The following is a 230,686-nucleotide window of genomic DNA, read 5'->3' as shown; positions in this document are numbered from 1 at the left end:
TGATGTTTATCAGCAACTTGTTTTAATCCTTCAAAATATGGGCCATCAGGATTAAAAACTTCCCCCTTCATAAACGGGCCATAAGAAATCATCTGTATGTCGTATTTTGCCATATATTTTTGAAGTGAGGTTTGGTTTAATCCTGGATGCATCTCAACTTGATTGACCATTGGATAGATTTTCGCTGTCTTTAGAATTGAGTCTAGGTGGTGTATTTTAAAGTTTGATACACCAATGGCTCGAGCCTTTTTATTTTGATAACAGACTTCCATGCCTTTCCATGTCGCTTGATTTAGTTCAAAGCTTGGACTTGGCCAGTGAATAATGTAGAGATCAACGTAGTCAAGACCGAGTTTTTTTAATGAAACATTTAGTTCATCAATGGCTTCTTGATAGCCCAATTTTCTAGCGTTTAATTTGGTAGTTACAAAAATTTCTTCCCTTGGTATACCTGAATCTTTGATTGCTCTACCGACAGACTCTTCATTAAAATACATTTGAGCCGTGTCAATGTGACGATAACCGTCTTTTAGTGCCTGCAGGACAGTGTCATACGCTTCTGGGCCTTCGCCGACAAGAAATGTACCTAAGCCTAACATAGGCATTTTGACTCCATTTGCTAATGTTTTTGTTAACATGTTAACCCTCCTTAATGTGCTTGAAATATTGCTATTTGTTCGTTCGTTAGTGTGTTGATTACTTTTCTAACCATTTGATAAGCTGCGAAGTGATCTTTTAAATCAAACATAGCAGCTGTTGAGTGAATATATCTTGCTGGTAAGCCAATCGTAGTCGCAATAATGCCGTCGTTTGAATCAAGTGCTCTTGCTGCATCCGTTCCACCTTTAGCGATGTAGACTTGATAGTTGATGTCATTTGACTCAGCAACTTCCTTAAACCAGTTAAATAGTTTAGGTGCCATGATGTTTCTAGGGTCATATAAACGAATTAGAAAACCTTCACCCATTTTTCCAGAAGCGCCTTGATCTAGTAAATCATTTAATGGTGAGGCGTCTAATGCAATAAACATATCCGGTTTAAACTTAAACACGGCGGTACCCGCGCCTCTTAAGCCTACTTCTTCTTGCACAGTAGCACCAACGATTAAATGAAAGTCTAGTTCAACGTCGTCATAATCCCTGATTACCTCTAAAGCCATGCCACAACCCCAACGGTTATCGACAGCTTTTGAAATGATCCGATCTTTATTATAGGTTTCTAAATATATGTTTTGATTTAGTACCATATCACCAATTGAAACCCCAAAGGCTTTAACCTCTTCTTTTGATGTGGCACCAATGTCTAAGACAAAGTCCGGGAAATCAACTTTCTGAGTTTTTGATAAATGTGGTGGTATTGAACCAATCACACCGGGAACTAATCCATTTTTCCCTTTGACATGAAGCACCTGTGAGATAAACACCTCAGGAACTAAACCACCGATTGGAATCACTTTTAGTCCGCCATTTGGCATAATGCTTGATACCATAAGTCCAACTTCATCCATGTGCCCAGCAATCATCACTGTTTTTGCGTTAGGATTTTTAGATTTTTTAACCGCAAATACGGAACCTAAGTTATCTGCTTCTATCGTATAATTTTTGTATTTCTTTATTTCTTCTAACATGATTGATTTGACGTCAGACTCATAAGCTGAAATGCCAAACGCGTTCATTAGTTTTTCGTATATTGGATCTATTTTCATTTGATTACCTCCGCTATTAATCCGTAAATGGCGCCGCCTTCACGGTTTTTTAATTCGTATTCACTTACTGCACTTCTTGGTTTACAATTGTAGTCAATCCAAGTAATCTGAAACCCACTTGTTTTGAAATACTCAACAGAATCATCAAAAAGCGCTTGATGATCTGTACGAAACTCAATTGAACCTTGTTTGACCAACAAATTTTTATATTTTTCTAAAAATGTATGATAGGTAAGACGTCTTTTATGATGTCTTGACTTTGGCCAAGGGTCCGAAAAATTCAAATATACTTTATCAATTGTCTTTGGATCAAAAAACGCTTCTAAATCATTAGCATCGCCATTGATGATGGTTAAATTATCCATTTTGAGTTCCAGTTGTTTTTCTAAAATGCGGTAGGAAACGTTGATGTCTTTTTCCATCGCAACGTAATGTATGTGTTTATTCTGCTGTGCTAATTCAATGATGAACTTTCCTTTTCCACTACCTATTTCAAGATGAATTGGTAAATTGCTATAGATTTTTTCAGGCTCGGTGATTACCAAATCAGACTCACTTACGGCTTCAAACGCCCCTTTTACTTTTTTAGTTCTCATATTTTTTTATTAATGCGTATGACAAATACGCCGCTCCTATCATTAAGATCACCCCAACCATATAATGGCTGAGTTCAATGTTTTTAAGTGGGTTTGTTTGATTTAATAAATACATAATTGCAAATGGACTCGCAAAAAGCATACCGATAATGCCATAATAAAAGCGAACTTCATGTTTTTCCATCAAATAGGCCATCAATTTAGACGTCACTACTGCACCGAGTATTGCGCCTATACCTAAAAGACCCACAGGGAGAATTAAATTAACTAATGCTTGAAAGTCCAGTTGAATCAACGACTCAATCAGTTCTTTCGCTAGGTCAAGAACGTGTTGATAATAACCTAAAACCAGCAAAACCATAGAGCCGCTAATCCCTGGAGCAATCATTGTAAATGCAGCTAAAAAGCCAATGACAAACAACATAATGTAATAGATTGTACCTGATGCAATTCCACCAGAACCACCAATCAGTGGAAGCAGGATAATGAGAGCGAATAAAGACATAAATATCAAGTAATCAGGCCATTCAACTGCTCTTTTATTAACAATACCTACGATTGGTTTGATACCGCCAAAAATAAGTCCTATGAAGATTAAAGTCGTTGGTAATGGAAATGCCTCATAGCCATATGAAATTAAAAAGACACCGATGAGGACCCCCAAGATAATCCCAATAATTAAGAGATACGTATCTTTGAGTGCTTCGAGTGGCTTTTTAAATGCTTTGTTTATTGCCTCAATCAATTTGTCATAAATGCGAAAAATAACTGCAATCGTCCCACCACTAACACCAGGAATAATGTTGGCAATTCCCATTAATGATCCTTTTGCAATTTCAATCAATTTATTCATTAACAACAATACCTAAATTTTCAGTAAATAAAAGGGCAGAAATCGCTTCAAGTGCTTCTTCAGCGTCATAGCCTTTCACTCTTACTGTAAATTTAGCCGCTTTGTAAATGCCTAAGGACATAACACCCATGATGGATTTCATGTCAACACTGCGGTCATTAGCAACTAACCAAATATCCGATTCAAAACGCATTGCCAAATTCACTAAATTCGTTGCTGGTCTCGCATGAATTCCGTTTTCTGCGATTACTTTAAATGTTCTTTCCATGTTGTAATACCTCCTATTGTTTTAAACTGTTTATAATTTCTTTGGGTTCGTACTCAAAGGTTGCTGTTATTTCGTTTGATTTTACAAACACACCTTTATAGCTTAAAGCCTTCATTTCTGTCATATCTACTTTTTTATAGTCCTTGATATAAAACTTAACTCGTTCATGTTCTACCTTGATGTCAATCAAATTATCGCTTCCAATTGCTAATCTTAATCGATTGACAAAATCAATACTAATCGTTTTTACTTTTTTGTTTCTTTTTGACTTACTTTTACTCAAAAGGATAATCACAAAGATAACAACCAGTAACGCTGCAACAATCCCAACGTATAAATACACATTATCCACTCAATCACCCCTCATAATAAATTATACGTTTTATAAAGCGTTTTTACAAGCAAAAATATAATGTAGCATTTTTTACCTAATTTGATTATAATAGTTTTATCGAGGTGTGAACAATGAATGAATTTATAGAACTAATCAAATACCTAATATTAGGCATCGTACAAGGCTTTACTGAAATATTACCAATCTCAAGTTCTGGACATTTAGTCTTATTTCAACATATTTTAAATTTGAAACAACCAGGACTTGTTTTTGAAATGTTTACAAACACAGCATCCTTTCTTGCGTTATTTATTTTCTTTTCAAAAGACATCATCCATTTGATTAAACAAACGTGGTCATTTGTGATTAAAGGTGACAAAGAGGCAAAAAACGATTTCTTCTATGTGTTGAAATTAATCGTCGCCATCATTCCTATTGGAATTGTTGGCTTACTAATTAAAGATCATTTGGATGGATTTAAGACGCCGCTATTCGTAGGTCTCGCGTTATTACTAACGGGATCGTTCTTATTTTATATTTATAAGAATCGAAACGAAAACAATTTAAATGAAGAAATTACCTTTAAAAATGCTTTAGTGATTGGATTAATCCAAGTTGCAGCCGTATTTCCAGGTATTTCTAGAAGTGGCTCTACTATTATCGGTGGATTATTTCAAAAGGTGTCGTTAAAGTCACTCTTAAAGTTTTCATTTCTTTGTTATATCATCATATCCGTTCCTACGTCATTATTAAGTGCGATTGAGCTATCAAATGCAACCTTTGAAATCAATATTCTTGGCTATGGACTCGCATTTCTTTCAACATTTGTTGCAACTTACTTTGCCGCTTACTTATTAATGAAAAAGATCGAAGTACGACACTTAAAGTACTTTGCAATCTACTGTTTTACCATTGGTCTAGTTGCAATATCATCCCATCTATTCTTTTAAAAATAAAACCACTCAAAAGTAAGTCACTTTAAAGATCACCAAAATGCTTGGATTGACCATCAAAGTCCTAACTCAAATGAGTGGTTTTTTTATATTTATTTGATGAACATTGCGTCTCCAAAAGAAAAGAATCGGTATTTTTCTTTAATTGCCTCTTTATATGCTTTTAAAATTAGTTCTCGACAGGATAATGCTGAAACCAGCATAACCAGTGTTGATTTGGGCAAATGAAAATTGGTAATTAAAGCGCCAATTGTTAGAAATTTGTAGCCAGGGTAAATAAATATGTCTGTTTCGTATAAACCAGGTTTGAAACTTGTCCCATCGTAATTACTTTCTAGTGTTCTAACCGAAGTCGTTCCAACCGCAACAATTCTTTTTTTGTTTTGCATTGCTAGATTTAATCGATTTGCAGCATCCTCAGAAATCAAGTAACTTTCTTTATGCATGTGGTGATCTTCGATGGTTTCTGTTGAAGTTGGTCTAAACGTACCAAGACCAACATGGAGCGTTACTTCGATGATTTCAATTTGCTTTTCTTTAATCTTGTCTAATAAATCTTTGGTGAAATGAAGACCCGCGGTTGGTGCCGCTGCACTGCCGATTTCTTTTGCGTATACGGTTTGATAACGGTCTTTGTCCTCAAGTTTTTCATGGATGTATGGTGGCAGTGGCATTTGACCAAGCTGCTCAAGAATTTCATAAAAAATCCCTTCATAGATCATTTGAAAGGTTTTTATTCCATCTTCCTTTTCACCCACACATTTGGCTTTTAGCATCCCTCTACCAAAAGAGATGACCGTGCCTACTTTTACACGTCTACCCGGTTTAACAAGTGCATCCCATAAGGATTCTTTTTGTTCTAAAAGCAAGAGTTCAATCACGGCATTTGTGTCTTCTTTTTCCCCAATCAGTCGTGCTGGCATTACCTTTGTATTATTGATTACGAGTACATCGTTTGATGATAATTCCTCTAGGATATCATAAAAATGCTTATGTGAAAACGATTGATTTTCTCGATCAACAATGAGTAGTCTAGATGTGTCTCTGTTTTCTAATGGGTGTTGAGCAATGAGCTCTTCTGGTAAGTTAAAATCAAAATCGTTTGTTTTCATTCTTCAAATAGTCCTTTAAAATATTTTATACCCAAGAGGTCGTATGTTTTTTTCATAGCAACTCTCCCTCTTGCGGTGCGTTTAATATAGCCTTCTTGTAGTAAAAATGGCTCGTAAACGTCTTCTACGGTTGTTACTTCTTCGCCAATTGTCGCGGCAATTGACTCTAGCCCAACTGGGCCACCACCAAATTTTTCAACAATCGCACTTAAATAGCGCTTGTCGGTGTAGTCAAGTCCTGAAGGGGCAATACCGAGTTTATCAAGTGCTAAGTTTGTTATGTCCTTTGTGATCACACCATCACCAATGATTTGGGCAAAATCGCGAACTCTTCTAAACAGTCGATTCGATATACGAGGTGTCCCACGGCTTCGTTTTGATAATTCAAGGACAGCGTTTGCTTCAATTTCAGTTTTATATACAATCGAGGTCCGTCTTATAATATCCGCTAGTTCTTCATTTTTATAATATTCGAGTCTCATTACAACACCAAATCGGTCTCTTAAAGGCGCAGATAAATCACCAAAGCGTGTGGTCGCACCAACAAGGGTAAATGGTGGTAAATCAATCCTTATCGATCTTGACTGTCCATCTTTTCCGATAACGATGTCGATTACATAGTCTTCCATGGCTGAGTAAAGAACTTCTTCAACCACACGAGGTAATCGGTGTATTTCATCAATAAACAAAACATCACCAGGTTCAAGTGACGTCAAAATGGCAGCCAAATCGCCTTGTCGCTCTATTGCAGGGCCACTGGTTACTTTGATATTAACGTCCATTTCATTGGCGACAATTTGAGCAAGTGTGGTTTTTCCTAACCCTGGAGGGCCATAAAATAGGATGTGATCAAGCGCTTCATTTCTCATAAGCGCGGCTTTGATATAAACATCTAACATTTCTTTTATATCTTTTTGACCCACGTAATCCTGAAGTCTCTGAGGTCTTAAAGTTTGATCTTCGTCTTCTTTAAACGCCATAGACGAAATAATTCTATCATCTGATTTCATAATTGTATTTATCGCTTCAATTAATATTGAAACTCATACCTCCTCTACTTCATCAATAATTGTAAGGCTTGTTTGATCATTTGTTCGGTAGTTAAGCTTTGATCTAAGTGCTTTTGAATCTTTTTAAATTCGGTTTGTGAATAACCAAGCGCCATTAATGCTTCTTTTACTTCATCTTGAGCCATGAATTCATTTGTGTCTTCTATTTTATCAAGTTTACCTTTTAAATCTAATATGATTTGTTGAGCGCTTTTCGGCCCGATGCCTGGAAACTTAGTTAAATACTTAACGTCTTGTGATTCAATAGCAAAGATAATTTCAGTTGGTTTACCTACCGCAAGTATACTTAGTGCACTTTTAGGTCCAATGCCTGAGACACTAATCAAGTCAATAAATAAATCCCTTGCTTGTATACTTGAAAAACCAAACAACGTATCTTGATCTTCACGTAAATAGTGATGAATGTGAATGGTTGTCTCCTCTTCTAGTCGATAAACGTATGGGTTTGGCGTCACAATCAGATAACCAATGCCTTGATTTTCAATGACAACGTTGGTTGGAAAAATCATCTTGATGACACCTTTGATGTATGCGTACATAATTTATACCTCGTCCATTCATATTTTCTTTAAAACGATAAAGTTCTTGTGATTCGTATGAACAATTTCAAAACCAATTGTTTTGGCTAAATACTCAAAAACATGTAAATCATAAAAACAAATGTGAGTTTTATCTCTAATATACCACCAGTCATCAAATAAATCGAACGGTGGTTTAAACTGTGTCATCACGATTAAGTGCCCTTGGTCATTTAAAAGTCGATGAAATCTAATGAATTCATCGAAGGGATGTTTAAAGTGTTCTACGGTCTCAATGGTGATTATATGATCAAATCTTTGTTCAAAGATAGCTTCATTTGGATGATAAAACAAATCATAACTTGATACATCATAATCGACTAGAAGCGCTTCTAATACGCGTTCTTGGCCACATCCAAATTCCAAGACATTACCTTTTTTCAAGTATGGTCTTATATACTGTTCTAAAATCTTTGTTTGATACGCATGATAATTTGAATCGTTTAAATCGTTATGATGTTCATCGTATCGTTCTTTTTCATCTTCTAGACTGACATAGCCATTAGGGTCTTTAATAACAAAATGAGTTAACTCATCGTAGAGGTACTTTATTCCCTTAATTATTTTCTCTTGCATTTTAAAATCCCCTTACAGTAAGATTATATCAAAATCATCTTGCGTTATGTTATAATAATTAATGAATTAGAGGTGAGAGATTGATTACTTTCGAACCTAAAAAATACGTAGAGACCCAAAAGGAGCGTTTTGATACGCTTTTTGTCCATGCCCCTAAATCAATTGCTTTTAAAAATGACATAACTTACATTCTTAAATCAACTCATCATAGCATATCTGATGAATTAAATCAAATTCAAGAAATTGATAAACAGTTCGCCATTAACCTCTCAGAACATTCAAAAACATACAATCAAGAATACAAACGGATCAAACAAGAACTTGACCAAAGTCTTGTCTTATTAGAAAGCACACTTCTACAAGAAAAAGACAATTTAAAGCGCCAAGAAATTAAAAATAACTACGATGGTCCTAATCAGTTACTTGAGATCAATCAGCTGATCAACGAAAAAACAACCCATTTATTTAAAACAATTGATGAGTTCACCATCGAAAAAGTTAAAAAAATTAAGACCATCGATATCAAGAGTGATAAGCACAAAGATCACTACAAAAAACAAATATCGATCATCGAGAATGAAAAAGACCATCTTCTTTCTGAACGATTAAAACAGTATGAAAGCGAGATAACAATTAATCATAAAAAAAATCATGATCGAATGTTAAATCTAAACATTAAGCAACATGAAATTGAAACTGAAGTTAAAATCGAACAAAAATCATATGATGATGACATCATCAGTATTAAAACGGCGTTTAACCGAGTGATCGTGCGTATTAATGATAACATCAAATTAATCCAACGACGATTTAATAATGAAATCAAAAACTTCGAAGAAACGACCATTAGTGAAACACAAAAAGTCGAAGAATTAATTGAACAAAATAAAACTGAACTATTAGATAAAAATCGGATTATTTTAGATCAATTCGGACATGAACTCATGTATTTCGATAAAAAAATCGATGAACTTAAAGAGCTATCGATCACTAATAACGACGTAATTACAAAATCTTACACCCGAGATGTGACGCAAAGCAATCAAAAATTAGCGTATTTAAAAGAAGAAATTACGGATAAAAAAGCGGTGTTAGAACAACAAGCATCGACAAAACGAAAACAATTAGATTCTTCTAGTCCTGATTACAAACTATCCTTAGGAAAAATAAACAGAGATTTAAAAATTGCCCGTAAAAAACTTGATATTTCCTTAGAGACATGCATTAGGGATACGAAATTAAGTAACCTAAAACGTAAAAAGCAATTCCATAAAGAACTTCTTGCTAACGAATACGATTACACATCAAAACTAGAATTTTACCGTTTTAAACGTAATACAAAAGAAATGAATAAAAACCATTCTCTTTTAATGCTTGGCTTACGTTATGAACAAAAAATACATAATCTTAAGAATCAACGCCTTAGACTTGAAGAATCGCTTCTCATAATGAATCAAGTCTTAAAAGAAAAACAAACTCAAGCCATACGCCCCTTAGACATTCAGGTAAGTTTAGCAAGACACATTCACGACACTGAAATGAATTATCGTATGTCTGAACATAGTTTTGATAAACAAACCATCCAGTTTAATAAACAGAAACTACTGACAGATGACCAATTGTTACAAGAAGAAATAGTCTATGAACGCAATTTGAGCACCCTAAATTATCAAAATGACGTCAAAAATATACAAATCGAAAAGTATTTGGAAATCGAGTATGAAAAGAATAAATACATTGGTGATAAAAAGATCAACGATCTTCAAAAACAACTGATTGAATACGAATTCCAAAAGACTGAACAAACCCTAAGGTATCATTATTCACTCGAAAAAGAAAGTCATCTTAATAAACAAAAAGAGATTACTTTTATTCAGCGTAACAATGCTCAAATCATTGATTTAAATGACCAGATCATCGAACTAAATCATGACTACCAAAACGAAGTAGAAAAACTTCATTTTAATTTTCAATTAGCGGCACATAAATCAAAGAAAATCATCGCAACGGCGCTTTTTGAGTCACAAAAACAACGTAAATACCTAGATTTGTTTTATCAACTGGCCACAAAAATTCAAAGTGAACAAGATAAGTTCTATCTACTTATCAACGATTTATACCGCATCACTGATATTGAAACCTTTAACCAGGCAAAAGATTATTTAATTGAGATTATCGGTGCACAACTCGAAGCAAAAATGCAATTGTGTACTTCTTTAAACAGTGTACTTACTGAATTTTACAATCATAAGATCAATGAATTGACGGCGTTTAAATACATGAGTCTACAAAAAGACATTGAAGTCGAATATGAACAATCTCACAAACAATTACTTCTTGAAATTAAACGTCTCGACGATCAAATCCGTGAGTACCGCAAACAATCTTCAGACCTATACCAAGAGATCGCGTTTGTTGAGAATCAAATTATTGATATTGAAAAAACAAAAGGGATCATCAGAAATCAAATAACAAGTCTTAGAGAATCCTCAGATAAACAAAGTCGTAAAACGATAAAGAACTTATATTTAGAAGTACAAACCCTAAATAAAGAAATTATCAGACATAAAAATGAGATTGCCCATTTAAAACTTCAAATCAATCAAATTAATTCTAGAATGAACACAGCAAATAAGGCTTATAAACCAATTCAAATCATGGTGAATCAATTAGAAAAAACGCGCATTTTACGTGAAGAAAACTTGACTAAAAATCAATACAAGGAAGGTAAGATATATTACGATTCCATTGAATTTTTAAAATCAATCGAAATTGATTACGAACGATACATTAGTCATACACTCACAACGATTAAACAAGCCTTTAATCGATTTGAACAATTTGAGTACAAAGAACGTGCCACTAAAGTCTTTGTAAAGCAACTGATCAAATCGCTTGAAAATCAAAAAAACAAGCAAAACAATGTCCACACGCGTCTAACAACACTAATAGACAGTCAGTATGATCACATTAAAAAAGAGCAAGATCTTCTCATAGCCGATCTAACTCATCGATTTAAAGGTGAACGTTCTAATGCAACACATCATTACAAACAAAAGCTCAATAAACTTAGACATAAGGAAATTGAGTTAAACCATTATCAAAGAAATTTTATTAAGATCCAAGAAAAGCACTTATCGAATACCATGAAAATGCATAAAATGCATTTCATACAAAAAAATAATCATTTAAGCTACTTAATAAAAACACAAGAAATGGCTCTTTATAAAGCCAAAGAAGGTAAAAACAACCTTCTAAAAGCAACCAAAGAAAATAGTGCTGCGGTAATTCTTTCTAATGGCTTATCACTAAAACAAGAAACGAAAAAATTGTATCATGCCATTTTGAGTATTAGAAAAGATAAGAACGATTATCTCAACAAACTAAATGAAGAGCATGAGCTTCAAAAACTTCGCTATCAAACACAGGAATTGCATTATTCAACCGTTAACAAAAATTTCAGAAAAGATTTAAATATGAAATTAGTCGACGCAAACGAAGCCTACGCTAAAATGATGAATCAATTAAATCAAAAGTATGAACATTTGATGAAATATTATTTAAGAAATGAGTTTCTTTTCGACAAAGTGATTTGGTTTAAATCAAAGAAACATTCAATTGGTTTATCAATCAAGACACTCTATAAAAAATATCAAATGTCCTATCTTATCTACAAAGAAAAACGTAAATTAAAGAGACAATTATCAAAAAAATAGTCATTAGAGTTTAAATCTAATGACTTTTTTTATCTAGAGTGCTTGGTAGCCAGCCTTTATGGCGTTTATATTTTGTTCGATTAAATGTTTTTTAGAATCCTTGAAGAAATACGCTAAGGAATTAATTACATCTTCTAAATTTAATAAATTTGTCTTCTTTAAATAAGCACCGAGCATTACCATATTTAGACTTCGATCATCAATTTCTTTTGCTAGCAGGGTTGCCTCAATTCCAATGTGCCTTTCGTCGTTGTTTTTTGTTTTAACTAACGTCGCATTATATAAGATTAAGTTCTTCGTTTTGTCATAGAATTTCAAATAAGACGGTTCATTAAAACAGATAAAGTCCATCGATTGATCAAAAACAGGCGAAAATATTTCTTCATCTGATATACAAACCATGCAGTTTGCGGTTCCACCTCTAGTCTCAGGCCCATAGGTAGGTACAAACGTGCTTTGATAACCTTTGTTCATTGATGCATGAGCAATAAGTTGACCCAGTAACATCACACCCTGACCACCAAAACCGGCAATTCTTATGGTTTTATTCATCTTGAGACACATCCTTAAATACACCAAGTGGGTAAACTTTAGACATTTCATCATCTACCCAGTGCATTGCCTCAATCGGACTCATTTTCCAATTCACTGGGCAGGTCGATAATACCTCAATCATCGAAAATCCTTTTTGGTTTATCTGCATTTCAAACGCTTTTTTGATGGCTTTTTTTACTTTTTTCGCATTTGCTGCCGACGTTAGACTCACTCGTTCAAGGTATGCAACACCATCAAGGTGTTGAAGCATTTCAGTTACTTTGATTGGATAGCCTTGCGTTTGCGGATTTCTCCCTGTTTTAGAAGTTGTTGTCACTTGACCGTTTAATGTGGTTGGGGCCATTTGTCCACCAGTCATGCCATAGGTTGCGTTATTCGCGAAAATAACTGTGATATTTTCACCTCTATTTGCAGCATGTATGGTCTCAGCTATACCGATTGATGCCAAATCCCCATCGCCTTGATAAGTAAAAACAACTCGGTCATTTAATACGCGCTTAATGCCTGTTGCAACCGCACAAGCTCTGCCATGAGCGGCTTGTTGCATGTCACAGTTAAAATAATCATACGCATAGACACTGCATCCGACACTAGCCACACCCACGGTATGATCAAGAACTTCAAGTTCTTCTAACACCTCAGCAACCAATTTATGCAAAATGCCGTGCGTACAACCTGGACAGTAATGTGTTTTTGACTCTGTTAAGCCTGATGTTTTTTCATATTTAATCATTTAATCACCCACTTATCGAAATTGATGATGGCATCTCTGATTTCTTCAGGATTCATCACCATTCCTCCGGTTCTTCCGTAAAAAGCCACTTTAAATCGGTTTTTATTAGCAATTAATACGTCATCAAGCATTTGACCTAAACTAAGTTCTGTTACGAGAATACCCTTTGCATTTGGATTAATCTTAGAGAAGATTTCCGTTGGAAAAGGCCAAAGCGTGATTGGTCTAATTAAACCTACTAAATAGCCTAGTTCAGTTAATTCTTTTATCGCTGATTTAGCAATTCGAGACACGGTTCCGTAACAGACGATAACGTAGTCTGCTTTTTCAATGTCTTTATAATCCACTAAAACTTCTTCTTTTTTTGCTATTTCGTATTTTTTTTGAAGGTGAAGGTTGTGTTCTTCTAGTAGACTAGGATTTAAGAGTAAACTGTTAACCACGCGTCTATCCCCGTGATATTTCGTACCAATCGTCTCGAAATCATTTTTAAAAGGCGGTCGTTTATAGGGTTTGTCCATATCCACTGCTTCAATCATTTGAGCAATGAGGCCATCAATTAAGATCATCACGGGGTTTCGATATTTTTCTGCCACATCAAACCCATTGACTAATAAATCGACGGTTTCTTGTATGTTTGAAGGCGCATACACAATGGTTTGGTAGTCACCATTTCCGCCACCTTTAACCGCTTGATAATAGTCTGCTTGCGATGGTTGAATGCCACCAAGACCAGGGCCACCCCTCATGACTGAAACGATAACACACGGCAATTCAGCCCCTGAAAGATAACTGATTCCTTCTTGTTTTAACGCAATCCCAACGGATGAACTCGATGTCATCACACGCTTACCACATCCCGCAGCACCATAGACCATATTGATTGCTGCAACTTCTGATTCTGCTTGCACAAATACTTTATTGTGTTGAGGTAGTAAGGTGCTTAAATACTCAGGTACCTCATTTTGTGGTGTAATTGGATAACCAAAAAAGGCATCGATGTCAGCCTTAATAGCTGCTAAAGCAATTGCCTCATTACCTTTTAGAAATTGTTTAGCCATTTTTGATCACCTTAATCACAGAATCCGGACAAATAATTGCGCAAAAGGTGCATCCAATACAACGATTAATATCAGATACATCAACTAACGCATAGCCCGATTGATTAAACCTTTCTTTTGATAATTCTAGAATTTTCACTGGACATTGTGACACACAAAGTTCACAGCCCTTACAATACTCATCTTTAAATTCTAACTGGTATTTACTCAAATTGCCACCTACCTTTTTATGTAATTATCGTGAAGATTACGCACCGATTCAATTCGATTTTTAGCGAAGACCTTAGCGGCCAATTGTGTCGGTATGTTTTGGTTTTTAGATATATCAAATACTTGAATCAATCGGTCGTAGATTAACTTAATGTCATGTTCAACTTTTTCTTTGGTATAGTCATTGAGTTCATAATATACATTGATTAATCCGCCGGCATTTATCACAAAATCTGGTGCATAAAGGATGCCTTTATCTAATAATGCATTACCGTGCGTTTGCTCGTCAAGTAGCACATTATTAGCGGTACCAGCAATAATTGGTGCTTTAAGCACCTTGATTGTTTCGTCGTTTAGCACACCACCAAGTGCACATGGGCAAAACACATCAACATCCAGTGTAAAAATATCTTTTGGCTCAACATATATTACCTCTGGGTGTTCTTTTTTCATACGAGCGATGTGTGATTCATTGATTTCTGAGAAGTATATTTTTTTCGCACCTGCGTTTAATAAGTAATTAATCAAATAATAACCCGTTTGTCCTGCACCTTGTACTGCAAACGTATAATTCTCGATTGACTCATTGTTAAACCGATACTTAAGTGCCGCTTTAATTCCATAAAAAGCCCCGAGTGCAGTAAATGGTGATGGGTTACCTGATTTACCTTCCAGCCCAACAACGTAATCCGTCTCCATATGAACATAACTCATGTCTTTTGTTGAGGTATTGACATCCTCAGCCGTTATGTATCTGCCATTTAAGCTTTGAACGTAACGACCTAACCCTCTAAAGTAGGCCTCAGACTTGACAATTTTAGGGTCACCGATTAACACGGTTTTTCCCCCACCTAAATTTAACCCTGCTGCAGCCGCTTTGTAAGTCATGCCTCTAGCTAATCGTAAGCAATCTTTTAATGCATCATCTTCTGATTCATAGTTCCAAATTCTTGTTCCACCAAGGGCTGGTCCAAGCGTCGTATTATGAATCACCGTAATCCCTTTTAAACCCGTTGATTTGTCATAAAAATAAACCACTTGTTCATACTTGTCTTTTTCCATTAAATCAAAAACCTTAACGTCGTTCATAAATTCCCTCCCATATAAAAGCGTTTTCATCTATAGTATAACATAGTTATACTCGAAAATATATGATTGATTTTTTAAATCATTAATGACATTAAAAAAAGAAAAGCTTTCGCCTTTCTTAGTTTTCATCTCTTAATTTCTCAAGGTAGGTATTAAAATTCTCTGGTCTTTCTTTCGTAAAAGACATAAATTCACCTGTCCTCGGATGGTTAAATCCAATTTCTTTGGCATGTAAATACTGCCCCGTTTGACCAATCGCTTTTTTAGGACCATAGGTGACATCGCCAACGAGAGGGTGGTTGATGTAACTCATATGAACACGAATTTGATGTGTTCTACCTGTTTCAAGTTCACACTGAACAAACGTGAACCCGTTAAACCGTTCTAAAATCGAAAAGTGCGTCACGGCGGTTTTGCCTGTGTCGGTCACTGCCATCTTAAGTCGGTTGATTTCGTCTCTTCCAATTGGTGCGCTAATCGTTCCAGAAGTTTCCTTAAATTCACCGTAACAAATGGCTTCATAAACGCGTTTAATCGAGTGCACTTGTAGTTGTTTTACAAGTTCTTCGTGGGCAAAATCGTTCTTAGCTATCATTAATAAACCCGAGGTATCTTTATCAATTCGATGCACGATACCAGGTCTTAAATCCCCATTAAGTGTCGATAATTGATCGTTAAATAAAAATTTGATGCCGTTGATAAGCGTTTTTTCTTTAAAGCTGACCGATGGGTGTACCACTAGTCCTTGTGGTTTGTTGATAACTGCGACATCATCATCTTCATAAATGACTTCGATGCCAAGATCAATTGGTTCTAGGTCATACTTAACTTCATCTTCAATGAATATTGTAATCTCATCATCAAATTTGCTTTGATAACTCGCTTTAATGGGTTGATTGTCTAATAACACGTTACCCTTATCGAAGATTTTTTTAATTTGACTTCGACTCATTTGTTCCAGGTTATTCGTTAAAACCACGTCGAGTCGTTGATTCACTTCTTCATTTGAAATATTAAATACTATTTTTTTCATCTATTTTCTCATTCCTCTTATGCTCAAAGAAAAAAGCATCAATTGCAAAAGCAATCACTCCGGCAGTTAATGCCATATCTGCAACGTTAAACGTTGGAAAATCATAACCAAAAATATTAAAATCTAAAAAATCGACCACATACCCACGAAAAACCCGATCAATGTAGTTTCCGATGGTTCCACCAATAAATAGTGTGATTGCAGTCGAATAAAACCATTTTGTCTTGAAATTTACCGATCGAAACATATAGATAAACGCAGCTAGTGCGATGATCGGAATAATGTATAAGACCAGAAAATTATTCTGCATTTGACCCCATGCCACACCATAATTATGATGCTGAACAATTTGAAAAAATCCATCAATTATTGTAATTCTACCGACGCTGTGCGCGACGTTATAAACAATCCAAAGTTTGGATAAATGATCCAAAATAACAATACTAATAATTAGAATAACACCTATAATCATACATAACCTCCAAAGATGATGGAAATAACCACAACCCCAATAATTAATAGACTGTAGCCTATAATCCGTGTCCATTTCAACATTACAATTTTATCACAATCCATCGTTTTTTCAAAATAGAAAATGGCTTGAAAAAAAAGTGATATTTTAAGATCGATATAAAATACGATAACGCCTAAAATGGCATAAGATACAATTTTTTGTACCGCTGAAAAAATAAGTAGATTAATCAAGAGCAACATCAGTGGTAAAACTGCCATGGTACTGTAAAGTAATGAATCGATTGTTGCTTTCCTCTTAGTCCTTTTTGGTACATCATTCATCCGTTGTTTATCTCTAAGATAAGCGTTTTTGTAAGTCAAAAATAGCTTCACTGAATTCACCTACTTCCACAAGTTCAAATGACGGATTATTCAGTTGATTGTAGGTGTTTAACGCCTCGGTATAATTTTCTTTTCCTACATAGAAAACATCGACTACTTTTGACTGATGAACTGTCCACATTTTTTGTTTAATACCACCAATTTCGCCAATCATTCCATTTAATGATATCGTGCCTGTTCCAGCGATTAAAAGCGAATCTAAATCTAAGTTAAGCAGTTGACAATAGATGTAAATGGATTGCATAAGACCACCAGAGGGGCCACCGACAAAATCATTTTGGTAGTTTTTTATATAACTTGGTGTTGTGTTAATCTCATAGTAAGGCTCTAAGCTAAAGCCAAAGCGATTGGTCGTTAGATTTCGTTTGATACGCATTGATTTCGTAATTCCGTCTCGTGTAACTTCGACTTCAACTTCTAACTTACCATCAACTAATTTTATCCATTCTTCATAGGGTAGTGACTCAAAAGAAACCCCATCGATTGTTTGAATTAAATCGCCAATCCTTAGTGCTGAATCACTTGATTTATAAGAAACCACATACCCTTTGAGTTTTTCATCTACCGTAATACCTTGATCAATTTTAGCAGCTTCTTTGTAAGCATTGATTATCGCGTACTGATAGCTTAATTCTTCTTGAAGCTGCCCGATATCAAATTGATCTTTCGGCTGAATTGTAGATGACGTCATTGGCAAAAGCGTAAAATAGTCAAAATAGCGGCTAATCCAGGCTTGAAACAATGTTACTTTCGGCAGAGTAATCACATAAACCGTATGTATTTGAGGCATTTCATCGGTGTTTTCAATTGAAATTTGATTTTCAACCGATTTTATGTGTCCTGGTGCAGTCAATTGATAATTGAGTGGGGTTATCAATAAAGCAATCAAAAATGCATAGCCAATCAAAGCCCATCTCAATGTCTTTTTATGTTCGACAATGTATTTGTACATTACTCAAGCGTTACCTTTACTTCTTGACATTGACGATACGTAATGTCTGCTTTATCAAGCATGCGCTTGGCGGCAATATCCGATGGTGTTCCATTGTATTTTGAGGACGCATAAACAAGTTCAGTAATGCCGCTTTGAATGATTAACTTGACGCATTCATGACATGGAAAAAGCGTGACGTAAATGGTTGCACCTTTTAGGTTTTGGGTTGCATTTAAGATGGCATTTGCTTCTGCATGAACGACGTAAGGGTATTTTGTGTCTTCAAATTCTCCGTCTTTTTCCCAGGGAAAGTCATCGTCGTTCAATTTTTGAGGAAACCCATTATAACCAATACCAACAATGCGTTTGTCTTGGTTGACAATGCAAGCACCAACTTGAGTGTTTGGATCTTTTGATCGTTTCTCAGATAACATAGCCACACCCATAAAATACTGATCCCAAGAAATATAATTACTTCGTTTCATTTTTTTCGTCCGCTTGAAGTAAGCCTAAATTAATGTGGCAGTAACCATTTGGTTTTTTAACTAAATAGTCTTGATGATAATCCTCAGCCAAATCAAAATGCCTCAATGGTTCAACAGAAACCGTGATTTTCTTTGGGTCGTTTTTTTGTAACTCTGCGATAAACGATTCGGCAATCAATTGGTCTTCGTTGTTTTCGTAATAAATCCCTGTTCGATATTGTACACCGATATCATTTCCTTGTCGATTAATCGTGTGTGGATTGATGATTCGAAAGAAATGCTCTAGTAAGGTCACTAAATTCGTTTTTGATTCGTCATAGACAACTAAAGTCGCTTCTGCATGAGTCGCTTTTCCATTACAAACTTCTTCATAAGAAGGGTTTCTGTAATTCCCATTTGCGTAACCAACGTCGGTGTCTGTCACCCCTTTTACATCTCTAAAATAGGCTTCTACACCCCAAAAGCAGCCACCTGCTAATACTATTTGTTTCATTGATGGTATCCTCCTATGTTTTCTTCTTAATTTATTTATATCATAATCTGGGAAAAAAGTCATTGACATGACCTTTTGTTTTTAAGAAAAGAAGACATTGTCTGTCTTCTTAGCTACTTACTTTTTAAAATCAATTTTTAGTTCATCTAATTGCTTACTATCGACACCACTCGGTGCTTGCATCATCAGGTCTCTTGCTGATTGAGTCTTTGGAAATGCGATGACGTCTTTAATGTTCTTAGTGTTCGTCATTAGCATCACGATTCGGTCAAGTCCAAGCGCAAGACCACCATGTGGTGGTGTGCCATATTTTAGTGCACCCACTAAGAACCCAAAGCGATCTTCAATCACTTCTTTTTCAAGACCTAAGACTTCAAACATCGTTTGTTGAATCGATGATTCATGAATACGTATCGATCCACCACCAATCTCATACCCATTTAAGACGATATCATAAGCTTGTGCCATGACCGCTTTAGGGTTTTCTTTCATTAAGTGTTTTTGGTGCTCTTTTGGTGCTGTAAACGGGTGATGTAGTGCAACGAAGCGGTTGTTTTCTTCATCAAACTCAAAGAGTGGCCAATCAACAATCCAAACAAATTCAAACTGATTTGGATTGGCAAGTCCAAAGGATTCACCGATTTCTTTTCTAAGCACACCGGCGGCATTTGATGTTTTTTCATAGTTACTAGAAGAGACTAATAGTAAAATATCGCCCTCTTTTAAATTGGTTTGTTCGATAAATGCGTCTTTATTTGCGATAAACTTAGCAATTGAACCACTTAGTTCGTTATTAATAAGCTTCACAAATGCTAACGCATCCGCGTGGTTTTTCTTGACCAATAACGTCAGTTTATCTAATTCTTTTCTGGTTAATTTTTCTGCTTCATTAAAGACAAATCCACGAACGACTTTATCAGCAAACAGTGGGATTTGAAGTGGGTCTAGTAAATCGTTATAGGATTGTAGCTTTAAGTCAAAACGTAAGTCAGGCTTATCTGAACCATAACTGCGAATGGCTTCATCGTAAGGCATTTTTCGAATTGGTAATTCTATTTCATGATTGAGTACCTTTTTAAACGTGTGAGCAAGCGTACGTTCAATCACAGCTTGAATTTCTGTTTCCGTTAAGAACGATGCCTCAACGTCAATTTGGGTGAATTCTAGTTGTCTATCCGCCCTTAAGTCTTCGTCTCTAAAACAACGAGCAATTTGAAAGTAGCGTTCAAATCCAGCGACCATATACAATTGTTTATAGATTTGTGGCGACTGAGGCAGCGCATAAAACTCACCCGGATAAATTCGTGAAGGCACTAAAAAATCTCTTGCGCCTTCTGGCGTTGATTTACCCAATATTGGCGTTTCAAATTCATTAAATGCTTGTTCTAGTAGTGATTCTCTAATGGCTTGTGTGATTTGGGAACGTTTGAGTAGGTAGTTTTGCATGACTGGTCGACGTAAGTCAAGATAGCGATACTTAAGACGTACTTCTTCTGAGGCGTTATCTTCGTGTGAAATACCAATCGGTGTCATTTCAGCTTCGTTTAGAATAATTAATTCAGTGACTTCAATCTCAATTTCACCGGTCGAAATATTCTTGTTTTTCGATTGACGCTCAATGACTTTACCTTTGGCCTCAATCACGTATTCTGATTTTAATCGCGTCGCGGTGTCATAATTACTGTTTTCAGGTAGCACGACTAATTGTGTAATGCCATTTTTATCTCTTAAATCAATGAATATAAGGCCACCTAGGTTGCGAGTCTTTGCAACCCAACCTTTTAAATAGACCGACATACCTAAGTGTGATCGATTTAATTCATTGTTGTGATGTGTGTATTTCATAGTTATCTTCTCATTTCTTTTAAGTAATTAATCAATTCGTCTTTGCTTAATTTGACTTGTTCTTGTGTGGTTGTGTCTTTTAGACTGACGCTGTTGGTCGCGTACTCATCTTCGCCAATGATGATTAAATAACGAGCATTCGTTTTTAATCCGTTTTTGAGTTGGGTTTTAAAATTCTTACCATTGAAATCCATCGTTGCGCGATAACCTTCTTTTCGAAGTAAAGAAAGTGTTTGACTTAAATATGAACGATGTGTTTCATCAATTGCAATGCCAAATACGTCTAAGCGTTGTTCTTCGTAAAAGACAATATTTTCTTGTGTTAAAGCGTCTAATAAACGTTCCATACCAAAAGCAAAACCAATGCCTGGTAAGTCCGGTCCACCGAGTTCTTTGACTAGATTTTGGTATCTTCCACCACCACCAAGCACATTTTGAGCACCAAATCCTTCGATTTCTGCTTCAATCTCAAACACCGTGTGTTCGTAATAGTCAAGACCGCGAACCAAACGATCGGCCAAGACATATTTCACATCGTTTTGATCTAGATAGCGTTTAACTGCATCAAAATAGTTTTTAGAAGCTTCTGTCAAATACATCACAGGCGTTGGTGCATTAACGACTTTTTCATGTCGATGATCGACTTTACAATCTAAAATTCGAAGTGGGTTCTTATCGATACGATTTTGACAATCGGCACATAATTCGTGTTTGACCGGTTCAAAATGTGCCTTTAAAGCATCTTGAAACATTTTTCTTGAGGCTTGGTCACCAAGGGTATTGATTCGAACAGATACCCCTTTTAAACCAAGGGATTGAATGAAGTGGTATGCAAGTTCAATGACTTCGGCATCTAACATCGGATCGTTTGAACCAACCGCCTCAACGCCAAACTGAACAAACTGTCTAAAACGACCTTTTTGTGGGCGTTCATATCTAAAATTTGGTCCAATATAATACATTTTTGAAAGTGGGTCGTTGACGTAGAGCTTATTTTCAACAAAGCTTCTTATCACACCGGCCGTGCCTTCTGGTCTTAGGGTTAAGTTTCTATCCCCTTTGTCTTTAAAATTATACGTTTCTTTTGTTACCATATCGGATAATTCATTTTGACGGTGAAAGACTTCAGAATATTCAAAAATTGGTGTTCTTATTTCTAAATAATTAAATTGTGCTGTGATTTCTCTAATTTTATGTTCAAGTGCTTGCCATTTAAATGATTCGCTTGGTAAGACATCGTACGTGCCTTTGGCTTTATTTACTGCCATACTTCTACCTCCTACTATTTCTTCCAATGTTCATAAACGAAAACGTCATGGTATTGGCCTGTTTTTGTGTGAAAATGCTGTTTCTCATAAATGGCAACTAACTTATAACCATTTTTCAAGATGACTTTTTTTGATCCAATGTTTTCTCTTAGGTGCTTGATAACCAACTTGTCTAAGTCAAGCACCTCAAAGCCGATTTGAGTGACTTTTTGTAATGCTTCTGTCATAATTCCTTTTTTCCAGTAGTCTTTATGAAGTACATAACCGATTTCACATGAATTGCCTTTGTGATTAAACGTATGATATTCAATCGTTCCAATCATTTTGCTAGTTTCTTTTGAAACAATTGCATAGCCGATGGGCTCATTTCGTTGTTGACGTTTAAAATAAATGTATTTTAACATCGTTTTTGCGTCTTTTAAGGTTTTAAACGGCCCCCAAGTTAAGAATTCAGTTGTTTCTTTGTCTTTTCCAAACTCAAAAAAGTCTTTAAAGTCTTTTTTTTGAATGCTTCTTAAAGTCACAAGACTTAGTTCAATTGTCGGCAATTTTGTTGTTCTCATTGGTTTCACCTAAAAAAAAACGCCCTTAATTGTCTAAGGACGTTAAAATATCAACGCGGTACCACCTTAGTTCTAGCAACGCTAGCCCTCTCGTAGAATGTCCTCCAAAAGTGTCCCTCATAAGTCATTATTAGATCTTTCACCAAGCGATCCTCTCTTTAAATAATGGAGTTATGATTCTTTTTCCTCATCAGACGATTAATTTATAGTTACATATTACCTTAATGGACTCTTTTTGTCAATCACTATAACGAGTCTTTGAACTGTTTTAGTTTTGCCTTAATCGGCATCTTATAAAAATCAAAGGTTACGTTTAAAACCAATACAAGTGGGATTGAGATAATGACACCAATTATTCCGAACATCGTTTGACCTAATAAAATTGCAGAAATCGATAAAATCGGATTTAACTTCATCTGTTTCTTATAGATCATAGGATTGATGACATACGCATCTAAATTCGGGAAAATTAGCATGAAAACGCCAATTGGAATAAATGAGTAAAATGCGTATGGTAAACTTAAACCGAGTAAAATCATAAAAGCAGACGATAAATAACCGCCAAAATAAGGGACTAATGAAAAAATCGCTGCTGTAAACCCCAATACAAAGGCTACTTCTAAGTATGCCGGATTGAAAATTCCAATTAATAAGAATAAGGTCGTGTATTCAACAAACTGAATGCCAGCAATAATTATTTCTGCTGATAGGTAATTAGTCAGTTCACGATACAAATTTCTTACATATAAATAAATGGTCGGATCTTCCTTAGTTTTTAAGAAATCCGCTGTTTTTGAAATAATTTGATTAAAATTCATTAAGAAAATGATCCCAACAATGACAACAACCGCACCACTTATCACCACACCAATGACGTCTTCAGCAGACTCACCGGTGGCTGTGAAAAAGTTAAATATCGACACATAAACCTTCTCAAGAACATCACCTAATTGAACTGCAATGCCACTTGTATCAATATTTAGGATTTTTCCAACTTGGTCTAATAAGTTCTCTAAACCAATCGATAAATTTGCCAAACTGCCGACGGCAGGCTTAACCAATCCAAAAATAATGAATAAAACCAAACTAATGATCGATACATAAAGACCAAGAATGCTAACAATTCGTGGAAGTTTCGCTTTCTTTTCTAAAAAGCTAACAATCGGATTTAAAATGAAAGCCAATGAAAATGCGATTAATATTGGTAAAAACGTTAGAAAAACCTTGCGAAGTATCGTACTCCACAGTGGGCTTAATACGTAGGTAACCAATATAATTAACATCACTAATAGGATGTTTATGTAACGCCCATTTACCTTATTTTTCATCTTATGCCTCCTTGGAGTCGATTAAAATGCTAACCGGTCCGTCGTTGAGTAAACTCACTTTCATGTCAGCACCAAAAATACCTGTCTTAACTGTGTAATCCAATGATAAATCTGAAATCAACCGTTCATAATACATTGTTGCCATGGTTGGGTTCGCACTATTTGTAAACGACGGTCGATTATTGTTTTTCACAGATCCATATAGTGTAAACTGTGACACAAGTAAAATCTCGCCATTGACTTGTTTTAGACTTAAATTCATTTTCCCATCCTCATCAGAAAAGATGCGCAACGATTTAATTTTCCTTAAAATAAATTGATAGTCTTCTTCTGTATCAAATGCCGAAACACCAAAAAAGATCAAAAACCCTTGTTCAATTGAACGTTCGTAATCTTCTTTAGCGACAGCCACACTGGCTTGTGTGACTCGTTGAACAAACGCCCTCATTACGTAAACTTCCTTTCAATGTGATAAATATCACTGATCTTTAGTAGGTTAACCATCGCTGTTTCTAAATCTTGACGTGTCGATGTCAATAATTTTAACGTTGTTATGTTCTCTAAGTTTTGATTCGAAATCGCATTGATTTCGGCAATCGTAAGATTGGTTGAATTGATGGTTGAAATGATTTCGCTTAATATATTTTCTCGGTTAATACCCATAATTTTAATTCGAGTCGGGTATTTTCTTGTGATATTGCTTGCCCAATAGACATCGACCAATCGATTTTCTGTGAGTGATTTGATGTTTGGACAATCTTCGTGGTGCACAGCGATACCACTGCCCTTTGTCACATAGCCAACAATATGATCGCCAGGTACTGGTAAGCAACAATTCGCAATTTTAATTTGTGGCGTATTTAGTCCCTCAACAATCACACCAGTGGAGTGATTAGTTGTTAGAATTCTTTGTGCTTTTTCTAACTGTCGTTGTAAAATGCTTTCTTTATCGATTTCTTTACCAATGAGCTTGGCAATGACCGTTTTTGGACTTAAGATTCCTTTACCTACTTCGATGTAAAGTGATTCTAAATCAAGAACCATATTTTTCGAAAAGTGCTTTTTGACAAATTCATCGTCTAATTTAGACAGGTCTGCTTTATTTGCCGCTGCTTCACGATCAACTGAATTCTTACCACTTTCAAATAATTGATCACGATTTTGTTTGTTTAAAAAACCTTTGATTTTATGCCTTGCATGCGCTGATTTTGCAATTTTAATCCAATCTTCTGATGGTCCTGGTGAATTTTTGGCCGTACGAATTGAGACGATATCGCCTGTTTCTAGCTCATAATCCAGTGGGACAATCTTGTTATTGACCATCGCACCAACGGCTTTATTACCAATATCAGAGTGAATACGATACGCAAAATCAATTGGGGTACAGCCTTTATTTAGCTCTATGACTTGACCTTTGGGCGTAAATACATACACATTTGCTTCTAAGATATCCGTTTTTATGGTCTCAACAAACTCATTGGCACCACTGGAATTATCATCAACGTCTTCGGTCATTTTTAGTAGTTCACCGTACCACTTTAATTTTTGAGCAATTTCAAATTGTTCTTTTTCCTTAGAATATTCTTTATTTTCTTTATACGCCCAGTGGGCAGCAACCCCGTATTCGGCAATACGATCCATTTCTTCAGTTCTAATTTGGATCTCATAAATGGCGCCATCGTCCGATAAAATCGTTGTATGAAGTGATTGATACATGTTTGGTTTAGGTACTGCAATATAATCCTTAAAGCGTTTTGGAATTGGGATAAAGTTTGCATGAATGATACCTAAGACTTGATAACATGTTTCAATTTTATCAACGATAATTCGAATGGCTAGAATGTCATAGATGTCTTCAAATGCTTTTTGTTGATTGACCATTTTTTTGTAAATTGAAAAAATATTTTTGGTTCGTCCAAAAATCTTATACGTGTTTTTTAGATTTGCGTGTAGCTCTTCATTGATGACCGTAATCATGTCTTCGATTGATTTTGACCTTATGTTTTTTTGATTTTCAATCATATTTGAAATACGATGATAATAAGGTGCATTCAATATCTTCAAACATCTGTCTTCAAGTTCTGCTTTAATAATGAATAGACCGAGTCTATGAGCTAAAGGTGCATAAATATCAAGCGTTTCAGTCGCAATTTTCACTTGTTTTTCAATTGATTGTGCCTCAATTGTACGCATGTTGTGTAGACGGTCTGCAATCTTAATCAAAATCACACGAATGTCTTTTGACATAGCTAATAACATTTTTTGATGATTATCTGCTTGTGAAACTTCCACATTAAATGAAATTTTTGATATTTTTGTGACTCCATCAACCAGTTCTTTCACGTCATCGCCAAATTGATTTTTTAAGTCATCTAGTGTCGTTGATGTGTCTTCCACTAAGTCATGTAAAAGTGCCGCAACCAAGGTGTTTGGACCAGCATTTAACATAGCTAAAATGTGTGCTACGGCTAATGGATGCGTGATGTAGGGTTCGCCACTTTTTCTAAACTGCCCTTCATGCTGAAAAAACGACAATTTATATGCCGCTTCAATTCGTTTTAAATCCTCTTCTTTATGGATGTAATTTTTGATTTGATCGATTAGCCGGTCAAATGTGATAATTTCTGTCAAAATAACACAACCTTTAGTACTTTAAGGATGCAAATACGTCGTATCCTTCAAGTAGTTTTCTGCCTTCTAGTGCTTCAAGTTCAATAAAGAATGCGGCACCTACTACCGTACCACCTAATTTTTCAATTAATTTTATGGTTGCGTCGACTGTACCACCTGTCGCAAGTAAATCATCGACAATTAAGACACGATCGCCTTTTTTAATGGCGTCCTTGTGCATCGATAATTCATTCGAACCGTATTCTAAATCGTATTTCACCGTTACCGTTTCCCTTGGCAGTTTGCCTGGTTTTCTAACCGGTGCAAATCCAAGTTCTAAAGCGTATGCCACAGGACATCCGAAAATAAAACCTCTAGCTTCTGGACCAACGATGACCGTAGCCTTTACTTCTTTAGCGTATTCAATCATTTGATCACAAGCAAACTTATAAGCTTTACCATCTAACATCAATGGGGTAATATCTCTAAATAAAATGCCTTCTTTGGGAAAATCTTTAATTGATGCAATATATTCTTTCAAATCCATGGTTTACATTCCTCCGTATAACAAAACTATTTTACTATAAAACGTCTTTTTTTACTAGTCTATTTACCGAGTTTCACACCAAACTCGAGTACTCTTGATGCGTTTAGGACAAATGGCGTTGCTAAATAAGGATAACCCATCTTTGAAATCATTTCTAAACGATTAGGTGTAATAGTTCCACCGATGATCAAAATCTTATCCTCTGGGGCATCTAATCTTGCTCTTCTAAGTGCTTCATCATTAAAATATTTTAGTACAATGACCTCAACATCCGTTTTGATCACATCATAAAATAGTTTGATGTCAGTCACTTCAATGCCAATTCTTTTGTCTTTGTAAAGATAAATAGCCTTAGCAATTGCCTCTTCGATGTTACCATACGCTTCGATTTCAAGCTCATCAATTAAGTGAAGGTTTTCGAGTTCTCTTGCCCCCCCGTAAGCTAAGGCATTTGCTTCAAACGCTTCATATAAAGGACTGTATTGCTTTAAATCTAACAACGTTGTCTGACCCAGCTTTGACTTGTAATAATTAGTAATCGTTGAGATTCCCGAAAGTCTAGCCAGTAACAATACCACATCATTTAAAACATAATACACATCGTTTGCTCTACCTATGATTGAGCATAGGATATCACCTCGTCGAAACGAGGTTCCATCTTCTTTGTGAAATCGAAATTCAATGTCTAAGTCGTAAAAATCAAAAAAAGCCTTTAGGACATGATTGCCTGAAAGAATCCCTTCTTCTTTAGAATAAATGTAAAACGTGGTGACATCAGTTGATAAAATGGTTTGTCTCTTCTTTCTTGAAGGATCTACCATCAATTCAAATAAGCGATAATCAAACATACTACCCCTCCTTGTTCTTTATTTTAACTAAACTAGACATACTTTTGCAAGTCATTGACCCATTTTATGGTATAATCGTAACAAATGAGGAGGCGAAATTTATGAAACCATTAGCCCATCGCTTACGTCCAACCACTTTTTTAGACATTGTTGGGCAAGACCATTTGGTTGGTCCAAGTGGCATTATCACAAACATGATTAAGAAAAAACGACTGATTTCGTTTATTCTACATGGGAACCCAGGCACCGGAAAAACCACCATAGCAAATCTTGTATCCATTCAAAGTGAACTTGACACCTACACGTTCAATGCGTCTACTGACAATAAAAATCGCTTAAAAGATATCGTTGATACGACACTATACCACGACATATTATTAATCATCGATGAGATACACCGAATGAAAACAGATATTCAGGATTATCTTCTGCCCTTTGTTGAAGAAGGCAAAGTCACCATTATTGGACTTACGACGCTCAATCCCTACATGAGTGTCAATCCTGCCATTCGATCAAGATGTCATGTTTACCGTGTCAATGACATTACCGAAGAGGATATCATGATTGTATTAAAACGTGCATTAAGCTCTAATGAAGTTGAAACAGATAGTATCGTTAAAGAAGACACATTAAAACTAATTGCACAAACCTCAAATCATGAAATTCGCTCTGCGCTTAACATGTTAGAGGCTGTTTTAATTCTTGGTGAGGACCAAAAAGTAATCACACCTGCGATTGCTCGTTTAGCACTAGGAAAGCCTCAACTGAAACTAGACGCTGATAGTGATAACTATTACGAGATACTTTCTGCATTTCAAAAATCAATTAGAGGATCTGACGTTGATGCTTCTTTGCATTATCTAGCAAGACTCATCGTTTTAGAAGATCTTTCTAGCATTATTCGCCGCCTCTTAGTGATTGTCTATGAAGACGTTGGTCTAGCAAATCCAAATCTTGGCCCTAAAGTCTTAGCTGCTTGTGAGACGGCGCTTAAGGTTGGCTTACCTGAGGCAAGAATCCCGCTTTCTGTGGCTGTAATTGAAACCGCGTTATCACCGAAATCGAATACCGCTCATGTCGCACTAGACGAGGCGATTGCTGAGTATCAATCAGGCAAAACAGGTGACATACCCAAACACATTATCAATCGTGAAATAGCTAAGAATCCGAGTCTTTATAAATACCCCCATGACTATCCAAACGCCGTTGTGAAACAACAATATTTACCAGATAAAATCAAAGATAGAACTTATTTTAACCCCAAAGAAGATTCGGTTTATGAAAAAGCCCTAAAAGATCGATTAGAATTACTTAAAAAACTATAAATCAAAAGACTAAGAATACAGAACCACACGCGTTCTCTAATTCTTAGTCTTTTATTTTAATAAATTGTTTTTAATTAATTTATATATAGTATATTTTGTGATTTAAACGAATAAAAACCACTCGAATTGTGATATGATCCCCTTAAAGTAGACACTACAAATAATTAAAGTTTGTAGAAGTGTACAGAGAGGGGATTTTTCTTATGTCAAGAACACCAAGATTCAGTAAAGAAACAAAAATCAAAGCAATCAAAGCATATCAAACAGGAATCAAGTCAATGTTAGAAATCGCATGTGAATTAGGATGTGACGTATCCAGTGTTAAACAATGGGTCAGGAACTATGAATCGATGGGAAGTATGGCATTTGAGGATAAACCAAGAAACCAAAGTTATATGAAATCATTCAAATTAAAGGTGATTAAAGCTTACCACGATGGCAAAGGATCATACGCAGAACTGGCCAAACAATATCAAATAACATCAGACTCAATGATTAAGAGTTGGGTTTCCAAGTATAATAGACATAACGAGATCAAAGCGTATGATCCAAAGGGGTATGTTTATATGGCGAAATCAAGAAAAGTGAGTTATGAAGAAAAGTTAGATATAGTGAAATGGACGATTGAACATAACTTTGAATATAAACTCGCAGCGGAGAAGTTTGAGACAGCCTACTCACAAGTGTATAACTGGGTCAGAAAATACAACGTAGAAGGTGAAGCTGGTTTAAAGGACGAACGAGGCAAGAGAAAGCCTGTAGAGAATCTAAGTGAAATTGAGAAACTAAAACGTGAAGTTGAGCTTCTAAGACGGAAGAATGAACGTCTGGAGATGGAGGCTGAAGTCATAAAAAAATTCCAGGAGATCGAAAGGAGGGATATTTTAGCAAGATCCGCCAAGAAGCCAAATACAAAACGATAAAAGGGCTTCATGAGGCAAAAAACTATCCTATTTTGGTGTTATGTGAAATCCTTTTGATTGTTCGTAGCAGCTATTATAAGTGGTTAAAACATGAAGAAACAAATGAAGAAAAGATTAATCATGAGTTATCTCAATTGATTCTTGAATATCATGATGAGTTTAAAGGTATCTTAGGCTATAGACGGATGACTTTATGGATTAATAAGCGGAATCAAACGAACTATAATGTAAAACGCATCAGACGATTGATGAAGAAATTAGGTGTATCGTCGGTTATCCGTAGAGTGCGTAAGGGGTATATTAAAGTAAGACCAGAGATCACAGCAGAGAATGTCTTAAACAGACAATTTGAGGCTAATAATCCCAATGAGAAATGGTTAACAGACGTTACCGAGTTCAAGGTGATTGGATCGAATACTAAGTTATACTTAAGTGCCATCATCGATCTGTGTGATACCAGTATTATCAGTTACAAAATGGGTATATCGAATAATAACCAACTGGTAAATGAAACCTTCGAGAAAGCATTCCAACTTAATCCGGAAGCCAAACCGATGGTACACAGTGACCGCGGGTATCAATATACGAATAAAGTGTTTCAAAAGAAGCTCACTTCTAGAAGCATGACAGTCAGTATGTCTAGAGTTGGTAGGTGTATTGATAATGGACCGATGGAGAGTTTTTGGGGTACACTTAAATCAGAAATGTACTATTTAACCCAGTTTCACGACATCAATCAACTCAAAGTAGCGATTGATCAATACATCCAGTTTTATAATAAACAAAGGTACCAAGAAAAACTAAAAGGCTTAACTCCGATGGAATTTCGGAATCAAGCCTTAAAAATTGAATCAGTTATTTAATTATTTCCACTGTCTACTTGACAGGGGGCGGTTCATTGTCTAAGTGGTTTTTTATTAATTATCGATTAAATTTTGTCTAGCTTGATTTAGGTTTTATAAACAAATGGCTCACTTATTTTAGAGGTTCTACCGACAAAATCTATGGCTTCGACTGTGATGTTATAAGATTTATTTGGTTCTAATCCAACCAGTGTGTATTGATTAAGATTGGAGTATCCATTAAACTTTCCATCAACATAAATCGCGTATTTTTCGATATCATAATCATCAAATGCACGTTGCCAGTGAATGGTGTTCGCCACTTCTGCCTTGTTAATATTTGCGACCTTTTCAGGTACTTTTTTATCAACGGATGCGTAGTCTAACTGATAGACCCTCACAAAGTCGATTTCAAAAGCCGCAGGGAAGATTGAATCATCGACGCCTTGAACGCCACCCCAGTTTCCACCAATCGCTAAGTTTAGGATCAAGAAGAAAGGTTTATCAAACGGAAATGCTTCATTATATTTTGAATCACTTGTGAATTGTGGTGTGTAATTGACTTCGTAATATTGATCCCCATCGACAAACCATGTGATGGTACCTGGTTTCCAAATAATCTCATAATCGTGAAATTCTTGATTTGCCGTTGGTAGCGTCACAGAACCGCCAAGTTGTGTGCCAAGGCCGTGATTAAATCGTTCGGTGTGAATCGTACCATGAACACGTGTTGGATCATAACCTACGTATTCCATAATGTCAATTTCACCACTTTTCGGCCAAATACCATAAGAGTTCATGGTTGGCATCATCCAAACAGCCGGCCAAGTACCGCGTCCAACTGGATTTTTAGCACGAATAATAAAACGACCGTAAGTAAAATCGCCTTTATATTTTGTTGTAATACGTGATGAGGTATAAGAACGTCCCATGTATTCTTCTTTTTTTGCCGTAATGGTTAATACTGAATTAGCAACTGAGGTATTTTTATTGGTGTAATATTGAAGTTCATTGTTTCCACCGCCACCACCATCAATTTCATAATTCCACTTTTCTAAATCGAGTGTATCACCTTCAAATTCATCTGCCCAAGTGCATACCCATCCACCATCTAGTCTTTGTTCGTTACAATCATCGACTGGTTTTAATTTTTCGAGTGATATTTTTTCACTACAAGCAGATAATAATATCGCGAGTGTGAAAATCATCATAATTGATATTTTTTTCATTGTTTTACTCTCCTGTAATACCCGTACGATCAATACTCTCTGTGAAGTTCTTTTGTGCGAAAAAATAGAGCACTAAGAGTGGTAATACGGTGAGCATCGTACCAGCTAATTTTATTGCTTCGTTGAGTCTAGCGCCTATCGTACCTTCTTGAAACAAGGTGCTATAACTATCAACGAATGCTTGTAATTTTAGAGGCAACGTTACTTGTCCTCCAACGTAAAGTGCGGTCATAAACGTTTCATTCCAATACCAAACAAAGCTAAATAGAAAAACAATTACAATGGATGGTATCGCAGATGGCAACGCAATTTTAAAGAATATCTTTAATTGACTTGCACCATCAATTTCAGCGGATTCCATTAAAACTTGAGGAATCGTCTTAAAAAATTGATAATATATCAAAATAAAGATTGATTGGTTTAATCCTTGTCCAAATAATGCTGGTAAAGTCATGGTTTTAGAAGACGATATAATGCCTAACAAGCGAAAGACCGTCATGTTTGACACCATCAATACTTGTGGCGGCAAAATAAACGTCGCAAGCATCAAAAACAAGAATAATTTTTTAAACGGAAATTCATACATCGCAAACCCATAACCAATCAGAGCTGAGGAAATGGTCGTAATCAAACTTACTTTTAAAACATACCACGTTGAACTAAAAACAATCGAAGGCATATCAAGTACTTTAAATGCCGTTTGATAATTGTTAAATTCTAAAGTGGTTGGTACCCATCTTACCCCTGGGTTCAATAAGTCATCAACCGATTTTAAACTATTAACCAGCATAAATAAGACTGGATAGAGATAAATATAAGAAAAACTGATCAATAACGTAATCAAGACAAAACGATATATCAACCCATCAGTTGTGTGCATCCCAAAAAGTACTTTTTTCGCTTTTTGCTTTTTTTGTATTGAAAATAGTGATTTATTTAGTTCCATCGTTTCACCTTCTTACGTCTAATTGATGTAACACCGATAAATATACCCATTAATGCAAGCATCAATATGAAATAAACCCATGAGATTGCTGCGGCATAACCATACCCAAAGTAAAGCGCTGAATCAGACCCACCATTTAGCATGTGCATTTTTGCTTGATCTAATACACCACCTGGTTCGACATAAAGACTCATCGATACCACCACGTAAATGATCGCCACACTAATTAACGGTTTGATTGATGGCAAGGTAATTTTCCAAAAATTATCCCAAGGCGATGCCCCATCAATGGATGCAGCCTCATAAATTGAGGTATCAATTTTTTGAAGGCCCGCAAGAAATATCAAGATCGGAACCCCGGCATACCACAAGATAAGTAAGAGTGAATTAAATAATGCCTCTAGTGGATTAGCTATCCAAGATCCCAGATTGTTGACGATAAAACCAATGGCACCACTTTCACTAATTGATGGTAAGCTTACTGCGTCTTGTTGGGTCAGCTCCAAAATGACTGGACCCGATGAAATGATGACTGGCATAAAGAAAATCGTACGCCAAATGCCTTTTAGTTTCATTGGTTGATTGATTAACATCGAAATCATAATTGAAAAAACAATAATCAATGGAATAGACAAAAGCATTTTACCAATATATTTTTGAAATTCAGGGATTAAGTTTTGACTCCTTATGATATTAATGTAGTTTCTTACCCCAACAAATGTGGTTGACATCCCTCTGGTTAAATGAGGATAACTTTCAGTAAAGCTAAGGTATAGTGAATTAAACATTGGATACAAAGTGAAGATCAAAAACCCGATAATCCACAGCGAGATAAACATATAACCATAAAAATGTTCGCGTCTTCTTCTTGTTACCTTGATTTTGATTATACTAAAAAGCACAACGTTTGATTCTTTATTTCGGTAGATAAAATTATGAGTCAGTAGGTACGCCAATTTTTCAAAGATTGGACTGATGTGTTTGCCTGAAAATCGAGCGACCACTTCAACGCTTTTTTTAAAAGGTGCTAAGATTGCGCCTTTTACTTTCGTCATTACTTTTGTCATAAGATCACCTCATAACTCTTCTTTTCGACGGTGATTGATTGATAATCAACATCGTTTGAGGTGTAGTTAATTAAAATCGATACCCCATTTTCATAAGTAACTAATGAAACACCTGTTTCTATCATTTCACGAGAAACAATTTTCTTTCCGCTAACGTGTTTTAACGCCTCATTAACAAAACCGTACGTACGAACGATTTCAGCTTTGTAGGAATCATAATGGGTTGTGTAAAGTTCATTAGAGGCAGTATATCGCATTTTAAATGTATCTTCACTCGTTAACACATAGTTTGGGTAAAGATTGTAATCGACCATCATCAGTAACCGGTCTTCCCCAATGGCATTAAAGTTTAAATAAGAGGTATACATTGCGACATGCCCTGACAATATAATCGGAATTAAAGGGATTAAATCCGTATAATAACGATACTGTGCATTTAAGACAGGCATATCTAAATATTGATCCGTATATTGCCACAAATAATCGTTTGGGTTGACTAAGGAAACAAATTCATAAGCCTCAAGTGCTTCTTGATAATACGCTTTTGTATCCATACGCTCGTGATAACTCTTTCGATAGAATGAGTTTAAGCTTTGACCAATCGAATCAGCAGATAACCCATAGTGATGATCCTCATAGAAAGATAAATCACTGAGTAGTTTGTCTCTTGTTTTGGCTGGATCAAGAAAGTACAACATTCTTCGTGTCGACAAGCTATTGATTTCGAATGTGACTCGTGTTTTTGCAATATTTCTTGTGACATCGCTAATCAAACTCACGCGTTTGGAACTTTCTGCGGCATAAACGTAATCATTGTTTAATAAGACTTGATTGCCATCCGCATTAATTTGCTCGCTTAATTTATCGTAATTCTTATCACGTTCGTTAAAATTCATCCGGTCCAAACGATTGGTATTGCCGTCTTTACTCCAACCCAATAACTTGATGGATTGATTGGTAATACCTTGTTCTTTTAATTCTTCATAGATTCTTAACACATCGTTTGTTTTGGTCATTGAAATACGTTTACTCCATAAAAACGATGGTTCTAAATCACTCATTACAAAGGACAAATGCAAATCGATATCTGACTCAGGCGCTTTTTTTGTTAAAATTCCTTTATCAACTAGATAGGATTGATATCTACTTGCAATACCAACATAGTTTGCATCACTGCCTAAAAATCCAAAATGTATTTTAAAATTAGAATCACTTCGTTGACTTAAAACAGCATCTTGACCGTTATTTTGTCTATCAATTACTTGCCAGTAAATGTCTCTTAAGACATACTTCGTATAAGCACGATTGTAATTGTTGTTATCCGTTAAGTTTGCATAAAATATGGCTTGTTCTGCACCCTCAGATAAAAACGTATAAATGCCATTTTGACCCACTTCATGAATGATCCCATAAAGAGGTACTGACAAATTTGAAAAAGTCGTTGAGGAAACACCGTAATCCGAATTATAAAAACGTGATTGGAGCGTTGTTTCATGACGTTCCTTAAATCTAACAAGTGCGCCAACACCATCAGGAATGACCATATAACCCGGTGCTTTAGTATCTCTAACTGCCCCCATGTTTGGAAATAAATAGATCGCGGTTGCTTTATACGCGTCATTGCTTTCAACAATGCTCTCTTGATCTAAAAAGACATGAAATAGACCATCTTCAGTGATTTCTAAGGATACATCAAACCTTAATCCTATACTCTTAAGATTCACATCTATCACTAATTGATTAGTCGTTTGATTTCGTTTTTTTAACTCTACTTTATTCTTGCGATACGTTTCAGGTACCAATTCATAAACCGATGTTCTTGAATTCGTTTCATTTATGATACCGTTTGTAGCAAACTCAGCATCCGCAAGCTCTAATAGCGCATAAGGTATTGCTAGATTTCGTTGTGGGTTTTGACTTGCTACGTATTCGACCCATATACCTGAGGCATGTCTTGCTCGAATACGTGTATTACCTTCTGAACGTCCGTCAGACGATTGAAATTCACTTCTTGAACTGTAATAGTAGTTCGTTTCTTTATTGTGAATTAAAACAGAGAAACTATTTATCTCTAAGTAAACAGACAATTTATCGTTATCAAGGACCAACTCATAACCCATGTCTTCTTTCTCTTCTTCTGAGTAGTCAACTTGGTAATATTGATGATAATCATTGACCAGTGTTGGATCAAAGTCATCTTTTTGAGTGAATCTCGAACTTTCTAATAACATTTTATCGATGTATGGAAAGTTTTGATTTAAATCGATGACAAGTCCTTCCGTATTTTTTGATTGACTTGCATTGACAATCACAAAAGAAAACGTAACGGTAATTACCACAACAATCAAGTACTTAATTAGTTTAACCACGACTTGTCACCTCCTTAAAGATATCAACAAACAACATAACGATTTCGTTTAATAAAATATAAACGATTCCAACCATAAGTAAAATCATTAACCCTGTAAATATTGAAATAAAAATATTACCTAGGGTTTGTTTCATTTCGTAAAAATGAATCTCTTTAACCATTACAATCATGTAGATTACAAACACAATTACTGCAAGATTGAATAGTGAACTATAAATGAATGCTTCATTGCCTGTAAGTCCATGTGACATAATACTTAAAATAGGTAATGCGATGATAAAAGGTAATAGTGTGTAGGCTGATGATTGAAAGACATCTCTTAATTTTCCTTCACCATCTCTGATACTACAAACTAAATAATTACCAATTACAAACAAGAAAAACGGAACAAAGACCGTAATGATTTCTTGAAGGAAATCAATCTCTGATGGAATCTTATTGTTGAATTGGAAGTTCGTATTATACCCATAAAATATATAACTTAGGAAAAAGAGCATCAAGTAAATGAATGCGGAGAAATTACTTGTTTTATTCTCTCGTTTGATGCCATAATATCCGTCTTGTGGGTGTCTAAGCAGGTAAAAACCAAACATCAACTCATTATATAGTTTAAAGCGTTTTAAATATTTATGCCCATCTTTAATTGGTTTAAACACGACTCGATAAACTGGAATAAAACGGTTGACAATAGCTAATACGATTAAAGCGATGATCACATAAATGATCCAACTTGCGCTATCTAAGAGTGCTTCGTTTCTAACTTCCCAGTACGCATTCGAATAACCTTCACTGTGACGACTAATCTCATAGTATTGCATCGCTGTTTCGTAATTGCCTTCTGCAAAGAACGCGTCTCCTATGCCTTTATTAGCCAAATCAAAGAGTGCATTCATCTTTAAGACTTCTTGCCACGGTCCTTTGGACTCTTGATACCTACCTTGTTGGTAAAGTGTAATGGCTTCATGAACTAAATCAGCAAATTGAGTCGGTATAAATACTTGTAGACTTGAAGCGCCTTTATCTAAGACATAAATGTTATTCTTACTATCAACCGCGATTGACGATGGCGATTGAAATAAGCCCTTTTGACTGAGGTAGTCTTTCCCAGAGAAGATAAACAACACTTGTCCTTCTGCCGTATATTCTGTAATATAACCGTCATTATTGACAGCGAAAATTGTATCACTTGGACCGACAAATAAGTCTTCTAACCGGTTAAATCCCCAGTTCGATTTTGAGTAAACGAAATTAGCGATATTTAGTTTTAAATACCCTGGTACGTCTTTTGTGGTTGTCAAAATTAAGCCATTTTGATCAACTGCGGTATTGTATACCGGCTTTGGAATCATCTTAAACCACGTTCGTCGTTGTTCTTCATCAAATAACAGTGATTTAACGATGTTATCCCACGTGTTTGGTATTCTATTTCCACCAAAGAATCCAAAGAATTCACCATTGTTTTTAAATTCAGCTAATCCGTTAATCGCGCCAGCTAAAACTAAGTAGACATTATTTCCTTTGTCTGTAACAACTTTCGTTGGTTCAAATTTATCCAGTTCACTAAAATATACCGAACCTTGTGGTTTTTCATAAGTAACTTCAACCACGTAATCGTCTAATAGGCTGTCATAAACAAACTTAAATGCCTTTTTATGACCCAAATCAGCGACATATAAATGACCATCTAGTCCAACGTGTACGCCTTTAGGATCAAGTAGAAAACCATCACCAATCACGCGTATCTCTTCTGTTTTCAAACTGTATTTTATGACACGTTTGTTTTTAGTGTCAGCAATGTAAATGTTATCTTCTTTATCAATGGTAATATCTTCAGGTTCATTTAAAGTTAAACCCTCGATACTACGATTGATATTCAGTGGTAAGTAAGCATCTTGGGTTGGAACCACACGACCTTGTGTGGTTGAATAGGTAAAGGTTGTGTAGGTCAACCCGTTATTAGCGGTAATCATTGATGGGACAAACATCAATAAACTAACCGATATAATCGCAATTAATAGTTTTTTCATTATTTAATCCCCGAATGTGCCATGGTATTCATGACTTTACTTTGAAGGAATATAAATAGTACTAAGTTTGGAACAAACATCAATAACCCTGCGGCAGCCGCCATGCCTTGCCCTGCGACGGTGTTGCCTTGTGCGGAGGTTAAACTCATCATGTAAAATGCCAGCGTTCGTTTAGATTCGTCATTAATGAACGTTGTTGAGGTTGCTACGTCATTCCAAATTGCTTGGAATGCCAGAATACCTACGGTTGCAATGGCTGGCGAAATAATTGGTCGAATGATGTGCAAGAACACTTGCATTTCAGATGCACCATCTATTTTTGCAGACTCAATCAATTCATTTGGTGTTTGATCAATAAACTGCTTAATCAAAAACATCGCAACAGGCATCACAACAAGTGGTAATATGTGTGCAAAATAGGTATCAATGATTCCCATTTTAGCTATAATCAAATACCTAGGGATACCAACAGCAATTGGTACGAACATTAAGGCGATTGTATTAATTTCGAACAACATCTTCTTCCCTTTAAAGTGTAACTTTGATAGACCATAGGCAGATAAAGATGTGATGGTTATCGCAACAAATACGCCAATGGTTGTAACAAAAATACTGTTAATTAAATACCTTGAAAAAGGAATACCAGTAGCACTTGTTACTCTTGATAATTCCATAAAGTTATCAAACGTTGGATTAATTACAAAAAACCTAGGTGGAAAGGTAAACAACTCCGATTGAGGTTTAAATGCATGATTAAAAATAAATAATATCGGTAATAGCATTAAAATTGCTAAAGGTATTAAGAATAGATAAAACGGTAGTTGACTCTTATGAAAAGACGTTGGATTTATTTTTGTGCCTTGAAAACTTGCCATAGTTAATCCCTCTCTCCTAAAATCTTTTGTGTCACCTTCGACAATAAGTATACCATCATCAATAGTACGACACTAATCGCAGACGCATACCCCATCAAGTAACGAATGAATCCAAAATCTTCGATGTGGTTAACAATCAGTTGCCCAGCATATTGCGGGGTTGGGTTAGACCCTGATAATTGTACACCAATGGCTCCGGCTTGAAATGTACCAACCACCGCCATCACCGCACCAAAGAGCATTTGAGGCTTCATTTGTGGAATTGTGATAAAAAATATTTCTTGTGTTCGGTTTTTAATGCCATCCATATAAGCTGCTTCATATAACGTTTGATCGATGTTTAAAACCCCAGCAAGCATCGCAAGAAAGCCAACGCCCATGGAACTCCAAAGTGAAACGACAATCATGATGTTCATTAAATACGCAGGTGATTGTAGAAACTGGATTGGTTCTAGTATAATCCCCCAATTAATCAGCATGCTGTTAAGATAGCCGCCAGAGTCACCAGAGAATATGATTCGCCACATTGAACTCATTGCGACCCCCATGGTGAGCGATGGTGAATAAAGAATGATGGCTAATACTGTTCTTGATTTACCGGGTATTTGTGCTAACATCCATGCCAATAAAAATGACAGTAAATAACCAATTGGTCCAACGATTAAAGCAAACTTTATTGTATTTGGTAATACATTTTGCATAAATACCGTATCGACTGTGATCAACTCAATGTAGTTAGTAACACCAATGTAGTTTGGTGTTTGAATCGAGTTAAAGTACGTAAATGATAACCCAATTGCAATGACAACTGGCACAATAATGAACACGGCAAAAAGTATCCAATAGGGTAAGATAAACCACGCTGGGTGATTCATTCGTTTAATCATGGTCTACCTCCGTTAACCACCGGTCAATATTATATATACTTGGCACGGTGTAATCTTTGATTACTACGTTATTCTCAACGTAGCCAAATTCGCTCATCTTATACAAGATTTCTCGATTCGATATACGCATGGCATCATCAAGCGCTAATCTAGGATTAACGTTATTATAGACGATGCTACTCCACGCATTTGATATTTCACGTTCAACCATGTACGCCCCTGGAATTCTTGAGGCTTCAATGCCATAATTCCACTGTTCTAAGACAACATCTTTAAACTCTTCTGGCATTGAAGAGGTCTTAAACGCCTCGATGTTCGCAGAATTCCAAAAATACTGTTTACCATAGGTTGTTTGTAGTAAGAAGCCAAAGTCGGATTGGACATCAGTAGACATCCACCACTTTAGGAAATCAAACGATTCATCTTTATGCTTGGTCGAACTTAGTATCATTGAGCCTTGTGCACCAACGGCTGAGTATCTGACGATCTCATCTTTTTCTTCATTATAGACACCCGGATGTAAATCCATTTGCCATAGACCGTCTAATTCAGATGCCGCGGTTGATAATAAAATATAAGTCGATAAATCACTCACACCAATCGGTAACAACCCATATCTAAAATGATTATAAAAGTTCGCTACTCTTTGAGGTAAATTGTAGAGTGTGAATAATTCACTCATCAATTTAATCCCTTGAAGTGTTTGATCACTATTGATTGCTGTACTCATGCCATCAGGTTGGTATAAGTCCCCACCGAATTGATAGATAAATGGCAGTGTAGCAACAAATGGTTTAAGCCCTTCATATTGCGCTAAAGGCACAAAGTAATTCATACCATAACTTTGAAGTAGGGGTAATATCTCAATAATTTCATCCCAGGTTTGTGGAACGTCCGTAATACCAATTGAACTTAAAATATCCGTACGATAATACGTTACCCAAAAGTTTTGTGTTTCTGGTACCCCATAGACGCCATCTTCAAACACATATGGAATCATTGCACCCTTAGAAAATTCACTTACCATCGCTTCATAACCTTTAAATTGCCTTAAATCCAATGAAGCGTCTCTGATTGCAAACTCATAAGGTATCCAGTGATCCACACCAATGGCAAGATCTGGTGCATCCCCACTGACGTTTGCCAAAATCAATTTGTTTTGATCGGGCATTTGTGAGAGTGTTACTTTCATATCGCCATCGTATTGTGAATCGATCATCATTTGCATGATTTCGATGTATTGTCTTGGGTGATTGACCCAAACGATCAACTCATCGCTACTTCTTCGTGATGTTGAGTAAGGGTTATTAACAAACGAGAGCACTAGGCGCTTAAATCCCTCAAATGTGCTTACAAATATATTCGAATAAGGTTTTTTCATTTCGGTTTTACCATAAAAAACACTTCGTTCAATTTCTAAGTTTGAACGCATCAAACGCTGCATCAAATCGCCTAAAAACTGATTAACTGAGGAGTCACCGTCCGAAAATTGGACCATGCGTGATGGCAGTTTGTTGATGCTTTTAGCAATATCTCTCAACCGTTTAGCGGCCACCTTCAAATTCGAAATTTCTGAAGGTTCGTCCGTATTTGAGAGTGTTTTTAAATCTTTATACGCTTCATCAAGAATTGTTGCCCAAGAAAGCACATCTTCTTTAGCGGTTGGAAAATATGTTTCAATGTCCCAGTCTCTGTAACGATCCGTACCGCCAGAGGTGTATTTCTTTACACGAAGTGACAAGTCTTGAATTTGACTCATGACGTACTTGATGGTTTCAATTGTCGTTCGGTATGGGTACAACACCGCTTCTAATGTCAATTCGTTAGTACCTTCATTCAAATAGATTAAGAGTGGTTTTTCATCTTCATCTGTCAGTGTTCGGTTCATAAACGACGTTGTGTATGGAAACGCATAGCTTGAAAGTAAGTCAAATGGTACTTCACCATTGACGTATATTTTTCTAAAAACAGGCATGTCTTTGATCATGTACTGACGATACTTAAAACCAACGTGATAAAATCCGCTTTTTTCTACTTCTATTTGATAAGTAATTGATTGGCCACCATTTTGCCAAGAATCTCCAAAAATCGTATTCATTTTTAAAAATTGCGTATGATAATGCATACTTGATGGGTCTCGTTCAGCTCTTAATCGGATAGATGCATCCGAACGCTCTTTAATGTCCTTGGCTGATATCTCGATTCGTTCTTCTTGAAGTACTGCGTCTTTGTGTGTTGCTAAATAGGTATCATAGTCCGCAATCACTTCATCTTGAACAAAGTGAATTTTACCGATTAAATAACTTCCTGAAACATGTTCTAAACTGAGTTTATCGCCTGGTTCAAGGTAGAACCCAAATAATCCATCGTGCATCCCTTTTAGATCTTTTAGCGTTGCCTGATTCCATTCGAATACTTTGCTTGAACTCGGTTGAATCTCATTTTGGTAGCGATCGAGTTTAAATTCGGTTGAATCAAAAACCCATGAGGAATCTAAAATTAACGTTCTTGCTTCATAGAATGGAAAATCATCGTTAATCTTTAACGCAATTTGATTCGATTGGACCGCTTCAGAAACATCGGTGTAATCAATGCTAAGATAATAAATCCCAGCCGTAGTGATTTCCAAATCAAGCTCTAGTCGATCACCTTTCTTATTGAATAAAATAAGCTCTTTCGAACTAATGTCTGGATTTGACTGATAATACGTATCGATTTGATTTTGATATTCTTCGTTCGAGTGATCTATTTTTTGATAACTAACCATATCAAATGGGTCAAAACTACGAACAATGTTCGTCTTTTGATGGCCATATTGTCGATAGTCAAGTAGTTTAGCCGTGTAGTTGTCTTCTTCTTGATTTATCGCGCTTGATTCATACGTGTTGGCAAGCTTTCGTGCGTCAAAAAAATCATTATTTTCACTTGTCTTAAAAAATGAAAACACCACCACTAAAGACAAGCTAATAACGATTATTGATAATATGGTCTTTTTTAAACCGAATAAAACAAAAAAGTTTTTCACTTTCTTCAACTGTCTTTGTACGGCGATATAAAACCTTGTTTTTTTGACTTTTTTAATCATAATTGCCTCCATTTGATATGGTATCAAGAGGGGTTTTTATCCCCCTCTTGATGACCTTATTAATTATTCGTCTTTACCTAAATTTGCAATTTGGGTACTAACTAATTCATTTACTTTTGCATTCCATTGTGCAGCGAATGTTGGTACTGCGTCAGGTCCAGCGACTTGAAGCGCTGCCCAACCATATTCATTTTCAGCGTCATTCACCCATGACCAGAAATCTTTATACCCAGCTAACCATTTATCAAGGTCAGGTTTTGAGTGTTCGATACGATCAAGTGTGTATTCAATACCTTCAATACCATCAACTAATGTATACACTTTGTCCCATACGCCAGGGTAATCAGCAATTGGGAAGCGATCTAAATAAGCAGGCGTTTTGCCTTCTGAAATGGCGGTTTGACGATCTTCTTCGTATAATTCAATACGTGCGTTCCAACCATCTCTACCATAAGTCATCCATTTAGCTAACAAATAAGCTTCTTCCGGATGTTCGGTTTGGCTTGAAACGGCTGCATAGTCAAGAATGGTCGGTGGGAACAAGCCTTCTGAACCACTTGGATATGGCCAGAAACCTAAATTAATACCTTCTTCTTTAGCTAATTGAATGTAGTTAAATTGCCATGAACCTTCAATATCCATCGCACCATAACCAGTGTAGATGATGTAGCTTTGTAGTGCTGGTGTTGCTTCCCAGTCTGCTGCTGGGTATCTAGATGTGACACCAAGGTTTGTTTCATAGTTGTCAATTTCTACTTTAGCCTTCATTGCTTCAATCCAAGCTTCTGATTCATAGTTGAAAGAAGTTCCATTCCATGTATCATAACCTGTCTCTGCATCATTCATCATTGGCCAAACTTGTTGGAAATCAGGTGCGCCATACCAAGTATCAAACCCAACGACTAAGTTTTCAGTGTTCACGATGTCATAGTTTGTAATTGCTTTTGCAACTTCAACAAATTCTTGATGGGTCCAGTCTTTTACTGGGTAACCATTATTATCAATACGGTATTTTCCTTCAACCGTTGTTAAATTCTTTTCAGCAAAAATATCTAAGTTGATAAAGATACCTTTTAAGAATTGGAACGAAGGAATTGCGTAACGGTGTCCATTGTAGACAGCCGTTTCAGCAATGTTTGGATAGACGAGTTTTGCGTCATCGTCATTATCCCAATAGGTTTTTAAGTCTGCAGTTAGACCTTTATTAACAATTGTTGGCACGTTATCGGTTGCAAAAACGTCAGGTAGTAGACCATTTTGTGCTGCAATCTCTAAGTTACCAGTAAAGGCATCACCAGAACCAGCGATGTCGGTTGAAATGGTTACGCGAATGTGTGGGTATTTTTCCATAAACTTATCAATCATTCGTTTGTTGATGTCTTGGTTTGCCCAGTCAGCGTATCTAAGTTCGATTTTCTTTTCAGTTGATCCTTCGTCTTTACAAGCAGCTAGGGTAAAGACAAATAGAAAGGCAACCAATAGAGTAAGTATTTTTTTCATGTGCGCCTCCTCTTATGAATTTAAGTTTTGATAAACCATCACTTCAGAAATGACAAATTGGCCAACTTCTGAAACCAATTCGCCACCTAAAGTACCGAAATCTAATTCTAGTTTAACGTTAGTTACTAGATTAGCGACAGTAAAATCAACATATACCACTTTTTCTACGTCTTTTTCAACGTTAAAGTCGTATTTTGTCTCTGGCAATAACGATACCCAGCCAGCCTCAGGTAACACTAAGTTCACACGGAAATCACGTGTAACACTTGATGAGATAACTAACTTCAAGCGATAGCTGCCTGGTGTTAATTGATCGATAATTTGATAGAAATGTGGGGTGTATGCTTCACCACCAAGTGCTGTGACGTCAATCACTGCTTGACCATTTTCTAAAACCATTGTGCCTTCACCGGCACCTGAGTTATCATAGAAGAAATCTTCAACGGTTTCTGCATTACCATTTTTCATAAGTTCTACAGTTGTTTCATCTTCAATAAATGAGACATTATCAAACATCACTTTGATTGGATTTACTGTTTCACTTGCTTCAAAACTTTCAATTGCATTACCAAACTCAAATTTAAATTCGTATGGTAACTCACCATTTGCGCCTGATACGACAGGAATAACAAACGTTTGTTTTGTTGCTGTTACCTCAAGTGCAGTTAACGTTGAAATATTGTTCCATCCGCCACCTTCACCTTGTGTGAAGAAAGGCGATAAGGTTAATTCTTGTGTTGCGTATAAATCAATCTTGAATGTGTATGCTGTATTTGGTGCTAAAATGAATTTTTCAAGATAGATTAATTGTAGTGAATATGAATTGCCTGTGTCGTTATATTTATTTAACGTATAAACAAATTCACCATCAACAATTGCCATATTAGCAACTGAACCTTCCCAATCGTTGTGGAATGCTTGCCATCCAATGTAACCAAAGTCACCATTGACGATGTTTTCATCCAGTACTGCTTCGTGTAAGCTAATGTTATCAAACGTTAAGGTTGACGCTTGATAGTTTGCTGTTGTTCCTAAATCAAACTCAAACTTAGTGTCTGCAGTTGATTTAAGTGCTGTAAAGATATACTCAAATGTTGTAAATTCATCTGTTACATCAATAGCTACAGCCTTAATGTGTTCGAAATAAGTAACATCTTCTGTGATAACAAAATCAATGTCTCTTGTAACTGATGATTTCACGTCAAAGCGAACACGGTAAGTTTTACCTTCGATTAACGATACTCTTTGAATGAATTGTACTGTCCAAGCTTCGCCGCCACTACCAGGGTTTGAAATAACGATTTCAAATGTTTCATCAACTTCGTTGACTGTACCTGTTGCAACTGCAACGTCATCCCATTCTTGTAACCACATCGACCATTCAGGTGTTACTTCATCTAGTGGTTGACTAAAGTCACCATTTTTGATTAAGTTCGTATCACTAAATTGCATACCTACAATTTCTAGAGTCATCACAAAGCTAGCTTCGTTTAACGCAGCATCACTTACAGTGTAAGTTAGTGTATATGTTGTTTCTTCCGTGGTGTCAATTTCAGTAACAACAACACCATCAGCATCTTTAACTTCAACTGCAATTTCTGAGGTTAAATCGCCATCAACTAGGTCATAAGCGCTCACACCAGCAAGTGGATTAAAGGTAGCCCCAACTAGGATAGATTTTGAAACTGCAAGTCCAGTGAATTCAGGTGCTTTAGTATCTGGATCAGCAATTGACTCCTCAACATCAACCCAGTCAAATTCGACTAAAGCGTCAACTTTGTTTGTTCCAACCGTACCAAGTTCGAATAAGATACCACCACGTTTATTATCTAATTTGTGTGTAAACTTAAATGAGAACTCTTGCCATTCGGTTGTGAGTGTAAAGTTTTCAGTTTGTTTTTCTTTGAAGTCGATAAAGTAAGGTGCTGCGGTTAGTAGTTCACCAACGTTAACGTTGATCACTTTTTCAGCAGATGATTTCGCTCTAAATGAGACTTCATACGTTTTATCTTGTTCAAATGGAACATTCATTTGGCCAAATCTTGGTGTGTATGAGTTTGCCCCAGCAACCACATCGGCTTGTAGAATACCATCAACGGCACTTAGTGTCATTGCTGCCCCATCACTAATGTAGACAACTGAGTCACTATTCCAGCCACCAACGCCTGCTGAGAAATCTTTGTTCACAAGCATTTGTCCTTCAACTGCTTCAGGGTCTAATACGGTGAGGTATCTAAAACGACTCCAAGTTTCACCGTTTACTTCGACGTTATATTTGATAACCACTTGACCTGGGTCTTGTGTATCTAATAAATGACTGCTACTGACCGTTGCACTTGTAATGTAAGTGATTTTGTCAGAATAATCAGTGCCGTCGTCTCCAATGGCTTTGACGCCTGCTAAGACATTGAATTCAGATCCGAATTTAATGTTTGCAACGTCGTCGGCGCCTCTAAATTCAATATTACCTAGTGTTTTTCCGCAACTTGCTAGAAACAATCCACTAAATAATAGCCCAACTAATAATAAAGCTTTTTTCATTTCTTTTCCTCCCTTTTTATAAATACTTTTATGACTAAACCGTTCTTGTTACGAACGTTTAATGCCTGTTGCCCTCTTATTGAATCTTTAAAAACAAATGTTTGACCTTGATCGATCACTTCTATTTTTTCGATCACCGCTTCTTTATCATAGGTATCGACTAAATCTGGATTGATGTAGGTAATTTTTGAGTCCATGAACGTCGTTTTTACCTGTTTATCTTTAAAGAATGAGTGATTTAAATTGGGCTTCAAGTATAAGACCAGTTCACCGTTCTCAAATTTAAATAATTCATTGCCATAAAACATCTGTTGATAAATCGATAACATTTCTGCGGTTGATCCTGACAATCTAGAAACAAACCCTTGCCCATGTCGTTGCTCATCAGGGTTTGTCCCTGTGACAATGAATGAAGAATTTTCTAGAATTGATCTTCCATAAACGTTCTCATCCATGAAACAAACAAAATTAGTCTTTATTTCTTGATAAAATTCTTCGTATAGCCCTGATTTGATTAAACCTAGAAGATATTTATAGGTCATGTGTAAGAAATTCGACTCGCGTTCTAACCAACCTTTGGTAAACGCACGTATACGCCCAATTTCATTCGAGTAGTTATCCAGTGGTCTAGAAGTTTGATAAAACTTCATCTTTTTGTCATAAAGCTCACTGTGTTTGACCATTTCATAAATACCCTTTGACGTTTTCACATCTTTCGATTGTTTAAGATATCGAGCTGGTGCCTCAAGAAATTCTGTAATTGGGTGTAGTTCAAACGCTTCTACTTTTACAAATGTTTGTCCATCTACTTCTTTAATGATGGTTGACTCTACGGCCTCATAGGTTAAATAGGTCGGTAACATTGGACTAATTGATTTGGCTTTCACAAGTGCTTGATCTAAGTCATGATCAATTTTATTCAATACCTCATCGAATTGATCGATTTCTACTTCCTTTATGCCCTTAGGTGTCAGTACATTGAGACGATATAATTCAACCGCCTCTTGTCTTAGTTCCCACTGTTTGTGTAATGATTTATCACTAATACAAACGTAAGCTTTTGAAAGATCCATCAGTTCAGATAAAACGTGGACGGATTGTCCTCGATAGTCTATTTGAACACTCTTTAAGAATTTCACAATTCGTCTTAATTCGATCATTTCTGATACACCGGATGAGAATAATGCTGGTAAACCATTCATCGCATCGTTCCAACCAGGTTTGTCTGCTTCATATGAAATTCCTATGCCATAAGGATCTAATAAACCATACTTTGTAAGAACTAAGGTAATCATTTTAGAATAGAGTTCTACTTTAATCTCTTCATTACCTACTTTTAACCACTTGCCTTGATCAGAAAGGTGTTTTATCCCATGATACTGCCTAATTTTACCATCACTTCGTTTAATGTACTTTTCACTACGTGGTTTTACGTAAATATTTGAATTAAAGAATCGGTAAAAACGATCACTAAACAATAAGTCTTTTTTTGTTTCTGGGTAGATGGCTAAATATGCCTCGATTAAATCTTGTAGATACGTAAAGTGGTCTTGCCAGTAGCCTTCACCAAAATTCGCTTCAATTTGAACGCTTGAATCCTTTAATATGTCTCTTAGTATTTTTTCAGCCTCATCAAAGGTGTGTAGACCTTTAACGAGTGAATTAATGACTTGCCCAGGTGTAAATGGCTTATCTATGATCGACGCAAGTTCTTTTGGTGGTGTTTTAGTATAAATAAACTTTAACCCTTCAATCGAAAGCGGGTTGTAGCCATCGGCTTGAATTAAACTGTAAAAGTGTCTGATGTTATGATCTTTTACCTCCGGATAAAAGAGCACATCATTTCGTCTGTTTTGTAAAACATCTCTAAAATTACCATTGCCTTGTGAGTAAAACTCAGGTTCAATGACATAAAAGTTATAGTCTCTTTCCAAGTCACCATGTTTCCTTGAAAACAGATGGTACGCCACAGGACCGTCTTTTGTTTCAAACACAAAAGGCACACCACCTCTTAATAAGTTATCGAGGAAATTTTGCTTCATGTATTGATCAAACGCTTGGCTTGAGGTTGTTAAATCGATTGGGTTGGTTAATTCGGTGATGATTTGTTCGTTTTCGATTTCTTTTTGATTGAAATAACTTAGATTCACCTTACTTGAAAACGTAGTTAGATGATTTGAATCATGCGTATAACCATATAGACTGCAAATGGTAACTTGGTCTTTTAAGTGTTTCTTAAATCCGACAAAGCCACAAGCGACTTGATTAACAAAGACTTGTTTTTGTTCTTCTAATCGATCAATACCACCGTTGGTAAAATTGACTGGTGAGTCGAAGCCTGTGTCATAACCGAATATGAGTTTTGTATCCGCATACAGTTTAAATTCGGTGTTTGAAACGGACGAAATCATGAAATGACCGTCAGTTACATCATTTATAACCGCACTGTCTGCTGTACTTGCGCGTAGTTTATAAAATGCATGATTGTCTTTTAAATCCACATCCATCCAACTTTGAAGTAAATTGGACACCGCTTTATATCCACCATAATCAATCCCACTCGGTAGGATTTGTGTCAAACCATCGAGGACTTCAATCTCTAATGGCTGATCGCTGAGGTTAATAACCTCTACTTTTCTCATTAACGCACCGATGGGTTCATTTGGTAGCGTTAAGTAGGTCACTCTCACCATGATCTTGATTTCGTCAATCGTATCTTCAATCACGAGTTTATCTGGTGAAATTGACATTTTTTCTTTAAATGTTTGATGTTTAAAAAACTCATATGTTTCATTGTTGAGTCGTATAAAGGTTCTAAACCCGATACGACTTGTGTTTAAATACGCTTTATTTGCTGGATAAAATTCCAAAATTTGACCGTTCTTATCTCGAACACCAAATGAACTAATCGCTTGTCCACGATTCACATAAAATGACCAAATTGGAATACCCTTTTTACCAGCAACGCCACTCAAGAAACTAGAAAATGGCTTCTTTGACTGGTAAGATTCCATTACGAATTGATTATTGATAACTGCCATCATAGCCTCCTAAGGTAAATCGATTTCCTAAACCAAGTTTAACATTTAACATCATTGTTAATATTTCCATTAAAAACGCTTTCAAATGTTAGGAAATCGGTTTCTTTGTTTTTCATTATTATAATATCACAAAATGTAATCGTTTACAAGTATCTGAATCGATTATTTTGTTGATTCTCTTAAAATTAAACTCACTGGCACTTTAATCAGTATTTCTTGTTTCTGATTACTGTGCTCTATCATGTTAATCAATGCTTTTGCAGCTGTTTCACCTATCATCACCTTGTCCTGTTTTACGGTGGTTAAGCTTGGGGTGAAATGTTTAGCAAATGGAATGTCATCAAACCCAATAATCTCGATATCATCAGGCACTTTAATTTGGTGTTCCTTAAGCGACTTTAACACACCAAGTGCAATATCATCTGAACCAACAAGAATCGCTTTTGGTAAGACTGGGTTTTCTTCAATTAACTTGTTTGCTGCGTTTACACCACTAGTAAATCCAAAGCTCTCTGCCTCAACAATATAGGATTTCTTGATGGGTAGTTTATTTGTTTTTAGATAATTCATGTAGGTTTGGTAACGAATATAAAATGATCTTGATTTCAATGGTCCTGTGATAATTGCAACGTCACTGAGACTTCTATCTTTAAATAGATAGTCTAGTGATTGGATTATACCATCTTCATTATCCGAAATCACAGACGTTATTCCAGGTATGACAATATCCGTTGATACGCAAGGAATATTTTTGTTTGCCAGTTCAATAATTCCGTCGTCATTCGCCTCACCGACGACAATAAAGACACCGTCAACCTTTTTATTCATACACCACTCATAATAGCTCATCTTATGTTCACCTAATTGAGTAACGATAAATGAGAGCTCATAACCTTCTTTTTCAACGTACGATTTAAAATTTTGTAGAATTGATGCAAAGAATGAATGCTCTAATCCTATTTTTAAATCTTCCGAAAAAACAACCCCAATGGTATAGCTTCTCTTACTCTTTAGCATTCTTGCACTTGTTGCTGGGACGTAACCAACTTCTTTGATGTAATCCAAAACGCGTTTTCGTGTTTCTTCTGAAACGTTACCGGTTTTATTGATTACCTTCGATATCGTCCCTGGAGATAACCCCAACTCAGTTGCAATATGATATATTGTTCGTTTCATTATTTTTCACATCTTTCATATACTTTCACGTATTTAAATCGAAATTTTTGTGGTAAGGCAGTATCATCAATTTCGCCACCCCACCAGCCACCCATCGCTAAATTTAGAATTAAGTAATGTGGTTGACTAAATGGCCAATGGTCATCAATGGTAACTTCTTCTTTTTTAAACGTGACTTTGTGTACGTCATCGACGTAAAATGATATTTGACTTTCATCCCAAACCATCTGATATTCGTGAAAACCAGATAAAAGTCCTTCGTCTTTATAAAAGAAGGTCGGTTGAGTTTTAATCAAGTGGTTGTGTTTTTTTGTATGAAGGCTAAAATGGACTTGACCTAAGTTTGAACCCACGTGTTCTAATAAATCAATTTCGCCACAATCTGGCCATGGTGTTCCTTCTTTAAATGAATTGCCTAAAAACCAAATGGCTGGCCACGTGCCTCTGCCGGTTGGTAATTCTGCCATCACCTTCACTTTCCCATACAAGATTGGCTTCTTATTATAAGTGATTAATTTACTTGAAGTATAGTCGTTCCCTTGATAGGTTTCTTTTTTTGCTTCTATCGTCAATATACCATCTTTTATGTAACAGTTTTCAAGACGGTTTGTATAATGTTGTTGTTCATGATTACCAAATCCATGCCCCCCGGTTTCAAAGGTCCATATGGATTCGTCTGGTAGTCCATCGTTTTTAAATAAGTCTTCCCAAACTAATTTATACATCTTTAACCCACCTTATGTTTTATAATAAATGCTCTTTGTTCAAGTGACAATTCATAATGAGGTGAATTCTCATCACAGGTGTCTTCATTTTCAATAATGAGTAGTTTTGCATCTTTGGATAGCGTATGATTATGATATACACCTTTTTTCACATTTAATACCACGTTTTTTTGTAGCGAAACGGCTTCGATACTTTGATCTTCATTGAGGAAAAATATGATTGCTTCGCCCTCAAGTAATACAAACGCTTCATCGGTGTTTAAATGGGCTTGAAAATGTGTAATATTATCACAGTCAAGTTCATCGATGTAGTTTAATATGGCCACACGCCAGGCGTTGTAATGAAATAATTTTTGATAACCGATACCATCAAACAGATGTTGTTCATACAATTTCATCAAGATACACCTCCAAATCGCCTTCGATGGACTGAAATTCATTTATGACTTCTTTTCCATTCATTTGAATACTCGCTATTCGATAATCACCATATTCAAGTTTTTTAGGATTATGATAGGTCACTTGAAGTGGTTTATTATGCACATAGGTTTTAATCACTGCAATCGAATCGATAAAATCGTCTTTACTTAGTTTAGGATTTAATCGTAATGTGCCAAATGACAGTTCAATTCCAAAGACTTCCGTGCGTAATAGTTTTAATAGCCATGTCGCACTTCCGGTCAAATACAGGTATTTACCAATGCCTTCATTGTTAAAGTATTCTGGAATACCAAGACAAACGACAGATTTATCTTTAAACGCTTGATTAACGAGTGTTTGATAGGCTTCTCTTCCTTGTTTAACGAAATTGTATTGGTAAAGACCATACGCGTACATTAAGCTCATGTGTGAAAATACCGCACCATTTTCTTTGGTACCATAAGCAAAACCATACGCTCTTCCCATGTTCATTTTAACGTCTTGATAATTTGAATTTAATCGGTAACCACCAATCATACGATCAAATAGATGTTTTTTTGTCACATTAGAGACTTTTTTTGCTTGTGTTTTACTTAGTGTTTGATTTAATAATGCCATCGTTTGCCCAGTTAGGGATAAGGTGCTTGAGGAATCAAGAAAATTTCCATCGTTATCAATATAACTTTGCAGGCCACCCTCACGCATGAAAGCGTACTTGTTAATTTGTTTTAAGACTAGGGTTGCTTTCTTTGTTAATTCACTAGCAAGTATTTCTTTATCGATTGATACTTTATTGTCTGTAAAATCATGCACATCATCGAAGAATATATCAAGACTATAATTCTTGTTTAAGATCAACTTGGTTAGTGATTCAAACAACTCGATTTTAGGTGTCTCTAATTTTTGAATCAGCTCTGCCAAAACCAATAAATTATTGATGTAAAAATGTGTAAATGCAATCGTTTCACCTTTTTTACTCGCCATATCCAAGCCGTCATTCCAATCCGCATCTTCCAAACGGACAAAACCGTTTGAACCGACGTTATTGATTGCAACAACGTTTTGCAATATCAAATGTTCAAGGACTGTCCCATAGATGGTATCGTTCTGGATTTTTAATTGATGGTTAGTACTTTTTTTCGTTTTTGTTTTTTTCGTGTAATGTGTAAACTGATCATCAAAATAAGTTTGGGTTTCAAGTAAAAAACTCAAATCCCCGGTTTCATCAATATACATTTTTGTCGTTAAGAGCGGCCAAGCGGCGTGATCACTCCAAACACGTACAATGTTATTTCTGTCCGCTAAGAACTCACCAGCTTTATCACCGATGATGGTAGCATTCGAGCCATCAATTCGTACACCAGCGAAGTTGTTAAGTAGTAAACTACGACATTCTGAGTCGTTATACATGATCATCGAGATTAAATCTTGCCACAAATCACGCCAACCACGCCCGCCTTTACCATAATCATGATGAGGCAAGTATGAATTGCCTTGAAAGCGCCTTAAGATTGGTTGAATCGGTATATAGTTTAATTTTTCACTGTATTCGAGATTTTTCATGTGAAATTGAAGTTTGCTTACTTCCTTCGTAAAATAGGTTTTTACTTCCTCAAAAGCAATCGCGATTGTTTTACTTTGACTGTATTTATTAAAGGTACTGATTAATTGTTCTTTTGAATGATTTATGCCTAAATTGAAATAGAGTGTGATTACTTCCTGACTTTTGACTTCAATGGTTTTAAAAGAGATACCTCCGAGTGCTTCTTTTCCTTCAACATAATCTCCCGTTTGAACTAGAGAATCTAATCCTTTTGGAAATTGCAAAGACCCATTTTTAACGTAATCCTCAAGTGAAGGGTAATAGCCTTCAACTGATAATTGAGGCGAGGACGCATAAACGCCATAATTAAGTTCATTTTTTTTATGTCCGCGTTCATCAAACGAGAGCGTTGGATTAAGCACGACACAATTTTCTAATACCTCTACTCGATTAAGAAGAGATGTGACGTGACGGTGATCTCTTAGGTTATCCGCACTTCTACCATACAGTGGCGTTGCAACAATCACTTTTAAGCGTTGTGTTTTAGACGTTGTGTTTTGATAAGTAATCACGTTTGATTCCATTAATGCATCTAGTGGGACAAAGGTTGTTACATCAAGTTGGAATTTTTTATTGTGCCTAGTGACTTTTTGATACAGTAGTCCTAATTCGACATCAATTTTATCAGTTTGCTGTGATTCTGAGTTACCATTGAGGAAATGTGGTTTGCCATCAACATAAAAACTGACATGACGTGAAAAAAAGCTTGAGGTCAAGTCAATTTCTGTTGTTGGTTCCAATAAATAGGTGTGATAATCTAGCTTAATATCACCGAGTAGTCTAGGTGTGACATAAGATTTAAATCCTAATTTATTGTACATTGGTATGTAAAATCCTGTATCGTTCTTCAAGTTATTAAATATCACTTCTAAAACTCCCTTCAATGGAAATCGGTTTCCTTACTTTGATTATAATCGATGAGTTTCAAAATGTAAAGGCTTTTATTTTTGTTTTTTTAATGAAGGAAACCAATATACTTTAATATTAATCAATACTTGTCAATCCTAAGAGACAAAAAAAGAAACAGCAGAATTTGCTATTTCTTTTTCATTAACCATAAGTATAAACCTAGTTCTAAAGCGATAGTTATCGCTAAATTTCGTACAAAAACCCACGTTTCATCCTTTAAACTTAATAGATCGCTCAATTCGCTTGACGTAAAGTTGGTTTCAAATCCATTATCGATCAATAAAGATGGATCATATGAACCGATTGGCTCGTTAAGTAAATCGGTTGTGATTAAATCACCATGATAATCGTATAGTTCAAACGTTAGCGCTTCAATGGTTGTTTCAACCTGATAATAGTAAAAACCCATAACGTCAATTCCAAAGCTGTATGCCACTTCTTCTTGACCTTCATAAGTCTTTGAGTCATAAACAATATCACTATTCTTGCTAACGACTAGTTTTGTTTGATCCAAGTCATCATCGATAGATGTGGCATAGTCACCATTTAACACTTGAACAAAAATCACTAACAAACTTTGATTATCGGTTTGTATCACTTGATAAGCCTTGATTCGGTAATTTTCATTAACCACTGAATCAAGCTCGATTAATTTATGATAACTTGCGTTTGGTTGATACTTCAAAAATAATTCATAGTCATTCGTCTTTTTGCTTTCTTCGACTATCTCATGAAATACCTCATTTTGTTTTTGGCTTAAAACAACAAAATACGTTATAAAATACACAAAAATCAAAATACTAATCGCAAACAAACCAAAAACGGTTTTCTTCATCATTAAACTTCGGTTGCGATAATCACAGGAATCGTGATTGGGCTACGTTTTGTCTCTTTGTACAAGAACTTATTCACATCTTCACGAATACTTGTTTTTAAATCGTTCCAGTTGATGTATTTACCCTTGAGGTGTTTTTCAGAAGCTTTCATGAAGACTTCTTTTACACCATTGAGTAATTCTTCAGACTCTTTAACATAAACAAAGCCTTTGGTAACAATTTCAATGTCACCTAAAATGCGTTTAGATCTTGGATTGATATTAGCAATCAATAATAAAACGCCATCTTCACTTAGCAATTCTCTGTCTCTGATTACGATATCATTGACATCACCGATGGCTGAACCATCAATCAAAATGTCACCTGATTTAATTTTATTTTTCAAGAGCACTGGATTACCATCTTTGAAATCTAATACATCGCCATTGTCCATTAAGAACACATCGTTTTGTTGATAGCCCATGTCGCAAGCTAATTTCATTACGGCATGTTGCATACGATATTCACCGATGACAGGCATAATGTATTTAGGTTTTAACATGTTCATCATCATTTTTATTTCATCTGCTGTGGCGTGTGACGTCGATAATAACTTTTTATCGATTACTTTAATGCTCGCATCTGTTCGATAAAGTGTATCTAAGGTTCTTGCCGCCATTTTTTCAGTTCCTGGGATAGGTGAAGCGACCACAATAACGGTGTCTCTTTCGTTTATATGAATTAAACGGTCAACTTTTTTACACATACGTTGTAACATATAAAATGGCTCATGACGATTTCCTGTCACAAGTGCGACAATATCTTTGTCATCATTTTGGTTTTTATCATCGATGTATCTTAAGGCAATTAATGATTCTTTTGGAATATTCAAATACTCCATTTCAATTGCAATATCAACAATGCGCTGTGCACGACGACCAATGATGGCAATTTTCTTTTTAAGTTTATGTGCAATATCGATCACTTTTTGTATTTTTTGCAAGTCAGATGAGAATAATGACACAATAATTCTGCCCTCTGCATTTGACATTGCGGTACTTATTTCTCGTTCTAAAGACTTATTCACTGAACCATTTAAAACAAGGCCAGACCCTAAAGACTCAGTCATCAGGCAGAGTACTTTTTTCTCTGATAGCTCGTTGATTTTTCTAAAATCGGTTTGATACCTAGGATCAGCGCTTTGATCGAATGTATAGTCAGATGTATAAATGATCGAACCCTCTTGAGTTAATATCGCAATACCAACCGACTCTGGGATTGAGTGAGTCGTCGTAAAAAACGTAATCTTTACGTTGTTAAATTTGATAATCGAATTTTGATCGATGACATTTAATTTTAATGTATCTAAGTCAAAGCCTTCTTCTTTTAAATTGTCTTTGATTAACTCCATTGTGAAGTTTGTCGCATAAATTGGTACGTTGATCTCATTTAATATATGAGGAAGTGCACCAATATGGTCTTCGTGACCATGGGTCATGAAGAACCCTTTTATCTTGTTTTTTTGTTCTAATAGCACTTTATAATCCGGAACGATTTCATCGACTCCGAATAACTCAGATGTTGGGTATTTAATCCCTGCATCGATAATAAACAGTTGATTATCAACGTCCACACAATACATGTTTTTACCATTTTCACCTAGACCACCTAGGGCGTATATTTTAATTTGACTCATGTTAACTCTCCTCATTTGTACAGTATCGCAACTTTATTTATTCTATTATACCATTTCTATGATTATTTTCACAAGATATCGACTTTTTTATTCTTATCAATACCAATAATCAAGCAAATTTGCAGTTTATATGGTATGATTATGCTATCAATTCAAACCATTAAAAGGAGTAATCTTATGGCTATTTCATACCCTACACCTAGAAAATCACATGAAAAAAAAATCGATCGTTCCAACTTAGGAATGACCTTAGAATCTGATATTGAAGTAACTAATCAGTATTACTATGATAAAAAAATTGCTGTAATCCATAAAAAACCAACACCCGTTCAAGTGGTTAATGTTAGTTATCCCGCAAGAAACAAAGCAAAAATTGTTGAAGCCTATTATAAAACGCCATCCACCACGGATTTTAATGGCATATATAAAGGTCACTACATTGATTTCGATGCCAAAGAAACAAAGTCAGCAACATCAATCCCACTTAAGAACATCCATCAACACCAAATTGATCATCTAAAAGCGATTACCGAACATGGTGGCATTGGTTTTTTAATTGTTTATTTTAAGGCACATAATGAGTACTATTTACTGCCTTTTGATGTCTTATATAATGCCCATATAGAAAGTCAAACCAAGGGTGGCCGTCAGTCCATTGCTTATCAAACATTTAAAGAAAAAGCGCACCTGATACCGTTTTCGTATCAACCGCGCCTTGACTACCTAAAAATTGTTGATCAGTTGTTGATTAAGCCTTCATAATTGCGCCTAATCGATTGTATGTTAAACTACCGATTAGCATACATAAAATGATTGAACCTAACATGTATGGTCCGTTATAAACAACCGATGCCCAAATACCGGATTCAAAGAAAAACACACCTGAAATCACGTGAAACACAAATCGAAAGAATCCAACAATGATTATGCCTATATTAAACAAAACAATTTTGTTTGAATAGGCATTTTTTATAACACCAGTTAATCCAAGTGCCATAAACGCGAGTGTGTAATCAAATGCAAATGAACCCCAATGGAATGCGTATCCATCAACTAAAAAGTTGATAATCCCATAGGTAAGTCCCGATAAAACCCCATAAAATAGTCCGTTTTTATAACCGATAATGATCACTGGTAACATCGCGATTGAAACGGATCCACCTTGTGGCATTTGAAGAATTGGAATAAGTTTACTAACAAATTCCAAGGCGACAGCAAGTGCAACTAAAATCGCCGACTCTGTCAATTTAATCAAGTTTTTGTCCATATTTCCCTCCAGAAAATAAAAAAATTTCTTTTGGAAATACCAAAGAAATGAACGTTTTAACTATTCCTCCGCTGGCATTATCCAGATCAGGTATTCGGGTCGATTTTTCATCCTCTCAGCCAAATGGCTCCCCGTAGTGATCACTTATGATTATAACATATTTGATTTGATAGTCAATCAATTTAATAATAGACAAAAAGTAGGTGAAAATCACCTACTTATCTTTTATCAATTTTCAATCAAAATAATCATTTTTTAATCTGCTTCTTTTTGCCTAAAATCGCTTGAGCTCTTATCGTCAAGCCATTGGGTAATAACTTAAGCATGACGTGAGCGCACTTGTTTGAAAAACCAGGGACAATCACTGTTTTTTTCGACTCAAGCGCAATTCTAGCCGTGGCATCAGGACTCTTTTTGTAAGCTTCTACTCTTGTTTGAGCAGTTTCATGAAAATTAGTCTTAATTGGGCCAGGACAAACCACTTGAATTTGAATACCCGTCTGTTGTTTTTTAGATTCGTAAGCAACCGCTCGTGTCAAACTTGTGACGTATGATTTTGTCGCATAGTAGGTTGCTTGATACGCCCCTGGGACAAAACCAGCAACCGATGAAATGTTAATAATACGTCCAGGTATGTTTTCAGTCTTAAATTGCTGATAATAGTACTTCATGATGTGATGAAGCGCTTTAACATTTAAATTGATCATCTCAAATTCTTTTTCTAAGGGACTCGAGATAAATGACTCATTATGACCAAAACCGGCGTTATTTACAATCACCGATGGTTGATACACTTTGGCATATTCAAACATCTTTTCTCGATCCTCACGTTTGGTTAAATCAGCTATGTAGATTAACACCTTGACTTTGTATTTGATTTGAATTTCTTTTTGGGCCCTTGCTAAATGATCCAGGCTGCGTGAAACTAAAATTAGGTCATAGCCTTCATCAGCAAGCTTATTAGCAAACGATCGACCCAATCCGATGGCGCCACCAGTAATCAGCGCAATACTCATACAATAACGCCTTCGATTAACGTCACATCGTTCTTTTTCGATCCAATATGAATTGCTTCTTTTAGCGTATTAAATGCATCTTCAATGCCCTTGTCATTTGCATGGATTTCCAAAATGACATCACCAACCATCACGCGGTCGCCTATTTTCTTTTTAAATACGATACCGACTGCAGGATCAATCTGACCATCAACGGTTTCTCTTCCCGCACCTAAATACGCCGCTGCTAAACCGATATCAATGGTTGTCATTGATTCAATGAACCCTTCTTTATCAGCAATTAAAGGAATGATACGACTCGCCTTTTTGAATTTAGATACGTCTTTAATGAAGCTAATATCGCCACCTTGAGCAGACACAAGTTCAATCAATTTATTAAATGCTTCACCATTGTCTAATTTTTCTTTTAATAGCGTCATCGCAGCGTCTTTAGTTGCGATACCGGCATCTTCGATTAAGTAGGAGCCAACTTCTAATACAACGGTTTCTAAGTCTTTTGGCCCATTACCTTTTAAAGTCTCAATCGCTTCAATCACCTCGAGTGAATTACCAACTGAAAAACCAAGTGGTTCATCCATATTTGTAAGGATAGCTTTGACTTTTCTGCCTGCTAGTTTTCCAATGTTAACCATTAATTCCGCTAGTTTTTTCGCTTCTTCTATATCAGACATAAACGCACCGTTACCGACTTTAACATCTAAGCAAATCGCATCTGCACCACTCGCCAATTTCTTTGACATGATTGATGAGGCGATCAAAGGAATCGATCTTACTGTCCCTGTGACATCTCTTAATGCGTACATTTTTTTATCGGCTGGTGTGATGTTTTTAGACTGTCCAATGACAGCAACACCAATTTCATTTACTTGTTTAATAAATGACTGCTCATCTAAAACAATGTTGTAACCAGGGATGGATTCTAATTTGTCTAACGTACCACCCGTGTGACCTAAGCCTCTACCGCTCATCTTTGCAAATTTCGCGCCGCAAGAAGCCACTAGTGGTCCTAAAACCAATGTAACCTTATCACCAACACCACCAGTAGAATGTTTGTCAACTTTGATTCCGTCAATTAGACTCAAATCAAATACGTCACCACTATGCATCATGGCTAATGCTAAATCGGTTGATTCTTGATCCGTCATACCATTAAAGTAGACCGACATCAAAAATGCACTCATTTGATAATCAGGGACTTCCTCATTTGTGTAGGATTTGATTATAAATTCAATTTCATTTTTAGATAACTCTTTGTTATCACGTTTTTTTGCTATTAAATCAAGCATTCTCATCGTTATACACCTCGTATTAATTATATCATAATTGTGTTATAATGTCATAGAGGTGAATTTTGCATGAAAATATGTTTAGTTAGACACGGTCAAACCGACTTCAATAAACTCAAGTTAGTTCAGGGTTGGGCCGATAATCCACTAAATGATACAGGAATCGAACAAGCAACAAATGTTGGCCTATTTTTTAAGAAAAATAATTACGCATTTGATCATATCTATACGTCTCCTTTGATTAGAGCAAAACATACAGCTGAGTTAATCAATCGTCATTTAGAACAACCAAAAAAAATCAAAATCGATTATCACTTTTTAGAACGTGATTTTGCGCTATTCGAAGGTAATAACGTCGATGAAACAATTAAAATCATATCTAAAGAGGGCTTTAATGCTAAAGGTTATGAAGACAACAAACTACTTCTCAAACGGATTGAAAATGGTTTATTGAACCTTTATAAAACTCATAAAGATGAGACCGTTATGATCAGTTGTCATTCACACGTCGTCAAATCGTTTTTAATCCTTTCAGACCCTGAACAATATAATTACTTGACTTACCTAAACAACGCATCCGTCCATTGGTTATCGTTTGATGGTGAAGCATTAACTATTGATCAATTCAATATTGAAGCAAACTAAAAAGAACACTCAAGAAATAAAATCTTGAGTGTTCTTTTCTATATATTTTATTTGTAAAAAAATCTTATGCTTTTATTCCGTTTGTGATTGTATCATTGGTGAGTTTAGCAACTATATCACCAATTTCGCTAGTTGATAGCTGTTCGTAATCGGATTTGTAAAGCGGTTTATGAATGATCACTTTAATCACAGTACGCTTAAATGGTGCACGTTTTTTTACTTCACTTGTTCCCATCATGGTGATCGGTACAATCGGTGCTTCTGCTTTAGTTGCTAGCTTATAGGCACCAGCTCGAATTGCAACCATTTTTTCATCGTCACGGTCTTTAATACCGCCTTCAGGAAATATTCCCATGATCATTCCATTTTTAACACGTTCGATGCCTTCAAGCATTGATTTTGCAGCTTCTCTGTTATTATCTCTGTCGATTTGTATACATCCAATGTACTCAATCCAGTTTTTTATGATTGGAATCTTATAAATCCCTTTTTTAGCTGCTAACGACATTGGACGATTAATCAATGTATATAGAATAAACGGATCCGTGTAAGATTTGTGGTTTGCATAGATAACATAACCACCGGTTTTTGGTAGATTCGATTTACCTGTGACCTTAATCTTTAACCTTAGAGGAAAAATATTTAAGAAATGAACTAAGCTTCGAATATAATAATGTTTAAAACGATTGTCTTTTCTTGTATATTTGGCGTATGGTAATAAAATCACAATGGTCAATATTAAAAATACCCATGCAAAAAAATACCCAAAAAATGCCCACAATAGTGTGTAACCACTTAGTAAATCAGTCTTCGTGTAAGTCGTTAAAATCGTAATAATTAACGCCCAAACTGAAACAAATAGAAATGTAAGCATATTAACCTCTTTCGTATACCGTAAATCTTAGTTCGTCTTCTTGATTTTCACTGATCACTTTAAACATAGAAAGGTCAAACTTTGGAAAAAAGACGTTGCCTTCGTGATCTTTATCTATCCATGTGATGTATAAATAGTCCGCATATTCCAAAGCAATTTGATAAACGGTTTTCCCACCAATTACGATCACATCTTCGGTAGTTTCTTTCAAAAAGCCTTTTAAGTCATTGACCATAATGCAGCCATCAAATGATACGTTATTTAAAGAAGCCACGTAAATTTTACCAAAAGGCAGTGGTCTATCTTTGTAATAACCCTTTAACGATAGATAAGTCATTTCACCCATTAACACGGTCTTGCCTTTGGTATGATTTTTAAAATAAATCAAGTCTTTTTTATAATGCCAAGGCAGTATATTGTCTTTTCCGATTAGCCAATTACGGTCCATTGCCCAAATGAGTGAAATCATACAGCAACCACACCCTTAATCGCTTTATGAGGATTATAATCAGTTAATACAAAATCATCAAATTTAAAATCAAAAATTGATTTTACCGATTTGTTTAATTGCATCTTAGGTAGACTTCTAGGTTCTCTTTTTAGTTGTGTATGAATTTGTTCAAAATGATTGTGATAGATGTGCGCATCGCCAATTGTGTGAATGAATTCACCGGCTTCTAAGTCACATACTTGGGCAATCATCATTAATAATAAACTATAAGACGCAATATTAAATGGTATGCCTAAGAAGATATCGCCGCTACGTTGATACAGTTGAAGTGATAACTTGTTGTTTACAACATAAAATTGCATAAATGCGTGACATGGTGGTAGTGCCATTTGATCTAATTGAGATGGATTCCAAGCGGATATAATAATTCGTCTTGAATCTGGCGTTTCTTTGATTTGCTTAATGACTTGTTTGATTTGATCCACACCAAAAAAATCACGCCATTGTTTGCCATAAACTGGCCCAAGTTCCCCATATTTTTTTGCAAAATCAACGTCTTCTTTTATCTTGTTGACAAATTCATCTAATGATTCATTTTGATAATCGACCGATTTTTTAAACAGTTCGTATGGCCATTCATTCCAAATCTTTACGTCATTATCGACCAAATATTTGATATTAGTATCCCCATTGATAAACCACAACAACTCATGAATGATTGCTTTTAAATACACACGCTTGGTTGTTAAAAGCGGAAACCCATTGGCAAGGTTAAAGCGCATTTGATAACCAAATACGCTACGTGTGCCTGTGCCTGTGCGATCGCTTTTATCGACACCAAAGTCTAGTACGTGTTGACATAGATCTAAATACTGTTTCATTATTTTGCTAATTCAAAGAGGGCTTCGGCATAAATTGCAATACTTAAGAAGAAATCCTCTAGAATAATGTACTCGTTTTTTTGATGGATATACGTTGGTTTTCCTGGGAAATGCGGACCAAATGCAACTGAGTTTTTCATTGCTCTTGCGAATGTTCCACCGCCTGTAGTCATTGGTTTTGCCTCAACATCATTCGTGTACTTCTTATAAACACCCATTAATTTTTGAATCATCTCAGAGTTTGGATCAACGTATAATAATTTTTGATGTTTGCCGATTTCTACTTGCGCCCCAAGCGATTCAAAACCTCTAGATATTTTATCGATGAATGCGTCATAGTCGACACCATGTGGGTATCTTGGATTTAAAACAATTTCAAACTTTCCTTGATTAAAATTGAATACACCCGCATTGATTGTGACACTACCCATTTCTTTTTCAACAAAATCAACACCTAGTTTTTTTCCGACTGGGTCATCTAATAAATACGTATTGATGGCATCAATAAAGGCATTACTAATTCCAACTTCATTAAAAAAATGAACCAGTAAATAAGCCGCATTCACACCCAATTGTGGTGTTGATCCGTGTGCCGATATACCGTTAATTTCTAATTCTAATTTACCATCATTTACAACAGCACTACCTTCTAAATTACGTTTTTCTAAGAACTCAAGGTATTTTTTTTCAAGTTCAACATTGTTTAGGACTGCTTTTGCTTGATCAGGGACCATATTGTCTCTAAGCCCAGCCTCAAAACTATGAAGGACGCTATCGTCTGCTTTACCACGTACAACAACGCGTAAAATGCCTTTTTCAGCGTAAGTTAATGGAAAATCTGAATCCGGAATAAATCCTGCGACAGGCTGCTCTGGGTATTGGTTAAAATAGTATTTAACTCCACGCCAAGCCGTTTCTTCATCCGTACCAAGAATTAATTTAATTCGTTTTGATAGTGGTAAATCCAAATCCTTTAATATCTTCATTGCATAATATGCAGCAATCGTTGGACCTTTATCGTCTTCGGTGCCTCTACCATACATCTTTCCATCAGCAATCACTGCGCCATAAGGTGGGTAAGACCAACCGCTACCGGCAGGTACAACGTCTAAATGGCCAATCATGCCTACATACTCTTCTTGGTTACCATATTCGATGTGCCCCGCGTAGTGCTCCGCATTTAATGTATTAAACCCATCACGTTTGCCTAAATTCAACATAAACGTTAACGCTTCATCAATGCCCTCACCAAATGGTGCATTTACGCGCTTTTCATCAAACGTAGTTAATTCTGAATTAATTTGAATGATCTCGGTTAGATCTTTTAATATCGCTTCTTTACGTTTTTCTACTTCTTTTCTAAAATCTATACTCATATAAAATCAGCTCCTTTTATAATTATAACAATTGTATCACTTTAAGACAATAATAATCAAATGTTTGTCGTTGAACACAATAAAAATTATGAGTAATAGACTGACTCGGTGGTTATCAATCAAAAAAACAGTTGTCTACCCCTCATTTTTTTCCGTTTATAGGTGTCTATGACTAAAAAAAGAAAAAGACATTAATTGTCTTCTTCCGTTTCATCAGGACATGATGGCTTCAATTTTTGTGAATTTGATAAATACGTAACCTTTTCTCCGACGAAGTCGAGCATGTTCAGCTCTCTTTCTTCATTGACTTGATACTTTTTAACTTGTAATCGACCTCTAACGGCGATCATAGAACCTTTTTTACAATGTTCAGATATCATTTCTGCCGTTGCTTGCCAAAGTGTGCAAGAAATGAAGTCTGTTTCGTAAATACCGTCCATATTTTTAAATGCTCGAGCAACCGCTATGGTAATGTCGGTTACTTTTTTACCTGTGTCAGTCTTTTTTATAATTGGATCGTGGGTCAATCGGCCTATAAGTATGACTTGATTAAACATGGTAATCACTCCCTTCAATCCAATTATATGATTGATGCTTTAAAATATGAAATCACACTTTTTTAAGTTTTAGAGATAATGTTATCTATTTTTACTAAAAAAAAGAAAACCAATCGAGGTTTTCTTTTTTAACTAAACTTTTTTCTGTTTTATTTCTAAAAATCGGCAATTAGTTCTTTTTTTGTGGCTTAATTACATATCGTGATATGCGTTTAGAATTGATTTGTTTTGCAACACGATCAATGTCTTCAAGTGTAATGCTTTCGATAATCTCAGGAATGTCATAAATGATTACGTCGTTGGCAAGATAACGTGTGAATCCCATTGAAATTGATTCAAGGGAGTTTAAACTCATTACAAAAGAACCTAACATACTTCGTTTGTAACGCGTAAACGCTTGTTCATCATGTTTCTTGCGTTTTAAGTTTACTAATTGTTTGATTAGTACGTCACTTAATGCATCGACGTCTTTTGTGTCAGCAAATATGGCCAGCATGAACGCACCATCTTCTTGAACTGTTGTGTGCTCAAAACTGTCATTGATCAACCCTTGGGTTAAAAGCTTCTCATAAAGTTTTGTTGAATTCGAGAAATACATGTCCATCAAAATTGAAAATGCAAGGTCATCTTTTAACGCTTGTTTTCCAGAAACCGGATCCAGTTTGACACCAATCGAAAGTTTTGGCATCACCACAGGCATCTCAATTTCATCATAGGCTTTTTCAATCCCTTTAGGCTCATTTTTCATAAACCTAACAATTGGACTTGCTTTGCCATACGTTTTTTTTGCTTGATTTTCTTTAATCACCGTTAAGATTTCGTTTTCATCAAAGTTACCGACAAGTGTTAAGACCATGTTTGATGGGTGATAAAACGTTTCATAAGCTTGATATAACTTTTTAGCGGTTATCTTCATGATTGAATCGACGGTGCCGCCGACTTCTGTGTTTATCGGGTGTTTTTGATAAAGATTTTTAAGTATCCCGTAAAACATACGTTGATTTGGATAATCTTGATACATTTTTAACTCTTCTGCAATAATACCTTGTTCTTTTTTTACACTACTTGGTGTAAAATATGGCGTTTGAACATAGTCAAGTAAGTAATTTAGCGCACCTTCAATATTCTTCGTTCCTGAGAATAGATAAGACGTACGATCAAACGACGTATAGGCATTTGCATTCACACCAAATGAGCTCAGTTTTTCAAAGGCATCTGTTTTATCAGGCATCGCAAACATTTTATGTTCTAAAAAGTGTGCAATACCCGCCGGTTGATTAACTTTTTTGTCTTTATTAATTGGGACAAACGACTGATCAAATGAGCCATAGTTGGTTGTAAATGTTGCAAACACTTTATGATAATCTTTTTTTGGAATTAGATAAACGGATAATCCGTTATCTAATACCTCATGAAAAATGGTTTCATTAAAGGATGGATAGACTAATTTATTCATTATTTATTCTCCACATCTAAGACAAACACGGTGTCTTTCTTTAAGCGTTTACCAACTTCGAGTAAATCGTTTGGTTTAATTGCTAAAATTGTTTGGATTTGTTCATCTATGGTTTTATCTACATTAAGCAGTAGCTGATTATATTTTCGGTTTAATCTTGCGCCTTGTGAATCCTCAGCTTCTTTTAAATCGTTAATCAGTGCTTGTTTTGAGAGTTCTAGCTCCTTTTCGGAGATTAAAATGGTAGACATTTTTTGAACTTCTTCATCAATGACTTGCTTGGCAAGTTCTAAACGGTTTTTATCGACACCCGAGTAAATAAAATGCGTGCCTTTGTATGCATCATAAATACTTGAAATATAATAACATAACGAGTGCTTTTCTCTTACATTCAAGAATAGTCTTGAATGAACATACCCGCCAAGTGCTGCGTTAAATAACACCGTGGCAGTATATAGTGGGTCGTTATATCGAATCTCACTTCGATAACCAATATTTAGTTTCGATTGTTGAATTTGATCAAATTCCACGATTGATTTTACTTCATTAATTTCTTTTGATTCAAGATCAAGGACGTCCTCATGAGTAAAGACCGCTTGTTTGAAGTTTTGTTTGACGAACAAGACTTCTTCATTCGTGATATCACCCGATAGAATAACTTGTAATTCGTCTTTAACTAAGAATTCATTTTTATAATATTCTTTAAAGTCTTTTAAGTTAACCGCATTGACATCTTCTTTAGTTCCACTTGTGCGGTAACCGTACAATTCATTTTCAAACATAATGTCCGTCAATCGAGAAAGAGCGTGTCTGGTTTTGTCATTTTCTTTTGCTCTAATTTCCTCAATTAGTAAACGTTTTTCTAAGTCTAAATCTTTTTGATAAAAATTGTCATGCCCATAAATAACTTCGTTTAAAAATGAAAGAGCATCTTCAAACAAAGACTGATCTTTAACGATGGCAGGATTAGTGATTTTTAATTGAACTGTGATGATATTAAAAACACCCATTTTCGAGGTTTGTGTTTGTAAATTGGCGCCATAAAGCTGTTCTAACTTTAAGTTTAGTTCACTTCTTGATTTGTATTGATTCGTTTTCGCACGCAACATGCTAGGTAATAATGTTCTTAAAGCAAAGGTTTCTTTCGAAGCCTTTGCTTTAAACTTTAGTGTAATTAATACGGTTTTAAATTTTTTAGTTTGGTCAACTAAAATCATGATTTCCTCGCAACTTCTAAAGCGATTTCCATCATTCGTGAAAATGAGTTTTGTCTTTCTTCAGCTGTTGTTGCTTCGTGTGTCACTAATGAATCAGAGACCGTTAATAAACACGTTGCTTTCTTACCTAATGCTTTTGCGTTTGCGAATAATGCAAATGATTCCATTTCAACAGCAATACAGCCATTTTTTTCGAATCTTTCTTCGTGCACAGAACCTTTTAAATTATAAAAGACATCGGATGAATGAATACGTCCTGTGGTAACTGGAATGTTTAAACGTTCAGCTGCCTTCAAGGCACGATTGTTTAAGGTGCGATTTGCTTTTAATGTTTTAGCACTTGTCAAGCCCATGGTCTTAGCGTAACTTGATTCGCTATAGGCGTCATCAACTAAAATAACGTCGTATAAGTTTAAATCTTTCGTGTAAGCCCCGCAAGAACCCACACGAATAATGTTTTCTACGTCATAGAACTTAAATAGTTCATAAGAGTAAATACCAATCGATGGCATCCCCATTCCTGAACCCATGACAGTTACTTTTTTACCTTTGTATGTACCGGTATAACCAAACATGTTACGTACGGTATTAATTTGAACAACATCTTCTAAAAATGTTTCAGCAATCATTTTTGCACGTAGTGGATCACCAGGCATTAAAACTGTTTTTGCTACTAATTCTTTATCTGTAATACTAATATGAGGTGTTGGAATCATTGTTATTCTCCTTTTTACTTACAATTTGTATACCACTTGATGCGCCAATTCTTGAAGCACCTGCTTCAATCATAGCCATCGCGTCTTCGTAACTTCTAACGCCACCAGAAGCTTTGACACCTAAGGCATCTTTGACGACTTTTCTCATTAATGCAATGTCACTGACGGTAGCACCGCCCTTGCCAAAGCCTGTTGAGGTTTTCACGTAATCGGCGTTTGCTTTAACAGCCAACTCACAAGCAATCACTTTTTCTTCATCCGTTAAGAAACAGGTTTCGATGATTACTTTAAGTAGCGTATTACCACAAGCTTCTTTAACTAACTTAATGTCGTTATAAACAAGATCGTAGTTCTTTTCTTTTAATGCACCGACATTGATAACCATATCAATTTCTTGGGCACCTTCTTTAATCGCTAGTTTTGCTTCTTGTGCTTTTATTTCGCTTTGGTGCATGCCCGAAGGGAAGCCCACAACGGTACATACGAGCACATCGCTTCCTTTTAGTTGTTGTGCAGCGAGTGGAACAAATACAGGATCCACACAAACACTCATAAAATCATGTTCGACTGCTTCTTGACAAAGCTTTTGAACGTCATAACTAGTCACTGTAGGTCCTAGTTTTGTGTGATCAATATACTTACTGAGGTTCATTTATAAATCTCCTTTATTTTTTCTCATTTGAGCTAATTTTACAATATGAACTAAAACTAATCCAATATTTAATAAGGTAACACTAACTGAATTTAATAAAATGCCATAGAAAATGAAAATTGAAGCACCAAAAATATTAATGATACGTATTTTTTTCTCGCCTTTCATTAAAAATGAGATTAACACCAAAACGCCTGCCAAAATCCCAAAGATTTCTACTAGTACCGGTGGTATATTATCCATTCTTTTCCTCCTATCTTAAACGTCAATTACTTGTTCAAGATCAATACGAATAAGGCTTGTTGTAATTGCTGTAAATTTTGATTTTTTTAGTATTTTAAATACTTTTTTACTATTCTTTGATTCAATCACTTTTGTGTTTTGAAGAAAACCTGGGACCGCTTGAGTGAACTTTTCAATTTTTGCCATCACCTCGTCATAAGGTAAGATTTTATTATCAAAACCACTGCGATAGTAAACATAATCGATGTGCGGCGGAAAAAGAGTTAATGTGTTTTCCTTCCATTCAATCGTAAAATGTACGCGATCCTGTTCATCAACCGTCACAAAATAATTAGGCACGTAAATGTCTAATTCCTTGTAGTATCGATGAAGCTCGTATTGTTCATCAATGTATTTTAGGCAATCATTTAATCGGTTTTCTGGGTAATAATAGTAATCGGTTAATTGATAGCCATGTTTTTCCTTATAGGTTCTTTTTACAATATCAAACACTTTTTCAACCACTTCGTATTTAAATTGTAAGACATCTTCAAATAAATCATGATAGATTGCAAAATTAAATTCTTTGCATAATTTTTCGATGATCCTTATGATTTTGGCCACACTATAATAAGGCGTTAACAGGGGTATTTCAATTCTAAAGTTAACGTCTAAATAATGCGGATCTAACTTATAAATATCGGTCACAGTCGATTTCTTTGTAATAACAAAATCTGCTTTTGATTTTAAAATTGGGTGCCGATATAAGATTCTTACTTCACTTGAGTTTTCATCCACAGGAGCAAGCTCTGATTCAGCGATTTCATCAAAAAAAGATAAAATGCGTTCATAATCGAATGAACGGCTTTTCTCCTTGAAAAAATGAAGTACAAACATACTCATAAATACACCACCCTACTTAACTATCTTATCATAAATGAAAGTTGGATTCAATTGCTTTTGTTTTTTAAGATTATTAACAACCTCTTCGCTATACCTAGATTCGATTAGCGGAGTGATTGATAAATAACCCATTCGAAAGGCTACGACATCCGAGTCTAAAGACTCTTCTGTTTCTTTTAATTCGTATACCGTCTTGTATGTATACTCATCAACTTTTTCAAATTTTGCGGTGTGATGGTGTAAACCTTGTCTTGTCCACTTCACACCCAAGATTTGTTGAAATTTAGAACTTGGGTAGTTAATATTTAATACATAGTCCGTTGTTACTGCTCTTGTATCGATTAAATGTTTAACCACTTCATAGACGGTTTTTTGTGCAAGAAATAGACCTTTTTTAGGTGCGGATATTGCGATCGCAGGTACACCTAAAATCATCGCTTCTGTGGCAGCACCCACGGTGCCTGAATATAAAATATCTGAACCCACATTTAATCCACTGTTAATACCAGAGACACACAAATCAAACGGAACATTTAGCGTACCGATGGCAATTCTTGTACAGTCGGCAGGCTTACCTTCAACCGATATTGCCAATTTTGAACCGTATAAAGAACCATAATGTTTGATTTTAAGCGGCTCGTAAATGGTAATGCTTTGTGATTGACCTGATTGGTGTTCTTCTGGTGCAACTATGTATAAATCGCCTAAGGGTGCGAGCGCTTGTGCAAGCACCTTTAGACCTTCTTCTCTAATCCCATCGTCATTGACTAATAGAATATTCATTTGATTTCCTCTAATACTTGGTGGCATCGTTCACAGACGTGTTGTTCGTTCACATGAGGCACAATGTTCCAACAACGTTCACATTTTAAGCCATCGGCTTTCGTCGCGTGAACTTCTAAGTGATCCGCTAAGTTAAATTCGATGCTTGAAACCATTAGAACTTGCGTTAAATTGATGTTTAAACGATCGATTGACTCTTTGATTTGTTTTGTTATATCAACGCTTAAAGAAGCTTCTAATGATTTTCCAATCACTTTATTTTTTCGCATCTCTTCTAGCACTTTTAGCGTTTCAGTTCTTAACGCCATAAATGCGTCAAAATCGTGATCAAGTTCTAAATCATTAAAATCCATTTTAGCTGGCATATCTTCTAAGTAAATATCTTCTTTACGCGCCGTCTCAATGCTCCAGTAAGCTTCGCTTGCCGTGTGCGGTAAAATCGGTGCAATCAACTTTAAGAGCACCATCAGTTGATCGTATAGTACTGTTTGTACACTTCTTCTCATTAATCCATTTTGAGATTCAACGTATAAGATGTCTTTTGTATAGTCTAAATAGAAAGCACTTAAGTCATTAATCATGTAATTGGTAATTAAACGATAGACCGTATCAAATTTATACTGGTCATAGGCACTAATTACGTCTTTACGTAGTTCTTCTAGTTTATGAAGCATGACTTTGTCTAATGAACCTAGATCGTCATAGGCTACTTTGTTCTCCTTAGGATCAAAATCAAATAAGTTACTTAATAAAAATTTAAGTGTGTTTCTTATTTTTCGGTAGGATTCTGAGACTTGTTTCATCATTTGATCACCGATACGGACGTCAGAAGAGTATTCGACTGAAGAGACCCATAAACGGAGAATATCCGCACCCATTTCGTTGGTAATTTTTAGAGGATCTACGGTATTACCAAGAGATTTTGACATCGCTTTACCATTTTTATCAAGCACAAATCCATGTGAAATTACTGAGCGGTAAGGGGCTTGATTTTTAGTGGCAACGCCTGTGATTAAGCTTGAATTAAACCAGCCACGGTATTGGTCAGAACCTTCAACGTACAAGTCAGCTGGGTAATTAAGCCCTCTTCGTTCTAATAGTTGATGACTTGATCCTGAATCAAACCAAACGTCCATAATGTCTGTTTCTTTTCTAAAGATAGAATTAGGACTACCTGGGTGAGTATAGCCCTCTGGCAATAGTTGTGTTGCGTCTTTGGTAAACCAAGCATTAGAACCTTCTTTAGCAAAAATATCAGCAACGTGGTTAATCACATCTTTATCCAAGATTGGTGTACCATCTTCTGCATAAAACACTGGGATTGGAACGCCCCAAGCACGTTGACGACTGATGCACCAATCGCCACGATCTTTGATCATATTTGATATACGTAGTTCGCCCCACTTTTGAACCCAATTTGTTGATTCAATTTCTTCAAGCAGGCGTTTTTTCAATTGTTCGATAGAGGCAAACCATTGTGGGGTTGCTCTAAAAATCACTGGTTTTTTTGTTCGCCAGTCGTGTGGGTAACTGTGGACAAAGTAATTGACATGCAGTAAATTACCAAGTTCTTTTAACCGTTCAATAATCATTGGATTGGCTTTTTCATAGTAGATACCTTCAAACTCATTAGCATCACTCGTGAAAATACCACGATCGTCCACAGGTACTAAGATGTCTAGGTTGTATTTGTTACCAACGATGTAGTCATCTTCCCCATGCCCTGGTGCGGTATGAACTAAGCCTGTGCCATCGGTATCGGTCACGTGGTCGCCTAAGATGACGGGGTTTACTCTGCCATTTAGTGGGTGAACATAGTTTAATAATTCTAGTTGATCTCCTAGCACTTCATCTAAAATCGTTGCCCCTTCAAACTGAAGTGTTGAAATCACTTTTTCGTAAAGCGATTTTGCAACTATATAGATTTGGTTATTGTAATTAAAGCGAACATACGTCAGTTTAGGGTTAGCCGAAATCGCTAAGTTTGCTGGAAGTGTCCATGGGGTTGTTGTCCAAATGATTAAGTTGTTGTTTTTAAATTGCCCCTCTGAGCAGACTGAAAAAGAGACGTAAATTGATGGTGAGGTAACGTCTTGATATTCAATTTCAGCTTCTGCAAGTGCAGATTCGCTTGATGGTGACCAGTAAACTGGTTTTAAGCCTTTAAAAATTAAACCTTTGTCTGCCATTTTCGCAAATACTCTTAGTTGATCTGCTTCAAATTCAGGATTTAAAGTAATGTATGGGTTGTCCCATTCACCAAGTATGCCTAAGCGTTTGAATTGTTGTTTTTGCATATCAATTTGTTCAAGTGCGTAATGATGACAAAGCGTTCGAAATTCATCAATGGTCAAGTTCTTTCGATTAACACCTTTTTTTGAAAGTGCGGTTTCAATTGGTAGACCATGAGTGTCCCAGCCTGGGATATATGGCGCATAAAAACCACTCATCGTTTTGTATCGAATGATGAAATCCTTTAATATTTTGTTCATGGAATGCCCAATATGGATTGCTCCATTGGCGTAAGGTGGTCCATCATGCAAAATAAACGATGGTTTTGCCTCGTTCTTCTTTAATACTTTTTCATACAAGCTCATGGCTTCCCATTTGGCTTGAAAATCAACCTCTCTCACACCTAAATTACCTCTCATTTCAAATGAGGTTTTAGGGAGTAGTAGTGTGTCTTTTAATTCCATAGTCTTAATCCTCCTAATAAATAAAAAAAGCCCTTAGAAATAAATCTAAGGACGAAATAATCGCGGTACCACCTTAGTTCTAGTCAATTGACTAGCACTCAATGCCTTAACGCGGCAAACAGTTACTCCTTGGTGATATATCAATTACGTACGTTTAGGCTTACACCAACCCTAACTCGCTTTTTCATACGTGACTAATTGATACGTGTCCAACTCATCGTAAGATATGTAGTTTAACTCTTGTTTTTTGTTTTTTCGATAAGCCCTCGGTATCAATGTATATGATTCGTCCGTAGCCTCTAATAGATATTATATCACATGGATTTAATTTATGCATGATTTTTTCGGTTATAAAGTAATTTACTTTAACGTAACCTTGCTCAATCATTTTCTTCACATCGTCACGCTTGATACCAAATACTTTAGAGATAATCGCATCCAGTCGAATCGAATCGACCGAGATTGTTAGTTCTTCTTTTTTTTCAACGATTGATTCATCTGGTTTGGTTGTTTCTTCAAAGAAAATGAAATCCCTTTTAATTTGATGAAGGTTATCTTTAATATAAGTGGATTGTTCCTTGATGCATTCAATGTAGACGTGAGAATCGGTGATCAAGATATCACCAAACACATCACGATTAATTCCTAAGTTCATTAACGCACCTAACACATCTCGATGGCTAATTTCTTTATCCATATACGTTGATTTATAATAACTGATTTGAAAGTCTAACTCTTCGTTTAAATCGGTCACGTACAATCGTTTGTATTCGGCATCTATTGATGATTCAAAGATGTAATAGTCTTTAAATACATTTTTTACAATTTCCTGTTCAAGCGGGTTTAAATAACGATATAAGATGGGTTTGTTATATCGTTCTTCTTGCTTTTTAACCCTTTGATAAAACTCACTCTTTGTATTCATCAATAAATTGTTTTAACGTACCGTCTTTGAAATCTTGTTCGCGAGCAAATAAAAACACTTTTTGACTAATTTGGACAATTTGACCTTCCACAGCAAAAATCACACCGGATAAAAACGCCATGATTTTATTCGCTGAATCAGGACTTTGTTCTTCAAAGTTGAGTACTAATGGGTTGCCCGATAGTAATTCTTGAGCTAGCGTCATGATGTATTCATCTTCATCGGTCGTGATGTGTTCGAAAATGATTCGTTCAAAACTGTTCGTTATGCTTTCTTTTTGATAGTTTGGTAATTCTCTTGTGGTTTGTTGTTTTGATTTACTAAAAAAGCCCATGGGTTCACCTCTATAAAATAAACTTTCTGCCAATACGAATAAAATCAGCACCGTAAGTTAACGCTATTAGGTAATCGTCTGTCATCCCCATTGAAAGAGATTCTAGACCATAAAATGTTTTTAGTTCGTTAAGCTTTTTAAAAGCCAACGTCGTTTGATCTATATCATTTTGTTTTCCCATAGTCATCAACCCAACTACTTTAATTTTATCATACTTTTTCACTTCATTAATAAAATCCGTTAAATCTTCTGTTTCAATCCCGTGTTTTGATTCTTCTTTTAAAACGTTAACCTCAATAAAACAATTTAAAGGCTTTGTGCGATAATTGTTGATTGTCTTTGCTAGTTTTAAACTATCAAGTGCATGAAAATAGTCAATTTCATTGATTATTTTTTTTACTTTGTTGGTTTGAAGCGTGCCAATCAAATGCCAGATAACAGAAATATCTTGTAGATTTTCTTTTTTATCGAGTAGGGCATCGACTCGGTTTTCACCAAAATGCTTCACACCTAAATTGTGAAGTTCACGTATCTCATCTGATGAGACGTACTTCGATGCGCATACAACCGTTACCGCATGTCCTTTAATTGATTCATTGATTAAGTCAACGTTTTTCTTAAAATTAGACATTAAATCGAAATAGCATGACGTCGCCATCAACGACTTTATAGTCTTTACCTTCAAGTCGCACACGGCCAGCTTCTTTTGCTTGAAGATAAGATCCATATTTTTCTAAGTCACTAAAGGATACGGTTTCTGCTCGAATAAAGCCTCGTTCGAAATCGGTATGAATAATCCCTGCACATTCTGGTGCGCTCATCCCTTTTTTAAAGGTCCAAGCACGCGCTTCCATTGGTCCAGCAGTGAAGTAGGTTTGTAAGCCCAATCGATGATAAGTAATACGAATTAACTGATCTAGACCTGATTCATTCATGCCTAGTTCTTCCATGAATACGTCTTTTTCATCGTCGTCTAACATGGCCAATTCGGACTCAATTTGAGCAGAAATCGCAACCACGTCAGCACCTTCACTTTCTCCTTTTTCTGTCACTTTTATGAATAGTTCGTTTGTTTTAAGCGTTTGTAAATCATCCATTGAAACGTTACAAATGTAGACCATTGGCTTTAATGATAAGAAATTAAAACTCTTAATGATCGACTTTTCTTCTTCTGTTAATTCTAACAAACGTAGTGGGGTATCATTCATTAAGCCCTCAAGCGCTTTTTTTAACACTTCGTACTCGGCTTTTTCATCAGATGAACCACCAACTTTTGCTTTTTTTTCTATTTTTGGTAGACGTTTATTAATCGTATCAATGTCGGCAAAGTTCAATTCAAGTTGAATGGTCTCAATGTCTCTTAGTGGGTTTACTGAGCCTTCTACATGGACGATATTGTCGTCATTAAATAGTCTTACGACTTGACATATGGTATCAACTTCACGAATATGGCTTAAAAACTGGTTGCCTAAACCTTCACCTTTGGATGCCCCTTTAACTAAACCTGCGATATCGATAAACTCAACCGTGGTTGGGACGATTTTTTTAGATTGATACATTTTTGCAAGTACATCTAAACGGTGGTCTTTTAAGGTAACGATACCAACGTTTGGGTCAATGGTTGCAAATGGATAGTTTGCCGCTAATGCACCTGACTTTGTAATTGCATTAAATAGCGTTGATTTTCCGACGTTTGGTAAACCTACAATTCCAGCTCTTAACATATTATATTCCTCATTTCATCAAAAAAGGCACAATGGCCTCTTTCTGTTTTTATTTTTTATTTTTACTTTGTAGCCAACTAGGTAGTTTTTGTGAACTAGGTTTAGGCTGTTCTGGTTCTCTATAAGATGGCATTTCATCTTGTTTTTCAAAACCAGTTGGTGTGATTTTAATTTGATCATTGGTTGTTTTCTTAAATATTTGTGTTGCAAAGTCATCAATGGTTGAATCTTTTGCTTTTAACTCATAACCAGTTGCAATCACTGTGACAATCATTTCATCATTCAAATCGACATTTAAAGTTGTACCATAAATGACATTCAACTCAAAATCAGTTGCATTTCTGATTTCATCTAATGCTTGTGAAACCTCAAACAATGTAATGTTGGTTCCACTCGTGATGTTGACAATCGCGTCGGTTGCCCCATCAATGCTTACTTCAAGTAACTTTGAATGAATGGCTTTTCTGGCTGCTTCAACTGCCCTGTTTTCACCACTTGCAATACCGATACCCATTAATGCGGTTCCTTTATTTTCCATGACGGTTCTCACGTCAGCAAAGTCAACGTTAATTAATCCAGGTACTGCAATTATTTCTGCAATCCCTTGGACACCTTGTCTTAAAACATTATCTGCTTCTCTAAATGCATCTAGCATTTGAGTGTTTGGATCGATGATTGATAATAAGCGTTCGTTTGGAATAACGATGAGTGTGTCAACAAATTGTTTTAATTCCTCAAGTCCTGCAATCGCTGCTTGAGTACGGTTTGGCCCTTCAAATGCAAATGGTTTTGTGACTATCCCAATGGTCAAACAACCCATTTCTTTGGCCAATCTCGCAATGATTGGTGCAGCACCTGTTCCAGTGCCTCCACCCATACCTGCGGTAATAAAAATCATGTCTGCGTTACTAAGAACCATTCTGATTTCATCTTCGGATTCTAACGCTGCTCGTTTACCGACTTCAGGTTTAGCACCAGCGCCTAAGCCTCTAGTTAAGTGCTTACCTATTTGAAGTCTTGTTTCTGCTCTTGATACTCTTAACACTTGGGCATCCGTGTTGACTGCAATAAAATCAACACCCTTGACGTCATTTTCAATCATACGGTTCACAGCGTTACCGCCGCCACCACCTACTCCGATTACTTTAATTACCGGCTTTTGATTGAAATTGTCATTTTCTCCAAATACCATAACACACCCTCCTTAACGATAAATAACACTATATTTATTTTACACTAACTTTAATATAATTAAAAGACATTTAGGACTTTTTGAAAAACTATTTTGAATAACCGTACTTCTTGAAGAACTCTTCTTTAAAATCGAGCAATCGATCTTCTTTGATTGCTTGTCTAATTTCGCTCATTAAATGCTTTAAGAAAGCTAAATTTTGATACGTCATGATTCGCATACCTAGAATTTCCTCAGCTTTAAATAAATGTCTAACGTATGATTTCGAATACTTTGAAATTGGTGTAATCAAACCTGGATCTAATGGCGAGAAATCCATTTCAAATCGCTTATTTCTAATTTGAATTTTTCCCTCGGTTGTGAATGCTGTTCCGTGTCTAGCGTTTCTGGTTGGTAAGACACAATCGAACATATCTACCCCACGAATGACCCCTTCAACTAAATCATCAGGCGAACCGACACCCATCAAGTATCTAGGTTTATCGGTTGGCATTACTGGTTTTAACAAATCTAAAATTCGATACATTTCTTCTTTAGATTCGCCAACACTTAATCCACCGATTGAATAGCCAGGAAAATCAAGTTCAATTGTCTTTTTTGCGGAATACAACCGAAGTTCATCATCAAGACCACCTTGTATGATACCAAACAATGCTTGATCTGTTTTGTGTGCGTCTTTACCTCTTTTAGCCCATCTGAGGGTACGTTCAATTGAATCTTTCATGTAGTCGTAGGTCGCGTCATGTGGTGGGCACTCATCAAAACTCATGATGATGTCTGCACCTAAATTCTCCTGTATTTCAATTGCCTTTTCAGGTGATAAAAACAACATATCCCCGTTTTTATGGTGTCTAAAATAAACACCTTCTTCTTTAATTTTACGAATTGAGTTTAACGAGAACACTTGAAAGCCACCACTATCTGTCAGTAGCGCACCATCCCATTTCATAAAACCACGAATTCCACCGTGTGCTTTAATGATGTCATCACCTGGTTGAAGCCATAAGTGATAGGTGTTTCCTAGAATTAACCCATCAGAGACTTCCTTAATCTCCTCAGGTGTTAATGTCTTAACCGTTGCTTGTGTACCAACTGGCATAAAAATTGGGGTTTCAAACGTCCCGTGAGGCGTGTGAAGTAACCCGTATCTTGCACCAGACTGTTTGCATGTATGTAATAATTCATATCTAATTGCCATGTGCTATTCAAACCTTTCTTCTTCTATTGAAATTATATCATAAATGTGTTATAGTTTATCATGGTTTTTGAAAAACCCGCAGTACTAGAGCACCTGCGAAAACAAAACAAGGAGATATAACTATGTTTAATTTTACTTTAAGAGACTACATTAGACAAGCAATGATTGCTTCTATCTATGTCGTACTCGTCTTTCTGTTTCAACCGATTAGCTATGAATCGCTGCAATTTAGAATTGCGGAACTATTAGTCATTATTGTGCTATTCGATCACAAATCAATCGTAGGTCTAACCATCGGGTGTTTTGTTGCTAACTTGTTTAGCCCCTTACTCGTTTATGACTTAACCTTTGGTACATTCGCAACATTTCTAACGTTACTACTCATGATTAAAACAAAGAATTTGTATGTAAGACTGTTGTATCCTAGCCTGATTAACGCACTCATCGTCGGCTTTGCACTCACACTTGCTTTTGAAACCCCTTATTTGCTCAATATGGGTAGTGTGTTTATTGGCCAATTTGTTGTAACGTATGTGATAGGATTACCGCTCTATTTAATTCTTAATCAAAATACTGGTTTTAAATCACTGTTTCACGATGAAATCTAAAATCCCTTTATCGGGATTTTTTTCTAAAAAATGTTCTATTTTTAACAATAAAGAAGGATCATTTTGATAATCAAATGTGGTTGCATCGACTCTAATTACTTGATTAAAAGGGATAATGAAGTCATCTTTACTAAGGTAGTCTTCAAATCCAACTTGATCAACAAAATCCATACTTAAATGCGTGATGTGTCTGTTTTGTTTGGCTCTTTTTAAAAAACGGTCATAAAGCACTGAGGGGTCTGCATAAAAATCAAGGACTAAGACATCATACCCAAATAGTACTTGTTGACGCTTGATTTCTTCAAATTCTTCTTTATGGAAATTTGACTCCAAAATTAAGTCATTGTTTGTTTTCATAAAATGCTTTAATATTTGAAACATTACAGCCATCGTGGCTCTACTAAGACGTTTATTTTCCTCACGATTAGAAAAACCAATCACATCACTAATCGTTTCTTTTATTGTGTCTTTATCAAATGAAGGAATTGAAAATCGTTCTTCTAATTGTGTTTTGAATGTTGTTTTACCAGTCGCTAAATAACCTTTAATCAAAATAAGTTTTTTCATGTTAATCCTTCTTTATTTGTTTATGGGCAGTTGCCATTGGATATAAATCAAAGTTTGATGGCTTTACAACCGTATAGTCTAAGTTAGAAGACGTCGTTGCATGATATACTCTCATGTCCCATTTTAAATGAGAAAACACGTGTGTGTAACTCCCGATGTCTTCATTAATAAACAGGGTTGCACCTAATTCATTAAATATGTCTTCCACATAATTAATGGATTCCGCTTCGAACTGAGGGTATAAATAGAGTCCGTTCAATAAATTCGTCTCTTGTTTTTGAAGTAGGTAATCACCTGCCTCATTTCTTAGAATCACGGTGATCCATTGAATTTCTTTCTTTTGTTTTAGTTTCGAGGTAAATGGAAGCTCACTTTGTTTGTTGTTAAGATATGCATAACAATGTTCGTTTATTGGGCAAATTTCACACTTTGGCTTTGATTTCGTGCAGAGCGTTGCACCCATTTCAATCATGGCCTGTGTGTAATTATGCGGATCGATGATCGATATATTTTTCTGATTTAAGCCATCGATGATGGTTTTCGTCTTTTCTAATCGGGTATCTTCTTTTATACCATAATAACGAGACAATGTTCTAATGACATTACCATCCGTGGCACTATAAGGTAAGTGAAATGCTAAAGATAGAATTGCACCTGCAGTATATCTGCCTATGCCTTTAAGTTTGATTAAATCGTCATATGTGTTTGGTAAAACCCCTTGGTGTTTTTCCATGATTGTCATTGCTGCATTTTTTAGATTTCTAGCTCTTGAATAATACCCAAGACCTTCCCATAACTTGTACAAGAGATCTAAATCAACCTTTGCTAAATCTTCAATGGAGGGTAGGGTTTCAATAAATCTAAGGTAATAAGGGATTACCGTTGCTGCTTGGGTTTGCTGTAACATGATTTCAGAAACCCAAATGTGATATGGATTGGTCGTGTTTCTCCAAGGTAGATCTCTTTTATTTGCTAAATACCATTTAATTAGTTTACTACTAAAATCATTCATAACTGACGACTCTAACCCCACAATGTTCAATCAAATCGTCAAACTTAGTAAATGTTGACATCACAATACCATGACATACAACAATAATCTTATTATAGTCTTTGTATTTATCAACTGCTTTTCTAACACGTCTTTTTAATTGATCAAATGTTTCATAGGTAAATAAGGAGTTTGCAGGTAAATACCCGTTATTTTTCATGTATTCAGGATACGCTGAACCTGGATTGATTGCATTTTTAAATGTAATATCAGGCATCCATTCGTGTAAATCATTTTCCACAACCAAATCGATTTGTGTGTTTTTAGAAATAATCGCTGCCGTTTGTAATGCTCTTGTATATGGGGAGCTGATAATTATTTCAGCTTGTTTTAATCTAACGTCTTTACTTACTTGATGTGCTTGTGATACACCTCTATCGGTTAACTTACCGAGATCGTATCCTTGATTAGGATACCCTCTTTCGATTACCTCATCATATCTTGGTTCACCATGTCTAATTAAGATTATTTCAGGCATAAATTGCTCCTCTTTTCTTTACTCTTGATATAATATAATTATACCATAAGAAAGTGATAAAACTAAGGATAGCAAGTTAAAAAGCAAACCATTCTTCTATCACATTTAAAAGAAAGGAACTATAATTATGAACAAGAGAAACGATTTTAATGATGTATTTTTAAACAGACGTTCGATTAGAAAATATGACTCAACGATCAAGATTTCTAGTAAAGAATTAGAGGAAATGATTAATAAAGCATTAAGAGCACCATCCGCAAACAACCTTCAACCTTGGCATATTGCTGTGATAAGTTCAAAAGAAGCCAAAGAAAAATACAGTAATTTATTCACATTTAACAGATTACAATATGAAACATCATCAGCCATTGTTATTCTATTTGCAAATTTAGATTATGCCTCTAATGCCAATGAAATTTTTGATTTAGCTTTATCAAAAGGCTATATGGATCAAGAAACCAAGGCAAGACAACTTGAACGATTTTCTAACAAAGACTCCGTGCCAAAAGAAATCATCTTAAAGACTGCCTTACTTGATTCTGGTATGTTAGCTATGAGCATGATGCTTGTGTTTCGTTCACATGGTTATGATACTTGTCCAATGGGTGGATTTAATAAAGATTTAGCTGTAAACATGTTTAATCTTGAAAATGCAACTGCTACAGTTGCAATCAGTGTCGGAGTCGCTTTAGATGAGGGTTATCAATCCGTTCGACTTCCATTTGAAAAAATCGGTACAATAGAATAGAAAAAAAACTCGAGCATTCATATCATTGATATGCCGAGTTTTTCTTTTTATAGATTACCTGCTTGTGCTTTACGTATGTTTTCACGTAAATCACGTTCTAGCTGCAAGTTGTGGGTGCTTTCTTCTTTAACAGCGAGCATCTTTTTTTGATATGAAGCTTCACTGTTCAATTTTGCTTCTTCAAGCGTATGGCCTTTTTGACAGTCTATCGCCAAAATCGATACTTCATTGTTTATAAACTCAACCGTTGCTTTATAACAAACGTAGTAGTTTGAGACGTTATTCGTGATGGTTTGAAAATAGCCATGGCGAATGGTCTGAACAATTGGAAGGTGATTTGATAAAATAGCAATTTGACCATTTTCACTTGAAACAATGAGTTTATCAATTTCTACTTTTTCAATCAATCCTTGGTAGTTATAAACGTTTAAAATCATAAACGCTCAGCCTTCTTAACGGCATCTTCAATCGTACCTACCATACCAAACGCTTCTTCTGGTAGATGGTCATGTTTACCTTCTAAGATTTCTTTAAATCCACGTATCGTATCAGATAATGGAACAAACGAGCCTTTAACACCAGTAAACTGTTCTGCCACACTCATATTTTGAGATAAGAATAATTGAACACGTCTCGCACGATGTACAACCAATTTATCCTCATCGGTTAATTCATCCATACCAAGAATTGCGATGATATCTAATAGTTCATGGTATCTTTGAATAATTTGCTGGACGTTTCTAGCGACGGTATAATGTTCTTTTCCTACAATCTCGGGCGCTAATGCTCTTGAGGTTGAAGCCAGTGGATCGACCGCAGGATAAATCCCCTCTTCGGTCAACTTACGACTTAGGTTCGTTGTCGCATCTAAGTGTGAGAAGACGGTTGCTGGTGCCGGGTCTGTGTAGTCATCGGCTGGTACATAAACTGCTTGAATCGATGTGATTGAGCCATCACGTGTCGACGTAATTCGTTCTTGAAGTTTCCCCATATCTGTTGCAAGGGTTGGTTGATACCCAACCGCTGATGGCATACGTCCTAAAAGTGCAGACACTTCACTACCCGCTTGAACAAATCTGAAAATGTTATCAATAAATAGTAAAACATCTTGTTTTTCATTATCTCTAAAATGTTCTGCCATTGTCAACCCTGATAAGGCAACACGCATACGAGCACCCGGTGACTCATTCATTTGTCCAAAGACTAGTGCTGTTTTTGTTAATACACCGGATTCTTTCATTTCTTGATAAAGATCTTGACCTTCTCTTGAACGCTCACCAACCCCCGCGAATACTGAAATACCACCAGATTCTTGTGCAACGTTGTGAATTAATTCTTGAATTAAAACGGTTTTACCAACCCCAGCCCCACCAAAAAGTCCGATTTTACCACCTTTAATGTATGGCGCAAGTAAGTCAATCACTTTAATTCCGGTTTGAAGAATCTCGATGTCGCTTGCTAATTCATTGAAGCTTGGCGCTTCTCTGTGAATCGGTGCAGACAATTTCATGTTCATCGCTTCGCCGCGATCGATTGGTTGACCAAGTACATTAAAAACACGACCTAGCACTTGATTACCAACTGGGACAAGAACAGGTGAACCTGTTGCAGTCACTTTCATACCTCTAACAAGACCTTCGGTCGCTCCAAGAGCGATTGTTCTAACGGCTTTGTCGCCAATATGAAGCGCTACTTCAAGCGTCAAAGTCGTCTTTTCATCGACTTCCACAATTAAAGCATCGTATATATTAGGTACCTCATGATCGAAACTGACATCGACAACAGGTCCTATAACTTGAATAATATAGCCTTCCATTGATATTCTCCTTTACTGATTAGAGCCATTAATGACATCAATCAATTCATTTGTAATGGCTTGTTGACGCGCTCTATGATAAACAATATTGAGCTCTTTAATGACTTTATGAGCATTATCTGTTGCGTTTTTCATCGCAAGCATACGCGAAGCATGCTCGCTCAGCTTGGCATCGGCTAAGGCACCAAAAATGCATGATTCCATATAAATTTCAGTCACACCGTCCATAATTTCATATGGACTAACATCGTACATGTATACTGAATCTAATAATGCTTTTGATTCGTGATTGTGCGTTGTTTTAATTGGCAACATAACTTCTTTTACAACTTCCTGAGTCCCTGTTGAGACAAAATGATTGTGCATTAAGTATACCTTTGAAATTAAACCAGACACGTACATATTCTTTAATACCTGTAAATCTTTTCTAAAATTGATTACTTCTAAATCATCTCTATTTGAAATGACTTGTGTATTCAACATCGGTAATTCACGTTTTTTCGCAAAGAAATAACCCTTACGACCGATCACAATCACTTGATACTCTGACTTATCTTTGTCTTTGACTTCATCTAAAAATGCTTTGAAAAGCTGATTGTGATAAGCGCCAGCTAAACCGCGATCGCTCGTAAGTAAAATATAAACATCTACTTTGCCACCACTTTGGTTAATCATAGGGTGTTCTTTACTTACTTTGGCAGTTTCATTGACGACGTTATAAAGGCGATTCATAAATGCATTGTGCGAATTAACTAAATCTTGCGACTTCTTTAACTTTGAAATAGAAATGTTGTACATAGCTTGTGTGATTGATGCGGTGTTTTCAATTGCAGTAATGCGTTGTTTAATGTGCTTTAAATTAGCCATTAGACATGCTTCTTCATACCTAGGATAAATTCATCCAATATTTTTTTATCCGGTAGTTTTTTGGTTTCATCAATCATTTGGTTGATTTGTTTTCCTAAATCAACGTGTTGTAAGCCTTGTTCGATTTCTTTTTCTAATAAACTGACTTTTGTGACATCAATGTCGTCCATAAAACCGTTGGCTAACGCGTACAAAGTGACCACTTGTGTATTCACGTGTACGAGTTGATGAACGTCTTGTTTTAGTATTTCAACGGTTTTTCTACCTCTATCTAAACGTTTTTGTGCGTTTTGATCTAAGTCAGAACCGAATTGAGCAAATGCTTCTAGTTCTCTGAAGTTGGCTAAATTGATACGCAGTGTACCTGCGACACTCTTCATTGCTTTTATTTGTGCAGAACCACCAACACGTGAGACTGATAATCCTGCGCTAATCGCAGGGCGAATTCCTGAATAAAACAACTTACTCTCTAAGAAAATCTGTCCATCGGTAATTGATATCACGTTGGTAGGAATATACGCCGAGATATCACCTGCTTGTGTTTCAATGATTGGAAGTGCCGTTATTGAGCCTGCACCATTTTCATCATTTAACTTAGCCGCGCGTTCTAGTAATCTAGAATGTAGATAGAAAATATCCCCAGGGTACGCCTCTCTTCCTGGTGGTCTTCTTAGCAGTAAGGATAATTCGCGATATGCGACTGCGTGTTTGGATAAATCATCGTATACAATTAATACATCTTTACCTAAGTGCATAAAGTATTCCGCAATCGTGACCCCAGCAAATGGGGCAAGATAGAGCAGTGTACCTTCATTAGAAGGTCCTGCTGTTACTACAACGGTGTACTTCATTGCACCTTTTTTCTCTAGTAACTGAACATTATTAGTGACACTTGACTGTTTTTGACCGATTGCAACATAAACGCAAATAACGTCTTTATCATGCTGATTTAATATCGTGTCAATCGCAAGTGTCGTTTTACCTGTTTGTCTATCACCAATGATTAATTCTCGTTGACCTCGTCCAATCGGTACTAAGGCATCAATGACCTTAATCCCTGTTTGAAGTGGAGCATCGATGGCCTTGCGGTCCATAACCTCTGGCGCTTTACGCTCTATCGGCATGTATTTTTCTGCTTCAATTACACCTGATGAATCAAGTGCATTACCAAGTGGGTCAACGACCCTACCTAATAGCGCATTTCCGACAGGTATTTCAAAAATACGACCAGTTGTTCTTACTATGTCGCCTTCTTTAATCTTATCGGAACCACCAAGTAAAATTACACCCACTTGGTGTTCTTCTAGGTTGAATACGAGCCCTTTAACGTCGTTTGGAAACTCTAGTAGTTCCCCCATCATTGCTTTTTGTAAGCCATAAACGATGGCAATACCGTCACCGACACTTAAGACGTTACCGACGTTTTCTAATTTAATGTCTTGTGCATAGTCATTGATTTGTTTTTTTATGACTTCAGCCATTTCTTTTATTCTTATTTTTGACACATCTTCACCACCTAAATTAATGATTCGAGTTCTTTAAGCTCATAGGCTAAAGAACCGTCTAAGGATTGACTTTGATAAATCACTTTTACACCACTGATTAAGTTCTCATCAATCACTGTGTAAAACTCTACGGTTAAACCACCCAAATATGGTTTAACTAATCTTTCTAACACTGTTTTTTGTGCTTCAGTTAACGTCTTTGCTGAATATAATCCCACATAAGCTACCTTTTGTGAGCGTCTTGCCATAATCATCCATTCAATGAACAATTGATTATAGGACTCGATGAGCCCATCTAAAACAAGACGTATCAAAAAAGACGAAAAGTCCTCATCAAAACCAATCGATTTTATCATTTCTTCTTTTTTTGATGTGGCTATTGATGGTAATGAGATCATCTTTAACCAATCGCTGTTTTGATCTAAGAGTTGTTTTAGCGCTTCGAATTCTATAATAAATAAATCCAATTTATTTTTTTCCTTGGCAATTTCAAGGAGTGCTTTTAAGTATTTATCTCGTTTCATTGCCTAGTTTTTCTTCGATGATACCATTGAGCAGGTCATCGTGAACTGACTTATCAATTTCTCTGCGGACAATTTTTTCAGCTGCAGCGAAAGCCACTTCTTTAATGGTATTTTTTATTTCTAAATTGGCTTCTTCTATTTCAAATTCAATGTCTTTCTCAACTTTTTCAAGTCGAATTTTCGCTTCACTCTTAGCTTCATTAATAATTAATTCTTTTTGCTTATTCGCTTCTAGTACAAGTCGTTCTTTTAACTCATCGGTTTCTTTTTTGAGCACTTGATAGTCCAGCTCCGCTTTTTTCTTCACTTCATCCGCTTCTCTTGCCATTTCTTTGGCGTGCTCTAAAGATTCGTTAACTGCTTTTTGTTTGTTTTCAAGAAACTCAGTGATTGGTTTCCAAAAAAATCGTCGGATTACTAGAAACAAGATAATTGTTGATATAAATTGTAGCAAAGTTGCTTGCCAATCAACAAAAACAGATTCTAAACCCTCACTGATGGACCTTGCAAGTCTTTCAAATACTTCATTCACCTTGATCAGTCCTTTTATTTTTATTTACTTGCTAAAATGATTGCGATAATTAATGAGTAAATCGCAGAGGTTTCAACCATCACTTGTCCAACAATCATGGTGACCGTGATTTTACCTGATGCTTCTGGTTGACGTCCAACCGCTTCCGCACCTTTCATCGCTGCAAACCCTTGTCCAAATGATGTACCAGCTGCTGTTAAAATTGCGATACCAGCCCCTAGATAAGCCATACCTCTTGCAAAAAACTCATTGTATTCTGCAGCTAAAACTAAATTTGGAATAAATTGTAATAATAAATCTAACATGTTCTTTTTCTCCTTTTTCTTTCTTTATTCTTCAGACTCCAACTTAAGTGAAGTCAAAATTACCGTCAATAATACAAACACCATCGCTTGAATGAATCCAAAGCCGACGTCAAACAATGCATGAAGCGGTGCGGCAGCAATCGGTGCTAGCCAGCCAAGTGCTTCGTAAACTAGTGTTAGTAGCATCGCACCACTCGCAATATTACCAAACAGACGCAAAGTCATTGATAACAGCGGTGTCACATCACCAACCATATTAATCGGAAACATAAACGGGAGTGGTTCAAACCAAGTCTTGATGTGTCTCCAACGTCTGCTGATGATACCTGATGATTGAATTGTGATAACCGCAAACAACGTCAATGGAAATGTAATCGCTGTAAATTTAGTCGGTGTGACTAATCCAAATAACCCAGAGATATTAGCGACAAAGATGTAGATACCTAAGGTCATCACCATTGGGGTTACCCACCGCCACAATTTACCAACGTTATTTTTGACAAATCCATTGAAAAACTCAACAAAAAAGATCCCAGTTGCAACCATTTTTGATGGTTTATCCCCAATTGCCATGTGTTTAACTCGATAACCTATGTATCCCAGCACAATCATTAAGAATGCCATCACGATCCATGAAGATATCAAATAGTCAGGAATTGGTTGAAATTTAAATAGAATGGTCACCTAATTTCCTCCTTTTGGTGGATAATAAATGAAACAATCATGCTTACTTTAATCGTTACGATACCTAAGGCAATCAAGATTAACGTCATCACTTCTTTTTCAATTAAATACCCTATAAATAATATAATACCGTAGATTAAGATTCGAATGGTCGAGTTGAACACAACCATCCAATAACCGTGTTTACTTTTTGCTGATTTCAATATCAGTTTAAAATTAAGATAAGCAACCAAATAGCCCAACAAAAACCACAAAGCCTGAAGGTAATTATACAACATGAAAATTAATATCGAGACGATTACTGCAATGATCAAACTTATTTTAAGCGCATGATTTAACTGTTTCATACCTTATTTTCTCTTTTAATCATTGATACAATAAATGATGTTGTAATAATCAACCCAATAAACATCCCAATGACGCCAAATATCGCTGATAAATAAGCTGATTCAGGAAAATACCGGTTACCAATAAAAACGCCTAGAATTGCTAGACCAGCCATTGTAAATAAATATTCAGTTACAATAAAGTAAAATCGGAATGTTTTATTTTTCATTTCAGCACAAAAGCACCTGATTAAGGGTGCTTTCTCCTTATAGTCTTGTCTTAATCTTTATTAATTATAACATGAACCACGAATATTTTCATTAAATATTATAAAATTAGTCGTAGAATTCAACCCATGTGAAAGGTTCAAATGGGATGTGATTTGACAATAGAAAATTTTTTATATCTTCTAAACTTGAGACGTACTTGAAATGTGAACTAACTTCATCAAATAAATGCTCATCACTGTAGACGTCAATGTTCGGATTAATAGCGCTTAAAAATTTCTCTTTATCATTCTTTTTAATAATTATACTATACTCGTATTTATTTGCTGCAGAGACATATATCGATTCTTGATCGTTCTTTTTAAGATCATAATACGTAAATGTGACCGATGCATCTGGTCCTAAATCTATTGAAATACAATAACCATTTGTTCTGCAAAATTCCATAGCCTTACCTCGCTAATGAGCCCATTGGGTCCCATGGTTTTAATCGAATCGGTTTTTCATTATAGGCGTCTAATTCATCTTTAGTTAAATACTTTTTATGGATAACTGCTTGATATGTATGTTCATAAAACCACGATTGACTCATCAAGTAATAACCTTTAAGTCCCCTATCACTACCCCAACTATTTTCGATTTTCCATTTGGTTGGTTTATTGTCCTCAATGTTAACACCTGTAATAACCATAGCATGATTCATTTGACCTTGAAGATAATCTAAACGTTCGGCTTTTGTCATTGAAAAACTCATTTCAAAAGTCGATTCATAGTCATAGGCTTGATCATCCCAAATACCTCTTGTACGATCACCATAGAAAGCAACGTCACTGCCAAACCATACGATTTCCTTATCCTTTAATTGATTAACGGTTAACTCGATTAACCGTGCCATAGATAAGTTTAAATGTTTAATTTCTTTTCCACCAATGACGTTTCCTAAATAATCAATTGTGTAACTCTTCAAAAATGGTTTATCACTTGTTGGTGAATTGATGACACTCACATAATCATTTAAATTGATTTGACAAACTGATTTGTAAAATGACTGAGGGGTTAATTTTTTTTCAATGTGATAAACGTTCTTCTTTGTGACGTATTCAAAATTGAATTCTTTTGGTGGAATACCAAAATTCGTGACTAAGAAACCATACAATTCTTCTAAGGTCTGACTTTTCAATTGAATGATTTCATTTGTTTTGTTTTCTTTGGCTAACGCTCTTGCTCTTGCAGCGTATTGTCTAAGTTTGATATTAATAAAACGATTCATTTGAGCCGTATTTGATGAGGCATGTGTTTCTGGCATTGCCTCTTTCGGTACAACCCCATATTTTTCAACAAGTGAAACAAACATGTCCCACTGACCTCCATCTTGAATACCAAGTTGAAGCAAATGTTTTAAGGTTCGATCGTCGTTATCAACGGTTAAAAAATCATCCATTGACTCTAAGAAAAAATTGATTTTCTCGAATTTATCCCAAAAAGCTTGATAATTTTGTGAAAACTCGAAATCTTTTAACTCTAATTTATTGGCAACGAGTTCTCTTAATACATTTAAACCAGCAAATAACCAACATCTACCTGAGGCTTTTTGATTGGTTACAGGCAGTGTTTCAATATCATTGGAAAAACGAAATTGAATCTCTGTTTCTCTTTCATTTACGTAAGTTATATCAGAGATACTGTTTTTAACTAACGCTTTTCTGACCACCTGTTGTATGGGTTTATTTAAATAGTTCTGTTTCATTTCATCGATATGTTCGATTTTTACTTCCTTCATGTTAAATCCCCCTTTAATTAAATAAAATGGCGCTCCGAAAAGGACTCGAACCTTCAACCTTCACCTTAGGACGGTGCAGCTCTATCCATTGAGCTATCGGAGCACTTGTTCACATTTTACCACTTTAATGACTATATTGTCTATAATTGGTCGTTAATTATGAGAAAACTTTATTTTTTTTAATTGATATGACTTTTGATTTAAACTAATAAAAAAATGCTAATTTCTACTAGCATTTATCTTATTTTCCACAGTCACTTATGCCTTTTTGACAAATTCACTCTTTAAATTCATTTGTCCAAAACCTGAAATGCGGCAGGCGATATTATGATCACCCTCTTGAATTTTAATTTTATCAACTTTGGTTCCCTGCTTTAACATGTTAGAAGCCCCCGACACTTTTAAATCTTTTATAACAATTACAGCATCACCATCAACTAGTTTGTTTTTATTGGCATCTAGCACAAAGACTTCTGGATTTTTATCCCATTCATATTGACATGCCGAACATACCATCATTTCTCCATTTTCATACGTGTACTCAAACCCGCAGCTTGGACAACTCATAAAATCACCTTTTCAATTATTATTTTTTCAACTCTTTATTATTGTAACATGATTTATATAATAATCCAATTTCCTTTTAAATATCTATTAAATTCAAAAATACTTTATCTTGCGTTTTATATAAAAGTATATAGAGAATACAAAAAAATGTAGGTAAATAGGCATTTTCATTCCGCCTTTTATCTACATTTTACAACCGCCCTTTACAAACATCATAGCAAATAGTACAATAAAATAAAAAGGACTAAAAATATGATAAATGCACTTAATGGTATGATTAAGCTTGCACAACGTATCGCAAACTATGATGATTGTCTGTGCTTACTTGGTTTAGGTAGTATGAGCGAAACTTTCCGTATGGATGAATATTCAGACATGGACTTTTTCTTAATTGTCAAAAACGGAACAAAACCATACTTTATGAAAAATCTCAAATGGCTGGCTTTTGATGAAATTGTCTTCAGTTTTCAAAACTCTAATGATGGCTATAAAGCATTATTTAAAGATGGAAATTTCGCTGAATTTGCTATTTTTACTGAAGATGAAATACTTGAAGCAACATTTACATTAGGAAAAGTTTATTATGCAAGACCTGGTTTTGATTTAGATAAAATTCGTCCACGTAAAATACGTGAACGAAAACTAAACATAGAATACAATGTATGTGAAGCTTTAGCAAATATTTACATTGGATTAAATCGCTTAAAGCGTGGTGAAATTGCTTCAGCTACAACCTTTATACAAAGTTACGCATTTAATTTGATTATTGATTTGTTCGGTGTTGTCTTTACACCAACGAATCAAAATACAGATTATTTTGTCGCAGAAAGACGAATTGAAGAACGCTACAAGGAACATAAAAACTTTATTTCGAACATGCGAAAAGGCTATGAGTTCAATAAAGAATCTGCAGAAATAATGTTAAACTTTTTAATCCAATATTTTGAGCCAAACATCTACATGGTGAAAAAAATCAAAAGATTATTACAAGCGTAGAAAAAATGCGACTTAACTAAAAATTGTTAAGTCGCATTTTTTCTATTTAATGTCTAAATATTTTGTGGATGTTGTATTTGTCGAATCTTTTGGGACTTCAATTTCGAGAATTCCGTTGTCGTATTTACCTTTTAATTCATCAAGGCTTACATCACCGACATAATAACTACGAGTCATTGAACCATAACTTCTTTCACGACGAATATAATTGTCTTTTTTATCCTCAATTTCGCTACTTGAAATTGCTGATACGACTAAATAGCCACGTTCAACGCTTACCTTTATATCTTCTTTTTTGAAACCTGGTAAATCAATTAGGAAGGTATACGCATTGTCCGTTTCTTTAATATCGGTTTTCATTACTTTGGATTTTGGACGGTCAAACTTTTTGAAGAAATTCTCGATCAAGTCTCTATCTCTTCTAAAAACATCTACTATGCACAAATTGATAAATTATTAGATGAAGGTGCAAATGCAGTACTTAAGTCCAAATTTATCAAAGATGAGATAAATGATTTATTAGAAAAGACAATCAAAGCATCTGGTGTAGATGATAAGATTAATGAATTAACCTTAAAAGCTGAATCATTAAGCAATGAGCTATCTAATCTAAATAGTCTAAAGATAGATACTTCTGCTAGAAATCAAATCAAAGAAAAAATCAAGGTTGAGCTGAGTGAAGTAAATGAGCAGTTTCTAACTTTAAGATATAAAAAATTAATGAACTATACATATGAAAAAAACATCCCCTTATTCATGAGAAAGCTTAAGGATCTCAAAAACAAAAGGGATGTTGATTTAAAAGAAATATTTAGTTACGTAATAGCAGTGGATAGAGATAATCTTATTTTATGTATTCATTTATCAAATAGAAACATAAATGAAATCGACTTAAATGTTGAAATAGATAATATACCTTTTAAATCTTGAAACTTTAAATTCATTCAAACAAGGCTTCACATAGACGTTAACTGGACAATTATCATCATATAACTCGAATAGCCTTTATACCTGTTTTCAAAAAAGGCACGAAATCTCGAATAGCCTTTAAACATCTCGGATTAAAAAGCCATAAAATCTCGAATAGCCTTTAATCAACCCTAGTATTTTAGGATTAAAATCAATAATAAAAACATCATTTTATTCAAAAATATTAATTTATATAGAAAAACACCATATCGCTTCAACACTACTTCAAACATACTTCAACAATACTTAAAAGATAAAAAAAAATGCTACCTTTTACGGTAGCATTAATAAATATCAAAATGTCTTGCTGTAAATGAAATGCTACATTCTTTTATAGGTTTGTGTTGATTATGCTTCAAGAATTTCTAAGCTTCATTAACATAAATAAAATCATCAAAAGTATAAGGAATCGAGAAAATGTTTTCTCCAATATCAAAAGTTATAATAACCGTAAGTTTAATATCTTCTATTCCGTTTTGAGTTATAATTTCGTTTGTAACAAATTGTTTGTTTGGCATTATATTTTCAAAAACATTTAAATACTTATATTGTAATTCATTATTATACAATTCATAAAATTCAGATTGATAATCTACTTTATTACTATGATATAATTTAAACTCCAATTCTATCTTAGTAATAAATTGGTATAAGCTAACCATTTTATTTTGATTAAATGAAACAAATGGTAAGGTATATGTAAATCCATCACGATTGCTCCAATCTTCATTATTATAATTAAACATATCAACTCTTTCAAGATCTATGTCTCCACTGTTGTATTGCTTTTCAATAATTTCATTGGCAAATGAGATATCTTCTTTTTCAATCATTGGTATAACTAGCCATTTGTCATCAGGCGTTTTAATTAAAACATCATTATCTCGAGCTTGAATGACATCAACAGTTTGTTGTTGGTTAATAATATTTTCTAACTCTAAATATTGCTCTTGAACTGTATTTATCTGATTTTCTAGACTTTGATATTGTTCCTGGATATTTGAAATAGTATTTTCAAATTCCACTTTTATATCTTGTACTGCATTTTTAGCTGTAAAAGATACTATCACTGAAAATAGAAACGATATTACAGCCAATGCAAGAGTTCCTATTTCAACTTTTAATTTCTTATTTAAATATTTTTCTTCAGTCTTTTCATTCTTATTATTTTCAGGTTTCCTCATTTACACTTTACTTCCTTTTTAATTATTTTTATCACTATCTTGGATTCCTATATTATTTGAATCATTAATCTTATTTATTTTATTGAAAATTAAAGGTATTAATATTGCCGTTAATAACATCGTTAATATATCTTGTGTTTTGTTAAATTTTTCAACATCATTAATGAAAGATGTATCAATTTCTGTGATATAAAGTAAACCAACAAAACTAGATATAATAAATATTAGAATCAAATCTTTTCTCTTAACTATCCAGATGCTATTTTTAATAAATTTTATTCTTAAATCTTGGATATATAAATACAAATTTAAGATTAAACTAGATAACAAGATAATCGGAAACAGTATAGTAAATGTATTTTTAAAGAAATAGGCATTCAAATAAATGAACTCCATCATTCTCATCAAGTTTCCTTCTCCTAAAAAGTAAATCAAAAACCCCATTTGAAACCAAAATAACAACATTAAAGTTTCTCTTACAACAGCTTCTTGACTATCGTGAATCTTTTCTTTATTATAAAGAATCATTGTGGTCCAAAGAATAGATACTAAAATCATTATAGATAGGAAGATTAAAGTGCCAAACTGCCAAGTATAAATAATTCCCATAACCACTGGCAACCATATAGCTAAGGTTGCTAGAGCAATCGAAAGAATTGAAATAACAAATCCAAAAATCAATGTTATGATAGCAACAATGAAAGATTGAATCTTGTTTATTTCTTTTCCTATTATTTTATTACCCTGTTTTTGCTTTAAGTTAACATTTTTCATTATCTTCTTGAAATTACCTTGTTTAATCATTTTATTCAGATAATATAATAGATACACAAAGTTTATTGTTGTGAAAATAATTACAATAACATTCATCATTTATCACCTACGTATTTAATAAATCAATTTTAAATAGTTCATCTAACTTTTCAACTATACGTTTTTGTTCTTCTAATGGCGGAAGAGGTATCAATTGTTCTTTTGTTAATCCTACCGTTATTTGTGGTTGAGCAGTACCTGTAGTGGTAAATACATCTTTTTTCATTCCCAAAAGACAATAATAAATATAATTGCTTATGGACGGTAAATAACTCTTTATATACATAGTCGTTTGCGTTGATGAAGCTTCATCTACTTTTATTAAATTTACATAACCAATTGAAGCACCGCGTGCAGGTATTACAAAATCTCCTTTTGTTAATTTAAGTTTGTTATTATCTTTCTTAACATATCCTAACGGATCATCTGAAATTGTTGCACTATAAACCGGATCACCTTTTTCAACCATATCTTTCTTTAATAAGGTTTGTCCCATTCCCATCGTTCCCAAATCACCTATTTTTATCCATCGCCAATTTTCTGGAATATCAAAAGGTTGCTTATTATAACTTTTAATCAGTTCAATTTTTTCATTCTTCTTTTTTTCCAGTAAAACAATAATATCTTCAGTAGTTTCCACTTCTAAATTTTGGTTAGTCAATTTTCCACTTACTGCATTCCGTAATATCGCATTCTTAAGTTTTTCAGGAAATTTAACTTCTAGATCTTTCAATGCTTTTTCATCTTGTTCTAGCCTATCAATCTCTGCAAGCAAAACCTCTAGTTTTTCAACAATACGTTTTTGTTCTTCTATTGGAGGAATAGGGACTGAAACTTCCCTAATATCTTGTATAGAAATACTTTCTTGAGCGGTAGCTTTTTTATTTCTTTTTAGTTGGGCATCGCCATATTCGCTTCTTAAAAAAAATAATAAATACTCTTCTAATATATTTTTTCTAAAATGATTGAATAATTCTATCTTCCCAACATTAGAACCTAAATGAGCTTCAAAATCAGCTTCAAAAATAGCAATGTTCCCAATTGTACCTACATATGGTGTTAATAAACACTTTCTATCTAATCTACTTCTAGATAATAATTGAGATACCAACTTAGGAATATAACTTTCAAACTCAAGATTCATTTTTCCGTTTTGAATATTTTTTCCTTTAAATAACGGGACTCCACTTTCAACTAGATTATTAGCAATATATTTTGTATATTCAAATCCAGCAAGTTTTGTTACAAATGCAATTTCATTTATGTTAGTGATTACCCAGTTTTTCGGAATATTTATATCTATAACATTTTTGTTTTTTAATTTAGAATATTTAATTGTTTTTTCAGATAACAATCTACCTCTGTCTTTTTTTATTTGATTGATTAAATCAATTGCATTTCCATCCCTATCAAATTGTTCAGATAACTTTCCTTCCATAGCAGCCTTAAGTACTGCTTTTCTCAACTTTTCTGCAATCATTCTTTGATACCTAATAATTCTTCAATTTGTTTGATTTTCTTATCTATCTTTGCATTTAAAGCATTTCTTCTTTCGTGAAATTGTCTAATTGTTTCTTCGGGAGATAAAACCTCTTCTTCAAATGTAGGATATCCACATAAATCAAAATCATAATCTCTATTAACTAAGTCTTCTACTGTATAACATTTAGCCTTGAATGTATCAGTATCAGTATCTTTAATTTCTACTCTATTTTCCCACCATGAAATTGCATCTTTAAAGTGATCTAATTGCATCGGTCTTGTTTTTGAGAAAGCTTTATAGCCTTCAGGTAAATCCACTCTATAGAACCATACATTCTTTGTTTTAGATCCATTATCAAAAAATAATATGTTTGTAGTTATTGATGTATAGGGTGCAAACACACTCTTAGGTAGTCTTACAATTGTGTGTAAATTAAATTCTGTTAATAACTTTTTCTTGAGTTCAGTTTTTGCTCCATCAGATCCAAATAAGAAACCATCAGGAATAATAACGGCAGCTCTACCATTTTTCTTTAATCTATACATAATGACAGACATAAAAAGATCGGCAGTTTCACTACTTCTTAAATCTGCTGGGAAATTACTTTTAACAATTTCATTTTCAGTACCACCATATGGGGGATTCATTAATACAACATCAAATTTTTCATGGTCTTTATATTCTCTAACATTTCTTTCTAAAGAGTTTCCATGAATAATTTGTGGGGTATCAATATCATGAATTAACATGTTAGTGATTGCCAGTAAATAAGGTAGTGGTTTTTTCTCAATACCATATACGCTTTCATCATATAAACGTTTATCTTCAGCTGTTTTAACTTGTTTTTCTAATTCTTTTAACGTTGAAGTTAAAAACCCACCTGTACCACAAGCAAAGTCTGCTATTTTTTCACCTAATATAGGTTTGATCATTTGTACCATAAAATCAGTTACTGCTCGTGGTGTATAAAACTCACCTGCATTACCTGCACTTTGTAGATCTTTTAAGACTGTTTCATAAATTTCGCCAAAGGCATGTTTTTCTTTATGATCATCAAAATTAATGGCATCAATGACATTAATAACCTTACGCAATTGAATCCCATCTTTCATGTACTGGTTTGAATCCTCAAATACTGCCTTAACAATTGCTTGTCTAACAGGTGTTTTTTCATTAATCTCTAAATTTTTTAATGTTGGAAATAGTTCGTTGTTTATAAAGACTAACAATTCTTGACCTGTTTTTGACTCACCATCTTTATGATCAACAGCCCAGTTTCTCCATCTTAGGTCTTCTGGAATAATTGATACATAATTAGGATTGTGAAACTCCCAATCTTCTTCTTTTGTATCATAAACTTTTAAAAATAAAAGCCATGTCATTTGCTCAATTCTTTGAGCATCACCATTAATACCATTATCTACACGCATGATATTTTGTATTGTTTTTACAAATCCATTTAAACTCAATTTAATTCACTCCTATGCTGTTTTATATAGCTGTTGTTGTAGTTCTTGTACTGCTAACAAATAACTTGTTCTACCACCAAATAATTTAGCGATCCTTGTCGGACTACCTAAATTACTAAAGGGTTGGGTTTCAAGTATTTTAGTATCTTCTAAATCATTAATTCCGCCATCCATATATTTTTCTAATAAAGAAGAAAGTACTTCCCTACATATTTCATTATATTTATCTAAATAACCTCTATCTTTAACATGCTTAACTCTTTCAGACTTGGTTAAAGGTTTTTTATCATATGCAATATGAAGAATCAAATCAAAATCATCATAATCTGTTTTAGATTCATCTCTTAAAGCATCTAGAAAAACACCGCGTTCAAATAATTCTTCTATAATTGCCGTCTTCTTTTCTGCTTCAGTCCACATATGGATAAATTCATCCATGGTCGCATATTCATTTAAAATATTTCTCTTGGTATAGTCAACTAAACTTTCGGTAATTAATTTCCCGTCATTACCATAATACTGAACTCTCTCACTTAATATAGTGACATCCACATTATTAACTCTAAATTTTTTATGGTCGCCAATGATTTCTACTGGTTCAACAAACTCATCATCTGCATCATCAACCGGTGTAACTTTTGGTTCTTCGATGTCATCAATATCTTTAGGTTCAAAAATAGCCACTGGATCACCATCAAAAGCATCATCTGCAAATAATCGCGTCACGTTTCTAAAGTCCATGATTGTAAAATAATATTTTTCTTGGTCTGGATATAGCCTAGTTCCCCTACCAATTATTTGTTTGAACTCAGTCATTGAGTTAATATTATTATCTAAAACAATGAGTCTAGCGGTCTTAACGTCTACACCAGTACTTAATAATTTAGATGTTGTAACAACCGTTGGATATTTCTCAAAAGGATCAATGAAATAATCTAATTGCGATTTACCATAATCATTATCACCAGTTATTCGCATGATATATTTATCGTTTTCTTTGACTAAATCCGTATTTTCATTAACAAGTGCTTGTCTCATTCTTTCAGCATGATCGATATCTACACAAAAGATGATAGTTTTACTGAATCTATCATTGTCATGTAGCCACTTGGTGATTCTTTTAGCTACTTCTTTAGTTCTATCATCTATGATTAACTTTTTGTCAAAGTCTTTAGAACCATACTCACGGTCTTCAATTTCTTGACCATACATATCCATTTGTCCTTTATATGGTCTCCAACCTTCTAAATCTTTATCTAAGTTAATACGAATCACTTTATAAGGCGCTAAGAAACCATCATCGATACCTTGTTTTAAACTATAGGTATAAACAGGCTCACCAAAATAATCAATATTACTTATGTATTTTGTTTCTTTAGGCGTTGCAGTCATACCAATTTGAATTGCTGGTGAAAAATATTCTAAAATCTTACGCCACTGTGAATCCTCTTTTGCACTACCACGATGTGCTTCATCAACTAAAATTAAATCGAAAAAGTCTTTTTTAAATTCTCTAAATGGTTCTTCATTCTCATCGCCTGCAAGTTGATGATATAAACTCATATATATTTCATAAGCACTGTCTAATTCTTTACCCTTGATTTTGGTCATTACCTCTTCAAAAGGTTTAAAATCTTGTTGCATCGTTTGATCGATTAATATATTTCTATCTGCCAAATATAAAACTCTTTTTACTTTTCTTTGTTTCCAAAGTCTATGAATGATTTGGAATGCAGTGTATGTTTTACCTGTTCCTGTAGCCATAACAAGTAATATTCTTTTTTGGCCCTTAGCGATTGTTTCTACTGTTCTTTGAATCGCAACTCTTTGATAGTACCTAGGACTCTTCGTATTAAATGGTGCATAATAATAAGGTTCAGAAATGATTTCTTCTTGTTCATTATTAAATCCTTTTCCTTTAATATACCTGTCCCAAAGCTCAGATTCCGATGGAAACTCATCCAATTTGAGTTCTCTTTCTTGCCCAGTAAAAAAATCATGCTCTAAAAAGCCATTACCATTAGATGAATAAGCAAAAGGAATATCCAGTATTTGCGCATATTCAATTGCTTGTTGCATACCAGCACCAACACTTTGGGTTAAATCTTTTGCTTCAATGACTGCTAGTGGGATTTCTCCGTGTTTACTCTTCAAAAGATAATCAGCCTTTTTGCCTCTTGCCCTTCTTACTTTTTTTCCTGATACTTTTATTTGACCATCCGTAAAGTAATATTCTTTGTTGATTTGAGTTTTGCTCCAACCAATGTTTTCAATTGCTGGATCAATATACCTAAATTTAACATCTTCTTCTGTTAATTTTTTCATATTCATTTCACCCCTATTTAATACATTTAAACTTATTTTATAATCAATTATTTATTTGCATTTTCATCGAACACATATTTCCTATATTATAGCATTATTATGAGTTTTTTGAAAGAATTAACAGTAAACTAATTGTTTATTAGTTATAATTATAGAAAATTAGTAAATTTTATTATATTTGTACTCCACTGGCCTAACTACAAATATCAATCTTTAGTATATAATTGAGGTATAAATTAAATAAATCATAATCGGTGGTATAAAAATAAAAATGCCGCCCTTTTAGGCAGCATTAATAAATATCAAAATGGCGTTGCAAGAGGGATTCGAACCCCCGACCGACGGCTTAGAAGTCCATCACCCAATTAATCAAGTTGAATGGGTGCCGACGTCATAAAATTTTTAACTCCCGACACCATTCATTGTAATGGTGCTTTTTGTTTTTTAGCACTCAATGGTAGTTACATAGCTTCCGGCACGTTGTTATGTAACTACCATGGGGGAGTCTAAGAAATGGAGTGATTGCATGTCATTTTTTACAATAAAAAACATCCTGGTAAATGAGTACCCAAATTATGGACCATACCGGATTTATAAAAAAGTGATTGAACTCATTCGAGATCAACAAACAGCTGATAGGTTCATGCTCTCTAACCATGGGGGATTTACCAAGGGAGAATTGAACAAGATAAAATACGATATCGAATACCGGAAATACAGATATCGAAAAAACCCGCCATCATAGTGGGTTATGCAGGGGACACTAGCTTCTAGCAATCCTATTGTCCTCTGCATAAATCACTATGAAAGGATTGCTAGAAATGAGAAATAAATATGTATATACGATATATGAGCATGCCACCGGGCGTTATCTAGAGTTCTTCTCTAGTCTTGACAGGGCATTACAATTTGCATTATCAAATGGTTTGAAAATCAGAGCATGGAACTATGAAGGGTCTTACACGGGTAAAAAAAGCATAGCACATGATTTCAGGCTCGATGGCAAATACTATGATGATTCGAGGCACACACACATTTTTGTAAAAATAAAGCTTGATGGTAACGGAACATTAAACATTTAATTGTTAGAACAAAATCACGTGAAATTGTTGCAACAAATAATCGATTAATTGTTAGAACAAATAACCTGGATAATTGTTGTAAAAAATAACTGAAGAGAGGGATTGCTAGAATGATACCAGTTAAGAGTATTGAAAAAGACTTAATCGCTAAGTTAGAAAAAGAAACCAAACACGAAATTGAGCATTACAATTTCAAATATGATCAAAATGAGATTGAACTCATGTTTACATTCAAGTCTCAAGTAATTACGGCCTATTATGAGGTAGATAAAGGACAACTTACTTTCAAAAACGTGAGTGGTGTAAATATCAATCTTAAATTATTTATCGCTTTAGAGAACTTGTTTAACAAAGAATTGACGATTCTAACCGAAGAAGATGATTTGACTGATGATGATGTAAAAGCCCCTGTAAACGCAAGAGTTCACACATGGTTTGTTGAAAGATGAATGAGATCAGAGCGATAGAATTTGATAAGCACATTAAATCAATGGGCAAATTAGAGCGTCTAAGGGCAAAGATTCAAATCATCAAGCTTGAAATTGAAAATTGTAGAGAAATCACCCAGGGCATTGGATTTCATTTCGTATATGGTCGTGAACTTGATATTGAAGAATTACAAGGTAGACACTACACACTAAATAACCTCTATAGAGAATTAGATAAGCATTTAACATCAGACTTACCATTTTAATCGAAACAAGCCTTAACCTTGGGGCTTGTCTATCAGAGATTGACTCCTGATACTGATGAGATAGTCAAAACTAAATATCAAATAGAAAGGATTGCTAAAATGAAGATTTCTATTGAAACACTAAAAACGCTAATTATGTATCATATTAGTGAGTATAATAAACTCGAAAAGATGATGCATTTAATTGCGATATCTGATTACATTTCAAAACGTGTTTATCACAGTTTAGAAGTATTGAAACTGAATGATCTATTAACTAAACTTAATGAGGTTCATGGCTATGACAAATAACCAGGACATCAACTTGACTGACATACTAATCAATTTAAGCCCGTTTGATATTGTCAATGACGCTTTCAAGTTTAGAAACAACCAAGAAGAGGAAATCAGCCTCAAAAACGTTGCGATATTGCGTGAGAAATACATCAATGATGATATAGAATTAATCAATGGTGTGATCATCTACTTAGCAATAATCAAGAAAGGCACAATGCCTGGTTTAAGCTATCTGATTAAAACTTACAAAGACTTCAAAAAGAAAAATATTACGAACACAAATAAAATTGTGAATCATATCAAGAACCGAATTCTATTCGAAAAAGAAAGATTAGCTGAGAAAAAGCATAACAAGGAATTGTTCATGAAAAAGTAAAGGAGGGTTAGCCATGGCAAGAAAAGAAAATGTTTACTTCAAACAATCAAACCTAAAACTAGATGGTTTTGATATGCTCTATCACAATAGAGATATGGACACATTCTATGCTAACCCAAATATTGATACGACTGTTAAAATCATACATAGATTTACTTATCATTTTCTAAACCCGAAAAACAAAGATAAGAATACGCTGGAAAGAGTTTATGAACTAAACACAAGTTTAGCTAAGCTATTTAACGTAACTGTCTCAACGGTTCAAAAAGCGATTAGAAACGCAGTTCAAATCGGAGTCATCAGCAAACGATACTATGTCGGCGCTGGTGGTGCATTAGTTGACCATGACGACAATCCAAACGGTGGTTTAACTCAAAGATATGTCGAACTAAATACAGGTCAACTAAAAGACCTTTTTAGAGCTATGCCAAAAGATAAAACATATAAGAAATATAATAAACGTTCGAGAGAACGTCGTTTTGCTTTGCAACGTGCAATGACACTAATTGATAATCCTGACTTAGTCATACAACTGATTAATGAGGCTAGAATCGAAGACATTAAGACAACCAGAACACAATATAACAGTTATGTTGCAAATCAATTTGCTAAATATACGAACCAAGAACCAATTGATTTAGACCAAATCATAGAAGCAACCGAAAACAAGATCACATCAGAGCGTAGAAGCTCACTATTAGGCGACCTCAATAAGTTGCTTGATATCGAGCGAGTTAATCCGGATTGGATTAGCTAAGCGAATATAAACAAACGACCTAGAGTCGTTATTTAGGCATTTAAAAACAACTAAAAATGGCTCTCTCCTTAGCACTCAAATCTTACATTCTAACTTTTTTTAGAAATGTAAATGATTTGGGTGTTTTCTTTTTTCTTAGTTTAATGTAAGTTGCTATGTTGATGATACGTAAGTTGCTATGGTTGAAATCGTAAGTTGCTATGCATAGGAATGATTTTTAAAATAATAAAAAAGAGTATATAGAATACGATTAGTTAAGGCATTCAAGAGGTAGTTCGAAGCGAAATGACTTCTTGTTTTTCTTTTAGATCCCGTAGTCAGTAGATAGTTGTTTGCTTTTTCTGTGTCTTGATGAAAAGATAAAGTCAAAAGAGTTAGTAATGGTTACGCCCCGATACACGTTTCGGGTCGTTCGAGGTTACTTGGCGAATAGAATCAACACCGTTTGGGCTTGAAATCATTATCTGATAATTGACTTGTTGGGTTTAATCAAAGCGCTTAGAACTTTATTTTTGCGGTCATGAACCAAAGGATTTAATCTTTCAAAAAATTATGACGGTACTAAACATTAATATGGATTTTTGAAAATCACAAGGCGAAAGCCTTTTTTTTTCGTTTTTTTTAACAAAAACATACGGCCTAAAATTTAAATTCTTGAAATTCATGTTAGTTTAAAAGCATAAATGAAAAAGGAGGCTTTAAAAAAATGAAATTGAAACAAGTAATCATCAGTGCATTATTTATCTTAGGGGTGTACACACTATTGATTTTCTTATTTGGTGCAACTGCAATCCCGGAGGAACCAGGCATTTTTACAACGGTTCATGAATTCTTTAGCAAACAATACACATTTTTAATTGAAACCAACGTTTCAACACAGAATTTCTATGCGATTGTAATTGCGGTCATTCTTATGACGATTGTTGCGACAACAATGATTTTCAAACTAAAAAAATAAGATGATTCGATGGCTATTTAAGAAATTTAGACTTCTTCTTATCTTAGCACTATTATCATCGGTATTTTGGTTACCTCTTTTAGTCGCTCAGAGCGAATCGAAATTCGAGATAATTGATGAGGTAATCACTGAAGAAGTTGTCAATGATGATTTCAATTATTACACGTCGAGGGCAGTGATGAAATTAATCATTGTTTATGAAAATGACCAGGGCGAAAAAGTAAATGCGACTGGTTCGGCCATCATCATATACGAAGATGATAATTACAGTTATCTGATAACGAATCATCACAATATCAGACATCAAGATTATGATCTAAAAACTATAGTCGCAGTCGATTATACAAACGCAACATATGAGGCCATATCAATGGTCGAAAATGATACTTATGAAATCATATCTGATCTCTATGATTTAGCATTACTTAGAACAAGAAAACTATCAATCAAACCGGCAGTGATATCAACCTTAGAAATGCAACCCGGTTCAGTCGTTCATTCAGTCGGTTATCCCAAAGGCGAACGAGCAATTGAACAAGGCGTATTTATCGAGATGATAAAAGATCTTGAGTATTTTCCTTTTGAAGCAATCAAATCAAACGCAACCATTCAAAAGGGTTCATCAGGCGGTGCATTGATTGATAGAAAAGGCAATTTAATCGGTATGACTACGCTTGGGGCTTTTGCTTCAGGTAATGAATTTGTTTATTCTTATTCAATACCGGTTTCAATCATTCAAGAGTATTTACAACTTTATTTTTAGGAGGAAAAAAGAAAAATGAAACGAATGTTTAAAGGCTTATTATTATTCATTGCGTTCTTTGGTGTATTCATTACAGCTAAACCAGTAACACATGCATCATCGGCCAATTTAACCCTAATGGATCTAAATAGCGGTCAAACGTACAATAGTGACAGTGTAATGTTTACTTCAGCAAATCCAATTGATTTATTAGACGCTAACAATAATATGTCACCTGTCATGTCTGCTACGCAATTTGAAGTGACACTCGGCACGGGTGGCAACTTATCGATTCATTATGAAACCGGCGGAAATTACGTAAAAGTTACAGGTACATATCAATCAGTGATTTTCGCGGATCAATCCGGTGGACAAATGACCATTTCATACAGTGGTGGAACCATGTCAAAACGGGCAGTGCAAGTAACTGCAAACGACCTTAGACCCGGATTCAACGGTCAAGAAACGTTCGCAACCAACGTATCAGACGCTAAACCTTTATCGCACTTCTTGCAGTATATCAAGGTATACGATAACGTCGATGGCGATTTAACCGACCAAATTTATATTATTACTGATAACTACACGACTAATAAAAATGTCCTGGGGACTTGGTCAGTCAAACTTGGTGTTGAAGACTCAGCCGGTAACGTATCAGAGTTCACATTTAATATTCAGGTTGCAGACATTACTGCACCAGTGATTAATGGTAATACCTCAAAGGTTCAAATCAGTTATACCCAAACGTACAATATTACTTCATTTAAGAATTCACTAACCGTATCAGATAACTATGATACGATAGCTAACTCAAAAATCACAATCAAATCAGATAATTACACAGCGAACAAGACAAACCTAGGCACTTACGATATTGTCTTCGAAGTAGCTGATAACTCAGGCAATAAATCAACATTCACAAAGCAAATTGAAGTCGTTGATGACGTCGCACCAACATGGACGGGACAAAACGCATATACCAAGGACGCAACAGCTGTCTTAACCGTTGATACAATCAAAGCGAATCTATCGGCCAATGACTTAAAAGACGGAAACCGTACGGCATACATAACGGTTAAAGAAGATAATTACACCGGCAAAGGTAACCGAGTAGGCACTTATTCAATTATTTTTGAAGTTGCCGATACCAAGGGCAATAAATCAACGTTCACAGTCACAATCGACGTGCGTGATGACATCCCTGGTGTTTGGTACATCGTTAATGGTTCTTCGTTTGTTTTAATCCCGCCAATGAAGTTGACACAAAATCAAATCATTGAATTATTACAACGAACCAATCAAATCCAAGTCACAGGAACCACAAACGTTAATTTCTTCTTGGATGAATACACAGGCAATGAAGAAACACCAGGTGTTTACAATATGGGGTTTAATTTGTCAAATAGTGCAGGTCAATCAAGTGTTCATAACTTTGTGATTACAGTTACAGAAACGGCAGATGATGACCAAATCACTATTACACCTGATGAATCATTTTTAGATGGATTTACTGACTTTGTCAGTTCAAACAAAATCATGATCATTGGTTTATTATCAATCGGCTTAATTTTGATTGTTGCTGTTTCAGTAGCAACCAATAAAAAACCAGCAAGAAAAAGAACTTACAAGAAAAGAAAATAAGGAGTGATGAACTTGAAAAAAGTATTTCTAAGTTTCATTTTAGTATTTACCGCACTATTGGGTGTAACAACCCTAAGTGCAAACACGACGTCGCTTGACTCATGGGACTATATAGATAACTATTATGTGTATAATCAAGACGTCATGTTATCTGATGGTTTATCAATCGAATTATCAAGTGAAATCGACATCACATCACTAGAATACAACTACAATAACAACGGTTATCAGAGCGTTGAAATGAAGCCTGATGGTTCATTTACATTATTCTCTGATATCACGTATCAACCGAATAATATTGCACTTCATGAAGTTTATATCAATGACGTCTTGATTGCAACCTTGGGTATTGATATGTCACTACCGGAAAAATTAAACATTACAATCAGAGCTCTAGGAACCCCTAGAGCTCAACCAATTGAACGATTAGTAACGGACGTTAAGAGTGATTTCAACGAATGGGAGTTAACCATGAATAACGGCGTTTACTTTCTTGAATCAAATCGAGTAAGTAACGACACAAATAAGCTTTTAGTTTCGGTTTCTACCGCATTTAAATCAATCAATGAGACTTACGATAGTTTCATATTAGACGTCGTTGATGGTTCAACGTCAAGAGTCGAGGTTTATCAAGACAATTCAACCATTCATCAAAAATCATCACATGACCTTAGATATCTAAACGCAAACAATCGAACGGCTTTACATCTATACGGTGCAAACACTGAAGAAGATATTTACTTTGATCAGGGCGACCATTTCAAAATTGTTTTAGCTCTTAATAAGAACCTAACTTCTGCTCAGAGAAACGAAATACTAAACGCATTTAATCATAATTATCGTAATACGAACGACTTTGTAGCGGTCATTTTTTCAGTAACCGCCTATCTGATACCAGTAGAAATTGACCTAATCGGTGGCGACTATCAGGCACTACCTGAAACCGAGGGAAGCATTTACTCAGATACGAACAAAATGGGTAAAGTGTCTATTTCTAACCTAGGTAATAATCAATACCAATTCACGATTAACTATGAGCGTATTTACACGTTTGTCTACACATTCGCAAGTAATACCAATGTTTCAATGTTTGATTCAAACTTCGAAGCGTTCTACTACTCTGACAATGGATCTAAGTTTATCGTTTTTAACCTTGGACAACAATCCATGTTTACCTCAAGAAACATCAAAAATCAAACGTTTGTACCATATACAACATGGAACCTTAACACGAACGAATTAGCAACTATTGATGATTTCAATGTTTATCTATATACCAAAAATGAAGCTGGTAATAACATCTATGCTTATTTCTATGTAAATGATTTTGTGATCGATAACTTATTATCGGTATCACTAGCCATGGAATGGCGTTATGTTTCAATCGTTGGATCTAAAGGTGAATGGAATCCATACTTTAGAACACTTGAACAAGGCAACGTCTCATCGGGTAACGTATCATGGAAATTAAAAGCGGCGATGATATCATCTGCAGCGACAGCCGCAGGCTCATTTATACCTGGTTTAGGTTTTCCTATTCTAGCAGTCGGTACACCAGTATCATTACTATTCAACTATCTAGCGGTTGATGAAATGATTGAGAAAGGTTCAATGGCCATTGGTTCAATCAATGAGATTTCTAATGTCGTACCAACCACCACACTTAAAAATGAAATCAACGGGGCATATCGTGAGTATTACGATAACTTTGACGGCATGGATTTATCGAATTACACCCTATGGAAACTACATTTAGGGACGTTTGATAAGTTCTTCCAAGACAGAGTTGAGATAAGAAAAGATAACGGCTTAGACGTCATTTCTTTTAGGTATATGACCGACGGTAAAGTCTACACAATTGATGATTCTAATATCAATGAAGTGTTCAATCCTGGTAGCTTAGAACAAACACCAAATGATAATCCGGTAACACCTGATTGGTTAGCTCGATTACTCAAGTTCATCGAGGAAAACTTTATCGGTATCATTTTAGCTTCAGGTGTTGCGGTAGCGGTTGGGTTTGTCATCTTAATTGTTGCAAAAATTAAGAATGAATTTAGTTCATCTAAGAGACGATATCGAAAAAATAAAGGAAGTAATCTTCCAGGCGTAATCATTGCTTTAGCAATTGCAATCGCAATCATTATATTAGTTACAAGTCTTATTTAGCAGGTGCAAATATGATTGAATTAGGCAATAAAATCCTGGGTATAATCGATTGGATTGTACCCAGTGTACTTGTTATATTAGCAATCTTTATGACCGCTTCAGCACTAAAAGGCTATAAACGAGTTATCACAGACGCTAAAGAAATAACATCCAGTTTCAAAGGTGTTCTATTCTTTATTATTATTGTCGTCGTACTGCTTTTTTGTTGGTTTTACATCAGAAGTTTTCTTAAGATATGAGGTGCTTCAATGACTTTTGAAAAATATGAGTTAAAAATATTCGGATTTATCGATAGATACGAAAAAGTCATAAAAACGTTCATAAGACGATTTGATGACATATTTTTATCAATTATGAGTTTATTTAAATTGCTTCTCAAATCATTTTCCGACGTACTTGATTTAACTACTCGGTTCATGCGATATAGTACGTTCCCTTTACATATGATATGGATTTGGTGGGACATTAAAACCTATCGATTAGAACAGCTAGAAATTGAGCAAATACCATTATTAGAAATGGGACCACAGTATATCTACGGACCTGCAGGCAGTGGAAAATCAACCTGTACTTATCACGTAATGATGGATTATGCTTATCGAACGGGTAAATGTTCACTAACGACCGACTTAATGGAAACAGCTAGAACAGACACCGATGGCACGCCTTATTATTATCATCAGATATTTAATCCGAGTGACTATTTTGTCGACGGTGTACAAGTCGGACAGTTTGATTCTGATCGCTTTAATATTATCGTATATGAAGAAATGTTGACAAAGTATCAGCAACGTAATAACGCTAAAAAATCATATAATGATGAAGTTTTGCCCATGGTTGCGGCGATGGGAACTCAAAGACATCAGGGTATCGATTTATTCTTCTTTATTTCACAACTACCAAAAAACGATATCGCAATCATGCAAATGCTAAAAGGTTATCATGAACCAAAAGTTAAAAAGGGCTTTGATTACCAATATTGGTTACAAACAGGAAAAATCCGATTTCATATAAAGGGTTGGAAAATTAAATCCTATAAAGTTGAAATTATCGATTCGAGTAACTTTAAACTAGTCGATAAGAAAGTTTGGTTCTATCCTTGTGTATATCAAGAAGATATGCAATACTTCAACCGTTTGAACATGAAAGAAAAATACAAAGCACTACCAAAAGTGAAAGGGGTTAAAATGACCGCATGAATGAACAAATAATATCAATAATTATATCAGCTTTATTAATTCTACTATTGATGATCATCAGTTACGTGATTTGGTTTATCTTCTGGACAGCTATCAGAGTACCAATCAAAATGAGAGATGATATCTTTCGAGATCGAGAAGAGGCGACAAAAGACCTTGAAAAAATCCGGGCTGAAAATGTGGAGCAGTGGAGCAAGTTCAGAGAAATGACGGATGAAATTGAAAGGCTAAGAAATGCATACTATGCAGAGAAATCTAAGCTTGAAAAAATCACTGAAGAAAAAATCAAACTTGAAACTCACAACGATAACTTAATCAGAACAACTAAAGAGCTAAAAAAGAGTATCAAAACCGAAGCCAAATAATATATATATACTTATATATATTATCACTAACTATTTTTCGAGTCGGCCATATTAAAAAATGAAAGTGAGGACAACACAATGATTAGTATCTTAAAATCCAAGAAATCAAAAGAAGGAGTAGAAAAAAAGTGCGAACTCATCATAAAAAGACAAAAGTCACCTAAAAGGTGACTTTCGTTTACAACAATCCTGAATTTTCGTCAGGTCTCGGGACTGGCTACCCATGCAAAGATATATTATTACATTTTTTATCATTTGTCAAATAGTAACATTTTTTCAACCTTTCTAATGTATCCTTATATAGGGGATATTTCGCTACATAAGGACATAAAAAGACAAAGGGAGAATTATTATGCTAATTAAAGAATCAATCGAAAGATACACTTCTTTCATAAAAAGACAACATTCAACAGGAACTCATAAATTCTATAAATCACATTTAAATCATTTCTTAAAATGGTGTGATGACAACTTCATTAAGGAATTATCAGATATCAAGTTTACTGCATTTGATGACTACATAGCAGAACAAAAGCGAACATGTTCGAATGCAACAATCAATAAAAGAATAGGAATATTGAAAAGATGGAGTAAACACCAAAATCACGAATGGGATTACTTAAACTCAATTTCGAAATTAAAAGAGCGAAAAACAACTTTTAAAATGATTGATTATAAAACCATGGGCAAAATAAAAAAATTCATCGATACAATGAACGATGAAGTATATAATAACTTGATGTATAAAACGCTTATTCATCTATTAATTGACACTGGGGCAAGAATCAATGAAGTATTGAGCATTGAAAAAAAGAATGTTCAAATCAAGAAAAACGAAATACTACTAACAACAACGAAAACGAAATCAGATCGAATAGTTTTTTTTAGAAACGACACAAAAGAATTACTGAAAAAGTGCATATCTGATCACAAATCAAATTATCTACTTTTCAACAAAGAAAAGAATCGACAACTGAACTATGATGATGTCCGTTTCTTCTTTAGAAAGCTAAAGACAGTTTTAAAAATAGAGGAATTACACCCTCATATGTTTAGGCATACTATGGCTACAAACTGGCTTGAATCAGGTGCAGACTTGCTTTCAGTAATGGAAACGTTAGGGCATAAAAACCTCGAAACAACAGAACGTTATCTTCACATGAGCAAAAAGCATATTAAAAAAACATATCTTGATAAATACAAAGGTTAATCATTCAGCATCATCAATCATTTGACCGACTACTTCGTGAACTCCTCTAAAACCGAATAAATCGTTAGGTGTGCATTTAAATATTTCGCATAACCTGACGATTTGTTTTGCGTTTGGAAGTGAAAGTCCTTTTTCCCATTTCCAGTAATGTGCTTGTGTAATCTCTAGTAAATTCGCTAATTCTCTTTGACTAATTTTTAAACTTTCTCTGTATTCTTTCAATCTCAATATAGTCATTTTAACACCTCCAAATAATTAAACGACATATATAATGTTTCAAAAACGCTTGACAAACAACAGTTGTCAACCGTATAATTGAATTACGACATACAAAATGTGTCAATCAGTGTAAAATATATCCTGGTAACTAACCAGGACAATTGAAGAGTTTGAAAAATATTATTTCTTGCTTGATTAATGGAAAAACTGGATTACTCCAGTGAAATTACTAAGTGGCGTTGCAAGAGGGATTCGAACCCCCGACCGACGGCTTAGAAGGCCGTTGCTCTATCCAGCTGAGCTATTGCAACATTTAAACAGCAAAGATATTATAACCTATATCCATCGCGTTGTAAAGACAAAATTTGCATTTTTTGAAAAATAATAGTTAAGGGGATACCGAGGTATCCCCTTATCAATTATAATTTTCCTACTGCGTTGATTTTGTTTAAGATTCTAAAGAACGTCTTCGTGTCTTGATCACCTAAGTGTTTCATTAATTTGAAAATTCGTGCGTAGTAAACATCTTTAATGCTGTCTACAAATGCTTGTCCTTTCTCTGTTAATAAAACGTAAGTGACACGGTGATCCGTTTTCGAATCCCTTCTAGTTAAATACCCGTCCTCAACTAATTTATTCATTTTATGAGTGATTGCAGGTAATGTAACCTTAAGTCTTTTTGCTATTGCTGATGGCTTGATGCCTGTTGGATCACCAAATGCAACTGAAAGTAATAACGTGATGTCTGCGTCGCTTAATTTGTATTTAGCATGACGGTACACCCCACTTTTTCTGAGTCCTTGTAAAGCTCTTTCAAAATCTTGAGCAAAAACTAATTTTTCATCCATGGTAATTCCCCCCTAACTTTTACGTTTTTATTATATATAATTGCAGTCACAAAGTAAAGTAATTTCTTATTAAAAATGTAAATTATGTAAAAAATATCAAAATTGCGTAAAAAAACACCAAAAACTGATGATTTTTTAGTGTTTTTATTGTATTTGAAGAATCTCGACTCTCTTTTGCAAAATATCAAGTTCTTTAATAAGTTGATTTTTTTTATCAGAATCGACATAAGATAAAATCGTTTTTAATTTGTTCATTTCTTTCTGATAGTATTTGATTGCATTTTTATCGTGTTTCAGAACTGGCCCAAGCAAAAGATCCTCATAATTTAAACGCTCTTTTTCTTTTATTGCCACAACAATCACGTAATAGTGTTTATCATAAACGACTTTTTCATCAACGATTTTAAACCCATTTGCTGATAAATACGATCTCAGTTCAAAAACTCTCGTGTTTGATTGTAAGATGTATTTATCTGCTTTTTTGTGAGGTTGTGAAAGGATTTCTGAGATTAGATGCATCCCCATCCCCGCGATACAAACCCCATCAAATGGTTGATCAATTGATTCAAAGCCGTTTGATTTAATAAAGGATACTTTTTCATTTAATCCTTCGGTTTTTATATTTTTCATCGCTTGTGATAATGGCCCTGAGTTAAGATCAGCAGCTATGGCTTGATTGATGAATCCCTCTTTAAGGGCTTTAACAATTAAGTAGCCGTGATCGGTCCCGATATCGAGTAACGTATCGATGCCTTTAGTTAAAGACGCTAGTGTATCAATTCGGTTCATTATTTTCGAGTAATGTTGAAATCTTTTAATTTCTTTTGTCTCGATGGTTGACGAAGTTTTCTTAATGCTTTGGATTCGATTTGTCTGATACGTTCTCTTGTTACACCAAATTCTTTACCAACTTCTTCTAGTGTGTGTGTTTTACCATCAAGTAAGCCATATCGTAGTCTAAGCACTTTTTCTTCGCGATCGGTCAGTGTCTCTAGGACTTCGTCTAACGTACGTTTAACCATCTCTTGAACGGTATATTCATAAGGGTTTAACGCTTGTGGATCAGAAATAAAGTCTCCTAAGGATGAATCTTCTTCCTCACCGACGGGTGCTTCAAGTGAAATTGGCTCTTGAGCAATTTTTTGAATTTGTTGCACACGTTCAGCGGTAATCCCCATGCGATCACCTATTTCCTCAGGTGAAGGCTCTCTTGAAAGCTCTTGAACAAGCTGACGTTGGATTCGAACCAATTTATTGATGGTTTCAACCATATGGACTGGTATACGAATGGTTCTTGCTTGATCGGCAACCGCTCTTGTGATTGCTTGTCTGATCCACCAAGTTGCGTAAGTCGAGAATTTAAAGCCTTTTTCGTGATCAAATTTATCGACCGCTCGCATCAAGCCCATGTTTCCTTCTTGAATTAAGTCAAGAAACAACATACCTCGACCAACGTATCTTTTTGCAATAGAGACAACCAAACGATAGTTCGCCTCAACAAGTTTATTTTTAGCCAAAATCCCATCTTCTACCATTTGCTCGAGTTGAACGCGGTCTTCATCTGGAATCTCCATGCCCTCATTGATCATGTCATGTAGTTGTTCTTGTGCAAAACGACCTGTGGTTACACGGATGGCATAAGTTACTTCTTCATCGGATGATAACAGTGGAATACGACCGATTTCTTTTAAGTACATTCTAACTGGATCGTCCACTTTAATGGATGCCGGTAGTGACTCAATATTCAGCAGTTCTTCTTCTTTAATGTCTTCAACCTCAAGTGATGACAATGATAAATCATCAAAATCAAGATCCTCGTCATCTAAGTCGTCGTCATCATCTAACTCAACCGCGACTGATTTTTCTTTGTTATCTTCTTCGAAATCATCGATATCGACTTCGTCTTCAAGAGAAATAATATCAATGTCTTCTTCGGTTAGTTTAGCTTCAATTGCCTTATATTCATCTGAATCAAATTTTGCAAATTTGATTACATCATCAAAGGCAACACTGCCATCTTTTTTACCCTTTTTGATTAAATCTTTAATCACTTTTTCTAAATTCATCCCTATTTCTCCTTTATTCGATCGATTAGTAAGCCCGTTTTTCTTAAGCTAACCAAACTTTTACTTATGATTTGTCTGATACGTTCTCTAGTTAAATTCATTTTGTAGCCGATTTCTTCTAGGGTATAAAATCTGCCGTCGTATAATCCAAATCGATACCTCATCACTTGTTCATCTCTTGAACCAAGTGTCTTTAATAATGTATCCAAATATTCTTTTTCTTTTTCAAGAAAGTACTGTTCTTCTGGATCATCAACCCCAGATGCGATAAAATCTGAGAGGGTTGCGTCTTCCTCTGACCCCACTTTTAAATCCAATGAGACCGTGTCCGTTGACAGTTGTTCAAGGCTGATCACTTTTTCTACCGTTAAATCCAAACGATCTGCTAGTTCCTGAGCGGTAGGTTCTTGATTCAATTCTGCTCGTAACTCATTTTTAGTTCGTTGCAGTTTATTTAAGCTTTCAACCAAATGCACTGGCAGTCTAATTGATCTAGCTTGTTTGGCAATTGCTCTTGATATGGATTGTTTAATCCACCAAGTGGCGTAAGTTGAAAACCGATTACCCATACGGTAGTCAAACTTGTCTGCTGCACGCATTAAGCCCATGTTACCCTCTTGAATGATGTCAAGTAAATCGAGTCGGCCGTCATACTTCTTAGCTATTGAGACAACCAGTCTTAGGTTTGAAACGATCAACAGATTTTTGGCTTCTACGCCCATTTCAATCACTTGTTGTCGTTCTTTTTCCTTTGTCTCATCCTCAAGAACACCTAGACCGATGGCTTCATGAGCCTCAAAGACTTTTTTGGTGACTTCTTTTTCTTGTTCTATCGTAAGCATCGATACCTCACCCATGTCTTTTAAATACAGGTAGTAAGGATCAACCGAGGTGCTTTTAGGTTCAACAATCGGTTCAATCTCAACGTCGGTTTGGTAATCGATTTGATAACCTTTTTCTTCTAAAATTACCTTTACTTGATCGTAAAGACCTTCATCTAAATCGGTTAAATCTAAAATAACTTCTAAAGGTACTAACTTTTGATTCTCATAAGTTTTCAATAGCTTTTCTATTTTAGTATTCATCGGTTAACCTTCTTTCTACTTTCGATACCGTTTTTCAATTTCTTTTGACGTTCGGCTAAAAGTGTTTGAGTGTAGGATTCTTCAACTGATTTAAGTTCATCGATAATTTTTTTGTATTCTTTGATGTCCATTAACAATGACATTGTATTCAGTAAGTCTTCGATGTCGCTTTCTTTGAAAACGAACGTCGTTCGCCATTCAAGCGATTGAATGATTTCGTGTTCAAAGACTTGGATTAAATGGTCATCTTTTAAATAGTGTTTAAATGCCTCAACTTCAAATACGTCGTTTGTTTGATAATAATCCATATATAGAATGGTTCTTAGTTTCAACATATCGATGTTAACGACTTTCGTTGTACCTAAGGCTTGCTCGATTCGTGGTGCATATTCTTTGTTTTTCATCATAACAATCAATAATTGTTTTTCCGCTTTATAAAATTTCCTAGGTAAACTCGAGTGGTATGGTTTTGCTTTGTAAGGCAATTGATTTTTTTTAGTAACGTCTAGGTTTGTTTCTTGAGTTTTTGGTTGAAACGCTTGTTTTTTAATGGTCAACGATTCAACAGAAACCCCTATATCCGATGATAACTTTTTCAAGTAGATTTCTTTTACGGTCTTATCGGCATAGATCAATAGGTCAGAAACATTCTTTTGAAATACTTGGATGTCATTCGAGTTTGTTAAGTCTAAGCCTCTTTTATGGATTCGATACCCAAATTGGAATGGGTCTTCTAAGAATTGTCCATAGAGTTCCTCGTATTTTTCTTTTCCGTATTCTTTATAGAAATCATCAGGATCCAATCCATCGGGAATTGATAATACTTCGACCATCAATCCTTCTTGTAAAAGTAACGGAATCGCTTTTAGTGTGGCATTAATTCCCGCCTTATCGCCATCATAGGCAACAATGATACGGTTTGACATGCGTTTTATCAGTTTTGCTTGTTGTCTGGTTAACGCAGTCCCCATCGTAGCTACCGCATTTTTTAATTCGGATTTGTAGGAAGCAATGACATCAAAAAATCCTTCATGTAATATGACGTGTTTTGATAGCCTGATGTCTCTGATGGCTTTTGACAAATGATAGAGCACTTCACCTTTTTTAAATACGACGGTTTCAGGGGTATTTAGATATTTGATTTGATCATTTTTATCCAGTGTACGCCCACTAAACCCCACCACACGGTCTAGATCATCGTGGATTGGAAATGTGACTCGGTTGGTCATTAAGTCGTAATATGTACCATCTTCTCTTTGTTTAATTAAACCGGCGCTAAGCATTACTTCTTCTTCAAAGCCCTGACTTTTCAGTAATTGGTAGAGACTGTCACCCTTCTCTTTTGGTGCTAAACCAATTTCAAAGTGTTTAATTTGCTCATCGGTCATTTCACGCCCATAAAGATAGTTGAGTGCTTGTTTACCTGACTCACTGTTAAACAAGTAAAATTGATAAAAGGCATTGGTGCTCTTTAATGCGTCATGTTCTTTTAGCGTTTTTGATTCTTCTACTTCAATATCTAACTTAATATTTAATTGATCGGCTAAGGCTTTTGCTGCTTGGTTAAAACTCACATTTTTTATTTTTTGATAAAATGTGATTGGATTTCCACCTTCACCACAAGCCATGCATTTTGCTAAGTGTTTTTCAGTTGAAACTGAGAAACTTGGGCTTTTATCCTCATGAAAAGGGCACAAACCCATGTAATTTTTACCCTTTTTTGTTAATTTAACGTAAGGTGATACAAGTGCCACAATATCGGTCTTTTCTATGATTTCATCAATGACATGCCTTGGAATATTCATTTAAAAGACCTCCTTGTTCTTATATCGTCGTACGATCTAATATATATTGTTTTAAATCGCTTATTAAAATACGTTCTTGATTCATCGTATCACGATGTCTAATGGTTACGGTTTGGTTTTCAAGTGTTTCATCATCAACGGTTACGCAAAATGGTGTACCGATCGAATCTTGTCTTCTGTAACGTTTACCGATATTTTGTGTTTCATCGTAAGTAGCGCTTGTGAATTTTTGAACTTGATCAAGTAACTCATAAGCAAACGCTTGATGACGGTTTTTTACCAGTGGCAATATGGCTACTTTGTAAGGGGCTAAGTAAGGATGAAGTTTTAACACTTCTCTGATTGAGCCATCTTCAAGTGTTTCTTCCACATAAGACTGTGTTAGAAATGCCATGAGTAGACGTTCAACACCGACTGAGGGTTCAACCACGTATGGTAAGTAACGTTCATTCGTGTCTGGGTCTAGGTAAGTCAGGTTTTCTTTTGACTCATTTTGATGCGCATTCAAGTCAAAGTTTGTTCTTGATGCAATCCCCCAAAGTTCATCAAATCCCCATGGGAAGCGATATAAAATATCAGTTGTTGCATTTGAGTAATGTGATAATTCTTTTAAAGAATGATCATGAAGCGTCAAATTCTCTTCATCAAGTCCTAAATTGATTAAAAATGACTTACAATAAGTACGCCAATAGTCAAACCATTCAAGTTCCGTACCTGGTTTACAGAAGAACTCAAGTTCCATTTGTTCAAACTCTCTGGTTCTAAAAATAAAGTTTCCTGGCGTAATTTCATTTCGAAAAGACTTTCCGATTTGACAAACACCGAAAGGTAATTTCTTTCTTGTTGTTCGTTGAATGTTCTTAAAATTAATGAAAATACCTTGAGCCGTTTCCGGTCTAAGATAGACCGTATTGCTTGATGATTCGATAACCCCTTGATTGGTTTTAAACATTAGGTTGAAATACCGAATATCTGTCCAATCACTTTTTTGACAATTAGGGCATTTAACTTGGTGTTCACTTAAATAGCCTTCTAACTCTTCTTTACTAAATTCATCTGGATTAACCTCGTAATTATGAGATTTGATCAACTTGTCTGCGCGATGTCTCGTGTGACAATTTTTACATTCAGTTAATGGGTCACTAAATCCCCCAACGTGTCCGGAGGCAACCCACACTTGCGAATTCATTAAAATTGAAGAATCAAGCATCACGTTATATCTGGATTCGTCGTGAAATTTTTGTAGCCATGCTTTTTTAATGTTGTTTTTTAACAAGCTACCAAGCGGACCGTAATCCCATGTGTTGGCAAGTCCACCATAAAGTTCACTACCTTGGTAAATATAGCCAGTTGCTTTTGCATACGCAACTAATTTATCTAAACTGATCATATAAATTCCTCTATTCTATATACTTTTTATGTTGTAATCTAAGTGGTATTGATAAAATGCTTTGATCAACGACCAAATCTGTTTTCTTGCTTTTTCTGTTAAATCGATTTGATCATCTTTTTTCATAAAATACAGTTGTGATAAACAAATCGTTGTTTCTAGATCGAGTGAAATCGGTAGTTTATTCTCTATCGTAGCGACACTTGCGTGTTCTAAATTAAAACCTAAAGGATGATCTCCTTTAAAATTCAATCCATATCCAAGCGCGTAAAGAACTTTTAAAGAAATCGCCATGCTGGCAATTTCTGGTTGAACCTCACTTAAGAATGAAACAATCAGTTCGAATAACTTATCATGAGGCAAATCTTCAATGAAAATGCGATCGATGATTTCAAGAACCACGGATACTTGTTTTAAGTGCTCATATGACTTTTTTATTTCTTCGAAAGGTTCAATGAGTTGTGCACCTCGTAAGTCAAACATCGTTTTTTCACTGTCGTAAAACTCAATCAGCGTAAAATACTGCGATAAGAATCGTAGGTCACTTTTTAGACTTTTAGCGCCTTTTGCTACAAGCGTTTGTTTACCGCGCGCTGTATAAACGAATAAGAGTTTAGACGATTCTTTGTAATCTTGAGTTTTATAGATTAAACCTTTAGAGATTTGTTTTGTCATCATAACCAAACGAACGCATGTCAGTGACTTTATTGCGCCAATTCTTTTTTACTTTTACCCATAAGTTTAAATGGATTTTCGTTTCAAGCACTCGGTTAATATCGATACGTGCTTCCGTACCGATTTCTTTTAGCATTTGTCCGTTTTTTCCAATAATGATTTGCTTTTGAGAGTTTCTTTCAACGATGATTGAGGCGTGAACTTCATATAAGGTCCCATTCATTTCTGCGTGTTCAATCACCACAGCAACGGCATGAGGCACTTCTTCTTGTGTTTTATATAAAACTTTCTCACGGATCAATTCTGCCATAATTTGAAAATCACTTTGGTCCGATATTTCATCATTTCCAAATAAAGGATAGCCATTTGGTAATTGTGGCGCTAGTTCATCTAATAATCGATCAATGTGTGTTTGATTTTTTGCAGATATTGGTAATACACCTTTAAATGCGTATTGATCCATGTAGCTTAAAATAATCTTATCTATGTCAATTTTCGATTTTAACGTATCGATTTTATTGATGACTAGGTATACGGGTGTGTCTAAGTCTTTAAATAGTTTAATGATTTGATCTTCAGCATAAGACCTTGGACCATCCACCATAAACAAAACAATATCCATGCCACGAATCGATGCAATCGCGGTCTTGTCAAGTAGGCGACCTAATTCGTGTTGTGCTTTATGAATACCTGGGGTATCAACGAAAACCATTTGGTAGTTTTCTTTTGATTTAATCCCTAAAATTCGATTTCTGGTTGTTTGAGGTTTTGGACTTGTTATTGCTACTTTCTTTCCAATAACGGCATTTAGAAACGTAGACTTCCCAACATTCGGTCTACCAATAATACTTACAAATCCACTCTTAAAATTACTCGTCATTGTCTTCAATCTCATCAAACGAATAAGGCAGTAATTCTTTTATGTTGGTTTCTTTGATATCGCCTTTTAAATTAGATAAATAAACTGGTGCGTCTTTTGGTAAAAGTTCATTCATGACTTGTCTACAAGCCCCACAAGGACTAATTGGCCCTTCGGTTTGTCCTGTAATAGCCATCGCAACAATATCTTCTTTACGATAGCCCTGACTATAGGCACTAAAAAGTGCACTTCTTTCGCCACAATTTGATAACCCAAATGAGGCGTTTTCAATGTTTGCCCCATGAATGATTGTTCCATCCTTCATAAGTAATGCCGCACCCACACCGAATTTTGAATATGGTGAGTAGGTTTGTTTTCTAGCAAGAATGGCTTGTGCCACAAGTTGTTCTTTATTAATCATTTGATATCTTCCTTTCTAGTGAAGCTTTTTTAAGAATTTCTTCTTGTTTTTGTGTCATTTCTTTTTCTTCTGTTTCGGTATGGTGATCGTAACCTAGTAAATGTAGATAGCCATGGACCGCTAAAAATCCAATTTCTCTTTCGATAGAATGACCATAACTTTGTGCTTGTTCAATTGCTTTATCAATGCAGATAAAAACATCGCCATGATATCCTTCTTCATCGTCTGGGAAACTAATTACATCGGTTGGTTTGTCAACGTTTCGGTATTGTTTATTCAGTTCATGTATTTGTTCGAGTGACATGAAGATGATGGTCATAGAATTGTCATCATCAACCTTAGAAAATAGATGATTTATGAGTGTTTCTGCGTCTTTAGTATCTTTTGTTGTTTGATTATAAAATGTAATTTCCATTACGATTGCTCATACCTCTCTAATATTTTTTGCACCAATGGGTTTCTAACCACATCCACACGTTTAAATGTGACTACTTTAATTGATTCAATTCCATCGAGTTTAGTAATTGCTTCATTTAACCCTGATGAAACGCCTTTAGCCAAATCGGCTTGTGATGGGTCGCCTGTAATGACCATTTTAGAAGAAAACCCGAGTCGAGTTAGAAACATCTTCATTTGAGCACTTGTTGTGTTTTGCGCTTCATCTAAAATAATATATGCATTTTCAAGTGTGCGACCCCTCATATAGGCCAGAGGCGCAATTTCTATGATTCCTTTTTCCATTAATGACATGGTTGTCTCTACACCTAAAAACTCATAAAGTGCGTCGTAGAGTGGAATTAAATATGGATCGACTTTTTCTTTTAGATCACCAGGTAAAAAGCCCAGTGACTCACCAGCTTCGACTGCTGGTCTCGTTAATATTAGTTTTTTAACCTTGTTTTGTTTGAGAAAACTAACGGCTTGTGCAACCGCTAAATACGTTTTTCCTGTACCTGCTGGACCAACTCCAAACACTAAATCGAAGTTATTAAGCGCTTCTTGATAGATTTTTTGTGTATAGGTTTTAGCATAGATCGGTTTACCGACAAAATTAGTTAAAATTTGTTTTCTGTTTTGATAGAGTTGTTTTGCTTGATTCAGTTCGTTTGATTCAGCTAATTTAATCAGATAGATGACATCTCGCTCGGTAATATTAATGTCTTTTGCAATCTCGATTAATTCATTTAAAACAGCTTCCATAATAGAGATAATCGCTTCATCTTCACAATCTGTAAAAAATTCCGCCTTATCAAGCACTAAATTATAGCCAAAATAGGTCTTAAAGACCTCAAGGTTTTTATCAAATGCACCAACGACGTTGTAACTGAGCGTTGGGTCTTTTAATTGAATGCTTAATTTCATTTAATCACTCCTAGCATTATTATATCATAATAATGTAAAAAACGATTGATTTTTAGCAAATAAAAAAGCACAATTAAGTGCTTATTTTTTGTTGCTTCGAGCTGCTTGACGTTTCAATTTACGGTCAACACTTGGTTTTACATAAAATTCACGCTTACGTGCTTCTGCGAGGGTTCCAGATCTGGATACGTCACGTTTGAAACGACGCAATGCATCTTCGATAGATTCTGTTTCACGTACTACGATTTTAGGCATGTCTGCCCTCCTTCCGCACTTAAATACCTTAAGCCGTTATCATTATATCTAATTCAAGACTGTTTGTAAAGTCTTTTATTACATTTTTTAAATTATTCATAAATTGAGTCAATCACAGACAATGCGTAAATCGCTGCAATCTCAGTTTGTAAGATTCTTTTGCCTAAACTTATTGACTTAGCGCCTAGTTTTGTAAAGAAATCTAACTCAACTGGGCTAATACCGCCTTCTGGTCCAACAATCAGTATGATTTTCTTATCACTTTGACTATAACCCAGTACTTCTTTTATTGTGGTTGTTTTTTCTTGTTCATAGGCAAGTAAAATAATCGCATCCTCATATGAAATCTTTGAAATGCTCTTTTGATAAGTGATGACGGGGTAGTCATTACGATGTGCTAATCGAGCCGATTCAATTGCGATTTTTTGAAGTCTATCGACTTTTTTATCGTCTTTTTTCGGATCCATTTTAGCTATCGAATACGTCATTTCAGTAAAAATAATTGAAGATACACCAAATTGTGTTGCGTACTTAGTGGTAATTTCTGCTTTATCTGACTTTGGTAATCCTTGAATAAGCACAACCTCAGGTAGCTTATTTTGGGATATTATTTCTTTGATTTCTTGAAATTGAATGACGTCTGCGACTTGTGTAAGTGCTGCAATATAACAGCGTTTATTTGGATAGCAAACTTCGATATGGTCGCCTTTTTTCATTCGCATGACGGTCTTGATATGATACGCATTTTCAGCTGTTATGACGTTTTCTTGTGATTCTAAAAAATAGCGTTGCATGTTCTCACCTTCTTGCCTAATTATAGTAACATATTTTAGTGCTGTATTCAATTTTTTTATTTAATTAAGAAGCTAATCGTAGTGAGTTGATATCACTAAAACAGGTTGTAAAAAATACCAGCGTTTGTGCTGGTATTCTTGAGTTAGTTTTTGAATATGTTTTTAAACTTATCCCAGGCACTTTCTTTGCCTTTTGGTTCAAGTTTATCAAACTGCTTTAATAATTCCACTTGTTCTTTGGTTAGGTTCGTTGGTGTTTGAATATTGACGATAACCAACTGATCACCTTTTCTGCCCGTGTTCACATTCGCAACCCCTTTTTCTCTCATTCTAAGGGTGGTTCCTGTTTGTGTTCCAGGTTGAATCTTTAAGGCAACGTCCCCATAAATCGTCGGTACGTCGATTGTATCACCTAGCGTTGCTTGGACAAATGTCACTGGAACTTCTAGGATGATGTTGTCATCATTTCTTCTAAATACCTTGTGTGGTTTCACTCTAAATCTTAAGTATAAATCACCGGATGGACCGCCATTTGAGCCGCCCTCACCATAACCTGGCATACGAAGTGACATGTTATTGTCAATGCCCGCAGGCACCTTAACTTCGACTTCTTTTGTGATTTTTTCACGACCAATACCATTACATGTTTTACACTTATTCTTAATTACTTTTCCACGACCACCGCATTTAGGACAAACTTGTTGACTTCTAATGGTACCCAAAATGGTACGTTGTTCCACGTTGATGGACCCTTGCCCATGACAGCGATCACAAGTCTCAACATCTGAGGCACTATGTGCACCACTTCCGCCACACGTATGACAAGCTTGATCCGTTTCAACTTTAATGGTTTTTTTAGTCCCTAAAACTGCCTCTTCAAATGTGATATTCATCACACGTTCTAAATCGTCACCGCGTTGAGGTCCATTTGGATCTCTACGTTGTTGACCACCACCACCGAAAAATGAACTAAATATGTCTGAGAATCCGCCAAAACCTTCAAAACCGCCGCCGCCACCAAAGCCGCCTTGTCCAAACGGACCATTATGGCCATATTGGTCATACTGACTGCGTTTTTCTGGGTCACCTATGGTATCATAAGCTTCTTGAACTTCCTTGAATTTCTCTTCCGCATTTGCCTCACTTGAAACGTCCGGGTGATATTTTTTTGCTAAACTTCGATATGCTTTCTTGATTTCTTCTGGTGTTGCGTCTTTTTTAACACCTAAGACATCATAATAGTCTCTTTTATTTGCCATAAGTCACTCCTATTTACCAAAAGGGGCCGTAGCCCCTAAGGTTAAATTATTTTTCTTCAAATTCTGCATCTACGGTCTTACCATCTTTTGAACTATGGTTTTGAGTTTCGTTAGATCCTTCTTGAGTTTGTTGTGTTTGTTGATATGCCTTGACTGCTAAGTCTTGTGCGGTTTTTTCTAATGCTTCTTTTTTCGTGCGAATTAAGTCGATATCGCTACCTTTTAGTGCTTCTTCTAAGTCTTTAATCAGCGCTTCTGCGGTTTGTTTTTCATCCGCTGTCACTTGTTCTTTTAAATCAACAATTGCTTTGTTGGTTTGGAAAATCAAGCTTGAAGAATCATTTCTTAAGTCCGCTTCTTCACGTTTTTTCTTATCAGCTTCTGCATTTTCTTCGGCTTCTTTAACCAATTTTTCAATTTCAGCGTCTGTCATTGCAGATCCACCTGAGATGGTGATCTTTTGTTCTTTATTTGTGCCTAAGTCTTTAGCACTTACGTTAACGATACCGTTGGCATCAATATCAAATTTAACTTCAATTTGTGGCACGCCTCTTGGTGCAGGTGGAATGTCACCTAATTGGAATCGACCTAATGTCTTGTTATCAGCTGCCATTTGTCTTTCACCTTGTAAGACATGGATATCAACAGCTGGTTGATTGTCTGCTGCAGTTGAAAATACTTGTGATTTTGATGTTGGAATGGTTGTATTACGTTCGATTAACTTTGTAAATACCCCACCAAGTGTTTCAATACCTAGAGAAAGTGGTGTCACGTCTAGTAATAAGACGTCTTTGACATCCCCTGATAATACCCCACCTTGGATAGCTGCACCCATCGCAACAACTTCATCTGGGTTTACACTTCGGTTCGGTTCTTTTCCGAGTTCACGTTTGACAATTTCTTGTACCGCAGGAATACGGGTTGATCCACCAACCAATAAGACTTGGTGTAATTTATTGGGTTCGATTTTAGCATCTTTTAATGCACGACGAACTGGTCCAACCGTACGTTCAACCAAATCGCGTGTTAATTCATCGAATTTCGCTCTTGATAAAGACATCTCTAAGTGGAGAGGTCCTGCAACACCCATTGAAATGAAAGGCAATGAAATTTGTGAGGTTGTCACACCTGAAAGTTCTTTTTTAGCCTTTTCTGCCGCATCTCTTAGACGTTGAACAGCCATCTTATCTAATGACAAGTCGACGTTGTTTTCTTTTTTGAATTCTTGAACAATGTAGTCAACAACCTTTTGGTCAAAGTCATCCCCACCGAGTTTGTTATCCCCAGCGGTTGATAGTACTTCAAATGTACCATCCGCTAAGTGGAGGATTGATACGTCAAATGTACCACCACCTAAGTCAAATACTAAAACAGTTTGTTCTTTTTCTAATTTATCAATACCATAAGCAAGTGCTGCTGCCGTAGGTTCGTTGATAATACGCATTACTTCTAAACCAGCAATCTTACCTGCATCTTTAGTAGCTTGTCTTTGAGCGTCATTAAAATACGCTGGTACGGTAATAACCGCTTTAGATACTTTCGCACCAAGATAGTCTTCTGCTGTTTTCTTTAAGTTTTGAAGAATCATCGCTGAGAGTTCTTGAGGGCTATATTTTTTACCATTAATGTCTGCACGGTAGTTACCTTCACCCATGTGTCTCTTAATTGAGCTCACGGTATTTGGGTTTGTAATTGCTTGACGTTTTGCAACGTCACCAACCGAAATTTCTTCACCTTTAAACGCGATAACTGAAGGGGTTGTTCTTGACCCGTCTGCGTTTGGAATTACTTTAGCTTCTCCACCTTCCATAATGGATACTACTGAGTTTGTTGTACCTAAGTCGATACCGATAATTTTATTTGTCGTTGCCATTTTCATCACTCCATTCGTTTACTTTGACCATGGCAGGTCTGATTAGTCTTTCTTTGTAGGTGTAGCCAGTTTGTGTAACAGAAACGACAACACCATTTGGTTTATCTTTATCACTAACTTTATCAATTGCATGATGGAAGTTAGGATCAAATTGCTTATCTAATGCGTTTACCTCTTTTAATCCATCCGACTCAAGCGTATTAAATATTTGGTCATTGATCATCTTAAAACCAATTAAATAATTTTTTAGTAATTCATTGTCAGTTGGCATGTTCACAACCAATCTTAATTGATCGATTGATGGTAATAACGATTCAACTAAATTTTGAGACGCATATTTTCTTTCATTAACACGCTCTTGTTGAACACGTTTTTTGAAGTTTTCAAGTTCAGCTAATTGTCTTAAGTACTTTTCTTTTAGCTCTTTATTTTCTTCCTTTAGTTGTTCAATTTCTTCCTTATACTTGTTTTTTTCAGACTTTTTCTTTTCTTTGTAATCATTTTTTTGATCCGCTTCGTTTAATTCTTCGGTTGTTTCTACAACAACTTCTTTTTCCTTATCCAACTATTTCACCTACTTGTTATATAATTTCGCAATGTTTTTCGCGATGTATTCCATCAAAGGAATGACTTTTGAATAATCCATTCGTGTTGGACCAATAATAGCAATGGTCCCTTTTTCTTCTTCTGTCACGTAGTAAGGCACGGAAATAATCGTACAAGTGTCGGTTGGCATAAAACTGGCTTCTCTACCAATCTTTACCGATAACTTATCGGCATTTCCAATCATTTTTGCGACGTCTTTACGATCAAGCATCGTCATTAATTCTTTTAAACGTTCTGGGTCGTTTATATCGACTTGACCAACCATATGTCCCATACCAGTTAGATAAACATTATCCTCTGACATCTCAACAAATGCGTTTAGAAAACGATTGATCAGCTTTTCTTGATAGTCCATGTACTCAATGACGTTTTCTTCTGTAAATGCATTTTTAAGAATACGCTTGGCATCTTTGACCAACTGATTTTCAAGTAAGTCGTTTAAACTTGAAATGATTCGTTTGAAATCATCCATACTCAAATCGATTGGTAGCGTAACTAATTCATTTTGAACATGTCCTTTATCCGTCACGATTAATACAACCGCTTCTTTATTATATAACGGGATAAAGTCGATTTTCTTAATTCTCGCAAACGCTTCAGTCGGCCCTAAAACAATCGATGTATAATTGGTCAATTCACTAAGCAAATTAATGGCTTCTTTGACCGCTTTTTCCTTGCTTGATTCGTTATCTTTAAATAGTCGATCAATCATCGGGAAAACTTCTTCGATTTCTTCATCTCTTGTTACAAGGTTTTCAACGTAATATCGATAACCTAAATTTGAGGGGATACGCCCACTCGAGGTATGTGTTTTTTCTAGAAATCCTAATTCTTCAAGTACCGCCATATCGTATCTTATCGTTGCTGACGAAAAGTTCAAATATGGTTTTTCAGTTAACGCCTTAGAACCAACTGGTTGGCCATCCGAAACGTATAATTCAATGATTGCTTTTAAAATTAGTTTTTGTCTGTTCGATAACACACCATCACCTCTTCTTTGCACTCTGTGTCATTCAGTGCCAAGTTTATTGTATAATATCAAATTAGCACTGTCAAGTAAAAAGTGCAAAAAATAAAAAATATGGTAGAATTTGTGATTTCTACCATATCATTTGGATAAGATTTGTTTGACGTATTTGTTTTCTTTCTTCTCTTCTTTTATTGAAGTTGCTTGATCATGTCCTGGATAAACTTTTGTGTTGTCTTTAACTTGCTTAAACAGTTTTTTAATTGATTTTGTCAACAATATGTTTGACCCACCAAATAAATCCGTTCGACCGACACCACTTTTAAATAAGGTATCACCTGTATAGAGTTCACTCTTATATAGAAAGCATAGACTACCTTTGGTATGTCCTGGTGTATGAATTACTTCAACCGTTTGATCCACAAATGGAATTAAATCACCATCTTTGACAAATCGAATATCAAGATTTGTTGGATGAAACTTTCTAGTGAGTCTTAAATCTTTAAATCCATTATTGTCATCGTTTGTTAACAACAAGTAATCATCTTTATGCATGTAGATTGGGCATTCGAATAAATGAATGAGTTCCATGTGATCGACGTGCGCGTGCGTTAATAAGATATATGAAACCTTATAACCCTCGATGTGCTGCATGATTTGTTTGTAATTACCGCCTGGGTCAACAATGATGCAATGATCAAATCGTTTTAGAATGTAGGTGTGAGCTAAGTCGTCGTGGCCTTTAATTATTACAGGCATTTAAGAAAAAAACTATTCCTAAGAATAGCTTATTTTTTCTCACGGTGTACTGTGTAAGTACGTGATCGTGGGCAATATTTTTTCATTTCAAGACGACCTGGCGTTGTTTTTTTGTTTTTAGTTGTGTAGTAGTTTTCTTCGCCACATTCTGTACAAACTAATTTAACTAATTCACGCATGTTTAAATCCCTCCAGACATTCCATATAGAGTATATCAAAAGAAAATGTAAATATCAAGCATTTTTTACTTTCAATAACTGTAAAATAATTATATCATAATTTGACCCAAATGGAATCCCTTTTTTTACCTTCTGTTTTTTAATTTATTTATGCAAATACGTGATGTTGTATTTTTTTTATGTTATAATTCTTATTAGGTGATAATATGCAAAGATTAACAACAAGACCTATCAAGGTAGGGAATTTACAATTAGGTGGTAACAACCACGTGATCATACAAAGTATGACAACAACGTATACCAAAGACGTTGAAGCAACCGTTAAACAAATACATCAATTGGAAAAAGCAGGTTGCGAACTCGTTCGTGTCGCTGTTCTTGACAAAGTAGATGCTAAAGCACTCGGTGACATCAAAAGACAAATCAATATACCATTAGTGGCTGACATCCATTTTGACTACAAACTTGCGCTTGAGGCAATCAATCAAGGTGTGGATAAAATTAGACTTAACCCAGGTAACATCAAAGACCGTTCTAAAGTAGAACAAGTCGTCAATGCTTGTAAAGAAAAGAACATTCCAATCCGTATTGGTGTAAACAGTGGTTCTCTTCCTGACGGCTTAGAACCGACCGCAAAAAATATGATTAACGTCGCAAAAGGTCATATAGAAATCTTAGAATCGATGGACTTCTATGACATTGCGCTTTCTTTAAAAGCAACGGATATGAATTTAATGATTGAAACTTATCGGTTAGCCGCAAAAACCTTTAAATACCCGCTACATCTGGGTGTAACTGAAGCCGGTACCGCTTTTAGTGGTGCCATAAAAAGTGCCATGGGTATTGGTATTCTTCTACACGAAGGCATCGGCAATACCATACGTGTGTCTTTAACCGATAACCCTGAGATTGAAATTCGAGCAGCAAAAGAAATTTTAAAAAATCTTGGCCTTAGAAACGATATACCAAACCTGATTAGTTGTCCGACCTGTGGTCGCATACAGTACGATATGATCGATATTGCAAAACGCATTGAAACGTATTTACAAGGCGTCAACAAGCACATTAACGTTGCAATCATGGGTTGTAAAGTTAATGGTCCAGGCGAGGCAAAACACGCTGATATTGGTGTCGCTGGTGGTAAAGGCGAGGCCGTGATCTTCAAACATGGTCAAATCATTAAAAAAATCAAAGAAGCTGAAGTCTATGACGAACTGGTTCGTATGATTGACGAGTATTAATCAAACCAACATCCAATAACTAACAAAAAACTCAGAACCGTGAAAACGACTTCTGAGTTTTTTAACGTGTATCTCGTTTAAATTAACGTCCTTTTGCAATAAATGGTTTACCAGAAGCCTTAGGTGCAAACGATCGTTTCGATGATATCGCAAGCACAACCATGGTTGCTAGGTAAGGTAACATCTTAAATACCATTCCAAACGGAAATAATGGCCAAATCTCAGACAGCGCTTTTACCCAATCCATACCAAAGAATGTGACCGATAGCGCTTTAAACATTCCAAAGAAAATCGCAGCCCATAAAATACGAACCGGTTTCCATTGGCCGAAAATTAATACCGCTAACGCTAAGAATCCATACCCTGCGACGGTACCTTCGAAACTAACTGAAATTGGTAATATGTAGATCACACCACCCATACCAGCGAGAAAACCTGAGATTAAAACGCCAGCCCAGCGGTAGAATACAACATTGATACCAACGGATTGTGCTGCCTCAGGGTGTTCACCACAAGCAGATAAACGTGAGCCAAAACGTGTTTTGTAAATGATAACCGTTGATAACCCAAAGAGTAATAGACCAAAATAAGTTGTAATGTAAGCTCGATCAAAAAATATGTAGTTTATGTTTGGAAATACATCTCTTAAAAATTTACCGCCTAAGCTAAATCCTTGTGGATCAAATCCAATTTGAGCAGCCCCATTTGATTGAAGTGTTTTTGCTAAGAAAATCGCTAATGAAGCGGCTAGAATATTAAGTGCGGTTCCACCAATGGTTTGATCGGCACGCATGTTGATTGCTAAAAAGCCCAACAATGACGCAAAAACAATACCACCAAAACCACCAACAAATACACTAAGCATAATTAACAATTGCTTATTATCAGATAAAACACCCGCTGCTTGCATACGATTTAAAAAGAAAATACCACAAAATGCACCAATAACCATAATTCCCTCAAGGGCTATATTTACAGTACCACTCTTTTCAGAAAACATCCCCGCTAAAGCAACAATTAGCAATGGAATGATAAAAAATAACGATTGACTAATAAAGAATGCCATTAAACGTCACTCTCCTTTTTAATCACTAATTTATCTTTTTTCTTTACAACTTTACCAAAATATTGAGTCATAAAGAGTGTAAATGCGCTAAAGTACAATATAATTGCAACAATAATATCGACAATTTCAGATACGAATCCAACGCTTTGCATTGAACTACCACCAAGTTTGATGTATTCAACAAAAAAAGTCGTAAATATCACTGCAATTGGGTTATTGTTTGCAAGTAATGCTACAGGAATACCATCAAATCCGGCACTTGCAATCACTTCCTCAAGTGGGAAGGCATTTCCTAAATTTCTTGCACTTGGTGCTAATATAAAGAGTGCCCCACCAAGACCTGCAACAAATCCTGCAATGGCCATTGATAAAATGATGTTTTTCTTTTCGTTTACTCCCGAGTATTTTGCCGCGTCCTTATTTAGACCTACCGTTCGTAACTCTCGTCCGAATACTGTTTTATATAAAACTAAGTAAAGAACAACAGCAACCAACATGGCAATCAAAATCCCAATATCTAACCCTGAGTTTCTAAACCAGTCATTAAATGGCCCATAAGGTGTTCTTGCTGCTTGATCCACAACTAACGTACGATTGGTTGTCCCATTAATCACACGTGTATTCAAGAAATCTGACTTGTACATCCCGACAACAAAATAGATTCCAACGTAATTAAACATAATACTTGTAATCACTTCATGAACATTAAAGAATGCTTTAAATGCCCCAGGAATCGCACCCCAAATTGCACCTGCAAGTCCGCCAACTAGCAAGGCGACAATCCACTGCACAGGCCCCAAGGAATCACCTAATATGCCCACAAGTGATGCTGCGAACAGCCCTAACGTGTATTGACCACTTGCACCAATATTAAACAAACCAGTTTTAAACGCAAATGCTACGGCAAGTCCAGTTAAGATGATCGGTGTTGAGTTATATAGCAGTTGGCCAAAACCGATCATACCACCTCTTGGGTGATTGAATGAGCCTTTTAATAATCTTCCAATACCCAAGGAAGCATTTGATGGGTTAAGTATTAGAATCAATATAATCCCAATCATTATACCTAGTAAAATAGCTAGGAGTGAACCTGTAAATGTCGGAAACCATTCCTTGGATTTAAATCTATTCCAAGCCAGTTTTAAATCAAACTTTTTTTCCATGACTTGTCTTCTCCTTTGCCAAACTCAATTGTCTTTTTTGATATGTTTGATCGACTATAACATCATCTGTTTTAGCTCCTGCCATATAAAGTCCGAGCTCTTCAACTGTGATTTCATTCGACATGACGTCTTTAACCACTTTGCCTTCGTACATGACTAAAATTCGATCACTAACACTCATTACTTCATCTAGCTCAAACGAAATCATTAATACGGCTTTGCCTTTATCTCGTTGTTCAATTAATTTTTTATGCGCAAACTCAACTGCACCAACATCAAGACCACGGACGGTTTGAATTGATAGGATTAAATCAGAATCTTTATCAATTTCTCTAGCAATGACTGCTTTTTGCTGATTTCCACCAGACATGGATCCAAATTTTGTTTTTAATCCTTGCCCACTTCGAATATCAAACCGGTCAATTAATTCTTGTCCTAGTTTATTAATTTCTTTTGGTTGAATGATGCCTTTGGATTGAAAAGGTTCAAGGTGATATTTTTTTAAAACCAGATTATTCGCTAACGTTTCTTGTAAAACCGCAGCGTGCTTATGTCTATCTTCTGGGATATGACTCATGCCGTTATCATTTCGATAGCGTATGGACTTATTTGTAATATCATGTCCATTTAACATAATCTTTCCCTCATTTGCTTTGATTAATCCTGAAATAACCAAACCAAGCTCACTTTGACCATTTCCATCCACACCGGCAATACAGACAATTTCTTTTTGTCTCACCTTAAATGACACATTATCTAGTACTTTTTTCTTTGTTCGATTGGAAATAACGGAAATGTTTTCAAGCTCTAAAACCACATCACCGACTTCATTTCTGTTTTTATCGATGACAAAATTAACGTCTCTTCCAACCATCATTTTTGAAAGGGCTTCTTTTGATGTATTTTTAACATCGACGGTATCGATGACTTTACCTCGTCTTAAAACCGTTACTCGATCACATACTTCCATGATTTCATCAAGTTTATGAGTGATAAATATAATCGACTTCCCCTCTTTTGTGAGGTTCTTCATGGTTGCCATTAATTGCTTAATCTCTTGTGGCGTCAAGACAGCCGTAGGTTCATCAAAAATCAATATATCGTTTTCACGATAAAGCATTTTTAATATTTCTGTGCGTTGTTGCATGCCCACACTAACGTCTTGAATCCTATCATGAACATTTACCGATAACTCATATCGTTTGCAAAGGTCTTCAATCCTTTGTTTGGCTTCGTTGCGCTTTAAAAAACCATATGAATTAGGCTCTACTCCCATGATAATGTTATCTAGAATTGAAAATACTTCAACTAATTTGAAATGTTGGTGTACCATGCCAATTCCATATCGATTCGCATCATTTGGGCTATTAATAACAATTTCTTGCCCGTTTTTCAATATTTGACCAGAATCTTGTAAGTATAAACCAAATAGTATACTCATTAAGGTCGACTTACCTGCGCCATTCTCACCAAGTAGCGCATGGATTTCCCCGCGTCTTAGATCAAAATTGACTTGATCGTTCGCAATAATGCCAGGAAACGCTTTGGTTATATTTCTCATTTCGATGACTTTGTCATGCATATTATTACACCTCTCTATGGATGAAACATTTAATTAAAATAAGGATAAGGAAAGTATTCTTCCCTTATCCTACATTAATTAATTATTTAAAATTATGAACCAAATTTAATTACATTAACCTTTGCTTCTGTTGTTTCAAATTGCTTTGAAGCTGAACCATCGTCACCAAATGCACCGATAGTGTTATCTACTTCAACAGTACCTGCAACTAATTTATCAAAAATTACTTTGTAGTCTGCCTCTGTAAATGTTCTGAATTTAGAATTTGCCATAGGTAAGCTAACACCGTCTCTTGATGCATCAAGTACCACTGATTTACCACCAAAATCTTTATCCCAGTTACCTGTTTCGAATAAAGCTTCTAATGCTTGTTCAACGGATGCTGCAAGATTCTTAGTCGCTGATGTGATGACCGTCGAAGAATCAAAACTTTGGTCAACGTCAACACCAATGACGTATTTTTTAACTGTTTCATTTGATGCACCTGCAGCCGCTGCCATAACGGATTGTCCGACAGCACCACCACAAGCAAAGATCACTTCAACACCAGCATTGTACATAGTTGCAGCTGCAGCTTGTACATCTGGAGTAGCTTTAAAGTCACCTGTGTATAAATAATCGATTGTTACAGCGCCTTCAGCTAAGCCTAATTCTTTAGCTGCTGCAGCCGCACCTTGAACAAATCCATGTCCAAAACGTTGTACTGCAGGGACTGCCATACCACCCATAAAACCTAATTTACGGAAACCATCTTTAACTGACGCATAACCAGCTAAGAAACCTGATTGTTCTTCAGCGTAAAATACAGAATAAACGTTCTTCTCAATTTTGCCACCTTCAACGTTTGCTGGAGAGCCATCTAGAAGAATAAATTTGACATTTGGATAATCAACTTGCATTTCATTGACAGCTGGTTCAAATAAGTAACCTGGTGTAACAATAATCGTTGCACCATCAGCGATTGCTTGTTCAATAGCAACAATGTAATCTGCATCGGTTGCATCTTGAGGTTTTAAATAAGCGTATTCGATATCATTTTTATCGCCATATGCTTTAACCCCTTCGTATGAACCTTGGTTAAATGATTTGTCTGTAATGTCACCTTTATCGGTAATTAAGACAATTTTTTGGTTTTTCTGGATCAAGAACGTCTTTTTCACAAGCCGCTAACACTGACACAGAAACAAATACTAATAGTAAAACTAAAAGCTTCTTCATTTCTTCCTCCTGTTAATTATGTTTTTTAAACCATATTCATTTTATCATTTAAAACGTTTTCATACAAGAGAGAAAACACATTTTGTGATAACTTTATAAATAAAAAAAACGGACTATTGTATTTCAGTATGTTGATAGCGATAGTTCGTTTTTTGTTCATACAAATAACTGATTTCGATTAGTTTGTCTTCATCGAATCGTCTTGAAACAAAGATAAGACTTCTTGGGGTCAAATCAAGTATTGGTTTTGCTGGAATTGAAATGGACGGTAAACCGAGCATTGGAGCGTAGGATGTTCGTCTTGTTGAAATGATGAGATCCACATCATCGAGCAAGTTTTCATATTTTGAAAGTTGTTTTTCTTGTTTTTCAATCAATGCCTTATAGTTATCATCCATCAGACTGCCTTTTTGTTGTGAACTCGTTAATATGGATTGCCCATATTTCATACGGTTTTTTTTATCTTCAAGATTAAATTCAATGATTTGATTTAATGACTTCATTGAAGACGAGATTCTCTTATCCGCTAAAAAATGATTTAAATCGTTTTTAAACTCATACTCGAGTGTTAAATGATTCTCTAAGTCTTCTAATATAAAACTAAGCTCTTTGATTTGATAACCTTCACTCAAATAGATTTCTTTTGCTTTTTTTAGTATATTTATTTCCTCGTCACTATATGGACTGTTTTCATATTGAATGAATCCAATTTTTAGGTCTTTTGTTTTAGTCTTCAAAAAAGACTGATAATCTCGATTGTTTTTACTCATCAGTGTCAACAAATGCACACAATCACTTAAGGTTCTTCCCATTGGACCAGCCACGTCTTGACGTTTTGAGATTGGTAAAATCAAATCGCCATCCACTAAACCTAAACTTGGCTTAATTGCAACGATACCACATTGTAGTGCCGGAGCCATTAATGAACCGTTGGTTTCCGTTCCAATGCTTAAATGGATTAAATTTGCAGCAACGCTAACGGCACTTCCGGTTGATGAACCCAGTGGATCAATACGTGGATCGTATGGGTGCACTACTTGACCGTGAAGCGAACCATACCCAGAAGGCATTTGATCATAACTCATAAAATAGGCAAACTCAGAGAGATTTGTTTTACCTAGGATAATGACACCTTTTTCTTTCAATTGTTGAACTAATGGTGCATCGGTGTGGCCAACTAAGTCATGCAATGCCATTGAATTTGCGGTGGTTGGCATTGTTGCTGTCACAATATTGTCTTTAATTAATATTGGTATGCCGTGTAATGAACTACGTTTATGACCTTTTATTCTTTCTAAATCAAGCGTTTGTGCGTCGTTTATTGCATATTCATTAATGATTGCAACACTATTGTATTTCTTGTCGTACTGTTTGATTTGATTTAAATAGTAGTTGACTAGGTCTTTTGAGGTCAACTGTTGTTGATCTAAGAGAACCACAATTTCATCAATGCTCAATGTTTCCAGTTTAAAAGTCATAACTACCTCCTAATTGTGAGTCAAATTTTTTGCCCATTTCCCCTTTTTAACAATATGAAATCCAATGAATGCTTTAATTATGTTCGTTGCCTCAGCAGCTAAATATATGACAATCACAGGTATCGTTGTGTAGAGTGATAAAATGACTGCAATCGGTAAGATCACAATCCATGCAAAAAATGAATCGAAAAACAAGGTTGTTAGTACCAAACCGCCTGCTCTTAAGATGAAGAAACACCCCGCATTAAACGCAAAAATCCACATCAATCCGCTAATCACCCACATAAATTGCGTCGCTTGGTCTCGAACACTTTGTGTGACATTATATAAATACGGCACAAATGGTGCGATTACCGCAAGTATTGCACCAAACCCGAGACATACGATCACAGAGAAGAATAATAGCTTAAATGCATTTTCCTTAGCCTTCTCAATTTGATTCGCCCCAAGTTCGTTACCTACCATAACGGCAATCCCTGTTGCTAATGCACCAAATATAATGAAAAATAGGTTAGCTACTGTATTTGAAATATTATAAGCCGCAGTCACACTTGTCCCACGTTGGGAGTAAGCCCAAAGAAGAATGGTCATACTTGAACTCCATAATAACTCATTGGTTAATAATGGTAAACTCTTCTTTACTAAATTCTTAAAGCGTTTCTTTTCAATTTCAAATTTGTGAAATATGCCTTGGGTAAACACCAATTTATACTTGTAAGCGATTATAATCAGTATGCTAAACTCAACAATTCTTGCGATAAATGTGGCGATAGCAGCCCCTTGGACTTCAAGTCGAGGAAAGCCCATAAGCCCAAAAATCAACATCCAGTTGAAGGTTAAATTCACTAACACCGATATGACCCCTGCAAACATTGGCACTTTGGTTTGTGCAACTTCTCTAAACGTAGAGGCGTAAAGTTGAACACCCGCTAAGAATGGAAGGCCTAGTGTAATGACCCTTAAATAATCAAGTCCATATCGGATTACCGTCTCATTATATACGCCCAAGGATTGATCATCATTTTTTGCAAATGCTCTTACGAACGTTTCACCAAACAAGAATAAAACAACCATGGATACCACCGTAATAATAACGGCTAGTATCATTTTTGCACGAAACGCTTGCTTGAGTGCTTCTTCGTCTTTTGCGCCATAATATTGAGCAATAAAGATCCCCGGACCAGCTAATCCACCGACCAAAGCGATGGTAACAATAAAGATAATTTGATTGGCAATTGAAACACCAGCAATGGCATCAACATTTAACCTACCAACCATTATATTATCTAAAAGTCCAACGAAGGTTGTGATCCCTTGTTGTATCATGATCGGGATGATAATCGCAATCACTTCTTTATAGAATAGTCTACTACCGATTAATTTTTTCATACTTAGCCCTTCAGTTCTATTTCAATCGCATCTAAATCCGAATGAAATTTCTTTTCATGTGATACTAGAATAACCACACCAGGATAGCTAAGTATCGCTTCTTTTAAAGAATCCTTAGCATTTTGATCCAAGTGATTGGTTGGTTCATCTAGGATTAATACATTGGATTTTTCCTGCCCCATCAGCGCCAATCGAACCTTGGTCTTTTGACCACCTGAGAGACTCTTTATCTTACGGTTAGCCATCTCAAAGCTAATTCCATAGCGAGCAAGCAGTGTGTAGACCGCCTTTTTGTCTACCCCTTCTAATAAATAATGGATTAGTTCAAAAGCGGTACGCTCTTCTTCTAATTCAAACTCTTGAGAGAAATAGGTTATTTTGGCTGTATCAATCCATTCAAAACTGCCCGATATCGGTTTAATACGTCCTAAAATCGTTTTTAACAACGTAGATTTACCTACACCATTTTTCCCAGTAATTACAATTGTTTGTTGCTTATTAATCACCGTAGAAATTGGCTTTAAAAGTGGATTTGAATACCCAATGACTAAATCATTTAACTTTAAAACATCTCTACCCGTTTGAGTTGAAAACGGAAAAACAAAGTGTAATTTCTTTTGTTTCGTTGGTTTTTCGACCACATCTAATTTCTCTAATTTTTTTCTAACGCTTTGAGCTTGCTTAGTTGTTGAAGCTCTCACAATATTTTTTTGAATAAAATCTTCTTGCTTTTTGATAAACTTCTGTTGCGAATCATACGCTTTTGACGACATCTCAAAACGTATTTCACGCTCTTTTAAATAATACTCAAAGTTTCCTTTGTATCGTTCAATCGATTTGTTCTCAATCGCAACAACCGTAGTTGCAATCTCCTTTAAGAAATGTTCATCATGTGACACGACGATGAACGCTTTTGGGTAGTTGACCAAAAACTTAGATAGCCATTCAATGTGTTTGACGTCAAGAAAGTTGGTTGGCTCATCAAGCAATAATACATCACTCTCATCTAATAAGAGTTTACCTAAGATGATTTTCGCTCGCATCCCACCTGAGAGTGTTTTAATTTCTTGGTCAAGTACCTCCATTTGCATACCTAAACCGTGGATAATGTTCCCTAATTTCGATTTGATCGCATAGAAGTCTTGTTCGATTAAATAATCACCGATGGAAGATGCCATATTCAGAAATCTTTCCATTTCAGCCTCGTTTTTGGCATGAGCCACTTGTTCGTATAGTTTTTCCATTTGGAGCTCTTTTTCAAACAATGGTAAAAATACCGTTAGAAGGTAGGATTTAACCGTCATTTTAGGGTCAATTTTCGCGTATTGATCAAGATAACCTACCTTTACGTTATTCAGCCAATTAATTTCACCTTTGTCTGGGCTTAAATGCCCATTCAATAAATTCATGAAGGTGGTTTTCCCCGCCCCGTTTGGACCTACTAAAACCGTATGTTCGCCTAAAAATAGACGCAAATTTGCGTCTACTAGTAAATCATTATTATCGTATCTAAAACTAACGTTATTCACTTCTAATAAACTCATAGAATAATTCAAACTCCTTTTTGTCATCCGGTATCAATTGCCAACCTGACAAGTGATCATTCCCTAATATATCTTTAATATCTTGTTTCAGGTATTTCGCATTAGATTCGGCCAAAACCGTCTTTTTATCGCTAGCAAGAATGACGCCATAGCCTTCGAACGTGCGACTTCTGTTTTTAGTGATGTAGCCCAAAACATAAATCGTTTCATCTAGTGAAACGGGTCTTCTAAATTTAACTTCGATTGATGTGGTCACACCCCAGCACATTGGCTCATCAATGCTAATCGCCCGTCCAATGGTTTCATCTAAAAGTGCCGTAATAATCCCACCATGCATTCGTTTAGGGTAACTTTGATGGCTATTTTTCCCACAAGTAACACCTAGTAGAAATGATTGATTTAATTCATAATAGTGCATGTGTAGTCCTGAGTCATTTTGTGTACCACAAACGAAACAGTCGTCTGCGTTGTATTGTTTATTTGTAACTTTATAAATCATCAATTTACCTCTATTCTTATTCGTATGATGTCTTAATTATTCTTTAACCTGTGTAAAGTATGCTTCTAGGTCATTTAAACATAGAACATTCATTCCCCAAATATCCATGGAAGGTTTTACAAATACCACTTCATTTTCATTTATGTATCTTAAAACGCGTTCAGGTGTTGGGTATATTAAGATGATTTTGTTGCCACTTAAGGTCTCAAAACCTTTAGTATCCAACATTTTAGAGCCACTTGCATTTGAGACTTGCCAATGTTTTTTTGAGTTGAATGACACTTCTTTGAGATTAGAAGCGTAGATTACTTTGATTTTATAAATCGAGTTCTCAATTTGTAATGTAAAATCGTAGATGTCTTTTTGACGAGTCACTTCGCCAAATTGTCTTAGTTCTATTTCAAGTTTTTCCATGTTTTTCTTCTTAATCGACTGTAAGAATAACCACAATAAAATAAACGCTATACCTAAAAAAATTAAAAAGTAGATGAATTCCTGCATATCATTACCGCCTTATACTCATGATTAATATTTCACTATATAAATATTACCATACATTGACGCTATTTTTTCCATAATTGTGCCTCAAAATGGAAAAATGTCTGAGCCAGTGACCAGACATTTTAGAATATTCTTTTTACAACCACATTAAGCCGTGAATCTGAACCATGATTTCTTCATAGGTTTGATTGGTTGTATCCACGTAGGCATGATAACTTGGATCAAGTATGCCATAAGCAAGTTCAATTACAATCGGATTTAACATACTTGAGTTTTCTGCTTCATCAAGGAAACCACCTAACGTTTCTGCAAACAGTGTGTCTCCAACGAAATTACCTTTAATTCTTCCTTCACTGATTGGGTTGATTTCATCAAATTGTTTGATTAATGAAACCAGTTTAGACGACTCGTCCGCCCATTTTTGAACCTTATCTTGGTACGAATCAGTCGGACTAGAAACCTCACCTAATGGACTTAGTGTGGTAGAAAACACCGTTTCAAAACCAGATTTTATCACCGGTTTGATTTGATTGACATCAAGTAAATAGCTACTTGAAAGTAGGTTAATTGATTGACCTAAGTTGTCAGCCGATTGGTCATCAAGTGTTGTAATATCTAATGTACTTAAATTCAATCCTTCGTTAAATAGCACGAATAGATCGACTAATGCATCGATTTCACTTGTCCACATTGCCTTAGTTAATTGTGGTCTTGGACTAACTTTATAGTTAGAGACCGAGTCTAGCAGACTGCTATCAAGTAGTTCAACCAATAGTTGTCTTAGAATTTCGGATTCATTGATTTGATTTAAGTTGGATTTAAACACCGTTTTATTAGCGCTTGAAAGCGTAAGATAGTCAAAATTCATTAATTCATTTGCGCTGACAAGTCCATTAAGCAGTCGATGGAGCTCTCCTTCGTTTTCTGGTGTGCCTTTAAAGTAGTTTTCATCATCATTGGTATTAATGACCACATTAAAGCCTGCCTCGGTAATCAACAAACGATTTAACATCTTTTCAAGTGAACTTTCTAAGATGGTTGAATCTAGTAGGGCATTTTCAAGTACGATGACATTTTGTGGCACTTGTAATGCGTTGAGCACCGCTTGGTAATTAAAATCGTCATAATCAATACCAATCGATTTTAATTGTTGAATTGACTCGATGAGTGAGATTGCATCACTACTACCGTTTGGACTCGTTTTATACCATTGATACTGTTGATTTTGAGTATCTAGTGGTTCTAAGTAAAGACTCAATGCACCCGTTTCAACTAAGTCTTTAAGTAGTCTAACACTGGTTTCTTCTATTATCCTTGATCTAAAGAGCTGATCAATATCCTTATCTAGTATTTGATCAATGTCTAAGCTAACTTGATCAAGACCGCCAGTGATATTGAGCATTTGAATGGCAAGTAAGAAAGACTCGACCTCACCAACATTCGTTAATGTCGAATGCCATGTCACATTTTCAGGGATATAAAGTACTTCATATAGTGCACCATTCTGACTCGTCAAGGTAATTAATTCATCCTTCAAGGTATTTGTGATGACAAGCGATTGGCTTAGGGTATTAATGTCAGATGCATTTAATGAGGTAATCGCATCTAGGCTCGAGCCGTTTTCGATAATGATTTTTACTGATTTGAGTAAACTTGATATTTCGGTTTGGTCAAAGACGACGTCATCTAAAGACACACTAAAATCAAAACCGGTGTTTGAAATCACTTGTTCGATGATCGATTTTAGATTGTGATTAATCACACTTGAACTGGTTAGATGGATGCTAAGTTCATCAATTGTCTCGCTCGTTAATTGAGAAAAATCAAACGTTTCTTCTAGAATACCTTGATCAAGTATGATGCGAATTGAATTTAACAAGCCTTTAATTTCTTCTTTTCCAGTCTCACCACTAAACGTCGTTTCAGCTGGGATTTCAAGAACAAAAGGTAGGCTAAACTGATTGGTTAGTATGCCTAAAAGATCATCCATTTTAGAAGAAAGTAAATTTGAAGCAGACATACGTGAGGCAAGTTTATTTATGTTTTCTTCTGTTAATAGATCTTCATAGCTAAACTCTTCAGAAACGATACCTGCAGATAGAAGCAGCTTAGATAGTAAGACTAAATTTGTCATTTCTGTTGCGTTAAAATTGGAACTGATATCTGTCTTTAAAAATACTTGTTGATACTCAACTGGTAATACTTCGATTAGATAATCATACATAATCTCTGTTAATACCGTTTGATTATCGCTTAGTAGCTCAAAACTAAAGAGTGTTTGAATAAACTGACTTAACGCTTCATCAGCGATTGAATCAATCACTAATGGGTCACTAAGTTGTTCAAACTGAGATACATCACTAAAACCTAACGCTTGAAATGCGATGTATAAATCACCTAAATTGACAAAGTCATTCTGAAGTGTCTCAGCGGTTGGGACAACGATATCTTCTTTCGTTAAGTCGTATTTCATTAGTAAATCCGTCATTGTATCTGAATTTACAAACCAATTAAAAAGGACAGGTACGAGCTGATTAACCACACTTAGCTCGCCTATGTTAGTAAATACACGTTTAACGGTAATCCCGTCTAAAGTCAAGAAATTAAGATCATCAATCGATGTGTCTTCGTCTAAAAGACTAATCAGATCCGTAAAAATAGGACTTAGCCCTTTAATGTCATTGACCAGATCGATTTGTTTTAGTTTTTCTACGGTAATTAAATCTTCATAACCTTCGATCATGTCATCAAATTCACCACTACGAATAAAGTACTCCACTGACACAGGGATAATCACCTTAATCAGATCAAGCGACTCTATGTAGTTAAGAATTTCATTAACATCATCCTCCGATAGTTTCTTTAAAAACGCCTCGTCAAATTGGCTACTGCCATCATTGAGGGTCATTAGTTTTTCATACAGTTTGGCTATGTTGTCAAGTTCTTTTCTAAACTTAACCGATACTTCTTTGCCATTTGATGTGGCTTTAACACTAAAGAATGCATCAAAGACGAACTCATCGAGTGCGACGTCATCTACTTTTATAAAAGACGCGATCTGTCCAACGTAAGTATCACGGTAGCCCTCTAAAAACTCAATTAACTCAGCGGATTCAATTTCCTCTGAGTAGCTAACAAATCCGTAGCCTTCCGGTGTCATCATTACCGGGTATGCGTCTTGTTGCTCGATTAGATAAGATGCACTGTTGCCGATTGAGACAATCCCAGAAAATGGGATAGCTAATAATATTACCGCAAACACGCCTCGCAACCCACCCATTAGTGCGCCTAATAGGCGTTTCTTTGAGCGTTTATTGCCATATTTGTCTTTTTTACTCGGCTTAATAAATAAGTAAATAACAAAACCAATCACTTTAAATAGGGTTAAATTAAACACATACAAGACGAGTATGTAGACCAGATTTAAAGCCATTTGTGTCACTCCAAAGACAAGTCTCAAAGCGTCACTCTCTTCGACTAAGACAGCCTCTAGTGACGGATTCATTTCGATTAAATACCTGACGACGGTTTCTTTTATCGTTGTGAGTTCGATTTCAAGACTGGCCGGTATGTATTGGTTAAAAAATGATAAGTCAGCTTCCATTAAATAAGATGTGATAAAAGGCATTGCAATAAAGCCACCGATGAAGACAATCAAAGTGACTACAAAATAATAGGTTGTTTTGAAAAAACCCTTTAAAAAGCCACCGAGTATCGCAAATCCGATTGTCGCTATCGCTAGAAAATTAAAATACATTAACATATTAGCTCCTGTAAAACTCATATAACCACTTCCTTTGTCGTTATTTTAACACTAAAGTAAGTAGATTCGAAATGAAATACTAAGTAATTCAAATGAAATTTAAAATAATGACGTTTTTGAACTCATAATTGTTAAAAACCGATAAAAAAACCATTCGCACAATGGCAAATGGCTTTGAGTCGTATTTATTTTTTTACTAATACTTTATATTTGATGATGATGTAAACCGCAGTACCTACCCATATAAAAACAGGCACTAAGTTTGATATACGTTCGGCAGAGGGAATAAAGGCAAACGCACCAATTAAGAATAACGTAATTGCTTGACCCTTATTATCATCCGCGATATCTCTTAATTTCCCAGCAATGACAAGTACCATGATTAATACAATCAGACGAAATACAATTGTTAATCCGGCAACTTCCATGTCAGGATTAGGGACATTGATGTTCTTAAATTCAAAAATAAAGAAGAAAAGAAAGTGTAACAATGCGCCGAAATAGATTATGTATGATTCGATTGAACGCATCACATCTGCTTTGATTTTATTCATGTTTACTACCTCCTTCACTGACTTCAAACACATAAGATTCGTACGGTCTTAAAATCAGGTTATCTAACGAAATCTCGTTTGATTCGTAATTTGACAATAATACTTGTTTTACCTTAAGTCCGTTTAGCGAGATGGATGTCTCACAATCAAAGAAGTTGGTGACCACCAAAATGGTTTGGTCGCCTTTTCTAAGATACGCATAAACTTGAGGGTGTTCTTGATTAATCATTTCATATGAACCATAAACAAGTGTGCTCTTATAAGCGTCGTCTTTCTTTAAAGCAATGACTTTTTTATAATAATTCAACAATGAATTTGGGTCGTTGATTTGATCTTCTACGTTCACTTTAGTGAAGTTTGGGTTGACGTGAAACCACGGTTCTTTTGTTGAAAACCCTGCGTAAGGTTTATTATTCCACTGCATCGGTGTTCTAGCGTTATCTCGACTGCGTTTGGCGGTAAAGCCAATGAACCGATCTAAGTCTGTATTGCCTCTTGACTTTTCAAGCGCGTAGGTTGTCTTTACACTAACGTCATTAAAATCGTCAATAGTTTTAAATGGGTAATTAGTCATCCCAATTTCTTCGCCTTGGTAAATAAATGGGGTGCCCCACATAAAATAGAGTGCAGTTGCAAGCATCGAACCCGATAAAAACGGTTTTTTCTCATTACCATATTGACTCATCACACGAGGTTGATCATGATTTAGCCAGTAAAGTGGGTTCCATGCTTTACCATAAAGATTCTTTTGCCATTTCAAGAACATCTCTTTCATGTGTTTAAGGTTAACTACAATCGGTTCGTTAGGGTCTTTTAAGTCCCAAACGTTGTTACACCAGTTGTGGTCAAAATTAAATACCATGTTTAACTCATCACGATCAAGTCCAGCATATTCGATGGCTTCTTCCGGTAATGCACCACCACCAACTTCACCGACCGTCATCACATCGTAATGTTTTAAGACGTTTTGATTGAATTCATGTAAATAGTCATGCAGTTTAGGTAAGTTAGAAAACTTACGCCAATCCGGCTTGTAAACTTCATTACTCTCCATCGTGGAATCTTCAAAGGTGGTTGAGCGTGCAATGTGAGCCACGGCATCCACTCGAAAACCGTCCACACCAAGATCAAGCCAAAACGTTGCGATGTCTTGCATCCCTTTTCTAACGTTTGGATTTGCCCAGTTTAAGTCTGGCATTTTTTTGGAGAATATCTTCATGTAATACTCATTGGTTAATTCATCTTTTTGCCAGCAGGACCCGCCAAAAAACGATGCCCAGTTGGTTGGTTCGACTTCTTTTCCATCGACGATTTTACCCTTTTGCCAAATGTAATAATCACGGTAAGGGTTATCAACCGATTTTCTTGATTCAATAAACCACGGGTGTTCATCAGATGTTTGGTTCATGACAAAATCGGCAATGATTTTGATGCCACGTTTGTGCGCTTCATCAATCATTTTTTTGGCATCCTCAAGTGTCCCATACTCTGGAGCAATTTGATAGTAATCCGATACGTCATAACCATTATCATCCATTGGTGACTTATAAAATGGACATATCCATAGCAAGTCAACACCTAGATCTTTTAAGTAGTCAAGCTTTTCGATAATACCGTTGATATCACCAATACCATCACCATTTGAATCATTAAAACTTTTGATATATATTTGATAGCCTACGGCTTCTTTCCACCATTTTTTTTCTAAAAAACTCATAGTTATCCTTTCGTTGCACCCGCAGTCATACCTTCAATTAGATATTTTTGGAAGGTGACGTATAAAACGGTAATAGGGACTGCAATGACTAAGGCACCTGCAGCAAATAAGGTAGGTCTATAAAGGGAGTTCCCTGCTTCAAGGAATCTAAATAGACCGATTGCGATGGTCCAGCCCTTAGATGCATCTGCACCTGTACCACTCAATATGTAGGATGGCAAGATGTAATCTAACCAAGGTGCCATAAACTGACCAACCGCCACAAACGTGATGATTGGGAGTGATAGCGGTAAAATAATCTTAAAGAAAATTTGTACCTTGTTCGCACCATCGATCGTCGCAGATTCGTCTAAGTCTTTTGGTACACCTTGTAAATAACCCTTAATTAGCCAAATGTTAAAAGGAATTGCACCTGCTGTATAGACCATAACTAAGGCCAGTGGTTTATTAAGTAGACCAAAGGTATCGAATAAAATGTACATTGCAATTAAGCTTAAAAACGTTGGAAACATTTGAAGGATCATGATTGATAACAACCCGAATTTTTTACCTTTAAATTTAAATCTTGAGAACACATAAGCCGACCCTGTAATTAATAACACCGATGCGATCATGTTGACCACGGCAATTAATAATGTATTTTTAAACCATTCAATGAAATAGACTTTGGTTGGTTCTGCTTGTCCAGCTTTTAACCAACGTTGAGAAGTCAATATCTCAAAGTTTCTAAATGATACATTTTCTGGCCATAAACGGTAAGGAATCTCAGAGCTATCTGTTAGTGCTGTACCGATAATATAGATAACAGGGACTAAAACTAAGAAAGCTAACACGGTCATTTCCGTATAGATTACCGCACGACCAAACAATTCTCTAACTGAGTATTGTTTTCTGACGGTTTGTTCTAGAATGTTACGTTTTGATGGAATCAGCAAATAAAAACCAATACTTATCAACGGTAAGAATCCCATCAATCCAGCAAAAAATGTGTTTTGTCCACGATTGTCTGCAATGCTGTGTGTCACAGATTGGTTAATAAATACCATGACGATGACAACAAGTGCCGCAAACATTTTTAATAAAACAATGTTACTGTTTAAATTCGTTAATGCCCAGACAAATAAAAATACGATTATCGTAAACTTTAATGCCGTAAGTAATAAATATTTTGCATTAAGTCTTTGTTTTAATAACCCTGGATTGAGCTCAACTGCTTCTAACTTTAGCACTTTAACGATACCGTAAACAGGCGCTAACGCAAGGACTACGACGTCTTGACGTTTGATTTTCTTGGCATCAGCTACCGAGGTCACGACAGAGAAATTCATCATGAAAAGGACAACCAATAAGCCTACAATATATAATAAGTTTTCCATATTACATCATGTCCTCCTCTTTAAATGATTTCGTTCTAAGGAAATTCCAAGCCGAAATAGACCCAATAATTAAGAAGATTAAAATTGAGAATACAGAGGCCATTGAATACCATCTTATGTTTGCGTCAGTGGTTAGTTTATAGATCCATGAAATCAGGATATCCGTATAACCTGCAAACGCCCTAGATGATTCACCACCACCAGGTCCACCGCCTGTAATAAAATAAATCATACCAAAGTTGTTAAAATTACCAGCAAAAGTCATAATCAATAGTGGTGATGTTTGATACAAGACCAACGGCATTGTAATTTGTTTAAATTGAACAAAAGGTGTTGCACCATCGATTTCTGCTGCTTCATATAATTCTTTAGAGATATTTGTCATTACCCCAGACATTAATGCCATAAAGTAAGGGAATCCTAGCCAAATGTTTAAAACAATAATGAAGATTCTGACAAACCATGGGTTTACTTCGTTTCCTAACCAGTTAATTGAGTTATCACCTAGATACACGATTCTATCCATGAATGTCGCTGTTGAAGCCGTTAGTAGTGACATTGGTTGTCCTAAGGAGCCAATGCCTCTTAAGAATTCATTGACACCAGAAAGCTCAAAAAACTTATTAACAATCCCTTCACCATGGAAAATTACTTTAAACATCAATTGTGAAACAAGCGCAGGTATTGCCCATGGTAGAATTAATACTGCACGCCATGCTTTTCTAAATACCACGCGTTTATTATTAATAATGACTGCTTGGATAAATCCACCAAAGAAACATGTAAATGTTGCACCTATGGCCCAAATTAATGTCCAAGAGAATACTTTCCAAAAGACATCACCAAATGGAATTGTCGATCCACCAGTAATACTAAATAGCGATCTAAAGTTTGATATTCCAACCCAGCTAACCAATTGTGCTGGTGGAATGTGTTGATTATTATAGTTTGTAAAAGCGATCGCTAAGCTAAATAAAATAGGCATAATTGTAATATACGTTAACATCACAATGGCAGGCATTAATACAATGTATTCGAATGAATTGTCATATAGAGATTTAAAGTACTCTTTTTCTGTCACTCTAACACCTTTTTGACGCGCAACCGATGTCTTGTATGCATCACGTATATTCCACACATAAATCATTAAGAAATAGATTAAAGTTAAAATTGCAATTAACCCTGTTAAGAGCAATTGAGTTGAATTGTGCCCCTCGACTGTATAACTGAAAGGTAAGACACCATTTGGCATTAAAAATGCTACTCTAGAGCTACCATCAACCGTTGATTGAGGCGCTTCACCAAGTGTAATTACAGACCAAATACCTTTTACAAAGAAACCGCCTTTTTCATAGAAGAAATTATCATACTCTTCATAAACTTCGATATACTCTTCAGGAAAAGCGCCAAAATAGATTCTAAGTAATAATTCATTCCAGTCATCCCCACTAATTAGAATAAAGTTTGACCCTGGTTGGTTAACTTTTTCAGAAAAATAGCGTTGCATGCCACTTAAATATTTGTCTGTAAGCATCTCTTCATCGTAGAGTTGGTTATAGTTTACATTAAAACGACTCGCATAGCGTGCCGGATATAAAGATGGGTACAAACGGTCATAGATGGCTTGCCACTCAACCGGATTTGTTTCTTTGGTTGCTAGTGGGTTTTGAAGTTCAACTCTTAAGTCATCTGTTGCACGTGTTTCAACAAATGTTATGGCTTGACTCTCAGCCAAACTATCTGCTTGATCATTTATGTCGTCAATCTTTGCCTCATGAATACTTCGAATACGTGCTGACGTAAATTCGATGATTAAATCGGTCGTAAGTGTTGATTTTCCATTAGCCATATGTTCTTGAACAAATGCATTCCATTCGGTATCGTTTGTGGTTATGTTGTTAAACGTTAACCATCTTGGAAACTCAACTGAGAAACTTGAATCACCTGACTTATCACGGATGTTTTCGCCACCTAGATAGTCACCAGGAATCTTCGTTTCATAAAAATCAAACGGTTGGTCATTAAAATAATCCCCCGTTGATACTTCAATGCCAATCATCAAACCAAACACTAAAAAGAACATCATTGCTTTGATGTACTGTTTGTTAAATAATTGTCCTAATCCCCATATTAAACTTGAAGCAATCGCTTTGAAAATGTGCAGGATTTGGTTGTTGCGTTTTTCTTCACGCATGTCTTTCACTCCTTCTTAAAACATTTAAGAAAAGCCATAGTTTTTAGGCTATGGCTTTGTCCTAATGTTTATCTAACTAAAATTAGTTTGCTAATCCAGCTAATGCTTCGTAGTTTGTCTTAGCTTTTGCAGCTGCAGTTTCAGGTGTTTCAACACCATTAAATACGTTTGCAAGCATCGTTGCGTATGTATTCCATACAAATCCCATTTGTGGAATTGATGGCATTGGTTGTGAGAATGCTAATTGAGCACTAATGCCTTGTAAGAATTCATCCTCAGCTAAGCCTGGAATATTTGATAAGTCTTTAAGTGCTGGTAATTTACCTGTTTCTTCATACATAATTGTTAAACCTTCTTCTGATGCTAAGAACTCTAATAGAGTAAATGCAGCAGCAGGTACGTCAGTGTATGAACTAACAGCAGCTACTTGAACACCTGAGAAAGTCACAGGATCAGCTAATACGTTATCAACCGTAATTTGAGGAATTTTAGAGATCTTTAAGTCGATTGTGCCAGCAGCGTCTGATTCAGCTGAAGCTTCAATGCCCCAAGGACCTGAGAACATGAATGGTAGGTTACCTGCATCAAATTGAGTCTTTAGGTAATCACTTGTTAAAGTTGCTGTTTCAGGTAATAATCTTACTCTTTCAGTACCGACTAATTTTGTAGCGTATTCTTCATAAATGTAAGTTAAAGCTTCGACCATTTCTGGTTGTTCTGCACCTAATTTTGTTGGATCATCATGGTTAGGACCAAATAATTCAACGCCAAAAGCAGTAAAGAACATATGTGCAACATAGTAGTCATCAATGTCAATACCTAAAAGATATTTAGATTGTTCTCTATTGTTGTATGTTTTAGCTAATTCGACAATATCATCAAATGTGAATTCAGCTGGTAAATCGCCTTTGTCGATTAATGGTTGAACTAACTTCATGTTTGCGAATAAAGCGATTGATTCTGCTTGTAGAGGAACCCCGTAAAGTTCACCATTTGATTCGACTGTTGTGATTGTCGCATCAAGCATTTCATCTCTGAATTGATTTGCCAATGTGGTTGGTAATTTTTGAATGACTTGGCTTTGTAAAGCTAGTCCGATGTGGTCATGTGGGAACACGATAACGTCAGCGCCTTGTTTACCTTGTAACTCAAGTTTCGCACGTGTATCAACTGAACCAACGGATTCTGTCTTTAATACGTATTGTGGGTATTTAGCTTCAAACGCTTCTTTTAATGCTGCGCCATAGCCTTCGCCATCAATCCATAAACTAACTTCTTGTTTTGCTTTAACGATTTCACCTACGTTAACCACAGATCCACCTGTTGGGGTGATGCATGGTTCTGCTTTTTTACCGCAACCGGTTAATGAGACAATAGTGAATGCGATTGCAACTACAGCAAGAAGTGATGTAATTGAAATAGATATAATTTTTTTCATGTTATTGCCTCCTATAAAAAGAATCTACGAGCGAAGATCGCTGCGACTGCTAATGGTGCAGAAATGAATCCTAACCATAAACTTGCACTTGCTGTTTCTTCGTCACATGGGTCATAAACATTAATTGTAAGGACTTCTGTTCCAACGTTACCTAGAGCGTCAGAAACACTAAGTGTTACGGTATATGTACCAACTTTAGATGTATCAACGATACCTGATGCAGTAACAAATGGAGTTAATACGCCATCAACAGCATCTGTTGCTGTGTATAGACCTAATGCCCAAGTTGAACCGATTTCAACGCGTTGGTTTTTATCAACCAATAATGTGAATGTCGGTGCTACAGTATCATAACTAACTTCTTTAACGGCTTGTTGACCTTCATAATCAAAACTTACAGTGTAAGGCGCTTTAGAAGGATCTAACTCGTTTGCTTCAGCTAAAACGATTGAGAATTGTTTTGTTTTTTCAACCACTGAGTTAAATAAAATATCTTCGATTGGAACGATGTTTCCATCTTTATCCTTTAACACGATCCAGCTGTTTTCAAATACTGGTGTCTTTACACCTTCTTCATCAACAACCACTGTTACAATTTCTTTATTCATTTCAATCGTAATTTGTGTTTGTGATGCTGCAACTGCTGAATTGAAATTGAATGCGTAGGCGTCTGTTAAGAATTCAACCAATGTACCAGTTCTAAGTGAACCTTCACCAGCTAAATAATAAACCGTACCGCCACCAGCAGCAATTAATTCACTATTGTCAAACATAATGTCACTTGGGAATTTTTTATCCCATGATTCTGTACGTAAGATAAATCCAGTTTCTTCTGTCGTTGCTTTATTAATGTAAATAAAAGCAATTTGGTGTACACCAGTGATGCCTTCATTTGTATAATTTACTTCGTACATGAAGTCTACACCGTCTTTAGAAGCATCCGTACCATTTCCAAATGTCCAAATGTTCCAACCTTCATAGTCTTGAGTTGCATCGTAGTAGATGACAGTCATCGTAACAAAATCTGCATCGATTGTGCCAGGTGCTTCTGCGTCTTCTTTAGCAAGACCAGCAGCGATCATTGCAGCTTCTCTTGACATATAAGCAGCGTCTTGGCCTTGAACAAAGTAAACGTGAAGTTCATTTTCTGTACTTGCTTTGAATGCTTCACGATCGTAACTAACATCTTGTTGGTTCTTACTGTCTTTTGCAGCATCACCTTGAGCTGGCCATCCAGACTCACCTTGAGTTACACCAAAAGCAAATGGTAGAAATTTCCCTTCTGTTGACATAGTTGCTTTGTCAACTGGAAATTCAACGATAGCCCATCCGGCATCGTCCATGCCAGACTTAGCAAATGCTTTGTTGTGAGAATCGTCTGTTCCATTATCCCAAGTCCAAAGACCTACACCATCATAGTCGCCTGCGAACTTGTAGTAATGTACAACTACTTTTTCTCCTTCAGCAGCATCTACTTCAACAAATAGTGATGAACTAAATGCGAAAGTAAATAATGCGATTAGAGCAAATAAAACTTTTTTCATTTTCTTCCTCCTTATGAAATCTTTAACTTCACTTTCATTTTACACTATGAAATCGCTTTTGTCATCTTTGGATGTTGTGTAATGGGTTTCACAATTGATAGCGTTTACATAAATTGCCGTATTATGATAAGATATCTTATGAGGAGGCTTTACAATGACAAAAATGAAAAAGTTAACGTTACTATTTTTAATGATTTATTCATCCTTATTTATAGTGTCGAATTTAAAAGCTGCGGTAGACAGCCCAAATCTATACTTCCACTATTTTAGGTATGACGCAACCTATACCGACTGGGACGCACATATTTGGAAATTTGGAGATACCGGCGTTGATATTCTTCCAGTCGATGAAACAATCAACTCCAAAACCTGGGGTACATTTAAAAAGGATGGTCCTGTCGGTTTAGAAGATGAATACGGGTTTATTATCCGTTCAAGAGGATCATGGGATAAAGACCGTGAACCGGGTGGTGACCGTATCGTCAAAGTAAGTGATGGTAAATTGATTGATGGCGACTATCACTTCTACATTATTCAAGGTGATGTGGTTGTTTATTCCGAAGTACCTGAAACCTTCCACAAGATTTTAACGGCTACTTTTACCTCATCGACTGAAGTTAGATTTCAAACAACCGTTGATGTTCCGAATTTATCCTCTGTTAAATTATATAAAGATGACGTCTTAGTCCCTGTAAACAACCTTAAGGGATCAAAGACCGGTTACACCTTTACAACAGACACCGTCGATTTATCTTTCGTTTATCGCTTAGAGGCTTTATTTGATGATCAAGGCGCAACCACAGCTAAGTTAAATGTCGGTTTCAATGGGGTATATAATTCACCATTTTTCGAAGCGGCTTATGGTTATGAAGGTAACGATTTAGGTGTTTCGTATTCACCAACCGCTACGACATTTAAACTATGGGCACCAATCAGCGATGAAGTGACTTTAAACATTTATGATGCTGGTCATCCAACCTCAGTAAGAGCAGACGGTGATGATACAGCCACGACACATATAATGACTCGTGGTGAAAAAGGGGTCTTTGAACTAACTTTAAACGAAGACTTAAAAAATAAATATTATACCTATACCGTAAAAAATGGCAACGTCATAAATGAAGTCGTTGACCCATATGCAACCTCAAGTGGTGTAAATGCCATTCGAGGGGCTATTGTCGATCTTGAATCTACCAACCCTAGTGGATGGGATGATTTAGAACTACCTAAGTACAGTGGCCGTTACGTTGATGCAATTATTTATGAACTACACGTTAGAGACCTGACTAGCCATAGCTCATGGACAGGTAAGAGAGAACACGTTGGTAAATTCTTAGGTATTGTGGAGTCAGGAACAACCTATACTAAAGGCGAAACAACCGTTAAAACGGGGCTTGACCACATGGTTGAACTCGGAATCACACACCTTCACTTATTACCAGCATTCGAATTTGGTTATGTCGATGAAACAAGACTCGATGATCCTAATTACTTCAACGTCAAAGATGGTGGGTTCAACTGGGGTTACATGCCAACGTTATTCAACGTGCCAGAAGGTTCTTATTCAACCGACCCTTACACTGGTTCAACAAGAGTAAGTGAATTTAAACAAATGGTTAAAGGGCTATCTGATAACGGCATAAGAACTGTGATGGACGTGGTCTATAACCACACAGGCGATGCGAACTATAATTTCAATAAGATTTTACCAAACTACTTCTTCCGCCTAAATAGCGAAGGCTCACTATCTAATGGTAGTGGTACAGGTAATGAAACCGCATCTGAACACTACATGATGCGTAAATTCATGGTCGATAGCCTCATCTATTGGGCGACCGAATATAACGTCAAAGGCTTCCGCTTTGACTTGATGGCACTTCATGACGTTGAAACCATGAATCTAATTGCTGAAGAATTACACAAAATCGATCCTACCATCATCATTTATGGTGAACCTTGGACAGGCGGTACAACCCCACTGCCGTTATCTCAACAAGCAACCAAACAAACCATGAATCAAATGCCTGGTGTTGCGTCATTTAATGATATCGCAAGAAACTCAATTCGAGGCAGCAACAACGGTGAAGGTCCAGGCTGGGTTCAAGGTAAAAATGACGAAGTTGGTAACATCAAAAACACCATTCTAGGTACTAGAGGTACGGATTACACCTTTACTAGTCCTAATCAAAACGTTAACTATGTATCAGCTCATGATAACTCAACACTTGCTGACCAAATCCGTTTAACATCTGGTGGGAAAACAAATGTGATACGTAAACTAATGCAAGTACAAGCAAACGCCATTGTCTTAATGTCTCAAGGTGTGCCTTTCATACACGCAGGTGCAGAAATGATGCGTTCAAAACCTGATAAATCTGATAATGAACATGTAAAGGAAGGATTAAACTACAACTCTTACAACGCCTCAGATAAAGTCAATCAAATCAACTATAACTTTAAAGTTGACTATAACGACGTCTTTACTGAATATAAAGAACTCATCGAATTTAGAAAAACACACCCTTCATTTAGACTAAATACATTTGATGAAGTCGATCAAACGGTTAGTCTACTTGAAACAGGTAATGATGGCCTAGTTGCTTATCGCTTAAAAAACAATAAAGACATCTACCCAGATATGATTGTTATACACAACAATGGTACATTACCGATGGCACATTTTACCTTACCACAAGGCACAGACGAAACAAACGTGGATGGCGACTTGGTTTGGAAAATTGCTTATACCAGTTTAGCACAAACAATCAATAACGCTGAAATTGAAAATGGTAAAACCGTCAATATCTCAGCGCATGAAACCATCGTTGTTTATTATGGACAAAATTCAAATGCAACCGAGGTCATTCCAGAACCATCCGACAGCAATGATTTCCCACTGCTTGCGATGGTATTAATTCCATCGGCAATCATTCTTGGTGTTGGTGCTGGCTTATTCTTCTATTTTAAAAAACGCTAACCAAGCAAACAGTTGAAATCGAGATTTCAACTGTTTTTTTTAATCAATCATTTGTCAAAAAAAACCAGCAAAATTTGCTGGTTTACTGTAGATATTCGACGTCTTTTTGAGTCTTATAAATGTCATTAATTTGAATTTGTTTACTCTTGTGATAAATAATCAATAGCATCAAAGGCAAACCAAAGTTGAATAACACAATGGTAATCGGTGGTGCTAGCAATCCAATGAGCATACTAATAATCGATGGTAATAACGAAGCGAAAAATGATATTTTTAAGATTTCACTATAAATTGGAACGTTATGGTCTCTAATTCTTAAAAGTCTTGCGAACATCGCAATAATTAACATGAAAATTAAATTAGTAACAAAGAAGACCACAATGAGCACCAAGATTAAAGGTAATAAGAATGTTGATTTTAGTGAGACATAAATATTATTATATATCATAGTCATCGCATCATCACTGTCCATATTCTTTAAATCCGATACGTGGATATTTGAAAAACGTTGGTAGTCATAATTAAAGGACACACCCGCTAAATAAACCTCAAAGCTCGAATCATTGAAGATAATCGTATTAATTTTTGTACTTATACCCTCTATTTTAGTCGAAGTTGTGTTTAAAATGATAATAAACGAATCATTTAAGTTTGTCGTGATTACTTGATCTTCTAACTCAGGTGCATAGTATAGTTTGCCCTGTGCAATTGAGAAATTAGGCAACTCATCTAACAGTCCATCGATTTCTTTAGTCGCAAGTTCTGCACCGATTAATTCATAATTTGTGGTCTTTGAGTTAATCAAATTCAAGCTTATCGGAAAAACCAATAAAACAGAGGCGATTAGGTAAACTAAGAAGGCGTGAAACCAACGTGCGTCTTTAAGAAAGTAGATGTCTTTGACTTTAGTTAATGAGACAAACAGTGCATGTTTCATTTTTTCACCAAGTACAAGCTAGTTCTCGGTGCCATTTGACCATTGTATTCTCCATTTGTGTAATAAAGAACGTCGTAACCATCCAAACTAAATTCAAAATTTGAGGTTAAAAAGTTGTGGTAAACAACCACTTCTTGTTGGTAATCATTTAGCGTTGCTGTGCGTTTATAAGCTGAGATTAAGCTGCTTGATGTTTCAATAATCTCGAACTGACCGTATTTTAATGCAGGTTGACTGTTTCTAAGATTTAGTAGTGTTTTATACGTATTAAATAGAGAATTCGGGTTATTTTTTTGTGTTAAGTAATCTTCTGTGTTTATATCGTAATTGATGCATTTACTGCACCAATCGGTTTCAAACTCATTGCCCCAAACAAATGGCAAGCGTCTTGTTTCATCCCAAATGTCATCGGTACCATCTGATTTAATGCCCTTCATTCCGAGTTCTTCACCATAATAAAGATACGTGTTACCTGGTAAGCCCATTAATAGTTCTAAGGCGAATTGATTTTGGGTTTCATTAAGAATTGATGCTGTTCTATCTTGGTCGTGATTTCTTAAGAAAGGTGCATCGATGTAGACTTCGTTTTGACCAACAAATTGATTGTTATAGGCATCCATCACATTTTGAAACGCACGGTAAGTTTGATTCACGTCATTGATGTACTTATAACCAGAGTTGCTACCTTTGGCGATGTCGATGATACGATCGGAGACATCAAAATTAAATAGGCTATCAAATCCTTGATAAAAAGACGCACTGTAATCTTTCGTTGTCCATACTTCGCCAACCATGTAAACGTCTTGGTCATACTGACGTAATTGTGCTCTTAAGAATTTAAAGTAATCAATTGACAACAACATATCTTGTGAAGCGGGTAGGTCGTTGACGTAAGGTCTTGAATTAAAGATATGAACCGCTGCATCGACTCTAAAACCTTTAACACCTTTGTCGATCCAAAACTTCATTACTTTTAACATTTCTTCTTTAACTTCTGGTTTTGAATAATCAAGTTCTGGCATCCAACCCCCAAAATATGAAAACTGGGTATACCAATCACGATTTGAAAGATACCAAGGGTGTTGGTCAGACGTGTGGTTTAATACCATATCGATGGTAATATCGATGTCCATTTTTTTAGCGTCACTAACTAATGCTTCAAACTCTTGCATCGTCCCATATTCTTCATTAACGTCGTAAAAATCTGTAACATCATACCCATGATAACTTGCTGAAGGATGTATCGGTAGCAGCCATAACGCGTTAATCCCTAACTCTTTAAAATAAGAAAGATTTTGTCTAATCCCCTCAAAGTCACCGATACCGTCGTTATCACTATCGGCAAAACTTCTGACAAATACTTGGTAGTAATTGTTATGTCTAGGGTATGCTTCTCTAAACTGTGTTAAGATTGGATCTTCTTTTACTTGCTCATCTTTATCGCAACCAATCAAGAAGACTCCAAATGTCATAATGAGTATCATTAATAGTATTTTTTTCATTTTTTAGCACCTCTTTATCTATTATATATCATACCACACCCTAAATGTGTAAGGGTTTACATGTTTACTCTTTGTCAAATCAAAGAAAACTACGCTATAATGAGGTTGATATCAAATAAAGGAGGATATTCTTTGTAAATCTTCAAAGAATTACACAATATGAACACATTTGCTTTACTACATCGTTCTAAATCTGAAATGGCTTACGCCTATGATAATGAGACACTTCACTTGTGGTTAAGAACTCAAAAAGATGACTTTAACCAGGTCAAACTTGTCTATGGTGACCCATTTCGATACGAACCCATTGATGAAAAACAAATACACTGGGCTTGGAAACATGAAAACGCCAGTGACCTAGTCATGACTAAGAAAATGTCAGATCATGTCTTTGACTATTATTTTATCGCAATTAAACCAATTCACAAACGTGTAAAATACGCTTTTATCCTAGATGACACCTATCTCTATGGGGCAAGAGAAATCTATGACCTTAGAGAAGATCACGACAAAAAGAAAAAATACAATTTATTCAACTACTTCAACTTTCCTTTCATCAATGAAGTTGACGTAATCAAAATCCCAACATGGGTAAAAGAAACCGTATGGTACGAAATATTTCCAGACCGATTTAATCGATCGACTGACGCTAAAAACACAATCACTCATGCCTGGGGAAATCCAAAAGAGGAAGTCACCAATCAAATGATTTTTGGTGGTAACATCAAAGGCATCATCGAAAAACTCGATTATTTGGTCGATTTGGGTATTACAGGCATTTATTTTACCCCTTTATTTGAAGCGGATTCGACCCACAAGTATGACACCATCGATTATTTTAAAATCGATCCGTCCTTTGGAACAAACGACGATTTCAAACGACTGGTCGATGAATCACATAAGCGCGGCATTAAGGTTGTTTTAGACGCCGTATTCAATCACTGTGGTTACGATCATCCTTATTTTCAAGATGTGATCAAACATGGAAAAAACTCGCCATACTTCGATTGTTTTTTTGTCAAAGACGAGCCACTTCTCAATTTCAAACTAAACGAAAATAAACGACCAATTTACCAACCTGGTCTTGTCCCTAATTATCATACGTTTGCCTTTACACCTTATATGCCTAAGTGGAATACCGAAAACCCAATCGCAAGAAAACACTTGCTTGATGCGGCGGCTTACTGGATAAAGGAATACGACATCGATGGCTGGCGATTAGACGTTTCAAATGAAGTCAGTCATGATTTTTGGAGGGCCTTTAGAAACACGGTAATAAGTGCTAAAAAAGACGCTTTTATCTTTGGAGAAAACTGGGACTACTCAATGCCTTGGCTACAAGGGGATCAGTTTGACAGTGTGATGAATTATGAATTAATCTATCCTATCTGGCAATTCTTCGGTCACGACCCTTATGTACCTAAAATTAAGGCCAGTCAGTTTGTTTTCTTAATCAATAAACTCTATGCGAGCTATCCTAGACAAATCTTAGAGGCCATGTTTAATTTGGTTGATTCTCATGACACCGCACGTATTTTAGACCGTTCTTTAGAGAACACCGATTTGGCCTACTTAGCTTACTTATTTATGTTTAGCTTCCCTGGTACACCAACCATTTATTATGGTGGTGAGGTCGCATTAACCGGTAAGGGAGACCCTGATAACAGACGTTGTATGACTTGGGATGAAAACGATCAAAACCTTGACTTTAAAGCCCGTATCAAACAGTTAATCAGACTTAAAAAAGAAGACACTACGTTTAAATCAAGTGACATTGAATTTGTTTATCATAACGATGATCAACAAGTCATCGTATACAAAAAGATTAGTGATTTCGAGGTGACATACTTCTTTTTAAACGCTTCAAATCAAACACAAGTCGTGAGTCTCGATTTTAACATTGAAGGTCACTGTTTATTAAATGACCATTTAATCTCTGATGACCAATTTACCTTAAAGCCATTTGGTTCACTTATTATCAAACAATCAACAAAATAACAAAAAAAGACCGCCAGTTTTCATTTGATATGATCCCCTTAAAGTAGACACTACAAATAATTAAAGTTTGTAGAAGTGTACAGAGAGGGGATTTTTCTTATGTCAAGAACACCAAGATTCAGTAAAGAAACAAAAATCAAAGCAATCAAAGCATATCAAACAGGAATCAAGTCAATGTTAGAAATCGCATGTGAATTAGGATGTGACGTATCCAGTGTTAAACAATGGGTCAGGAACTATGAATCGATGGGAAGTATGGCATTTGAGGATAAACCAAGAAACCAAAGTTATATGAAATCATTCAAATTAGAGGTGATTAAAGCTTACCACGATGGCAAAGGATCATACGCAGAACTGGCCAAACAATATCAAATAACATCAGACTCAATGATTAAGAGTTGGGTTTCCAAGTATAATAGACATAACGAGATCAAAGCGTATGATCCAAAGGGGTATGTTTATATGGCGAAATCAAGAAAAGTGAGTTATGAAGAAAAGTTAGATATAGTGAAATGGACGATTGAACATAACTTTGAATATAAACTCGCAGCGGAGAAGTTTGAGACAGCCTACTCACAAGTGTATAACTGGGTCAGAAAATACAACGTAGAAGGTGAAGCTGGTTTAAAGGACGAACGAGGCAAGAGAAAGCCTGTAGAGAATCTAAGTGAAATTGAGAAACTAAAACGTGAAGTTGAGCTTCTAAGACGGAAGAATGAACGTCTGGAGATGGAGGCTGAAGTCATAAAAAAATTCCAGGAGATCGAAAGGAGGGATATTTTAGCAAGATCCGCCAAGAAGCCAAATACAAAACGATAAAAGGGCTTCATGAGGCAAAAAACTATCCTATTTTGGTGTTATGTGAAATCCTTTTGATTGTTCGTAGCAGCTATTATAAGTGGTTAAAACATGAAGAAACAAATGAAGAAAAGATTAATCATGAGTTATCTCAATTGATTCTTGAATATCATGATGAGTTTAAAGGTATCTTAGGCTATAGACGGATGACTTTATGGATTAATAAGCGGAATCAAACGAACTATAATGTAAAACGCATCAGACGATTGATGAAGAAATTAGGTGTATCGTCGGTTATCCGTAGAGTGCGTAAGGGGTATATTAAAGTAAGACCAGAGATCACAGCAGAGAATGTCTTAAACAGACAATTTGAGGCTAATAATCCCAATGAGAAATGGTTAACAGACGTTACCGAGTTCAAGGTGATTGGATCGAATACTAAGTTATACTTAAGTGCCATCATCGATCTGTGTGATACCAGTATTATCAGTTACAAAATGGGTATATCGAATAATAACCAACTGGTAAATGAAACCTTCGAGAAAGCATTCCAACTTAATCCGGAAGCCAAACCGATGGTACACAGTGACCGCGGGTATCAATATACGAATAAAGTGTTTCAAAAGAAGCTCACTTCTAGAAGCATGACAGTCAGTATGTCTAGAGTTGGTAGGTGTATTGATAATGGACCGATGGAGAGTTTTTGGGGTACACTTAAATCAGAAATGTACTATTTAACCCAGTTTCACGACATCAATCAACTCAAAGTAGCGATTGATCAATACATCCAGTTTTATAATAAACAAAGGTACCAAGAAAAACTAAAAGGCTTAACTCCGATGGAATTTCGGAATCAAGCCTTAAAAATTGAATCAGTTATTTAATTATTTCCACTGTCTACTTGACAGGGGGCGGTTCAATTGTACTGGTGGTCTTTTCCTCATTTATTAATAATCGTTAAAATTTCTTTTGGATGATTTACAATGTACTTTGGTTGATATTTTTTTAATACCGTTTCATCTCTAAATCCCCATAAAACCGCGATCGCATCCACGTTTGCATTGATTGCCGTTTGCATGTCCACATCGGAATCGCCCACAAACAAGACGTCTTCTTTACTAAGCTCAAGCGCCTCGATGGCATAAAATAACATTTCTGGCGATGGTTTCCTCTTTAGTTCACTCGTTTCGCCAAGTATCACTTCAAAGTAACCTGGAAACAGTCCTTCAATCAATGGAATTACTTGTGGCATTGGCTTGTTTGAGACGACCGCTAAGCGAATGTTTTTTTCTTTTAATTGATTTAACAAATCATAAACCCCATCATAAGGTTTTGTTAAATCCGCCTTGTGTATTTCATAATGCGCCTCATAAGTCGATAAGCATTCAAGTACTTGTTCTTTGGGTTCTGTAAAACCAATCGAACGCTCAATCATTTGTTTTGCCCCATCACCAACAAACGATCTGATTTCATCTAAAGTTCGCTCCTTGAATCCGTGCTTCTTTAACATATAGTTAACGCTATTTTTTATATCGTCTAATGTATTTAATAACGTCCCGTCTAAATCGAATAAAATTGCTTTAATCATGATTGATCACCCTCTTAATTATTTTGTCGTAAATTGGAAACATTTCCGGTTCTGTGACGTATTTTTTATACTCACTGATCTTAATCCATCGAACCCCATTTGTTTCTTCATGGTTGATGATTAACTTTGTTTTATCACTAGCCACAAAAGCAAACGATACGTTTAAGTGCATATGCGAACTTACGGGTAAACCGCGTTTGACGTGAAACCAAACCGGTAATGCTTCAATACTGACAGGGCCTGAAGAAATGACTTTTAGCTCGCTCACACCAGTCTCTTCAATTGCTTCTTTTTTAGCTACTTCTAAGAAATCCGTATTGCCATCTAAATGACCACCCGTCCAACTCCATGAGTCATACATCTTATGATAAATCATGAGCATTTGATCAAACGTTTCATTAAATATAATCGATGAGGCAGTAAAGTGCATCATTGGGTGGCGATTCACTAATTCTTCTTTGAATAAGCTGATTGCTTGAAGAAACTGCTTTTTATCTTCAATCTCAAATGAATCCTTAGGCTCATAATTCGATATTATTTCAAACATTTCTGATTACCTCCTTGAAACTTACCCTTATATGATACAACATAATTGCATGATTTTCACATTTAAATTCAAAATAGTGTTGTAATTATTTTTTAAATATGTTATCATAATTTTGCGCTAAAAATAAGATGCATCCGTAGCTCAGTCGGTAGAGCAACTGACTCTTAATCAGTGGGTCCACGGTTCGAGCCCGTGCGGGTGTACCATTAAAAATAAGACGCTATCTCAGTGAGGTAGCGTTTTTTGTTTATTTCTAACTCAAATGCCTTGTTAGGATTGATGGTGCATGATTAAAGGGACCATCATTTCATCTTTTAAAAGACCAGCGTGATGCGCTTTAAACTGATTCACTTCTTTTAGTTGAATCATGTAGTTTGATTTGGCTATGGCCATATAATCACCAATAAATTCGTTTAACAACGGATGTTTTACCCCATCACCAAGCAATTTCGTTTCTAAAAATTCTTTTCTAGTTAACAAAATGAAATTCTTTTTAAATAGCCTTTTAAATTCATTTTTAAACGCTTCATGCATCCCATCTTTTAGATAAAATGCACACGCCCTTGGTTCAACCGAAGGCATACGTCTTAGGGTTTCTAAAAGCGTTTGTTCGTTATTGATATTAATCGGCTTGACATCCACTAATCCGTGATCAGCGATCAACACAATTAAAGTATCTTTAGCGACGTTTGTGATTAGACGTTTAACTTCTTTTTCAAGTTGTCCAATTAATTTGGTTAACTGTGGATCTTTTGTTCCTGTCTCATGAATGGTTTTATCTGGTTCAACCCAATAACAATAGCTAAAGCTAGCTTTACCCTTACTGACATTAATTAAGTGATCGACTTGAGCCTTGAATGTATCAAACCCATTATCTCTAAAACTCGGAAACACTTCATAGACGTGAAGATTGGGATTGGCTCGTTTGATTTTTGTAAAGATGGTTTCATAGCTTAAATCTCTTCGTTGAAAGTTCTCTTTTAGTACTTTTGTTTTGTCATAAAAATCTTCATTCATAAAAACAACGGTATTCGAATCATCTTTTTTATTGTATTGTGTCCATCCGATGTGACCATGTGAAAACGGGGGTAGCCCTGAGATAACGCTTGTTGTTGCAGCTACTGTTGTAGGTGGAAAAACAGAGGTAATTTCAGCTTTCATTAACGTTCTAAATATAGAGTCCTTGCTCGTATTGTTCTTAATGATATTAACGCCAAGCCCATCAAGTAATACTAACATCACGTGCTTTGGATTCATATTTAATTCGTTTTCTAGCAACTGAATTGAGTCGTAAGGACTTGTTACTCCGTAATGCTTAAGAATCGTTGCTGAAACATTTAAGATTGAGTTTTGATAATTAGGATAAACGGTTTTCACAGGTGGTCCCCTTTTCTTTTATCTTGTTGTATTTGGATTAAAGAAAAACGTGAATAATCAAACATTCACGTTTTTACATTCTTATTCGACTTTCAATAATTGTTCAATATTTAGTCGTTCCATATGTAACATTGCTCGTGTTACTCTGCCGACTTTTTCAAGATCAGAAGATCCTAATAGGTTCATTAATTGTTTTGGGACAATCTGCCATGTCACACCAAATTTATCAACTAACCAACCACAATTTTCGATTTTACCATCTTTACCTAAGGTATCGTAGTAATAATCTAGTTCTTCTTGTGAATCACAACTTACTAAAAACGAAACTGCGCCACTAAATTTCACATATGGACCGCCGTTGATTGCCATAAAGATTAAGTCATTTAAGCGAAACGTTGCTTGGAATAACTTCCCTTTCAATGGACCATCGTAATGCTCCCGCTTTTCTAGCACTTCACTATCTTTAAAGACTTCAAGATAGTACGCAATAACATCTTCCAAGTTGTCGTTAAACCACAGGAATGGATGTATTGTTTGCATTGCTTTCACCTCTCATACCTAGATTATATCAATCTTCAAATCGAAATACAAGATTAAATGTTAGCGTTTTCAAAAATAGGTATTTTATGTGAATTATTATTATTTTTTAGAAACGATAAAAAATCAGGCATTGATTGCCTGATTTCATTCATAAGTTTATTAACTATCGGTTACTGCTCATTTTTACAGTTAAATAATTTTGTTCGAATGCTTCTGGGTAAGGGTAAGCTTCTTCTCTTAAACGTTTAAATAAAACATAGATTAACTTACGTTCGTAATCAATTCTTGTAATTACGCCCATTTCTTTTTCATTCAATACTTGTACTTTTTCGCCAATTATGCGAGATTCATTGCTCCAAGCCATACTTAATACCTTCTTTCCCCAAATATATTATATCACAAAAAGTATTTTCTTACCTAGTAAAATTATTTAATGATTGCACTAGACGTTATTTTCTTCACAATTCGTCTGAACGTTTCTAGTTCTTCTAGCTCTAAGACACTAAATAATTCCACGTATTTGTCTTCAACGGTCTTCATCAAGGTGTTTGATAGTGCAAGGCCTTTTTCGGTTAACACCAGTTTATAATTGATTTCCAAGTTTTCTTGAAAATCTTTTTTCACGTAATTCTTTTTGACTAAATCATTGATCGCTCTTGACGTATTTGCTTTATCGACACCTAATTTACTGGTTAGTTCTTTTTGGGTTAATCCTGTCTTAAAAACAGACAACAGTTTAATGTATGGTGCATGAAGTCGGCTTATATTAAAATCTTTAATTTGATCATCTAACGATTGATGAATCATTTTTGTTAAACTGTGAAGTTCTTGAGTTAGACTTAAATAGTCGTAGTCAATGTGCTTTTCACTCATACTTGTTCAACCTTTTCAAACTGACTGTTGTAGAGGTTGGCATAAAAACCATTTTGTTTTAATAGCGTTTCGTGATTACCCGATTCGATGATGTCGCCTTCATTCATCACAAGGATGATGTCTGCATTCTTAATTGTTGAGAGACGGTGGGCAATAACAAATGTCGTTCTGCCATGCATTAGTTTATCCATCGCTTCTTGAATTAATACTTCTGTTCTTGTGTCGACACTTGAGGTTGCTTCATCAAGAATCAACATCGGTGCATTTCTTACCATGGCTCTAGCAATTGTAAACAACTGCTTTTGTCCTTGTGAAATACCCGATTCTTCATCTAGAATCATCTGATAACCGTTTGGAAGTGATTCAATAAAGTGATGAATATTCGCCATTTGAGCAGCCTTAATGACTTCTTCTTGAGTAACGTTTTTAGATCCATACGTTAGGTTGTCATAAATAGTACCTTTGAATAACCAAGCGTCTTGTAAGACCATCGCAAATAAATCGGCAATCTTCTCACGGCTTAATTCATGAATACTAACGCCATCAAACAAAATATCCCCCTCATTGATTTCATAGAATTTCATAATCAAGTTCACTAAGGTTGTTTTACCTGCACCTGTTGGTCCAACAATCGCGATTTTTTGACCTTTTGTTGCTTCTAAATTAAAGTCTTTAATGATTATTTTATCTGATTGATAACCGAATTTAACGTGTTTAAAGGTAACGTTTCCTTCAAGTAAATTGACTGATTGATGAAGATTAGATTCATCTTTCATTTCAGCTTGTTCTAAGAATTCAAACACACGTTCAGATGCAGCGATTGCACTTTGAACTTGGTTAAATGATTGAGCAATCTGCCCGAGTGGCTGTGAGACCCTGCGATTGTATTGAATCATTGACTGAATATCGCCGATTAAGATAACGCCTCTCACGGTCAATATGCCACCAAAAACACCAACAGCAAGGAACGATAAATTTGAAATAAATGTCGTAATTGGCATCATTAAGCCAGAAAGAAATTGGCTCATGTAGGCACTTTTTTCCATTTCATTGTTGTAAGTTTCAAATTTTTCTAAGTTTTTATTTGATGCATTGAATACTTTTACAACGTTATGTGCAGAATAGATTTCTTCGATGTGACCATTGATTTTCCCTAAACTCTTTTGTTGCGATCTAAAGTATTTTTGTGAAAACTTCATCACAATCATAATCGCAACAAACGAAAGTGGAATTGCGACAAATGATACAATCGATAATTGAATACTGATGGTAATCATGATAACGACAATACCAATAATTGAGGTAGTCGATGTAATCAATTGTGAGACCGATTGGTTTAACGCTTGACCGATGGTATCAATATCATTTGTTACAATTGATAAAACCTCACCATAGCTTTTGTTGTCAAAATACGCCAGTGGCAATCGATTAATTTTTCTTGATATTTGTGTTCGATATTGCTTAACTGTGCTTTGAGTTACTCGCGTTAAGATAAACGATTGAATAATATTAAAAATCATACTTAGTAGATATAAGACGATTAAGAGTATCGCTATTTGTCTAATTTTATCAAGATCGATTTGTGTACCTTCTTTAACCGATAAATGCACAACGTTCGTAATATCACCTAACAAGGTCGGTCCTAAAATATTAAATACGGTAGACATTCCAGCAAATAAAAACGCAATTAGTAACCAAAGTTGGTAACCTTTCATGCTGTTGAGCAATTTCATTAATGACTTTTTCATATTTTTAGGTTTTTGAACGGCACCCATACCGTGTCCTGGGCCATGCCCTGGTCCGCGTGATTGTGTGTTATTTACTCGTTTATTCATGAGCTAGTTCCTCCTCAGACAATTGAGAATATGCCATTTCCTGATACACATGATTTGTCTTTAATAGCTCTTTATGTGTGCCCTTACCGACAATTTTGCCATTTTCTAAAACAACAATTTGATCCGCGTGAAGTATGGTGCTAATGCGCTGTGCCACAATCAATTTAATCGCGTTCTTCGTCGTTTTTTCCAGTTCTCTTCTTAGTTTACGATCGGTTTGATAATCAAGCGCACTAAACGAATCATCAAATATGTAAATTTTAGGTTGTTTGACAATCGTTCTTGCAATACATAAGCGCTGTCTTTGCCCACCAGAAAAGTTTTTACCACCTTGGGATACGGGTGCGTTAAGATTATCTTCTAAAGCCATAACAAACTCCTTAGATTGCGATATTTCAAGCGCACTTAATAATTCTTCGTCCGTGGCATGTTCATTTCCTAATCTTAAATTCGATTGGATGTCACCTTGAAATAACATCCCTTTTTGTGGCACATAACCAACCAAATCGATCAAATCCGTTTGTTTCAGGTCTCTGATATCGATGTCATTAATTTTAATCGAACCGTGAGTCACATCATAAAATCTAGGAATTAGATTAATGATGGTTGATTTTCCACTACCGGTTGATCCAATGAAAGCCACCGTTTGTCCCATATTTGCTTCAAAATTGACATTTTCAATGACACATTCTTCCGCATTTGGGTATTTAAAACACACATCTTCAAACTTAATATGAATCGCTTCTTCTTTATTTATTGTCTTTGGATTAACTGGGTCTTTAATCTTTGTTTTGGTGTTAAGGACTTCTCTAATACGCTTTGCTGATACTTGGCCTCTTGGAATCATAATAAAGAGCATGGTAAGCATCATAAAACTAATTAGAATTTGCATCGAATACGTCGTAAATTGTGTTTGAATCGCGATGCCATCGTAACCGTTTTGTCCTAAGTTGCCTTGATTAATTAATACCGCAGCTAGCCAAACAATGGCTAAACTGACCCCATTCATTGCTAAAGCCATGTTTGGCATTAATAACTGCATCCCACGATTAACAAACAAGTTAAGTCTCGTGATGCGTTCATTGATGTTTTCAAATTTATCTTTCTCAATCTCTTGAGCGTTGTGTGCACGAACAACTCTTAGCCCGACTAGGTTTTCTCTTGTGACTAAATTAAGCTCATCATTTTGTTCTTGCATCACCTTAAATTTTGGTGTAACAAAAACGAAGATAACACTGATCACCGTTAAAATAAAGATAACCCCAATGGCGGTTATGATCGAAAGCTCATTACTTAGCCCTGAAATCTTTAACACACCTCTGATTGCCATCATAGGTGCTGTGATGGCCATTCTAAGTAAAATAATCATCACCATTTGTACTTGCTGAATGTCATTTGAAGTTCTTGTAATCAGTGAGGACGTTGAAAATTGATTGATTTCTTCTAATGAGAATCCATCCACCTTTAAATACAATTGTTTACGCAAATTCTTTGAGAGGTTTGCGCCGATGCGTGAGGCTAAAAAACTCGCTAAAATGGTTGTCGATATGCTAACAAGTGTGATTAAAATCATACTGAGTCCTATCGAAAGAATTTCATCGGTTTGTGGCGTGCCTGTCGTATCGGCTATACCGATACTTCGAATAATATCTGCGACTTTATCGATTAATCTTAAGTCAAATTCAATTTGAATGTAGATTAAGGCCACAATTAAGATAATGAGTGGGTAATACCACCACTTAAAGTATTTTGCTAGTTTTAACATAATGAATCTCCAATCTTGTTGACTACTCAACTGTTAGCATTTTATCACTTCTTTGTTGAGCAGTCAACAAAAATGTTTTATAAAAACAAGGACATCGAATCGTGTCCTTGTTTTTCTTGTTCTATTTATTTTCCCATGCCCTGTTTTACCGCTTCTAATAACCGGTTCGTTGGATCTGTTCCATACTCCCAAAACATCATCCCGCCTAACTTATTTTTAAGGATATAGTTTCCTTTTTCTAGAATACTTTGTGGGTTATCAAAAGAAATAAATTCGGTTCCATCCTTCTTGTAAATATAAGGTACGCCCGCACCAGTATCATAGACTAGCTCGTAACTCGAATCGGTCATATAGATGTTTTCAATGTGATTATAATAAACTGACCCAGCATTCTTAAATGCATCAAACGTATTGGTCTGTTCATTATAGATCCTTGTTTGTTTAATCCCATAGAACGCGACACCAACTACTATTTTACTGTAAGGAACTCCATAGCTATTTTTTAGCATTTTCACACTTTCATCAATACTTGCTGTATTTAGACTTGCACCAAGTTTTAAAGAGGTATTATGAAACGTCGTGCTTTTATAAAGTGCGTTTTGATATTGGCCATTTGAACTAGTCATTCCATAAGTCATTAAGTTAATGTAATCTAGGTAGATTTGTGAGTTAATCAAATCATATCGTGGTGGTTGCCACATACCACCGGTAATTGCTGTGGTAACTAAATGATTGGGATTGTTCGATTTTACTTTTTGATAGACGGTTTTCATCAGTGCCGTAAACCTTGTCTTCTCACTGTCCGTCGGTGTTTCCCAATCGATATCCACACCGTCAAACCCATGCACATTAATGAATTCAACAATCTGATTAGCTAGTGTATCAATCGATTGTTGTGATGAAGCAATCGAAGACCAGCTAGATTCAGGTGCAACCGACATAATCACCCAGTTCCCGTTTTCTTTGGCTCTTGGCATGATGTACTGTTTGACATTTGATAAGTAACTAGAACCGCTTAAGTTACCTTGACTATTTGCCGTAATAAACGCGGTATTGATGACATCTAAGGTCTCAAAAAATAAGTCGTCAACTTGTGAATAATTTCTGTAGATGTAACTCGATGCAAAGCTTGAATCAAGCGATTTGTAGCCTTTTGCAATCACATCGTAATTGATTGTTTTAATTAATTGATTTGCCTCATAGACATGAACAGAAAGGCGGACATTTTGATCTTTATACGGCCTTGTATAAATACCTTCGTTTGAAATCACCGATTCCGTGGAACTATCGAATTGAAGGTCAAATGCACTATAGGATGTTTCAAAATACAAGTTTTCATCGATGACTAATGGGATTAATTCATCCAAGAAAGTCTCTAATTCTTCGACTGTTTTTTCTTGCCAAATGGCCTCGTAAGTCACTTCAACCACCTTGTCCTTTGCTTGATGAACGCTGTAATCAGAAAACACGTTGACCCCATCAGACCAACCAACAAATGTAAATCCTTTTTTGTAAGGGATTGGCAAGGTCGCTGACTCAAGATACGTTTTTGTCAGATTTCCACTAATCACCGAATCCTCATAAAAAGAAATAACCAAGTCACCTTCCGTGTAACTTGCTGGGTCAAGATTAAAGGAAGCAAAGAGCGGATCACTTTGATTCGTATAATGTATGATTTGTTCTCTTGTTTCTGCATCAAAATAGTTAGCCGCAACCCCAATAATGAAATCATATTCAGGTAGATTTAACATCGACACTTGGGCGGTTGCTAAGTCTTTGTAGACAACCTCATAGAGATCGACTGTTTCGTTATAATTTAAAAACAATTTATAGTACCATCTTAATCCGGTGGTCGTCGAATCATGTAAGGAAAACGTTGAACCTGTGTAATCATTTTTACTAGTTATTGTGTGGGCGCTTGAAGCTTCAAGATCCGTTAATTGTTCACTTGTCCAGTAACCACCATTGGTTTTTAAAGTGATATCGACGTTAACTTGCTCATCCGGTTTGGTTGGATGCTCACTAATTTGGTAAAACGTTATTTTATTATCTAAGAATTCGTAGTTCTTCACTTCTTTTTTATTAACAATCAACCGTTCAAAGGTTTTTATTTCCCCACTTTTAGGTCTCACTTCAAAGTAAATTAAGACGTTTTGATCCGTAATGATAACCTCATAATCATGATTGACGTTAATTATTTTTTTTGTCTCAATATTGTAGTTAATCACTAAATACTCGTCGTTTATTGGTGTCTTACAGGAAGACAACAATAAAACAATCAAAAAGACAAGTATTGATGCGTATTTTTTCATATAATCACTCCCACAAACATTATAGCTTGATTTAATTGATTATTATCGTTTTTTCGAATTAATCCCTTTCTTTTTTAGGTCTTGATAATAAATTTCAAAACCCTAGGCAAGCTAGCTTAGGGTCTGTTCTTTTTCTTTTCGTCTATTTTTCTTATCTGCGTACATTCTTAATTCAGCTTCTCTCATCTGAGAAAGCAGATTTTTTTGTTCAAAATTTGATGAATACCCTACCGCCGCAGAGACAACTTCTCCTGAAAGTGAACTACCCACCACTTAATCGAAGTGGGGGCTTCCTATCCAAACCGATGTACCCACCAGTGACTCAATAGGCTATCCCCGTAGTCCCTACGGTTCTGAATCCTTTTATAACTGAAATGCTAACTTATATTGTCTTAATCCTTCTCTGTTGATATTGATCGCTGCGTTGTGATCTCGATCTAGGTGTAGTCGACAACTTGGACACTCAAACACTCGGTTAGAGAGTTTAAGTTCCGTGTGAATCTCGCCACAGTGACTACATAACTTCGATGATGGATACCATTTATCCATCGTCATAAGTGTCTTGCCTTCTTTTGCTAACTTGTACTTCAAAAATGAGATAAACCGTGTCCATCCAAACCTAGAAATCTGTTTGGCGTAGTATGGATTTGTTTTAGACATCTCTATGAGATTCAAACCCTCGACACTCACTAATTCATAACGCTTGGCTATCGCGTTTGATAGTTTATGTAAGAAGTCATCTCTTCTATGTCTAATTCGTTCATGTAATAAGGCAATCTCTAATACTTTCTTTTGGTAATTACTAGAGCCTTTGATTCTTCTAGATAAACTTCTTTGTAGGATTCTTAATGTCGTAAAGTCTGTTTGAATGGCTTTAGGATAATCCATCTTGAATCCTTGGTCATCTATATAGAAATGATTCATTGAGAAATCTAGACCTATTGAATGATTGACTGCTTGTTTCTTAATCTCTATTTGGTATTCATATAGAATAGAAACATAATACTTACCTGTACTTGTTTTAGATACCGTAACGTTCTTTATAGACATATCACTAGGTATGGTTCTGTGTTGTTTGATTTTAACATCACCTAGTTTAGGTAGTTTGATATAACCCTTCTTTAGTACGATATTGTTATTAACGAAATTAGTCGTATAACCATAGTCTTGTTTCTTAGAGTGAAACTTAGGCAGGTCTTGTTTTCGTCTAAAGAACATTCTAAAGGCTTTTTCTAAATTGAGTTGGGTATTGGCTAAGGATAACGAGTCAATATCCTTTAAGAAGGGATACGTATCTTTATACTGAGCAGGTCGGTTATATAACATGCCCTTAGTTAACTCATAATGTTTTTGTTTGTCATCTAACATCTTATTCCACAGAAAGCGATTATGGCCTAAGGTCATATGAATCAAAGTCTTTTGAGTGTCCGTTGGATAGATTCTAAACTTAAAGGCTTTATTCATCTTTTTCACCCTGACTTTCGATATACTGTTTAATCACATCGATCGGTGCACCACCCGAAGTTAACAAACAAAAACTTTGACTCCAAAAGTAAGACTGCCATAACTTGTTACGTACAGATTCAAACTCTTGTTTGATTAATCGAGATGAAGCTGATTTATAGGCATTAATGAATTTGGATAGTTCGGTTTTTGGGTGACTCCTAAATAAAACGTGAACATGATCTGAATCGTGGTTCCACTCAATTAAGGTAATATGATAATTAGTAGCTATATTTTCAAAAATCTCTTTAGCACGATTAGAGATGTCGTCTGTAAAGACTTCACGTCTATATTTAGTGACTAAAATCAAGTGATACCACAACATAAAGACTGAATGTGAATTCGTGTCTAATTTTAACATTATATAGCCTTCTTTCCGTAATTATACCGAATGTTTATTATATTTATATTATACCATGTTTTATATATAATATTCCAAATAAAAAAACAAAAAAATCAATTCGTCCCGCTACCTATAGAGGAAGGGGACTTCTTGATTAGATTGTTAAAATAAATCCGAAACAAAGTCACAATTAAAAAAACGATTAATGAGCCTACAATGGATTGAATTAACAAGATGTTATTGCTAATAATCTCTGCCATTTCATCACCTACTTAGTGCACTTATGAAATGCTAAGCGCTCTTTATCAATTGGTTGTTCTAAGTATATTTTACCACATAAAACGAAACCATCCTTAATCAAATAATTGATCATCGCTTGGTTTAATTCGTGTGTGTCAATTCGCATGTTGTTTGATTTGAAATAATCAAACGCATAATCAAACATTTTTTTAGTAATACCCTTACCAACAAAATAATTAGATACAGCGATTCGGTGTATCACAATATAATCATCCTCATTGAGCCAATTACCTTCGATTACATCGTAAGTCTTCTCATAGGGATAAATCGCCATTACACCAACGATGGTACCCTCAATCTCATACACAAATAAAGCCTCCTGACTAATATCATTAAGAAATATTTGCTCATTTGGGTAACCATTTTGCCATTGTGGTGAACCAGTGGTTCTAATGCGAGCTTTCGCTTCCTCAATCACACTTAGTATTCCTGTTAAATCGTATGTCGTCGCTTTTCTAATCACGTTCAATGTACTCCTTAAATGCTTTCATATCCTCTTCTGTTTGTTTGATATAGTGCAATTTATCAACTGTAAAGTCGTCAACAAACTCAAAAATAACTTCATTTGTCCACAATGTGTTTTGATCATTTACATTCGAGAATGAATAGGTCATTTTGTTTTTAATGTCACCCATGGTATATAGGAGCGTTATTGACGTAGGTAATTGATTGTCAATCACGTACTCATCCATGTATATTTTTGTTCCATTATAATTATAGAACAATCTTGTTACAGCGCCTTTTTCTAATGTTTTCCCTCGCATTAAATGATACGTGATTAGCGGGGGTTGTTGATGGTATTTAAGCAGGTCGTAATCAAATAGTTTTTCACAAACCTCTTGGATGCTTTTCTTAATTTTAACCGTGATGCGGTAGTTAATTGACTTAGACATGTGTTCACTCGTTTCTAGTTATTTCTAATATCGATATTATAGCACAATAACCTCGATTTGGCATAAGAAAAATTCGATTTAGCCAAGTATCTAATGACATCCTATCATATTCCTAAAAGATGCTGCATTATTGCAATTGCCTCTATTTATAAAAAAAACACCTAAGTGCTTTTTAAAACAAATCCGATTCAGTTTCACCTGGCCAAGCAACGATTCCACCTAAGTCATAAACATTACTATAGCCTTTTTCAACCATGATTTCAACTGCTTTTGAGCTTCTAACCCCATGTTCACAATAAATAACATAGGTTTGATAACGATCTGGAAACCATTCATCAACTTGATCAAACATCTGAACTGGTAAAACGACCGATTCAGGAATACGTTTGATTTGGTGCTCCTGTACGGTTCTGCAATCAATTAATACGATGGCTTCTCCATCTTCAAGTCGGCTAATGTATTGGCTTGGTGTGATTTCTTTATTGGTTCTACCTTTTAAATGAAAATCAAAAAAACTCATCCTTAACACCTCATTATCAATCATAGCATTAGTCTTTTTAAAATGCTCGTAATTTGCAAAAAAAAGAAAGAGAAAATTCTCTTTCTTACAGTAATCCGACATTCTTAAAAAAGACAACAAACAAGAAAATTGTGATCACAGAGCCAATGGACGACCAAACAACTAATTGTGCGGCCAATTCTTCGTCACTTCCCATTTCACCTGCCATAACCGCTGATGTCACCGCCACAGGCGAACCAAATAAAGCGATTAACCCTGGTAGTGTTTCGGCACTAATATTAATGACCTCAAACTGCTTAAATAATAAATACCCAACCGATAGTGATAAAATTGGCGTCAATAAAATCTTCCATGTCACGCCTAATAAGATTTCCTTATACATTGATTTAATCGCCTTAAACTCAAAATCAGCGCCAAGAATGATTAAGGCTAATGGTGAGGCAATCACTGCAACATCAGAAATGGCTTTAAACAAAAATGGAATATCCTCTTTTAAGCTGAATGCTGTGGTGTAATTTCTAATGACTAACGCCAATAAACCAAACATAACCCCGATAATTAATGGGTTTTTTGCAATGTTTTTTAGTATACCAATATAACTAACTGGTTTACCTTCTTCTTTGATAAAAACACTTAATCCGATGACAGCTAGCACATTAAATAAAGGAATTGAGAAGGCACTTAAGATTGATGCAATCGCGGTTGCCTCTACACCACCTAACGCAGTGGCAAGCGGTATACCGATAATCGCATAGTTCGAACGAAACGTTGCTTGCACAACAACCCCTTTTCTTCTATCATCTGGTACAAAAAGCAGTACACAAATGATACCTAAGATAAAAACAATAATAATCATTAAGACCGAGTATAAGACAACTGCCCAGTCAATGTCTTTAATTGACTCAATCTTATACACATTAACAAACAGTAATACCGGTAGTGCTACACGAAACACAAAACTATTAGCTACTTTTAGAAACCCCCGGTTAAACATGTTAATTCGTTTTAATTGGTAACCTAATGCAATCAGCAATATGATTGGTAAAATCGCATTAAGTGCGAAAAATAATGTATCCATAATATCCCCCTTAGACATCTAAAGTAATTATACGCTTTAATCGATAAAATGTCATTAAAAAGCGTGCGCTTTCATTCTTTTGTTTCAAAACATGAATGTTTTTTTCATCCATGAACCAATAAAAAAGCCTCCCAAAAGGGAGGCAAGTGATCATTCAATTGGTTCAAAACTAAAGCCAATTGTGTCCTCAACTTTCATCGAAAAACACAACCCTCTGGCTTCAGTTGTAACGCCATACTGACTTGTCATGGCTTGCATTAGCGCGTCTTTTTGTGACTCTAAACAAACAATCAAGAGGAGTTCTTTTTCAGGATGAATCGTGATTCCAAAGAATTTTGATTTTTCCGTTGAAATTGAACTACGACCGTGAAGGATGGTTCCACCCCTTGCCCCTGCTTTTTTGGCTTCTTGCATTGCCTCATAGGCATAGCCATGATTACAAATATATATAATAACTTGTTTATTTTCCATTTGTTAGTCCTCCTAACCCTTCCATTAAGTATTGATATGTACTTGATCCAATCGAGTCGAGTTGAACACTAAAAGCAACACCATTGCCTACCTTATTGAAATCAATGGATTGATTGAGTTCATTTAAAATAAGCACAATGTCTTTGTCACTAACGAGACTTAAGATGATTTCTTTTTCAGTTTCACCTAAGCTTAGCATTTCAAGTCTTTCAGATGAAGCCGTTCCTTTACCCGTGTAGACCGTTTGAAAATCAATTTTAAACTTATGGCATATTTCCGTTACTAAACTACATTTTCCCTTATTAACAATTGTAATTAATAATTTCATTTTTCTACCTCACTTAACTTAATGATCCGTTCAGGTTCAGTCTTGATCTCCACTTTCGCTTGTCTACGTTGATATAAAAAACCTAGAATTTGAATCGTAATCAGTGGTGTCATCGCAACTAGGCTTACTAATCCAAACGCATCCGTCAAAATATTAGAGCCTAAAGAAGTTGCCGCACCTAGTGCAAAGGGAACCAAAAACGCTGATGTCATAGCACCTGAAACGGCCCCACCTGAATCAAACGCAATACCAGAGAATATCGCCGGTGTAAAAAACATTAACGCGATTGCGATTAGATAACCTGGTAGAATAAAGTACCAAATGCTAATCCCTGTAATCACTCTAAGTAAAGACATACCTATCGCAAGTGAAACACCAATAGATAAGCTTGTCATCATAAGTTTCTGAGGAATAGCACCCGCACTTACTTCATGAACTTGTTTATTTAATACGATGACTGACGGTTCTGCCGAGATTACTAAGAATCCAAATAACATCCCTATTGGTATCAAAACCCAATAATACGACGTTGAGGCAAAATGCTCCCCAATATAAAAGGCTAAATTCACTAACCCACCATTAGCACCTGTCAAAAATAATACCAACCCGACGTAAGTATAACCAAACGCAATCATTATCTTCTTAACACGTTCTCTTCGATATCTAAATGCGATCATTTGAAAGAAAAAGAAAAATAAGATAAACGGAAGTATGGCAATCGCCATTTGAAATAAATTGGTAATAAAATAGTCAAGTAGACTTGAGGTTGTGTCTAATATAGGCACATCTGGTTGATTCAATAATCCCAAGATTAATACTGAAATAATTGGACCAATCGAGGCAATCCCAATCAAACCAAACGTATCGATCTCACTCTTTTTGTCACCACGAGAGTGTGACAAACCATAACCCAAGCTCATAATAAATGGCACCGCCATTGGACCAGTCGTCACACCACCTGAATCAAACGCAATCGGAATAAACCCAGGGTTCGTTAACGATACCAAATAGGCAATGACAAACACGATACCATAACTAATTAAAATTAGATATTTAAGCGATATTTGCAAGACAATACGTAGCAGTGCTATGGTAACAAACACACCAACACCCATGGCAACCGCAAGAATCAAAATAACTGGGCTAACCACGGTTTTAAACTGGTCAGATAAAACCCATAATGCCGGTTCTGCCACTGTGATTAAGAAACCGACCAAAAATGCGATTAATATTAGTATTTTCAGTTTTCTTTTCCGAACAATAAAATTACCAATCCCCTCAGCAATTGTAACCATCGACGCGTTAGCACCAATTTGAAAAATGGTTAACCCAAAAACTAAAAGTACCGTACCAATGATAAAGGCTCCAAGTGTTTCCATAGGCACACCAATAAAAGCACTAATGCCAATGACAAGTACAAACACAGGCAGTACTGCTTGGATGGACTCTTTAAAACGACCTCCTAGCATTTTACTAATCAAATGCATCACCCCTTTTTATTTTTAATTATACCATATTTACAGTTTATTTTCGTCAAATATGACATTTTAAATTAACTTCAAACTGTGTTCGCTTATAATATAAAAAAATTGGATGGCTCCAATTAATTTATTAACTTAAAGCGACATCCAATACCATCATTATGATAAAACCAAACAAAAACCCAAACGTCGAAAAGTGTGTACCTGTCGGCGTTGCCTGTTCTTGTGCTTCAGGGATTAATTCTTCAACAACAACGTAAATCATTGCCCCCGCAGCAAACGCTAAAGCGTAGGGTAAAAAGCCTTGCATTGAATTAACTAAGAGCGCACCTATCACTGCGAATACTGGTTCAACAATCGCTGATGCTTGCCCATACATAAATGACTTTTTTCTTGATAATCCTTCTTGTCTTAAAGGAATCGAAACCGCTGCACCTTCTGGGAAGTTTTGAATTCCTATCCCGATTGCAACTGCAATAGCAGCCATCAGTGCTTGATTCATATCACCCGTTAATCCGACAACACCAAAAGCAACACCAACAGCTAAGCCTTCAGGTATGTTGTGTAGTGTAATCGAGAATATCAGCAACACTGTTCGTGATAATGATGTTTTAACCCCTTCAGTTGTGTGATTTTCACCAAAATGCATGTGTGGAATGATTTTATCAAATGCGTATAGAAAAATACCACCCAATAATAACCCAATACTAGCCACAAGCCATGCAATCTTTCCTTGTTCTTGCGCTAGATTAATCGCAGGTGTGATTAATGACCACATACTTGCTGCAATCATTACTCCCGATGCAAAACCAAGCATCATGGCAAGCACTGCTTTATTGATTGTTTTAAAGAAAAAGACTAGGGACGCCCCAAGTGCCGTTAGCCCCCAAGTTAAAATGCCCCCCAGTAAGGCTAAGAGCCAAACTGGTAACCCAATTAGATATTCAATCATATTTTGTATTTTCCCCTATTAACTTTTATTGTAAAAACATTGCCATATAAATTGGCATTTTAACAAATGTATCTATTTCAAATTTATTCGTCATTGAAAGCTTAATTGCGCTTTTTACGCCATAGTTTTCATAGACAGAATCTAATGCTTTTGCCTTCGTATTATCCGCATGGTTAACCGATATGGCAGTTACTCTGTTAAATAGTTTTAAGATAAACTCAACATCCAATGTTGCATTCTTACTAAAATAGTATAACTTATGATTACCTTTGATTAAAATATCAGCAACCAAGCTCTCTAAAACCGCAAATTCTTTATATGAAAAATCTCCGTCCATAATTGATTGCTGTGCCTCTGCTCCATACATAGAAGTCAGCAGACCGATATCTTTTAAATAGACTTTAAAAACATCATACTTCACTTGATTACGAAATGGCCATTTAGGTTCGGTTAAATTGAATGAAATCTCAATTAGATCTGAGTCATGAAGATTTAGAATGCTTTTTTCATATTTTCTTGCATTCGATAGTTCTTCAACGACACCATACATAAACTTTTTATTCGTTTTTTCTAGTTGTTTTGGAATTGAGTTAAAGCAAAGGCTGGTCTTTCTAGATTCCACCTTGCTTAGATACATTTGCATTTGTCTCATGTAATCTTTTAAAATTTCTTTTTGAATTTTCAATGCCGATTTAAAATTATGTTTTGTCGTAAAAACATCAACGACTTTTGGCATTCCACCTATAACTGTATATTCTTTTAATAGTTCCATCACAGCGTCATGAAGAACGCTTGGTACACTTGTTTCAGCGATAAAATGGGTTTTAATTTGTTCGATAACGTTTAAGTTAATGCTATTAGCCCATAAGAATTCTTCGAAATCTAACCCATACAAATTCATCAGCTGTTCGTTTGGATTTAACTCAAGCGGAAAATTATCGATGTTCATCCCATAAGCACTCGTTGCCATAATGACATCGTATTTATCTTGGGCCGTTAAATTTGTTACAGCCATGCGTGCACGCGGACACAAGTGAACTTCGTCTAAAAAAATTAAACGTCTTATTAGGTACCATTTTTTCAGTTTGCAGCTTTAATGATATCTGTTTTGTCAAAGTACCTAAATCAAGCTCACCATCAAAAATAGAGCGAAGTTTCGGATTGTTCTCAAAATCTAAATGAATTAAATTCGTATAATTTTCTTTTGCAAAATAATTCACAATATATGTTTTGCCAACGTGTCTTGATCCCTTTAGTAGGATTGCTTTTTTATCTAGCGAGTCTTTCCATTTGATTAAGTCGTCGAATATCTTTCTTTTTAACATTATTATCACCAATTAAATTATACAACAAATAGAAACGAATGTATAGAATAATTTACATATTTTTTTGAGGTATATTTTTTATAAATCATTGATTAATCAAACAAAGAAAAAAGAATAGAAAATAAAAAAATAACCGGTTTCTTTAGAAAAAACCGGTTATTTTAAATGATTTTATTGCAATATTTCCAACTCTTTAATTAATAACGGTAATACGATTTTCGCATCAGCGACGATTGAAATATCTGCGATATCAAATATTAGTGCTTTAGGATCCGTATTAACCGCAATAACTAGCTCTGATTTATCCATGCCAGCGATATGCTGAATCGCTCCACTTATGCCAAAGGCTAAATAGACTTTTGGTCTTACGGTGGTGCCGGTTTGTCCAACCAGTCTGTCTTTTGGTAGAATATTTACATCAACAACCGCTCTTGAAGCAGCAACCTCTGCTCCGATTTGATTTGATAATCGTTTAAGTTCACTAAACATTGTCGAAACACCTCTGCCTCCTGCAACGACAACGTTCGCTTTGTTTAAGTCGACGTGTTTATCTTCTAGAATTTCCGTTTCAAGTAGTTCAACGTCATTTGAGACTTCTAGCATCGGTACATACTCATGATTGTTGCATACCTGTACTTCAGTTTCCCTTATGGCAAATATATTTGGACGAATCGTTGCCATTTGTGGCACATGATTTTGGCAAATAATGGTTGCAAACAAGTTACCACCAAGTGCTGGCCTAGTCGCTAGTAACAATAACTTATCTATTTGATTTTCAAACTCTAACATTGTCGCATCTGCCGTTAACCCTGTTTTTAGTCTAGCAGAGATACGTGGTGCTAAATCCCGTCCATTTAACGTCGATCCGATTAAGAATACATCTGGACGTGTTTGCATGTAATCACAAATGGCTTTCGTATAATCTTGTGTATTGTACTTAGATAAGCGTTCGTGTTTGATAAAGACAATTTCATTTGCACCACATTTTCTAAGTTTATTTTTATCTTCGATGTTCAATTCTGTCCCTAAATATATAGCGGTTATATGAGTCGAATCTTGAACTTGTGCTCTTGTCTCTGAAATCAATTCTAGACCAATTGGTAAAATGTCATTGTTTTCTTGTTCAATCCAAATAGCAACCTTATGACTCATGATTGTTCACCTCAATATATGGGTATATTTTTTTAGCGATTAGTTTCGCTGCCTCTTCTGGTTCCATCACTTCAACTGGTGATTTTTGAACGACTGGTTTTACAAACGTTTTTTTGACCCATGTTGGTGAGCCTTTAAGTCCGACTTTTGTTTCATCCACGTTCAAATCATCAAATGTGATCAGTAGTACTTCTTTATCGCTTGAATTGAATATGTCATACGCATTCATGTACCTAGGTTTATTCATATCGGATAATGTGGTTATCAGGCAAGGTGTCTTAACTCTAAGTGTTTGAATCTCATGTTTTGTTCGTTTTTTTACGATTAAACGATTGGATTGATAAGATACGATTTCCTGAAGATAAGTGGCTTGCGGAATGCCCAGTAGCTCAGCTACTTGTGGCCCAACTTGTGCAGTGTCCCCATCAATCGCTTGATAGCCAGCAATGATCAAATCAAAAGACAGTGTTTTTAAGAAACTTGATAGGATGGTTGAGGTTGCCAACGTATCAGAGCCAGCAAATTTTCGATCACTAATTAAATACGTTTGGTCAACGCCTCTAGAATAAAGTTCTCTTAACATCATTTCTGCCTGTTTTGGTCCCATTGTAACCACGCTGACGGTTCCACCATAGGTTTTTTTCAATTTTAGTGCTTCTTCAATACCAGCTAAATCATCGGGGTTGATGATGGATTTAACACCTGTTCTGATTAGTGTGTTCATCTCTTTGTCAATCTTAATCTCTGTTGTGTCTGGTACTTGTTTAACTAAGACTACAATATTCATTATTTGAGAACCCTCCCAGCAATGACCATTTTTTGAACTTCTGAGGTACCTTCATAAATTTCTGTGATTTTCGCATCTCTTAAATAGCGTTCAATTTCATAGTCTCTTATGTAGCCATAGCCACCCATGAGTTGAATCGCCTTATCGGATACTTCAACTGCGATTTTCGAACAAAATAGTTTAGCGATCGCAGCTGATTCGGTGTAATTTAATCCTTTTTCTTTGTCACTCACGGCTTTATTTAATAAGCCTCTAGCTGCTTCTATTTGCGTTTTCATTTCAGCAACCACAAATTGAGTGTTTTGAAACGATGCGATTGGTTTATCAAATTGCTTTCTTGTTTTAACATAAGCAACCGCTTTTTCAAATGCACCTTCTGCAATACCAAGGGCTTGAGCCGCTATTCCGATACGCCCCCCATCAAGGGTTGCCATTGCGATTTTAAATCCCTCACCTATTTTGCCTAATAAGTTTTCTTTAGGGATTTTAACCTGATTGAAAATCAATTCGCATGTCGATGACCCCTTGATTCCCATTTTCTTCTCTTTAGGTCCAAAGCTAAAGCCTTCAGTGTTTTTTTCTAAGATGAACGCGCTAATACCTTTTAGACCTAAATCTGAGTTTGTCATCGCAAATATGATATAAATATCCGCATAGATGGCATTTGTTATAAAAATCTTGTTTCCGGTGATTTCATAATAATCACCACAATCTTTGGCTTTTGTTTGTTGCTTAGACGCATCCGTGCCTGCATTAGGTTCAGTCAGTCCAAAGGCTCCTAAATAGGTCCCATTGTTTAATTTTGTCAGGTATTTTTCTTTTTGCTCTTCGGTTCCATATTGATGGATTGGAAAACAACATAAAGAGGTATGTGCCGACAAAATAACGCCGGTGGTCGCACAATATTTCGATAGAATCCTCACCGCATCAATGTATGCCCCATAGTTTGCGCCAGCGCCACCATAAGTGGTTTCATAAGGCAGTCCCATGAGTCGATATTCCTTTAACTTTTCAACCGTTTCTTTTGGAAAACGTTCGTCTCGATCAATCTCATAAGCCAGTGGTTTTACTTCATTAACAGCAAATTCTTCAATCATTTTAATCAATAGTTCATTTTTCATTTTGGCAACATTACAATCGCATGTCCAACGACAACCGCTTCATTATGTTGATTGTAAGCGATTGTTTTCATACGGACTCGATTTTTCTCCTCATTGATTTCTTCGGCTTCAACACAAGCCCTAATGTGGTCATTTAAATATACTGGTCTTATAAATTTTGATTCCTGAGATAAATAAATTGTCCCCTCACCAGGTAGTTGAGTGCCTAAAACAGTAGAAAATAGTGAATTAATTAATCCACCATGCGCGATTCTTTTTTGAAACATGGTCTTTGCAGCATACGTATCGTCTAAGTGAACAGGGTTATGATCCCCTGATACTTCGGCAAAAAGGCATACGTCTGCTTCTGTGATTGTTTTTTCAAAGAAAGCCGCATCTCCAACCTTAATTTCTTTAATTGTCATTTTATTCCTTTAGTCCTTTCTTAAATACTGAATAAACGTTCATCTTAATTTAATGATAGTCCTAATCCTAAGAAATGTCAATAGTATAAATATTTTTTCACTTGTGTTTTTGAATAAAATCGTTTACACTATCTATAGGTGATTACAATGGATAAATTAGACTATCGTCTTCCTAAACGCAAAGATGGCATGAAAACTTTTAATAAAATCATTCAAACAGGAAAAAACTATTTTCAAAAAATGGCTATCAGTCGACTTCAATCAATGAAATAATTGAAAAAGCTGGGATTGCAACTGGCACTTTTTACATTTATTTTGATGATAAATTTGCTCTATATAACTTTTTGTTAAACCAATATCGTCAGTCAATCAGAAAAGCGATTAACGAAGGCATTAAAGACGCTAATTCTCGATATGAAAAAGAACGCCTTGGCATTCGAGCTTTCCTAAAGTTTGCTTGGCAAGACCCGTTATCGTATAGAATCATTTGGGAATCAATGTTTGTTGACAAAGATTTATTCAAGCAATATTATCAAAAGTTCTCCGCTGCTTATGTGAAGAACCTAGCGATTTCAGTTGAAGAACAGGAGCTAAATCCGGAGGTATCTCTTGAAACGCTCTCCTATGTGTTAATGGGGATTTCAAACTTTGTTGGTCTTCAGGTATTATTCAGGGATACATTAACTGATAAAGATCTTGATAAAATCGTAGATGAGGTTATGTTCATACTTAAAAACGGTATTTTCATTTAAAAAAACAACTGAATTTTCAGTTGTTTTTTCCTATTTATTCCGTGTAATCCATAAATGACACAAGGTCATTAATCACTAATTCTTTATCGACATCAAATAACAAATCGTGTTTACTGTTTGGGTAAATAATGATTTGTTTTTTTGATTTCAATCGTTCATAAAATTGTATTGATTCGACCGAATCAACAATTTCATCACTACCGCCATGTTGTATTAAAAGCGGTGTAGTAATTGTTTTTATCGATCGACTAAGCTTTTTCAAGCCTTGGTAGAGTGTTTGATATAACATTTGATAATTGACTTCCTTTAATACGACCGGATCACAATTTAAGCTTAAATCAACTTCATGTCGTTTTTTAGGATCACTATAATTCAACTTAAGCTTTTTATTTCTAAAAAGAAGGCCAGGTAGGATAATCGAATTTATTGGTTTTGTCTTTCCACTCAGCACAATTGCCCCAGAAACGTTCTTATGATCTACTAAGTATAAGTTGGTGATCATCGCACCTAGCGAAAAACCAATTAAAAACACCTTTTTATGGTGCTTACGTACTTCATTAACCGCTTGATCTAATTCATCAACGTAAATTCGATAACTTTTCAATGGGTGATTTGGATGGTTACTCCCATGGCCAAACAAGTCATAAATCGCAGTCGAATAGCCTTTTTCATTTAGTTTTAAACAAACGTCTTTATAAAGACCTTGATGTTCACCCATTCCATGACTTATAACGACAATTCCTTTGTGATTTGGTACTTCATTAAATGTTAAATTCATAATATTCACCTAAACCTATCATAACTCATCATACGTATTTTTCAAAATGATATTATAAAACAGCCGAAAAGGTTATTGTGAACTTAGTCCCTTTATTTAATTCACTATCCACTTCGATTTGACCATGATATTGTTGTACAATGTGTTTAACAATTGAAAGTCCTAAACCAGTGCCGTAGTTTACTTGATTTCTGTGTTTATTCACTTGATAAAAACGTTCAAAAACGCGTTCTTGATGTTGTCTTGATATACCAATGCCTGTGTCTTTAATAACAAATTCAATGAATTGTCTTTTTTGAGTTAACTGAACTGTAATGCTTCCGTTTATTTGATTGTATTTGATTGCATTTTCAATCAAATTTTTGAATAGGGAACGAAAATCTGTCGGGTTACCTAATAGTACCGCATGAGAAATATCTTTCTCGATTGAAATGCTTTTTTCTTTAATTTGAATCATAAAATCATCAAACACTTCATTTAATAGGACATCAAGTTGAACTGGTTGTTTGATTTCTTGTGGTCTGTTTTCAAGTTTCGATAGCAGTAACATATCGGTTAACAAGTTGTCCATCGATCCCGCTTGTTTGATTATTTTAGATGCCAGTTCTTGCTTTTCACTATCTGTCACCATGTCGTATAAAATAAGTTCTGCTTCTCCTCGTATTGATGTTAATGGTGATCTGAGTTCATGTGAAGCATTCGCAAAAAAGTCTCTTTTATTTTTTTCTAGGATTACCTTATTAGTGATGTCTTCAATTAGCACTAAAACCCCATTTTTACCCCGATTTCTAACGAGATTTTTGTTTGTTACGCTCGCCATACGGATTTGATAGACCTGATTTCCATTTGATAACTGAAATGTTTCTACCAGATGATGATCGATAACACGACCTAAGTTTTGTGAAATCAACTCATTTAGTTCTTTAAAATCAAACAAACGATTTTGCAAAACAACTTCTTGGTCACTTGAAAAAATCAGAACACCTTGGTTTGAGTGATTTAGTAAAATATCAAGCAACTCTTTTTGTTGAGATAAACCGTGAGTACTGTCTTCAATGTCGTGACTCATATGGTTAATTCGCAAGATTAATTCATCTAATTCGTCTTGATTGGTCAGAGGAATTTTGAAAAATGATTGATTTACTTTAAGGTAATCAATGTCACATATTAACGTATCCATGGGCTCAAATATTCGTTTTACCCATTTTGAGGTCAATAAATAACCAGTTAAAATAATGACCAATAATAAGAAAAGCATACCTAAGATGTAGTTGTTTTGATCGCTTTGATAGGCCTCTAATGAATAGCCAATTCTAAGATAGTTGTTATCCGGAAGAATGCTCACATAGTAGATATAATCTTCATCGAGCATTTGATCATATCTTGTTACAAACGCACCGACTTCTTTAAACTCTTGATTTGATATAACGTCATTGTCAAGTATTTGATAGGCATCCGTCACTTCACTAGAATCACTTGAAACGACCGTGACACGGTAGCTTGAATCAGCAAAAAACTCGACGAAAGAAACGTCTAAGTTCATTGATAAATAGTAATTTTCTACTTCTTTACTCATTTCAACAATAGCGGAGCGAATTCGTTTTTTTTCCTGGTACTGATTAAAAGAAACACTCAGTCCAAATACCAAGCTTAGTGAAAATAAAAGCACCATGAAAAATGTTAAATTTAATTGTTTTTTCATTCGTGCGTCAACCGGTAGCCAATCGAACGTACACTAATGATTTGAGTTTTTGATCCGATATCACTCATTTTTTGTCTAATCGACTTTATGTGCATGTCAATCGTTCTAGTTTCTAAGGCCAAATCTAGTCCCCATACTTGGTTTAACAAAACTTGTCTTGAAACGGCTTGGTCTCGTTTTTCAACAAGTATTTTAACAATCTCAAATTCTTTATAGGTTAAATTTAGCGTTTGTTCATTTAATAAAGCCATACGTTTATCCAGCTTTAATACCAAATCATGATATTTAAGTTCATTCTCTTTTAAATGTCTGAGCTTATTATTTATTCTAGAGAGTAATTCGAGCACACCAAATGGTTTTTTGATATAATCATCGGCACCTAAATCAAGTCCGGTAACCACATCCATTTCACTCGATAAAGCGGATATAATAATGATAGGAATATCCGAGTTACGTGGGTTTTTCTTTAAATCCATTAAAAGATCAAGCCCATTTTCTTCGCCTAGCATTAAATCCAGCAAAATGAGGTTAGGCTTTTGATTTTCAAGTGCTTCATAAAATGCTTTTGACTCACTAAACCACTGATATTGATATGAGGCATTTTCGAGTGTTTTTTTAATGACGTAAGCGATAGATTTGTCGTCTTCAATGAAATAGATCATTTTTTACCCCCTCTTTACGAACCTTTAATAGACACTAATAGAATAACATAGCCGATTCGCATCTATACTCATTATACAAAAAAACAAGACACCTATAAAGGGCGTCTTGTAAAGACTTTGTAAATATCTTGTAAAAAGAAGATTAATCGAGTAAATCGATGACTTGTGAAGCTAAGTTATCGTAAATGATACCAGCGGGTTCGTTTTTTTGATACACGTATTTACCTTCTGTTGGTTGACCAATTGGAATTTGTGACAATAATTGAACACCTAATGTATTTGCAACACTATTTCCGCCACCTGATCCAAATATATACTCTCGTTTATTGCTGCAGCTATTTAAGAAATAGCTCATGTTTTCGACCACACCAACCACATCGTGACCGATTTGTTGGGCACCCAGTCCAGCCTTTACCGCGACGTGTGCGGCGTTTGGATGCGGTGTTGTTACAATTAGCATTTTCGTGTGTTGTGCAAACTTGTTGATATCTAATGCAACATCCCCTGTTCCAGGTGGCAAGTCAATTAAGACATAGTCTGTATCATCTGCCCATTTAACCCCACCAAAATAGTGTGATAACATTTTCCCTAACATAGGTCCACGCCACATAATTGGTTTATCTCTTGGCATAAAGAATTCAGTTGATATAACTTCAATGCCTTCACCAATCAATGGAATCATTAAATCATCTTCTGTTCCACCAAGTGGTTTAATGTCCACCTTTAGAATTTGAGGAATACTTGCCCCATAAATATCGGCATCAATAATCCCTACTTTTTTCCCTAGACGGGTCAAAGCGACCGCAAGATTCGCTGTAACGGTCGATTTACCAACCCCACCTTTACCTGAGGCAATCCCTAGGTACTTGATTTGCTTAACGTCTTGATCGACGTATTCACTTTTTGAAAAAATGACCTTAATCCCTGGAAAACCAAGTTCGATTTTAACCAGTTTAATCAAATCAATTTTAAATTTTTGTTCTTCTGGTCCACCAGGTTTAGAAAAATATAGCTCTACTTCAACTACGCCGGTTGGTCCAACGGTTAATTTTTTGATCCCGTCAACTTCTTTTAATGTTTTTTTAAAGCCAGGATCTACTAAAGTCTCAATTCGACTTCTTAATTCATCATATGTCGCCATTAATAACACCTCAATAATAATTATAACATGACAAGGACAATTTCCCTTAAAATATGCAAAAAAAACCTCAATCAAAGATTGAGGCTTTTCATTATAAGTGTTTCGAACGTTTAAATAATTTTTTAATGCGTTTCATAAACGGTGAGTTATCATAACTTAAGATCGATGCCTTATAGACTGGCGTTAATAGATAATAAACCAGTACCGTAAATCCGATTAATATGACTAGTGAAATAATCGTATCTAGCAATGACATTGCGCCACTCATGAATAGTGTTGGTACAAGTGTTGGTGCGAATAAAGGAATGTAGCCTAGTATTTTTAAGAATACATTTGGTCCTGTTGTAAAACTGAAAATCGCTCCATAGAAACCAATTAACATGACAATCATCATTGGTGATTGGAATTGTTGGAAATCTTCCATTGTCGTTGACATGGAGGCTAAAACCGCCATAACGATCATGTACATCAACCCACCAACGATGGTAAATAACAACATAACAACAACCGCCTGTGGTAATACACTTAAAACCTCTGAAATGATTTTAGAATCCGTTTGCGTGAACTGACCAATCAATTCTGAAAGATTCATAGACCCACCAGATTGTGCACCTAAGAGCGTCGTGCTAATGAATCCAGCCAACAATGTGTAAATCAAGACTAAGAGCGCTTGTGTAATTAAGAATGCGAATGACGCAATAATTTTTGATAGAAAGTGTGTTCTTGGTGGCACAGTTGACATAACAAACTCAATGGCTTTTGTCGATTTTTCCTCAATAATGTCAGTACCTACGAATTGTACAGACATAACTAACAACATGAATACAGGAATCGAAACTAACATACCAAGAATACCTAATATCATATCTCTTAAAGACGTATCTTCTGATTCTGTGATGACGGTAAAATCAAGTGGTTTCAAGAATTCATTAATCAATTCTAACTCTTCTGGTGTTTTACCTTCTGCCCAAATCGTCGTACGAATTTCTGTTAACGTCAATTCTAATACTTGTTTGTTTAGTACATCGAGTTCTTTTTCATAGAACGTCGCTTGTAAATGATCCCCATTTAAAGATAATACTAAAATCCCTGCTGAATTAAAATAGTTAATATTTTCGGCATCGAATTCGACTAAATTTTCAAATCGAACGTCAGCATCCATCATTAAAGCTTCGTAGTTGCTTGATACATTATCTAAACTATCAATTAACTCATTGTCTGTAAAACGATTCTCAAGCTGATTGACTACAAAGATTAACTCCCCATTGGGTTTGCCATCATCAAACGCTTTTATAATGTTTGGGATATTAAATACAACGAGCATCAACACAAACAAAATCGCATTAGAAATAATAAATGCTTTCGTGCCAAGTCGTTTTTTGATGCCATATTTGACGAGATACTTAAACTTGTTCAAATGATTCACCTACTTTTTCAATAAATATTTCAGAAAGTGTCGCTTGTTCGACATCAAATTTTCTTACGTTACTACATGTTTTGACGTAATCAAATATGTCGTTAGAATACACTTCATCCTCAATTTTAACAATCCACTCATTCGGTTGAATAATGACGTCAAGAACACCTGGAAGGGTAAGCAAGGTATCTTTGTCAAAATCACCAATCATTTTAATGTTGTGACGTTTAAAATCTTTTTTAATGTCTGAAATCTTACCACTTAACACGGCATTTCCTTTTTCTAAAACGATTAACTGCTCACAAAATGATTCCACGTGGTCGATTTGATGAGTAGAAAATATAATCATCGTTCCTTTCTTTTGAAAATCTCTGATGACCTCAACAAATTTATTCGTATTTAGCGGGTCAAGTCCACTAAACGGCTCATCAAGCACCAACAATTTTGGGTTGTTAATGATCGATGAAATAAATTGTATTTTTTGCTGATTACCTTTTGACAACTCACTTATTTTTTTGTCCAAGTAGTTTTTGACGTTAAAACGGTCCAACCAGTAGTCTAGACGTTTTAAGATCGTGTCTTTATCCAAACCTTTGAGTTGTCCATAGTGTAGCATCAATTGCTTAACGGTCAACTTAACTAAGAGTGAACGTTCTTCAATCATGTAACCAATTTGATCCACGTCATCGTAGCTGACTTTCTTACCGTTAAAAAGGATTTCCCCTTCGGTTGGTTCTAATAAGCCTAGAATCATTTTGAATGTTGTTGTTTTACCAGCACCATTAGTTCCTAACAATCCAAATACTTCGCCAGGTCTTATTTCAAATGAAAGTTTTTTAACTGCGGTAAGTTCTCCGTAGTTTTTCTTTACATTAATTACTTCTAACATAATAATCACCTCAGTAACTATATTACCATATTAAAATAAAAATACAATCTTTTTTTATCAATATTTTAAAAAATTCATAAAAATTCTATGAAATACATGCTTTTGCTTATGAAATAAAAAAGAAGCGTTTAAACGCTTCTTTCTAGGTTATTTTTGATTGATTTCGTTTTCGATCAGTTCGATAAATTCATCAAGTGCTACACTCGTTTGATCAATCTTACCGTAACGTCGATAAGTGACCGAACGATTATCAACCTCTTTATCCCCGATAACCAATTGGTATGGGATTTTCTTGGTTTGAGCTTCTCTAATCTTATAGCCAAGTTTTTCATTTCTTAAATCAAGTTCCACACGAATGCCTCGTTTTTTAAACATCTCCGATAATTCAACCGCAAAGTCTTCGTGGAAATTTAAATTGACCGGAATTACTTTTAATTGCACAGGTGCCAACCACAATGGAAATGCGCCTTTATACTCTTCGATTAAGTAGGCAACAAAGCGCTCCATAGTTGAAACAATACCACGGTGAATAACCACTGGCGTGTTATCGTTTTTCCCATCTTCTCCAACGTAGGTTAATTCAAAGCGTCTAGGGAGTAAGAAGTCTAATTGAATGGTTGATAGTGTTTCATCATTTCCAAGCGCTGTTTTTACTTGAACATCCAATTTAGGACCATAAAAGGCCGCTTCACCAATGGCTTCAAAATAGTTCAGATTCAACTCATCCATTGCTTCTTTAAGCATTTTTTGAGCTTCTTCCCACATTTGATCGTCTTTAAAGTATTTTTCTGTGTTTTCTGGGTCGCGGTAACTAAGTCTAAATTTGTAATCTGTAATTTTAAAATCCTTGTATACTTCAAGAAGTAGGTTCAGTGTTCTTGTGAATTCTTCTTTGATTTGATCCGGTCTAACAAAAATATGCGCATCATTTAGTGTCATTTCACGTACGCGTTGTAAACCCGAGAGTGCACCTGACTTTTCATAGCGGTGCATCATACCAAGTTCAGCAATACGAATTGGTAATTCTTTGTATGAGTGAAGTGTGTCCTTAAAAATAAGCATGTGGTGTGGGCAGTTCATTGGTCTTAATACCAATTTCTCACCATCACCCATATCCATTGGTGGGAACATTGAATCTTGGTAGTGATCCCAGTGTCCACTTGTCTTATATAAATCAGCATTTGCCAAAATTGGGGTATAGACGTGTTCATAACCCAGACTAATTTCTTTATCGGTAATGTATCTTTCAATGATTCGGCGGATGGTTGCCCCATTCTTTAACCAAAATGGTAGACCGGCACCAGCTTCATTAGTAATCATGAAGATGCCCATTTCTTTACCAATCTTACGGTGGTCTCTTGCTTTTCTTTCTTCAAGCATCACTAAGTGCTTATCAAGATCTTCTTTAGAATAGAATGAGACACCATAAACACGCGTTAATTGCTTGTTCGAAGAATTACCTCTCCAATACGCACCCGCAATATTCAATAACTTGAAGTGTTTGATTTCTTTTGTGTTAGCCACGTGACCACCACGGCATAAATCAATGAAGTCACCTTGTTGATACACCGTAATAACATCGTCTTTTAAGCCTTCGATTAATTCTAATTTATAAACGTCATTGCTAAAAATTTGTTTGGCTTCTTCGTAACTGACTTCTTTGCCCACAATATCAAAACCTTGTTTAGAAAGTTCGACCATTTTCTTTTCAATGGCTGGTAAGAGTTCGTCTGTAAACTTAATATCTCCAAGGTCAACGTCATAGTAAAACCCTTCGTCAATCGCAGGGCCTACACCAAAACAAGCGTTAGGGTAGATCGATTTGATGGCTTGTGCAAGTAAATGCGCACTTGAATGATTCAGTACAGCAAATGCTTCAGGGTCTTCTTTAGTTATGATTTTAAAGTGGCCATCTGCCTTAATTGGTTTGTTCAATTCGATGACTTGGCCTTCGTAAATTGCAGCAACGGCTTTTTTTGCTAGACTCATTGAAATGCCTTTAGCCACATCAAATGCTGTGCTATTGTTTGCGACTTCTAAAAATTTTCCATCTGGTAAAAATAATTTCATGTGTTATATCCTCCTATTAAAAATAAAAAAAGCCCTTAACAAAGTTAAGGACGAAAATATCGCGGTACCACCTTAGTTCTAGTCAAAAGACTAGCGCTCAAATGCCTTTAACGCAGACATACGACTTCTGTTTTCACAGCTTGCTCATAGGGAGTAATTATTGATTGTTTGTAGCTTTCACCATTCTACATCGCTTTTGATTAATCATAATCATGTCCTAATCATCACATTTCAAATTAAATTATATCACTTTAAGATTCGTTGTCAATCATTATTTGTATCTTTTTTGGCTCATTTCGACCGGTTCGGTCAAATCATAAATTCTTGAGACCAAACGAGTGGCTTTTAATTGATCCGTTTCATTTCCTGAATCAACGTACGTGCTAATCAATGCTTTCATGTTTAGATTCGATGAAACAAGTAACGGTAGACCAACACTCAAGCGGTGTTGCAAAATTGGTCCGAAGATTTCATCTCTAAACCAAGGGGTCATGTTTTCACTGCCTAAATCATCTAACACGAGTAGGTCACACGTTTTGAGTGCTTTAACCTTCTCTTCAAGTGAATGATCAGAGATCGCACTCTTTAAATAGCGAATCAAATCTGGGAAATAAGCAAAAATACTGTTCACTTCTTTTTTCGCAAGTTCATTGACGATTGCACTTAAAAGATACGTTTTTCCCGTTCGATATTGACCAAAGATATATAACCCTTTAATGAACTTTCCTTTTTCAAAACGTTCACAAAAACTTTTCGCCTTTTCAAGTAGTAACCTACGCTCCGAATTAAATGGTTCAAATTGTTCAAAGGTTGCTTCGATGACGTAATCACTATGATAAAACGTATCGATGTGACTCAGTTTTTCTTTTTCTTTCATGTACGCTTGATGCGTTTTTGAAGGAATGTATTCGATAAATACGTACGGTTCTAATCGTAAAACTGGTTCAAATCGTATGGTAATATCGTTTGGGTCAAAGTCTTTTTTCAACTCAATGTACTGACAAACCATCGGTAAATCTTGATCTTTAATGTCAAGATTTTTTGTTTCTTCAAACGATTGAACAATCAATCTTAAATCACTGTATTTAATCATGCTTTGTCTCTCCTGTCTCCATCGAATCAATAAAGTCATTTACCCAATCAGGTACGTGTTTAACCACACGATTAGATGCGTAATTTGTCTTGTTTGTTTTTGGTTTAGTCCCACTAGAATCACCCATAATGTAGTGATAAGCCGCTTCTTCATTATCAATCCCACGTTTGATCCAGTCATTTAATACCTTCTCTAAGTAGTTTAAGCTCGGTAAATCATTCTTTGAACGCAATGCGGCAATGATTACTGCATTAATCACTGCGATATCCACCGCGTTACGTTCAACCAAATTTCTTATCGTTTCTAAGGCGAACGATTGATTTGTTAGCTTTGATCCATAAGCACGAATAATCTCTTGTGGCTTTAATTTTGAAAGGACCAGCGGGTTTGTTGACTTCTGTTCTTTCATGTCAATTTCAATCGAATGATTCCCATTTTTTTGTTCGTTATACATTTTTGCGTTCAATGATATTTTTTCGTAAAAAATCGATTTGTTTTCTTCAATGTACGAATCGCTTAGAATACGCACCATTTCTTCGATACTAAACCCATAAACGTAAAAGATTGAGGCAATTTGACTCTTGATTTTTTCCGTGTAAAGACGTTTTTTCTTAATTCGGATCGGTAGTGCTTCATAGAGCACTTCAAAATCAAACTCGTCTTTAATCACAACACCTGTTCCGTTTTTTCTTCCAAACACATGTTTGTTTGTCGTTAACGCTTCTAAGTTATTGACTTGGAATACTTCATCAAAGGTTTTAGTGATATTTTCGTAGCCATCTTTGCTTACTTCTGGCACAGAGAATAACTCGAACAACATATTAAAGTTTTTATCGCCGATTTCTGAACGAAGAAAACTGCCTAAGATGCCATCCAAAAAGAATTGTTTTGGGCTAAGCGGCATATTAAGCTTGAATAAATAGATATCCTTTTTTTGATAGATGTTAATCAAACCAATCGCTTCAAGTTTTTGCCTTGCACTTAAAAAAGCCTTTTCTTTGATATTTAAAAGGTCGAGTAAAAAAGAAAAACTAACGATTTCCGATTGATGGTTTTTCTTATCAGTTAAGTTAGATAGCAATAAATAAAGACCATGTGCTTCTGTACCAATGAGTGGTTGATAAAGCAAACTTAATACGGCTTGATCTTCTTCAGAGATTGCACTGTTTTTCATGATCCATAGGCAATCATTTTTCATTCAATCACCTATCGTTTCTTTTCAGTTAACATTTTTCCGAGACGTTGATACATCTCAAAAATCATTGTCTTAGATCGACCAAAATCGAAAATATTTGCCACATTTAGTGTAAAATCAACCGCTGTTTCTCTACGATTCATCGATATGATTTTAACATCAAGTGTTGCTTGTTTTTTCTCTAAAATGAATTCACCGAACTGGTCGTCTTGGTGAAGCAGGTTAAATCCAAATTGTTTCGTTACGGATAAGACGGCGTTACTTACTTCTTTGTAATCACTTTGATACCATCTTGTAACGATTTTTGGGTCTTTCGCATTTTCTGCGGTACGATAAATTGGCATAATTCTACACTCCTATTAGTTGTTCATATAATTGTTTTAGCTGTTCATACATTTCTTCTTTTGTGCCTTCATTAGAAATGACATAAGTCGCTTTTTTTGCTTTCTCAGTTAAAGACATTTGAGCAGAGATTCGTTTTAGACTTTCTTCTTTTGAAAAGTGATTTCTTGTCATCAAACGACTGATTTGTGTTTTTTCATCAACATATATCACTAAGGTTTGATGGCATAATTGATCAAAGTCAGTCTCAAATAAGAGCGGGACATCTAATACAATGAGTGGCTCATTTTGATGCCTACTTAGTTCTTCTTTAATCATCGATTTAATGATTGGATGAACAATTTGCTCTAACTGTTTACGTTTGTTTGGGTCATTAAAAACCATTTTTCCTAGGGTTTCTCTATCTATTTTACCATTTTTTATGACATCTTTTGAAAAAGATTTCGAAATTTGATCGATTACCTCTTGATTAAAGTTCAATAGGTGATGATTCATTTTATCGGCGTCTAAAACTCGGATGCCTTGACTAACAAACCACTGACTTGCGGTTGACTTCCCAGAGGCGATACCGCCTGTTAAACCTAATACAATCATATGTTCACCTCTTTTGACAGGTCTTACAGTAAAAACTGCTTCTTCCATTAATCACTTGTTTTTCGATTAACGTTTGACAGTTCGGGCATGGTTCATTCAATTTTTGATGAACTCCTAAACTATGCTGAAAGCGCCCAGTAACACCGAGACTTGAGGTATAAGTTCTTATGGTCGTTCCACCCAAAGCAATTGACTCTCTTAAAATATCTTTCGCGTTTTCGATGATTAATTTTGTTTGTTTTTTGGTTAGGGTTGATGCCTTTTTTGCCGGATGTATCTTACTCCTAAAGAGTGTTTCATCCGCATATATATTGCCTAGACCTAAAATCATCTTTTGATCTAGAAGGACGGTCTTAATTGCTTGGTTCTTACGCTTGATGCGTTCGTAAAAAAGGTTAGCGTCTATCTCAAATGGGTCTTTCGCCAGTAAGGAAAGCGGTGGTGTTTTGTAGGTATCTTCTTTTATTCTTAAATCAAAGGTACCAAATTTTCTTGTGTCATGATAGCGCATTGTAAAATCGTCTAAATAAAAGATGACGTGTTCGTGTTTATCTCTTGGTTCGTCGTATGGTTTAAGAAAAAATCGGCCTTCCATTCTTAAATGAACGATTAAATCATGACTTCCTAAATTAAAAATTAGGTATTTGCCCAATCGATCGATTTTCTCAATTGTTTTTCCAATTAAAACAGATTGAACATCATTTGAAATCATTTTTTCGTAAAAGACATCCACGTGACGAATTCGTTTGTTTTTCACAAAATTTTCTAAGGTTCGTCTGACCGTTTCGACTTCTGGTAATTCTGGCATGATTAGAGCTCCTTTCTTCAAGCATTAGTTATTGTATTGATGCGAGTTTAAGTATCTAGAATCTACAAGTCAAACCAGTTAGTCCCTACATCACAACTTGTCTTTAAACTAACCGTTAGATCAACCGCATTGGCCATGATTTCAGGTACGACTCGCTTCATCTCTTCGAGTTCTTTTTCTGGTACTTCTAAGATTAATTCATCGTGCACCTGTAATAACAGTTTACTACGCTTTTTATTCTTTAATAGGTAATTTTGAAGCTTAATCATGGCTATTTTTATGATATCCGCAGCACTGCCTTGAATCGGTGCGTTCATGGCGGTTCTTTTTCCGAACTCTCTAACTTGATAAAGTGGACTAGATAATTCGCTAATGTATCTTCGTCTGTTCATCAATGTCTTTACATACCCCAATTCGGTCGCGGTTTCGATTGTGTTATCCATGTATGTTTTAATTTCAGGGTAAACTTCAAGGTATTTATCTATGAAATTTTGAGCTTCTCGTGGCGTGACTGATAAATCCTCAGCTAAACTCCAAGAACCAATCCCATAAATGATTCCAAAGTTGACGGCTTTGGCTTTTCTTCTTTCATCGGCACTCACCATTTCGCTACCAAACACTTCTTTCGCTGTTTGTTCATGGATGTCTTTGTTTTCGTTAAATGCTTTAATCAAGTTTTTCACATTTGCCATTGCGGCTAAGACCCGTAACTCAATTTGAGAATAGTCCGCAGCCAGTAGATAATTGTGCTCTTTAGCCACAAACAATTTTCTAATTTCACGGCCTTCAGCGGTTCTGACTGGTATATTTTGTAGGTTTGGTTCTAATGACGAAAGTCGACCGGTTGCGGTCAGTGCTTGGGCATAAATGGTGTGGACTTTTCCGTCTTCAAATACCGATTGTTCAAGACCTTCGATGTAGGTTGAATATAATTTGGTTAATTGACGATATTCAAGAATCATTGGAATCACCGGGTGTTTATCCATTAAATGGTTTAACACATCGATGTTCGTCGAATAGTTTTTACCTTTGGTTTTTTTGGACGTTTCAAGACCTAAATCGACAAACAACACCTCGCCTAGTTGTTTTGGACTAGCGATGTTAAATTCTTTTCCAACGGATTCATAAATTGACTTTTCGAGCACATCAATTCGCTTTTTGAGTTCTGTTTTTTGATGTTTAAGTTCCTCTTGATCGACACTAATGCCGTTATATTCCATACGAGCAAGTACGCTTGAAAGTGGTAATTCGATTTCTGAATACAGGTCGAATTGTTCGTTGATTTTTAATTCACTCAATAAGGTGTCTTTGAGATCAAAGATGGCACGTGCTTTTTTGGCAACGTGAACTTGATAGATTGATTCCTCTGGAAGCTGTTTTTTAGCACCTTTGCCGTAGATTTGTTCATCATAGTCGATTTGATCGTAATCAAACGCCATACAAATCACTTTAAAATCGTCTTTTGCGAGCTTTTGATTGATCAAATAGGCTGCAAGTAGCATGTCAAATGAAACCCCGTTTAAATCGAGTCCTTTCCATAATAAAGCAACTTTCATGGCTTTGGAGTCAAAGGTGTATTTGACAATTGAATCGTCGCTTAAGAACATTTGAAAATCAATCGACTCTAATGCGACATTCACAGGAATAAAGTAAGTGCTATCCTCATCAGCAAGTGAAAAACCGACCAAATCCGATTTATGATAATTGAAATCATAAATTTCTAAGTGGACTGCCATGTTTGTTTTTAATATTTTTTTAATGTCTTGATGTGACGTAATAAGCTTGTAATCAAAGTCTTTTAGTTCTTCTTTTGGTTTATCTAATTTTTTGATGAACGCGTGAAAATCACATTCATTGTAAAAAGAGACCAACCGATCAAAATCGTATTTTTGATAGGCAAGTGATTCAAAAGTAATCGTTAGAGGTACATCAAGATCAATGGTTGCCAATTCCTTTGAAAGAATAGCCTTATCCTCGTTTTCTCTTATACGTTCGCCTAACTTGCCTTTAATGTCTTCTTTATTTTCTAAAATCTTATCTAACGTTCCATAGGTTTGCAATAACTTAACTGCTGTTTTTTCACCAACACCTGGTACCCCTGGAATGTTATCTGAAGCATCACCCATCAATGCCTTTAAGTCAATCATCAATTCATGTGAGATGCCATATTTCTCTAAAAATGAGGTTGGATTCATTGCTTCAATATCGGTTACCCCTTTTTTGATTAAATGAATGGTCACGTTATGATCAATTAACTGAAGTAAGTCTCGGTCTGAAGAATAAATATCCACTTGATAATCCGTCTTTGAAGCAATTACGGAAAACGTACCAATAATGTCATCTGCCTCATACCCTTCAAGTGCATAATCAGCCACATTTAAAGCGCTTAGATATTCATGAATCAAAGGAATCTGCATTTGCATTTCTTCAGGCATTGGTGCTCTACCTGCCTTGTAATCCTCGTATTGCTCATGTCGTTTTGTTTTTTTAGGTGTATCAAACGCAATCAATGCATGAGAATATGGTTTTTCTAGTATTTTTTCTATCATATTGACAAAGGCAAAAACGGCATTTGTATACACGCCTTTAGTGTTTTTCATCAGATTACCACCAGGGTAAGCTGTTGCGTAATAAGCTCTAAAAAAGAGCGAGTTTCCATCTATTAATACCAATCGTTTCATAAGTACCCCCTAAGTTAGGTTTATTTTACCATAATTTGAGACAAATCTCATTTATTTTGGCTGTAATTACCTGTGTTTTTTTAAGACAAAAAGCCCCTAGAGGCTTTATTAAAATCGGAATTGTCCTTTATTTTTACCCTTGCCTTTTTTTACCTTTTGTTGAGGCATTAAGCTTTGTGGATTTCGTTGTATGTTCTTCATGTCTCTTTCTGACATGCCTGACATTTGTTTTGCTAGTTTCTTTTGTTGGTCTAATGCTTGTATCAAGCGATTTAAATCGGATACTTGCATACCTGAACCCTTACTAATGCGTTGACGTCTTCTTGAAGACGACTCGACGAGTTTCGGATTTTTTCTTTCTTCTTCTGTCATTGAGTGGATTAACACCGACATTTTATCAAACTGTTTGTCATCAACGTTACTTAACTGGTCTTTATATTTTCCCATCCCAGGAATGAATCCCATGATTTTAGAAATAGACCCCATTCGTTTGATCATTTTAAACTGTTTTAATAAATCATTGTAGTTGAAATTATCAGACATCATTTTTTCCATCATGCCCATAGCTTCGTCTTCATCGATGTTTTGTGTGGCTGTTTCAATTAAGGTCAGCATGTCACCCATGCCAAGAATTCTTGAGGCCATACGTTCCGGATGAAAGGCTTCAAATGAATCCATTTTTTCACCACTTGAGGCAAATTTGATTGGAATTTGTGAAATTTCTCTAATTGATAACGCCGCACCACCCCTAGTGTCCCCATCAAGTTTAGTTACAATGGCACCAGTGGTGTTTAATTGATTATGAAAACTCTCAGCCACTTGAGCAGCCACTTGCCCAGTCATCGCATCTACCGTCAATAAGATTTCATCTGGTTTTGCGATTTCTTTAACGTCGACAAGTTCTTGCATCATCGCCTCATCGATATGTAATCTACCCGCCGTGTCAATGATGACCACGTCGTATTGATTTTCTTTGGCGTATGTAAGACCATTTTTCACAATGGTTTGTGCCTTATTCATACCTTCATCATAGACAAATATATCAAGTTGCTTACCGATGGTTTTTAACTGATCAATGGCCGCAGGGCGGTAAATGTCAGCCGCAATAAACATGACTTTTTTCTTTTCCGTTTTACGTATAAAAGCACCCATTTTACCAATGGCTGTTGTTTTACCTGAACCTTGTAGACCAACCGTCATAATGACCGTTAAGCCGTTAATTTTATAGGAAATGCCAACCGATTCATCACCCATCACACGTTTAAGTTCATCAAATACAATTTTGACGACTTGCTGACCTGGGTTCAGTCCAGACAATATTTTTTGACCGACGGCTTTTTCTTTTACATTATTGATAAACGTTTTAATTACTTTTAAATTGACGTCTGCTTCAAGAAGTGACAAACGTACTTCTCTCATCATCTCATCAATGTCTGTTTCTGTCAGTTTACCTTTACCGGTTAAACGACGCATCGCCATTTGTAAGCGACTACTTAAACTATCAAATGCCATTAAATTTCATCCATTTCTTTTAGTTTTATTAAATAATCCGTGTCTTTCGTCTCAAAATAACTCGTTAAATATGCTTTGCGTTTTTCTTTTTGCTCATTTAATTTTAAGACATCCTCAAATTTCACTAGATGTTCTTCTGTTTTTTTCAATTGATCAAATACTGCATTACGACTTACCTGAAAGAGTGTTGCTACTTCTTGTAGCGAGTAATCATCTAAATAGTAAGCGTTAAAATACAATCGTTGTTTTTCTGTGAGTAGGTCTTGATAAATTGAGTATAACGCATTCAATCGTTGATTCTTCTCAAGCGTGTCCATCATTACGCCTCAAAGAAATCTGAGAATAATCCGTAAATATAATCCTCAATATCAAATAAAACAAGATCCTCAATTTTTTCACCTAAGCCAATGTACTTGATAGGCAGCTTAAACAAGTGACGAATCGCTAAAACGATTCCACCTTTGGCAGTCCCATCGAGTTTGGTTAGTATGACACCAGTAACGTCAGTAGCTTCTTTAAATACTTCGGCTTGTTTTAAGCCATTTTGACCGGTGGTTGCATCAATGACAAGTAGTGTTTCGCTTGGTTGATCTGGTAATTCTTTTTTGATCACACGATGCATTTTTTCAAGTTCTTTCATCAAATTAACTTTATTTTGTAGTCTACCAGCGGTATCTGCTAAAACAACGTCATAGTGCTCTTTTTTCGCCTTAACGATGGCATCAAAAATGACACTTGAAGGGTCTGATCCCGGTTCTTTTTTAAAGATATCGACACCCGCTCTTGTTGCCCAAACATTTAACTGTTCAATGGCCCCTGCTCTAAAGGTATCACCCGCAACCATTAACACTTTTTTACCTTCTTTTTTTAACTGATAAGCTAACTTGCCAATCGATGTTGTTTTCCCTACGCCGTTGACACCCACAAATAAATAGACATTGACTTCTTTTTCTTTGTAGTCTAAATCGGCAATCACGACTTCATCTTGTAAGTAGAGATTAAACATTTCATCCACGATAATCTCTTGAAGTTCTTTGGGTTCCTTAATTGACTTCACATCGATTTCTTTTCTTAAATCGGCCATAAATGACAAGACGGTATCAATCCCAATGTCAGCCATAATTAAGATTTCTTCAAGTTCATCAAATAAGTCTTCATCAATCGTTTTCTTTTCCTCGAGTAATTTCTTTAGATTACCGAGTGTTTCTCTTGATTTATGTAGTCCTAATTTGTATTTATCATTTTTCGTTTTATTTTTTTTGAATAATTTGCTAAACAATCCCATACAATCACTCCTAAAATACATTATAACATATTTCACATAGTGATGAAAAAAAAAACCAAAAGAAAACTTTTGGTTATAGGGTTTCGATAAAGTCAAATAATTGGCTGTAATTCGGGTGATTCGTCATTTCATTTAAATACTCCACATAGATGACTTCTCTTTGTTCATTTAATACAAACACTGAGCGTGCAAGTAAACGTAATCCAACGATGTTTACACCATACTTGTTCGCAAAATCAAGCGTTTGATAATCACTTAATGTGAGGATATTATCTAAACCTGCGGCACCACACCATCTGGCTTGGGCAAAAGGTAAGTCATTTGAAATTGTTAAAACGGTTGTGTCTTTCAAATCAGCTAATTTTTCGTTGATTTGTCTTGTTTGCATGTCACAAACACCCGTATCAAGTGATGGTACGACGTTGATTAATACGTACTTGGAATTAAAATCAGAAAGTGATACTTTGTTTAAACTACGGTCAACACAGGTGAAGTCGCTTGCCTTATCGCCAACGTTTAATACCGTTCCGATGACCTCGATAGGATTATTTTTCATTGTTTTTGTCATAGATTTTTATTCATACTCATTTTTGTTTTTTTTTGAGTATGCCTCCAAAACTATTATATGTAATTACAGCTAAAATAAAAAACGATACGCACTTAGTTTATTTGGTTGAACTGTATTTGATCAAACGTCGACTTGTTAAATTTAGCTTAAATAAAAAAAAATCTCCCCCGAGGGTAAAAGTCGGGGGATAATTAAGGGGATTGTGTGAGTTATCAGTTCACACTTAATAGGGGATAAGTAGCACCCTTTGTCGGATGCATTATTATATTATCACGTTTGTAAGCGTTTGTAAAGCGTTTTATCGTGTTTTTTAGTTTTCTAAAGTTGAGGCATTTTTTGAGGTGCCATGTATTAAAAAAATCAGCTGTTTTTAGCTGATTTTCCTAGTTTATTCTGGTTTCTTTTCTTCAATGCTTCTTGTGTAAGTACATTGTGGTTTTTGAGTAAACCCGGAACATGCAATGAATGCTTGGCCTTTTTTATTGTTTCTAATGACCAGTGATCGAAAACAATTTGGACAAAGTTCGCCGACTTCTTTTGGTGGCAGTTTAACCATATCTTTAAATGCTTCTTCTAATATTGGCTCAAAACGTTTGTAAAAGTCCATTAATTCAACGTTCCAAACTTTTTTCCCTACCGAGATTTCATCTAACTCATTTTCCATGAATTGCGTATATTCTGTGTTAATAATTGACGAGAAATATTTATCAAGTGCCTCGGATGTAATGATGCCTTGTTCTGTCGGAATGAGTGATCCTTTTGTTTTTTCAACGTATTGGCGTGCCAATAGTGTTTTATTGATTTCCGCGTAAGTTGAAGGTCGTCCAACACCGAGTTCTTCTAAATCTTTAATTAGGCTTGCTTCTGTATACCTTGATTTTGGTTTGGTAAATTGTTGAACTGAAGTGATTTCAGTTGCATTTAATTCATCACCAATGGCCAGTTTTGGTAGGGTTTGTTTGGCCGGTTCATAGTTTTTGTTCGCCTTGTGATGACCTTCAAAGACAAGTTTTGATGCCGACGCTTTGAATATTTCATCGTGATTTTCTAGCTCAACCGACGTCACTTCATAAATCGCATCCGCCATTAGCGAGAAGAGTGCTCGTTCATAAATCAGTTTATACACTTTATACTCTTGATCGGTTAAATACGGTTTCATTAATTCTGGTGTGCGTTTAATTGAGGTTGGTCTGATCGCTTCATGAGCGTCTTGTTGATTTGCTTTTTTCTTACCAACTTTTGGTTTACCAATGTATTCTTTACCATACAAACGTGCGATTTCACCGAATGCATCTTTGATAAACTCATCCGATAGTCTTGTTGAGTCTGTTCTCATGTAGGTAATCAAACCAACGGTTTCGTCTTTGATTTCTTTACCTTCATACAGGCCTTGTGCAATACCCATCACACGTGACCCACTGTAGCCAAGTTTATTAATCCCGTCTTGTTGTAGTGTCGAGGTAACGTAGGCTGGGTTCGAGGCGCGTGTGAGTTTTTTGGTTTGTATGTCTTTTACTCTAAATGGCCCTTGAAGCTTATTAATGATTGCTTGAGCTTCAATTTCCGTTTTGACTGACTTACTCGAATTTTGTGAGTAGTCAGCGATAAACGTATCAAAGTTCGCATGTAGTAAGTGATATTCTTGTGGCACAAAGGCAAGAATTTCTTTTTCTAGGTCTACGATCATTTTAAGGGCAACGCTTTGAACACGCCCTGCGGATTTAGAACCTATTTTTTGTTGTAAAAGCTTGGAAAGTCTAAAACCAATAATTCGGTCTAAGATGCGTCTTGCTTCTTGAGAATGGACTAGGTCGCGATCAATCTTTCTTGGCTCGCTTACTGCCTTTAAAACCGCCTCTTTTGTTACTTCGTTAAAGGTGATACGGTTATCTTGATCCAAGTCTAAATTCAAAATGTCTGCGACGTGCCACGCGATTGCTTCACCTTCACGGTCCGGGTCGGTTGCAATCAAGACGTTACTCTTTTGAGTTTGCTTGATTAATTCTTTGATTACTTTTTCCTTGCCTTTAGATACTTTATAATTAGGTTTAAAATCATTTGCAAGATCTATACCCAAACCATAGGTACCTGAGGTAGCTAATTCTCTGATATGACCAACGGTTGCTAAAACGACGGTATCGTTACCGACGTAGTTAGCGATGGTCTTTGATTTTGATGGTGATTCTACTATTATTACTGTTTTCATTTAATCACTTCTTTCGCATTTGTATATTATATAGTTGAAATTTTCTTGTGTCAAGCCAAAAACAATGCGTTTCTTTCTATATATTATATATATCTTTTTTTGTCCATTACTATATTTATCTTAGAAACGCCTCTTTTACTCTAAAAAGAAATCGCCTAGAGTAAACAGGCGATTTCGATTAATTGAATTCATATTCATTAAGTACTTCTTCTAATAAGTCTGGTCGATCCGTGATGATGCCATCGACACCAAGCTCTACGAGGTACCTCATATCTTCTTTTTCATTGACTGTCCAAAAAATGACCGCTAAGTTCTTTTCTCTTGCATCCTCGATGAGAGACTTTTGTGCAATATTGGTTAAATATCGTTCTTCAACCTCATCGTATCGAACAATTTTACTTCGAATAAAACCTGGCAATTTCTTTAATAGACTGACTTGTGAATCACTGACTTGATCTTCAAAGGGTATGATTAGCAAGGCATCGGTCGGTTTATAAAAGAAGTCTAGACTAAATGCACTAAACAATACAAAGTTCATTGTTTCTTTTGAGGCGGTTGAGGTTGTAATTTCGTTATTCGACAACCGTTTAAATGCTTTGATTACTTCATCATCAAAGGATGAGACAATGACGTTATCTTTCATGTCATAGTTAGTAATTAACGTCATCAAGGCCTCAACAGCTTTTTCAAACTGCGTGGTTTCATCTTGTAAGTCTTTGATTTCTAAAATATAGTATTTGTTCGGATAAAGTGAAAAAATCGTTTCAAGTTTGACTGGAATCAGCTCGTCAAGAATTGATTGGTCCATTTCATTTTCATAAGGTTTTTGTCCATCAATGTTAACAAACGATCGAACATAAGGGTAGTTGTTATCTTTGATTATCGACACAATTTCTTGATAGGTTAGATTTTTGATTAGTAGGTCAGGTTGAAACAAAGAACGATTTAAATCATGTCTTAAGTCTAAATCGTGATGGGCAATCAATACTAAATCTTTGGTTAGCGTTAAATCAATTTCAAACATGTCGTATTGATCCGTATTTTTAAATGCATGTAACGTATTTTCAGGGTAAAGTGCTTTGGCCCCACCATGCGGTATAATGAGTGGCCGTTCATTTTTTCTGATGAACGTATTGTCTTTGTCGTAGGTGCGAGAAATAGGAAGAATATCCAACAACACGATTGATATTAATGTGATCAAGAGAAAACTGATTAGGATTTTGATGGTTTTCTTGATCACTTTAAGCCTCCAAGCATGGACTTTATCGGTTCAAATGTTTTTCTGTGAATCGGACAAATGCCATGTTCTTTGATGGCTTCAACGTGGGCTTTCGTTGGGTATCCTTTGTGTTTTTGAAATCCGTATTGTGGAAAGAGTTCATCCATTTCTTTCATGTATTGATCTCTAGTTACCTTAGCAATGATTGATGCCGCAGCGATGCTAATCGATCGTTGATCGCCTTTAATCAGTGATTCAGTAGGAATCCCTATTTCTTCTTCAAGCATCATTGCATCAGCAAGGACGTAATCCGGTTTTATCTTTAGTCCTTTAATGGCTGAAATCATTGCATTTTTAGCCGAGCGATAGATATTAACTTGGTCAATTTCTTGTGGTGAAACCATTGAAATACTGATGGCAAGGGCTTGTTCTTTAATCAAACCGATGAGCGCATTTCGTTTTTTTTCGCTTAGCTTTTTTGAGTCATCCACACCAGGTAGTTTTGCACCTTTTTTTAAGATGATTGCACAAGCGACCACAGGACCTGCAAGCGGTCCTCTGCCTGCTTCATCTGTGCCACAAACAAAATTGAAACCGTGGCTATTCAATTTGTCTTCAAATTCATAAAGATTGATATCGGTCAAATGTAATTCCTCCTAAGTTACCATCACGCAGGTCTTTTAGTAATAACTCATAAACTGTGTCATAGTTCACTTCGTTACCCTTAATTAACGCACCACGTTTTCGACCAATTTCGCTAAACGTGTCGATGGGTTCTAAGACCTCATTTAATTGGTAACGTTTCTTGAGTTCTTCTTTGTAGTAGGTTTTTAGGAAATGATGGGCATAAAATGCAATTTCTTCATTTGGTAAAATGGTATCTTTAATCGCGCCAGAAAGTGCTAAGTGATAACCAACTTTCTCGTCTTCAAACTTTGGCCATAACACACCTGGGGTATCGAGTAATTCAAAATCCTCTGAAATTTTAACCCATTGTTGGGCTTTAGTAACTCCAGGGGTATTACCTGTTCTTGTTGCTTTCTTACGAGATAATGTGTTAATTAGCGTCGATTTCCCTACGTTAGGAATACCAATAATCATTGTCCGAATGGCTCTTCTTTGCATGCCGCGTTTTTTTTCTTTTTCAAGTAGTGGTTTTAATATCTCATCCGATAAAGGTTTTATTTTACGGATATTTTTTCCGGTAATTGCATCAATTTTCAGTGAACTGAAGCCTTCTTTTTGATAGAAGTTCAACCACTTATCGAGTTCAGATTGATCGGCTAAGCTCGATTTATTAAACAATATTAATGCCGGTTTATTTCCTATAATCTCTTTAATTTTTGGATTCATCGATGACTCAGGTAATCTTGCATCAAGTAAGATAAATACGATGTCGACTTTTTTTAAATTCTCTTTTATTTCTCTTAAGGCTTTAGACATATGTCCAGGGAACCATTGTACTTGCTTCATGAAATCACCTCAAATTTGGGAGAAAAGCGTAGCAATACTTTTCCAACCAATTGTTCTTCTTTGATAAAACCGATTCGTCTTGAGTCAAGCGAGGTTTGAATATTGTCACCTAGAATGAAATAAGACCCTTTAGGTATCAAGTCATTCGAAAGTCCGTTTAGGGTTTGTGCAAGTGACTCTCGATACTCTGGTGGTACGTCTTGTTTGAGCTCATCGTTTATGTATAATTTCCCATTTAAACGATCGAACTGTATTTTATCACCTGGCAGCCCAATGAGTCGTTTAACGTAATAAATTTGTTCGAAATTATGTTCTTTCATATCGACAATCACAACGTCGTCTCGTTTAGGTGAATAATTCATGTGGTATGCGATGATTTTATCCCCACCAAAAAGCGTTGTTTCCATGGATGTGCCTTCAACTACCGCTGTTCGAACAACAAACGATATTAGAATAAACACAAAATAGGTTGATAATAAAAAGAAATGGATTAAATCGATTCGCTTAAACCGACTTAGTGTGCTCTCTTTAGTTACTAAAGCCTCTTTAGATGGCAAATAGTAAGCGACGATTAATGAAAGTAGTGCGCTTGTAATGATGATTAGTACTTTATATTTTTGATCGGTAAATGAACCAAATCCAAGTACCGTAAATAACAGTGTTAAGACACTGACAAAAATTAAATAGACTAATAGTTGACGTAGTTTTTTATCAATGGTCTTAGAAACGACATTAATCGCTTCACTTTCTTGTTCGGTTTCATTTAATTTTAATTCTTCTAATGCATTTTTTAATTTCATATTAGATTTTCCAATTCTTGTAGCGATGCCAATACTTCTCTTGGTTTGTTACCTTCGCCTTTAGATACAATATTGCTATTTTCAAGCATTTCCATTAATCGTTGTGCTCGGTTAAATCCCACGTTAAAATTTTGTTGGATGGCGTTGATGGATGCTTTTTGTTCACTAACAACAAAGCGTGCAACGTCCATTAATAATTCGTCGGATTCCATTTTTTCTTTACTAATTGAGAAAGATTTTAATGATTCATGATCGAACACATAATTTGGCGGCAATTGTTCACGGATAAAATCAGTCACTCGTTCGATTTCGCTATCTTTTAAATAAGCGCCTTGTAAACGAAGTGGTCTCTCTGCCGTTTTATAAAGCATATCCCCACGACCGAGTAACTGCTCTGCCCCTGCCCCATCAAGTATTGTCGTTGAGTCTGTAAAAGACGCCACTTTAAATGCAATTCTCGTTGGAATGTTGGCTTTAATTGTGCCTTTGACCACGTCGGTTGTTGGACGTTGTGTGGCCACTAACAGATGGATGCCTGCGGCTCTGGCTTTTTGGGTTAAGCGCTGAATCGCGTCTTCAACGTCGTTTGCTGAAACCATCATTAAGTCAGCAAGTTCATCTATGATGATGATGATGTATGGCATTTTTTCAATTGATGGATTTTCAATCGCTTTTTGGTTATAACTGTTTAAGTCTTTCGCGCGGTTTGCTGCAAACTTAACAAACCGTTTATCCATTTCTTCAACCGCCCAAGAAAGCGCAGTTGCGGCCATTTTAGGATCTGTGATTACCGGCGTCAATAAATGAGGCAGTTCATCATAAATGCTAAGCTCAACCATTTTAGGGTCAATTAATATAAACTTTAAATCGTCAGGGTGATTCTTTAACAATAAACTCACGATGATTGTATTCACACAGACGCTCTTACCACTATTGGTCGCACCAGCAATCAACCCGTGCGGCATTTTTTGAATGTCTGCGTAAATGTTATTACCATCAATGTCCACACCAAGTGCAACTTTTAGAGGATGGTCAGTATCGTTTAAGAATGATTCATCGTCAATAACGTTACCGAAAGCAACGATTTCTGGCACGGTATTTGGTATCTCAATCCCGACAAAACTCTTGCCTGGAATTGGCGCTTCAATGCGTAGCGTTTTAGCAGCCAAATTCATCATCAGGTTATCTTTAATTCGCGTCATTTCTTTGACATTGACACCAGGCTCTAATTCGACTTCGTGTCGTGTGACGGTTGGTCCTTTTGTGATGTTATGTACTTTACCTGGCACACCAAACAAATCGAGTGTTTGGTTGACGACAGCTTCTTGTGTGACTAACCAATCAGGTCTTGCATTTTGATCACGCGTGATTTTAGAAAACATCTGCGGATTTGGAAAGCGATAGGTCGGTTTTGAAACGACTTTCTTTTGTACCTGCTGATTAACAAATGTTTCTGGTTTAGTAAACTTAGGTTCTTCTTTATGTGCTTGAAATGGCTTTTTCTCAACCGGTTCTTTGATGTTTGTTTGCTCACTGGTTTGGACTTCTTCGGGTTTAAATCGTCGTTCAAACACCAAATCTGTCTTTTTGGCTGTTTCGATGGTTGGTTTTTGAATTACCTCTTCTTTTTCTAAATTAAAATCCGTAGAGCTTATTTTAGGCATCACAACGACTGGCTCATTTCGATATTGATCAACAAAATTCTCTGGTTCTTGTTTGGTCTTTTGAAATGGTATCTCTATTTGTGTTTCTTTTTTACGTTCATCTTCGTATTTACGTGTGTGATCAATGACGACGTCACTGCCAAAGAGTTCTTTTCTAGCTTCATTTGAAACCATGGTGGCTTTAAACTCATCATAGTTAGAACGGTCAGACATTGGTTTGTTACGAAATGCATCGTAGCGTTTTTTGATGTCGCCTGAATCTTTTATTACGTAAGGTGCAACCGTTTTATCTTTAACGGACATACCAAAAATAGGTGAAATAAATTCAGACGTTTTATACTTTTTCTTCTGATCCATTTTCAATCCTTCAATTTTCACAAACTGAGGAATTCGAAAATCCGGGATATCTTTTTTAGGTAGTTCTTCAATCGGTCTACGTTTAAACAGCGTCATCAAGATCTTCCTCCTCAACGTATTTTTTTACATCGCCTTTGATTTCTTCATACAGTTGATCGACACCTGAATCAATTGTCTTTTCAACCTTAAATACATTTTTGCTATAAATCTTATAAGTCTCTTCACCGACAATACCAATCACAGATAATGCGATTTTATTGATAATCAATTGTGTTAATTTATCCACGGTCACTTTTCTAATCCAATAAGCCGGATTAATTATATTAATGGCTGAAAAAATAGCTGAAGCTGTTTTTCTTACTTTAAACTTTTTTTCTGCTTTCATGACAGCAGAATCTTCAATTGTCTGCTTCATCTCATACAGAGACATCAAGCGAGACAGCGTTGTTTTTCTAAATATTTTTAATAATCTAGCTTCGAATATTCGATCAATTCGATCGGTAATGTAATGCCCGAGTAAGAGCGTTTCATCTAGCGTAAGCTCTAAATGTGGGTGTTTTGAATTCGGATAAAACTTAGCCGCAATGTCTTTTGAGAGATCAAGAGATAATTGCTTCACATAGATTGCAAACCCAACTTCTTCTCTTAATTTTTTGTTCTTATATTGGCTTTGGGCATCTTTAATTAATAATTTGATTTCTTCTTCATCAATGTCTGGCTCTTGTGCGTCCCTGATTTGTCGTTTTTTATTGAGTGTCGCTAACACGCTATAAACATAAACAAGCAATAATAGTAAAAAACCGAACATAATCCCGGTTAGAAAGACCACAAGATAACCGATATCAACATTAATTCCAAACACACTAAATAAGATCAGAATCATCAGCTCCTCTTTAACAAGAATTATACCGCATTTATCTATAAAGATAAAGAAGTATGTGATTTAAAGAGCCTAGATTGATATTTTACACTTAATATGAGATAATCTAGAAGATGCTTTTATTTAAGTAAAAATCGAAGGAGGTATTTTATGAAACCATATTTAATTGCGTGTGACTTAGACGGCACTTTGCTAAATAATGATTCTAAACTTGATTTAAAAACCATAGACACAATTAATGAACTCTCAAAGTTAGGACACAAGGTAGTAATTGCGACTGGAAGACCCTATAGAGGCTGTATTGAGTATCATCGAGAATTAAACCTAGATACTCCACTTATTAGTGATAACGGAGGAGCAATCGAAAATCCCGTTGATAAGGGATTTAAAAAGGTTCAATTAACCATTCCAAAACGGATCATCGATAAACTTTTTTCGTTTACAAAAAATGAAATCGTTACGGCCTTCTATAGCGTCGATAATGGCTTATACGTCTACAAGCGTACGGATCGTTTGGCTTGGTTGTACCACGAGAATGAAGACACGTTTTTTGTTGAGGGTGAATTTACGGCACCCAATTTACCAGAACCTTCTGGTGTAATGTTCATTGTGAATGTCTCATTCAAAATTCAATTTGAGACGTTTATCAAAGAAAACTGTGAGAATCTTCTATCGTTTAGGGATTGGGGCAGTGACTATAAAAACGCCATCTATGAAGTGTATCAAAAACGCACATCTAAGGCTGAAGCAATTTCTCTTGTAAGACAACATTATCAAATTGAAGAAGAAAACGTCATTGCCTTTGGTGATGGACTAAACGACATTGAAATGATTGAACAAGCCGCAACAGGTGTTGCTATGGCAAACGCACAAAAAGAATTAAAAGCCGTTGCTGATGTGGTTCTAGATGAGACGAACCAACAAGGCGGGGTAAGAAATTACCTAACTCAACGTTTTTTAACCAAATAATCGATTAAAACCATGAAAAAAACAAATTGAAATCCATTTTCAATTTGTTTTTTTGTTATTATTTAATTGTTTCTAAGTGCCAAATATCTCTGTTATACTCAAACATTGTACGGTCAGTTGAGAAGAATCCAGACTTCGCTGTATTAATCATCGATTTTTTCAGCCAAGCGGTTCTATCTTGATACGCCTTGTTTGCTTTTTGTTGTGCTTTTACATAAGCATCGAAGTCTTTTAAAATATAATATTGGTCTTTGTCTAATAGATTTCTACGAATTTCTTCAAATTCATTTTGAGGTACATTCGTAAAGAATCCATTGGTTAATTGATCGATCACACGTTTGATTTTCGGATCATTCAAGTACAAATCATAAGGTTTATAAGTAGCTTCTTTTTGAAGTTGTGTGACTTCTTTTGCATCTAAACCAAAGATGAATATGTTATCATTACCCACAAGTTCACCAATTTCAACGTTTGCCCCATCGAGTGTACCAATCGTTAAAGCACCGTTCATCATGAACTTCATGTTACCTGTCCCGGAGGCTTCTTTTGAAGCCGTTGAGATTTGTTCAGATAAATCGGCTGCAGGCATGATTGTTTCAGCGTAGGTGACGTTATAGTCTTCGACAAATACGGCTTTTAGGTATTTACTTGTTTCACTGTCGTTGTTGATTTTTTCTGCAATCGTATTAATCAGTTTAATAACTTTTTTCGCAAAATAGTACGTTGGTGCAGCTTTTGCTCCAAAAATGAATGTTTGCGGATGGAATGATTGACGCACTTCAGGTTTCGTCTTTAACTCATTGTATACGTGCATGATGTGTAGTGCGTTCATCAATTGACGTTTATATTCATGAAGACGTTTGACTTGAATATCGAAAATCGAGGTTGGATCAATTTGAATGCCTTGTTCCTTATAGATTTTATCCGCAAGGGCTGTTTTTCTTGCCAACTTCATTTCATCGTAACGTTTTAGAATTTGATCATCATTCGTAAACTTAAGTAGTCCCTCAAGTTTTGTTGTGTCATAAATCCATTCATCACCGATGGTGTCTTTTAGAATAGAGACAAGTTCTGGGTTTGATTGAACCACCCATCGTCTGTGTGTAATCCCATTGGTTTTATTGTTAAACTTATTCGGGTAATAATCATTAAAGTCCTTCATCTCGATTTCTTTTAAGATATCGGTGTGAAGTGCCGCTACCCCGTTAACACTAAATGAGCCCGTAATTGCTAAGTTAGCCATGTGGACCATACCATCTTTTAGAATAGCCATCGCAAGTACTTCTCTTGCGTTTTCACCAAAGTGTGCTCTTAATTCCATTTCAAAGCGACGGTGAATTTCTTCAGTGATTGTGTAGATACGTGGTAGTAATGGTTGAAATAAGCGAATTGGCCATTTTTCTAATGCTTCGGCTAGGATGGTGTGATTCGTGTAGGCAACACAGTTTCTTGTGATGTCCCACGCTTTGTCCCAATCCATGCCTTCTTCATCGACCAACACACGCATTAATTCTGGAATAATTAACGTCGGGTGTGTATCATTGATATGAAAAACCGCTTTTTCACTTAAGTTTTCAAGTGTTCCAAAAATTTCTTTATGCTTTCTAAGCACGGCATTTAATCCTGCCGCTGAAAATAAATATTGTTGTTTTAAACGAAGAATTTTTCCTTCATCTGTTTCATCATTTGGATAAAGCATCTCAGAAATTTGTCTTAACTTTTTGTGGTATTCAAACGTACCACCTTGATTTTCATATAAATCCGATGGTTCCGCACTCCATAAACGAAGCGTGTTTACCACTTGATTATGATAGCCAATGACAGGCACATCATAAGGAACCGCTTTAACGTATTCCGCATTTTTATGATAGACATGTAGTTTACCATTGTCATCGACGTTGATTTCGATGTGACCGTAAAAGGGAATATCAACCGATTCTTCTTGTCTTCTGGTTTCCCAAACGTGGATATCTTTTAACCAACGATCTGGGTACTCAACTTGATAACCATTTTCAATTTTTTGTTTGAAAAAACCATAGCGATAACGAATTGAGTTACCGTGCACTGGTAATTTTAACGCTGCTACGCTGTCCATAAAACAAGCTGCTAAACGACCTAAACCACCATTACCTAATCCGGCATCTGACTCTTTATGCTCAACTTCGTTTAAATCTAGTCCAAGCTCGTCAAAGGTTTCTTTCACAACGTCATAGACACCTGCGTTCATTAAGTTATTCGTGATCATACGACCCATCAAGAACTCCATAGAAAAGTAGTAAACTTGACGCATCTCTTTTTCTTTTTTCCTTGTTTGATTCCAATCCTTACCGATATGCTGTTTAAGAAGCTGACCTAAACACACGTATTGTTGATAAGTATTTGATTCATTAAAATCAATGGCGTAAGTCGATTCGACTTTATCGATGAAGATTTCTTTGAACGTTTTCTTATCTTTAAATATATTTATCATTTGCTCATTCTCCTTGTCGTGAATTTCAACTTCATTATATCATAAAGGCACCCATGGTTAGGGTGCCTTACGAGGTGCAAACGTTTACAACTTTTTTACATGCGCAGTGTAAAAATCAATTATGTGTTACTTTCTATATTTTAAAATCGAAACAGATAATGGTCCAACCGTCATTTTGATGGATTGTGAAAACCTATGGAGTGACTCCTTAATTGTTGCTATTTCACTTCCGTTATACTGACCTGAGCCTCCAAATGCCGGTAGATCACTATTGATTAACTCATCGTAAAAACCCTCACTTGGAACACCAATTTGGTAGTCATGATACACACTTGGTGTCATATTTAAGACAACCACAACGTGTTCATCAAGATCCTTCGCGTAGCGGATGAAACTGAAAATTGATTGCTCACTATTGGTTGAGTCAATCCATTTAAATCCTTTTTCACTATGATCAAGTTCAAACAAGGCTTTTTCTTTTTGGTATAAGCCTAGGATTGTTCGAACAAACAGGTTGGCTTTGTCATGACTTGGAAAATCAAATAGATTCCAATCCAATTGACGATGAACCCCCCACTCTTGGAAATGAGCGAATTCTTGGCCCATGAAAAGTAGTTTCTTACCTGGGTGTGTTAGCCATAACCCGATTAATAATCGGTAGTTAGCAAATTTTTGCCAATAATCCCCTGGCATCCGAGTCAGTAGTGTGCCTTTGCCATGCACGACTTCATCATGAGAAAAAGGCAAGACAAATTGTTCAGAAAACGCATAGGTTAACCCAAACGTAATATCCGAATGGTGCCATTTTCGATGAATTGGTTCTTTTTTAAAGTAACGTAGAACGTCATTCATAAAACCCATGTTCCACTTATAATTAAAACCTAAGCCACCCATTGATACTGGTCTTGTCACGCCATCAAATGCCGTTGAGTCTTCTGCCATCAAAAGCACACGGTCATCTTTATAAAAGATGGTCTCTGAAAGACGTCTTAGAAAGTCAACTGCCCCTTCATTTGTTCCGTTTGATGAATCACCTAAGAAGTACACCAAATTAGAGACCGCATCTACTCGAAAGCCATCCACGTGAAAATAGTCCATCCAAAAACAAGCATTTGACAATAAAAAACTTCTGGTGTGTCCTTTGGATAAGTCCAGATTCGCCGTGCCCCAAACCACATTTTCTCTTTTAAACTCATCTTCGTACTCATAAAGTGGCGTGCCATCAAAATAATAGAGTCCGTGTGCGTCTTTACAAATATGCCCAGGTACCCAGTCAATAATCACACCAATCGATGCTTGGTGTAGACGATCAATCAGATACATTAAGTCTTTAGGTACACCATAACGAGAGGTAGCTGCGTAGTATCCCGTGCCTTGATACCCCCAAGAATCATCTAGGGGATGCTCATAGATGGGCATCAGTTCAACGTGAGTGAAGTTTTGTTCTTTTATGTGCTTGATTAATTGCTCCACAATTTCGTTGTATTTATAGAATTGACCATATTTTTTTCGCCAAGACCCTAAGTGCAATTCATAGATTGCTAAAGGTTTATCGTAAACCGTTGTTTTATGATATAACCAGTCTTGATCGTTCCAGTGATAGCCTTCAATGTCATAGACTTTTGAGGCTGTATTTGGTCTTTCTTCCGCAAAATTAGCGTATGGGTCTGTTTTATATAACTTGCCAGACGGTGTAAATAACACGTATTTATAGGTTGCCCATTCTAAATTCCATGGGATTTCGATTGAAAATACGCCGGATGAATCAATTTTTGATAATTCATGTGCGGTTTCACTCCAATTGTTGAATTGACCCACGACTGAGACTTTTGTTGCGTTTGGTGCATAAACCGTAAATCGGGTGCCCGTTACAATGCCTTCGGTATTCTTGATTAAAAATGATCCAAAAATACGTTTTGCATCAATCAACTTTCCCTGTGAAAAAAAATACGCGTCTTCACTTGAATACTTAAACATATTACCACTCTCTTTTCTCTAAAATGTCTTTTATATGCCTCGGATGATATCCTTTTTGCCTTAAGTAGAGGTAAATCTTTTGGTTGAGTTCATGACCATCAAACCGTTTTTGATATTTTGTTAATGCTTGCTTATAATATTTTTCAATCGATACTGTTTCATCAAAACGACTTTGATCCAAGTATGTTTCAATATAGCTTAATATCCGGACTTCATCATACCCTTTTTGTAAATAGCGTCTTAATAAGGTTTGTTTTGCTTTTAAATACGTTTCTTTTTTGATGGCTTGTGCGTCTTTTTTAAGTTGTTCTTCTAATGTGTCTTCTGTTAACGACTGTAGCATTTGGTCAATCAGTTCTTTTGTGATGCCTTTTTCAATCAGACCTTGTTGTAGCTTGTGTTTACCATATTTGGATTGATTGATTCTAAGGTAACTCTCAGCATAGATATAATCGTTTAAGTAATTCTTACCTTTGAAATCAAGGGTAATTTCGGTTACTAGGTTTTCATCGTTAGTCAGTGTACGTAAGTATTTTTTGAAATCTCTAATGGAGCGGTTTTTTGCTACATAAGCAATCCCTTTCCTGATTAGAAATGCTTTATGGTTTTTTTTAATGATTTCATTTAACATCTTTTCATCTAAAATCATCATTTTCTTTAATCGAAAATCCAAAAGAACGGATTCTTCTATCTCATATGAAGTCTCATCAATTAAAACAAGGTATGTGTTTTTCTTCTTTTTAATCGATTTAATTTGCATTTAGACGCCCCATCTCTAAATAAGCTAAATTGAGCAACTCGTCTTTGGCAGGATCTTTAAGATATTGATGATAAAGATCAATTAATGAAAACATCGTCAATAAATCGAGTTCACCTGTTGCGCTAAGACCGTTTGCTTCTTGGTATACCTTTAGTTTATCATAAGTTAACTCATCAAATGTCGAAAAATGGTTAATATCTTCTAATGTGTTATCGTATTCATTTAGTAAATGTTGATAAACGATGAGATTATCTGAGCTATCTTCTTTCTTAAATGTTTCTAGGTACGAAGGAAACCCAAGACTGACAAGGTCATCTTTCGTATATTCAATTGTCGGTTTGATGCCACCACTGACGCTTTCATTGTTTTTGGTTAACCAGTAACCTTGCGTCATATTTAAGTACGTTTCGTTAGTAAATGTGTTTAATCGATAACTGACTTGATAAACGTCTTTGCCATAAGTGGTATTCCCAATCAATGGCGCATCAATGCCGATATTGAGTGCTTGAGCTAAAACCTCAGATGCACTTGCCGAGTTTTCATTAATCAAAAGAGAGACTGGGTAATCTTTTAAGGTGTTTGCTTGATACGGTTTATATTCGGTAATCCGGTTATCATAAGCACGCACCATGTATAAAAATGGTTCACTGCCACTTAAGAAAAGTTGGATGATTTGAACCACTGAAACCAAATACCCACCGCCATTATCTCTCACATCAATGATTAACCCCTCTAATCCTAACGATTCCATGCTTTGAAGTGCCTCTGTAAATTGTGTGGCCGTCAAATTAGAAAAACGGTTAATGTCAATGTAGCCAATTTTAGATTTCTCATCGTAACGATACGTTGTGCTCTTCATCGGTATTTCTTTAATCATTAACGTAATAGTTATTAGGTCAGTACCACGAAGTATCTCAAGGTCGAATTGATCCCCTAATTTTCCAGTTAAAACCGCTTGTTTTTCCGTAAAACTAAGCCCTTCTAGCGCTTGACCATTGACTTTAGTAATCACATCATAAACGTAGATTTTTTCCTCGAAAGTTGCATCTAGGTTAATTGAACTCACCAATAAGCCTTCCTTGGTATCTGAAATGGTTATTCCTAGACCATCGTAGGCTTCTTCTTTTTCGATTGTTCGTGTGTTGGCCTCATATATGTACGTATAAGGTTCGTCTAACCTGCTAAATAGATCTTCTAAATCTGAAACATCCTTTAGTTTAAAATCCAAAGGTTTATAGTAAAACGCGTCAAGTAGTTCATAAACTTCCTTAACTTGTTTATCAACAAAAAAAGTGGATAGTTGACACCCACTTAAAAAAACCAATATTGCACTGGTCAAAATCAATCCAATTACTCTTTTAATCTTTAGAAAACCCACGACCAACCGCCTCTTTCGTTTGAGTCATAAATGTAAATGCGTCTTGATCAACGATTTCAATGAGTTCCCTCATCATATTTAGCTCGCGTTGACTCATTGTGCATACCAACATTTTCTTAGCTTCTTTAGAATAACCACCTTGGGCATCAATAATCGTTACGCCTCGGTCGATGTGTTCGTAAATCGTATCTCTAATTAACTCTGGATTTTTCGTTATAATAAACATGGTTTGTCCGGCTCTACCTTTAATCGAAACGTTACTAATGACATAGCTTGTAATGAAGATGGCTGCCAGTCCATAGATGAAGTTTTCTGCGTTTTGAAAATACAATAAACCGAGTAAAATCACTGCCCCATCGGTTGCATAAAATACAACATTGTAGGGGTAATGAAACTTTTTATGTAAAATCGTTTGTAAGACATCAATCCCACCGGTCGTCGCGTTATTTCGAAAGACAATCCCTAAACCAAACCCAACCAAAATAGAGCCTGAAATGGATGCTAATAACATCTTTGAATCCGAAAATTGATTGATGATAAAGAATTGATCGGCACCAAGTAAGTCTAAGATTAAAACGATGGTTGGTGAGGCAATCGTTCCAAAAATGGTTTTGACAAAAAAAGATTTTCCAAGCAACCATAAACCAAAAACCAAAAGTCCTATATTGACAATGTACATAAAATAAGATGGGTTTATGAATTTCTGAAAAATGACTGCCAAGCCCATCACACCACCAATGACTAAATTCATCGGTAGTAGGAAATAATAAAAACCAAGCGTCATTAAAATAACACCAAGTGTGATTTGAAAATATTCAATTACTAAGTTACGTCGCATGTTAGTCTCCCATCTTTAGATACGCATTAATAAATAGATCAATGTCACCATCCATCACTAAGGACGTTTGTGAACTTTCGGCTAGTGTCCGATGATCTTTAACCATTTGGTAGGGATGAAATACATAGCTTCTGATTTGTGAACCCCAAGCAATGTCTTTTTGTTCCCCTTTGATATCATTTAATAAATTCATTTGTTTTTGAATTTCAAGTGCGGCTAATTTTGACTTTAATAACTGCATCGCAGTTTCTCTGTTTTTAATTTGGCTACGTTCATTTTGACAAGTCACGACGGTATTGGTCGGTAAGTGTGTGATACGAACCGCTGAATCCGTTGTGTTAACGGATTGTCCGCCTGCACCACTACTGCGATAAACATCGATTTTTAAGTCTTCGTCCTTAATATCCAGTTCAATTTCTTTATCAATTTCTGGTATCACCTCGACCGAAACAAAAGACGTATGTCTTCTGGCGTTTGAGTCAAATGGTGAAATACGGACCAATCGATGAACCCCATGCTCACTCTTTAAATAACCATACGCGTATCTACCTTTAATTCGTGCGGTGACACTTTTGATGCCCGCTTCTTCGCCAGCCAAATAATCGAGTACTTCAAACTTAAAGTTCTTTCTGGTGGCGTAGCGTTGATACATACGAAAAAGCATTTCGCACCAATCTTGTGATTCAGTTCCACCAGCCCCTGGGTGTAATTCAATGATTGCTGTAAAATCATCGTATGGCCCATTTAAAAGGATTAAGAGTTCGAACTGTTTGATTTCTTTATCTAAACCGGTGACTTCTTTTGTTAGCATCTCATAATCTTCACTGCCTTCATCGGTTAATTCAGCCAACTCATCTAATGTTTCATAATGACTTAATACTGATTCATACGTATCAATTTTATCTTTTTGATCGTTTGCAATCCCAATTAATCGTTGCGCCTCTTTGACGTCGTCCCAAAAATGCTCATTTAGCATGATTTTTTGATTTTCTTCATGTTCTTTTTTTAATACTTCAATATTTAAAGCCTTACCTAAATCCTCAATTCGGATTTTAAAATTGGCAAGGTATTTATTCAATTCATAACGTTCCATAAGACACCTCTTTTAATCTTTCACTCCATAATTTATTCACAACTATTTTACCATATTTATGTGTAAATTTCTTCTTTAACGTCGACTTTTTAAAACATTTAAAAAAGGCTTAGTTATTTAAAACTAAGGCCTTTTCATTTTCGTTATCTTCTTTTCCAGTTTGGCATGTTGCGTTGCTGACGATTTTGTCTGACTTTAGGCTTCTTATTTCTAAGTTCGCCACCCTCATTGGTACTGGTGTTTTTAACAACCGCTTCGCGTTCGTTATTCACTCGTATTTGTGCAAGTAAGACGTATTTTGCAATGTCTCTTGAAATATTAGATTTCATTTCATTAAATTTATGGAACCCCTCTTGTTGATAAGTTTGAAGTGGGTTACCTTGACCATACGATTGTAGAGAAACCGCTTGTCTTAGTTCACTCATTTGATCGATGTGTCTTGTCCAGTACGTATCAATGACACGTAACGAAATTACTTTTAAGAACTCTTTAAATACTTCCTCAGGAAAAGATTCTTTTTTAAATTTAATTTCATTTTGTGCTAATTCATTTAAGTATTCTGGAATGGTTTTTTCGTCTAAACTTTCAAGTTTATCAATATCAATCGTTCCTGGTTGGAATAGATTGCCATTAAAGTGATTTAAGATACCTTGATCGTTGATTTCGAATTTGCCTTTACCGACATTTTTAATAAATGGCATTAGTGCTTCTTCAATATGATTTTCAATTGCTTTAAGCACAAACGGCTCGATGTCTTCCGAGGTAATCACAAAGGTTCTTTCTTGATACATAACTTCTCTTTGTTTTCTTAGTACGTCATCGTATTTTAATACGGATTTACGGGAATCGTAGTTTTGACCTTCAATCCGTTTTTGAGCACTACTAACAAATTTTGAGAACATTTTGGATTCAAGTGGTTGAACTTGATTCGTGTCTTTATCTTTATTTAAATTTGAAATCATTTGAATACGGTTTTTAAATGTTTCGCCACCAAATCGTTGGAGCAATTCATCCTCAGCCGATAAATAAAATCTTGAATACCCAGGGTCACCTTGTCGACCGCTACGTCCTCTTAACTGATTGTCGATACGTCTTGATTCATGACGTTCTGAACCGATCACAGCCAATCCGCCAAGTTCTTTGACGCCTTCGCCTAGTTTAATGTCGGTTCCACGACCAGCCATGTTGGTTGCGATCGTTACTGCACTTTGTAAACCAGCTTTTAGAATGATATCCGCTTCTCTTTCATGTTGTTTCGCATTTAATACGTCATGAGGAATGCGTCTTTTTCTAAGTAAATCAGATAGTATCTCCGATGTCTCTACCGCTACTGTTCCTAATAGAATTGGTTGACCTAGTTTATGTCTACGTTCAACGTCATCAATTAACGCGCTGTATTTCTCTTCTAGAGTAACAAATAAATAATCTGGTGCGTCCTCACGAATTACCGGACGATTGGTTGGTACTTCAACCACGTACATGTTGTAGATTTCTCTAAATTCTTCTTCTTCGGTTTTCGCTGTCCCCGTCATCCCGGATAGTTTTTTATACATACGGAAAAAGTTTTGATAGGTGATGGTAGCAACCGTGATGGTTTCTTTTTTAATTTCAACGTTTTCTTTGGCTTCTAAGGCTTGATGTAGTCCTTCAGAAAACTGTCTACCTGGTAGCACACGACCAGTAAATTGGTCGATAATCAATACTTGATTTTCCACCACCATGTAGTCTTTATCTCTAAACATAATGAAGTTTGCTCTAAGTGCATTATTGATGTGGTGCACAAGCGTTACGTTAGCGATATCATAAAGATTATCTAAATTAAACGTTTTTTCTGCTTTGGTAATCCCGGATTCAGATAGTTCAATCGTTTTTGATTCAATGTCAATTAGGTAATCTTCATCGGATAAGTACTTCGCAAAACGATCGGCACCTTGGTATAGGTTTTGAGTGTTTTTAGCGCCCCCTGAAATAATCAAAGGCGTTCTTGCTTCATCAATTAAAATGGAGTCCACTTCATCGATGATTGCGTATTGTAGCCCACGCTTTTGAACCATATCTTTTTCGTACAACACCATGTGATCTCTTAGGTAGTCAAACCCAAGTTCACTGTTGGTTGAATAAAGAATGTCACACGCATAAGCTTCTTTCTTCTCTTCACTTGTTAATGCACGAATGTTAAGACCAACGCTCATGCCAAGGAATCGGAACAAATCACCAATTTCGCCATTTGCCTCACGAGATGCAAGGTATTCGTTGACTGTGACAATATGTACACCCATGCCATTGAGTGCATTTAAATAGGCTGGCATAACCGCTGTTAAGGTTTTACCTTCCCCTGTTTTCATTTCGGCAATATTCCCACCATGAATGGTAATCGCACCTAAAAGCTGTACATAATAAGGGTATAACCCTAAGACACGAACAGAGGCTTCTCTTACCACGGCGTAAGCCTCGACCATTAAATCTTCTAGGGTTTCGCCTTTTTGATATCTTTGTTTAAACTCGGTTGTTTTATTTCTTAAATCCTCATCGGACATTTGTTTCATTTGATCCGCTAGTTGATCAATTTTATCTGCGATAGGTCTGGCTTTTTTTAATTCTTGAAAGCCACTATCAAACCATTTTTTGAACATATAATCACACTCTCTTTATATTTCGTCTACTTTAAATGATACTATAAAAGCGCTTAGATTACAACACGCACACACATTTTCACAAAAATTAAGTCTCCTAATTTTTGACTAACTAAAAATGAAAAGAAGCCGGATAAAATGGCTTCTTAACGTTGGATTAGAAATTAAAATTAACGTCTTGTCTTTTTGCAGCTTCTGCTTCAAAGAAATCACGTTTTGTGAAGTTTTTCCAGTTCGCAATAATTGAACTTGGGAATACCACAATTTTTTGGTTGTAATAGCTAACATTTGCGTTATAAACGCGTCTTGCTGCTTGAAGATTTTCTTCAACTTCCATCGAAGCGCTTTGAAGTTTAGCAAAATTTTCACTTGCTCTTAATTGTGGGTATTGTTCAACCACCACATTTAATCTTGCCATACCTTCTGAAAGTTGGTTAGCAAATGCTTGTTTTTCGCCAATTGAAGCACCAGATGCTGGTTGTCTCATTGCAACCACTGATTCTAATGTTTTTCTTTCATGATCCGCATAACCTTTTGTCGCAGAAACCATCTTTGTTAATAAATCAAAACGTTTGGTTAATGCCACATCAATTCCTGATTCTGCTTCATCGACCTTAATTACTAAACGTCTAAATGAGTTTAATGTGCCAATAATCCAAAAAATGATGATTAACCCAATAAATGCAATAACTCCTAATACAATAAGTAAAACTTGTACGCCTTCACCCATGTGTAAGACCTCCTATTTTTTTGTAAATTTTTCACTATCTAAATTAAACTCATTAATGATGGCTCCTGGCATATCAATGTCGCCTAAGATATGACCAATGTTTTCCTTCGTTAATGGTGTTTTTAGCTTGATTTCAAATGAATCTGATGAATCATTGACTGCAATATCCAAACAATTTTGATGATACATCATTTGAATTGAACCGCGATGCATTTTTTCAAATTCCAGAATCTTTTCAATTAACACGGGGGTTAATTGATAAAACACGTATTCTTGATCGCTTGAAAATATTTTAAACTTCTTATTAAATAGAATACTTTCAGTTTCATATTTCTTAAGATTTCGTGAGGCTGCACCTGAAAAGCGACCTTCTTTAACTTGTAAGACGTGCTCAAACCTACGTTCAAATTCAAAGTGGTACCAACGCCCTTTAAAGATGGTTTGATAAGAAACTTGTCGATTGCCTTTAGCGTCTCTGGTTTCAACTCGTTCTTCCATATGGACGTCACTGGCTTTAAAGGATACCCCATTAAAACTGCCTGTGATTAAATCTTCACCTTTGTGTCTGTCAGGTCTTTGATAGAAATTTAAGCTATCAATGTATCGTTGATCAATTCGATCGTTGTGGTTATACGTGCCGTCTGGGTACTTATCTTTGACTAAGTCACTAATCACAACGTCTTTGAAATTTTTACGGTAGTTGCTCGCGATTGATGCGGCTTTAAATAAGAAATAAAAGCCTACTAATACAATCATAAGTAATAATCCTAATTTTATGTTTTTTTGATATTCTTGATACATCGCTTGACGCTTAATTTCATTTTCTTGCAATACTTTATCTAAACTCATAACATCACCTATGGTTTATTTTACAACAAATCCTTAAAAATATCAATCTTATTTAGTTTCTCCCATGGTAAATCAATGTCTTCTCTTCCCATATGACCATAATTACTGGTTTGTTCGTAGATTGGACGTTTTAAATCGAGTGTGTTAATGATGCCTTTTGGTGTTAAGTCAAAGTGTTTTCTGACGGCCTTTTCGATGAGGCTTTCACTTACCTTAGAGGTATTAAATGTATCGACTCTAACACTCACCGGTTGGGCTACCCCAATGGCGTACGCTAGTTGAACTTCGGCTTTTTTAGAAATCCCTGAGGCAACGATATTTTTTGCAATATACCTTGCCATGTAAGAGGCACTTCGATCAACCTTTGAAGGGTCTTTTCCTGAGAATGCACCACCGCCATGGCGAGCATAACCACCATAAGTGTCAACGATGATTTTTCTGCCTGTCAGCCCTGAATCACCTTTTGGTCCACCAATCACGAACTTACCGGTTGGGTTAATGAAATATTTGGTATTTTCATCGATTAATTCGCTTGGTAAGACCGCATCGATCACTAATTCTTTGATGCCTTTTCTTACCACTTCAATTGGTAAGTCTTGGTGTTGAGATGAGACGACAACCGCATCAATTCTTAGTGGGCGGTCTTGTTCATCGTACTCAATGGTCACTTGTGCTTTGCCATCTGGTCTTAAGAAATCAAGCAAGTTTTCTTGTCTAACAAAATCAAGTCTTCTTGTTAACTTATGCGCTAACTCGATTGGTAAAGGCATTAAGTTGTCTGTTTCATCACACGCAAAACCAAACATTAAGCCTTGATCGCCTGCGCCTTGTTCGTGTGAATCCGTTTCATCAACGCCTAATGCGATGTCTTCTGACTGACTGTTGATTGACGTTAAAACGGCTAAATTGTCCGCGTCAAATCCATATTTTCCACGGTCATAACCGATGTTTTTTACCGTGTTTCTGACAATTGTTTGTATGTCAACGTACGTCTCGGTTGTGATTTCACCCACCACCAACACAAGTCCGGTTGTGACGGTTGTTTCACAAGCCACGCGAGCATTGCTATCTTTTTCTAAAATAGCGTCTAATATCGCATCTGAAATGCGATCACAAATCTTATCTGGATGACCTGAGGTCACAGATTCTGATGTAAATAATTTTCTTTCCATACGTTCCTCCTACGTTATAAAAAATAAAAACCCTTAGAAAAGAGTTTTATTTCTCTTCTCATTGATGGACATTGTCCCTTGTCGTTAGCACCTTGCATGGCAGGTTGCTGCTACATCGTTGGTCACTAGCCTCCGTAGCTCTGAATAAGATATTCTATGTTTTTTACGTAATTAATTATACCACTTAAATTTTAAATGTAAAGCAAAACATTCACTTAGTATTCGTTGAATGTCTTTTCAAACTCATTCTTAAACTTTAGAAATCGTTCAACTAAAAAATAGTCAAAATAAGGTAAGAATACCTTTTCAAATAATTGGATGGTTGTTTGATTCGGGTAGGGTCTTTTATAGGATTTACCACTGCGCATGGTGACGTATAAATCACAGAGTAAAATAACTTGGGATTCGATTTGTGGTTGAATCTCATTCATTTCTTGTGAAAACTGG

The 230,686-nt window shown here is 35.6% G+C and carries 220 protein-coding genes, 3 tRNA genes, 1 other RNA gene and 2 riboswitches (2 of these 226 only partly in view); of the genes, 34 read left to right on the top strand and 190 right to left on the bottom strand.

Features of this window, described 5'->3' with window-relative positions; all coding sequences use genetic code 11:
* The 6 genes in view from BN853_RS04265 to BN853_RS04240 are tightly spaced (at most 13 nt apart) and all read right to left on the bottom strand, a layout consistent with a single transcriptional unit that may run on beyond the window.
* On the bottom strand, positions 1-638 hold the 5' portion of the coding sequence (locus tag BN853_RS04265; RefSeq protein ID WP_030004720.1) for an aldo/keto reductase. The gene continues 211 nt to the left of window position 1, outside the view; 638 of the gene's 849 nt are visible here — the first part of the coding sequence; it begins with the start codon at positions 636-638; the stop codon falls past the left edge of the window.
* A gap of 11 nt (positions 639-649) precedes the next feature.
* Positions 650-1,705, bottom strand: coding sequence for a M42 family metallopeptidase (locus tag BN853_RS04260; protein ID WP_030004719.1), 1,056 nt, complete (start codon positions 1,703-1,705; stop codon positions 650-652).
* On the bottom strand, positions 1,702-2,301 hold the full coding sequence (trmB, locus tag BN853_RS04255; RefSeq protein WP_030004718.1) for a tRNA (guanosine(46)-N7)-methyltransferase TrmB: 600 nt from the start codon (positions 2,299-2,301) through the stop codon (positions 1,702-1,704). Before trmB ends, BN853_RS04260 begins: the two co-directional genes overlap by 4 nt.
* Positions 2,291-3,154, bottom strand: coding sequence for a DUF368 domain-containing protein (locus BN853_RS04250; protein ID WP_030004717.1), 864 nt, complete (start codon positions 3,152-3,154; stop codon positions 2,291-2,293). The genes trmB and BN853_RS04250 overlap by 11 nt, the downstream gene beginning before the upstream one ends.
* Positions 3,147-3,422, bottom strand: coding sequence for an HPr family phosphocarrier protein (locus BN853_RS04245; RefSeq protein WP_030004716.1), 276 nt, complete (start codon positions 3,420-3,422; stop codon positions 3,147-3,149). The genes BN853_RS04250 and BN853_RS04245 overlap by 8 nt, the downstream gene beginning before the upstream one ends.
* Before the next feature lie 13 nt (positions 3,423-3,435).
* Positions 3,436-3,774 carry a hypothetical protein gene (locus BN853_RS04240; protein WP_030004715.1) on the bottom strand — a complete coding sequence of 113 codons (339 nt, stop codon included), beginning with the start codon at positions 3,772-3,774 and terminating at the stop codon, positions 3,436-3,438.
* Positions 3,775-3,887: 113 nt separating this feature from the next.
* On the opposite strand from BN853_RS04240, the gene BN853_RS04235 reads away from it, so the two are divergent.
* Complete coding sequence (locus tag BN853_RS04235; protein ID WP_030004714.1) at positions 3,888-4,706, top strand: undecaprenyl-diphosphate phosphatase; 819 nt, start codon at positions 3,888-3,890, stop codon at positions 4,704-4,706.
* 95 nt (positions 4,707-4,801) lie between these two features.
* On the opposite strand, the gene queA is transcribed toward BN853_RS04235, so the two are convergent.
* From queA to BN853_RS04215, 4 genes are read right to left on the bottom strand one after another with little or no spacing between them, the layout of a single operon-like run.
* Positions 4,802-5,821: a tRNA preQ1(34) S-adenosylmethionine ribosyltransferase-isomerase QueA gene (gene queA, locus BN853_RS04230; protein WP_030004713.1), complete on the bottom strand. Its 1,020-nt coding sequence runs from the start codon at positions 5,819-5,821 to the stop codon at positions 4,802-4,804.
* On the bottom strand, positions 5,818-6,831 hold the full coding sequence (gene ruvB, locus BN853_RS04225) for a Holliday junction branch migration DNA helicase RuvB (RefSeq protein WP_030004712.1): 1,014 nt from the start codon (positions 6,829-6,831) through the stop codon (positions 5,818-5,820). The genes queA and ruvB overlap by 4 nt, the downstream gene beginning before the upstream one ends.
* A 44-nt stretch (positions 6,832-6,875) precedes the next feature.
* Positions 6,876-7,430 (bottom strand): Holliday junction branch migration protein RuvA, encoded by a 555-nt coding sequence (gene ruvA / locus BN853_RS04220; protein ID WP_030004711.1) that lies wholly within the window; start codon positions 7,428-7,430, stop codon positions 6,876-6,878.
* Between the two features lie 18 nt (positions 7,431-7,448).
* Positions 7,449-8,045: a class I SAM-dependent methyltransferase gene (locus tag BN853_RS04215; RefSeq protein ID WP_030004710.1), complete on the bottom strand. Its 597-nt coding sequence runs from the start codon at positions 8,043-8,045 to the stop codon at positions 7,449-7,451.
* An 80-nt stretch (positions 8,046-8,125) separates the two neighbouring features.
* On the opposite strand from BN853_RS04215, the gene BN853_RS04210 reads away from it, so the two are divergent.
* The gene (locus BN853_RS04210; RefSeq protein ID WP_030004709.1) at positions 8,126-11,761 is read left to right on the top strand and encodes a hypothetical protein; all 3,636 of its coding nucleotides are present in this window, start codon (positions 8,126-8,128) and stop codon (positions 11,759-11,761) included.
* A 33-nt stretch (positions 11,762-11,794) separates the two neighbouring features.
* On the opposite strand, the gene BN853_RS04205 is transcribed toward BN853_RS04210, so the two are convergent.
* The 19 genes from BN853_RS04205 to BN853_RS04115 all read right to left on the bottom strand — a co-directional run bounded on the left by BN853_RS04205 (position 11,795) and on the right by BN853_RS04115 (position 28,218).
* Positions 11,795-12,313, bottom strand: coding sequence for a 2-oxoacid:ferredoxin oxidoreductase subunit gamma family protein (locus BN853_RS04205; RefSeq protein ID WP_030004708.1), 519 nt, complete (start codon positions 12,311-12,313; stop codon positions 11,795-11,797).
* The gene (locus BN853_RS04200; RefSeq protein ID WP_030004707.1) at positions 12,306-13,049 is read right to left on the bottom strand and encodes a thiamine pyrophosphate-dependent enzyme; all 744 of its coding nucleotides are present in this window, start codon (positions 13,047-13,049) and stop codon (positions 12,306-12,308) included. The genes BN853_RS04205 and BN853_RS04200 overlap by 8 nt, the downstream gene beginning before the upstream one ends.
* Positions 13,046-14,110: a 3-methyl-2-oxobutanoate dehydrogenase subunit VorB gene (gene vorB / locus BN853_RS04195; RefSeq protein ID WP_030004706.1), complete on the bottom strand. Its 1,065-nt coding sequence runs from the start codon at positions 14,108-14,110 to the stop codon at positions 13,046-13,048. The genes BN853_RS04200 and vorB overlap by 4 nt, the downstream gene beginning before the upstream one ends.
* Complete coding sequence (locus tag BN853_RS04190) at positions 14,103-14,321, bottom strand: 4Fe-4S dicluster domain-containing protein (RefSeq protein WP_052591232.1); 219 nt, start codon at positions 14,319-14,321, stop codon at positions 14,103-14,105. The genes vorB and BN853_RS04190 overlap by 8 nt, the downstream gene beginning before the upstream one ends.
* Positions 14,322-14,329: 8 nt before the next feature.
* Positions 14,330-15,409, bottom strand: a complete 1,080-nt coding sequence (locus tag BN853_RS04185) for a Glu/Leu/Phe/Val family dehydrogenase (RefSeq protein WP_030004704.1) — start codon at positions 15,407-15,409, stop codon at positions 14,330-14,332.
* 118 nt (positions 15,410-15,527) lie between these two features.
* A complete protein-coding gene (locus tag BN853_RS04180) occupies positions 15,528-16,442 on the bottom strand; it encodes an RluA family pseudouridine synthase (protein WP_052591229.1) in 915 nt (304 codons plus the stop codon).
* The gene (gene lspA / locus BN853_RS04175; protein WP_030004702.1) at positions 16,423-16,914 is read right to left on the bottom strand and encodes a signal peptidase II; all 492 of its coding nucleotides are present in this window, start codon (positions 16,912-16,914) and stop codon (positions 16,423-16,425) included. Before lspA ends, BN853_RS04180 begins: the two co-directional genes overlap by 20 nt.
* A complete protein-coding gene (locus BN853_RS08960; RefSeq protein WP_052591227.1) occupies positions 16,911-17,288 on the bottom strand; it encodes a hypothetical protein in 378 nt (125 codons plus the stop codon). The genes lspA and BN853_RS08960 overlap by 4 nt, the downstream gene beginning before the upstream one ends.
* Positions 17,251-18,249 (bottom strand): S16 family serine protease, encoded by a 999-nt coding sequence (locus tag BN853_RS04165; protein WP_030004700.1) that lies wholly within the window; start codon positions 18,247-18,249, stop codon positions 17,251-17,253. Before BN853_RS04165 ends, BN853_RS08960 begins: the two co-directional genes overlap by 38 nt.
* Positions 18,249-18,716, bottom strand: a complete 468-nt coding sequence (locus BN853_RS04160) for a deoxycytidylate deaminase (RefSeq protein WP_052591226.1) — start codon at positions 18,714-18,716, stop codon at positions 18,249-18,251. Before BN853_RS04160 ends, BN853_RS04165 begins: the two co-directional genes overlap by 1 nt.
* Positions 18,703-19,209 (bottom strand): peptide-methionine (S)-S-oxide reductase MsrA, encoded by a 507-nt coding sequence (gene msrA, locus BN853_RS04155; protein ID WP_030004698.1) that lies wholly within the window; start codon positions 19,207-19,209, stop codon positions 18,703-18,705. The genes BN853_RS04160 and msrA overlap by 14 nt, the downstream gene beginning before the upstream one ends.
* Positions 19,210-19,326: 117 nt before the next feature.
* Positions 19,327-21,054: an aspartate--tRNA ligase gene (gene aspS, locus BN853_RS04150; RefSeq protein ID WP_030004697.1), complete on the bottom strand. Its 1,728-nt coding sequence runs from the start codon at positions 21,052-21,054 to the stop codon at positions 19,327-19,329.
* Between the two features lie 2 nt (positions 21,055-21,056).
* Positions 21,057-22,322 carry a histidine--tRNA ligase gene (gene hisS / locus BN853_RS04145; RefSeq protein ID WP_030004696.1) on the bottom strand — a complete coding sequence of 422 codons (1,266 nt, stop codon included), beginning with the start codon at positions 22,320-22,322 and terminating at the stop codon, positions 21,057-21,059.
* Between the two features lie 14 nt (positions 22,323-22,336).
* Positions 22,337-22,885: a GNAT family N-acetyltransferase gene (locus tag BN853_RS04140; protein WP_030004695.1), complete on the bottom strand. Its 549-nt coding sequence runs from the start codon at positions 22,883-22,885 to the stop codon at positions 22,337-22,339.
* 245 nt (positions 22,886-23,130) lie between these two features.
* On the bottom strand, positions 23,131-24,213 hold the full coding sequence (locus BN853_RS04135; RefSeq protein WP_030004694.1) for an AI-2E family transporter: 1,083 nt from the start codon (positions 24,211-24,213) through the stop codon (positions 23,131-23,133).
* A 1-nt stretch (position 24,214) separates the two neighbouring features.
* Positions 24,215-24,661 (bottom strand): D-aminoacyl-tRNA deacylase, encoded by a 447-nt coding sequence (gene dtd, locus BN853_RS04130; protein ID WP_030004693.1) that lies wholly within the window; start codon positions 24,659-24,661, stop codon positions 24,215-24,217.
* Positions 24,661-26,844 carry a RelA/SpoT family protein gene (locus tag BN853_RS04125; RefSeq protein WP_030004692.1) on the bottom strand — a complete coding sequence of 728 codons (2,184 nt, stop codon included), beginning with the start codon at positions 26,842-26,844 and terminating at the stop codon, positions 24,661-24,663. Before BN853_RS04125 ends, dtd begins: the two co-directional genes overlap by 1 nt.
* Before the next feature lie 13 nt (positions 26,845-26,857).
* Positions 26,858-27,370: an adenine phosphoribosyltransferase gene (locus tag BN853_RS04120; protein WP_030004691.1), complete on the bottom strand. Its 513-nt coding sequence runs from the start codon at positions 27,368-27,370 to the stop codon at positions 26,858-26,860.
* Between the two features lie 59 nt (positions 27,371-27,429).
* Entirely contained in the window at positions 27,430-28,218 is a 789-nt protein-coding gene (locus BN853_RS04115; protein ID WP_030004690.1) for a beta/alpha barrel domain-containing protein, read from the bottom strand.
* Between the two features lie 101 nt (positions 28,219-28,319).
* On the opposite strand from BN853_RS04115, the gene BN853_RS04110 reads away from it, so the two are divergent.
* The 3 genes from BN853_RS04110 (at position 28,320) to BN853_RS04100 (ending at position 31,329) form a co-directional block, all read left to right on the top strand.
* Positions 28,320-29,543, top strand: coding sequence for a replication-associated recombination protein A (locus BN853_RS04110; protein WP_030004689.1), 1,224 nt, complete (start codon positions 28,320-28,322; stop codon positions 29,541-29,543).
* A gap of 203 nt (positions 29,544-29,746) precedes the next feature.
* Entirely contained in the window at positions 29,747-30,466 is a 720-nt protein-coding gene (locus BN853_RS04105) for a helix-turn-helix domain-containing protein (RefSeq protein WP_030004688.1), read from the top strand.
* Between the two features lie 35 nt (positions 30,467-30,501).
* Positions 30,502-31,329: an IS3 family transposase gene (locus BN853_RS04100; protein WP_030004561.1), complete on the top strand. Its 828-nt coding sequence runs from the start codon at positions 30,502-30,504 to the stop codon at positions 31,327-31,329.
* Positions 31,330-31,415: 86 nt separating this feature from the next.
* Here BN853_RS04100 and BN853_RS04095 read toward each other — a convergent pair whose 3' ends face one another.
* The 17 genes from BN853_RS04095 to BN853_RS04015 all read right to left on the bottom strand — a co-directional run bounded on the left by BN853_RS04095 (position 31,416) and on the right by BN853_RS04015 (position 58,221).
* Positions 31,416-32,537 (bottom strand): family 16 glycosylhydrolase, encoded by a 1,122-nt coding sequence (locus BN853_RS04095; RefSeq protein WP_030004687.1) that lies wholly within the window; start codon positions 32,535-32,537, stop codon positions 31,416-31,418.
* Positions 32,538-32,541: 4 nt separating this feature from the next.
* Positions 32,542-33,483 carry a carbohydrate ABC transporter permease gene (locus BN853_RS04090; RefSeq protein ID WP_030004686.1) on the bottom strand — a complete coding sequence of 314 codons (942 nt, stop codon included), beginning with the start codon at positions 33,481-33,483 and terminating at the stop codon, positions 32,542-32,544.
* Positions 33,474-34,550: a carbohydrate ABC transporter permease gene (locus BN853_RS04085; protein ID WP_030004685.1), complete on the bottom strand. Its 1,077-nt coding sequence runs from the start codon at positions 34,548-34,550 to the stop codon at positions 33,474-33,476. Before BN853_RS04085 ends, BN853_RS04090 begins: the two co-directional genes overlap by 10 nt.
* Complete coding sequence (locus BN853_RS04080) at positions 34,547-36,919, bottom strand: DUF5696 domain-containing protein (RefSeq protein WP_030004684.1); 2,373 nt, start codon at positions 36,917-36,919, stop codon at positions 34,547-34,549. Before BN853_RS04080 ends, BN853_RS04085 begins: the two co-directional genes overlap by 4 nt.
* Positions 36,912-38,948 carry a YIP1 family protein gene (locus BN853_RS04075; protein ID WP_030004683.1) on the bottom strand — a complete coding sequence of 679 codons (2,037 nt, stop codon included), beginning with the start codon at positions 38,946-38,948 and terminating at the stop codon, positions 36,912-36,914. The genes BN853_RS04080 and BN853_RS04075 overlap by 8 nt, the downstream gene beginning before the upstream one ends.
* Positions 38,948-39,823 carry a carbohydrate ABC transporter permease gene (locus tag BN853_RS04070; protein WP_030004682.1) on the bottom strand — a complete coding sequence of 292 codons (876 nt, stop codon included), beginning with the start codon at positions 39,821-39,823 and terminating at the stop codon, positions 38,948-38,950. The genes BN853_RS04075 and BN853_RS04070 overlap by 1 nt, the downstream gene beginning before the upstream one ends.
* 2 nt (positions 39,824-39,825) lie before the next feature.
* Positions 39,826-40,710 carry a carbohydrate ABC transporter permease gene (locus BN853_RS04065; protein WP_030004681.1) on the bottom strand — a complete coding sequence of 295 codons (885 nt, stop codon included), beginning with the start codon at positions 40,708-40,710 and terminating at the stop codon, positions 39,826-39,828.
* Positions 40,703-43,795: an extracellular solute-binding protein gene (locus tag BN853_RS04060; RefSeq protein WP_030004680.1), complete on the bottom strand. Its 3,093-nt coding sequence runs from the start codon at positions 43,793-43,795 to the stop codon at positions 40,703-40,705. The genes BN853_RS04065 and BN853_RS04060 overlap by 8 nt, the downstream gene beginning before the upstream one ends.
* 63 nt (positions 43,796-43,858) lie before the next feature.
* Complete coding sequence (locus BN853_RS04055; RefSeq protein WP_030004679.1) at positions 43,859-45,295, bottom strand: ABC transporter substrate-binding protein; 1,437 nt, start codon at positions 45,293-45,295, stop codon at positions 43,859-43,861.
* Between the two features lie 12 nt (positions 45,296-45,307).
* Entirely contained in the window at positions 45,308-47,836 is a 2,529-nt protein-coding gene (locus BN853_RS04050) for a carbohydrate binding domain-containing protein (protein ID WP_030004678.1), read from the bottom strand.
* Positions 47,833-50,877: a hypothetical protein gene (locus BN853_RS04045; RefSeq protein WP_030004677.1), complete on the bottom strand. Its 3,045-nt coding sequence runs from the start codon at positions 50,875-50,877 to the stop codon at positions 47,833-47,835. Before BN853_RS04045 ends, BN853_RS04050 begins: the two co-directional genes overlap by 4 nt.
* A 162-nt stretch (positions 50,878-51,039) precedes the next feature.
* Positions 51,040-52,053, bottom strand: a complete 1,014-nt coding sequence (locus tag BN853_RS04040) for a LacI family DNA-binding transcriptional regulator (protein ID WP_030004676.1) — start codon at positions 52,051-52,053, stop codon at positions 51,040-51,042.
* Positions 52,053-52,778 carry a glycoside hydrolase family 16 protein gene (locus BN853_RS04035; RefSeq protein WP_030004675.1) on the bottom strand — a complete coding sequence of 242 codons (726 nt, stop codon included), beginning with the start codon at positions 52,776-52,778 and terminating at the stop codon, positions 52,053-52,055. Before BN853_RS04035 ends, BN853_RS04040 begins: the two co-directional genes overlap by 1 nt.
* Positions 52,779-52,780: 2 nt before the next feature.
* A complete protein-coding gene (locus tag BN853_RS04030; protein ID WP_030004674.1) occupies positions 52,781-53,176 on the bottom strand; it encodes a cupin domain-containing protein in 396 nt (131 codons plus the stop codon).
* The gene (locus tag BN853_RS04025) at positions 53,163-55,622 is read right to left on the bottom strand and encodes a GH36-type glycosyl hydrolase domain-containing protein (RefSeq protein ID WP_157869932.1); all 2,460 of its coding nucleotides are present in this window, start codon (positions 55,620-55,622) and stop codon (positions 53,163-53,165) included. Before BN853_RS04025 ends, BN853_RS04030 begins: the two co-directional genes overlap by 14 nt.
* Before the next feature lie 215 nt (positions 55,623-55,837).
* Positions 55,838-56,545, bottom strand: a complete 708-nt coding sequence (locus tag BN853_RS04020) for a hypothetical protein (protein ID WP_030004672.1) — start codon at positions 56,543-56,545, stop codon at positions 55,838-55,840.
* A 2-nt stretch (positions 56,546-56,547) separates the two neighbouring features.
* Complete coding sequence (locus tag BN853_RS04015; protein WP_030004671.1) at positions 56,548-58,221, bottom strand: ribonuclease J; 1,674 nt, start codon at positions 58,219-58,221, stop codon at positions 56,548-56,550.
* A gap of 177 nt (positions 58,222-58,398) precedes the next feature.
* Between BN853_RS04015 and recU the strand changes: the two genes are divergently transcribed.
* Entirely contained in the window at positions 58,399-58,983 is a 585-nt protein-coding gene (gene recU / locus BN853_RS04010; RefSeq protein ID WP_030004670.1) for a Holliday junction resolvase RecU, read from the top strand.
* Here the strand turns inward: recU and BN853_RS04005 are convergent.
* From BN853_RS04005 to BN853_RS03995, 3 genes are all read right to left on the bottom strand, one after another.
* The gene (locus tag BN853_RS04005; RefSeq protein ID WP_030004669.1) at positions 58,970-59,488 is read right to left on the bottom strand and encodes an energy-coupled thiamine transporter ThiT; all 519 of its coding nucleotides are present in this window, start codon (positions 59,486-59,488) and stop codon (positions 58,970-58,972) included. The genes recU and BN853_RS04005 overlap by 14 nt on opposite strands.
* A gap of 46 nt (positions 59,489-59,534) precedes the next feature.
* A riboswitch (TPP riboswitch) is annotated at positions 59,535-59,632 on the bottom strand.
* A gap of 104 nt (positions 59,633-59,736) precedes the next feature.
* On the bottom strand, positions 59,737-60,504 hold the full coding sequence (locus tag BN853_RS04000) for an SDR family NAD(P)-dependent oxidoreductase (RefSeq protein ID WP_030004668.1): 768 nt from the start codon (positions 60,502-60,504) through the stop codon (positions 59,737-59,739).
* On the bottom strand, positions 60,501-61,796 hold the full coding sequence (locus tag BN853_RS03995) for a pyrimidine-nucleoside phosphorylase (RefSeq protein WP_030004667.1): 1,296 nt from the start codon (positions 61,794-61,796) through the stop codon (positions 60,501-60,503). The genes BN853_RS04000 and BN853_RS03995 overlap by 4 nt, the downstream gene beginning before the upstream one ends.
* Before the next feature lie 63 nt (positions 61,797-61,859).
* On the opposite strand from BN853_RS03995, the gene BN853_RS03990 reads away from it, so the two are divergent.
* Complete coding sequence (locus BN853_RS03990) at positions 61,860-62,435, top strand: histidine phosphatase family protein (protein WP_030004666.1); 576 nt, start codon at positions 61,860-61,862, stop codon at positions 62,433-62,435.
* A 64-nt stretch (positions 62,436-62,499) separates the two neighbouring features.
* On the opposite strand, the gene BN853_RS03985 is transcribed toward BN853_RS03990, so the two are convergent.
* The 19 genes from BN853_RS03985 to tgt form a co-directional block, all read right to left on the bottom strand.
* Positions 62,500-63,309 carry a lysophospholipid acyltransferase family protein gene (locus BN853_RS03985; protein WP_030004665.1) on the bottom strand — a complete coding sequence of 270 codons (810 nt, stop codon included), beginning with the start codon at positions 63,307-63,309 and terminating at the stop codon, positions 62,500-62,502.
* Between the two features lies 1 nt (position 63,310).
* On the bottom strand, positions 63,311-63,778 hold the full coding sequence (locus tag BN853_RS03980; RefSeq protein WP_030004664.1) for a dihydrofolate reductase: 468 nt from the start codon (positions 63,776-63,778) through the stop codon (positions 63,311-63,313).
* Complete coding sequence (gene thyA / locus BN853_RS03975; RefSeq protein WP_030004663.1) at positions 63,775-64,641, bottom strand: thymidylate synthase; 867 nt, start codon at positions 64,639-64,641, stop codon at positions 63,775-63,777. The genes BN853_RS03980 and thyA overlap by 4 nt, the downstream gene beginning before the upstream one ends.
* Complete coding sequence (pepV, locus tag BN853_RS03970) at positions 64,641-66,017, bottom strand: dipeptidase PepV (protein WP_030004662.1); 1,377 nt, start codon at positions 66,015-66,017, stop codon at positions 64,641-64,643. Before pepV ends, thyA begins: the two co-directional genes overlap by 1 nt.
* Before the next feature lie 191 nt (positions 66,018-66,208).
* On the bottom strand, positions 66,209-66,574 hold the full coding sequence (locus BN853_RS03965) for a single-stranded DNA-binding protein (protein WP_030004661.1): 366 nt from the start codon (positions 66,572-66,574) through the stop codon (positions 66,209-66,211).
* Positions 66,575-66,743: 169 nt separating this feature from the next.
* Positions 66,744-68,030: an EF-P 5-aminopentanol modification-associated protein YfmH gene (gene yfmH / locus BN853_RS03960; RefSeq protein ID WP_030004660.1), complete on the bottom strand. Its 1,287-nt coding sequence runs from the start codon at positions 68,028-68,030 to the stop codon at positions 66,744-66,746.
* Positions 68,030-69,247 carry an EF-P 5-aminopentanol modification-associated protein YfmF gene (yfmF, locus tag BN853_RS03955; RefSeq protein WP_030004659.1) on the bottom strand — a complete coding sequence of 406 codons (1,218 nt, stop codon included), beginning with the start codon at positions 69,245-69,247 and terminating at the stop codon, positions 68,030-68,032. Before yfmF ends, yfmH begins: the two co-directional genes overlap by 1 nt.
* A complete protein-coding gene (gene deoD / locus BN853_RS03950; RefSeq protein ID WP_052591460.1) occupies positions 69,244-69,960 on the bottom strand; it encodes a purine-nucleoside phosphorylase in 717 nt (238 codons plus the stop codon). Before deoD ends, yfmF begins: the two co-directional genes overlap by 4 nt.
* Positions 69,941-70,615: a deoxyribose-phosphate aldolase gene (gene deoC, locus BN853_RS03945; protein ID WP_030004657.1), complete on the bottom strand. Its 675-nt coding sequence runs from the start codon at positions 70,613-70,615 to the stop codon at positions 69,941-69,943. Before deoC ends, deoD begins: the two co-directional genes overlap by 20 nt.
* A complete protein-coding gene (locus BN853_RS03940; RefSeq protein ID WP_030004656.1) occupies positions 70,616-70,858 on the bottom strand; it encodes a YgjV family protein in 243 nt (80 codons plus the stop codon).
* A gap of 15 nt (positions 70,859-70,873) precedes the next feature.
* Positions 70,874-71,740, bottom strand: a complete 867-nt coding sequence (locus BN853_RS03935; RefSeq protein ID WP_030004655.1) for a hypothetical protein — start codon at positions 71,738-71,740, stop codon at positions 70,874-70,876.
* A gap of 12 nt (positions 71,741-71,752) precedes the next feature.
* Positions 71,753-72,523: a 5'/3'-nucleotidase SurE gene (gene surE / locus BN853_RS03930; protein ID WP_030004654.1), complete on the bottom strand. Its 771-nt coding sequence runs from the start codon at positions 72,521-72,523 to the stop codon at positions 71,753-71,755.
* The gene (gene ileS, locus BN853_RS03925; RefSeq protein ID WP_030004653.1) at positions 72,520-75,219 is read right to left on the bottom strand and encodes an isoleucine--tRNA ligase; all 2,700 of its coding nucleotides are present in this window, start codon (positions 75,217-75,219) and stop codon (positions 72,520-72,522) included. Before ileS ends, surE begins: the two co-directional genes overlap by 4 nt.
* 214 nt (positions 75,220-75,433) lie before the next feature.
* Positions 75,434-76,144: a YlmH/Sll1252 family protein gene (locus BN853_RS03920; protein WP_030004652.1), complete on the bottom strand. Its 711-nt coding sequence runs from the start codon at positions 76,142-76,144 to the stop codon at positions 75,434-75,436.
* The gene (gene sepF, locus BN853_RS03915) at positions 76,128-76,478 is read right to left on the bottom strand and encodes a cell division protein SepF (RefSeq protein ID WP_030004651.1); all 351 of its coding nucleotides are present in this window, start codon (positions 76,476-76,478) and stop codon (positions 76,128-76,130) included. Before sepF ends, BN853_RS03920 begins: the two co-directional genes overlap by 17 nt.
* A 10-nt stretch (positions 76,479-76,488) precedes the next feature.
* Positions 76,489-77,136 carry a YggS family pyridoxal phosphate-dependent enzyme gene (locus BN853_RS03910; protein WP_157869931.1) on the bottom strand — a complete coding sequence of 216 codons (648 nt, stop codon included), beginning with the start codon at positions 77,134-77,136 and terminating at the stop codon, positions 76,489-76,491.
* Positions 77,102-78,202 carry a redox-regulated ATPase YchF gene (ychF, locus tag BN853_RS03905; RefSeq protein ID WP_030004649.1) on the bottom strand — a complete coding sequence of 367 codons (1,101 nt, stop codon included), beginning with the start codon at positions 78,200-78,202 and terminating at the stop codon, positions 77,102-77,104. Before ychF ends, BN853_RS03910 begins: the two co-directional genes overlap by 35 nt.
* Before the next feature lie 49 nt (positions 78,203-78,251).
* Complete coding sequence (ftsZ, locus tag BN853_RS03900; RefSeq protein ID WP_030004648.1) at positions 78,252-79,394, bottom strand: cell division protein FtsZ; 1,143 nt, start codon at positions 79,392-79,394, stop codon at positions 78,252-78,254.
* 88 nt (positions 79,395-79,482) lie between these two features.
* On the bottom strand, positions 79,483-80,592 hold the full coding sequence (gene tgt / locus BN853_RS03895; protein WP_030004647.1) for a tRNA guanosine(34) transglycosylase Tgt: 1,110 nt from the start codon (positions 80,590-80,592) through the stop codon (positions 79,483-79,485).
* 122 nt (positions 80,593-80,714) lie between these two features.
* On the opposite strand from tgt, the gene BN853_RS03890 reads away from it, so the two are divergent.
* Positions 80,715-81,200: a QueT transporter family protein gene (locus BN853_RS03890; protein WP_030004646.1), complete on the top strand. Its 486-nt coding sequence runs from the start codon at positions 80,715-80,717 to the stop codon at positions 81,198-81,200.
* Here the strand turns inward: BN853_RS03890 and BN853_RS03885 are convergent.
* From BN853_RS03885 to BN853_RS03875, 3 genes are read right to left on the bottom strand one after another with little or no spacing between them, the layout of a single operon-like run.
* Positions 81,177-81,767 (bottom strand): P-loop nucleotide/nucleoside kinase family protein, encoded by a 591-nt coding sequence (locus BN853_RS03885; protein WP_030004645.1) that lies wholly within the window; start codon positions 81,765-81,767, stop codon positions 81,177-81,179. The two genes, BN853_RS03890 and BN853_RS03885, sit on opposite strands and share 24 nt — an antisense overlap.
* Position 81,768: 1 nt before the next feature.
* Positions 81,769-82,779, bottom strand: coding sequence for an A/G-specific adenine glycosylase (gene mutY, locus BN853_RS03880; protein WP_030004644.1), 1,011 nt, complete (start codon positions 82,777-82,779; stop codon positions 81,769-81,771).
* Entirely contained in the window at positions 82,772-83,296 is a 525-nt protein-coding gene (locus tag BN853_RS03875; protein WP_030004643.1) for a histidine phosphatase family protein, read from the bottom strand. Before BN853_RS03875 ends, mutY begins: the two co-directional genes overlap by 8 nt.
* A gap of 127 nt (positions 83,297-83,423) precedes the next feature.
* Here BN853_RS03875 and BN853_RS03870 point away from each other — a divergent pair, with 127 nt between their 5' ends.
* A complete protein-coding gene (locus BN853_RS03870) occupies positions 83,424-84,044 on the top strand; it encodes a nitroreductase family protein (protein ID WP_030004642.1) in 621 nt (206 codons plus the stop codon).
* 47 nt (positions 84,045-84,091) lie between these two features.
* Here the strand turns inward: BN853_RS03870 and BN853_RS03865 are convergent, their stop codons facing one another.
* From BN853_RS03865 to BN853_RS03800, 14 genes are all read right to left on the bottom strand, one after another.
* On the bottom strand, positions 84,092-84,481 hold the full coding sequence (locus BN853_RS03865; protein WP_030004641.1) for a F0F1-type ATP synthase epsilon subunit: 390 nt from the start codon (positions 84,479-84,481) through the stop codon (positions 84,092-84,094).
* On the bottom strand, positions 84,478-85,860 hold the full coding sequence (gene atpD / locus BN853_RS03860; protein ID WP_030004640.1) for a F0F1 ATP synthase subunit beta: 1,383 nt from the start codon (positions 85,858-85,860) through the stop codon (positions 84,478-84,480). Before atpD ends, BN853_RS03865 begins: the two co-directional genes overlap by 4 nt.
* Before the next feature lie 12 nt (positions 85,861-85,872).
* Positions 85,873-86,727 (bottom strand): ATP synthase F1 subunit gamma, encoded by an 855-nt coding sequence (atpG, locus tag BN853_RS03855; protein ID WP_030004639.1) that lies wholly within the window; start codon positions 86,725-86,727, stop codon positions 85,873-85,875.
* Positions 86,727-88,232, bottom strand: a complete 1,506-nt coding sequence (gene atpA / locus BN853_RS03850; RefSeq protein ID WP_030004638.1) for a F0F1 ATP synthase subunit alpha — start codon at positions 88,230-88,232, stop codon at positions 86,727-86,729. Before atpA ends, atpG begins: the two co-directional genes overlap by 1 nt.
* A gap of 11 nt (positions 88,233-88,243) precedes the next feature.
* Complete coding sequence (gene atpH, locus BN853_RS03845) at positions 88,244-88,756, bottom strand: ATP synthase F1 subunit delta (protein ID WP_030004637.1); 513 nt, start codon at positions 88,754-88,756, stop codon at positions 88,244-88,246.
* Positions 88,743-89,288, bottom strand: coding sequence for a F0F1 ATP synthase subunit B (atpF, locus tag BN853_RS03840; RefSeq protein ID WP_030004636.1), 546 nt, complete (start codon positions 89,286-89,288; stop codon positions 88,743-88,745). The genes atpH and atpF overlap by 14 nt, the downstream gene beginning before the upstream one ends.
* Before the next feature lie 20 nt (positions 89,289-89,308).
* Positions 89,309-89,593, bottom strand: coding sequence for an ATP synthase F0 subunit C (gene atpE, locus BN853_RS03835; RefSeq protein ID WP_030004635.1), 285 nt, complete (start codon positions 89,591-89,593; stop codon positions 89,309-89,311).
* A 24-nt stretch (positions 89,594-89,617) separates the two neighbouring features.
* Positions 89,618-90,277, bottom strand: a complete 660-nt coding sequence (locus BN853_RS03830) for a F0F1 ATP synthase subunit A (RefSeq protein WP_030004634.1) — start codon at positions 90,275-90,277, stop codon at positions 89,618-89,620.
* On the bottom strand, positions 90,274-90,624 hold the full coding sequence (locus BN853_RS03825; protein ID WP_030004633.1) for a hypothetical protein: 351 nt from the start codon (positions 90,622-90,624) through the stop codon (positions 90,274-90,276). Before BN853_RS03825 ends, BN853_RS03830 begins: the two co-directional genes overlap by 4 nt.
* Positions 90,621-90,833 (bottom strand): hypothetical protein, encoded by a 213-nt coding sequence (locus BN853_RS03820; protein ID WP_030004632.1) that lies wholly within the window; start codon positions 90,831-90,833, stop codon positions 90,621-90,623. The genes BN853_RS03825 and BN853_RS03820 overlap by 4 nt, the downstream gene beginning before the upstream one ends.
* A gap of 106 nt (positions 90,834-90,939) precedes the next feature.
* A complete protein-coding gene (locus BN853_RS03815) occupies positions 90,940-91,278 on the bottom strand; it encodes a hypothetical protein (protein ID WP_030004631.1) in 339 nt (112 codons plus the stop codon).
* 4 nt (positions 91,279-91,282) lie between these two features.
* Positions 91,283-92,611: a C1 family peptidase gene (locus BN853_RS03810; protein ID WP_030004630.1), complete on the bottom strand. Its 1,329-nt coding sequence runs from the start codon at positions 92,609-92,611 to the stop codon at positions 91,283-91,285.
* A 27-nt stretch (positions 92,612-92,638) separates the two neighbouring features.
* Positions 92,639-92,714 (bottom strand) — tRNA-Arg (locus BN853_RS03805).
* A 155-nt stretch (positions 92,715-92,869) separates the two neighbouring features.
* Positions 92,870-93,178, bottom strand: coding sequence for a zinc ribbon domain-containing protein YjdM (locus BN853_RS03800; protein ID WP_030004629.1), 309 nt, complete (start codon positions 93,176-93,178; stop codon positions 92,870-92,872).
* A 252-nt stretch (positions 93,179-93,430) separates the two neighbouring features.
* Here BN853_RS03800 and BN853_RS03795 point away from each other — a divergent pair, with 252 nt between their 5' ends.
* Positions 93,431-94,174 (top strand): hypothetical protein, encoded by a 744-nt coding sequence (locus BN853_RS03795; RefSeq protein ID WP_030004628.1) that lies wholly within the window; start codon positions 93,431-93,433, stop codon positions 94,172-94,174.
* Between the two features lie 42 nt (positions 94,175-94,216).
* Here the strand turns inward: BN853_RS03795 and BN853_RS03790 are convergent, their stop codons facing one another.
* The 6 genes from BN853_RS03790 to hsdR form a co-directional block, all read right to left on the bottom strand.
* Positions 94,217-94,582, bottom strand: coding sequence for an Hsp20/alpha crystallin family protein (locus BN853_RS03790; RefSeq protein ID WP_030004627.1), 366 nt, complete (start codon positions 94,580-94,582; stop codon positions 94,217-94,219).
* A gap of 926 nt (positions 94,583-95,508) precedes the next feature.
* The gene (locus tag BN853_RS03785) at positions 95,509-96,327 is read right to left on the bottom strand and encodes a hypothetical protein (RefSeq protein ID WP_030004624.1); all 819 of its coding nucleotides are present in this window, start codon (positions 96,325-96,327) and stop codon (positions 95,509-95,511) included.
* A gap of 18 nt (positions 96,328-96,345) precedes the next feature.
* Positions 96,346-97,197, bottom strand: coding sequence for a hypothetical protein (locus BN853_RS03780; RefSeq protein ID WP_030004622.1), 852 nt, complete (start codon positions 97,195-97,197; stop codon positions 96,346-96,348).
* Positions 97,198-97,207: 10 nt separating this feature from the next.
* Positions 97,208-98,620, bottom strand: coding sequence for a restriction endonuclease subunit S (locus tag BN853_RS03775; RefSeq protein WP_030004620.1), 1,413 nt, complete (start codon positions 98,618-98,620; stop codon positions 97,208-97,210).
* The gene (locus tag BN853_RS03770) at positions 98,617-100,092 is read right to left on the bottom strand and encodes a class I SAM-dependent DNA methyltransferase (RefSeq protein ID WP_030004619.1); all 1,476 of its coding nucleotides are present in this window, start codon (positions 100,090-100,092) and stop codon (positions 98,617-98,619) included. Before BN853_RS03770 ends, BN853_RS03775 begins: the two co-directional genes overlap by 4 nt.
* Before the next feature lie 12 nt (positions 100,093-100,104).
* The gene (gene hsdR, locus BN853_RS03765) at positions 100,105-102,423 is read right to left on the bottom strand and encodes an EcoAI/FtnUII family type I restriction enzme subunit R (protein WP_030004618.1); all 2,319 of its coding nucleotides are present in this window, start codon (positions 102,421-102,423) and stop codon (positions 100,105-100,107) included.
* A gap of 815 nt (positions 102,424-103,238) precedes the next feature.
* Between hsdR and BN853_RS03755 the strand changes: the two genes are divergently transcribed.
* From BN853_RS03755 to BN853_RS03690, 15 genes are all read left to right on the top strand, one after another.
* A complete protein-coding gene (locus BN853_RS03755) occupies positions 103,239-103,499 on the top strand; it encodes a hypothetical protein (protein WP_030004617.1) in 261 nt (86 codons plus the stop codon).
* Between the two features lie 110 nt (positions 103,500-103,609).
* Positions 103,610-103,948 carry a hypothetical protein gene (locus tag BN853_RS03750; RefSeq protein ID WP_030004616.1) on the top strand — a complete coding sequence of 113 codons (339 nt, stop codon included), beginning with the start codon at positions 103,610-103,612 and terminating at the stop codon, positions 103,946-103,948.
* Positions 103,945-104,193 (top strand): hypothetical protein, encoded by a 249-nt coding sequence (locus BN853_RS03745; protein WP_030004615.1) that lies wholly within the window; start codon positions 103,945-103,947, stop codon positions 104,191-104,193. The genes BN853_RS03750 and BN853_RS03745 overlap by 4 nt, the downstream gene beginning before the upstream one ends.
* Positions 104,192-104,263, top strand: an RNA gene (locus BN853_RS08740) — hammerhead ribozyme type II. The genes BN853_RS03745 and BN853_RS08740 overlap by 2 nt, the downstream gene beginning before the upstream one ends.
* A gap of 29 nt (positions 104,264-104,292) precedes the next feature.
* Complete coding sequence (locus tag BN853_RS03740; RefSeq protein ID WP_030004614.1) at positions 104,293-104,484, top strand: hypothetical protein; 192 nt, start codon at positions 104,293-104,295, stop codon at positions 104,482-104,484.
* Positions 104,474-104,845, top strand: a complete 372-nt coding sequence (locus tag BN853_RS03735; protein WP_030004613.1) for a hypothetical protein — start codon at positions 104,474-104,476, stop codon at positions 104,843-104,845. Before BN853_RS03740 ends, BN853_RS03735 begins: the two co-directional genes overlap by 11 nt.
* 13 nt (positions 104,846-104,858) lie before the next feature.
* Positions 104,859-105,602 (top strand): hypothetical protein, encoded by a 744-nt coding sequence (locus BN853_RS03730; protein ID WP_030004612.1) that lies wholly within the window; start codon positions 104,859-104,861, stop codon positions 105,600-105,602.
* 706 nt (positions 105,603-106,308) lie between these two features.
* Complete coding sequence (locus tag BN853_RS03725) at positions 106,309-106,560, top strand: hypothetical protein (RefSeq protein WP_030004611.1); 252 nt, start codon at positions 106,309-106,311, stop codon at positions 106,558-106,560.
* Positions 106,561-106,738: 178 nt separating this feature from the next.
* Positions 106,739-107,323, top strand: coding sequence for a S1 family peptidase (locus BN853_RS03720; RefSeq protein ID WP_162183934.1), 585 nt, complete (start codon positions 106,739-106,741; stop codon positions 107,321-107,323).
* Between the two features lie 15 nt (positions 107,324-107,338).
* Positions 107,339-108,943: a hypothetical protein gene (locus BN853_RS03715; protein ID WP_030004609.1), complete on the top strand. Its 1,605-nt coding sequence runs from the start codon at positions 107,339-107,341 to the stop codon at positions 108,941-108,943.
* A gap of 12 nt (positions 108,944-108,955) precedes the next feature.
* Positions 108,956-111,112: a hypothetical protein gene (locus BN853_RS03710; RefSeq protein ID WP_052591216.1), complete on the top strand. Its 2,157-nt coding sequence runs from the start codon at positions 108,956-108,958 to the stop codon at positions 111,110-111,112.
* Positions 111,113-111,123: 11 nt separating this feature from the next.
* Entirely contained in the window at positions 111,124-111,351 is a 228-nt protein-coding gene (locus tag BN853_RS03705; protein ID WP_030004607.1) for a hypothetical protein, read from the top strand.
* A gap of 9 nt (positions 111,352-111,360) precedes the next feature.
* Positions 111,361-112,311 (top strand): hypothetical protein, encoded by a 951-nt coding sequence (locus BN853_RS03700; RefSeq protein ID WP_030004606.1) that lies wholly within the window; start codon positions 111,361-111,363, stop codon positions 112,309-112,311.
* Positions 112,308-112,676 carry a hypothetical protein gene (locus tag BN853_RS03695; RefSeq protein ID WP_052591213.1) on the top strand — a complete coding sequence of 123 codons (369 nt, stop codon included), beginning with the start codon at positions 112,308-112,310 and terminating at the stop codon, positions 112,674-112,676. The genes BN853_RS03700 and BN853_RS03695 overlap by 4 nt, the downstream gene beginning before the upstream one ends.
* Before the next feature lie 352 nt (positions 112,677-113,028).
* Entirely contained in the window at positions 113,029-113,886 is an 858-nt protein-coding gene (locus BN853_RS03690; RefSeq protein ID WP_030004604.1) for a tyrosine-type recombinase/integrase, read from the top strand.
* Here BN853_RS03690 and BN853_RS03685 read toward each other — a convergent pair whose 3' ends face one another.
* The 21 genes from BN853_RS03685 to rpmG all read right to left on the bottom strand — a co-directional run bounded on the left by BN853_RS03685 (position 113,887) and on the right by rpmG (position 131,308).
* The gene (locus BN853_RS03685) at positions 113,887-114,123 is read right to left on the bottom strand and encodes a helix-turn-helix domain-containing protein (protein WP_030004603.1); all 237 of its coding nucleotides are present in this window, start codon (positions 114,121-114,123) and stop codon (positions 113,887-113,889) included. It abuts the gene before it with no gap.
* 216 nt (positions 114,124-114,339) lie between these two features.
* Positions 114,340-114,416 (bottom strand) — tRNA-Arg (locus BN853_RS03680).
* A 108-nt stretch (positions 114,417-114,524) separates the two neighbouring features.
* Positions 114,525-114,953: a MarR family winged helix-turn-helix transcriptional regulator gene (locus tag BN853_RS03675; protein ID WP_030004602.1), complete on the bottom strand. Its 429-nt coding sequence runs from the start codon at positions 114,951-114,953 to the stop codon at positions 114,525-114,527.
* Between the two features lie 144 nt (positions 114,954-115,097).
* Positions 115,098-115,742, bottom strand: coding sequence for a tRNA (adenine(22)-N(1))-methyltransferase (locus tag BN853_RS03670; RefSeq protein WP_030004601.1), 645 nt, complete (start codon positions 115,740-115,742; stop codon positions 115,098-115,100).
* On the bottom strand, positions 115,742-117,019 hold the full coding sequence (rpoD, locus tag BN853_RS03665; RefSeq protein ID WP_030004600.1) for an RNA polymerase sigma factor RpoD: 1,278 nt from the start codon (positions 117,017-117,019) through the stop codon (positions 115,742-115,744). Before rpoD ends, BN853_RS03670 begins: the two co-directional genes overlap by 1 nt.
* A 2-nt stretch (positions 117,020-117,021) precedes the next feature.
* Positions 117,022-118,104 carry a sigma-70 family RNA polymerase sigma factor gene (locus BN853_RS03660; RefSeq protein ID WP_030004599.1) on the bottom strand — a complete coding sequence of 361 codons (1,083 nt, stop codon included), beginning with the start codon at positions 118,102-118,104 and terminating at the stop codon, positions 117,022-117,024.
* Positions 118,101-119,909, bottom strand: a complete 1,809-nt coding sequence (gene dnaG, locus BN853_RS03655; protein WP_030004598.1) for a DNA primase — start codon at positions 119,907-119,909, stop codon at positions 118,101-118,103. Before dnaG ends, BN853_RS03660 begins: the two co-directional genes overlap by 4 nt.
* A gap of 19 nt (positions 119,910-119,928) precedes the next feature.
* Positions 119,929-121,299 (bottom strand): glycine--tRNA ligase, encoded by a 1,371-nt coding sequence (locus BN853_RS03650; protein WP_030004597.1) that lies wholly within the window; start codon positions 121,297-121,299, stop codon positions 119,929-119,931.
* Between the two features lie 15 nt (positions 121,300-121,314).
* Positions 121,315-121,974 (bottom strand): DNA repair protein RecO, encoded by a 660-nt coding sequence (recO, locus tag BN853_RS03645; RefSeq protein ID WP_030004596.1) that lies wholly within the window; start codon positions 121,972-121,974, stop codon positions 121,315-121,317.
* Positions 121,955-122,854 (bottom strand): GTPase Era, encoded by a 900-nt coding sequence (gene era / locus BN853_RS03640; RefSeq protein ID WP_030004595.1) that lies wholly within the window; start codon positions 122,852-122,854, stop codon positions 121,955-121,957. The genes recO and era overlap by 20 nt, the downstream gene beginning before the upstream one ends.
* Positions 122,844-123,254, bottom strand: a complete 411-nt coding sequence (gene cdd, locus BN853_RS03635) for a cytidine deaminase (protein WP_030004594.1) — start codon at positions 123,252-123,254, stop codon at positions 122,844-122,846. Before cdd ends, era begins: the two co-directional genes overlap by 11 nt.
* The gene (ybeY, locus tag BN853_RS03630) at positions 123,247-123,669 is read right to left on the bottom strand and encodes an rRNA maturation RNase YbeY (protein WP_030004593.1); all 423 of its coding nucleotides are present in this window, start codon (positions 123,667-123,669) and stop codon (positions 123,247-123,249) included. Before ybeY ends, cdd begins: the two co-directional genes overlap by 8 nt.
* Entirely contained in the window at positions 123,669-124,616 is a 948-nt protein-coding gene (locus BN853_RS03625; protein WP_030004592.1) for a PhoH family protein, read from the bottom strand. Before BN853_RS03625 ends, ybeY begins: the two co-directional genes overlap by 1 nt.
* Positions 124,617-124,697: 81 nt before the next feature.
* Positions 124,698-124,871 carry a 30S ribosomal protein S21 gene (rpsU, locus tag BN853_RS03620; protein WP_030004591.1) on the bottom strand — a complete coding sequence of 58 codons (174 nt, stop codon included), beginning with the start codon at positions 124,869-124,871 and terminating at the stop codon, positions 124,698-124,700.
* Between the two features lie 92 nt (positions 124,872-124,963).
* Entirely contained in the window at positions 124,964-125,665 is a 702-nt protein-coding gene (locus tag BN853_RS03615; protein WP_030004590.1) for an RsmE family RNA methyltransferase, read from the bottom strand.
* Positions 125,666-125,808: 143 nt separating this feature from the next.
* Positions 125,809-126,924: a molecular chaperone DnaJ gene (gene dnaJ / locus BN853_RS03610; protein ID WP_030004589.1), complete on the bottom strand. Its 1,116-nt coding sequence runs from the start codon at positions 126,922-126,924 to the stop codon at positions 125,809-125,811.
* Between the two features lie 46 nt (positions 126,925-126,970).
* Positions 126,971-128,797 (bottom strand): molecular chaperone DnaK, encoded by a 1,827-nt coding sequence (gene dnaK / locus BN853_RS03605; RefSeq protein ID WP_030004588.1) that lies wholly within the window; start codon positions 128,795-128,797, stop codon positions 126,971-126,973.
* Entirely contained in the window at positions 128,781-129,362 is a 582-nt protein-coding gene (gene grpE, locus BN853_RS03600; RefSeq protein ID WP_030004586.1) for a nucleotide exchange factor GrpE, read from the bottom strand. Before grpE ends, dnaK begins: the two co-directional genes overlap by 17 nt.
* A 9-nt stretch (positions 129,363-129,371) precedes the next feature.
* Complete coding sequence (gene hrcA / locus BN853_RS03595) at positions 129,372-130,385, bottom strand: heat-inducible transcriptional repressor HrcA (protein WP_030004585.1); 1,014 nt, start codon at positions 130,383-130,385, stop codon at positions 129,372-129,374.
* Between the two features lie 126 nt (positions 130,386-130,511).
* Entirely contained in the window at positions 130,512-131,129 is a 618-nt protein-coding gene (locus tag BN853_RS03590) for an MBL fold metallo-hydrolase (protein ID WP_030004584.1), read from the bottom strand.
* 29 nt (positions 131,130-131,158) lie between these two features.
* On the bottom strand, positions 131,159-131,308 hold the full coding sequence (rpmG, locus tag BN853_RS03585) for a 50S ribosomal protein L33 (RefSeq protein ID WP_030004583.1): 150 nt from the start codon (positions 131,306-131,308) through the stop codon (positions 131,159-131,161).
* A 206-nt stretch (positions 131,309-131,514) separates the two neighbouring features.
* On the opposite strand from rpmG, the gene ispG reads away from it, so the two are divergent.
* Positions 131,515-132,549 carry a flavodoxin-dependent (E)-4-hydroxy-3-methylbut-2-enyl-diphosphate synthase gene (gene ispG, locus BN853_RS03580; protein ID WP_030004582.1) on the top strand — a complete coding sequence of 345 codons (1,035 nt, stop codon included), beginning with the start codon at positions 131,515-131,517 and terminating at the stop codon, positions 132,547-132,549.
* A gap of 82 nt (positions 132,550-132,631) precedes the next feature.
* Here the strand turns inward: ispG and BN853_RS03575 are convergent, their stop codons facing one another.
* From BN853_RS03575 to BN853_RS03500, 16 genes are all read right to left on the bottom strand, one after another.
* Complete coding sequence (locus BN853_RS03575) at positions 132,632-133,615, bottom strand: ABC transporter permease (protein ID WP_030004581.1); 984 nt, start codon at positions 133,613-133,615, stop codon at positions 132,632-132,634.
* Positions 133,615-134,778: an ABC transporter permease gene (locus BN853_RS03570; RefSeq protein WP_030004580.1), complete on the bottom strand. Its 1,164-nt coding sequence runs from the start codon at positions 134,776-134,778 to the stop codon at positions 133,615-133,617. Before BN853_RS03570 ends, BN853_RS03575 begins: the two co-directional genes overlap by 1 nt.
* Positions 134,762-136,360 carry an ABC transporter ATP-binding protein gene (locus tag BN853_RS03565; RefSeq protein WP_030004579.1) on the bottom strand — a complete coding sequence of 533 codons (1,599 nt, stop codon included), beginning with the start codon at positions 136,358-136,360 and terminating at the stop codon, positions 134,762-134,764. The genes BN853_RS03570 and BN853_RS03565 overlap by 17 nt, the downstream gene beginning before the upstream one ends.
* Before the next feature lie 92 nt (positions 136,361-136,452).
* Complete coding sequence (locus tag BN853_RS03560; protein ID WP_030004578.1) at positions 136,453-137,520, bottom strand: BMP family lipoprotein; 1,068 nt, start codon at positions 137,518-137,520, stop codon at positions 136,453-136,455.
* A gap of 171 nt (positions 137,521-137,691) precedes the next feature.
* Entirely contained in the window at positions 137,692-139,056 is a 1,365-nt protein-coding gene (locus tag BN853_RS03555) for an amidase family protein (protein ID WP_030004577.1), read from the bottom strand.
* 9 nt (positions 139,057-139,065) lie between these two features.
* Positions 139,066-140,445, bottom strand: a complete 1,380-nt coding sequence (locus tag BN853_RS03550) for an MATE family efflux transporter (RefSeq protein ID WP_030004576.1) — start codon at positions 140,443-140,445, stop codon at positions 139,066-139,068.
* 2 nt (positions 140,446-140,447) lie between these two features.
* Complete coding sequence (locus BN853_RS03545) at positions 140,448-141,989, bottom strand: ABC-F family ATP-binding cassette domain-containing protein (RefSeq protein ID WP_052591209.1); 1,542 nt, start codon at positions 141,987-141,989, stop codon at positions 140,448-140,450.
* A complete protein-coding gene (locus BN853_RS03540) occupies positions 141,967-142,488 on the bottom strand; it encodes a PaaI family thioesterase (RefSeq protein WP_030004574.1) in 522 nt (173 codons plus the stop codon). Before BN853_RS03540 ends, BN853_RS03545 begins: the two co-directional genes overlap by 23 nt.
* A gap of 36 nt (positions 142,489-142,524) precedes the next feature.
* Positions 142,525-142,989, bottom strand: coding sequence for a hypothetical protein (locus BN853_RS03535; RefSeq protein WP_030004573.1), 465 nt, complete (start codon positions 142,987-142,989; stop codon positions 142,525-142,527).
* 136 nt (positions 142,990-143,125) lie between these two features.
* Positions 143,126-146,773 (bottom strand): hypothetical protein, encoded by a 3,648-nt coding sequence (locus BN853_RS03530; protein WP_157869930.1) that lies wholly within the window; start codon positions 146,771-146,773, stop codon positions 143,126-143,128.
* Between the two features lie 164 nt (positions 146,774-146,937).
* A complete protein-coding gene (locus BN853_RS03525; protein WP_030004571.1) occupies positions 146,938-147,306 on the bottom strand; it encodes a hypothetical protein in 369 nt (122 codons plus the stop codon).
* Positions 147,299-149,023, bottom strand: a complete 1,725-nt coding sequence (locus tag BN853_RS03520) for a glycoside hydrolase family 13 protein (protein WP_030004570.1) — start codon at positions 149,021-149,023, stop codon at positions 147,299-147,301. Before BN853_RS03520 ends, BN853_RS03525 begins: the two co-directional genes overlap by 8 nt.
* A gap of 2 nt (positions 149,024-149,025) precedes the next feature.
* A complete protein-coding gene (locus tag BN853_RS03515; protein ID WP_030004569.1) occupies positions 149,026-150,399 on the bottom strand; it encodes a sugar ABC transporter permease in 1,374 nt (457 codons plus the stop codon).
* 1 nt (position 150,400) lies between these two features.
* Positions 150,401-152,593, bottom strand: coding sequence for a carbohydrate ABC transporter permease (locus BN853_RS03510; protein ID WP_030004568.1), 2,193 nt, complete (start codon positions 152,591-152,593; stop codon positions 150,401-150,403).
* 82 nt (positions 152,594-152,675) lie between these two features.
* Positions 152,676-154,031 carry a sugar ABC transporter substrate-binding protein gene (locus tag BN853_RS03505; protein ID WP_030004567.1) on the bottom strand — a complete coding sequence of 452 codons (1,356 nt, stop codon included), beginning with the start codon at positions 154,029-154,031 and terminating at the stop codon, positions 152,676-152,678.
* Between the two features lie 11 nt (positions 154,032-154,042).
* Positions 154,043-155,575, bottom strand: coding sequence for a pullulanase-associated domain-containing protein (locus tag BN853_RS03500; protein WP_030004566.1), 1,533 nt, complete (start codon positions 155,573-155,575; stop codon positions 154,043-154,045).
* 154 nt (positions 155,576-155,729) lie between these two features.
* On the opposite strand from BN853_RS03500, the gene pulA reads away from it, so the two are divergent.
* Positions 155,730-158,552 carry a type I pullulanase gene (pulA, locus tag BN853_RS03495; RefSeq protein WP_030004565.1) on the top strand — a complete coding sequence of 941 codons (2,823 nt, stop codon included), beginning with the start codon at positions 155,730-155,732 and terminating at the stop codon, positions 158,550-158,552.
* Positions 158,553-158,634: 82 nt separating this feature from the next.
* Here pulA and BN853_RS03490 read toward each other — a convergent pair whose 3' ends face one another.
* On the bottom strand, positions 158,635-159,489 hold the full coding sequence (locus BN853_RS03490) for a DUF1189 family protein (protein WP_030004564.1): 855 nt from the start codon (positions 159,487-159,489) through the stop codon (positions 158,635-158,637).
* Positions 159,486-160,991 (bottom strand): alpha-amylase family glycosyl hydrolase, encoded by a 1,506-nt coding sequence (locus tag BN853_RS03485; RefSeq protein ID WP_030004563.1) that lies wholly within the window; start codon positions 160,989-160,991, stop codon positions 159,486-159,488. The genes BN853_RS03490 and BN853_RS03485 overlap by 4 nt, the downstream gene beginning before the upstream one ends.
* Before the next feature lie 159 nt (positions 160,992-161,150).
* On the opposite strand from BN853_RS03485, the gene BN853_RS03480 reads away from it, so the two are divergent.
* The 3 genes from BN853_RS03480 to BN853_RS03470 all read left to right on the top strand — a co-directional run bounded on the left by BN853_RS03480 (position 161,151) and on the right by BN853_RS03470 (position 164,671).
* On the top strand, positions 161,151-162,989 hold the full coding sequence (locus BN853_RS03480; protein ID WP_030004562.1) for a glycoside hydrolase family 13 protein: 1,839 nt from the start codon (positions 161,151-161,153) through the stop codon (positions 162,987-162,989).
* Positions 162,990-163,088: 99 nt separating this feature from the next.
* Positions 163,089-163,808 carry a helix-turn-helix domain-containing protein gene (locus BN853_RS03475; RefSeq protein WP_030004029.1) on the top strand — a complete coding sequence of 240 codons (720 nt, stop codon included), beginning with the start codon at positions 163,089-163,091 and terminating at the stop codon, positions 163,806-163,808.
* Between the two features lie 35 nt (positions 163,809-163,843).
* A complete protein-coding gene (locus BN853_RS03470; protein WP_030004561.1) occupies positions 163,844-164,671 on the top strand; it encodes an IS3 family transposase in 828 nt (275 codons plus the stop codon).
* A 56-nt stretch (positions 164,672-164,727) separates the two neighbouring features.
* Here BN853_RS03470 and BN853_RS03465 read toward each other — a convergent pair whose 3' ends face one another.
* A complete protein-coding gene (locus BN853_RS03465) occupies positions 164,728-165,375 on the bottom strand; it encodes an HAD family hydrolase (protein WP_030004560.1) in 648 nt (215 codons plus the stop codon).
* Positions 165,368-165,922, bottom strand: a complete 555-nt coding sequence (locus tag BN853_RS03460) for an NUDIX hydrolase (protein ID WP_030004559.1) — start codon at positions 165,920-165,922, stop codon at positions 165,368-165,370. The genes BN853_RS03465 and BN853_RS03460 overlap by 8 nt, the downstream gene beginning before the upstream one ends.
* A 130-nt stretch (positions 165,923-166,052) precedes the next feature.
* On the opposite strand from BN853_RS03460, the gene BN853_RS03455 reads away from it, so the two are divergent.
* A tRNA-Lys gene (locus BN853_RS03455) sits at positions 166,053-166,128 on the top strand.
* Positions 166,129-166,192: 64 nt separating this feature from the next.
* On the opposite strand, the gene BN853_RS03450 is transcribed toward BN853_RS03455, so the two are convergent.
* From BN853_RS03450 to BN853_RS03340, 23 genes are all read right to left on the bottom strand, one after another.
* Positions 166,193-167,299 carry an alkaline phosphatase family protein gene (locus BN853_RS03450; protein WP_030004558.1) on the bottom strand — a complete coding sequence of 369 codons (1,107 nt, stop codon included), beginning with the start codon at positions 167,297-167,299 and terminating at the stop codon, positions 166,193-166,195.
* An 81-nt stretch (positions 167,300-167,380) separates the two neighbouring features.
* Positions 167,381-167,839, bottom strand: coding sequence for a VOC family protein (locus tag BN853_RS03445; protein ID WP_030004557.1), 459 nt, complete (start codon positions 167,837-167,839; stop codon positions 167,381-167,383).
* Positions 167,840-168,002: 163 nt separating this feature from the next.
* Entirely contained in the window at positions 168,003-168,203 is a 201-nt protein-coding gene (locus tag BN853_RS03440) for a hypothetical protein (protein WP_030004556.1), read from the bottom strand.
* A gap of 62 nt (positions 168,204-168,265) precedes the next feature.
* Positions 168,266-168,712 carry a MarR family winged helix-turn-helix transcriptional regulator gene (locus BN853_RS03435; protein WP_030004555.1) on the bottom strand — a complete coding sequence of 149 codons (447 nt, stop codon included), beginning with the start codon at positions 168,710-168,712 and terminating at the stop codon, positions 168,266-168,268.
* Complete coding sequence (locus BN853_RS03430; RefSeq protein ID WP_030004554.1) at positions 168,709-170,547, bottom strand: ABC transporter ATP-binding protein; 1,839 nt, start codon at positions 170,545-170,547, stop codon at positions 168,709-168,711. Before BN853_RS03430 ends, BN853_RS03435 begins: the two co-directional genes overlap by 4 nt.
* A complete protein-coding gene (locus BN853_RS03425) occupies positions 170,540-172,312 on the bottom strand; it encodes an ABC transporter ATP-binding protein (protein ID WP_030004553.1) in 1,773 nt (590 codons plus the stop codon). The genes BN853_RS03430 and BN853_RS03425 overlap by 8 nt, the downstream gene beginning before the upstream one ends.
* Positions 172,313-172,437: 125 nt before the next feature.
* Positions 172,438-174,624, bottom strand: a complete 2,187-nt coding sequence (locus BN853_RS03420) for a glycoside hydrolase family 18 protein (protein ID WP_030004552.1) — start codon at positions 174,622-174,624, stop codon at positions 172,438-172,440.
* Positions 174,625-174,987: 363 nt separating this feature from the next.
* Positions 174,988-176,088, bottom strand: a complete 1,101-nt coding sequence (locus tag BN853_RS03415; RefSeq protein ID WP_030004550.1) for an RNA-guided endonuclease InsQ/TnpB family protein — start codon at positions 176,086-176,088, stop codon at positions 174,988-174,990.
* Positions 176,081-176,488 (bottom strand): IS200/IS605 family transposase, encoded by a 408-nt coding sequence (tnpA, locus tag BN853_RS03410; RefSeq protein WP_030004549.1) that lies wholly within the window; start codon positions 176,486-176,488, stop codon positions 176,081-176,083. The genes BN853_RS03415 and tnpA overlap by 8 nt, the downstream gene beginning before the upstream one ends.
* Positions 176,489-176,738: 250 nt before the next feature.
* Entirely contained in the window at positions 176,739-177,233 is a 495-nt protein-coding gene (locus BN853_RS03405; protein WP_030004548.1) for a GNAT family N-acetyltransferase, read from the bottom strand.
* Positions 177,226-177,663, bottom strand: coding sequence for a hypothetical protein (locus BN853_RS03400; protein ID WP_030004547.1), 438 nt, complete (start codon positions 177,661-177,663; stop codon positions 177,226-177,228). Before BN853_RS03400 ends, BN853_RS03405 begins: the two co-directional genes overlap by 8 nt.
* 172 nt (positions 177,664-177,835) lie before the next feature.
* A complete protein-coding gene (locus BN853_RS03395) occupies positions 177,836-178,183 on the bottom strand; it encodes a rhodanese-like domain-containing protein (protein WP_052591204.1) in 348 nt (115 codons plus the stop codon).
* Between the two features lie 85 nt (positions 178,184-178,268).
* Positions 178,269-179,261, bottom strand: coding sequence for an AEC family transporter (locus tag BN853_RS03390; RefSeq protein WP_030004545.1), 993 nt, complete (start codon positions 179,259-179,261; stop codon positions 178,269-178,271).
* Positions 179,262-179,411: 150 nt separating this feature from the next.
* Entirely contained in the window at positions 179,412-179,732 is a 321-nt protein-coding gene (locus BN853_RS03385; RefSeq protein ID WP_030004544.1) for a hypothetical protein, read from the bottom strand.
* A complete protein-coding gene (locus tag BN853_RS03380) occupies positions 179,722-180,060 on the bottom strand; it encodes a hypothetical protein (protein WP_030004543.1) in 339 nt (112 codons plus the stop codon). Before BN853_RS03380 ends, BN853_RS03385 begins: the two co-directional genes overlap by 11 nt.
* Complete coding sequence (locus BN853_RS03375; protein WP_052591201.1) at positions 180,057-181,541, bottom strand: DUF1538 domain-containing protein; 1,485 nt, start codon at positions 181,539-181,541, stop codon at positions 180,057-180,059. Before BN853_RS03375 ends, BN853_RS03380 begins: the two co-directional genes overlap by 4 nt.
* Positions 181,542-181,671: 130 nt before the next feature.
* Positions 181,672-182,493 (bottom strand): ZIP family metal transporter, encoded by an 822-nt coding sequence (locus BN853_RS03370; RefSeq protein WP_030004541.1) that lies wholly within the window; start codon positions 182,491-182,493, stop codon positions 181,672-181,674.
* A 25-nt stretch (positions 182,494-182,518) separates the two neighbouring features.
* Positions 182,519-183,508: a DUF4143 domain-containing protein gene (locus BN853_RS09125; protein WP_052591199.1), complete on the bottom strand. Its 990-nt coding sequence runs from the start codon at positions 183,506-183,508 to the stop codon at positions 182,519-182,521.
* Entirely contained in the window at positions 183,477-183,818 is a 342-nt protein-coding gene (locus tag BN853_RS03360; RefSeq protein WP_030004539.1) for an AAA family ATPase, read from the bottom strand. The genes BN853_RS09125 and BN853_RS03360 overlap by 32 nt, the downstream gene beginning before the upstream one ends.
* Positions 183,819-183,989: 171 nt before the next feature.
* Entirely contained in the window at positions 183,990-184,970 is a 981-nt protein-coding gene (locus BN853_RS03355; RefSeq protein WP_030004538.1) for an electron transfer flavoprotein subunit alpha/FixB family protein, read from the bottom strand.
* Positions 184,960-185,757, bottom strand: coding sequence for an electron transfer flavoprotein subunit beta/FixA family protein (locus BN853_RS03350; protein WP_030004537.1), 798 nt, complete (start codon positions 185,755-185,757; stop codon positions 184,960-184,962). The genes BN853_RS03355 and BN853_RS03350 overlap by 11 nt, the downstream gene beginning before the upstream one ends.
* The gene (locus BN853_RS03345; protein ID WP_030004536.1) at positions 185,757-186,878 is read right to left on the bottom strand and encodes an acyl-CoA dehydrogenase family protein; all 1,122 of its coding nucleotides are present in this window, start codon (positions 186,876-186,878) and stop codon (positions 185,757-185,759) included. The genes BN853_RS03350 and BN853_RS03345 overlap by 1 nt, the downstream gene beginning before the upstream one ends.
* Positions 186,875-187,282, bottom strand: coding sequence for a MaoC family dehydratase (locus tag BN853_RS03340; protein ID WP_030004535.1), 408 nt, complete (start codon positions 187,280-187,282; stop codon positions 186,875-186,877). The genes BN853_RS03345 and BN853_RS03340 overlap by 4 nt, the downstream gene beginning before the upstream one ends.
* Positions 187,283-187,429: 147 nt before the next feature.
* Between BN853_RS03340 and BN853_RS09120 the strand changes: the two genes are divergently transcribed.
* Both BN853_RS09120 and BN853_RS03335 read left to right on the top strand, forming a co-directional pair.
* Positions 187,430-187,555, top strand: coding sequence for a hypothetical protein (locus BN853_RS09120; protein ID WP_282430948.1), 126 nt, complete (start codon positions 187,430-187,432; stop codon positions 187,553-187,555).
* A 71-nt stretch (positions 187,556-187,626) separates the two neighbouring features.
* Entirely contained in the window at positions 187,627-188,034 is a 408-nt protein-coding gene (locus BN853_RS03335; RefSeq protein ID WP_030004534.1) for a hypothetical protein, read from the top strand.
* A 34-nt stretch (positions 188,035-188,068) separates the two neighbouring features.
* Here BN853_RS03335 and BN853_RS03330 read toward each other — a convergent pair whose 3' ends face one another.
* The 24 genes from BN853_RS03330 to BN853_RS03215 all read right to left on the bottom strand — a co-directional run bounded on the left by BN853_RS03330 (position 188,069) and on the right by BN853_RS03215 (position 215,373).
* Entirely contained in the window at positions 188,069-188,812 is a 744-nt protein-coding gene (locus tag BN853_RS03330; RefSeq protein WP_030004533.1) for an alpha/beta fold hydrolase, read from the bottom strand.
* A gap of 52 nt (positions 188,813-188,864) precedes the next feature.
* Positions 188,865-190,514 carry a sensor histidine kinase gene (locus BN853_RS03325; protein WP_030004532.1) on the bottom strand — a complete coding sequence of 550 codons (1,650 nt, stop codon included), beginning with the start codon at positions 190,512-190,514 and terminating at the stop codon, positions 188,865-188,867.
* Positions 190,511-191,176, bottom strand: a complete 666-nt coding sequence (locus BN853_RS03320; RefSeq protein WP_030004531.1) for a response regulator transcription factor — start codon at positions 191,174-191,176, stop codon at positions 190,511-190,513. Before BN853_RS03320 ends, BN853_RS03325 begins: the two co-directional genes overlap by 4 nt.
* A gap of 142 nt (positions 191,177-191,318) precedes the next feature.
* Entirely contained in the window at positions 191,319-192,317 is a 999-nt protein-coding gene (locus BN853_RS03315) for a P-loop NTPase (protein WP_030004530.1), read from the bottom strand.
* 91 nt (positions 192,318-192,408) lie between these two features.
* Positions 192,409-193,734 carry an ABC transporter permease gene (locus BN853_RS03310; RefSeq protein WP_052591197.1) on the bottom strand — a complete coding sequence of 442 codons (1,326 nt, stop codon included), beginning with the start codon at positions 193,732-193,734 and terminating at the stop codon, positions 192,409-192,411.
* Positions 193,721-194,623, bottom strand: a complete 903-nt coding sequence (locus tag BN853_RS03305) for an ABC transporter ATP-binding protein (protein WP_030004528.1) — start codon at positions 194,621-194,623, stop codon at positions 193,721-193,723. Before BN853_RS03305 ends, BN853_RS03310 begins: the two co-directional genes overlap by 14 nt.
* A gap of 147 nt (positions 194,624-194,770) precedes the next feature.
* Positions 194,771-196,693, bottom strand: a complete 1,923-nt coding sequence (thrS, locus tag BN853_RS03300) for a threonine--tRNA ligase (RefSeq protein ID WP_030004527.1) — start codon at positions 196,691-196,693, stop codon at positions 194,771-194,773.
* 271 nt (positions 196,694-196,964) lie between these two features.
* Complete coding sequence (locus tag BN853_RS03295) at positions 196,965-197,786, bottom strand: ATP-binding protein (RefSeq protein WP_030004526.1); 822 nt, start codon at positions 197,784-197,786, stop codon at positions 196,965-196,967.
* Positions 197,779-198,984 carry a DnaD domain protein gene (locus tag BN853_RS03290; protein WP_030004525.1) on the bottom strand — a complete coding sequence of 402 codons (1,206 nt, stop codon included), beginning with the start codon at positions 198,982-198,984 and terminating at the stop codon, positions 197,779-197,781. Before BN853_RS03290 ends, BN853_RS03295 begins: the two co-directional genes overlap by 8 nt.
* Before the next feature lie 8 nt (positions 198,985-198,992).
* Positions 198,993-199,325 carry a hypothetical protein gene (locus tag BN853_RS03285; RefSeq protein WP_030004524.1) on the bottom strand — a complete coding sequence of 111 codons (333 nt, stop codon included), beginning with the start codon at positions 199,323-199,325 and terminating at the stop codon, positions 198,993-198,995.
* 4 nt (positions 199,326-199,329) lie between these two features.
* Positions 199,330-199,917, bottom strand: coding sequence for a dephospho-CoA kinase (gene coaE / locus BN853_RS03280; RefSeq protein ID WP_030004523.1), 588 nt, complete (start codon positions 199,915-199,917; stop codon positions 199,330-199,332).
* Between the two features lie 4 nt (positions 199,918-199,921).
* Entirely contained in the window at positions 199,922-200,725 is an 804-nt protein-coding gene (gene mutM, locus BN853_RS03275; RefSeq protein WP_030004522.1) for a DNA-formamidopyrimidine glycosylase, read from the bottom strand.
* A gap of 62 nt (positions 200,726-200,787) precedes the next feature.
* Positions 200,788-203,406, bottom strand: a complete 2,619-nt coding sequence (gene polA, locus BN853_RS03270; protein ID WP_030004521.1) for a DNA polymerase I — start codon at positions 203,404-203,406, stop codon at positions 200,788-200,790.
* A 108-nt stretch (positions 203,407-203,514) separates the two neighbouring features.
* Positions 203,515-204,918: a signal recognition particle protein gene (gene ffh / locus BN853_RS03265; RefSeq protein ID WP_030004520.1), complete on the bottom strand. Its 1,404-nt coding sequence runs from the start codon at positions 204,916-204,918 to the stop codon at positions 203,515-203,517.
* Entirely contained in the window at positions 204,918-205,235 is a 318-nt protein-coding gene (gene ylxM, locus BN853_RS03260) for a YlxM family DNA-binding protein (protein WP_030004519.1), read from the bottom strand. Before ylxM ends, ffh begins: the two co-directional genes overlap by 1 nt.
* Before the next feature lie 2 nt (positions 205,236-205,237).
* Positions 205,238-206,203 carry a signal recognition particle-docking protein FtsY gene (gene ftsY / locus BN853_RS03255; protein ID WP_030004518.1) on the bottom strand — a complete coding sequence of 322 codons (966 nt, stop codon included), beginning with the start codon at positions 206,201-206,203 and terminating at the stop codon, positions 205,238-205,240.
* 73 nt (positions 206,204-206,276) lie between these two features.
* The gene (gene tpx, locus BN853_RS03250; RefSeq protein ID WP_030004517.1) at positions 206,277-206,771 is read right to left on the bottom strand and encodes a thiol peroxidase; all 495 of its coding nucleotides are present in this window, start codon (positions 206,769-206,771) and stop codon (positions 206,277-206,279) included.
* A gap of 388 nt (positions 206,772-207,159) precedes the next feature.
* A complete protein-coding gene (gene topA / locus BN853_RS03245) occupies positions 207,160-208,977 on the bottom strand; it encodes a type I DNA topoisomerase (protein ID WP_030004516.1) in 1,818 nt (605 codons plus the stop codon).
* A 178-nt stretch (positions 208,978-209,155) separates the two neighbouring features.
* Positions 209,156-210,217, bottom strand: coding sequence for a glycerophosphodiester phosphodiesterase family protein (locus BN853_RS03240; RefSeq protein ID WP_030004515.1), 1,062 nt, complete (start codon positions 210,215-210,217; stop codon positions 209,156-209,158).
* Entirely contained in the window at positions 210,214-210,840 is a 627-nt protein-coding gene (locus BN853_RS03235) for a ribonuclease HII (RefSeq protein WP_052591194.1), read from the bottom strand. The genes BN853_RS03240 and BN853_RS03235 overlap by 4 nt, the downstream gene beginning before the upstream one ends.
* The gene (gene ylqF, locus BN853_RS03230; protein ID WP_030004513.1) at positions 210,818-211,669 is read right to left on the bottom strand and encodes a ribosome biogenesis GTPase YlqF; all 852 of its coding nucleotides are present in this window, start codon (positions 211,667-211,669) and stop codon (positions 210,818-210,820) included. The genes BN853_RS03235 and ylqF overlap by 23 nt, the downstream gene beginning before the upstream one ends.
* Positions 211,666-212,469, bottom strand: coding sequence for a signal peptidase I (lepB, locus tag BN853_RS03225; protein WP_030004512.1), 804 nt, complete (start codon positions 212,467-212,469; stop codon positions 211,666-211,668). Before lepB ends, ylqF begins: the two co-directional genes overlap by 4 nt.
* Positions 212,466-214,586, bottom strand: a complete 2,121-nt coding sequence (locus BN853_RS03220) for a DNA translocase FtsK (protein WP_052591192.1) — start codon at positions 214,584-214,586, stop codon at positions 212,466-212,468. The genes lepB and BN853_RS03220 overlap by 4 nt, the downstream gene beginning before the upstream one ends.
* On the bottom strand, positions 214,573-215,373 hold the full coding sequence (locus tag BN853_RS03215; RefSeq protein WP_030004510.1) for a hypothetical protein: 801 nt from the start codon (positions 215,371-215,373) through the stop codon (positions 214,573-214,575). Before BN853_RS03215 ends, BN853_RS03220 begins: the two co-directional genes overlap by 14 nt.
* Positions 215,374-215,520: 147 nt before the next feature.
* Here BN853_RS03215 and BN853_RS03210 point away from each other — a divergent pair, with 147 nt between their 5' ends.
* Positions 215,521-216,339, top strand: a complete 819-nt coding sequence (locus BN853_RS03210; RefSeq protein ID WP_030004509.1) for an HAD family hydrolase — start codon at positions 215,521-215,523, stop codon at positions 216,337-216,339.
* Positions 216,340-216,397: 58 nt separating this feature from the next.
* Here the strand turns inward: BN853_RS03210 and BN853_RS03205 are convergent, their stop codons facing one another.
* The 11 genes from BN853_RS03205 to BN853_RS03155 form a co-directional block, all read right to left on the bottom strand.
* Positions 216,398-218,809 (bottom strand): glycogen/starch/alpha-glucan phosphorylase, encoded by a 2,412-nt coding sequence (locus BN853_RS03205; RefSeq protein WP_030004508.1) that lies wholly within the window; start codon positions 218,807-218,809, stop codon positions 216,398-216,400.
* Between the two features lie 126 nt (positions 218,810-218,935).
* On the bottom strand, positions 218,936-220,786 hold the full coding sequence (gene glgB / locus BN853_RS03200; protein ID WP_030004507.1) for a 1,4-alpha-glucan branching protein GlgB: 1,851 nt from the start codon (positions 220,784-220,786) through the stop codon (positions 218,936-218,938).
* A 1-nt stretch (position 220,787) separates the two neighbouring features.
* Positions 220,788-221,546 carry a RecX family transcriptional regulator gene (locus BN853_RS03195; RefSeq protein WP_030004506.1) on the bottom strand — a complete coding sequence of 253 codons (759 nt, stop codon included), beginning with the start codon at positions 221,544-221,546 and terminating at the stop codon, positions 220,788-220,790.
* On the bottom strand, positions 221,536-222,924 hold the full coding sequence (locus tag BN853_RS03190; protein WP_030004505.1) for a S41 family peptidase: 1,389 nt from the start codon (positions 222,922-222,924) through the stop codon (positions 221,536-221,538). Before BN853_RS03190 ends, BN853_RS03195 begins: the two co-directional genes overlap by 11 nt.
* On the bottom strand, positions 222,905-223,762 hold the full coding sequence (locus tag BN853_RS03185) for a YitT family protein (protein ID WP_030004504.1): 858 nt from the start codon (positions 223,760-223,762) through the stop codon (positions 222,905-222,907). Before BN853_RS03185 ends, BN853_RS03190 begins: the two co-directional genes overlap by 20 nt.
* 1 nt (position 223,763) lies before the next feature.
* On the bottom strand, positions 223,764-224,855 hold the full coding sequence (gene prfB / locus BN853_RS03180; protein WP_030004503.1) for a peptide chain release factor 2: 1,092 nt from the start codon (positions 224,853-224,855) through the stop codon (positions 223,764-223,766).
* A gap of 143 nt (positions 224,856-224,998) precedes the next feature.
* Positions 224,999-227,488 carry a preprotein translocase subunit SecA gene (gene secA / locus BN853_RS03175; protein ID WP_030004502.1) on the bottom strand — a complete coding sequence of 830 codons (2,490 nt, stop codon included), beginning with the start codon at positions 227,486-227,488 and terminating at the stop codon, positions 224,999-225,001.
* A gap of 157 nt (positions 227,489-227,645) precedes the next feature.
* Complete coding sequence (locus BN853_RS03170) at positions 227,646-228,218, bottom strand: LemA family protein (protein ID WP_030004501.1); 573 nt, start codon at positions 228,216-228,218, stop codon at positions 227,646-227,648.
* A 12-nt stretch (positions 228,219-228,230) separates the two neighbouring features.
* The gene (locus BN853_RS03165; protein ID WP_030004500.1) at positions 228,231-229,067 is read right to left on the bottom strand and encodes a DUF3137 domain-containing protein; all 837 of its coding nucleotides are present in this window, start codon (positions 229,065-229,067) and stop codon (positions 228,231-228,233) included.
* Positions 229,068-229,087: 20 nt separating this feature from the next.
* Positions 229,088-230,239 (bottom strand): methionine adenosyltransferase, encoded by a 1,152-nt coding sequence (gene metK, locus BN853_RS03160; RefSeq protein ID WP_030004499.1) that lies wholly within the window; start codon positions 230,237-230,239, stop codon positions 229,088-229,090.
* A gap of 55 nt (positions 230,240-230,294) precedes the next feature.
* Positions 230,295-230,390, bottom strand: a riboswitch (SAM riboswitch).
* 64 nt (positions 230,391-230,454) lie between these two features.
* Positions 230,455-230,686, bottom strand: partial view of a hypothetical protein gene (locus tag BN853_RS03155; protein WP_052591189.1) — the final stretch only. The gene runs 1,061 nt beyond the window's last position; 232 of the gene's 1,293 nt are visible here — the last part of the coding sequence; its start codon lies beyond the right edge, outside the window; it ends in the stop codon at positions 230,455-230,457.

Source organism: Paracholeplasma brassicae, from assembly GCF_000967915.1.
GTDB lineage: Bacteria > Bacillota_I > Bacilli_A > Acholeplasmatales > UBA5453 > Paracholeplasma > Paracholeplasma brassicae.
This window is presented reverse-complemented; position numbering and strand designations above follow the sequence as displayed.

Excerpts from the sequence above, each read along its gene's own strand:
- BN853_RS04260 (WP_030004719.1), bottom strand. The coding sequence starts at position 1,705 with ATGAAAATAGATCCAATATACGAAAAACTAATGAACGCGTTTGGCATT.
- trmB (WP_030004718.1), bottom strand. The coding sequence starts at position 2,301 with ATGAGAACTAAAAAAGTAAAAGGGGCGTTTGAAGCCGTAAGTGAGTCT.
- BN853_RS04250 (WP_030004717.1), bottom strand. The coding sequence starts at position 3,154 with ATGAATAAATTGATTGAAATTGCAAAAGGATCATTAATGGGAATTGCC.
- BN853_RS04245 (WP_030004716.1), bottom strand. The coding sequence starts at position 3,422 with ATGGAAAGAACATTTAAAGTAATCGCAGAAAACGGAATTCATGCGAGA.
- BN853_RS04235 (WP_030004714.1), top strand. The coding sequence starts at position 3,888 with ATGAATGAATTTATAGAACTAATCAAATACCTAATATTAGGCATCGTA.
- queA (WP_030004713.1), bottom strand. The coding sequence starts at position 5,821 with ATGAAAACAAACGATTTTGATTTTAACTTACCAGAAGAGCTCATTGCT.
- ruvB (WP_030004712.1), bottom strand. The coding sequence starts at position 6,831 with ATGAAATCAGATGATAGAATTATTTCGTCTATGGCGTTTAAAGAAGAC.
- ruvA (WP_030004711.1), bottom strand. The coding sequence starts at position 7,430 with ATGTACGCATACATCAAAGGTGTCATCAAGATGATTTTTCCAACCAAC.
- BN853_RS04215 (WP_030004710.1), bottom strand. The coding sequence starts at position 8,045 with ATGCAAGAGAAAATAATTAAGGGAATAAAGTACCTCTACGATGAGTTA.
- BN853_RS04205 (WP_030004708.1), bottom strand. The coding sequence starts at position 12,313 with ATGAATAAAACCATAAGAATTGCCGGTTTTGGTGGTCAGGGTGTGATG.
- BN853_RS04200 (WP_030004707.1), bottom strand. The coding sequence starts at position 13,049 with ATGATTAAATATGAAAAAACATCAGGCTTAACAGAGTCAAAAACACAT.
- vorB (WP_030004706.1), bottom strand. The coding sequence starts at position 14,110 with ATGGCTAAACAATTTCTAAAAGGTAATGAGGCAATTGCTTTAGCAGCT.
- BN853_RS04185 (WP_030004704.1), bottom strand. The coding sequence starts at position 15,409 with ATGAACGACGTTAAGGTTTTTGATTTAATGGAAAAAGACAAGTATGAA.
- BN853_RS04180 (WP_052591229.1), bottom strand. The coding sequence starts at position 16,442 with ATGAAAAAAATAGTATTTAATATTTCAAATGAAGAAGTGAATCAACGA.
- lspA (WP_030004702.1), bottom strand. The coding sequence starts at position 16,914 with ATGATTATAGGTGTTATTCTAATTATTAGTATTGTTATTTTGGATCAT.
- BN853_RS04165 (WP_030004700.1), bottom strand. The coding sequence starts at position 18,249 with ATGTACAAATACATTGTCGAACATAAAAAGACATTGAGATGGGCTTTG.
- BN853_RS04160 (WP_052591226.1), bottom strand. The coding sequence starts at position 18,716 with ATGAAACGAAGTAATTATATTTCTTGGGATCAGTATTTTATGGGTGTG.
- msrA (WP_030004698.1), bottom strand. The coding sequence starts at position 19,209 with ATGAAACAAATAGTATTAGCAGGTGGCTGCTTTTGGGGTGTAGAAGCC.
- aspS (WP_030004697.1), bottom strand. The coding sequence starts at position 21,054 with ATGAAATACACACATCACAACAATGAATTAAATCGATCACACTTAGGT.
- hisS (WP_030004696.1), bottom strand. The coding sequence starts at position 22,322 with ATGGCAGTAAATAAAGCCAAAGGCACGTACGATGTCTTACCAAGCGAA.
- BN853_RS04140 (WP_030004695.1), bottom strand. The coding sequence starts at position 22,885 with ATGAGAACAACAAAATTGCCGACAATTGAACTAAGTCTTGTGACTTTA.
- BN853_RS04135 (WP_030004694.1), bottom strand. The coding sequence starts at position 24,213 with ATGAAAAATAAGGTAAATGGGCGTTACATAAACATCCTATTAGTGATG.
- dtd (WP_030004693.1), bottom strand. The coding sequence starts at position 24,661 with ATGAGGGCGTTTGTTCAACGAGTCACACAAGCCAGTGTGGCTGTCGCT.
- BN853_RS04120 (WP_030004691.1), bottom strand. The coding sequence starts at position 27,370 with ATGGATTTGAAAGAATATATTGCATCAATTAAAGATTTTCCCAAAGAA.
- BN853_RS04115 (WP_030004690.1), bottom strand. The coding sequence starts at position 28,218 with ATGTTTGATTATCGCTTATTTGAATTGATGGTAGATCCTTCAAGAAAG.
- BN853_RS04110 (WP_030004689.1), top strand. The coding sequence starts at position 28,320 with ATGAAACCATTAGCCCATCGCTTACGTCCAACCACTTTTTTAGACATT.
- BN853_RS04105 (WP_030004688.1), top strand. The coding sequence starts at position 29,747 with ATGTCAAGAACACCAAGATTCAGTAAAGAAACAAAAATCAAAGCAATC.
- BN853_RS04095 (WP_030004687.1), bottom strand. The coding sequence starts at position 32,537 with ATGAAAAAAATATCAATTATGATGATTTTCACACTCGCGATATTATTA.
- BN853_RS04090 (WP_030004686.1), bottom strand. The coding sequence starts at position 33,483 with ATGGAACTAAATAAATCACTATTTTCAATACAAAAAAAGCAAAAAGCG.
- BN853_RS04085 (WP_030004685.1), bottom strand. The coding sequence starts at position 34,550 with ATGACAAAAGTAATGACGAAAGTAAAAGGCGCAATCTTAGCACCTTTT.
- BN853_RS04075 (WP_030004683.1), bottom strand. The coding sequence starts at position 38,948 with ATGAAAAAACTATTAATTGCGATTATATCGGTTAGTTTATTGATGTTT.
- BN853_RS04070 (WP_030004682.1), bottom strand. The coding sequence starts at position 39,823 with ATGGCAAGTTTTCAAGGCACAAAAATAAATCCAACGTCTTTTCATAAG.
- BN853_RS04065 (WP_030004681.1), bottom strand. The coding sequence starts at position 40,710 with ATGATTAAACGAATGAATCACCCAGCGTGGTTTATCTTACCCTATTGG.
- BN853_RS04060 (WP_030004680.1), bottom strand. The coding sequence starts at position 43,795 with ATGATTAAAAAAGTCAAAAAAACAAGGTTTTATATCGCCGTACAAAGA.
- BN853_RS04055 (WP_030004679.1), bottom strand. The coding sequence starts at position 45,295 with ATGAAAAAAATACTTACTCTATTGGTTGCCTTTCTATTTGTCTTTACC.
- BN853_RS04050 (WP_030004678.1), bottom strand. The coding sequence starts at position 47,836 with ATGAAAAAAGCTTTATTATTAGTTGGGCTATTATTTAGTGGATTGTTT.
- BN853_RS04045 (WP_030004677.1), bottom strand. The coding sequence starts at position 50,877 with ATGGCAGTTATCAATAATCAATTCGTAATGGAATCTTACCAGTCAAAG.
- BN853_RS04040 (WP_030004676.1), bottom strand. The coding sequence starts at position 52,053 with ATGAAACGAACAATATATCATATTGCAACTGAGTTGGGGTTATCTCCA.
- BN853_RS04035 (WP_030004675.1), bottom strand. The coding sequence starts at position 52,778 with ATGTATAAATTAGTTTGGGAAGACTTATTTAAAAACGATGGACTACCA.
- BN853_RS04030 (WP_030004674.1), bottom strand. The coding sequence starts at position 53,176 with ATGAAATTGTATGAACAACATCTGTTTGATGGTATCGGTTATCAAAAA.
- BN853_RS04025 (WP_157869932.1), bottom strand. The coding sequence starts at position 55,622 with ATGTACAATAAATTAGGATTTAAATCTTATGTCACACCTAGACTACTC.
- BN853_RS04020 (WP_030004672.1), bottom strand. The coding sequence starts at position 56,545 with ATGAAGAAAACCGTTTTTGGTTTGTTTGCGATTAGTATTTTGATTTTT.
- BN853_RS04015 (WP_030004671.1), bottom strand. The coding sequence starts at position 58,221 with ATGAGTCAAATTAAAATATACGCCCTAGGTGGTCTAGGTGAAAATGGT.
- recU (WP_030004670.1), top strand. The coding sequence starts at position 58,399 with ATGGCTATTTCATACCCTACACCTAGAAAATCACATGAAAAAAAAATC.
- BN853_RS04005 (WP_030004669.1), bottom strand. The coding sequence starts at position 59,488 with ATGGACAAAAACTTGATTAAATTGACAGAGTCGGCGATTTTAGTTGCA.
- BN853_RS04000 (WP_030004668.1), bottom strand. The coding sequence starts at position 60,504 with ATGAGTATTGCGCTGATTACTGGTGGCGCCATCGGATTGGGTCGATCG.
- BN853_RS03995 (WP_030004667.1), bottom strand. The coding sequence starts at position 61,796 with ATGAGAATGCTTGATTTAATAGCAAAAAAACGTGATAACAAAGAGTTA.
- BN853_RS03990 (WP_030004666.1), top strand. The coding sequence starts at position 61,860 with ATGAAAATATGTTTAGTTAGACACGGTCAAACCGACTTCAATAAACTC.
- BN853_RS03985 (WP_030004665.1), bottom strand. The coding sequence starts at position 63,309 with ATGCTTACATTTCTATTTGTTTCAGTTTGGGCGTTAATTATTACGATT.
- BN853_RS03980 (WP_030004664.1), bottom strand. The coding sequence starts at position 63,778 with ATGATTTCACTCATTTGGGCAATGGACCGTAATTGGCTAATCGGAAAA.
- thyA (WP_030004663.1), bottom strand. The coding sequence starts at position 64,641 with ATGAAACAGTATTTAGATCTATGTCAACACGTACTAGACTTTGGTGTC.
- pepV (WP_030004662.1), bottom strand. The coding sequence starts at position 66,017 with ATGAGTATAGATTTTAGAAAAGAAGTAGAAAAACGTAAAGAAGCGATA.
- BN853_RS03965 (WP_030004661.1), bottom strand. The coding sequence starts at position 66,574 with ATGTTTAATCAAGTCATACTTATAGGCCGATTGACCCACGATCCAATT.
- yfmH (WP_030004660.1), bottom strand. The coding sequence starts at position 68,030 with ATGAATAAATTAGTCTATCCATCCTTTAATGAAACCATTTTTCATGAG.
- yfmF (WP_030004659.1), bottom strand. The coding sequence starts at position 69,247 with ATGATTTTAGTTGACCAAACTAAAAAATTTAAAACCGTATTAATTACA.
- deoC (WP_030004657.1), bottom strand. The coding sequence starts at position 70,615 with ATGAACCTCAGTAAGTATATTGATCACACAAAACTAGGACCTACAGTG.
- BN853_RS03940 (WP_030004656.1), bottom strand. The coding sequence starts at position 70,858 with ATGGATAATATACCACCGGTACTAGTAGAAATCTTTGGGATTTTGGCA.
- BN853_RS03935 (WP_030004655.1), bottom strand. The coding sequence starts at position 71,740 with ATGAGTATGTTTGTACTTCATTTTTTCAAGGAGAAAAGCCGTTCATTC.
- surE (WP_030004654.1), bottom strand. The coding sequence starts at position 72,523 with ATGAATATTCTATTAGTCAATGACGATGGGATTAGAGAAGAAGGTCTA.
- ileS (WP_030004653.1), bottom strand. The coding sequence starts at position 75,219 with ATGGAATTAAAAGACACACTACTACTCCCTAAAACCTCATTTGAAATG.
- BN853_RS03920 (WP_030004652.1), bottom strand. The coding sequence starts at position 76,144 with ATGAATACAAAGAGTGAGTTTTATCAAAGGGTTAAAAAGCAAGAAGAA.
- sepF (WP_030004651.1), bottom strand. The coding sequence starts at position 76,478 with ATGGGCTTTTTTAGTAAATCAAAACAACAAACCACAAGAGAATTACCA.
- BN853_RS03910 (WP_157869931.1), bottom strand. The coding sequence starts at position 77,136 with ATGGCGACGTCATGCTATTTCGATTTAATGTCTAATTTTAAGAAAAAC.
- ychF (WP_030004649.1), bottom strand. The coding sequence starts at position 78,202 with ATGTTAAGAGCTGGAATTGTAGGTTTACCAAACGTCGGAAAATCAACG.
- ftsZ (WP_030004648.1), bottom strand. The coding sequence starts at position 79,394 with ATGGTATTTGGAGAAAATGACAATTTCAATCAAAAGCCGGTAATTAAA.
- tgt (WP_030004647.1), bottom strand. The coding sequence starts at position 80,592 with ATGGCAATTAGATATGAATTATTACATACATGCAAACAGTCTGGTGCA.
- BN853_RS03890 (WP_030004646.1), top strand. The coding sequence starts at position 80,715 with ATGTTTAATTTTACTTTAAGAGACTACATTAGACAAGCAATGATTGCT.
- BN853_RS03885 (WP_030004645.1), bottom strand. The coding sequence starts at position 81,767 with ATGAAAAAACTTATTTTGATTAAAGGTTATTTAGCGACTGGTAAAACA.
- mutY (WP_030004644.1), bottom strand. The coding sequence starts at position 82,779 with ATGAATGATTTTAGTAGTAAACTAATTAAATGGTATTTAGCAAATAAA.
- BN853_RS03875 (WP_030004643.1), bottom strand. The coding sequence starts at position 83,296 with ATGCCTGAAATAATCTTAATTAGACATGGTGAACCAAGATATGATGAG.
- BN853_RS03870 (WP_030004642.1), top strand. The coding sequence starts at position 83,424 with ATGAACAAGAGAAACGATTTTAATGATGTATTTTTAAACAGACGTTCG.
- BN853_RS03865 (WP_030004641.1), bottom strand. The coding sequence starts at position 84,481 with ATGATTTTAAACGTTTATAACTACCAAGGATTGATTGAAAAAGTAGAA.
- atpD (WP_030004640.1), bottom strand. The coding sequence starts at position 85,860 with ATGGAAGGCTATATTATTCAAGTTATAGGACCTGTTGTCGATGTCAGT.
- atpG (WP_030004639.1), bottom strand. The coding sequence starts at position 86,727 with ATGGCTAATTTAAAGCACATTAAACAACGCATTACTGCAATTGAAAAC.
- atpH (WP_030004637.1), bottom strand. The coding sequence starts at position 88,756 with ATGAAACGAGATAAATACTTAAAAGCACTCCTTGAAATTGCCAAGGAA.
- atpE (WP_030004635.1), bottom strand. The coding sequence starts at position 89,593 with ATGTTAGATTTATTATTACAATTTATTCCAAATTTAGTTTTAGCTGCA.
- BN853_RS03825 (WP_030004633.1), bottom strand. The coding sequence starts at position 90,624 with ATGAAACAGTTAAATCATGCGCTTAAAATAAGTTTGATCATTGCAGTA.
- BN853_RS03820 (WP_030004632.1), bottom strand. The coding sequence starts at position 90,833 with ATGAAAAATAAAACATTCCGATTTTACTTTATTGTAACTGAATATTTA.
- BN853_RS03815 (WP_030004631.1), bottom strand. The coding sequence starts at position 91,278 with ATGGAATTTTGCAGAACAAATGGTTATTGTATTTCAATAGATTTAGGA.
- BN853_RS03810 (WP_030004630.1), bottom strand. The coding sequence starts at position 92,611 with ATGAAGGAAGTAAAAATCGAACATATCGATGAAATGAAACAGAACTAT.
- BN853_RS03800 (WP_030004629.1), bottom strand. The coding sequence starts at position 93,178 with ATGAGTTGTCCAAGCTGCGGGTTTGAGTACACGTATGAAAATGGAGAA.
- BN853_RS03795 (WP_030004628.1), top strand. The coding sequence starts at position 93,431 with ATGATAAATGCACTTAATGGTATGATTAAGCTTGCACAACGTATCGCA.
- BN853_RS03785 (WP_030004624.1), bottom strand. The coding sequence starts at position 96,327 with ATGAGGAAACCTGAAAATAATAAGAATGAAAAGACTGAAGAAAAATAT.
- BN853_RS03780 (WP_030004622.1), bottom strand. The coding sequence starts at position 97,197 with ATGAATGTTATTGTAATTATTTTCACAACAATAAACTTTGTGTATCTA.
- BN853_RS03775 (WP_030004620.1), bottom strand. The coding sequence starts at position 98,620 with ATGATTGCAGAAAAGTTGAGAAAAGCAGTACTTAAGGCTGCTATGGAA.
- hsdR (WP_030004618.1), bottom strand. The coding sequence starts at position 102,423 with ATGAATATGAAAAAATTAACAGAAGAAGATGTTAAATTTAGGTATATT.
- BN853_RS03755 (WP_030004617.1), top strand. The coding sequence starts at position 103,239 with ATGAGAAATAAATATGTATATACGATATATGAGCATGCCACCGGGCGT.
- BN853_RS03750 (WP_030004616.1), top strand. The coding sequence starts at position 103,610 with ATGATACCAGTTAAGAGTATTGAAAAAGACTTAATCGCTAAGTTAGAA.
- BN853_RS03745 (WP_030004615.1), top strand. The coding sequence starts at position 103,945 with ATGAATGAGATCAGAGCGATAGAATTTGATAAGCACATTAAATCAATG.
- BN853_RS03740 (WP_030004614.1), top strand. The coding sequence starts at position 104,293 with ATGAAGATTTCTATTGAAACACTAAAAACGCTAATTATGTATCATATT.
- BN853_RS03735 (WP_030004613.1), top strand. The coding sequence starts at position 104,474 with ATGACAAATAACCAGGACATCAACTTGACTGACATACTAATCAATTTA.
- BN853_RS03730 (WP_030004612.1), top strand. The coding sequence starts at position 104,859 with ATGGCAAGAAAAGAAAATGTTTACTTCAAACAATCAAACCTAAAACTA.
- BN853_RS03725 (WP_030004611.1), top strand. The coding sequence starts at position 106,309 with ATGAAATTGAAACAAGTAATCATCAGTGCATTATTTATCTTAGGGGTG.
- BN853_RS03720 (WP_162183934.1), top strand. The coding sequence starts at position 106,739 with ATGAAATTAATCATTGTTTATGAAAATGACCAGGGCGAAAAAGTAAAT.
- BN853_RS03715 (WP_030004609.1), top strand. The coding sequence starts at position 107,339 with ATGAAACGAATGTTTAAAGGCTTATTATTATTCATTGCGTTCTTTGGT.
- BN853_RS03705 (WP_030004607.1), top strand. The coding sequence starts at position 111,124 with ATGATTGAATTAGGCAATAAAATCCTGGGTATAATCGATTGGATTGTA.
- BN853_RS03700 (WP_030004606.1), top strand. The coding sequence starts at position 111,361 with ATGACTTTTGAAAAATATGAGTTAAAAATATTCGGATTTATCGATAGA.
- BN853_RS03695 (WP_052591213.1), top strand. The coding sequence starts at position 112,308 with ATGAATGAACAAATAATATCAATAATTATATCAGCTTTATTAATTCTA.
- BN853_RS03690 (WP_030004604.1), top strand. The coding sequence starts at position 113,029 with ATGCTAATTAAAGAATCAATCGAAAGATACACTTCTTTCATAAAAAGA.
- BN853_RS03685 (WP_030004603.1), bottom strand. The coding sequence starts at position 114,123 with ATGACTATATTGAGATTGAAAGAATACAGAGAAAGTTTAAAAATTAGT.
- BN853_RS03675 (WP_030004602.1), bottom strand. The coding sequence starts at position 114,953 with ATGGATGAAAAATTAGTTTTTGCTCAAGATTTTGAAAGAGCTTTACAA.
- BN853_RS03670 (WP_030004601.1), bottom strand. The coding sequence starts at position 115,742 with ATGAACCGAATTGATACACTAGCGTCTTTAACTAAAGGCATCGATACG.
- rpoD (WP_030004600.1), bottom strand. The coding sequence starts at position 117,019 with ATGAATTTAGAAAAAGTGATTAAAGATTTAATCAAAAAGGGTAAAAAA.
- BN853_RS03660 (WP_030004599.1), bottom strand. The coding sequence starts at position 118,104 with ATGAATACTAAAATAGAAAAGCTATTGAAAACTTATGAGAATCAAAAG.
- dnaG (WP_030004598.1), bottom strand. The coding sequence starts at position 119,909 with ATGAATATTCCAAGGCATGTCATTGATGAAATCATAGAAAAGACCGAT.
- BN853_RS03650 (WP_030004597.1), bottom strand. The coding sequence starts at position 121,299 with ATGATCAGTTTAGATAAATTAGTTGCGTATGCAAAAGCAACTGGCTAT.
- recO (WP_030004596.1), bottom strand. The coding sequence starts at position 121,974 with ATGACAAAACAAATCTCTAAAGGTTTAATCTATAAAACTCAAGATTAC.
- era (WP_030004595.1), bottom strand. The coding sequence starts at position 122,854 with ATGACGAGTAATTTTAAGAGTGGATTTGTAAGTATTATTGGTAGACCG.
- cdd (WP_030004594.1), bottom strand. The coding sequence starts at position 123,254 with ATGATTAATAAAGAACAACTTGTGGCACAAGCCATTCTTGCTAGAAAA.
- ybeY (WP_030004593.1), bottom strand. The coding sequence starts at position 123,669 with ATGGAAATTACATTTTATAATCAAACAACAAAAGATACTAAAGACGCA.
- BN853_RS03625 (WP_030004592.1), bottom strand. The coding sequence starts at position 124,616 with ATGAAATTAAGCATTCAATTAAAAGACCCAACGCTCAGTTACAACGTC.
- rpsU (WP_030004591.1), bottom strand. The coding sequence starts at position 124,871 with ATGCCTAAAATCGTAGTACGTGAAACAGAATCTATCGAAGATGCATTG.
- BN853_RS03615 (WP_030004590.1), bottom strand. The coding sequence starts at position 125,665 with ATGCAACGCTATTTTTTAGAATCACAAGAAAACGTCATAACAGCTGAA.
- dnaJ (WP_030004589.1), bottom strand. The coding sequence starts at position 126,924 with ATGGCAAATAAAAGAGACTATTATGATGTCTTAGGTGTTAAAAAAGAC.
- dnaK (WP_030004588.1), bottom strand. The coding sequence starts at position 128,797 with ATGGCAACGACAAATAAAATTATCGGTATCGACTTAGGTACAACAAAC.
- BN853_RS03590 (WP_030004584.1), bottom strand. The coding sequence starts at position 131,129 with ATGCCTGTAATAATTAAAGGCCACGACGACTTAGCTCACACCTACATT.
- rpmG (WP_030004583.1), bottom strand. The coding sequence starts at position 131,308 with ATGCGTGAATTAGTTAAATTAGTTTGTACAGAATGTGGCGAAGAAAAC.
- ispG (WP_030004582.1), top strand. The coding sequence starts at position 131,515 with ATGCAAAGATTAACAACAAGACCTATCAAGGTAGGGAATTTACAATTA.
- BN853_RS03575 (WP_030004581.1), bottom strand. The coding sequence starts at position 133,615 with ATGGCATTCTTTATTAGTCAATCGTTATTTTTTATCATTCCATTGCTA.
- BN853_RS03570 (WP_030004580.1), bottom strand. The coding sequence starts at position 134,778 with ATGGAAAAAAAGTTTGATTTAAAACTGGCTTGGAATAGATTTAAATCC.
- BN853_RS03565 (WP_030004579.1), bottom strand. The coding sequence starts at position 136,360 with ATGCATGACAAAGTCATCGAAATGAGAAATATAACCAAAGCGTTTCCT.
- BN853_RS03555 (WP_030004577.1), bottom strand. The coding sequence starts at position 139,056 with ATGACTTTTAAACTGGAAACATTGAGCATTGATGAAATTGTGGTTCTC.
- BN853_RS03550 (WP_030004576.1), bottom strand. The coding sequence starts at position 140,445 with ATGAAAAAATTAATCGGTAGTAGACTATTCTATAAAGAAGTGATTGCG.
- BN853_RS03545 (WP_052591209.1), bottom strand. The coding sequence starts at position 141,989 with ATGAGTTTATTAGAAGTGAATAACGTTAGTTTTAGATACGATAATAAT.
- BN853_RS03540 (WP_030004574.1), bottom strand. The coding sequence starts at position 142,488 with ATGATTTATAAAGTTACAAATAAACAATACAACGCAGACGACTGTTTC.
- BN853_RS03535 (WP_030004573.1), bottom strand. The coding sequence starts at position 142,989 with ATGCAGGAATTCATCTACTTTTTAATTTTTTTAGGTATAGCGTTTATT.
- BN853_RS03530 (WP_157869930.1), bottom strand. The coding sequence starts at position 146,773 with ATGAGTTTTACAGGAGCTAATATGTTAATGTATTTTAATTTTCTAGCG.
- BN853_RS03525 (WP_030004571.1), bottom strand. The coding sequence starts at position 147,306 with ATGAATAAAATCAAAGCAGATGTGATGCGTTCAATCGAATCATACATA.
- BN853_RS03520 (WP_030004570.1), bottom strand. The coding sequence starts at position 149,023 with ATGAGTTTTTTAGAAAAAAAATGGTGGAAAGAAGCCGTAGGCTATCAA.
- BN853_RS03515 (WP_030004569.1), bottom strand. The coding sequence starts at position 150,399 with ATGGAAAACTTATTATATATTGTAGGCTTATTGGTTGTCCTTTTCATG.
- BN853_RS03510 (WP_030004568.1), bottom strand. The coding sequence starts at position 152,593 with ATGCGTGAAGAAAAACGCAACAACCAAATCCTGCACATTTTCAAAGCG.
- BN853_RS03505 (WP_030004567.1), bottom strand. The coding sequence starts at position 154,031 with ATGAAAAAAATTATATCTATTTCAATTACATCACTTCTTGCTGTAGTT.
- BN853_RS03500 (WP_030004566.1), bottom strand. The coding sequence starts at position 155,575 with ATGAAAAAAGTTTTATTTGCTCTAATCGCATTATTTACTTTCGCATTT.
- pulA (WP_030004565.1), top strand. The coding sequence starts at position 155,730 with ATGACAAAAATGAAAAAGTTAACGTTACTATTTTTAATGATTTATTCA.
- BN853_RS03490 (WP_030004564.1), bottom strand. The coding sequence starts at position 159,489 with ATGAAACATGCACTGTTTGTCTCATTAACTAAAGTCAAAGACATCTAC.
- BN853_RS03485 (WP_030004563.1), bottom strand. The coding sequence starts at position 160,991 with ATGAAAAAAATACTATTAATGATACTCATTATGACATTTGGAGTCTTC.
- BN853_RS03480 (WP_030004562.1), top strand. The coding sequence starts at position 161,151 with ATGAACACATTTGCTTTACTACATCGTTCTAAATCTGAAATGGCTTAC.
- BN853_RS03475 (WP_030004029.1), top strand. The coding sequence starts at position 163,089 with ATGTCAAGAACACCAAGATTCAGTAAAGAAACAAAAATCAAAGCAATC.
- BN853_RS03465 (WP_030004560.1), bottom strand. The coding sequence starts at position 165,375 with ATGATTAAAGCAATTTTATTCGATTTAGACGGGACGTTATTAAATACA.
- BN853_RS03460 (WP_030004559.1), bottom strand. The coding sequence starts at position 165,922 with ATGTTTGAAATAATATCGAATTATGAGCCTAAGGATTCATTTGAGATT.
- BN853_RS03445 (WP_030004557.1), bottom strand. The coding sequence starts at position 167,839 with ATGCAAACAATACATCCATTCCTGTGGTTTAACGACAACTTGGAAGAT.
- BN853_RS03440 (WP_030004556.1), bottom strand. The coding sequence starts at position 168,203 with ATGGCTTGGAGCAATGAATCTCGCATAATTGGCGAAAAAGTACAAGTA.
- BN853_RS03435 (WP_030004555.1), bottom strand. The coding sequence starts at position 168,712 with ATGAGTGAAAAGCACATTGACTACGACTATTTAAGTCTAACTCAAGAA.
- BN853_RS03430 (WP_030004554.1), bottom strand. The coding sequence starts at position 170,547 with ATGAATAAACGAGTAAATAACACACAATCACGCGGACCAGGGCATGGC.
- BN853_RS03425 (WP_030004553.1), bottom strand. The coding sequence starts at position 172,312 with ATGTTAAAACTAGCAAAATACTTTAAGTGGTGGTATTACCCACTCATT.
- BN853_RS03420 (WP_030004552.1), bottom strand. The coding sequence starts at position 174,624 with ATGAAAAAATACGCATCAATACTTGTCTTTTTGATTGTTTTATTGTTG.
- BN853_RS03415 (WP_030004550.1), bottom strand. The coding sequence starts at position 176,088 with ATGAATAAAGCCTTTAAGTTTAGAATCTATCCAACGGACACTCAAAAG.
- tnpA (WP_030004549.1), bottom strand. The coding sequence starts at position 176,488 with ATGTTAAAATTAGACACGAATTCACATTCAGTCTTTATGTTGTGGTAT.
- BN853_RS03400 (WP_030004547.1), bottom strand. The coding sequence starts at position 177,663 with ATGTCTAAGTCAATTAACTACCGCATCACGGTTAAAATTAAGAAAAGC.
- BN853_RS03395 (WP_052591204.1), bottom strand. The coding sequence starts at position 178,183 with ATGAGTTTTTTTGATTTTCATTTAAAAGGTAGAACCAATAAAGAAATC.
- BN853_RS03390 (WP_030004545.1), bottom strand. The coding sequence starts at position 179,261 with ATGGATACATTATTTTTCGCACTTAATGCGATTTTACCAATCATATTG.
- BN853_RS03385 (WP_030004544.1), bottom strand. The coding sequence starts at position 179,732 with ATGGAAAATAAACAAGTTATTATATATATTTGTAATCATGGCTATGCC.
- BN853_RS03380 (WP_030004543.1), bottom strand. The coding sequence starts at position 180,060 with ATGAAATTATTAATTACAATTGTTAATAAGGGAAAATGTAGTTTAGTA.
- BN853_RS03370 (WP_030004541.1), bottom strand. The coding sequence starts at position 182,493 with ATGATTGAATATCTAATTGGGTTACCAGTTTGGCTCTTAGCCTTACTG.
- BN853_RS09125 (WP_052591199.1), bottom strand. The coding sequence starts at position 183,508 with ATGGCTGTAACAAATTTAACGGCCCAAGATAAATACGATGTCATTATG.
- BN853_RS03360 (WP_030004539.1), bottom strand. The coding sequence starts at position 183,818 with ATGTTAAAAAGAAAGATATTCGACGACTTAATCAAATGGAAAGACTCG.
- BN853_RS03355 (WP_030004538.1), bottom strand. The coding sequence starts at position 184,970 with ATGAGTCATAAGGTTGCTATTTGGATTGAACAAGAAAACAATGACATT.
- BN853_RS03350 (WP_030004537.1), bottom strand. The coding sequence starts at position 185,757 with ATGAATATTGTAGTCTTAGTTAAACAAGTACCAGACACAACAGAGATT.
- BN853_RS03345 (WP_030004536.1), bottom strand. The coding sequence starts at position 186,878 with ATGAAAAATGAACTATTGATTAAAATGATTGAAGAATTTGCTGTTAAT.
- BN853_RS03340 (WP_030004535.1), bottom strand. The coding sequence starts at position 187,282 with ATGACAATTAAAGAAATTAAGGTTGGAGATGCGGCTTTCTTTGAAAAA.
- BN853_RS09120 (WP_282430948.1), top strand. The coding sequence starts at position 187,430 with ATGGATAAATTAGACTATCGTCTTCCTAAACGCAAAGATGGCATGAAA.
- BN853_RS03330 (WP_030004533.1), bottom strand. The coding sequence starts at position 188,812 with ATGAATTTAACATTTAATGAAGTACCAAATCACAAAGGAATTGTCGTT.
- BN853_RS03325 (WP_030004532.1), bottom strand. The coding sequence starts at position 190,514 with ATGAAAAAACAATTAAATTTAACATTTTTCATGGTGCTTTTATTTTCA.
- BN853_RS03320 (WP_030004531.1), bottom strand. The coding sequence starts at position 191,176 with ATGATCTATTTCATTGAAGACGACAAATCTATCGCTTACGTCATTAAA.
- BN853_RS03315 (WP_030004530.1), bottom strand. The coding sequence starts at position 192,317 with ATGGCGACATATGATGAATTAAGAAGTCGAATTGAGACTTTAGTAGAT.
- BN853_RS03305 (WP_030004528.1), bottom strand. The coding sequence starts at position 194,623 with ATGTTAGAAGTAATTAATGTAAAGAAAAACTACGGAGAACTTACCGCA.
- thrS (WP_030004527.1), bottom strand. The coding sequence starts at position 196,693 with ATGAAATTATTTTTACCAGATGGAAAATTTTTAGAAGTCGCAAACAAT.
- BN853_RS03295 (WP_030004526.1), bottom strand. The coding sequence starts at position 197,786 with ATGATTAAATACAGTGATTTAAGATTGATTGTTCAATCGTTTGAAGAA.
- BN853_RS03290 (WP_030004525.1), bottom strand. The coding sequence starts at position 198,984 with ATGAAAAATGATTGCCTATGGATCATGAAAAACAGTGCAATCTCTGAA.
- BN853_RS03285 (WP_030004524.1), bottom strand. The coding sequence starts at position 199,325 with ATGCCAATTTATCGTACCGCAGAAAATGCGAAAGACCCAAAAATCGTT.
- coaE (WP_030004523.1), bottom strand. The coding sequence starts at position 199,917 with ATGATTGTATTAGGTTTAACAGGCGGTATCGCCTCTGGGAAGTCAACC.
- mutM (WP_030004522.1), bottom strand. The coding sequence starts at position 200,725 with ATGCCAGAATTACCAGAAGTCGAAACGGTCAGACGAACCTTAGAAAAT.
- polA (WP_030004521.1), bottom strand. The coding sequence starts at position 203,406 with ATGAAACGATTGGTATTAATAGATGGAAACTCGCTCTTTTTTAGAGCT.
- ffh (WP_030004520.1), bottom strand. The coding sequence starts at position 204,918 with ATGGCATTTGATAGTTTAAGTAGTCGCTTACAAATGGCGATGCGTCGT.
- ylxM (WP_030004519.1), bottom strand. The coding sequence starts at position 205,235 with ATGGACACGCTTGAGAAGAATCAACGATTGAATGCGTTATACTCAATT.
- ftsY (WP_030004518.1), bottom strand. The coding sequence starts at position 206,203 with ATGGGATTGTTTAGCAAATTATTCAAAAAAAATAAAACGAAAAATGAT.
- tpx (WP_030004517.1), bottom strand. The coding sequence starts at position 206,771 with ATGACAAAAACAATGAAAAATAATCCTATCGAGGTCATCGGAACGGTA.
- topA (WP_030004516.1), bottom strand. The coding sequence starts at position 208,977 with ATGAAAACAGTAATAATAGTAGAATCACCATCAAAATCAAAGACCATC.
- ylqF (WP_030004513.1), bottom strand. The coding sequence starts at position 211,669 with ATGAAGCAAGTACAATGGTTCCCTGGACATATGTCTAAAGCCTTAAGA.
- lepB (WP_030004512.1), bottom strand. The coding sequence starts at position 212,469 with ATGAAATTAAAAAATGCATTAGAAGAATTAAAATTAAATGAAACCGAA.
- BN853_RS03220 (WP_052591192.1), bottom strand. The coding sequence starts at position 214,586 with ATGACGCTGTTTAAACGTAGACCGATTGAAGAACTACCTAAAAAAGAT.
- BN853_RS03215 (WP_030004510.1), bottom strand. The coding sequence starts at position 215,373 with ATGATTCTGATCTTATTTAGTGTGTTTGGAATTAATGTTGATATCGGT.
- BN853_RS03210 (WP_030004509.1), top strand. The coding sequence starts at position 215,521 with ATGAAACCATATTTAATTGCGTGTGACTTAGACGGCACTTTGCTAAAT.
- BN853_RS03205 (WP_030004508.1), bottom strand. The coding sequence starts at position 218,809 with ATGATAAATATATTTAAAGATAAGAAAACGTTCAAAGAAATCTTCATC.
- glgB (WP_030004507.1), bottom strand. The coding sequence starts at position 220,786 with ATGTTTAAGTATTCAAGTGAAGACGCGTATTTTTTTTCACAGGGAAAG.
- BN853_RS03195 (WP_030004506.1), bottom strand. The coding sequence starts at position 221,546 with ATGCAAATTAAATCGATTAAAAAGAAGAAAAACACATACCTTGTTTTA.
- BN853_RS03185 (WP_030004504.1), bottom strand. The coding sequence starts at position 223,762 with ATGCGACGTAACTTAGTAATTGAATATTTTCAAATCACACTTGGTGTT.
- prfB (WP_030004503.1), bottom strand. The coding sequence starts at position 224,855 with ATGGAACGTTATGAATTGAATAAATACCTTGCCAATTTTAAAATCCGA.
- secA (WP_030004502.1), bottom strand. The coding sequence starts at position 227,488 with ATGTTCAAAAAATGGTTTGATAGTGGCTTTCAAGAATTAAAAAAAGCC.
- BN853_RS03170 (WP_030004501.1), bottom strand. The coding sequence starts at position 228,218 with ATGGGTGAAGGCGTACAAGTTTTACTTATTGTATTAGGAGTTATTGCA.
- BN853_RS03165 (WP_030004500.1), bottom strand. The coding sequence starts at position 229,067 with ATGAGTTTAGATAAAGTATTGCAAGAAAATGAAATTAAGCGTCAAGCG.
- metK (WP_030004499.1), bottom strand. The coding sequence starts at position 230,239 with ATGGAAAGAAAATTATTTACATCAGAATCTGTGACCTCAGGTCATCCA.